This window comes from Catonella sp. (assembly GCF_057250765.1).
In genome coordinates this window covers 1-169,639 of the sequence record NZ_DBHIEC010000004.1, presented here as the reverse complement: position 1 = coordinate 169,639, position 169,639 = coordinate 1, and the positions used below count along the sequence as shown (strand labels likewise).

Here is a 169,639-nt window from a genome sequence, read left to right as displayed (position 1 = left end):
TTTATTGTTTATTCGAGGATTGTTATCTCTGTGATAAATCCTTTTGAATACAATGTATAAAGTATTGATAAGGGAGGTGTTCACATGTCAATCTGTCCAAAGAATAAGAGCTCTAAGGGTCATAGAGATGCTCGTAGAGCAAACTGGAAGATGAGTGCTCCAGCACTTGTTAAGTGCAGTAACTGCGGAGAGCTTATGGTTCCTCACAGAGTTTGCAAGGCTTGCGGTTCTTACAACAAGAAAGAGATCGTTAAAGTTGAAGCATAAAATTGATTAAACAATATAAGCCACTTCTTAGGAGGTGGCTTTTTTGTTTAATTAGAACTTTTAATTGACTTTTTATACATTTATCATTACTCTATAAATAGACCTGAATATGGCAATAGTTTAAATACTTTGATGCAGGAATGTACTGTGAGGCTAATCATAAACAATTTAAAAAGGAGAAGAATAAGATGAACAAAACCTGGTGGAAAGAAAGTGTAGTATATCAGATATATCCAAGAAGCTTTTACGACAGCAATGGTGATGGTATAGGTGACTTAAAGGGAATAACTGAGAAACTCCCTTATCTAAAAGAACTTGGAATAAATGTAATCTGGCTATCGCCTGTTTATCAGTCTCCTAATGATGACAATGGCTATGACATAAGCGACTACGAAGCTATAATGACAGAGTTTGGCACTATGGATGACTTTGATGCAATGCTTGATAAGGCTCATAGTTTGGGTATTAAAATAGTTATGGATTTGGTGGTTAACCATACTTCTGACGAACATAAGTGGTTTATTGAAAGCCGCAGTTCCAAGGACAATCCAAAGCGTGACTACTACATATGGAAGGACGGGAAAGATGGCAAGGAGCCAAATAACTGGGGTTCCTGTTTTTCAGGTTCAGCCTGGCAGTATGATGAGAAAACAGGACAGTATTATTTACATCTATTTTCAAAGAAACAGCCTGACCTTAACTGGGAAAATGAAAAGGTTAGGGAAGAAGTCTATGCTATGATGAACCGTTGGTGTGAAAAGGGCATAGATGGCTTTAGAATGGACGTTATCAGCCTTATATCAAAGGATCAAAGCTTCCCTGATGGCCCAACCAATGGAGGCCTTTATGGAAGCTTTGAAGCCTGCGTTAATGGACCAAGAGTGCATGAGTATTTGCAGGAAATGAATAAAAAGGTTTTGTCAAAATATGACCTTATGACCGTAGGTGAGTGTGCAGGCGTAACTGTCGAGGAGGCTAAAAAGTATGCAAACTCTGCCGGAACTGAGCTTAGTATGGTATTTCAGTTTGAGCATACAGGGCTTGACAATGGAGAGACTATGAAGTGGTCAACAAAGAGGATTCCATTAGTTCCTCTTAAAGAGAACCTTACTAAATGGCAGAAGGGGCTTAATGGAGTAGCGTGGAATAGCCTTTATTTCTGTAACCATGACCAGCCTAGGATTGTATCAAGACTAGGCAGTGAAAAAGATGAATATAGAGAGCTTTCTGCAAAATGCATAGCCACCTGTCTACATATGATGCAGGGAACTCCTTATGTGTATCAGGGCGAAGAGCTTGGTATGACCAATACGGTATTTAAGTCAGTAGATGACTTTAGAGACCTTGAATCAATCAATGCTTATCATGAGCTCACTGAAAATGGAATAATCAGCCCTGAGGAACTTTTTCCTAAGCTTTGCCATCAGAGCAGGGATAATGCAAGAACTCCAATGCAGTGGGATGACAGTGAAAATGCGGGCTTTACTACCGGAAAACCTTGGATAAATGTTAACCCGAATTACAAAAAGATAAATGCCAAGGAACAGCTAACAAGAGAGGATTCTGTATTTAATTATTATAAAAAGCTTATTTCATTAAGGAAAGAACATGAAATTATAGTTTATGGTGATTATGAATTACTCCTTCCTGATGATGAGGATCTCTTCGTATATTTAAGAAAGCTGAATAATAATATAATATTGGTTGCTTGTAATTTTTCTGAAAATACAAGAAACTTTGACTATAATGATTTTGGAGATGGTAGACTATTAATCAATAACTATAAAGATATTGACCTTAATAACTTGAAATTAAGACCATTTGAAGCATTTGCCATACTTTATTAGAATGGATTCTAGGGTTTATATGGCGGGAGGATGAAGGTTTGGATAATCTGTTATATATTGTAATTGGTTTGTTGTCGATATTGGTTGTTTTACTTCTTTTTTCAAGGAATAAAATCCTTAGGGAAAAGAAGGAAGCCGAAAGAAAGCTAAAAGATACCTTGAGTGACCTTGACAATGTCTACAGCGAGATAAATACAACCCAAGAAGAGCTTAATATGAAGTACAGGGAGATAAAGATGGGTGAAGACAAGATAAAAAAGCTTGCCTATGAAGATTCTTATACAGGACTCCCTAACGGTGTTGCCTTTATTGAGATGCTTACACATACTCTTGAAACCCTCAGAAAAGAAGAGTATGTCGGCATCATGTATATTGACCTTGATAATTTCAAGCAGATAGATGATATGTGGGGACACACAAACTGTGATGAACTAATACTTGATGTGAGCCACAGACTCAGACAGAATTTAGATGAAAATGATTATTTGGCAAAGATGAGCGGTGACGAATTCATGGTTCTTAGCCAAAATATCAGAGACTTAGCAGATTTTGATGAGAAACTAAAAAGAATAGGTAATTCGTTCAGATTCCCTTTCATCACATCATTTGGACAATTAGTTGTAACAACGAGTATAGGCGCGGCAGTTGCTCCTAGAGATGGAACTAAGGCAGATATCCTTATCAAAAATGCCTCAACTGCTCTTACAGAGGCAAAGCATCTTGGTAAAGATAATTATTGTTATTATACTGAGGAAATGACTACTAAAGAAATCGAAAATATGGAACTTCAGTCAAGCCTTACTAATGCTATTAAAAATGACAGCTTAATTGTTAAATATGCTCCGGTTTATGAACTTAAAAGTAAAAACTACGATACACTTCGTATGAGACTTCTCTGGGATAGAGGAGAGCAGGGGGTATGGTATGCAAGAAAATTCATAGGTTTTGCTGAAAAAACAGGTCAGATATTTGCTTTAGGTGAGAATACATTTAAAAAGATTTGTGAGGAAATGAAAACTTTTGCAGATAAAAAGGTAATCCTTCCTCTTTCAAAAAGGCTGGTGCTTAACTACGAATTTAGAAATAAGCTATACAGCATAGTTGAAGAGAGTGATATAGATGTACATAGGCTAACAATTGAAATAGATGAAAATATTTTAATCTCAGACTTGCCTGAGTTTAGCTTTGTTTTAGAAGAAATGGTTGCAAAAGGCTTTAGCTTTAGAGTTGGAAGATACGGAACAGGTGGTATGTCTATGGAGATACTTAAGACGCTGCCTGTATCTCAGATTTCAATTGCTGTAAACAGGCTTTTACAGGAGGATGACGAGGATGAAGTTATTCAGTATTTGAAGATAGTAACTGATGTAGCTAAAAAGTTAGATAAATCTATATCATTTTCAGGAATTACGGATGAAGTGGCAGATAGTATTGCCCTTGAATGTGGTGGAGAATATGTGGAGGGAGAGTTCTATGGACCTCTTTTAACTGTGGATGAAATCAAATAATTGTGCAATATGCCAAAGTTTGGTCATTATTTTTGGTTATTTTGCCGTTGTAATTGTGATAAATTTATTTTATAATTTGAATTGTTTATTTGATTCGGCAAATTGGGGGAAAGCGGTGAAACTTGAATTACAATGAATTTGTCGAGGCAGTTAGAGAAGGACTGCAGAGAAGGCTTGGTTCTTCTTATGAGGTTGTACTGAAAAAGGTTACTAAGAATAACGATGTATGCCGCTATGGCCTTTCATTATTCTGCAAAGATGCTAAGGACAATAAAAAGGTATCCAGGATTGTATACCTGGAAGACTTCTATAGAGAATTCTGTGAGAATCAGTCTTATGAATTAAGCTTGATACAGGATGAACTCTATGACATCTTTATGGATTTTACTACTCCTAAGTTCGATGAAAGAGACTATACAGATATTGGCATAATAAAAGACAGAATAATCTTTGAGCTGGTCAATTTTGAGATGAATCAGGGACGGCTAAGTGGCAGGCCTTATATCAAGGTAATGGATTTGGCGGTTATATTTGCCTTTGTTGCCACGGATCTTGGAAAAGACTTTGGGGTGGTTCACATCACCAATGAGATAGCAGACCAGTTTGGCCTTAGTAGTGCTGAACTTTGGGAGATAGCTAAAAAGAATACGCCAAAGCTATTGGCTCCTGATGTAGTTCCTATGTCAAGCTTCATTCCTGCTAAAGACAGGGAAGAGGATATCGAGGAAATGTACATAGTTTGTAACAAGAGAAAGAGCTGTGGTGCGGGAGTTATCTTGTATGATGAAATTTTGGACAATATATCTTCTAGCTTAGAATCTGATTTATACATCCTTCCAAGTTCCATACATGAAACCATTATTATCAAGGCTACTAAAGACAAGGAAGTGGCAATTTTGCAGGATATGGTTCAGAATATCAACAATACAGTGGTTTCTGATGAAGATGTACTCTCAGACAAGGTATATTGTTATTACAGAAACAGCAAGAAGCTTGAGATAGCATAATTAATTATGAAAGGGTTCGGGTTTTTCCCGTTCCCTTATTTTGTTTTAATTGTGTATATTTTTTTCCCAAATCAGCAAAAGATGGCTGTTTTAATGCTCTTTATCCAAATAAATAATAAAAAGTTGGCATAACATTAGTAAAATTTCAACATAATACTTGAAAAATATCCGTAATAATTGTAAAATATATATATGTACTAAATCCGAGTTTCAGGCTACATAAGTTTGTGGCAGATTGGAGAAGATTATGGACATTTTTAAGTATGAAAGAATTAGAAACGTAGCTCTACTTGGCCATGGCAGCTGCGGAAAGACTACACTTGCAGAGGCCATGGCGTATGTAACGGGTGTAATTACAAGACAGGGGAAAATTGAGGATGGTTCAACCATAAGTGATTATGACAAAGAGGAGCAGAAGAGAACATTTTCTATCCAGACTTCTGTTATTCCTATTGTAAGTGATGAAACAAAGATTAATATTTTAGATACGCCGGGGTATTTTGATTTCGTAGGTGAAGCAGAGCAGGCTGCAAGTGCAGCCGATGCAGCCGTTATTGTAATTTCTGCTAAGGCAGGAGTTCAGGTGGGTACAGAAAAGGCTTGGAATCTTTGCGAAAAATATAAACTTCCAAGAATGTTCTTTGTAACTGATATGGATGATGATAATGCCAGCTACAGGAAGGTAGTGGAAGCATTACAGGAACTATATGGAACAAGGGTTGCTCCTTTCCAGTTACCTATTCGTGAAAATGAAAAGTTCGTTGGTTTTGTAAATGTGGTAAAAATGGCCGGACGTAGATTTAATAACGACGGCACTTATATAGAATCTGATATCCCTGACTATTCTATGGAATATTTACAGACTTATAGAGATGCTCTCTTAGAGGCAGTTGCTGAGACAGGCGATGACATGATGGATAAATACTTCAATGGTGAAGAATTTACTCAGGCTGAGATGTCTACGGCACTTAGAAAGAGCGTTGGCGATACAAGTCTTGTACCTGTGCTTATGGGTTCAGGCCTTGAAGCTAAGGGAGTTAGAAACCTTATCGACCAGATAGTTAACTACTTCCCTTCACCAAACAAGACTATTATTACAGGTATCAATCAGAAGACCGGCAACAGCTTCCATGCTGATTATGACGAGAATAAAGAGATGACTGCTAAGGTATTTAAGACAATAGCTGATCCGTTCATCGGCAAGTTCTCACTTATTAAGATATGTTCTGGTGTACTTAAGGCAGATTCAACTATCTACAATGTAGCAAAGGATGCTGAGGAGAAGATATCAAGGCTTTATGTGCTTAGAGGAAAAGAGCAGATAGAGGTTAAGGAGCTTCACGCAGGGGATATCGGTGCAATTGGAAAGCTTGATATAGCTACCGGTGACAGTATAGCTACCAAGGCTGTACCTGTGGTATATGACAAGCCTTCATTCTCTGTTCCATATACATATATGAGATATGTAACCAAGAATAAAGGTGATGACGATAAGATAGCAAGTGCATTATCGAAGATAGTAGATGAAGATCCAACCATTAAGCTTGTAAATGACAGTGCAAACCGCCAGTCACTCATCTACGGTATTGGAGATCAGCAGCTTGAGGTAGTAGTTAGTAAGCTTGCAAACAGATATAAGGTTGATATCGAGCTTCTTAAGCCACGTATTCCATATAAGGAGACTATTAAGAAGAAGGTTTCAGTTCAGAACAAGTATAAGAAGCAGACTGGTGGACATGGTCAGTACGGTGATGTACATATTACCTTTGAGCCTTCAGATGACCTTGAAAAACAGTATATTTTTGAAGAAACCGTATTTGGTGGTGCAATTCCAAAGAACTTCTTCCCTGCCATTGAAAAGGGTATAGCTGAGTGTGTGGCAAAGGGACCTCTTGCAGGTTATCCTGTAGTTGGACTTAAGGCGACTCTTACAGATGGTTCTTATCATCCTGTAGATTCTTCTGAAATGGCATTTAAGACTGCTGCAATGCAGGCATTTAAGGACGGATTTATGCAGGCTATGCCTATACTTTTAGAGCCTATTGTGACTCTTAGAGTGGTTGTTCCTGACGAATTTACTGGAGATGTAATGGGTGATCTTAACAAGAGAAGAGGAAGAGTAAGTGGAATGAACACTCTTTATGATGGAAGAACTGAGATTCTTGACGATATTCCGCAAGCAAGTCTTATGGGATATTCCACCGACCTAAGGTCTATGACAGGAGGAATAGGGGAATATTCTTATGAATTCAGCCACTATGAGGCAGCTCCTGCAGATGTTCAGGCTAAGGTAGTTGAAGAAAATGCTGCAAGTTCCAAGGAAGAGTAATAGTATTTACTTGTACAATTTGAATTGAATTAAAGAACAGCCGGTCAGGATATTTACATATTCTGACCGGCTGTTTGTTAATAGATAGGTTTTTAAGGGCCTTGTATTTTATGTTACCAGAATACAATATACTTATCTGGGGGGAACGGATTTACTTGTCCGATTTTAATAAATCTAGAGTTTTCAAAGAAAACCTCTCTTATTTTTTGCTTTTTAATATCATTTCCAATAAATACCGCCTTATTAGAGATTTCGTCAGTTCCTACCTCTATCTGATAACGAGAGTCTGCGAGGTCAAACCTAAGGTTAAGGCCCTTAATTGCGAAGCTTCCCTTAGCCCTAAATACATTGCCATATTTACCTCTTATTAGATTTTCAAGAAAGATAATAAATCTTTCAATTGATCTTATAGAAATATCGTTAAGAGAAAAGCTGTCTGGCATTTCTTCATAATCTTCTTTAACAGGAATTTCTATAGCTCCGTCAAGATATTTAAGAAGAAGACTATCCCAGAAAGAGTCAGGTAAGGTAGAGTAGTGCTCGGTAATTATCTTACAGTTTGGATTTATTTCGCTTACTTCAAGTTTTAGCTTATCTTTCTCTTCGGAGGATAAATTCTCGGTTTTTGAAAATATAGCGGTATCAGCATATTCTATCTGATTCTTATATATTTCAGGGAATTCGTCCTTATAGCGTTCAATACTTAAGGCATCTACAATCGAAATAGGCGCCATAAGCCTTATATGCTCGTATTCAATCTGAGAAAGATTGGCTATGAGATTGCTAAGCATAGCAACGCCTGTAGGCTCTATAACAAGATAATCAGGATTGACAGTGTTTGCTATAGTAAGTATGGAAGCAGCAAAGTCGCCCTTTACAGAGCAACAGATACAGCCCTCAGTCAGTTCCCATATATTTACATTTGTAGCCTCTTTTAGAATATCGCCATCTACACCGGAGGTACCGTACTCGTTTTCAAAAATAGCTATCTCTTTTTCGGTGCGCCTCGCAAGTTCTTTGATAAATGTAGTTTTGCCTGCCCCCAAAAATCCTGATACTATAAGTATTTTCATATATCTCCTCAAATCTTTGATACCTGTACAGAGAAATACTCTATACAGGTATCTATTAGTTATTTTATAGCTATATTTATAGCGTTAATTGATACAAGTGTCAATATCTATAACACCAACATCATTTAACCAAGTAGCAATCGCTACCGTAATCAGACTTTATCTTAGTCCTGAATCTTGATTACAGGCTTAATAAGGTCTGCAGGCTTATCTCTCATAAGGAAGAGAGCCTCTTCAATATGATCCCAGCCCTCAAATACGTGGGTTGAAAGAGGAGAAAGGTCAAGCTTTCCTGCTGAAACAAGTGCAGAAAGCTTCTCCATACGAAGTCTACCACCAGGCATAAGACCACCATTAATAAGCTTATGTCCCATACCTACACCCCATTCAACACGAGGAATATCAATATTTTCACCGGATCCGAGGTAGTTAACATTACCAATTCTTCCACCCGGCTTTAAGCATTTAACAGCAGGAGAGAAGGTTTCAACGCCGCCGCCTGCGATGATTACCTTATCAACACCCTTGCCATTAGTCATAGCCATAACCTGCTCATTAATTGAGCCGTTCTTATAGCTGATGAAATCAGTAGCACCATAGCCCTTTGCTGCATCAATGCAGACCTGTCTTGTACCTACTGCGATGATTCTTGAAGCACCACGAAGGTTTGCTCCTGCAACAGACATAAGACCTACAGGACCAATACCGATAACAAGAACAGTATCGCCATACTGAACATCTGCAAGCTCAGCGCCATGGAAGCCTGTAGGAACCATGTCTGAGAGCATGCAGGCATCAACTGTATTTATGTTGCTAGGAAGGTGAGCAAGGTTTCCATCTGCATCATTTACATGGAAAAACTCTGAGAATACACCATCCTTAAAGTTTGAGAACTTCCAGCCTGCAAGCATACCGCCAGAGTGCATTGAGAAGCCTGCCTGAGCCTCAAGTGAGTTCCAGTCAGGTGTAATAGCAGGTACGAGAACTCTGTCGCCAGGCTTAAAGTCTTTAACTAATTCGCCGACCTCAACAACCTCAGCACAGCCTTCATGTCCTAAGATCATATTATGTCTTTCGCCGATAGCACCCTCCCAAAGTGTGTGTACATCAGAAGTACATATTGCGAGAGCAAGTGGCTTACAGATGGCATCAAGAGGACCGCACTTAGGTCTCTCTTTCTCAATCCAGCCTGACTCTCCGATTTTTAACATTGCGTAACCCTTCATCATAGTTCTCCTTTCAAATTGTATTTATTTAATATAAGTTATGTGAATATTATAACAGTTTGTTAAAAAAATATCAATAAAAATTTTGAAAAAACTTATAGTATTTTTTGCAAAATTCTTCAATATAATAGAAGATAGTAATAAGTAATATAGTTTATATATTTAAGCAGAACTGTAATTGAAATATATTATACAAAATATTGATATACTTTGGATATTGACCTTATTAAGCATTTTGAATTAAAATGATGTGTATGTGAAAGATAATAAATTCATTTGCAAGCCTGCATAGAATTTTATACTTAAGATACTTGTAAAAAATTAAGTAATCAAGGTGATTGGAGTCAAATAAAATGAGAAACAATATAGAAGATATTACAAAATTTATTTTTATAAAGGATGAACCTGAGAAAGCTGACATCATCTTCATACCTGGTTCATCTAACTGGGTTCTTGCTGAAACTGCAGCAAGGCTGTATAAGGAGGGCAAGGCAAGTAAGATTATGCCTTCAGGTATGTATTTTTATCAGTTTGGCAGATTTATGAATGAAAGGGTAACTGATGAGAGATATAAGGGTGTTTACAGGACAGAGGCAGAGTTTTTAGCATCGGTTCTTATAAAAAACGGCGTACCTGAGGAAAATGTGATTAAGGAAGAAAGAGCTACAAATACTTATGAAAATGCTATTTTTTCAAAAAAACTGATTAAAGAAATGGGAATTGAAGTAAAAACTGCCATTCTATGTCCACAGGCTTTTCATGCAAGGAGAGCCTTTATGACATATTCACATTTATTTCCTGATACTAAGCTATTTGTAGTCCCAACCAACACTCAAAACATGACCTCAGATAACTGGTACAATACGGAAAGAGGCAGACAGGTTGTACTCGGAGAGCTTAGGAAATGTGGTGAATATTTCGAAAATTACATAAAAGATATAAGCTTATCACAATCAGAGTAATCTTCATTGTTCTTTAATGAGAACATAGGTATTTTGCCAAAATTTCAGTTGCAATTATATGTCGGATTGGATAATATAGCATTAAGTAGGTAATTGCAATAGCGGGTAACAATAAGTATTTTACAAGATAGTTAAATGATATTTCCGGAGTATGATGGACTAGCAAACGGATTATTTATCATTATACAAAGAGTAAAGTATGTGTTTTATGATTACTAAGATAATAATAGGAGGTGCTTATGGCTACAGGTGGTTCGTTTAAGTTCTCTGAAGAGTACAAGATTAAAAGTGAGCTGACCATATCTACAAAGCTTGGTTTATCAGATGCTCCGATTACTTATTTCAGGCTGGGCAGGGGAACTGATATAAGCAAGGAAAGCTATGACTCTCCTGTGCTTTACATTGGTACAGACGGCAGTGGAAGATTTCATCTCAATGAAAATGATGAAGTAAAAATGTCCGGAAATGATATACTTTATGTGGCACCTAAAACCTTATGCGGTATGTCTGCAGGAAACGAGGACGGACTTGCATATATAGAGATTTTATTAGAAAAGGAGATTAATATGAATAGTGTATTAAAAGCAGGAGAAGTAACCAAATTAAAGAACTTACTTGACTATGAGAAGGGTAGCATCACAAATCTTGACCTCATCGGACAGGACAATCTTAAGTTTATGATAATGGCTTTTGATGAAGGCTGCTATCTTTCAGAGCATCGTGCTCCAGGTGAAGCAATTGTTTTTGCTCTTGAAGGCAAGGGAATTATAAACTACGAGGGTACTGACTATGAGGTAAATGAAGGCGATAACTTCAAATTCGATAAAAATGCCCTTCATAGCGTAAAAGCGGTTGGAAGATTCAAGATGGCACTTTTACTTGTAAAATAATGGTTTATTAGCAGGCGGCAGTTTCCTTATGGAGGCTGTCGTTTTTTTTATGTTATATGAATTTCCTCTGGAATCTCTTATGACAAAAAAACTCTGTGCAGGATTTTTTCTTGTATAAATTTACAGTATATATTTTCTATATACAGATTCGCTAATCTACTTAAAGTAGGCATTTATGTTAATTGAAAAACAAAGAAGTATAGTGGTTAGTGTGGATTTTAAGTTGTGTTTAGAGTATAATTAAGGAAGTATTTTATGAGTTGCTAATAGGAGATATATATATGGATAATAATTATTTGTTATATCATGGAAGCAATGTTATAGTTGTAAATCCAAGAATATTAATTAATAGTCATTATAAGGATTTTGGCTATGGGTTTTATTGTACCAATATAGAAAAACAAGCAAAGAGGTGGGCAATAACAAAACCTGGTAAGTCGTATATTAATAAGTATCTTTATCAGGAAAATTCCAGTTTAGAATCACTTGTATTTGAGACTATGACTGAAGAGTGGTTGGAATTTGTTGTAAACTGCCGCCTAGGTAAGGAACATAAATTTGATATTGTAGAAGGACCGATGGCAGATGATCAGATTTGGGACTATGTAGAAGATTATATTGCTGAAAATATATCAAAAGCAGCATTTTGGGAACTTGTTAAATTTAAGTATCCAACCCATCAAATAGTATTTTCTACTGAAGAAGCACTTAAAACTCTTAAGTTTGAAGGGAGTGAGCAACTATGACAAATATATATTTCCCTGATGAAGAAATTACAAGAGATGATGTTAAATTTATCTGTTATATGATAGAGCGTGTGGCAAGAAGGCTGCACCAAAAAAATAGTTATGTGGTGAATAAACTGGGAAAGGAAAACCTGAACCATCTTATAAGTGTAGCTAATGTATTGCACTGCAAAAATCCTCTTGATGTAGAAGATGAGTGGATTAGTGAATATCAATTAGAAGAAGGAAACGAAGATGTTACAGATGTTGATTTCACTCTGGTAGATAGAGTTCCTACACCTCTGCAAATGGGGAAAGTATATCAAAGGCTCATTTATGACACTTTACAACCGAATGAAACTGAAGTGGAAGGAATTATAAGGGTATATAATAATGAAATCTGTGATAAAATAGATAATTATAACTGTAGTGCATACTATGAACCCTCTTATGTAATTGCAAGGGCATATTATCAGGGTGGGTTTTAAGAAGGTATATGTAGAAATGGTACGTGATATAGTTGAGGAGGAAATGTTACATGAAAACAATTGATTATTACTTGAATCTTCCATACAAGTTAGAAATTGTTCCGGATAAGGATGAAGGTGGATATGCTGCAAGATATCCGGAACTTCCGGGATGTATAACAGTTGGCGATACACTTGAATCAGTTGTTAAGAATGCTAATGATGCAAAAACAGAATGGATTACTGCAGCTTTGGAAGATGGAAACACTATTCCTGAACCTTAAACCTATGATGATTATTCTGGACAATTTAAGTTAAGATTGCCAAAAAGCTTGCATAAATTACTGGCTGACCAGTCTAAGGAAGAAGGTGTAAGTATGAACCAGTATTGCGTTTACTTACTTTCAATGAATAATTCTACCAACCTTTACAAACACCGCACAATAAGGTAAAATTACAGAGTAGCGGTAAATAATACAAATATAGAGGTGAAATTTGAAACCAATAGTAGCGATAGTAGGAAGACCTAATGTAGGTAAGTCTACACTTTTTAATAAACTTGCAGGCAGCGACATATCCATAGTAAAGGATACACCCGGTGTAACCAGAGACAGGATATATGCTGATGCTGAGTGGCTTAACAAAGCCTTTACTATGATAGATACAGGTGGTATCGAGCCTGATACAAGTGACATGATGCTTGCCAATATGCGTGAGCAGGCAGAGATAGCCATAGATACTGCTGATGTAATTATATTTATAACTGATGTCAAGACAGGGCTTGTAGATTCGGACAATCAGGTAGCTCACATGCTTAGAAAGTCCAAGAAACCTGTGGTCTTGGTGGTAAATAAGGTAGATAATCCTGTTAAACAGCAGGCTGATGTCTTTGAGTTTTACAACCTTGGACTTGGCGAGCCATTTCCTATATCATCCGTAAACCAGACAGGTATAGGCGACATGCTTGATGAGGTTATTAAACATTTCCCTGAGGACAGCCCTGAGGCTGAAGAAGATGATACTCCAAGGATTGCCATCATAGGTAAGCCGAATGTAGGTAAGTCATCCATCATCAACAGGCTGCTCGGAGAAAACCGAGTAATAGTTTCTGACATAGCAGGTACCACAAGAGACGCTATAGATACAAGGATTCGTAGGAACGGCAAAGAATACATAATGATAGACACAGCAGGTATCCGTAGGAAAAGTAGAATCAAAGAAGATATCGAGTATTACAGCATAGTGCGTACTGTATCAGCAGTAGAAAGAGCTGATATAGTTGTTCTTGTAATCGATGCAACAGAGGGGATTACCGAGCAGGATGCAAAGATAGCGGGAATTGCCCACGAGCGTGGCAAAGGTGTAATAGTTGCTGTAAATAAATGGGACCTCATTGAAAAGACAGATAAGACTATGAATGAGCATACTAAAAAGCTTAAAGAAATCCTCGCTTATATGCCTTATGCAGAGTTCCTCTTTATATCAGCAGTAAGCGGGCAGAGGCTTAATAAGCTCTTCGACCTCATAGATGTAGTTATTCAGTATCATACTTTAAGAGTATCCACAGGTGTGCTTAATGATATACTTGCTGAAGCTGTAGCTATGCAGCAGCCTCCAACAGACAAGGGAAGAAGGCTTAAGATATATTATATTACCCAAGTTTCTGTAAAGCCTCCTACCTTCATACTTTTTGTAAACAGCAAAAAACTAATGCACTATTCTTATACCAGGTATATCGAGAACAAGATAAGGGAAGCCTTTGGCTTTACCGGTACTCCACTTCGTTTCATAATCAGAGAGAGAAGTGCTGATGATACTACTAAAATTCATTAATAGGAGTAAGTATGTTAAGTGCGATTGTTGTTGTTTTAGGATATTTATTTGGCAATTTTCCTACGGGAATGATTGTAGGCAAATGCAATCACATTGATATAAGGCACGAAGGAAGCGGAAATATTGGTTCAACCAATGCCTTAAGAACTTTAGGATTCTTAAGGGGAGGTCTCCCTACTCTGGTCGGAGATGTGCTAAAGGTTGTTATTCCCTGCCTTTTAGTTAGATATCTTATTTGTCCGAATCTTACAGGAGATGCAAACGGATTTTTAAGTACTAATTATTATGTGCTTTTATGTGGCTTTGGTGTAGTACTTGGGCATAACTTTCCGTTTACACTTGGCTTTCATGGGGGGAAGGGGATAGCATCTACAGGAGGAGCTTTTTTAGTATTCAATTTTCCGATGACGATGATACCTTTAGCGGTATTTCTTTTGGTAAGTTACTTAACCCAATATGTTTCAATGGGCTCTATCGTAGGACTGATTTCAATACCTGTAAGTATAGCCTTTTTCTATCCGGGACAGTGGGTGCTGGTAGTGGTGGCTTCATTTTATACCATACTCGGCATAGCAAGGCACAAATCAAACATTGAAAGGCTTATGAAGGGAACTGAAAATAAATTAGGCAGTAAGAAAAAATAATGTGGAGGTTGTTGGGATGAAGATAGCAGTATTGGGAGCCGGTACTTGGGGCAGTGCCTTAACTATTTTACTTAATAACAATGGACATGAGCTTACCCTTTGGACAGCGGTTGAGAAGGAATATAAGGAATTAAGTGCTACAAGAATAGTTAAGAATCTTAAAGGTATTAAACTTGCCGACAATATAAAAATAACCAATGATATAAAAGAAGCTTGTAAGGATAAAGACCTTATTGTATTTGCTGTTGCCTCACCTTATGTTAGAATGACAGCAAGGAAGGCGGCTCCTTACATCGACAGAAATATCCCAGTGGTAAATGTAGCTAAGGGTATAGAGGAAGATACTCTTATGACTTTAACTGAAATCATTGAGAGTGAATTTGAAGCAGAGAATGGTGATAAGGGTATAGTTACCGTACTTTCCGGTCCAAGCCACGCAGAAGAGGTATCTGTAGGAATGCCAACTACAGCGGTAGTAGGTGCAAAATCAAGAGAAATAGCCTGCATGATACAGGATGCCTTTATGTCTGACAGATTCAGGGTATATACAAGTCCTGATATCATAGGTATTGAGCTTGGAGGTTCACTTAAGAATGTAATAGCCCTTGCAGCCGGTGTTATAGATGGTCTGGGGCTTGGAGACAATGCAAAGGCTGCTCTTATAACAAGAGGTATCTCAGAGATAGGCAGACTTGGAATGAAGCTTGGAGGAAGACTTGAAACATTTGCAGGGCTTTCGGGTATTGGAGACCTTATAGTTACCTGTTGCTCAAGCCATAGCCGTAACCATAATGCAGGCTACCTTATGGGTCAGGGAAAGACTATGGATGAAGCGATGGCTGAGGTCGGACAGGTGGTTGAGGGAGTATATTCAGCTAAGGCAGCAAGCAAACTTGCTAAAGCCAACAACATTGACATGCCTATAGTAGAACAGATGAATAAGGTATTATTTGAAAATAAAAAAGCAGAGGATGCTCTTAATGAACTGCTTTTAAGAGATAAGAAGGATGAACACTCAGGCTTTGACTGGGATGAATAAAGAAAGGCAAAAGATGGAGATAGATGTAGACAACCTCACGCCCATGATGCGCCAATATTATGACATTAAAAAAGAATACAGTGACTGTATTCTTTTTTACAGAATGGGCGATTTTTATGAGATGTTTTATGATGATGCGCTTACGGCATCGAAGGTACTGGAAATAACGCTTACCAAAAGGTCTAACACAAGTGAGAACAGCCCGCCTATGTGCGGAGTGCCTTTTCATTCAGTAGACAGATATTTAAATACTTTAGTTCAGTCGGGCTATAAGGTAGCTATATGTGAACAGACTGAAGACCCAAAGCTTGCTAAAGGACTGGTAAAAAGAGAGGTCATAAGGATAGTTACCCCAGGAACCAATCTTGATACTTCCGCACTTGAAGAGACCAAGAATAACTTCCTTATGGGAATAATGGCTGTAAATGAGGACTATGGCATAGCTCTTGTAGATGTATCTACAGGAGAATTCCTTGTAACTGAGTTAGTTGGTACTAAGTCACTGCTTGATGAGATAACGAAGTTTGAGCCTGCAGAAATTGTTTGTAATGAGAACCTTATTATATCAGGTATTCTGACTGATGAGTTCATAGAGAAACAGAATTTAACCATAACTAAGTTAGAAAGACGGTATTATGAATATGCTGCTGCTGTTAGGATGATAAAGAAGCATTTTAAGGTAGAAGTTCTTGACGGGCTTGGACTTACAGGCATGGACAATGCTATATGTTCTGCAGGTATGGTACTTGCCTATCTATATGAAACACAGAAGAATGACTTAACCCATATAATTGCGATTAAGCCGTATTTTAGTAGTGCTTACATGATGCTTGATGGCTCAACCAGAAGGAATCTCGAGCTTACTGAGACTCTTAGAGATAAGAATAAAAGGGGCTCTCTTCTTTGGGTGCTTGATAAAACCAAGACAGCAATGGGGGCAAGACTACTTAGAAGCTTCTTAGAACAGCCCCTTGTTGATAAGGCTGAAATAGAGGCTAGACTTGATGCTATAGATGATTTTAACAAGAATATTATCACAAGGGAAGAAATAAGAGAGTATTTAAACCCTGTTTATGATATAGAAAGACTGCTTGCAAAAATCTGTTACAAGAGCGCGAATCCCAGAGATTTACTTGCGTTTATGAATTCTATTGAATTTCTACCTGCAATTAAAAGTCTCTTGCCGGAGTTTAATTCCAAGCTTTTATGCGATTATAATGAAATGCTTGACACTCTCTCGGACATTTATGAAAAGATAGACAGTGCTATATTTCCTGAAGCACCACTTTCTGTCAGAGAAGGCAGGATAATAAAAGAGGGCTATAGTGAGGAGATAGATAGGCTAAGAAGAGCTGGTACAGAGGGTAAAACATTGGTATCAGAGCTTGAAAATGAAGAAAAAGAAAGAACCGGAATTAAGAACCTTAAAATCAAATACAATAAGGTATTTGGTTATTACATTGAAGTAACAAACTCCTACAAGGACATGGTGCCTGATGACTGGACTAGGAAGCAGACACTTACCAATGCAGAGAGATATATAACTCCAAGACTTAAAGAGTTTGAAAATATGATACTCGGTGCGCAGGAGAGACTTGTAACCCTTGAGTATGAGCTCTTTTCAGGTCTTCGTGATGAGATAGCAGATGAAATTGTTAGGATAAGTAAGACCGCCAAGGCTATAGCAGGTATTGATGCTTTTATTTCCCTTTCTGTTGTTGCTGAAAGTGAGAATTTCACAAGGCCTAAGATAAATGAAGAGGGGATTGTGGATATAAAAGATGGAAGACACCCTGTAGTTGAGAAGATGATGGGTGGTGACGGTTTCATTGTCAATGATACTTATTTAGACAATAAAAATGATAGAATCTCTATAATTACAGGTCCTAATATGGCAGGTAAGTCAACCTATATGAGGCAGACTGCCATAATTGTACTTATGGCTCAGATAGGAAGCTTCGTACCGGCTTCTTTTGCCAATATAGGTATTTGCGACAGAATATTTACAAGGGTAGGTGCCTCTGATGACCTTGCAAGCGGTCAGTCTACCTTTATGGTGGAAATGACAGAGGTAGCTAATATTTTAAGAAATGCTACAAAGGACAGCCTGCTTATCTTAGATGAAATAGGAAGGGGAACCAGTACCTTTGATGGACTGTCGATAGCTTGGGCTGTGGTTGAATACATAAGTAACCCAAGGCTTCTTGGAGCAAAGACCTTGTTTGCGACCCACTACCACGAGCTTACTGAACTGGAAGGAAAGCTCCCCAATGTCAATAATTACTGTATAGCGGTAAGAGAAGACGGAGACAATATAGTCTTTCTAAGAAAGATAGTTAAGGGTGGTGCTGACAAGAGCTACGGTATTCAGGTAGCAAGGCTGGCAGGAGTACCCGATAGTGTAATTGAAAGGGCTAAAGAGCTTGCAGTAGAGCTTGACAGCAATGATATCCTTGAAAAGGCTAAAAGGCTTGAAGTAAAGGGTGCAGGCGACAGCCCATCAGGGGCAAAAGAATATGTGGAAAATACAAATGTAATAGAGTTTCTTTCGGAAACAGGAGGAATGCCTGATAAGAACGAAGAAAAGAGGCTTATTAGACCAAATAAAACAGATGAAAATCAGCTCTCATTTTTCGGTTCATCAAAGAATGAGGATGTTCTGGCTGAGCTAATGGAGATGAAACTTGAAGAGCTTTCTCCTATAGATGCACTTAATAAGCTCTACGCTATGCAAAAGAAAGTAAAAAGCAGAGGGTTGTAGTAGAAACGAGGTGAGGTCTTGTCAATTATTAATGTCCTTGATAAGGATACAATCAATAAAATAGCTGCGGGAGAGGTAATAGAAGGTCCTGCGGCAGTAGTTAAAGAACTTGTTGAGAATGCAATAGATGCAGATGCAAATTCGGTAACTGTTGAAATTAAAGACGGAGGAACTTCCCTAATCAGGGTTACAGACAACGGAAAAGGTATAGGCAGTGATGATATTAAGACTGCCTTTCTTCCGCATGCGACAAGTAAGATAAAAACAGCTGATGACCTAACCTTAGTATCAAGCCTTGGCTTTAGAGGAGAGGCCCTTGCCAGTATAGCTGCTGTAAGTGAGGTAGAGGTACTTACCAAAACAGCGGATGAAATAAGCGGAATCAGATATGTGATTAACGGAGGAAAAGAGGAAGCAAATGAGCCAATAGGAACTCCTGAGGGGACTACATTTGTAGTAAGGAATATTTTTTACAATACCCCTGCAAGAAAAAAGTTCCTAAAGACTCCTGCCACAGAGGGAAGATATGTGGGTGAGGTTATGGAACACATGGCTGTTAGCCACCCTGAAATAGCTTTTAAGTTTATCTTAAACGGACAGGTTAAGCTTCAGACCATGGGGAATGGGAGCCTTAAGGATGTGTTATTCTACATCTATGGAAAGGAAACAACTGCCAACATTATCCCTGTAAACAATCCTGATGCAGACGGAGAACTCGTAAACGGTCTTTCTGTCAGGGGATATATCGGAAAGCCCTCTCTTACAAGAGGTAACAAGGAGTATGAGAATTATTTTATAAACGGACGTTTTATCAAAAATAAGGTTATAACAAGGGCTATAGAGGATGCCTACAAGTCTTTTCTTATGCAGCATAGATTCCCTTTTACCTGCCTGCTTATAAGTGTGGATAATTCTCTGGTGGATGTAAATGTACACCCTGCAAAGCTTGAGGTTAGATTTAGTGATACTGAAAGCATATATAGATTAATTTTCCATGAAGTTGATAATGCACTTAGGAAAAAAGATTTACTTCCTGACATGGGAGTAAAGCAGGTACCTGACAAGAAGCCTCTGGTAAGAGATTTTAATTCTTCACATAAGGCTGAAAAAACAGAGAAGTCAGGAGGTTACATCATACCTGACATCCCTATGCCTGAGCCTTTTGAAAAAAGCAGGCAGGGAGAGTGGAAAAAGGAGCTTAAGCCTGTATTTAAGCAGGAGAGCTTTGTGACGGAAAAGGTAATAAGGAACGAGAACTCTCCTCTTATAACATCTGAGGTATATGCACCCTTAACCAATAATATAACATCTGAGGATGGAAATTTATCTTTAGATGAAGCCCAAATTACTGAAAAAACAGTGGGCAGTATAGAGAAGATAGGTGAAAGCTTAACTGGTGATGTAAGAAATAAAAATGTAGTTGATATTACTTATAGAAGAGATAGTTCTACAAATGTAAAAGACAATCCAAAAATGCCTTGTTTTAGTGATTTAAGCGGAGTTGCAGAAGAAGGTGACAATTATAAAAATCAGCCTGATAACAGTCTCCAAAATGATGGTATAATAGCTGGTGCTACAGCAGTAGAACGAAATTTAGACATAGAAAATGAACCTTTAAAAGAAGGATTTAAGGGAGGAATACTTGCTAAGAAGGCTCTTCCTGATATCAAAATCATAGGACAGATATTTGGAACATATTGGATAATTGAATATGACGACAGTGTGTATATGATAGACCAGCATGCAGCCCACGAAAAGGTAATGTACGAGAGATTTGTTAAAGAAATCTCCCGAAACAAAGTAACATCTCAGAACTTACTTCCTCCCGTTGTGGTTACTTTATCGGGTAGCCAGAGTCAGATTGTTGAAGAAATAGGAGAACATCTTCACAAATTGGGCTTTGAGATAGAGCCTTTTGGCGGGAATGAATATGTTATTAAAGCAGTTCCTACCGAGCTTTTTGGAATTAGCGAAAAAGACCTCCTTTTTGATATAATTGACCAGTATTCACTTGAAGGAAAGAAGACGACCCCTGATACTGTACTCGTAAAGCTTGCGACCATGGCCTGTAAGGCAGCTATCAAGGGGAATATGAATATATCTCTTTTAGAAGCGAAGGCTTTAATTGAGGAGCTAATGAGTCTTGATAACCCTTACAACTGCCCGCATGGAAGACCTACTATGATATTTATGTCTAAGTCAGATGTGGAGAAAAAATTTAAGAGACAGATATAGAATGTTAACTTAGAGATTAAGTAGATAAGACAGTTTCTTTTGATGTGATAGGAGGAGTTTTGAAAAGACTTGGAATATACGTGCATATCCCCTTTTGTGCAAAGAAGTGTAACTACTGTGATTTTTATTCCTTAGCAAGCGGTGAAGATGAAAAGAAAGCCTATGTAGAGGCGCTTAAGAGAGAAATAAGAGAAGTTTCCAAGAATGTAAATGACGAATACAGAGTCTATACGATTTATTTTGGAGGAGGAACTCCATCAATAATTAAGGCTGATTATATTAAGGAAGTACTGGATGAAATAAGGGCGGGTTTCAAGCTCTATGAGGATGGCTTTTTCCCAGAGATAACCATAGAGTGTAACCCTAAAACTGTAGATATGGAGAAGCTTTTAGTATATAAAGAGGCAGGGATTAACAGGATAAGCCTGGGACTTCAATCAACTGATGATGATGAACTGAGGCTTCTTGGTAGAATTCACACCTATGAGGACTTCCTTGATAGCTATGATATGGTTAGAAATTCAGGTTTTACCAATGTAAATATTGACCTTATGTCTGCTATACCTAAACAAAAAATAACGACCTATGAGAAATCACTGGATGAGCTTATAAGGCTTAATCCCGAGCATATTTCAAGCTATAGCCTGATTATAGAAGAAGGAACCCACTTTTATAAAAAATACTCTGAAAATGCCCCCTTTGTAAAGGATTTGCCCTCAGAAGATGAAGACAGAGCTATGTACGAGCTTACAGCAGCTAAACTAAAAGAAGCCGGATATAAGAGGTATGAGATTTCTAATTATGCTAAAAAAGGCTATCATTCAAGGCATAATACTTCATACTGGGAAAGAATTCCTTATTTGGGTTTTGGGGTAGGTGCATCATCTCTTTTTGACAATGAAAGGTACGACAATGTAGGAAATCTAAAAGACTATATAAAAAGTGCAGGTATTAGCGATATAAGGCGCAACATTACTAAGCTTAGCCTTGAGGATGAAATGTCTGAATTTATGTTTCTGGGGCTTAGGCTAATAGATGGAATAAGTAAACAAACGTTCACTAAAATATTCACATTTACTGTAGAAGAAATTTTTGGTGATATCATAAAAAAGCACATAAATAACGAACTTTTAATAGATAATGGAGATTTTTTAAAGCTATCTGACAGGGGACTTGATATCAGTAATTATGTACTTAGTGACTTTTTGCTGGATTGAAATTGTATGGAAAACATGTTAAACTTGTACTGTAAAATATAAATTTGTTTTATCAAAGGAGGAACAGAATGAACTTAAAGAAAGACAACAGGGGAATTGCAAAGAGTGCTTTAATTATAATTATAGTACTCGTTGTTGCACTTGCTGCCGGTGGAGTGATGTTTGCAAAGAACATGTTTATGTCAGATCCACTTACTAAGCTCATAACAGGTTATATCAACACCTATAGCCAGAGGGAAATGGGTTATTCTTCAGAAATGACATTTTCTATCGATAAGGATAATGCAGAAGCAAAGAAGCTATTTGCACAGATTCCAGCCGGTGCTTTTAAGTCAAACACCGATCAGCTTATGGACTTTGCATCTAAGATACTTCCTAAGCTTAGTGTAAAATATTCTGCTATAGCTAATACAGATAAAGATCCTGTAAATCTCGGCGCTAATATGTCCGTTCTTTACGATAATAAAGAACTTGTAGACGGTGGAGTTACAGTAAGACCTTGGGAGATTTCGGTATACTCTAAGTCTCTGCTTACTAAACCGCTTTACTCTAACTTAGCAGATACTATTAAAAATTCTTCAGGTCTCGATATATCCGGCATCAAGCTTAAGGATTATCTTGATGTACTCTACGAGCAGGATGACTTTACTAAGAATTTTGCTAAGTCAAAGTATGCAGAAATCTTAAAGGCAAAACTTAAGGATAACCTTAAGTCAGAAGGATTAGATAAGGTTGTGCTTAGCATGAACTATGAAGATTATATAAAGATGCTTGAAGACTTACTTAAGGAAGGTGCTAAGGACGAAGCATTAAAGACTTCTGTATTAAATAAGCTTGATAAGTTAATTGCAGTTGCTGTTAAAAATGGTGATTATAAACTAATGGGTCTTTCAGAGGAAGACTTTAAGAAACAGGCTGAAGAAGGAAAGAAACAGTTAAATGATAACTGGGAAAATGCCCTTACTGAGATTGCTAAAACATATTCAGATGAACAGTTTAAGCAGGCTTTAGCCGTAACAGGTGATATGCCTATGAAATATACATTTACTTTTAGCGGAGATAAGATTACAAAGATAGATGGAGAAGCTGCTGTTAAGGGAATAACAATTAAGTTTAATACTACTGTTGATAAATACAGCACAGACGGTTATACCTTTGCTGATGCTTCAAATTCTGATGATCTGTCAACTGCTCTTAATGGATACAGTCTTATGGGAACAGTAATGGGCAAGGCTAACGAAATATTAACAGGCGATGCCTTTAAGAACATGCAGGAAGATATCATTAAAACTGCTAAAGAGACTCTTGCAGCAGAAGATGCTACAACGATTGAAAATAATTTTAAGCAGATTTCAGCATTATCAGGGGTATCCGGTAACTAATTTATACGGATTAAAGAATAAATAATCTAAAAAGGCTCGCTCTAAGATTTTGTTAAAGCACTTTGCAATTTGCAAGGTGCTTTAATCTTAGTATTGATTGGAGAAAAGATGGAGTTTAAGATAGAGGGTTTATCTAAAACGATAGGAAAAAATGTAATTCTAAATAAACTTGACGTTTCGCTTAAAGAGGGAGACGTGCTTGCTTTGAGGGGGAGTAACGGAAGTGGCAAGACAACCCTTCTAAGGATAATAGCAGGTCTTGACAAGGACTATCAAGGTAAGGTAATTATAGAAGCCGGTGTAACGATAGGATATGTACCGCAGGATATCATATTATTTGAGAACCTGAATGTAAAAGATAATCTTAAGACCTTTTGCAATGGTAAAAATGCTAAGAAAAACCTGCGAATGCTTGAAGAGTTTGCTGCGCAGTTAGGCTTATCGGAGTTGTTTAAGAAAAAGACCTGCAAGCTATCAGGAGGACAGAAGAGGCTTGTTAATTTCCTTATCGGGCTAGCTAATAATCCTGGTTTAATACTGCTTGATGAAGTCATTGTAGGAATGGATGAAAGTACAGTAGAAAAGGTAGTCAAGCTGATAAACTCTATAAAAAAAGATAAAATTATGATAATTACTTCACATCAGGAAGATTTTTTGGAGAAAGTATGCAATATAAATGGAAGACTGACCAGCGGAAAGATGGAGCTTCATTATGAAGATTAATAATATAGCCAAGTTATGTATAATTCAAGTAAAGCTCACTTTAATTAAAATCAAGTCATCGCTTTTCCTTTTATTATTAATGATGGTTTTGCTTTCTTTATTTATAATTTGGTGGAAAAAATCAGATATGGCTAAACCTACGGTTTTGATAGCGAATGAAGAGAACTCGGTAATAGCTAATCTCACAATAAGCTCAGTGCTAAATAATAAGGTGGCTGAGATTGTTAACTTTCAAAGGACGGATTATGAGAAGGGAAAGAATCTTATTGATAAAGGAGATGCCCTTCTTATGGTATATATAAAAAAAGGAACTATTGATACCTTGTATGAGGGGAAAAAGGCGGAACTTGATATCTATACAAAGAATGAGAACAACGACTTTACTAAGCTTGTAATCAGTTATATTAAAGGATTTACGGATATAATCAATGTATCGCAAAATGCAGGTCTTGCCTATATGGAGGTGCTTTATAAAAAAGGAATGACTGAGAGTGAAAGGATAGATAAGTTTAATGAACTTCAATCATCTTATGTGAAGCTTACACTTGCAAGAAGCAGCATTTTTAGCGGAGAAGACAGGGTATTTGGTCTAGGTGTGAAGGACATGGAGGCAGGATATAAAGTAATTGTAGCGGTAATCTTACTTGGAATAAGCATAACTATCCTTGCAAATAGTGATATTCTGCGAAAAAATATGAGACAAAGGCTCATTCTTTCAGGTATAAGCGAACAGGAAATTTATGCTACAGTTATAAGCCTGATATTGATTACTGACATTGTATTTCTCTTGATTTTTATAAAATTAGCTAAGGTGATAGGAATAGGTGGTTAAGTGTATACCGGAATTAGATTAAAAAGTGAAATGCTTAGATGGAGCTTGCTTCTTATTATCGCATTTTCTTTTACTTTTGCACTTGCTTTAAGTGTATTTAGTAAAAGTATGGAATCACGTGTATCCTTTAGGGTGTCTATAATTGACGAAGATAACACTAAACTGTCTAAGACGGCAGTAACTATAATAAGCGGGCTAAGCGGAGTAACCCTTACAAGTAAAGATGTGGATGTAAAATATACAATCAAAAAAGGATATGCGGATAACTTTACTAAAGGAAGATTTGACGGACTCATTGTGGTTAGTAAAAACAGCTTAAAGCAGGGAATAAGTCTGTTAAACGACAGAATAGTAACCAAACTTGTAAGCGATTATATTTATCTAAATCTGTATGAGAGGATAAATTCAGTAGAAAGCATAAGCTTTGAAAGCTATGCGAAAGACCTTGAAAAGACAAAGCTTAATAACGAGATTTTATTAATAAAAGTTAATGATGGCAAGTTCACAGATAATCTTGCCACTGAGGTGGATTTCACGTCTTATATAGCTTTATTTTTCCTACTTACACTTAGTATTAGCATAAGTATAGGAGCAACATTAAAGCTAAATAAAATGAGAACCGGTGGACTTTTAGACAGATTAGAACTTTCAGGTACCAGTGAAACAAAGGTAATCATTGTGGACTTTTTAGCATCCTGCATCAAAAGTATGGGTGTAATGCTGCCTTTTATATTGTGTGGGTTTAAAACAAAGATATTTATAATAACAGCTGTGTTATTTGCTGTATATTCTGTTATAAGTTTGCTTGTTGAGAGAGTATCAAGGTCTGAAGATATACTTGTAATTGTCTTAAGAAGTGTTATGATATTATTCTTAGGATTAGGGATGGTATTTAATTTTTATTATTAAGGAGAATCTTATATGTTTAGTGAAAGAGTTAAGCTGCTTGGCAGAACCTTTGAAAAGTCAGGAAACTTATTGCTTAAAGACTCATATACAGGTCTTTCATTTTACTGCAAGGGAAGTGTGAGGCTTACAATAACACCTGAAAATGATGCAGACAAAGATAGCTGTCCCTATGTTGGCGTGGTGATTGACGACGACTCGGATGCTGTTAAAAAAATTGCAATAACTACTGAATTAAAAAATGTTGAGGTTGTTAAGGATGATGGAAAGCTTCATAAAATAGACATAGTTAAGCTTACGGAAGAACAATACGGCAACCTCTATTTTAGTGAACTTAGTTTTGAGGATGAAGATAGTGTAAAGAAGACAGAAAGCTATACAAAATCCATATTGTTTATAGGTGACTCCATAACTGCCGGTTATGGAGTAGACGGCATAGATGGACAAGGGGATTTTACAACCTTTGAAGAGAATATACTTAATTCATCAGCTATTCTTACTGCAAAGAGGATAAATGCAGAGCCCTATGTATTTGCAAGCAGTGGAAACGGCATCATATCGAGGTGGATAGAGCCTGAAAAAGATGAGCCAAACGAAGACGGACTTATGCCTGTTATATTCCCGTTTGAGAAGGATATTTTCCCTGAGGCTGATTATATATTTGTAAACCTTGGAACTAATGACAATAGCTACATAAAGGGCAAAGCTGAGAGAATAAACAGATTCAAGGAAGAGTATATGAAATTTATAGTAAAACTTAGAAAACTATATCCTAAGTCAAAGCTATTTGTTGCATTTGGAATAATGGATGATGAGCTGCTGCCTGACCTTGAAGCTATGGTAAACAATTATAAGGAAGACTACAAAGATGATAAATGCTTTTTTATAAAGCTTGATAAACAGCAGTTAAGTGAAGGGATTGGCGCAGCAGGACATCCAAGCCTTAACGTGAATAAGAGGGTTTCGGACACCTTGATAAAGGCAATTGAGAATAATTTCTAGTAATAGAAATAAGTTAATTGGATTATTTATTTGATTTGTCTATTTTTATTGTATATTTTATACAAAGGTGTTATCATATATAGAGGTTAATACCTTATATTCATTTTAAGGAGGAAAAGAGGAAAAAATGAAAAAAAGATTATTAAGTTTGTTAGCTTGTGCCGCAATAGCTGTTACTACACTTGCAGGCTGTGGTTCAAAGACTGCTAACACAAATTCAGGGAGTGATGCAACATCATCAAGCCCTGTAGTTTTGGAGTTCTGGACTATATCGCTTAAGGCTAACTTTGAAGATTTCTTCAATAAGCTGATAAAAGATTACCAGACTGCTAATCCAAATGTAACCATCAATTGGGTTGATGTACCTTATGAGGATGTACAGTCTAAGCTGGTTACAGCTGTTGCAGGTGGAACAGCACCTGATGTTGTTAACCTTAATACTCAGATGGCACTTACACTTGTTGGGCAGGATGCCCTTGTTGACTTAAACAAGGTGGCTACAGCTGAGCAGAAGGGTATTTATATCGAAAGTCTGTGGAATTCCGCTAAGGTAGGAGAAGGTGTATATGCTTTCCCTTGGTATGCATCACCTGATATTATGTTCTATAACAAAGACCTTATAAAGAAGGGTGGAATCAAGGCTCCTTCAACTTTCTCTCAGGCTCTTGAGAGTGCTGAGAAGTTCTATAACGATACCAATGCTTATCTTTTCTTGCCGGATGAGTTCTTCAATCTTTTAATTGAAGAAAATATTCCAATCTTAAACGCAGATAAGACAAAGGCAGCATTTAATACACAAGAAGCTGTAGACTTACTTAAAAAGTATAAGTCATATACAGATAAAGGTGTACTTCCAAAGACAAACTGGGGTTCTTGGGATGAAGCTCTTAAGCTTTTTGAATCAGGTAAGCTTGCCATTGTTAGTTCATCAGGTTCTTCGCTTAGCAGAATTAAGGATGAGGCACCTGATATCTACAAGAAGATTGCTGTAAGCACACCGCTCACTGGAAGCACCGGACTTAGCCGTAACCCACTTATGAACCTTGTAGTACCAACTGCAAGTAAGAATCAGGCAGAGGCTATCAAGTTTGCTAACTACGTTACTGATGATGCAAATCAGCTTGCCTTCTGCAAGACAGTTTCCATCTTCCCTTCAACCAAGAAAGCTAGTGAGGACAGCTTCTTTACTTCTGACACCAAGACACTTGAAGGACAGGCGAGTGCTATGTCTGCAAAAGCAAGTCTTACTTCTCAGGATTTTTCGCTTGGGGTAGCTAACCAGGGAACAATTCAGGCAGCTATTAACAAGGCTTATGAGGCTGCTATAGTAAATGGTGATGATATCGAAGGTGCACTTAGACAGGCTGAAGAAGATGTTAATATAATCTTAGCAGATTCAAAAAATCAATAAATAATTTAATGGGGCTGTTACCTTGGGTAGCAACCCCATACTATTTTGGAGGTACTATGGTGGAAGGCAGTAAAGCTAGGAAAAACAGAAAGTTAAAGGAGACAGCAGCCGCTTATGCCTTTATGCTTCCTGCACTTATTATAATTTTTATTTTTACAATCATCCCAATATTTGCTAGTCTTGGACTGATGTTCTTTGACTACTCAGTTCTTGGAAAGACCAGATTTGTTGGGTTAGGTAACTTTATCAAGGCATTTAGTGACAGAGAGTTTATAATTGCTATCAAAAACTCGCTTATATTTGTTGCAGTTGTTCCGGTTATACAGATACTTGCAATACTATTATCTCTTTTAGCAAATATGAAATTACCGGGTATTGGTATATTCCGTACCCTTTTTTATATACCGGTTATCACCTCTATGGTAGCGGTTTCTATCATCTGGGGCTTTATATTTAATTCAAGTGGAGTAATCAATACCCTTTTAAGCGACTTGGGGCTGATTACCCAGCCACTTGGATTCATAAGTGACAAAAAAACAGCCATGCTCTGTCTTATGTTTATTACACTCTGGCAGGGTCTTGGTTACTATATGATGATGTACCTTGCAGGACTTCAGGGAATACCATCAGAACTTAGTGAAGCAGCCAAAATAGACGGTGCAGGCACGCTGAAGGTGATTACAAGTATCATCATCCCACAGCTTAAGCCATTTATTTGGTTTTGTACACTTAACTCCATCATTTCAGCTATAGGTGTATTTGATGTAGTTTTTGTGCTTTCTAAGGGAGGGCCTGATAATGCAACCATGGTTATTAACTACTATTCATATACTAAGGCCTTCGGAGAATTCCGATTCGGATATGCAGCAGCAGTTGGAGCAGTTCAGGCAGTTCTTACAGGTATAGTAAGTATAGCAGTATTTGTATATGGAAGAAGAGGAGGTATGACAAACAATGAGTAATGCTAAGAAAAGAATAAGAACCAAGGTATTGGTTTCAAATACTATATCATACATTCTCTTAATTACAATTGCTCTGATATGTGCAGGTCCATTTCTTTGGCTTTTGCTGTCATCACTTAGAACAGGAGCAAATATATATGACCTAAAGTTCACCCTGGATAGCTTTTCAATATCAAATTATACCGGTGTGATGGAATTTATGAAGCTTCATAAATATGTGTGGAACACCATTGTGATTACCGCGGGGGCTATATCAATGGATGTAGTATTTTCTGCAATGTGTGCTTATCCTCTTGCAACTATGAATTTTAAGGGTAAAAATGTTATCTTTGCTATCCTTGTTGCAACTATGATTATTCCTGCTGCTGCCGGAATGATAATCAACTATCTCACAATTTCAAGAATGCATCTTCTTGACAATGCTTTGGGGGTAATCCTTCCTTCATCAGTCAAGACTTTTAGTATCATACTCCTAAGGCAGGCTTATCTTGGAGTGCCAAAAGAACTAATTGATGCAGCCAAGATAGATGGTGCAGGGCAGTTTATTACCTGGCTAAAGGTAATGCTTCCTGGAATAGTACCGAGTATATCAACCATAGTTATCTTTGACTTCATAGGTAACTGGAATGCCTTTTTGTGGCCTATTATCATATTCAAGGATCCTGCAAAGTACCCACTTGCAACGGCTTTGCAGTACCTAAACGGTTCGTTTAGTTATAAGTTTGGTTATGTGGCGGCAGGAACGATACTCTCGATTATACCTGTACTTATTGTGTTTATGCTTTGTCAGAAAAATTATATAGAGGCTGTCAGTGGGGCAGTAAAGGGTTGATGATATGGAAAATATTGATATTAAGTTAATTACTAAGGATGATTTAGATGATATCTTTACACTTTCGGAGGAATCATTTCCTGCTGAATACAATGTAACTAAGGTAAGTCTTAGGCAAAAACTAATAGATGATGCTGACAAGTTTGATGAAGGAAGCCTTATAATAAGAGAAGCGGCATCAGGTAAGCCTATAGGATTTATCGGAACTAAGATATCACACAGCAATCTTTATCCTGACACCGGTTGGATAAGTATAGTTGCTGTAGCAAGAGATTATAGGCGCAATGGATATGGCAGGCTTCTTGTCTCCAAAGCCTTGGAGGCACTTCACAGTGCAGGAGTCAAGAGAGTAAGTGTGGGACAGGAGTTTCATAATTTTTTCTCGGGAATACCTAATCCAAGTGACGAGAATCTCAGCTTTTTTAACAATCTAAGATTTGCAGTAAATGAAGGCAGCCACTATGATTTGGAAGCTGTAATTACCGATAATACCTACATTGAGAGCTTTGATAATTCTGGATTTGTCGGTGAATTTGAGGTTAAAACATATAATGATGATTATAATGAGCTTATGAGGTTCTTAGAAGCAGAATTCCCGGGAAGATGGGCCTATGAAGTTGATACAGCAATAAAGGCACATAAGGATCCATCTGAAATCGTGTTATTATGGGATAAAAGAGATAATAAAGTTGTTGGATTTTGCATATTGACATCATACAAGGATGGTGATGGAAAAAAGACCGGATATGGAGGACTTGGTCCTATAGGGATTGCTGAAACACTTAGAGGCAGACAGGTGGGGAATTTTCTGCTTCACGAGTCCCTTGTTCAGGCAAAACTTAACGGCATAACAAGAGTAAATATAGATTGGACCATCCTCGTTAAGTTTTATGGACAATTTGGATTTAGAGTAAAGAGGACCTACATAGCTGCTTATAAAGAATTACAGTAAAGGGATGATGGTATGAAGACTAAGATTGTATTATTGCCACTGGATGAGAGACCTTGTAACTTCCTTTTTCCAGGGAAACTATTTTCTCATGATGATATTGAAATTGTAACCCCTAATAAGCTCGGAGATAAGAAAATCCCAGCTAATTTGGAAGCTATAGACGAGTTCTTAATTAAAGAGTGTAAGGATGCTACAGGTCTTGTGATATCACTTGATATGCTTCTTTACGGAGGACTTGTTCCATCAAGGATTCATCTTGAGAGTGAGGCTAAGCTTAAAGAAAGACTTAGAGTTTTAATGGACATAAGAAAAGCTAATCCAAGGCTTACTATCTACGCTTTTAATGTGATTATGAGGTGTCCTGCTTATTCAAGCAGCGACGAAGAGCCTGATTACTATGAAAATTATGGTAAAGAAATTCATGATTTGGGAGCAGCTCTTCATAAAAGCAGTTTAGGGCTTGAGACAGATACACCTGTATGTGAGCTTAAGGATAAGATACCTAAGGAGTACTTAGAAGACTATACATCAAGAAGAAAGGTGAATAAGTCACTCAATTTAGCTTCTCTTGATTTGATTAGCGAAAGAACCATCGATGCTCTGGTTATTCCTCAAGATGATTCCTGTAGATTTGGTTTTGCGGCCATTGACCAGGGAGAGATAAGAAAGGCTGTAGCTGAGAAGTCTCTTGAAGATACGGTACTTATGTACCCGGGTGCTGATGAGGTAGAGCTTACACTTATATCAAGGATGATAAATGTGCTTAAGAATAAGAAACCTAAGGTGTACCTTAAGTATATTACAGACGCAGCAAAGAGCATAATTCCTCTTTATGAAGGAAACATGCTCTCAGGGACGCTAAAATATCACATTCTTTCAGCAGGCTGTCAGCTGACGGACACATACGAGATGGCAGACATCATCCTGGCTGTAACTGCACCTGCCGGCAATATGGAGGAGGCTGCATATCAGCCTTCAACCAAGCCAGAGTATTATGCTGAAAGGAATCTCGCAGAGATGATTGATTTTATAAAGGAGAGAATTGCTGAGGGAAAGATCGTAACTATTGCTGATAATGCCTACGCTAATGGAGGAGACTTGCAGGTGCTAAGGCTTCTTAATGCCAATAATCTGCTTATGAAGGTAGATGGCTATGCCGGCTGGAACACCTCTGCCAATACTATAGGCACAGCCATAGCTGAGGCGGTGGATGCCTATCATTATAAAATAACTAAGGCTCATTGTGATTTCCTCGGGCAGAGATATGTTGAGGATATCGGATATTGCTCGCTAGTTAGGGCTAAAGTCACATCTGAACTTGATAAATATGGCATGAATTATTTTGATGTAAAAGAAAAAGAAGGGGTTATCAGCAGGATTGTTAAAGAAAGATTGAATGAATTTATTAGTAAAGAGCTTTCATCCTTAGGAGGGAAGCTTAAAATAAGCAGTTTAACTCATCCTTGGAAAAGGATGTTTGAGATTGATGTGGAAGTTGACTTCCAGTCATAAAATAGTTTGAGAAAATGTGAATTTTACCCTTAAGTTATAGTTCATCTTGTCCGATATATATAATAGTGTTTAGATGGCACACATTCTAATAGTGAACTGTCATAAAATACTATTAATATTTTTCAATGGAGGGAAAGATGAAAAAAACATCAATTAAGACAGTGATTGCTGCGTGTTTTGTAGGTATGCTAATCCTCTCAAATGTGGTTATGCTGCTTATTAACCAGAGCACAATCGAAAAGTATTTCACAAATCAGATACACGACGATATGTCAGTTATCATTGACCAGGCCGCAATGCGTATGGAAGCTGAGTTAAAGTCTGTTGAAAGAACAGTAGACGAGCTTTCAAGAAACACTATGCTTACCGACGATAAGGTATCTTGGAAAGACAAGGTTGCTTTCTTTAGTAAGAGATCAGAGGAACTTGGATTTATTAACTTCTTTTATACTGACAAAGCAGGTATGTGCGTGAACCTTACTGAAACTGCTGATAAGTTTGATGTTTCAGCCAATGATTACTTCAAACAGGCTATCCAGGGCAAGACCTCTATATCAAAGGTTAGAACCGATAATATAGATGGCTCTAAGATTGTTATAGTAGCTGCTCCATTATACAGGAACGGTGAAATCGATGGTGTATTTGCCGGAGTTAAGCCTACTAAATTTATGAATGAAATCTGTGGTACATTTAAGTGGGAGAATACTGGAATCCTTGCTGTATACGATGAGGAGACCGACTTAATTGGACACACAAATCAGGAGCTTGTTAAAGATAAGATAAATATCTTAGAGAAGGCAAGTGATCCTGAATATAAAGAAATAGCAGAATTCTTCCAGAATGAAATTATGACAAAGCAATCAGGGATAGGCGAGTATACTTTCCTCGGTCAGAAAAAACTTGCAGGATTCTATAACTTCACTGAAAGAGGCATCATAGTTATAGTTTCTATCGATCAGAGTGAGATATTTGATGCTGTGGCAAAGCTTACAACATTACTTCTTATAGTTGGTCTTGTAATAATTGCAATAGGAGTTGTATTCTCATTTATCATAGCTTCAAGGATAGCTAAGCCTATCAATTCGCTTAATGCTGATATAAATGAACTTTCTTCATACAATCTCAGTGCTGCTCCAAAGAATGATTATTCTAAGAGAAGAGATGAGATTGGAGATATATACAGAGCTACTCAGGACCTCAAGAACAAATTCATTGAGATAGTTGAAAAGATGAAGCAGTCTTCTTCTGAGCTTAGTGCTTCCTGCAATAGCTTTTTAGAGAAAGCTGAGAAGGTAAGCCACTCATCAGAAGAAATTGCAAAGACTCTTGAAGAAGTTGCACAGGGTGTTACATCTCAGGCAGAGGATACTCAGGTTGGTGTTATTCAGGTACAGAACCTAAGCAACCTCATTGAACAAAACAACGCTAACCTAAAGATACTTGGTGATGCCTCAACCAATGCAGAAAATCTTAAGAATGAAGGCCTTGTTACTATGGAAGGACTTCTTAAGTCTACAGAGAATAGTAAGGCAATATCCAATGATATTAAGGAAGCTATTGACAATACACAGAGCTCAGTTGATGAGATTAAGGTTGCCGGTGAAATGATTCGTTCTATTGCTGAGCAGACCAACCTTCTTGCGCTTAATGCGGCTATTGAGGCTGCAAGAGCAGGTGAGGCAGGAAAGGGCTTTGCGGTTGTAGCTGAGGAAATCAGAAAGCTTGCTGAGAACTCAAGTAAGTTTACAGAAAATATCAACCAGTCAGTAAGCGAACTTTTAACAAGAACAGCTTATGCGGTTGAGAAGATAAATGAATCTACTGAAATTGTAGAGAATCAGTCACATAACGTAGATGAAGTAAGTGTACGCTTTGACGGTATATCTGATGCTATTACTGAGCTTAAGTCAGCTATGGACGAAATCGTAGCTTCTAATAAGCAGTTCAGTGAGGCACAGGAGAAGCTATACACAGTTATGGAAAATGCTTCTGCTCTTTCAGAAGAGAACTCTGCTTCAGCAGAAGAAATCTCAGCTTCTACACAGGAGCAGGCTGCTACCTTTGAAGAGGTTAAGGATGAGAGCCAGGCTCTTATGGAACTCTCTAGAGACCTTGATGAGGTTATTCAGAAGTTTAAGTTGTAATACATATAAAAATGAAGTGGGTGCCGTAAGGTACCCACTTTTTTGACGCAAATATACTTTTATAACATATAAGCGGCGATATCAATATGGTGGCTTTTACGCTTACATAGCAATATTATTCAACCTCTAATATCACGCACTGATAAGGACTAAGCTTTATGGTTCTATCGTTTACAAATTCTACATTCTTCATATTTGATAATATATTAGCCTTGCATTTCTTTTCAAGCTTTACAGTTTTTTCTTCTCTATCAAAATTACCAAGTACAAGCAGGGTTTGTTTTTCGCCGTTTCTGTAAAATGCCATAAGATTATGCTCGTTTTCAAGGTAAGGCACCACCTCTCCATAGACGATTGTATCCTTATATGCTTCATTTTTTCTAAGAGCAGTTAACTTCCTGTAGTAGTTAAGTACAGAGTTTTCATCATCTATCTGAGACTTTACATTGATTTTTTTGTATTTAGGGTTGACCATAAGCCAAGGAGTTCCGCTTGTAAATCCTGCATTTTTGCTATCATCCCACTGCATAGGAGTTCTTGCATTATCCCTGCTGAACTTTTTAACAGCATTAAAAGCATCCTCTTTTGACAGACCTGCATCAAGTGCAGTCTGATATTCACCAATAGTGGATATGTCATCTATTTCTTCCATGCCGGTAAAATCGCAGTTTTCCATACCGATTTCCTGTCCCTGATAAATGAAAGGAAGGCCCTTCATCATCAGCTGCATGGTTCCAAGAAGCTTCTTTGAGTCGTCGTTTATATCACAGGTCTGGAGAAAATAACTGGCACCTCTTGGTAAATCGTGGTTTTCTATGATTGTAGAAATATAACCTAAATCATTAACTCTAACCTGAGTTTCAAAACAACAGTTTCTATAGTCATCAGGTGTAATTGGCTTTGCAGCATACCACCCCTTGTCACTCTTGCCAAACCCTACCTCGTTAAAGTCAAACATAGTTGAAAAATGGCCGTCATCACCTATAAATATAGGGATATCCTCCGTTCTGTCTGTAAATACCTCTCCAACTGTAAATGCGTCGTGTTTATCAAAGGTATGTAGTCTCAGCTCGTGTAGATAATTATCCACATTCTTTGCATCAGCTAGCATCTTCGCACATATAACGGTGCCGTCTTCCCTGTCAGGAGGATAGTTATAAGAGGTAAATGGAAGAGCCTTGCTTATATTCATTATGGCATCGACTCTAAAACCTGCAAGCCCCTTATCGAGCCACCAGTTAATCATTTTGTAGATTTCATCACGAAGCTTAGGGTTCTCCCAGTTTAAATCCGGTTGCTTTTTATGAAAGAGGTGGAGATAGTATTTATCAGTTCCTTTGATTTTTTCCCAGGCACTTCCGCCAAAGTAGGATCGCCAGTTATTTGGAGGGTTGCCATTTACTCCGTCTTCGATGAAAAAATATTTGGCATACTCACTGTCTAGGTCTGCCATAGCTTTCTTAAACCATTCGTGCTCGTCAGAACAGTGGTTGATAACTAAGTCCATCAGGATGTACATATTTCTCTTCTTTGCCTCTGCCAGCAGTTCATTCATATCATCCATGGTTCCAAATCTTGGATCTATATCATAGTAATCCGCTATATCATAGCCCTGGTCAGCAAGTGGGGAAGGATAACAGGGAGAAAGCCATATGATGTCAACACCTAAGTCTTTCAAATAATCAAGCTTGTTAATTACACCTCTTAAATCGCCTATTCCGTTTCCTTTTGTATCCAAAAAGCTCTTTGGATATATTTGATATGCCACCTTTTCGTGCCACCATTTTTTCTTCATTTATGTTCTCCTTTTATCTTAATTTCGCCACCATATGAACGCGCTTATCCTGCAATCAGGCTTATATCATTGTACCCTTGTATCATATAATAAAATCAAGGATATATCAATACTTAATAGAATTATTTGATTATCTAAGTAAATTGATATATACTATCTAAGTACGATGATATCTAAGTTGATATATTAAATTTATGGAAATTAAGGAGCTTTCTTATGTATGAATTATATATTAAACAGAAGGTATTTAAGATAACTGACCACTATGAGGTTATGGATTCAAATCAAAATCCTGTCTATCGTGTAGATCAGGACTTCAGACTTGTAGGCAATACAGTACATGTCAGCAGGATGGACGGCAGTGAGGCCTTTGTTATCAATAAAAGGGTGCTTACATTAATGCCTAAGTATGATGTTGATTTTAGTAATGGAAAAACGGCATTTATTAAGCAAAAGTTTACCTTTTTTATAAAGTCAATAGATATGTATTTTGATAATAAGTTACTTAGTCTCGACGGAAGCTTATGGGATTTGGACTTTAGAGTGTTTTCTGATAACAATGAGATTGGTAATATCAGTAGGAAAATTCTTGCTTGGGGGGATACCTATGTAATTAGCGTATTTGATCCTGAATTTGAAGAAGCCTTGCTGGCACTGACAATTGTGGTTGACAATATTAAGGATAATGAAGGAAAAGGTTGATTGGAGAGTAAATGACAGAAAAAATATATCTGGTATCGCTTGGCTGCGATAAAAACCTTGTAGACTCAGAAATTATGCTTGGGCTTTTAAGTAAAGAAGGCTATACTATAACTAATGAACTTAATGAAGCTGACTATGCCATAGTAAATAGCTGCTGCTTCATTGGGGATGCAAAAGAAGAAAGTATAAATACAATTATAGAAATAGGGGAACTTAAAAAAGAAGGTAAGCTTAAAGGACTCATTGTGACAGGCTGTCTTGCACAAAGATACCAGTCTATGATTACTGATGAGCTTCCTGAGGCAGATGCTGTTATAGGTACAACTGCTTATGATAACATTGTATCTGCCATTGCTGAGATAAAGTCTAAAAATGGCTTAGCGGATAAATCTCTCTACATAGAGGACCTTGAAAGGCTGGCTGGAGGAGAGGAACACAGACTCGTGCCTGCTGGAGAGATTTCATCTTATATTAAGATAGCGGAAGGCTGTAACAAACGCTGCACTTACTGTATTATTCCGTATATCCGTGGTAATTATAGAAGTATTCCTATGGAAACAATTGTTAAAGAGGCAGAAGAGTTAGCTAAACAGGGAACAAAAGAGCTTCTTTTGGTGGCTCAGGAGACTACACTGTATGGAGTTGACATTTACGGTAAGAAAGCGCTGCCTGAATTAGTTCACGAGTTATCAAAAATAAGTGGAATTGAATGGATAAGACTGTTATACTGTTATCCGGAAGAAATAACAGATGAGATAATTGAAGCAATTAAGAATGAAAAAAAGGTCTGTCATTACATAGATTTGCCTATTCAGCATAGTTCTGATGCAATTCTAAAAAGAATGGCAAGAAAGACAAATCAGGCTGAGCTAAGAGAGAGGATTGCAAGACTCCGTAAGGAAATTCCTGATATCACCCTTAGAACTACACTTATCACCGGGTTCCCGGGCGAAACCGAAGAAGACTTTAAGGAGCTTTACAACTTTGTGGATGAGATGGAGTTTGACCGTCTTGGGGTGTTTACATACTCTGCCGAGGAGGGCACTCCTGCCGCGGAAATGGATGGTCAGGTAGACGAAGAAGTAAAAATTGCGAGAAGAAATGAAATTATGGAGCTTCAGCAGGAGATATCGGCTGAAAAAGCAGAGGGTAGAATAGGAAAAGTCTATGAAGTCCTTGTTGAAGGCACGGTGCCTGTTGATTCTGTTAATGGCGAAGCTTTTGCTTCAATTATGGAAGTAAACGAAGACGGAAAGAAAGTCTATATAGGGAGAACCTATATGGATGCTCCCGATGTAGACGGACAGGTATTTTTTGAATCTAACTACGAAATTATGTCAGGTGAGCTTGTGGAGGTTGAAATAATTGCCTCAGACGAGTATGATTTGTTTGGAGTATTGATTTAGGAGGAGATAGTATGAATCTGCCTAATAAGATTACGGTATTCAGGATACTTATGATACCATTTTTTGTGGCAAGTATGCTCATTAAAGAAATCCCTTATCACGAGATTATAGCGGGAGTAATATTTATAATTGCGGCTCTTTCTGATTTGGTTGATGGCAAGATAGCAAGACGCTTTAACCTTGTCACCAATTTTGGCAAATTTATGGATCCGCTCGCGGATAAGCTGCTTGTTCAGTCTGCTTTACTTTGCTTTGTTGCGAACGGACTTTTACCAGCTTGGATTGCAATCGTTATAATGAGCAGGGAGTTTATTATAAGCGGTTTTAGGCTTGTTGCTGCAGATAAAGGAATTGTGATAGCGGCTGGTTACCTTGGAAAGCTTAAAACCGTATTTCAGATGGTGATGAGCGTTATGTTGATTTTCCATTTTTCTCATCCTGTTTGGCTTGCTACGGAGCAGATTTTTATATGGGGTTCACTTATACTGACAATTGTTTCACTTGTTGATTATTTTATCAAAAATAAAGATGTGCTAAAGGAAACAAAGTAATGAAACTTGAGGAAGAAGTAGTTAAAAGACTATTAGAGAAGAATTTAATTCTAACAACGGCAGAGTCCTGCACGGGCGGACTTATAGGTGCTGCCATAGTAAATGTTTCGGGAGCGTCGGGCTGCTTTAATGAGGGTTATATTACTTATGCAAATGAAGCAAAAGTGAGGCTTTTAGGAGTAAATGAAGAAAGCATAAGTAAATACGGTGTGGTCAGCGATGTAGTAGTTAAAGAAATGGCAAAAGGGGCACTTAGTTCTGCTTCTGCCGACATAGCAGTAGCTGTATCAGGGATAGCAGGCCCGCTTGGAGGAAGTCCTTCAAAGCCTGTAGGTACTGTGTTTGTTGGCCTTTGCATTAAGGATAAAAATACGAAAGCTCTGTCTTCTAGAGCCTATGAATTTCATTTTCAGGGTGATAGAACTGAGATTAGGCATAAAACTGTCCAAGAAGCATTAAAAATTATTTTATCTGCCACATAATTGACAACAACCCTCCTTATTCTATACATGTGAAAATAGGAAAGGAGGGTTCAATGTTTAAAAAATTAAGAGGAATTATATTGTGTGGAGTAGCCGCTTCCCTAGTTTTGACTTCGTGTGGAAACAAAGCGGATAATTATAAAAAAGCAGATTCTAAAACTGAATCATCTGCCGGAAATTCTGTAAATGGTTCATCAAGTGTAGTAAATACTGTGATAAAAGTTCCTGAAAAGGGTGGAAATTCTAAGCATATAAGCATTACTCAGCAAAAGGTGACCATATATTCTGTTGATGCTGAAAGTGATAAGATACAAGCTAAAAACAGCATGATAACCATAAAGGAAGAACTGATACCTCAGGATATTATAGATGCTGTATTGTTTGAACTTGATGACTTGATAGATGGTGATGCAATTGCGAATACCCTTACAGACAAGGATTCTATTACGATAAATTTTATTACCAAGGATAAAGACTACCCTTTTGGAAAGAAGTCTCAGGTAACGGATGTCATTGTGCTTGATTGTATATCATACAGTATATTTGACAATTTTAAGGATTTTAAGAAAATTTATTTTAAATTGAATGGAGAGGCATATAGGTCGAAACAGCTTAAGCTGTCAGACACTAAGCCATTTATGATAAATGAGTAAAGTATTGGTAATAGGTGCTGGAGCTGCGGGAAGTATGGCTGCCATATTTGCAGCAAGAGCAGGAAATGATGTCATTGTATTTGAAAAAAATGCAAAGACCGGTAAGAAGATTTATATTACAGGTAAGGGCAGATGTAACCTTACTAATGCCGTAGAAAATGAAGAGCTTATAAAGAACACCATACGAAACCCTAAGTTTATGTACAGCGCTTACTCAACATTTTCAAGTAAGGACACTATTGGATTCTTTGAGAAACTAAATTGTCCCATAAAGGTGGAGAGGGGTAACAGAGCATTTCCTGTAAGCGACCATTCCTCTGATATAATCAAAGCGCTTGATAAGGCAATGGAAGAGGCAGGGGTTAAAATCAGATATAATACACCTGTAGAACAGCTTGTTATCAGTGATGATGGAGCCACTATAAAGGGTATTAAACTAAGAGATGGTAAGATAGTTGAATCCGATAAGGTTATTGTAGCTACGGGTGGACTGTCCTACAGGTCAACAGGTTCAACAGGCGATGGGTATGAGTTTGCAAAGCAGGCAGGGCATACCGTCAAAGGTTTAAGGCCTAGTCTTGTAGCTCTTGAGGTAAAAGAGAGCTTTGTAAAAGAACTTGAAGGTCTTTCACTAAAAAATGTCAGGGTTATAGTTAAGAATGGTAAGAAAACTTTGTTTAATGAACTTGGCGAGATGCTATTTACCAGAAACGGCGTAAGCGGGCCGCTTATACTGTCTGCAAGCAGTATTGCAGGTGACATATTTTATAGTGATGGTGGAGAGTTAAGTATAGACTTAAAGCCTGCACTTACTGAGGATGAACTGGATGCAAGACTTCTAAGGGATTTTACTGAGTTTAGGGCTAAGGCGCTTAAAAATGCTCTTGACAAGCTCTTGCCTAAAAGCCTTATTCCTGTCTTTTTAGAGAGAACAAAAATAAATGTAGAAAAAAAGGCGGGGGACTTAACTAAATCAGAAAGAAGTGTTATAATAGGGTTGCTTAAGCATTTTACACTGCGGGTAACGGGGCTTAGAGGCTATGAAGAAGCCGTTATAACTAAGGGTGGAGTATCAGTTAAAGAAATTAATCCCAAAACAATGGAGTCTAAGTTAGTGAAAGGGCTTTATTTTGTAGGTGAGGTCTTGGATGTGGATGCTCTTACTGGAGGTTTTAACTTGCAGATAGCGTGGTCTACAGGTGTAGTTGCAGGTAGTGATATTATTTAATTAAGGGGGTATTACAATGAATAAGCTAAGCACAGACAAGGCACCGGCAGCAATCGGACCATACAGCCAGGGTGTAGAGGTACAGGGACTTGTATTTACAAGTGGTCAGATTCCAATCAATCCTGCAGTAGGAAAGATTGAGGCAGAGGGAATTGAGGCTCAGGCAGAACAGTCCTGTAAGAATGTTGAGGCTGTACTTGAAGCAGCAGGTCTTTCTATGAATGATGTAGTAAAGACAACCTGTCTGCTTGCCAACATGGAAGACTTTGCGGTATTTAATAAAGTATATGAGAAATACTTTATTAGCAAGCCTGCAAGATCCTGCTTTGCAGTAAAAGCACTTCCGGCAGGTGCATTGGTTGAGATTGAAGCTATTGCTTCTAAGTAAAATAATAAGGGACAAACGGAGCCTTACTTCGTTTGTCCTTTAATCAAACTAAGAGGATAGAATGAACAAAGAAATAGCAATTGACGGACCTGCGGGAGCCGGTAAAAGTACCATAGCAAAAAGAGTAGCCGAAAAGTTAGGACTAATCTATGTAGATACAGGTGCTATGTTTAGAGCGATTGCCCTTTATATGACGGGGAAGTGTGTCAAAAGCAATGAGACTGACAAAGTTAAAGAAGAGTTAAATAACATCCGTCTTGACATAGTCTATGAAAATGGTGAACAGCAGATTATATTAAATGATGAAAATGTGAGCAAGCTTATTAGAAATCCTGAAATAAGTAAGGCTGCATCGGAATTTGCACAGGTTCCCGAGGTAAGGGAAAGGCTTTTAATACTGCAAAGAGAACTGGCTGATAAAAGGCCTGTAGTTATGGATGGAAGAGACATAGGCACAAAAGTGCTTCCGACCGCCTCTGTTAAGATATTTTTAACAGCAGATGTGAAGGTTAGGGCCGAGAGAAGATATAAAGAACTTACTGAAAAAGGTGAAAAGGTTAATTTAGAAGACATTATGTCCGATATAAAGAGTAGGGATGAGCAGGATATGAATAGGAAGGTTTCACCTCTTGTACAGGCCAGTGATGCGGTGTTGGTGGATACATCTTCACTTAGTATTGATGAAGTGGTTGATGCCATAATAAAAATTGCCTGTGACAAAAATTCTGACTTTATCTAGAATCTCTTAGAAAGGGAAACTATATTTGGAAATTAAGGTTGCTAAAAATGCAGGTTTTTGTTTTGGTGTAAAGAGAGCTATTGAGCTTGTTAACAAACTTTCATCTGAAGGAAAGCCTGTATACACTTATGGAGATATTATCCATAATGAGAGTGTGGTAAAGGAGCTTGAAGAAAAGGGAGTAAGGGTTGTAAATGACTTGGATGAGCTAAAGAATCTTGAAAAGGGAACTTTGATTATAAGATCTCACGGAATACCTAAGTCTGATTACGATAAGTTAGCTGATTTGGGAGCTGAATTTCAAGATGCTACCTGTCCCTTTGTAAAAAAGATACATAAGCTTGCAAGGGAGTATTCAGAGAATCCTGACAATCAAATCGTCATTGTAGGCTCAAGAAATCATCCTGAGGTTATAGGTATAAAGGGCTGGTGCCTGACTGAGCCGGTTATATTTGAAACCAAGGAAGAAGCCGAGGCTTATAACGGAAATCCTTTAAAGAAACATGTTATTTTAGCTCAAACTACATTTAATTTAAATAAATTTCAAGATATAGTTGAAATTTTAGAGAAAAAGAGATATTATAGTATTGTTTTGAATACTATCTGCGATGCTACATCAAAAAGGCAGACTGAAACGGAAAAACTTGCGGGAGAAGCAGATGCAATGATAGTTGTTGGCGGCAGACATAGCTCCAACACCCAAAAATTATACGATATATGTATAAAAAAATGTGTTGATACTTACTATATACAGACACCTGAGGACTTGGATATAAGGAAACTAAGACTTTTTCGTTGCGTAGGTATTACAGCAGGGGCTTCAACCCCAAATAATATTATTGAGGAGGTTCGGACCAGAATGGCTGAAATGAGTTTTGAAGAAATGCTTGAGGAGTCTTTAAAGACTACCAGACACAACGGAGAGGTGGTAGAAGGAACTGTAATAGCTGTTAAGGAAGATGAGATTATCCTTAACATTGGATATAAAGCAGATGGAATTCTTACAAAGAGTGAATATTCCAACACTCCTACTGACCTTACTACTGTTGCTAAGGTTGGAGATAAGATGGAAGTTAAGGTACTTAAGCTTAATGACGGAGATGGACAGGTGCTTCTTACATATAAGCGCCTTGCTGCAGAAAAGGGCAATAAGCGCCTTGAAGAAGCTTTTAACAACAAAGAAGTACTTAAGGCTAAGGTTAGCCAGGTACTTAATGGTGGTTTAAGCGTAGTAGTTGATGAGGCTAGGGTATTTATACCTGCAAGCCTTGTATCAGATACTTACGAGAAGAATCTTGATAAGTATGCAGGTGAGGAAATTGAGTTTGTTATCAGCGAATTCAATCCTAAGAAGAGAAGGGTTATCGGTGATAGAAAGCAGATTCTTACGGCTAAGAAGAACGAGCTTAAGAAGGCTCTTTTCGAGAAGCTTGCAGTTGGACAGGTTGTTGACGGAACAGTTAAGAATGTAACAGATTTTGGTGCATTTATAGATCTTGGCGGTGCAGATGGACTTCTCCATATCTCAGAGATGAGCTGGGGACATATCGAGAATCCTAAGAAGGTATTCAAGGTTGGCGATATGGTTAAGACCTTCGTTAAAGATATTCAGGGCGAGAAGATTGCTTTAAGCCTTAAGTTTGAGGATCAGAATCCTTGGGCAGGTGCAGAAGAGAAATTTGCAGTAGGTAAGATTGTTACCGGTAAGGTTGCCCGTATGACTGACTTTGGTGCATTTATTGAGCTTGAGCCGGGTGTAGATGCTCTTCTCCACGTATCACAGATTGCCAATAATCATGTTGAGAAGCCAAGCGACGTACTTAAGACAGGCGAAGAAGTAACAGCAAAGGTTGTTGATTTTAACGCTGAGACAAAGAAGATTTCACTTTCTATCAAGGCTCTTTTAGCTGGAGCAGAGGAGAAAGAAGAGAAAGCTTCTGATGATTCTGAAGATAATCAGGCAGAATAATTTGTCAGGTTTTGCTCAGCTTATGCAGTTAGATCTGTATGAGCTGGGCATTTTTAATGTGACAGGAAATTTCTCCAAAATTACCTGTCACATTAAAATAATGATATACACTTTTAGTACTTATAACTCGAATAATATACGAACATGGAGGTAAGTATGAGCGATTACGAGAGTTTTAAAAAGCAGGTATATACCTTGTCTTCAATTGATTTGGATGCTTATAAAGAGAAACAGATGAAGAGAAGGATAGATTCTCTTATTGCAAAAAATGGATTTAAGACTTATGATGATTATATAAAAGGATTGAAGACTGATAAAGACCTTTACGATGCATTTATAAACTATCTCACCATAAATGTATCTGAATTTTGGCGCAATCCTGAGCAGTGGGCTATCCTTGAGAAAGACATAATTCCTTATCTTATGAAGAAGGATGGGAAGAATATTAAAATATGGAGTGCTGCCTGCTCTACAGGTGACGAACCATATTCTCTTGTTATGTTGCTGTTAAAATTTGTACCTCTTAACCAGATTAAAATAATTGCCACAGACATAGACAATCAGGTGCTTGAGAAGGCAAAGATGGGAGTATACAGCTATAATAGTGTTAAGGGCTTACCAAAGGAGCTTCTAGAAAAGCATTTCACCAAGCTTACGGCTACTTCTTACAAGATTAACGATGATATCAAGTCAAGAGTTGAATTTAAGAAGCATAATCTCCTTAAAGATCCTTATCCAACAGGCTGTTCTATGATAGTTTGCAGAAATGTAGTAATATATTTTACGGATGAAGCTAAAAATGAGGTATTTAAGAAGTTTCATTCAGTCCTAAAACCTGAAGGTGTGCTCTTTGTAGGAAGTACAGAGCAGATTATCCAGTCTGCTGCTATAGGATTTAAACCACAGTATTCGTTTTTCTACATCAAACAGTAAATAATAGATAGGTGGTAAAAATAAATATGATTAAAGTTGCATTGGATGTAATGGGTGGCGATAATGCGCCTTATGAGATAGTCAAAGGAGCTGTCCTTGCTGTTAATGAGAATAAAGATCTTAAGGTTTATCTAGTAGGTCAGAGTGCGGTCGTTCACGATACACTTAACAGGTTAAGAGGAGAAGGCCTCGAAATCAACATGAATGCACTTGAAATAATAGAGGCGTCTGAGGTTATTACAAATGATGAGGCACCGGTTATGGCAATCAGAAAGAAGAAAGACTCATCGATTTCTGTTGCAATGAGGCTAGTGAAGGAAGAAAAGGCAGATGCCTTTGTTTCTGCTGGTTCTACAGGGGCTGTTCTTGTAGGAGGACAGCTGGTTGTCGGAAGGCTTAAGGGAGTTGAGCGTTCTCCTCTTGCATCACTTATCCCAACGCAGAAGGGCGTATCTTTGCTGATTGACTGTGGAGCTAATGTGGATTCAAGATCTGCTCACCTTATTCAGTATGCCGTTATGGGTTCAATATATATGGAAAATGTAATCGGCATTAAGAACCCTAAGGTTGCCATAGTGAATGTTGGTGTAGAAGAAGAGAAGGGAAATGCACTTGTAAAGGAAACCTTCCCGCTGCTCAAATCCCGTTCAGATATTAACTTTGTAGGTAGTATTGAATCAAGACAGATTCCTTACGGAGATGCGGATGTAATAGTGTGTGATGCCTTTGTAGGTAATGCTATATTAAAGCTTTTTGAAGGAGTTGCCGCAGTTCTTCTCGAAGAAATCAAGAAGGGACTTTTAAGCACTACGATGAGCAAGATAGGTGCCATGCTCTCCAAAAAGGCACTTAAAAACACATTATCTATGTTTGATGCTACTAAACATGGCGGAGCCCCTATGCTTGGACTTAATGGACTTGTAGTTAAGACTCACGGTAATGCAACACATAATGAAATTAAAAATGCTCTTATTCAGTGTATCAGCTTTAAAAATCAGGGAATTAACGATAAAATAAAGCAGTACTTATCAGAATAAGATGTAATAAAGGAGGAAATATGGAACTGGATAGAATTAAAGAAATTGTTGCAGGAGTACTTCACGTAGATGAAAACAGTATAACTGCAGACACAAAATTTGTAGATGATTTGGGTGCAGACTCACTTGATCTTACATCAATCGTTATGGAGATAGAGGAACAGTTTGGAATTGAAATTCCTGATGATGCTATTGCTTCTATCGTAACGGTTGGCGATGCTGTAGAAAAGCTTGAAGAAGCTAGCGAAAGGTAAATAATACCAAATTTGAGTGCCCCGCCGTAAGCTGCGGGGTATTTCATTTTAGAAGGGGGAAAATAAGTTGAGTTTATTTATTAAACCTGAGAAAGCCGATAAAATCGAACAGACAATAGGATATGAGTTTAAGGATAGGAAGCTCCTTACCAATGCATTTTCTCATAGTTCATTTGTAAACGAAAAGCATCTTTCCAAGTCCGACTGCAACGAGAGAATGGAATTTTTGGGAGATGCGGTATTGGAACTGGCAACAAGTGAATTCCTGTTTAACAGACATAAGGATATGCAGGAAGGTGAGTTAACAAAGCTTCGTGCAAGGCTTGTGTGTGAGCAGGCTCTAGCCTATAGTGCCAGAGAAATGGACTTGTCTGATTATTTGCTTTTAGGACATGGAGAGGCTATAACAGGTGGCAGAAACAGGGATTCTATACTTTCTGACGCACTTGAAGCTCTTATAGGGGCGATTTATCTTGACGGTGGTCTTACTAATGCGAAAGAGTTTATTGAAAGGCATGTATTAAATGATATTGAACACAAGAAACTCTTTTTTGATAGTAAAACTATCTTTCAGGAGATGGTACAGAGTGAGAATCTAGGTACTATCAAATATAAGCTGCTGGATGAATACGGCCCGGACCACGACAAGAAGTTTAAGGAAGCAGTTTATATTGGCACACGTGAGTATGGTATAGGCGAAGGCCATACAAAGAAGGCTGCAGAACAGGTTGCGGCTTATAATGGAATTTTAAAACTAAAGGCTGAAAGAGGAGAAGATAGCGATGTACCTAAAAAGTGTTGAAATACAGGGGTTCAAATCCTTTGCCAATAAAATTGTCTTTTCCTTTGAAAGTGGCATAACCGGCATAGTTGGACCTAACGGAAGCGGTAAAAGTAATGTTGCTGATGCCGTGAGATGGGTACTTGGTGAGCAGAGTGCAAAGCAGCTTCGTGGAGCAAAGATGGAGGATGTTATCTTCTCAGGTACGGAAATAAGAAAAGCACAGAGCTTTGCCTATGTTGCAATCACCATAGACAATTCAGATAAGGTACTTCCAATCGAATATGAAGAGGTTACAGTTGCAAGAAGGGTATACCGTTCAGGAGAAAGTGAATATCTTATCAATGGGCATAACTGCAGGCTTAAAGATGTAAGTGAGCTTTTCCTGGATACAGGTATTGGTAAAGAAGGTTACTCAATTATAGGGCAGGGACAGATTGAGAAGATTATAAGCGGGCGTCCTGAGGACAGGCGTGAGCTCTTTGATGAAGCCGCAGGAATAACCAAATTTAAGAAAAGAAAAGCTGAATCCATTAAGAATCTGGAAGAGGAAAGCGCTAATCTTGCCAGAGTAAATGACATAATGTCTGAGCTTGAAGGGCGTATAGGGCCTCTTGCGAGGCAGGCTGAGGCTGCAAAGTTATATCTTAGTTACAGGGATGACCTAAAGAAATATGAGATTATCAATTTTACCAACGAATATGACCATTTGGCTGATGCTAAATCAAAGGCAGAATCTGATAAGGCTTTGGCAGAAAACAATCTTAATGAGGCAAATACAAAGTATGAGGGCATAAAGGAAGAGTATGAGAAGCTTGAAGCCTTGTTAAATGAAAAGTCTGAAATGATTGATGAAACTTCAAATCTCATAGCTGAGAATCAGATTGCAAGAGAAAAGGCTGATGGTGAACTTAAGCTTATAAAGGAGCAGATAAACTCCATAAACAAAAACTCTGAGAACAATGTAGAAAGGCTCAAACAGGCTCAGTTAAAGCTTGATAACAGTATTAAAGAAGAGGCCGAAGTTAACCTTAAACTTAATGAACTTACCACGAAAGAAGATAACTTTGTAAAAGAAGAGTCCGAGCTAAACGAGGAACTGGAGGCTAAACTTGGCTTAAAAGCTAACCTTGAAAAGGAAAGAGAATATAAGCTTAGTGAGAAGGCAGGAAAAGACAAAGAAAAGGCTGAGGCTGCAGGTCAGATTGAGCTATATAAGGCAAATCTTGAACAGAATAAGATAAAAAAGCTGGAGCTTAATCAGAAGATACTTAGAAATAAAGAAACAAACGATGGTCTTAAGTCTCAGTATGACTCTGCATCTGAAAAGATTAATGAACTTACTGCAAATCTCTTAAAACTTGAGGCTGTAGAATCTGATGCCAAGGAGCTTATCGAAAAGCTTACAGGAGACAGAGCAAAGAAAGAAAAGGAAGTATCAGATAAGCAAAGGGTTATCCTTGGTGCAAAGGCTACACTTAATTCTCTTATGAATATGGCTGAAAAGTACGATGGATACGGCAATGCCGTAAAGCGTATAATGGAGCATAAGAAGGAAGAAACAGGAATCATAGGTGTTGTTGCTGACATTATAAAGGTTAAACCTAAGTATGAGACAGCTGTAGAAACAGCAATTGGTGGTGCCATCCAAAATGTAGTCACTGACAGAGAGGCTACTGCAAAGCGTACTATTACCTGGCTTAAAGAAAATAAGCTTGGAAGGGCAACCTTTCTCCCTCTTGATGCTATGACACTTCATAATCCGGGTAACTTCGGCGGTGCACTTAATGAAGAGGGGATAGTAGGGGTAGCTGCCTCCCTTGTTGAGTTTGAGCCTAAGTATGCAGGTCTTGTAAGCCACATCCTAGGACGTACCCTTGTAGCCGACAATATGGACTCAGCTACAAGAATAGCCAGAAAATACAGATATTCCTTAAGAATAGTTACTCTTGATGGAGAGCAGCTAAGTCCCGGAGGCTCTATCTCAGGTGGTGCATTTAAGAATTCAAGCAATCTTCTTGGAAGAGCAAGAGAAATTGAGGATAAGAAGGAAGGTCTTGTTTTTCTTGAAAATGAGTATGAGGAGCTTAAAAAGGAGCTTGAAGGCATTAGAACTTCGCTATCTGAGACTAAGCAGAGTCTTGCCATTTACAAGGAAAACATGTCTGAACTTAAGGTTAGTCTTAATACAGAAATAAATGCAAGAAAGCAGCTTGAGCATAGAATAGCTGAGACTGAACAAGGGCTTAATGAGATTAAACTTGATGGTATTAATCTTGATAAAGAGCGTGACTTCACGGAAAAAGAAATAGAAAGACTTAGTGCCATAATTGCTTCTGACGATAAAAATGAAGCGCAGTCTGTAGAACTTGATGATATTATTAAGAAAATTGAAGAGACAGACAGGTCGATAGCTGAGATAAATGCAAAGATAAATCAGTCTAAGATAGCTGAAAGTACTGTACTTACTGAGAAGAATTTCATAAATGAAAATCTTGTAAGAATAAACAGAGATAAGCAATCTGCTAAAGAAGAGATTGAGGCGCTTAAGAAGCAGAACGAAGAAATTGCAGTTAGCCTTAAAGAAAAGCAGGCTGAAATCGAGAAGCTTATAAGTGAAATTGAAAGCCTCGCTGTAGAAATTGAAGCTGCTGAGAGAAAGAAAAAAGCTCTTATTACAGAGAAAGACGCGATATCAGGAAGCCACAAGTCTTTCTTTAACAAGCGTGAAGAAATAGCCGAGCTTAGGGCGAGTCTTGATAAAGAAGTGTACAGGCTTGGTGGAATTATAGAAAAGGCTGATGCTAACCTTGAAGCAATGGTAGGCTATATGCTTGAGGAGTACGGAGTAACTTATTCTGAGGCTGTTAAGAATAAGGTTGATACCGATGAGGAATACACAAGCTTCACCCTTAAGAAGATGATTAACAATCAAAAGAATCTTATAAAAGAGCTTGGAAATGTCAATATAGGGGCTATAGAGGAGTACAGGGAAGTAGGCTCAAGATATGAGCTTCTTAAAACTCAGGCAGAGGACATAATAAAGGCTGAGGATGCCTTAAGAGTGGTTATTGAAGAGCTTGATAGAAGGATGAGAGAGCAGTTTGATGAACGCTTTAAGGACATAAATGAGCAGTTTAATCTTGCCTTTGAGGAGCTGTTCGGAGGTGGTAATGGTAGGCTCGAGCTCACAGAAGGAGAGGATGTACTTGAAGCAGGAATCAAGATTATAGCTCAGCCACCGGGAAAGAAGCTTCAGAATATGATGCAGCTTTCAGGTGGTGAAAAGGCTCTTACGGCTATTGCACTTCTTTTTGCCATTCAGAACCTTAAGCCATCACCATTCTGTCTCCTTGATGAGATAGAAGCGGCTCTTGATGACTCCAATGTAACCAGATTTGCGGATTATTTACATAAGTTAACAAAGAACACCCAGTTCATAGTTATTACACATAGAAGAGGTACTATGAATGCCGCAGACGTACTCTATGGTATAACAATGCAGGAAAAGGGTGTATCTACCATGGTTTCGGTTAACCTTATAGACGCAGATATAAAGTAGAAAGGGATGAGATAATGGGATTTTTCAGTAAACTTGCAGAAGGACTTACAAAAACCAGAAACAACATAATGAACAGTGTCTCCAACATCTTTACGGGACACGACATAATAGATGATGATTTTTATGAGGAGCTTGAAGAAACTCTTATAATGGCAGACCTTGGAATAACTACAACTACCTCTGTGATTGAGAACTTAAAGGACAAGGTGAAGGAGCTAAAGATAAAGGATCCTGCTGACTGTAAGAAACTCCTCATGGACAGCCTAAAGGAGCAGATGCAGGTAAAGCCTGATGCCTATGATTTTGAGAATAAGAAGTCTGTTGTCCTTATGATAGGAGTAAACGGTGTTGGTAAGACTACGTCCGTAGGAAAGCTTGCAAGCCAGCTTAAGAACTCGGGAAAGAAGGTCCTTGTTGCCGCTGCTGATACCTTTAGGGCTGGAGCTATAGAGCAGCTTACAGAATGGGCGAGGCGCTCCGATGTGGAGCTCATTGCACAGAGTGAAGGCAGTGATCCTGCAGCTGTTGTATTTGATGCAGTAAACGCTGCAAAGGCGCGTAATGTAGATGTGCTTATCTGTGATACCGCAGGCCGTCTTCACAATAAGAAGAACCTTATGGATGAGCTTAATAAGATATATAGAATTGTGAGCAAGGAATATCCTGAGGCGGCAGTAGAGACTCTTGTAGTAGTAGATGGTACAACCGGTCAGAATGCTAAAGAACAGGCAAGGCAGTTCTCAGAAGCAGCCCCTGTAAACGGTATAGTGCTAACTAAGCTTGACGGCACTGCAAAAGGCGGTATAGCAATAGCTATAGAGTCTGAGCTTAGCATACCTGTTAAGTATATTGGAATAGGTGAGAAGATAGACGACTTGCAGAAGTTTGATGCAGAAGAGTTTGTGGAAGCTTTGTTTAATGTCGAATAAATTACTATACTTTAATTAGATACTGCTATAATATTGTCGTTTTTCCTGCATATGAGGTGGCATTATGGAAGTGTGGAAAGAGTACAAAAAAGGAATGATTCCAAACGGAAATTATATAGCAAGAATAGTTTGCGGGGATGCTGATGGTTTGATTATTGAGTTAAATAGTACTCATAGTAAAATCGTTCTTGACTTTGGACCTTGTGATGCTTTAAGATTATGTGAAAGAAAGTTAGTGGATACAGCAATGTATGATAATACCGAAAAAATAAAAGAGAATAAGTTTACAAATGTGATATACGAGGTAGAAAATGGTAAATTTATAGAAGAAGTTAAGCTGTATTCAGGCGGATTTTTGACTGAACCACAAGCTAAACAATATTCAATAATTGCTGAGAATATTTGTATAGATGTTATTTATAGAGATGAGCAAGCAAAATCATTTTTAAAAAGTATTTACACGTTTAATTAAATGTTTATTCAAAAGGTTAAATTATTATGGAAAACTGGAAGGAATATCAGAAAGGTATAATACCTAATGATGAGTATTTAGGACAAGTAGTATATCAGGAAGGGATGAAGCCGGTAATAGAACTTGACCCATTGTCTATTAAAGGCATATCTGGTATTAGTATTGAATTTAATCAAGTTTATTCTATTAGAGTATTTGAAGAACATTCAGCAGTTTGGAAGATATTTGAGGAAAGCTTAAAGTTTGACGAAGATAATTATGCTAACATAATTTATGAAGTTGAGAATGGCGATTATACAAGTGATATTAGGAAATTTGCAGGAGAAAAACTTTGCGGAATAACGGTTAAGCAATATGTAGTATTTACATTAAATTATTATTTTGAAATTGTTACTGATTCTGAACCTACAATTAAAATTAGCTCGCTAAACAATGAATAATTTTTACTGGTAAAAACTAAAAGTAAGTGATACAATATCATCAGTCAGCTTAGAGCAGTGGGGATAGTCTAACGGTACCTTTCTGGAAACAGAGGGGAGGTCGATATGAGTACATTAGAAGTTTTAACGCTTTTATTGGTTGTATTTACAGCCTTAACATATATCGATAATCGAAAGAGAAATAAATAGCAGACAGGCTATCCTCTATGCAACTAGGGGATAGCCTGTGATTTGTCTTTGACAATTATAAGTTTCCGCTTGGTAACTGTTGGATTAGCCAATATCCTTCAGTCATCTAAGTTGATTATAAACCAAACTTGTAAATTTTGCAAGTAGGTTTGGGAAAGAGGCATTTGTTTTGCCTCTTTTCTTATCTAAAACAAGAAAGAAAGAGGTAATTATTATGATGACACTGGAGAAATTTGAGGAAGCTGCTGAAGCAGTGAAAAAAGTTGTTAACCCAACAAAGCTTGTGTACAGTGAGTATTTTTCTGCACAAAGTGGCAATAAGGTCTACCTTAAGCCAGAAAATATGCAGTATACAGGTGCTTACAAGGTTAGGGGAGCATACTATAAGATAAGCACTCTTTCTGAAGAAGACAGGAACAAGGGGCTGATTACAGCTTCTGCAGGTAACCACGCTCAAGGTGTGGCTTACGCTGCCAAACTATTTGGTGTAAAAGCGATAGTTGTTATGCCTACAACAACGCCTCTTATTAAGGTAAACCGCACCAAGTCCTACGGTGCAGAGGTAATTCTATATGGAGACATCTATGACGAGGCCTGTGCCTATGCTCTTAAGCTTGCGGGAGAAGATGGGATGACCTTTATACATCCCTTTGATGATGAAGTAGTTGCTACAGGACAGGGTACTATAGCAATGGAAATCTTTAAGGAGCTTCCAACTGTGGACTATATCCTTGTTCCAATAGGCGGAGGCGGTCTCTGTGCAGGAGTATCCACCCTTGCCAAAATGCTTCATCCGGATGTAAAGATAATAGGTGTAGAACCTGCAGGAGCAGCCTGTATGAAGGCTTCTCTTGAGGCAGGAAAGGTCACCAGCCTTAAGAAGGTTGAGACCATAGCTGACGGTACAGCTGTAAGGACACCGGGAACCAATGTATTTCCATATATCCAAAAAAATGTTGATGAAATAATTACAATAGAGGATGAAGAACTTACACTCAACTTCCTTGATATGATAGAGAATCACAAGATGGTGGTTGAGAATTCAGGCCTGCTTACTGTTGCAGCCATAAATAAGCTTGGCGTAACGGGAAAGAAGGTCGTATCCATAATCAGTGGAGGTAATATTGATATAATTACAGTATCTTCAATGGTTCAGCATGGACTTAGACAGAGAGGCAGGATATTTACGGTGTCTGTACTTCTACCTGACCGTCCGGGCGAACTTGCAAGGGTATCTGAGGTAATAGCTGAGCTTAAGGGTAATGTCATCAGGCTTGAGCACAACCAGTTCGTTAACATCAACAGAAATGCTGCTGTGGAGCTCATTATCACTATGGAGTCCTATGGCATGGAGCATAAGAAGGAAATAATTGACGGCCTGGGTAAGAAGGGTTACAAGCCAAGAGAGGTGCAGTCAAAGGGAAGCCTTAATTAGCAGGACTTGCACTTGCTTTTACTATGCATCATTCATGAAAAAGGAGAATAAATGGGATATTTAAGCACTATCACATATGCAATGATACTGTTTCCAATTTTAGCGTTATTTATAACACTGCCTTATATGGTGATTAACTATCGTAAATATGGTTCTGTAAATAAGCTTCGTACCTTGATTTTATATTCGTTTATATTGTATTTACTAACCATATATCTCTTGGTTATTTTACCTCTGCCTGATAGAGACAGCGTTCACCACAGCTACACGGATATGCTTAATTTGCTTCCTTTTTCTTTCGTTTTAGACTTTATAAAGGAAAGCCCGCTTATTTTGTCTAAGCCTGCTACCTGGCTTATGGCACTAAAACATCCGACTTTCTATGTGCCGGCCTTTAATGTCCTTATGTTAATACCTTTTGGAGTATATTTAAGATACTATTTTAAGTGCAGCTTTAAGAAGACAGTGTTTTTAACCGCTCTACTTAGCTTATTCTTTGAGCTGACTCAATTATCAGGTCTCTACTTTATATATCCGGGACCATTCCGTCTCTGTGATATAGATGATATTATACAAAACACAACAGGAGGCTGTATTGGCTATGCTCTGGGTTGGTTTGCTGTTAAGCTGCTGCCATCAAGGGATGTTATAGATGAGAAGTCGCTTGAGGCAGGTGCAAGGGTTTCCGGCATTCGCATTTGCCTTTCGCTTATCATTGATACCTTTATTGTATCCATCCCTTATAGTATCTCAAAAACAACACTTCCTTTTCCTATGTTCATAGCAATATATTTTGCCATAATACCTTTATATAACGGCAAAACCCTAGGAAGTGCATTACTTAGATTTGGACTTGCTTTTGAGAAAAATAAGTGGGTAGGTACGATATTAAGAGGATTATTACTGACAGTATACTTCTACCTCATTCCTTTAGGATTACAGAATATGATGTATGAGTTTAATAAATATGCAGATTCACTTTTATATATTGCTTTATTCTTAATTACTTTTTTGATATTAATATTATTTTGGATATTTACTATTGCAATAGTGTTATTAAATAAACGCTTTTTATTCGACCGTTTATCCCGTGCAGGCTATAGAAGTACGGTAAGAAACCAATAAGTGTTACCTTAGCTGCATTTTATTATCTACACCCAATATGTCCTTGAAATTCTACCCTAATAGGTCTAGACTATAGTTAATACACTCTAAAGGAATAAGGATAATGGAAGACGAGAATAGAAAGTTGTTAAGGATTATACTGAATATGGCCTGGCCAGCTATATTAGAATCTGTGTTCTTTTCGCTTACCGCACTCATTGATTCTTACATGGTGAGCGTACTTGGTGAAAATGCAGTAGCAGGTGTTGGAATTACTGCTCAGCCTAAGTTTTTGGGGCTTGCTATCTGTTTTGCTGCCAATGTGGCTATAGCTGCCCTTGTAGCAAGAAGGTACGGGCAGAAAAATAGAAAGGACGCCAATAGGATTGTCATTACCGGAGTACTTTTTGTTACTTTGGCTACTGTATTTATAAGCCTAATTTCGGTTACTTTTACCGGTACTATAATGGACTTATGTGGTGCAACTCCTGATACCAAGGAATATGGTGAAACATATTTTAGGATAATAATGGGTGGCATTATTTTTAATGTGCTTCAGATGAGCATAAATGCTGCGCAAAGAGGCATAGGGAATACCAAGATTACGATGCGCACCAATGTGGTGAGCAATGTAATAAATATAATCTTTAACTATCTTTTAATAGGAGGTAATCTTGGCTTCCCTAAGCTTGGAATAGTGGGAGCGGCCATATCTACAGTTTTTGGGACAGTGGTTGCCAGTGTGATGAGTATAGCTTCAATTATGAAAAAAGACTGCTTTATCAATATAGGTTATATGATAGCGGAAAAGATAAGGCCTACATTTGCCTGCCTTAAAAACATAACCTCAGTTGGATATAGCGTGTTCCTAGAGCAGCTTCTTATGAGGGTAGGCTTTATGTCAACTGCTATAATGGCGGCTCACCAAGGTACTTCACAGATGGCGGCTCATCAGGTAACTATGAATCTTTTAAGCCTATCATATTCCTTTGGTGACGGAATTCAGTCTACAGTTGTAGCATTAATTGGCAAGAGTCTTGGCGAGGAAAAGCCTGAACTGGCTAAAAAATACGGAGTTATCTGTAGAAAGTTTGCTATTATGATAGCCGCAGTTCTTGCAGTGGTCTACATTTTGGGCAGTAAAGGCATATATTCATTGTTCTTTGACAATCCTGAAGTAATAAATATTGGAATTACCATAAGCCACGTGCTGATAGCTGCAATCATCTTCCAAATCCCAAGCGTAGTCTACATAGGTGCCCTAAGAGGAGCAGGAGATACACTTTATACTGCAATAACCTCTACCATAAGTGTAACCATAATAAGGACATTTGTATCTTACTTTTTTGGTTATGTGCTAGGCATGGGGATAGTTGGTATATGGTTTGGTATAGTCGGGGATCAGTGCAGCAGGTTCATTTTCTCGGAAATACGCTTCAGACAGGGTAAATGGACAAAAATAAAGATATAGCTAGACAATATGTGCATACAAAGTAAGTTTGATAACAGATAAGCAGAAGATACAGGTAGGCATGAGGTGTATGTATAATAATATTAAGCATAGATAAGAAAGATAAGAAAGATAAGAAAGATAAGAAAGATTAGAAAAGATAAGAATATAATTTGGATAATTAAGGGTGTTTAATGAAGATAATAGCTAGGATACAGTCAGACTTTAAGGATAAATTCGGGATTCCAAGGCAAAGCGGCCTTGTAAATGAGCTAACAGCTAAGATAGTGTTTGAGCCTGAATATAGAAATATAGATGCATTTAAGGGGCTAAGTGGGTTTAACTATATCTGGCTTATATGGGAGTTTTCTGAAACTATTACAGATACCTTTAAGGCCAGTGTAAGACCTCCGAGGCTGCCTAGGAATGAACATTTGGGAGTCTTTGCAACTAGGTCTCCATACCGCCCTAACCCAATAGGACTATCAAGTGTAAGGCTGATATCAGTTGAAGAGACAGAGATTGGTCCTGTACTTACCGTAGGAGGTGCTGATTTACTGGATGGAACACCGATATATGATATAAAGCCATATCTACCTTATGCAGACTGTCATACAGACGCTTTTTCAGGATATACAGAGACTACCAAAGCACATAAGCTTCAAGTTGAGGCAGATAACTTAGAACTTGATAAGGTAAGCGAAGATAAAAGAGAGGCTTTGATAAATGTCCTTGCTGAGGATCCAAGACCATCATATCAAAACAGTGATGAAGCAAGGGTATATGGCCTAAGGTTTGCTTCTTATGAGGTAAAGTTTAAGGTAATAGGAGACAAGCTTAGAATACTTAAAATAACTACTACTGTAGAATAAATTCATTCTACAGCTATAAGAAAATTATATTAATTGTTAGTCGTTATTATATTTTAAAAAGGTCTTTCATTTTCCTGTAGAATATATTATTATAGTAGTCGTGGACACAAGATATTGTATCATACTACTGTTGTTTAACAATAACTTGTATTTAAAACCGCGGGAAACTGCCTGTAACGGGCATTTGGAACTTAATATTATTTAAGGGAGTGTGGAAGTCGTGAAGATTATCAAAAGAAGTGGTCAGGAAAATACCTTTGACGGCAATAAAATTACCGTTGCTGTAAGAAAGGCGAACAAGGAGGTTAACGATAACCTTAGACTTACGGAGGAAGAAGTTCTTGCAATTACAGAGAATGTTACTAATGTGTGCTCCAGTATGAGCAGAGCTCTTAGTGTTGAAGAGATACAGGATTTAGTTGAGAATGAACTTATGAAAACCGGCAAGAATGAAGTTGCCAGAAAGTACATTACATACAGATATAAGAGGGCGTTGGTTCGTCAGGCTAATACCACAGATGACCAGATTCTAAGCCTTATCGAATGTGATAACGAAGAGGTTAAGCAGGAGAATTCCAACAAAAACCCTACAGTTAACAGTGTTCAGAGAGACTATATGGCAGGTGAGGTAAGTAAGGATATTACCAGAAGGTTCTTACTTCCTGAAGATATAGTAAGGGCACACGAAGAAGGTATTATACATTTTCATGACAGCGATTATTTTGCACAGCACATGTATAACTGCTGCCTTGTAAATCTTGAAGATATGCTTCAAAACGGTACAGTTATATCTGAGACTATGATTGAGAGACCTAGAAGCTTCTCAACAGCCTGCAATATTGCTACTCAGGCTATTGCTCAGATAGCAAGTAACCAGTATGGCGGACAGAGTATAACACTTAGCCACCTCGTACCTTTTGTAGATGTAAGCAGACAGAAGTACCGTGTGGAGGTAGCAAAGGAATTTGCCGTAGCGGGAGTTGAGCTTGATACTGAGAAGATTGAAAAGGTTGCTGAGCTAAGAGTACGTGAAGAAGTTAGACGAGGAGTTCAGGTTATACAGTATCAGGTTATTACCCTTATGACAACCAATGGTCAGGCACCTTTCATTACTGTATTTATGTATTTGAATGAAGTGCCTGAGGGTCGTACCAGAGACGACCTTGCGCTTGTGATAGAGGAAATGCTCAATCAGCGTATGCAGGGGGTTAAGAATGAGAAGGGAGTATGGATTACTCCTGCTTTCCCTAAGCTTATATATGTACTTGAAGAGGATAACGTAGGTAAGGACAGTAAGTATTATTATCTTACTGAGCTTGCAGCAAAGTGTACTGCTAAACGCCTTGTACCTGACTATATATCTGAGAAGATTATGCTCAGGGAAAAGGGTGATGTTTATCCTTGTATGGGCTGCCGTTCCTTCCTAACACCTGATAGATTTACAGATGAGGAAGTAGGCAATATAGCTAAGGCTAAGAACTACGATGAGAAAAAGCATAAATACTACGGAAGATTCAATCAGGGTGTTGTAACCATTAACCTTGTTGACGTTGCCTGCTCATCTAAGAAAAATGAAGCGGATTTTTGGAGAATCCTTGATGAGCGTCTTGAGCTTTGCCACAGAGCACTTAGAGCAAGACATGACAGGCTTCTTGGCACACTTTCTGATTCTGCGCCTATTCTTTGGCAAAATGGTGCCATAGCAAGACTTGCTAAGGGAGAGAAGATAGATGAGCTACTTTACAATGGATATTCAACCATTTCCTTGGGATACGCAGGTCTATATGAGATGACAAAGTACATGAAGGATGCAAGCCATACTTCCCCAGAGGGTAAGGAATTTGCTCTTAAGGTTATGGAGAAGTTAAATGAGGCTTGTAATAAGTGGAAGAAGGAAGAAAATATTGATTATTCAGTATATGGTACACCTCTTGAATCAACCACTTACAAGTTCTCAAAGTGCTTACAAAAGAGATTTGGGCTTATTGAGGGTGTAACTGACAGAAACTATATTACCAATAGTTATCATGTACATGTATCAGAGAAGATTAATGCTTTTTCAAAGCTTAAGTTTGAGTCTGACTTCCAGAAGCTTTCTCCGGGTGGAGCTATAAGCTATGTGGAAGTACCTAATATGAGTAACAATGTAGAGGCTGTAATCTCTATTATGCAGTATATTTATGACAATATCATGTATGCTGAGCTTAATACAAAGAGTGATTACTGTCAGTGCTGTGGCTTTGATGGAGAAATCAAGATTGTTAATGATGAAGACGGCAAGCTTGTTTGGGAATGCCCAAATTGCGGTAATAAGGATCAGGATAAGATGAATGTTGCAAGACGTACCTGTGGTTATATCGGTACCCAGTACTGGAATCAGGGACGTACACAGGAGATAGCGGAGAGAGTTCTTCATTTATGATGAATTATTGCGAAATAAAATACTTTGATGTAGCTAATGGACCCGGAGTGAGGACCAGCCTCTTTGTAAGTGGCTGTACTCACCACTGTAAGGGCTGTTTCAACGAAATGGCCTGGGATTTTAACTCAGGCAAAGAATATACTACTGATGTAGAAGGGGAGATTATATCTTCCCTTTCTCCATCATTTATAGCAGGCCTTACCATTCTTGGCGGAGAGCCTATGGAAGTCCGCAATCAGAGCGGGGTAGCAGGACTTATTAAGCGGATTAAAGCTGATTTACCTGAAAAGTCTATTTGGCTATTTTCAGGCTATACCTTTAACGAGCTACTTGACGTTTCTAATTCCCGCTGTCATGGTGAACACACTATGGATATTCTTAACAATATAGATGTGCTTGTAGACGGTAAGTTCGTCCTTGAGCTTAAAGATTTGAGCCTGAAGTTTAGAGGAAGCTCTAACCAGCGTATCATAGATATGAAGAGGAGCCTTAAAAATGAGAGAGTAGTTCTCTCTGAGTACATGGAGAAATAAGTAGAAAATAAAAAGAAGAGTCTGTCCCACTTATTGTAAATGGGATAGGCTCTTTTAAGTCTTATAAAACTTAACTGATAGTTGAACGCATTTATTACAGCATTATTTTTGGAGTGTTTCAAAATAATAAATTCATTTGCATGCAAGTTTGCACAGAGTTTTTACACTTTTGACACCTGTGTCATAATATGTTTTAGCACAGACCTGAAGATAGCTGATAAGCTCTCCTTAGAGTCCAAAACCTTGTCATTCACAAGGGTATATATGGTTTTATCTGAATAATCAGCCTTAAATACAGGAAGAAAGCCTGACTCAGGCAGCTTTATAAAGGAGCCTCTCTGCCTTGTATAGCAGTTAGAAGCTGAAGCCTTTACTTTATTTTCTTTATCCACAAAGACTGCCAGACTCTTATGTACTACCATGTCCTCTTTAGGGAGATAGTAGTAGTTTTTATAGTCCTTGTAGAACAACTTAAGCTCAGTTTCATACATATCTAAGGTTAAATCTATCCTATTTATAGTGCTTTCATCAATAAAGCAACAGGAGAAGCCATCTCCACGAAGCTCATCTTTCCCTAGAATATCGAAGTCGACCTTTGTTGATAAGATGATTTTACCTGTTGTATCATCAACAACACAGTCAATTTCAAGCTCATCACCAGAATCAATAAGAGTTTCAAGTTCTTTTATGAAGTTATAAAGCTTTGTAAGCCTTGCTAAGCCTGCTAAATCATCACTGTTGTGTAGTATTAAAGTATTGTATATTTCTTCTTTTTCAGATGAATCACTAAATCTTAGCTTTAAAAACTTAGCATACCATTCCACGAGCTCACCGCCTGAGTATTTGTCCTCCCTTAAGATACCAAGATAGGCTTCAACCTCCTTTTGTTTCAGTCCGCTTAATCCAAGAAACTTCCTATAGGAAGAAAATACCCTATAGAAGTCAATAATCTCATATTTATAAGCCTCAAAGGTGAGACTGTGTTTATCGTATTTTTTCGTGAGATATGGCAGGTCAAATGTGGTTCCATTGTAGCAAATAAGGTATTTTTTATCTTTTATAAAGTCTGAAAAGGCGGATAGTGCCTCTTTTTCAGACTTATTATCCTCAGCAAACCACTGAATCAGCCACCATTTACCCTCTTTAAAGTATATGCAGCCAATGAGGTAAAGAGCAGTAACATCAGCAGAAAATCCTGTAGTTTCTATATCAAAATAAACTGTTTCCTCTGAGCTAATGCCAATTGGAGGCTTAAAACAATTATCAATGGCTTTTTGTTCTATTATCATAACTTTCATCCTTTAGGTGTTTTAGTTTGCAGATTTATTATAGCAGAAATGATTGATTTGTAGCAAGATTTCTAAGATAAGTGTAATACCTGATGTAAAAGTTAAAACTAAAAAAACTATACCCAATATAACTATAAAATAACCTTCAATAGCTGTATATTTCATTGATTTATTAATTGAAGCAGCTATATAATTTTGTAATTGAACCTATAACATGTTTCAAAATAGTTATAACACCATGTTGCATTTAAGCCACAAAACTACAAACAGGTATCTGATAAAAACCATCAAGAATAATGGCTTGAAAAAAATGTTATTAAATGGTAAAATACAAAGATGACTTTAAATGACAATACCCCTATGGAGGATTAGATATGAAAGCTTATGGAGTTAATGAATTAAGAAGGATGTTCCTTGAGTTCTTTGAGAAAAAAGGACATCTTAAGATGAATAGTTTTTCACTTGTACCACATAATGATAACAGCTTGCTTATTATAAACTCCGGTATGGCACCACTTAAGCCTTATTTTACGGGACAGGAGATACCGCCATCTACAAGAGTCTGTACCTGTCAGAAATGTATTCGTACAGGAGATATAGACAATGTAGGTAAGACAGCAAGACATGGTACCTTCTTTGAGATGCTTGGAAACTTCTCCTTTGGAGATTATTTTAAGGAGGAGGCTATTCCTTGGGCTTGGGAATTCCTTACAGAGACAGTTGGTATCCCTGCTGACAGACTTTATCCATCAGTATATGTGGATGACAATGAGGCGTATGAAATCTGGAATAAGAAGATGAATATTGCACCTGAGAGAATATTCAAATTTGGCAAAGAGGACAATTTCTGGGAGCATGGTTCAGGTCCTTGCGGCCCTTGTACAGAGATTTACTTTGACAGGGGAGAGAAGTACGGCTGTGGAAAGCCTACCTGTACTGTAGGCTGCGACTGCGACAGGTATATGGAAGTATGGAATGTTGTATTTTCACAGTTTAATAATGATGGTAAGGGACATTACACAGAACTTGAACAGAAGAATATCGATACTGGTATGGGACTTGAGAGACTTGCTGTAGCTGTACAGGATGTAGATTCTATCTTTGATGTGGATACTCTCTTGGCTCTTAGAAATAAGGTTTGTGAAATAGCAGGAAAGAAATATAAGGAAAACGAGAAGAATGATGTCTCTATCCGTGTAATTACTGACCATATACGCTCTGCTACCTTTATGATATCTGACGGCATTATGCCTTCAAATGAGGGCAGAGGCTATGTGCTTAGAAGAATAATAAGAAGGGCTGACAGACATGGAAAGCTTCTCGGTATAGATGGAGCCTTTCTTGTAGGCCTTGCTAAGGCTGTGATTGCAGGAAGTAAGGATGGTTATCCTGAGCTGGCTGAAAAGCAGGATTTTATTCTAAGTGTAATTGAGCAGGAAGAAGAGAAGTTTGAAAAGACCATAAATCAGGGACTTGAGATTCTTGAAGGCATACAGAAAGATATGGAAGCTAAGGGTGTTAAGACTATGTCAGGCGAAGATGCCTTTAAGCTTTATGATACATACGGCTTCCCTATTGACTTAACCAAGGAAATCCTTGAAGAAAAGGGAATGGACATAGACGAAGAAGCTTTCAAGCAGGCTATGAAGGTACAGAAGGACACTGCAAGAAATGCTAGGAAAACCACCAGCTACATGGGTGCCGATGCTACTGTATATGAGCAGATTGATCCTGCTATTAACTCCGAGTTTATCGGCTATGACAAGACAGAGGCTGAGGGCAAAATTGTGGCCCTTGTAAGTGTAAGTTCTGAGGAAGATGGAGAGGAAAGTGCTGTATCAGAGGCACTTACTGATGGAATGGCAGGAGCTATAATCACAGATGTAACGCCATTTTATGCTACAAAGGGTGGACAGGTAGGAGATGTAGGTGTAATAACTCTTGGAGATTCTGTATTTGAAGTAAAGGATACTACACCTGTAGCCGGTTCTAAGATAGCCCATGTAGGTCAGGTTGTAAAGGGAATGTTTAAGGTAGGTGATAAGGTTGTGCTTAAGGTTGACGGTGAGAACCGTATGTCAACCTGTAGAAACCACAGTGCTACCCATCTTTTACAGAAGGCTCTTCGTGAAGTACTTGGAACCCACGTTGAGCAGTCCGGTTCTTATCAGGATGCAGGCAGAACCAGATTTGACTTTAGTCACTTTAAGGCTATGACTCCGGAGGAAATTAAGGCTGTTGAAAAGCTTGTAAATGACAAGATAGCAGAGTCTCTTCCTGTAGACACCAAGGTGATGTCAGTTGAAGATGCTAAGAAGAGCGGAGCTATGGCTCTCTTTGGCGAGAAATACGGAGATGAAGTCCGCGTAGTAGGAATGGGAGAGTTCTCTAAGGAGTTCTGCGGTGGTACACACGTTAAGAATACTGGAATGATAGGACAGTTCAAGATTATTTCTGAGAGCGGTGTAGCTGCAGGAATAAGAAGAATCGAGGCTATCACAGGTCATAATGTAATAAAGTACTATGAGAATCTTGAAAATACAATAGCTGAGGCTGCAAAGATCATTAAGGCAAGCCCTGATAAGCTTGTAGAGAAGGCTAAGCACCTTATGGAGGAGATTAAGGCTCTTCAGAGTGAGAATGAATCACTTAAGAATAAGGCCGCTAAAGAGGCCCTTGGCGATGTTATGGACAAGGTAGTGGAAATCGGAGGAGTTAAGGTTCTCTCCGTAGAAATACCTGAAACTGATGGAAATGAGCTTAGAACTCTTGGAGATGAGCTTAAGAATAAGCTTGGTGAAGGACTTATCTTCCTTGCATCCGCTAAGGATGGTAAGGTAAATCTTGTTGCTATGGCTACAGATGGTGCCGTAAAGGCAGGAGTTCACGCAGGCAACCTTATAAAGACAGTTGCACCTATAGTAGGTGGTGGCGGCGGTGGAAGACCTAATATGGCTCAGGCAGGTGGCAAACTTCCTGAAAAAACAGCTAAAGCCGTTGAAGCTGTCAAAGACGAGGTTAAAACACAGTTAGGTGTTTAATTATTTCACCCAGATCATATATTAACATAAATAGAAAGTCACTATAATTAAGGTTTAACTATATTTATAGTGACTTTTTTAATAGGAGTTTATATGTCGCTTTCGAGCCTGTTTTTTGCACTTTGTTTCTTGCCTATAATGGCAATGATATACTTTACTACAACTGTAGTAGGATATAAAAATAGAATTATATTGATTTTTTCTTTGCTTTTCTATTCTTTTGGAGGAGTAAGCTATCTTGTACTTCTTATGGTTATGACTGCCATAGGTTGGATTTCAGGTGTAAAAATAGAAACTGCACCAGATAAAAAGACTAAGAAGAAGTGGCTTATATTTTCAATTGTTGTCTTTGTTTTGGTGCTTGGTATATTTAAGTATACTAATTTTTTTGTGGGAACAGTTACTTCTATTGCAGGAATTAACTGGAAGCCACTAGCAATTGCACTTCCTATGGGAATATCATTTTATACATTTAAGCTTATTTCATATGTGACTGATGTTTATACGGGAAAATGTAGTGCAGAAGAGCATTACAGTGTTTTGCTTTTATACACATCTATATTCCCTCAGGCCTTGCAGGGACCGATTGAGAGATATAAGGATATTAAAGATGAGATTTATAATAGGGATACTAGAGCTTATGATATATCTGAGGGTATTTACAGGTTTGCAGTAGGTCTGGCCAAAAAGACCATTCTTGCTGACCATATAGGAGAACTTGTCAACACACTTTCACCTGTCACTGAGTCTATATCAGGAGCTACAATGCTTGCTGTCTGGGTTGGCTCTCTTTGCTATGCAATGCAGCTATATCTTGATTTTTCTGCTTATACTGATATGGCAATTGGTGTAGGCCGTATCTTAGGCTTTCATTTTACAGAGAACTTCAATTATCCCTATGCTGCTACTTCAGTAAAGGATTTTTGGAGAAGATGGCATATAACACTAAGCAGTTTTTTTAGAGACTACGTGTATATCCCTCTGGGAGGTAACAGAGCAGGGCTTCTTAGAACTGGCTTTAATCTTTTTATAGTATGGATGCTTACAGGTCTTTGGCATGGTGCAAGTTGGAACTTCGTGCTTTGGGGGTTATTCTATATGCCTTTTATAATGATTGAAAACTGGTGGAAAAAGATGAATTTTCCTTTACTTCCCAGAATCATAAGACAGGTAATTACAATCTTTATTATTAACTTTGCGTGGCTATTATTTAGATACAGCGATATCAATCAGCTAAAGGAAGTTATTTCAATCTTCCTTGGAATTAAAAGTAATGGATTTAGCATATCTACTGTAAATATTAGTATACAGAATAATATATTTATAATCATGGCCTGTGTTTTATCCTGTACGCCTGTATTTAGTTTATTAGGTAAAATGATATCTGCCAAGGCTTGTAACAGTAGAAGTGCAGCCTGCCTTTATCAGGGAATGCGCACTTTATTCTGCCTTATTTTGCTTTTACTATCATTAGCAGCCATGGCAGGAAATAGCTTTACTCCATTCCTTTATAATCAGTTTTAATCCAAGTTAAGGAGTTTATATGAACGAAAAAAACATTTGGCATAAGATAAGGGTTGCACTTATGTCTATAACTGTTATGGTTTTTATGATAATAGGATTCTTAATATTTATAAGGCCAACTGAATCTGAGCTTGAAAAGAGAAAGCTTGCGGTATTTCCTAGCCCTACCACCCGTACTGTACTTGATGGAAGTTTTTTTAAGGACATTGTGACCTGGTATGCGGACACCTATCCTCTAAGAGAGAAGATGATTGCATTTCAGTCGGATGCCGAAGAGATGTATGGAATCAGAGATACTGTGATATATGGTGACACAGGACAGACAGCAGATGCAATTCCAAGTGGAAATGAGGAAACTGCTCCCATTATATCCAATATAGATGAGGATACTTCCGACAATACCGTGGACGAGAGCACATTAGACAAAGATAACAGTTCATGGGATGAACAAAACATAGATAACACCTCAACATCAGCAGTTAAGGAAATTGCTGAAAACGCTACAGTATCAGGAAGCGCCGATACTGTAACAAAGTCCAATGAGAATATTAATGTTCAGAATAAGAAGGAGAACAGTAAGGATAAGCCCCTTAAGGATGGAACATTAAAGGTTCAGCCTGAAGTAGCAGGAACAGTCTATATAGCCGAAAACAGAGGCTTCACTCTTTATTATTTTTATAAAAAGGGAGCCGATTTATATGCATCAATGCTTAACACTGTAGTCAAAAAGGTTGAGAATATAGCCTCAGTATATGATATAGTAGTGCCAAACAGCTTCGGAGTAAATCTTGATGAGGAGATTCAAAAAAGTATGAATACTTCCAATCAGGGAGAGGCAATTAGTTATATTTATAAAAAGCTTAACCCATCTATTAAGACTGTTGAGACCTATAAACAGCTTAGAAACCACAATTCCGAATACCTATATTTTAAGACAGACCACCACTGGACAGCTCTTGGTGCGTACTATGTGTATAGGAGTTTTTGTGAAGTTAAAGGCATTACTCCACACGAGTTAAAGGATTATAAGAAGAAGGAATTTCCTGATTTCTTAGGTTCATTTTATGCATACAGCAATCAGTCAAAAGCGCTTGCCAAAAACCCTGATACTGTAGAAGCCTATATTCCTATCGCTACAAACAAAGAGACTATTACTCCACGAGAAGGAAAGCCTTATACTTATGATATAATAAGTGATGCAAATAAATTCTCTGCTGCCAATAAATACCTGGCATTTATTGGAGGAGACCAGCCTTTAATTGAAATAAAGAATCCAAGATTAAGTGATGACAGTTCATGTATTATAATCAAAGAGTCATATGGTAATGCATTTGTACCTTTCCTTGTGGATCATTATCAGCACGTGTATGTGGTTGATTATAGGTATTATACCGGTAACGTTGTTAATCTAGCTAAGAAGCATAGTAATACAGACATTGTTTTCTTAAATAATACTGCTGCAACAAGTGTAGAGAAGTCAAAGCTAATGCTTGGGATATTTAAGTAGAAGGAGATGTGATGGCTAAATTATATTTTAGGTACGGTGCTATGAACTGTGGTAAGACAACGGCTCTTTTACAGACAGCACATAATTACTCAGAAAGCGGTCAGAAGGCCATAATAATAAAGCCTGCTGTAGACACAAAGATGAAGTCCTGTGTCACCAGCCGCCTCGGGATAAGCAGAGAAGTAGACCTACTGGTTGGGGAAAATGATAATCTTTTTGAGTATTTTGAAGAGAATGGACAAGGACTTGACTGTATACTGGTTGATGAGGTACAGTTTCTTACGGTAGCTCAGATAGAAGAGCTTTATAGGGTGGCAGTAGTGCTTAATATCCCTGTAATATGCTATGGGCTTAGGGCTGACTTTAGAATGGATGGCTTTCCTGCCAGTTCAAGATTGTTAGAGCTCGCACATTCCATAACCGAGATGAAGAATGTCTGCGCTTGTGGCAAAAAGGCTACCTGCAACCTTAGGCTGGTTAATAATGTGCCTGTGTTTAAGGGAAATCAGATAGAAATTGATGATTCTGACTTTATATCTTATAAGGCTGTATGCTCAGAATGCTATGAAAGGCTTAAATCTTCTACAAATGCTTGACTTTAGGGCTAAATAATTATATACTACTGTTATAGTAAAAAAGTCGTAAGACAGTAGTAGTATATTATTGAGTGGGGAGACAGTTATGAGCGAACTGAGATTACACGAAGGCGAACTGAACATTATGGAACTTCTTTGGTCTAATAAGGAGCTTGCGGCCAAAGATATATCTAAGATTATTAAGGAATATATAGGCTGGGAGAAAAACACCACATATACTGTAATTAAAAGATTAATAGATAAGGGTGCTGTTCAAAGAACAGATCCAGGTTTTATCTGTAGTGCACTTGTGTCGCAGCGTTCTGTTCGTGAAATTGAGACAAAGAGACTGATAGATCAGTTCTATAATGGCTCATTACAGACGTTTATCAGCGAATACCTAAAGAATCAAAGCCTTTCAGCAGGTGATATTGCAGAGTTACAGAAGCTTGCTAAGAACTCCAGCAGGAAGTTCTAAAAGAAACTTATAAGTAAACATAGGTGCTTATAGTTTATTTATTTAACTTACAATATAAATATGTGTAATAAGCAGTAAGAGAACATGATATTATAATAAGAGAGTGCACGAAGGCTTCATCCTATCGGCACTCTTTTATGTTTAACTAAATTATACACTTTTATACATTGTTACTAAGAAACACTAAAGCAGTTCCTCTACGACGTAGAATAAGCCTGTTTTTTCATCAAACAAAGAGTATAGGCGTCTACTATCCTCAGGACCTCCATCCCAAGCCTTTCTTTGAGCAGTTAGTATCTTGTATTTAGCGTTTGCATCGGAGAGGGCAGTCTTGACGTTTGTATCTGTAATCTGACTAATTAAGTTAGTCAGATAAAGTTTATATTCATCATCTATATCAGTATAATAATTTCTCAAATCAAAGAAGGTATCAGTTGTTTCCCGCTTATCAACCCTAATCACAAATACCTTAGTACCTTCACCGAACCAGTTGGTATTTTTATACTGAGTTAAAACTTCAGTACCTTTAGGAAGATTGATATGCCAGTTATTATACAACACGTAAGAAGGACTATTAGTAATTACATAGTTTCTTCCATACGAAAATATATTATAGATTAAGAATAAGGACAATAAAGTCAAAACTATTTCTTTAAGATAATATTTTATGGAAGAATCATCAATAATCTTATATCCTGTATATACTTTATTTCTCAAATATATCACCTGCCTTTTAATATAGTGATAGAAACCTTGTTATGTTTTTAATTTAACACTTAACTAATGAATATGCAATAGATTTTATTAAATCTTAAGAAGTGTAAGATGTCTTAAGAAAGCCTCTTTACTACTGGTATTTATGAATATGAGAGATAGGTTTCTTATAATAACTATTCGCGAAACCCAAGTTTAACGAATTGATATTACAAGAAGCATACTACTTGCCTGGACTTAGTATTTATAACATAAATGGGACTGTCTCACAAGAAATAAATCATCCTAAATTTATCCTATGTACAGTCCCATTTCAAAGTTATATTTATTTAGATTTTATCACCTTAACCAAATAATTGTATTCATCTATAGCCCCGGTCTTCCTAAGGAAGGCCGGCGTCATATAGTCATATCTGTATACAGAAAATCCGGTCAAAGATTTATTCCTGAGACTCGTAACCATACGTCCTAATATATCATGGTTATTCTTCCACTCAGAAGTCTCCTGTGCCTGTGCAAGATGCATAGGAAGTGCAATGTATAGTTTGACATTAGGATTGATAACCGTGGCAATCCAGTTATTTATAGTTTGCTCATATGGACATATATTGTGCTCAAATCCCCAGTATAGCTGAGGAGCTATATAGTCAACATAACCTGATTCCCTACCCCATCTGTCAATGTCCACATAGTACTTGTCATTTGCCCTTAAATTATTTAGATTTCCGGCAGGACTTATGCCAAAAGTACGGTTCTTACCTGAATTTTTAACTGTTGCATACACCATCTTAACCATCTTATTGATGTTATTTCTGCGCCAGTCAGCTATTGACAATGGATTTGACGTATTTGACTTATAGTCATTATATTCATCAGAATCAAACTTTGATGCGTAATTACTGCCAAGTGTAGGATAAAAATAATCATCAAAGATTACACCGTCTACATCATAGTTTTTAACTATTTCTGCAACACCGTTGTTGATAAGCTTAATTACGTCATCTGATGAAGGATTGTAGTAATACATGTTACCAAATTTGAGTACATTTCTGTCATTGTCTTCATTGTCATCATTTAGCCATTTATATGCAGGGCTGCTGGTCGCCAGTTTACCAAAATCAGCCTCTGTACACACTCTATATGGATTTATATAGGCGTGAATCTTAAGATTCCTTGAGTGTGCAGCATTAACCATTATTGCAAGTGGATCAAAGCCAGGATCTACTCCCTGTGTTCCGGAGGCATACTTAGACCAAGGGAAATATGCCGACCGGTACATAGCATCACTAAATGGCCTTACATGGACGTAGATTTCATTGAGCCCACTCGCTGCTATCCTATCAAACATCTCTGTTATTCTGCTGTTAAAGCTATTTAATGTATATCCCTTGCTATTAAACTCCAGAAAGGTAATCCAAGCAGCTCTCACTTCATTTGTGCCCACAGTAACATTTTTATTTACATTTTGATTACTGTCTGCATTAGCGTTATTACCACCGTTATTATTACTTGTATTATTACCGGCGTTATTACCGTTTGCGGTATTCTTGCTGGTATTTTTACTGTTATCTGTGTTGTCTTTAGTATTTGGATTAGTCTGATTGTTATTTGTGTTCATCTTAATCCTCACCTTTTTAATTGAGCTGTTACCTGACTTATCCATTGCATATACAGTGTATATATCATTTTGCTTCACTGTTATTGCTGTACTTATATTCTTGGTTGAGGCAACAGATACGTTTTTTACTTTTTTTGAGTAATACGCACTTCCAAAAAATGATTTTCTATGGTTTCCAACTGCGTATTTTATAGCTTTAACTGCACTGTTATCTGTGACAGTTATTTTTAACTTCAATTTCCCGTTATTAACATCTGTATACACGTAACATTTTATATTTGGTGCCGTTTTATCCTTTGCGTATGCATCGTAGCTGCCAAAGGCGCTTAAAAGCAGCTGAAATAAGATAAAAAATGCAAAGAATCTCTTAATAAACTGATTATTCAACCTTCCTCTCCTTTATCTTCCAGTTGGGTAATTATCAAATATCTCTTCTATTGTATCATACAATACTTCAGCAGCCTTATCCTGATTTTCAAGTTTACTAAACTTAGCTAAATCATCTTCATTAGATAAAAATCCATATTCTAATAAAACTGCAGGAACTGTATTCATGTTTGTAACAACATAAGCAGCAGTCTTTACACCTCTGTTAAAAGTACTGAAGGTTGAAGTAATATTTTTTAAGAACATACTTGCCATTGTGTAGCTTGAAAGACCGTTTGGCTGTAAAATATTATTTCTTGTAGAATAAAATACTTCAGTTCCCTTTGGTGTAGCTTTTGGAAATGAGTTCATATGCACACTGATAAATATATCAGCATCAACCTTTTTAGGAAATGCAGCTCTCTCGTATAAAGTTGGGTAGGTATCACCTTTTCTTGTCCAATACACTTTCAAGTCCTCATCATTGAGATAATTCCTAAAGTAGGTGTACCCAATGGACAAAACTACATTTTTTTCTTTATATATTTTATTCTGACTCGTAGTTCCATCATCATGTCCACCATGTCCCGGATCAATCACGACTACCTTTGAATAGAGGTTTTTAGCACGGTCTATAGCTACCTTAATCTGTGATTTAGACACAGTTAATCTGTACGCATAGAGCTTTGTGGTATAGAAAGTAAGTACTGTATCACCAGAATCATTAAGTGAAATATTTACATTACTTACCTTATTTGCATCATATTTAATTGGCTTAGAATTAAAATGACTTCTTAAGTCTCCAGGCAGTGTAATTGTAAAGTTCCCGGAAAAATAATTATCCTCATCTTCTATCTCAGAGGTATCTAAGCCACTAGGTAATGCTATTGTAGCACCGACAACATTTGCAGGTGTTGAAGCCTGCGAAAATGTTATAGTTAAAGTATTGCCGGACTGACTTGTGTAATAAGTAAGTCTTGAAGTTTTGTTGACGGATAAAGAAGCCCCTGCTATGCCATTGCTAAAATAGCTAAACAAACTTAGAGCAGAACCTGTATTGTCAACATATGAGCCGGAGCCTATAGTATCTATAATGTTAGGTATCGCCAGATTCTGGTTGCTATCAGAACTTCCGTTATCATTCACACTTAAAGGTGCAAGACCTGTAAAAGTAAAGGTATATACACCCTTATTATAGCTTCCTTTTATCTCTGTAATTGTGTTTTTATATATTTTCACATTCAGAGATTTACCGTCTTTTGACAGTAACATCTCATATCCTACTACACCATCTGCAAGTCCAAAGCTGATATTAGTAGAATTTGAGGCAGCGTTATATGTTGTATTTATGTAATTAACGGTACGAATATTACTTGTATAACTCTGGCTGCCGTTTGAAGATACATTATCAAGGCTAACTGTCAACTGATTATTGGCCATGTTACCCTTTATGCCACTAAAACCTTCAGTAGATGTGATGGTATATGTGTCAAAGTTATCTGCCTGATTTCCGGATAAATTAACTATATCAGCAATTGATGAGCCTGCAGAAGTATTCTTGCCGTTTAAGCTTTGTACAGCATTAAAGGCTGTAGCAGGGTTTACTTTTGACTTCCAGCTAAATGGAAGCTTATTTGCTACAAAAGGCTGGAGAGGCTGCTCTGCTTCATTACTAGGTTCTGGTGTTGGCTCAGGTGTTGGTTTAGAATTCTCATCATCACCAACATCCTCAACATCTTCATCATCATCAGGCAGACTTAAAGTACTTACATTACCACTTGTTTCAATATCAATGTCAAAGAGTTCACATATACTTTCCATAGGTATGTAAACTTCATTTTTATTTGAAAAATTAAGTTTAATAAAGTCAGGTGCCTTTTCAAGTTTTACCTGTGCACCGTTTAACTCTGCATTTTTGCTGCCAAGAGTAAGGATTAAGTTATTATCTCCAAAGCTTATAGTTGCACTTTTCTTCGATTTACTTAAGGTAAAGCTTCCTTCCATACTATCTGATAGGAATAAGCTTCTTGCAGGTCCCATTAAAGTTTTACCTACGTAGACACCCGGAAGCTTTGCAGTATTAAGCTCAATATCTTCTATACTAAAAATGACCTTTTTATTCTTAACATCATAAGATTTGCCGCTATATATAAAGGTTTCCTTAACACTTTTTGTAGTAGTCTTTTTAGTTGCCTTCTTATTAGTCTTGTTTGTCTTGGATTTTTTATCCTTTTTAGTATTATTTTTGTCCTTCTTAGTCTTTGCTTTGCTGTCAGATTTAACAGCTTTCTTTTTCTTAACAGTCTTTCCGGTCATCGAGGCAACGCCTGATGAAGCATCCCAGGTATATGTTAGCCCAAATGTTTTTGCTACATATCTGGTAGGTACATATATATCTTTAGTCTTATCGCTAAATTCAACCATTCTAGGTTCTACGGGCAGGGTTTCACTCTTACCGTTTACCTTTGCAGTAATTGAATTTAATGTTAATACCAAGGTGGTTTTGTCTCTCTTTAACTCCAAGGTATTTTTTTTCTTGTTGTACTTATAAGAAAGTCCAATCTTTGAATCAGAAAAGACCTCCTTTGCACTTGCAAGAGATATTCCATCAATTATAATACCCGGATGTTTAGATTTGATATTACTGCCATTTATTGTATATTTAACCTGTGCATCCGAATAGTTAATCTTTTGGTTTCCGTATTTAATATTAATGTTGTCTGCATAAGATGTACTTGGCATAGTACAGCAGAGCATACCTAAAACTGATACAAATGTTACAAACTTTTTAAATTTCATTTAAATCACTCCAATCAAAATTATCATATACATACAAAAAAACCGAGACTTTGTGAAAATGAAAAGAAATCATTCTCAGCATAATTATCGGAAATTTTATACTTTAGCTTAACTAGTTTACTGTTTAATAGTAAGATTATCAAGTGGTAAAATTATGTCATTTTGAGGGAATTTGTGTTAAATATTAGTCATTTTATATAAACCTACTATTTTACTATGGTTGTATTCACAGTATATCCCTTAATAAATGGATATTTTATGCGATTTATAACAATTATAATCTTGTAGAAAATATTAATTCTTTTGACTATGTTTGTAGTATATGATATACTAATCATACAAACTTATGTACGGCATAACAAATTATTTTTTAATCATCAAAACCTTATACTTCATCTAACATGTAGTATAGCATTGCTGTAGAACAAAAACTCTGTTATTTATGTTAATTCTATGTTTTTTGATGATTCATCCGTACTATTTATGTAGAGCAACGCCACATTAGTAATTATTTGTGTTATCACTTATGCAATAATATAATGATACTAGTGTCAAAAGTATAAAAATTCGATGCAAGCTTGCTTGCAAGAGAATTTATTATCTTTTGACACGCAAAAAATATGAGTAAGAAGCCATTTTTTACAAAAAAATGAGCGGATTACGAATATTTTTGCAAGGATTGCGAAAAGCGAAGCTGTAGCAATCCTGTATCAATGGGTGTCAAATACTTTTGACACATACATCATATAATTTAGCATTAATACCAGGAGGTAATATGGCTGAACATTCATACAGTCAACAGGTTGATATAGATAATGAATTGAAGCTAAGGGGACTTCTGCTTAAGCTTCCTAAATTTGCTTCTGAATTCTTCAGAGGTATTGAGTCAACTACTGCTTCAAGGACTAGAATAGCTTATGCTTATGACCTTATTGTCTTTTTTAACTGGCTCAAAGAGTCTAATCCTGCATTATCCAATACCGATGTTAGAGACATCGATATTAGTCTCTTAGACAGCTTAAAAGCTGTGGATATAGAAGAATATATTTCTTACATCAGATATTATGTAAAAGACGGTGAGGGACATGGTAATAAAGAAAAGGGAATTAAGCGTAAGCTTGTGGCTCTTAGAACCTTTTATAAGTACTACTACAAAAAAGAAAGAATTAAAAATAATCCAAGTGTACTAGTAGATACTCCTAAGCTTCACGATAAAGCTATAGTGAGGCTAGAGCCTGAGGAGGTAGCAGACTTGCTTGATAACATTGAGTCTGGCGAAGGTCTGACGGCTGCTCAAAACAGGTATCATGAAAAAACTTCAGTTAGGGATTTGGCGATTGTCACACTCCTGCTTGGTACAGGTATCCGTGTGTCTGAATGTGTCGGTATTGATATCAAAGATGTGGATTTTAAGACTAATGGAGTAAAGGTACACAGAAAGGGAGGTTATGAAACTGTTGTGTACTTTGGTGATGAAACACAAGCAGCTCTTAAGAAGTACTTAGAAGAAAGAATCAAAATAGAAGCTGCAGAAGGTCATACTAATGCCCTCTTTTTATCTATGCAAAAAAAGAGGATAAGTGTACGTGCAGTTGAATTATTGGTCAAAAAATATTCCAGTCTGGTAACTACAATGAAAAAAATAACTCCTCATAAACTTAGAAGTACCTACGGAACCAGTTTATATAGGGAAACAGGTGATATTTATCTTGTAGCTGATGTGCTTGGCCATAAAGATGTAAATACTACAAAGAAACACTATGCTGCCATTGAAGAAGATAGGCGAAGAAAGGCAGCAAATATTGTGAAACTGCGTAAGGAATAGAAGGAGCCGCAATGAGCCATAGTAATGAAGAATTTATGGAAGCGTTTAAACACTTGGATAAAATCTGTAAAGAAATGTTTAACAGTGAAAAAGGTGTAACTTCATATATCGATGCAATGGAAAAAATGACAAATGGAGATAGATATGTTTCAAACTGGGACTATGTTCTTAAAAGGTTAAAAAAACTACGACACATAAGAAACCAATATGCCCATGAAATAGGATCATCCTATGATAATATATGTGTGCCAGAGGATATTGAATGGCTTAAAAGCTTCTACAACGAAATAATGAACACTACAGATACTTTGGCGCAATATAGAAAAGCTACTATAAAGAAACAGGAAAAAGCCAAAACAACTGAATCTAAATCTATGGCAACAGTACCTAATCCATCAAAACTTACACAAGAAATATCAACACCAAAATCTGCTAGTTACAATCAACTTCACAGACTTAAACCTAATTACAAGGATGAAAATGAAGAAGACGCAAGTAGATTAGGCATAGTTCTAATTTTTGTCATTGCAACACTGATTACTTGTGGAATATTATATGTTGCCTTTTATGTTTAGTCTCAAATCACTTTGTATATGGAATAACAAGGCTTACTCCGGCAGAAATCTCATCTCCTGAGAGATTGTTGCACTCTTTTATAGCCTCTACATACTCTTTAGTGCTATTATAGTAAACAGAATCATAGCTCTGTGCGATGCTCCACAAGGTCTCACCCTGCTTCACTACCCTACTGTCTATGTATACAGGCTTCATTTCTGAATCGGCCTTTACAAAGTTGTTAGAGAAACCAAGAAAGTATGAAAAAACCATCGTAATAACATAAAAAGTTAAGATAAAGCTGATTTTACTTCTCTTGTTTCTCTGACGATTCCCTACATTATAATGTACTCTCTTATTATTCTTAGTCATAATCTAAATCCCCCTAAATAATAAACAAATGTTTGCGAACAATCGTTCTGATATAGTTATTATATCGAACAAATATTCTTTTGTCAACAGGGAAATCGAACAAATTTTTGGAACATCCGTTTGACATTTAGAAATAAATGATATATACTTGAGTCATGTATTATTAGGAATTTGGAGGAATAGTTATGGGATATGGTAAGATAACTGCTAAGCAGCAGGAAATATTAGATTATTTGAAAACACAGGTTTTGTCTAAAGGTTATCCACCTTCAGTTAGAGAAATATGCGAAGCAGTACGTTTAAAGTCTACTTCATCTGTTCACTCTCACCTTGAGACCTTAGAGAAAAATGGTTATATCAGGCGTGACCCTACTAAGCCTCGTGCCATTGAGATTGTTGATGATGAGTTCAATATCACAAGAAGAGAGCTCGTAAGTATTCCTGTTGTGGGTACAGTTGCTGCAGGAGAGCCTATTTTTGCTGTTGAGAATATATCAGAGTACTTCCCTATTCCTGCGGAGTATATGCCTAATGAGGAAACTTTCATGCTTGTTGTAAAAGGTGACAGTATGATTAATGTCGGCGTTTACAGCGGAGATAAAATTATTGTAAAAAAGTGTTCAACTGCTTCAAACGGTGATATGGTTGTTGCTATGGTAGACGATTCTGCTACAGTTAAGACTTTTTATAAAGAAAAAAATCACTTTAGATTACAGCCTGAAAATGACTCCATGGAGCCTATCATCGTTGATCAGGTAGAAATCCTTGGTAAAGTTATAGGACTTATTAGAATGTATTAGAATATTATACAGTGTTGTACTACCTGTTAAACTTAAAACATTAGGTTACAGCTCTGTATTTAGGATGATTGCTATATGACTTCTTATAATTGCAGTAATTATAATTAATTAAAATAATGATACCACAGTTGATTATAACTAATCCACCTTAAATTAGGCAAATAAATAGTTAAATCAACTGTGGTATTTTCCTGCTGCTTATTATATGATGTGCGTGTCAATAGTACTTGACACAAATTGATACAGGATTGCTACAGTTGAACTTTTCGCAGTCCTTACCTTTAGCGTGCAATTTAATTTCGATATTTCTAAGGATGTCACCTGAAAATAACGGTTAATTAATAAGCATTTCTGTATCAAGCATCTTCCCGTCAGACCATACTCTCTCAATATTATAGAACTCTCTATCTTCTCTTGAGAAAATATGAATTACAAATTCGCCATAATCTAATAGTATCCAAGTTTCTGAACGGCTGCCTTCTATTCTTTCAGGATGAATGCCTGCCTTAGCAAGACTTTCCTCAACTGCATCCTGCAATGCCTTCATCTGATTTTCGTTTTTAGCATCAGCAATTACAAAATACTCCGAAATAGTTGTAAGATGAGCTATATCAATTACTTTTATATTATTTGCTAAATGCTCATCAAGTGCCTTACAGGTAATTCTTACTGCATCTAAAATATTTTCCATTATCCCTCCACTAGTTTTTTATAAAATTCGTATGTCTCTTCAGTTCTTTTATCCATAACCCCATTATCTTCTTTTATTTTAGTAATAACTGATTTGAGCTCATATAGAGCTGCCTTATGTAGATTAGTAAAGGCACAGGCTCTCATTTCATCGATATAAGGCAGAGCAGGACGGCTTGGTTCAATATAATCAGCCACATATATAATCTCCTCCAATAGGCTCATATCAGGTCTGCCTGTTGTATGGTAAGTAATGGCTGAAAGCACATCCACGTCTTCTACACCGTATACATTTTTAGCATAGAAGGCACCCAGCTTTGTATGCAACAATCCCGGTGAAAGCCTTTCTATATCAGAAATTTCAATCCCGTTTTTCTCACATTCAGTTATCATTTCAGAGCTCTTAAGATATTTTGCACAGTCATGCAAAAGTCCTGCAAGCTGAGCCTTATATACATCTCCTCCATGGCTCATTGCCAGTGAAGCAGCTGTATATGAAACACCTAAGGTATGATAAAATCTGTACTCAGGAAGAAGCACTCTTAGCTTGTTTTGTATATCAAAAAGCCTTACAGAATCACCCATGAACTTCCTCCTTATATAAGTTATTAGTTAAGATATATTGCATCACCTTATTACTTATACCAAGTAAGCTTGCATCCTTTATCCCCTCAGAAATCAATTTTCTGATTTCAGTTGATGAAACTGAGGTTGCCCTAAACCTCACTTCCTTCATTCTGACATTAGTGAATCTCTTCTTTAAGACATTATCAATATGAGACAAGCATTTGTCTGACTCACTTCCTATTCTTGAAATATAGAGAATATCGGCATTATCAAAGATAATTTGTGGCTCGTGCCAGTCTTCAAGGTACAGAACCGAATCTCCTCCAATGATAAGTGTAAATTCATCGCCCGGAAAGTCTTTCTTAAGTGATATTAAAGTATCTGAGGTATAGCTAACCCTATCTCTTACAAGCTCATAATCAGAGGGGAAGATGTTCTTTTCGCCAATGAGTGCAAGCTTTACCATTTCAAACCTATGTGTGTCAGCCACAATTTTCATTCCAAGCTTATGTGGTGGAACCTTTGCCGGCATCACCCACACTTCATCAAGCCCTCCTTCTTTAAGAGCGGCTTTTGCCATATCTATATGGGTGTTGTGAATCGGATTAAAGGTGCCGCCAAATATACCTATTTTTTTCATATTGTCACTCGTTATTTCTTAGGTAGTTCAATCTTTTTATTATCTTTTGATTCTTTGTAAAGAACTATCTTCTTTCCAATCACCTGTACAACTTGTGAATGCGTGCGCTCAGCAAGAACTTCAGCTATTTCACGAGGCTCATCCAGACAGTTCTTAAGTACGGATATTTTAATAAGCTCCCTTGTTTCGAGAACTTCTGCAATTGCAGAGGTAAATTCAGGGGTGATGCTGGATTTCCCAACATTAAATACAGGATCTAACTTCATTGCAAGACCTTTAAGGTATGCTCTTTGTTTACTGGTCATATAATCTCCCGCTATGTCAATCAATATTTATTGATACAAGTGTCAAAAGTATAATTATAAAATACTTTTTATAAACACATCATTTACTTATAATAATCAAAACTCAGGTCACCAAGATTTACAAGGTCACCCTCCTCTATTCCAAGTTCCTCTAATCTATCAATAACTCCTTGGTCGCGCAGGAACTTTTGGAAGAAAGCAAAGCCCTTTTCATCATCAAGGTTAGTGTATCCAAGCATTTTATCAATCTTGGAGCCCTTAACAAGGTATTCACCTTCCTTTACCTTTGTAATCTCAAGTGGACTCTCATCGATTACAAGGTCAGAGGCATCAAATTCCTTATGGAAAATAACCGGAGTTCTATCAAGTGTCTTAAGTATATCATTTACTGCATACAAAAGTTCTTTAATTCCCTTACCTGAAACTGCAGAAATCGGATAGATAGGAATATTATCACCGTCAAAGGCTTCGTGGAATTCTTTAAGCTTTTCATCAGCTTCATCACCATAGAATAAATCCATTTTATTTGCAGCAATTATCTGAGGAGTCTTAAGTAACTCGGGATTATAGTTTCCGAGCTCTTTATTGATATTTTTAATGTCTTCAATAGGATCTCTTCCTTCTGAGCCTGAAATATCAACTACATGGACAATGATTCTGGTTCTTTCTATATGTCTAAGGAATTGATGTCCAAGGCCAACTCCTTCAGAAGCTCCCTCTATAAGCCCCGGTATGTCGGCAATTACGAAGCCTGCACCGCCTCCAAGGTCTACTACTCCGAGATTTGGATGTAATGTGGTAAAGTGATAATTCGCTATCTTAGGCTTAGCATTGGTGCATCTTGAAAGAATTGTAGATTTACCTACATTTGGATAACCTACAAGGCCAACATCTGCAATTAGCTTTAGCTCAAGAATCAGAGTAAGCTCAATGCCCGGTTTTCCTGGCTGCGCATAGGTAGGAACCTGCATAGTAGGAGTAGCGTAATTCATATTACCCTTACCGCCTTTACCTCCCTTAAGAATGACTTCTCTCTGGTTATCTCCTGACATGTCCACTATAACCTTGCCGGATTCTGCCTCTTTTACAACAGTTCCCTCAGGAACCTTTATTATTATATCCTCGCCGTCTTTTCCATGACAACGTCTTCTTCCACCTTCATCGCCATCCTTGGCGTAATATTTTCTAACATATCTAAATTCATTAAGTGTGTTTATATTTTTATCAACTTCAAAAATAACATCACCGCCATCGCCGCCATCGCCGCCATCCGGTCCACCTGCAGCTACAAACAATTCGCGTCTGAAACTTACATGGCCATTACCGCCATTACCTGATTTAACATATATTTTTGCACTATCTGCAAACATTTTTCTTCCTCTATCTTTGTTTCATTAAAAAATGCCCCAAATCTATGTATTACAAAGATTTGGGGCCAATTATCAGTTATTATTCAGCAACAGCTACAGGATATACAGAAACCTGCTTCTTGTCTCTGCCTAATCTCTCAAATTTAACTTTTCCATCAACTGTAGCAAATAATGTATCATCCTTACCGATTCCAACATTTGTACCTGGATGGATATGAGTTCCACGCTGTCTATAAAGAATATTTCCAGCTAATACGAACTGACCATCTGCTCTCTTAGCACCAAGTCTTTTTGACTCAGAATCTCTGCCGTTCTTAGTAGAACCAACACCCTTCTTATGAGCAAAAAACTGAAGGTTCAATCTTATCATCGCATTACACCTCCTGCCTTAATATAGTAATGAACTTTTTACCGTATTCTTGTGATATTCCATCGAGTCCAAGCATAAGAGACTTCATAAGTAAATCAGCATTATCGCTCAACTTACCCTTAAACTCTGCTCTTAGATAACCTTTTTCAGGATCATCATAAGCAGTGAATTCATCTTTACAAAAGACCTCAATAGAGTTTAGCGTATTAATAGCCAATATAGAAACTGCAGCACATACAATATCTTTACCGGAATCGGCAAATAATGCATGACCTGAAAATTCTATACTCTTATAACCGCCATCTTTGTCTACCGACACAACAACCTTAATCATGATTAAGCGTTAATCTTTTCAATCTTAAGCTTTGTGTACAACTGTCTGTGTCCGTTTTTCTTGTGGTATCCGCTTTTGCGCTTATACTTGTAAACAATAACCTTAGGTCCCTTGCCTTCTTTTTCAACTGTAGCTGTTACAGTAGCACCAGCTACTACAGGGTTTCCAAGAACGAACTTGTCACCACCGATTGCAAGAACCTGATCAAAGGTATAAGTCTCTCCGGCTGCTACACCAAGCTTTTCAACCTGGATAACATCACCTTCAGCTACCTTATACTGCTTACCACCTGTTGCAATAATTGCGTACATATGGCTCCTCCTATTATAATTCTCGCCTGCTTAGGTGTTGTCATTTGGACAAACTTCTACCCACACAGTGCGGCACAAAATATAGTTTAGCATACAGAGAGAGGGATGTCAACAAATTTTTATTTCTTTTGATAAGGAATCCTTATCAAATACAAGGTTTTCCTCATTTCCATTATAGCAAAGCTTCACACTTCCATACTTTTTGGCTCTTATAACTATATGAGTTACCTTGCCATTTTCCCAGTCCACATCAAGACTATAGCCTCCCTTTGCTCGTATGCCTTTTACAAACCCTGTATTAAATGCTTTTGGCAGGGCAGGCAAGAGTTCAATCCTCTCTTCATCACTTTGGAGTATCATTTCAATCACAGCAGCAGCAAATCCAAAATTGCCATCAATCTGAAAAGGCGGATGTGCGCAGAATAAATTAGGATAAGTTCCTCCTCCGGTGACCATAATGTTCTCTTCAACCGTGTAACGGAGTTGATTCTTTAAGAGGTTTAATGCACTTTCAGCTTCTTTAAGTCTTGCATATAGGCAGGCTTTCCAAGCTATACACCAGCCTGTTCCATCATCTCCTCTCCTGTTAAGGGAAGTTTCGCAGGCTTTTTTAAGCTTTTCATCTTTGATTAGATTGCCCGGATATAGCCCATAAAGATGGGATACATGCCTATGATGCACATCATTTTCGATGTAGTCAACTAACCATTCACATAAAGCGCCGGTTTTTCCTATCTTAAAAGGAGGGAGCTTCTTAAGTGCATTTAAGACCTCCTTATCTTTCTCCAAACCTAAGATATCCTGTATAGTAAGATAATTAGCAAATAGCTCCTTAATTATGCTTATATCCATTGTAGATGCATAGGTTAGAGCATGAACTCCTCCTTTATCATCTACGAAGTAGTTTTCCGGGGAAGTAGACGGTATGGTAACTAAATATCCATCCACCTCTCTCAAATAGTCTAGGTAAAATTTCACTGCTCCATCAATAATAGGATAAGCAGTATCCCTTAAGAAATCTTCATCTTGTTCATAGAGATAATGCTCAAAAAGGTGTCTGCAAAGCCAGCCGCCACTCATCTGCCAAAGACCATACACAGATGGGTTGTCATCACCTGCATTTAAGCCCACAGGGGTAGAGTGTCCCCATAAATCCACATTGTGATGGCTTACCCAGCCTCTTGCTCCATACATCTTCTTAGCTGTCTCCTCCCCCCTCTTGCTTGCCTTTTCTAAAAGCTCAAAGAGAGGTCTATGGAAGTCAGAAAGACCTGTGGACTCAGCTATCCAGTAGTTCATTTCAGTATTAATATTAACAGTGTAGTTAGAGCTCCAAGGCGCTCTTAAGATATCTGACCATATTCCCTGTAGATTGGCACATTCGGTTCCGGGCTTTGATGATGTAATTAGCAAATACCTTGCATATTGAGTCATTAGCTCATATATGTAGCCGTCATCTATATCTTTGGCATCTTTAATAGCCTTAACTGTATCCTTATTTTCTGAATCTGAAAGAGAAATTTCAAATGTTTTAAAATGAGGTGTATAAGCCTCTTTATGCTTTGTTAAAGATTTATCAAATCCCTGTTCCCTTACCTTTTTAAGCCTGTTTTTACAGAATTCTTCTAAATTATTTTTGTTTTTATAATCAGTATCTCCCGTTAAATAAAGCTCAACCTTGTCTGCATCTTTAATAACAAGTTTGTCATCTTTTATCTGCATTTCACCTGAATGTATTAAGACTTCAAGCATGAGTACAAAGTTTAGACCTTTGCCGTCTTCATATCTTATAGGTTCAGGTACGTTAAAATAATTTGGAGCAGCATAGATTGGCGCCCTGCCCTTAAGAGTAAGCCTGTTTTCACTGCTGTTTAGGCAATAATGCAGTTTACTATCAAGAGATACTTCTAGAGATAGTCCTCTGTTCTCACCCTCCAAACGGGCTACTAAAGTGCTGTCGCAAAAGCTTACAAAAGCAGACAGATGTCTCTTAGAGGAATTACTGTTAGCCTCCATTTTGTAAACAGCAGTGTCAAGAGATAGTTCCCTGTAAAATGAAGTTTTCGCCTCATCTTCATCCAAGTACTTTATTCTTAGATTACCTGCAGGAAGATAGCACTCAGTCCAGTCGCCAAGCACATAGGTCTTGCTAATCTCCTCTGCTTCTTTGTATTCTTCTTTTAAGATATGCTCCCTTATCTCTTCCAGTTTGTCTGGACTAAAGAGTGGATTCATCTTATTTTTTTCTTCGCCCGACCAAAGAGTATCAAGATTGAGGCTTATGTCCTCATAAGCCTCATATGAATTTACTCTTGCTCCAAAATTGCCGCTTCCAAGTGGAAGTCCATCATAACGAAACTTTGCAGCTTCTCCGTATCTTAGATTATACTTTCCCATATTTCATCCTATCTTCTGTTTATCCAAGCTCCATTTGTAAAATCAGGAATTGCAACAGGTGCTCCTCCCATATTTATTGACTGTTCGGCAAGCACTGAAATACTCATCCAGGCAGCCATATCGTATACATCTATATTAGGCTCTTTTTTATTTAATACACAGTCAATAAAATCTGAAAATACCAGATAATCCATGCCATCATGACCTTTTTTTACACCATTTTCAAGGTATTCTTTCCAAAGTGGATGCTCATATTTTTTGCGATAATCCTCAACATTGTTCCAATGCTTGCTCCACTCAAAATGCTCCTTCTCACTATATTCGTTATCCAAAAAAATGGAATGATTATCTTCGGTATACATACCCTTTGTGCCGTGAATGGTATAGCCTCTTGAATAGTAGCGAGGCAGTGTCGTATCAAGGCTTAGAAGTATGGTTTCTCCATTTGCACATTTAATTATTGTATTTACAATATCAGCCTGATTAAAGGTTGTATTCATCAGTTCTTCATCATCACTCTTTTTTTCTCTGATATACTCACTGAGTCCAAAGGAGCCTGAAGCAACTGATGTAAGGCTAAGCATACGATTTCCCTTATTAATGTTAAGCAGCTTTGCTATCGGACCTAATTCATGAGTCGGATAGTTCTCTGTATTTCTATGTATGTAGTTGTTTAGCCTGTAATGACGGTTTTCCTTGCCAAAAGCTATTTCGCCTCTAAGGTCGTGCTTGTAGCCTCCCTCACAATGAACTATCCTTCCAAGAAGCCCAAGTTCTTTCATGTGGCTTACAAGCATTTCATCTCTACCATATACACAGTTTTCAAGGAGCATTACAGGAACCTTTGTCTCCTCATAGGCTTCAACTATTTTCCAACATTCTCTAAGAGAATATGCTCCACCAACCTCACAGCCTACAGCCTTGCCTTTATGCATTGCCTCTATACATATATCAATATGTTTATCCCAGGAAGTACAAAGGATAACAGCATCTACATCTTTCATTTCAAGGATTTCTTTATAATTTGTTGTAGTCTTAGGACGTGGAAATCCAGCCTGCTCAACAATATCAGCACATTCCTTGCATCTGTCTTCATACTTGTCACAAATGGCTGTAAACTGAGCTAAAGGATGCTCAAGATACGCTGTTTTAAGAAGTCCTCTTCCTCTGCTTCCAAGACCAATCATAGCCAATCTTAATTTTTCCATTGTGTTTCTCCAATTCTGTATTATATATCAGCCCTTAACCCCAATAATGCAATTACGTAAATCGCATCTCATATAATTGCAAAAAAATATAATTGCAAATAAATTATCTCTATTTTAATACAAATAGTTAATTATTTCTACTATCAAATATTGTTGTTGCCCAAAATATTTGATAGGTAATTTAGGAGAAATTTCCTGTCAAATAAAAAACTGCCTGAGAATAATCTTTCCCAGACAGCCTTTATGTTGGTATCACTCTTAAATAATTAAATATCAAGCTCTGCCATTATACCCTTAAGAATATCTGCAGATTCTCTAAGTCTCTTAGCTTCATCTTCATCAAGCTTAATAGGCACCTGAGTTTCGATACCATCGCCGCCTACTACACAAGGCATACTAAGAACTACTCCCTCTATCCCCTGCTCTCCATGCATCATGGTAGATACTGGTAAAATGGATTTTTCATCTCTTACAATACACTCGCATATTCTCTTTACTGCCATAGCCACACCAAAATATGTAGCCTTCTTTCTCTGTATAATCTCGTAAGCAGCATTTTTAACATCCTCAGCAATGTACTTCTCAGATTCATCATGATTGAAATGTCCCTTCATCTCACAGAAATCATTGAGAGGTATACCCGATACATTGGCAGAGCTAAAAGCAGCTATTTCACTGTCTCCGTGCTCTCCAATTATAAATGCATGTACACTTCTTGAGTCAACACCCAAATGCTCACTTAGCCTTGTCTTAAGACGGCCTGTATCTAGTACCGTACCTGAACCGATAACCCTGTTTTCAGGAAGTCCTGAAAGTTTCTGGGCTACTGCTGTAAGTATATCAACAGGGTTTGCAACTATAAGAAGAATACCCTTAAAGTCTCTACTTGATATCTGAGGAATGATGCTCTTAAATATACCAACATTCTTATGAACTAGGTCAAGTCTTGTCTCATCAGGTTTCTGATTTGCACCAGCGGTTACAATAACTAAACCTGCATCTCTTACATCATCATAATCTCCTGCATATACACGCATGTGCTTTGCAAAAGGGATACCATGGCTTATATCCATAGCCTCTCCTTCTGCCTTATCCATGTCTGCATCTATCATTGCTATTTCCGAAAAAAGTCCGCTCTGCATAAGTGCAAATACGGTAGCAGAACCTACAAAACCACAACCGACCATAACTGCTTTTCTAAAGTTAATCATAAAATCTCCTTTCTCTTTGAAATCTGTTCTCATTATATCATTTAACACAAATTAATGATAGATATGTTTTAAAATAAAGATACAAAATTTAATTACGACAGATTTAATTGTGAATGAATGTTAGTATGGAATGTTTTAGTTTCAATATATAAAAAACAGATATCGAACTATATGTTGATACCCGTCTTTTATCGACTGTATTACTTTTTTAAAGCCTTAAAATAAGCATCTATCCCATCAGCCATACCTTCAGCCATCTTCTTCTGATAGGAGGCTGTGTTAAGTGCCCTATCCTCTTTCTCATTTGTCATATATCCCATTTCAACTATGATTACAGGGACCTTTGACCAGTTGATACCGCTCATAGAATCTGTCTCCCATACGTAGAGCTTCTTACAACCTGATTTATCTACTACTCCGTCCAATACCTTTTCGGATAAAAGCTTACTTCTTGAATATATATCAGAATTGTAAGGGTTCTTTTTTGTCTGGCAGATGGTCATAGCACCGTTTACAGCCTTATTCGCAGCGCCATTTGCATGAATTCTTATAAAAACATCAGCCTTAGCCTCGTTTGCGATGGCTGCCCTTTCTGAATTGCTAATATTAACATCGTTCTTAGTTCTGCACATAATAACCTTGTAGCCACGTTTTTTAAGGATTTTCTGTAACTTCTTTGCTACCTTAAGCGCAAGGGCGTACTCGGTCTGCTTGGTCCAAAGTCCGCTAGTTCCACCTGTGACCTTGAATTTTGTAGTCTTTGCGCCCGGACCGATAGGCTCTTTTTCAAGGTTTGCCCTTGTCTGATGACCTGCATCTATACAGATTACTTTTTTCTTGTTAGTAGCGGCATTAGCTATGTAAAAATTGTCAGAACATATAGTAACAAGCATAGCCAATACTAAAAACATACTTAATAATTTTTTCATATTCTCCCCTAAATATTTATACAGTGTACAAACACAATTACATGTGTATATTAATTTTTACTTATAACTACGGACAGTAATGAATAATATTCCGTCTTTTATAGCTTTGTTTTCATATATTTGTATATTCTGTATACTATAAATATCAACAAACCAACTAGTATCAGATTCAAAATCAAAAATAATGAATTCATTACTAACCTCCTCACATAATAAGGTTATAAGCAATAATTAAAGTTTATTTGTCTGCATAATATATCAAAAAAAAATAAATGTCAAGCTATTATTTTGTATAATAATACAATCCATTCCATATATTGCATTGTAATGTACGCTATCCTTCTGCTATACACTAATCAAGTAAACTCAAAGCCTTAACCCATTATAAACATGCGCTGTTTAGCAGGTTTATACAAAAAGGCGATTAAGATATTCCTAACCGCCTTTTTGAAAAAATTAATATATTTTGATAATTAAACCGGATATGCTCCATTGGCAGTATCTGCAACTGTACTATCCACCTTAGTCTGCTGAGCTTTTCTGTATTTGAAGAACTCAGTTGCAACCTGTGGGAAAAGTGCGTATGAGAGTACGTCCTCATCCTGCTGCTTCCACTCTTTAACCTCTTCCTCAAACTTAGGAAGCTGTGGCTCGATAAGGTCCGCAGGCCTGCAGGTAATTGGCTTCTGATCTCCGATAGCCTTCTTTACAACCTCAGGGTTGAAAGGCTTAACTGTCTCACCAAACTCACCTGAAAGTATCTTCTTTGATTCCTTAGTTATCATCTTATAACGCTCGCCCTGAAGTACATTTAATACAGCCTGTGTACCAACTATCTGAGATGAAGGTGTAACAAGAGGAGGCTCACCGAAGTCAGCTCTTACTCTTGGAATCTCTTTAAGCACTTCTTCATACTTATCTTCTGCATGAGCTTCTTTAAGCTGAGACACAAGGTTTGAAAGCATACCTCCAGGTACCTGATAAAGCAGAGTCTTGATATCTACTCCGAGAACCTTGGTATTCATAAGTCCGCTTGCAAGATATTTCTCACGAAGTGGACGGAAATAATCAGCTATCTCAGCAAGCTTATTCTGGTCAAGACCTGTATCGTACTCAGTACCCTTAAATACCTCAACCATAACCTCTGTAGCAGGCTGGCTTGTACCCATTGCAAGTGGGCTCATAGCAGTATCTATAATATTTGCACCTGCCTCCACAGCCTTCATATAGGTCATGGCAGCAACACCTGAGGTGTAGTGAGTGTGCATTTCTATTGGTAGATTGGTTCCTTCACGAAGCGCAGAAACAAGCTTTGTAGCCTCTGTAGGTACAAGAAGTCCTGCCATATCCTTCACACAGAGGGAATCTGCACCCATTTCCTCGATTGCCTTAGCTTTTTGTTTCCAGTAATCAAGTGTATAAGCCTCTCCTAAAGTATAGGAAAGAGCAACCTGTGCATGACCGCCTTCCTTCTTAGATGCAGTAACTGCAGTCTGAAGATTACGAAGGTCATTGAAACAGTCAAAAATCCTAATTATGTCAATACCATTTGCAACTGATTTCTGTACGAAATACTCTACTACATCATCTGCATAGTGATTGTAACCAAGGATATTCTGACCTCTAAAAAGCATCTGTAACTTGGTATTCTTAAATCCCGCTTTGAGCTTGCGAAGCCTCTCCCATGGATCTTCCTTCAAGAAACGAAGGCAGGCATCGAAGGTAGCTCCTCCCCAACACTCAACAGCGTGGTAACCAATTTTATCCATCTTGTCTATGATAGGAAGCATCTCTTCAGTCGTCATTCTTGTAGCTATTAGGGACTGATGTGCATCACGAAGGACAGTATCTACTATCTTAACTGCCTTATTACCCTGTTCTGACATATATTATTCTCCTTTTAATATTCAATATTACATTGACTAATGATATCAGATTAGCATAGTTTATTACTTCTGCAATCCTTAAATAATATTTATAATCTGCTCATCATTAAACAAATAGTGGCTGCTTACAAATATTATCTTCATACCATCATATTATTTAACTCCGAAAATCGCCATAAACACACCCGCTGCAACCGCAGTTCCTATAACACCGGCAACATTAGGTCCCATAGCGTGCATAAGAAGGAAGTTGGATGGATCAGCCTCACTACCAACCTTCTGTGACACTCTGGCAGCCATTGGTACGGCAGAAACTCCTGCCGAACCGATAAGAGGATTAATCTTACCTCTTGTAAGGTGGCAAAGAAGCTTACCAAAGAGTACACCCGCAGCTGTTGCAACTGCAAAAGCAATAAGTCCTAGTCCTACGATTTTAAGGGTATCTAACTTAAGAAATGCCTCTGCTGAAGTTGTAGCACCTACTGAAGTACCAAGAAGGATAACAACTATGTACATAAGGGCATTACTAGCAGTTTCCTGAAGCTGTTTAACTACACCACTCTCTCTAAAGAGATTACCAAGCATAAGCATACCTACAAGAGGAGCAGTAGTTGGAAGAATAAGTGTAACAACTATGGTAACTACTATTGGGAAGAAAATTTTCTCAAGCTTACTTACAGGTCTAAGCTGTTCCATCTTGATTTTTCTTTCCTTCTCTGTAGTAAAAAGCTTCATAATTGGTGGCTGAATGATAGGTACAAGTGACATATAAGAATATGCGGCAACCGCTATGGGTCCCATATATTCAGCCTGTCCAAGCTTTCCGGCAAGGAAGATAGATGTAGGACCGTCAGCACCACCAATAATAGCTATAGCTGCTGCAGCCTTATCGTTGAAACCAAGTAAAATAGCAAAGAAATAAGCAGCGAAGATACCAAACTGAGCTGCTGCTCCCATTATGAAGCTTATAGGATTAGCAATCAGAGGACCGAAGTCAGTCATAGCCCCCACACCTAAGAATATAAGACAAGGAAGAATACTCCACTCATCGAGTAAGAAGAAGAAATGGAGAAGTCCGCCTTCTTTCATAATATCCGGATAGATATTAACAAGTAGCATACCAAATGAAATAGGAACCAAAAGCAGCGGCTCATATCCCTTTGCTATAGCCAGATACAAGAACACCAGAGCAATGAATATCATGAGAATATTTCCCCATGACATGTTGACAAATGCTGTCTGTGCTGCCAGGTTCTCGAGCATATTTGTAACATAGCTCATAGATAATTACCTCCGTTTTAATGTACAGTTATCAGATTAGTTAAGGGATGCAAGTAAAGCACCTGCTTCAACTGAATCACCAACTGCACAGGAAACAGAAGCGATTGTTCCATCCTGAGGTGCAACTATATCATTTTCCATCTTCATAGCTTCAAGAACTATGATTACATCACCTTTCTTTACAGCCTGTCCGGCATTTGCCTTTACAGCTAAAATCTTACCAGGCATTGGCGCATTAACCTTAACTGCACCTACGGCACCACTTGCCACAGGAGCTGCTGCTGGCTTTGGAGCAGCCACAGGAGCTGCACTCTTAACTACAGGAGCTGCACCGCTTCCCGCACCCTCTTCAACAGTAACTTCATAAGCTGTTCCATTAACAGTAATTGTATATGTTTTCATAATGTGATTATCCTTTCAAATTATTAAAATAAAATTATGCTTTATAAGCTATTACCAGGTACCATTACCTTTTCTCTTTACTGAGCGGACCACAAGACCGTCAGCAGGCGCAGAAGAATTATCAGCTGTGTAAGCCATTATGGCTGCTGTGATAACAGCAGTAAGCTCTGCCTGACTTAATTCTTCACTTTGTACTGTAGGCTCTGCTACAATCTGCGTATCAGGTTCTACATCCGTGTGCTCCTTCTTAGCAAGGAATTTAGGAACAAGGCTTAATGCCTTTATTACAAAACTAATGAAAATAAGAACAAGGAAGATGAAAGCCATACCAAAAACTGTATTAAGGGCTGCTTTCTCCATCTTTTCGGCAACAGTTATCTGTTGTTCTGCCGCTATACTTGTAGGAATATAACCGCTGTCCATGCTGTCTTCATCAAACGTAGCGGTAAACTTAACCTTGCCTCCTTCAAAATCAATCATTTCCTCGTACTTAACGTAATCTTTTCCTTCTACGATATTAGCGCTTGACTCATCAACTGACTTGAAAGCTCCAACCTCCTCCTTAACGGAATTAAGGTTATCAATCATAGAAATGATGCTCTTTTTAGCCTTATTGCCTAACTGAGCGCTGCTAATTGTATTTTCAAGCTCTCCTGATGCCCATTGTTCGGCAAAGAAGCTACCTGCCTGCATAACAGTCTCTTTGTTATAAGATAAAGTATCGCTATCAGTCTTAGAGCCGCCCGCACAGCCGCTAAGTAGCATAAAGCAGGAGAAAACGCTAAGCACTAATAATATTAGTCTTTTCTGCATATTTACTTCCTCTCTATATTAAATTGTGCTGTGTTTTTTATTTGGACGAAATTCCCTCTTTGTATATAACATCTCAAAAGCATATACAAGCTGCTTTCTTGTTGCGGCAGGCTCGATTATGCTGTCAACGAAGCCTCTCTTTGCTGCAGCAACAGGATTGTTCTGAAGAGCTGCATACTCCCCTGCTTTTTCACTGATTGTAGCAGCATCCTTGCCATCATAAATAATCTCAGCAGCAAGCTTTGCATCCATCATACCAATTTCAGCATCACTGTAAGCAAATACAAGGTCTGCACCAATATGCTTTGAATTCATAGTGATATAAGCGCTTCCATAAGCCTTACCAACTATAAGATTTACCTTAGGAACAGTTGCGTTTGCAAACGCTGAAGTAAGTTGTGCCAATGCTCTTGCTATAGAACGCTCTTCTCCTACTGACGAGGCAAAGCCTGTCACAGATGTAAGTGTGAGTACAGGGATTGAAAATGAATCACAGAAATTTACAAAATGAGCTGCCTTATATGCGCCAGCCATTGTAAGCACAGTGTCAAACTTTTTAGCAACCTTTCCATCCTCACCAAGGATTTCACTACGATTCGCCACAGCGCCAACGATTGCTCCGTTCAGGCGGATGAAACCAATAACCATTTCTTTTGCACAATCAGCCTTTAACTCTAAGAACCAATTGTTATCAGATATTTCACGAAGTGCTACCGCAGTATCTTTAACATGTGTACCTAAACCGGCTGTTATCCTGTTAAGGTCATCATCACACTCACAAATAACTCCGGTATTCTCGTTGTTTGAAGGAAGTACAGAGATAAGCTCTCTTGCCTTTGCAAGAGCTTCTGCATCATCCTCAGCTACAATGTCTACATTGCCTGATTCAGACTGGAAAGCCGCTCCTGCTGTATTACACTTAGCTGTGTAGTTGTTATCAACTGCATTAGGTGAATTCACAAATAACTTTGCATTATCTTCTGTCATGATAACAAAGTCACTAATTGCAGCTGAGATTGCAGAGCCACCGCCACAGGTTCCGAGAATTACGGTAACTGTAGGAATAACACCGCTTGCAAGTACCTGTCTTGCATATACTTTACCGAAAGCATCAAGCGCATCTGTAGACTCCTCAAGTCTCATGCCTGCACAATCTGTGATTGCAACTACAGGAACACCAACCTTGGTAGCGAGGTCATACACGTTGACAATCTGTCTGGCGTGCATTTCACCCATTGTTCCGCCAAGAGCATCCTTGTCCTGGCTATAAACATAAACAAGACTACCGTCAATAAGACCATAGCCTGCAATTACGCCGTCACCGGGAACTTCTTTTTCACTAAGGTTAAAATCTGTGCTTCTTTTTGTCACCAAGGCACCAATTTCAACAAAACTGTTTTCGTCAAGCAAAGAGAGTATTCTATCTCTTGCTGACAGTACTACTGCACTACCCATTCTTAGCCCTCCATTAACTTAAGTTTGGTTTTTATAAGTAATAAACTGAACAGTATAAAACATCCAATTTACTGCCGATTATAATTATAATCTTATAACTGGAAAAGTACAAGTGTATTTTAAGTTTTTTATAAAAAACACGACTTTTTAGTCAATTTTTTCTAAATCCTCAAAAGACAGCTGAGCTTCTTTTTCAGCCTCAAGCTTAAACTCATCTTCAGCTTCTTGTCCTATAACCGGCAAGTCCTCAAGTGACTTAATACCAAATGAGCGCAGGAAATCCTCTGTGGTACCAAAAACTAAAGGCTTACCCGGTGCCTGGAGCCTGCCTGCTTCCTCAATGAGTCCGTATTCAATAAGCTTGTTAACCGCATGGTCTGACTTAACTCCTCTTATAGCCTCTATGTCAGCCCTGGTTACAGGCTGTTTGTAAGCAACGATTGAAAGGGTTTCAAGCAAAGCATCGGTAAGGTTATGCTTTTTAGGTACATTAGTCACCTTAATTAGAGTTTCATACATCTCTGCCTTAGTACACATTTGAAATGAGTCTTCAAGCTCGATTATACTGATACCATGTCCCTCATCTTCATATTCATCCATCATTGTATGGATGACCTTCTTAACTGTATCTTCATCCAGCTCTACCGCTTCGGCAATAGCTGTAAGCCTTACTGATTTGCCTATTGCAAAAAGTATGGCCTCTATCTTAGCCTTAAGTATCTTCAATTCCACGACTTATTACTCTCCCATGTTCTTATAATCTTCTTTAGTAAACATCTTCTCTTCAACAAATTCAATCGAAATGTCTGAAACATTATCATCCTGAACCGCCTTTATGGCTCCAACCTTCATAAGCTCAAGCACAGCAAGAAAACTCACAACTACATGCAGTCTTGAAGGCTGATTGATAAGAAATTCCTTAAAGCTAAAGAATTTATGCTCTCTTGCGAAGTTTTGAAGCTCATTTATAGACTCGGATAGGCTTATAGGCTCTTTTTTAATCTTTCCGAACGAGCTTCTGATAGGATCGGTTTTATCTGTCTGTTTTTTAATAACAAAATTATAGATGTTATGTAGCTTAGCAAGGGTCAAGTCACCTATAATTTCCTGAATTTCAGGCTTTGGTGCATATTCAGAGACTTCCTTAGGTATGGTTGGTTCCTTAAAAAGGTAGGAGGAAGCAAAATCTCCTTTTCCTTTAAGAAGTTCTGCAGAGTATTTATACATCTTGTATTCAATAAGCCTCTTTACAAGATCTTCTCTCGGATCAATCTCCTCCCCGTTCTCCTTTTCTTCCTTAGGCAATAACATCCTAGACTTTATATTAATAAGCTGAGCTGCAACCAGAAGAAAATCACTCATAGTATCGAGGTCAGCCGTTTTCATCTGATTAACATATTCCATATACTGATCTGTAATTTCAGCTATAGGTATATCATAAATGTCTATTTTATTTTTCTCAATGAGATGAAGTAAGAGGTCTAGAGGACCTTCAAATACTTCAAGCTTAACTTCAATTCCCATGTAATTTCTCTCCAAATTTTAATTCTACAAGAGTAACTTCCGGTGGATTAAACACCCTCAAATTGATAGTATGGGTGCCTGCACCACATGAAACTATCATGTTGCTGCCATTTTCTGAATAAAAGCCTCCTGAGTATTTAGGAAATATAAAAAAGTCAGGTCCTATCACTCCTCCAACAAATGGCAGGCGCATAATTCCACCATGTAAATGACCTGAAAGTGTTAGGTCAGCCTTCCACTTACTGTAAGTCTCAAAATAAAGCGGTGAGTGTGCCATAAGTATAGTGTAGTTGTCACCTTTTGTTCCCAATTTCTCTTCGACACTATCTAATGATAATTTACTTCTCTTAAATTTTGGGTAAAATTCTTCTCCTAAACTAAGTCCATAAATGTCAATACAGTCATCTTCTCTGACAAGGCTGAATCTATCGTTATCAAGTAGTTTTACATTTAGCTCTTTAAGCTTTGATTTATATTCATCCCAAAGTGCAGGATGAAGCTTCTCCTCGTGATTACCAAGCGCATGTATAACAGTGTACTTCGACGTAAGTTCAGCTATCAAATCTATAGAAGTATTAACTGTTTCTTTTGAAAGAGGTCTATAACCCTCCTTACATCTCCTGCTTATTCCACCAACAACCATATCACCGCCTATTAGTATACAGTCAGGCTTTGCTTTATATATCATTTCAAGTAGCTTTGTGTTGTTTTTTCCATACTTTTTTCCATGTAAATCTGAAATAAATATAAATCTAAATCCATCAAAGGATAATGGTAACTTCGGTGAGTATACCTGATATTTTTTTATATATAATCCTTTACCTAAGACCAAACATTATCCCCTTTCCAATCATCTATAAATTTTAGATCGCTAAAAGTAAAATCAAAGCAATCCTAGAAAAATGTAAAATAACCTCTTGCAAGTAATTCATCATCAAATTATATAATTTTGCAAGCAGCATCATTGTATTGGGTACATAAGCATTGATTACAAAAGGTTACAGCAGATAATTATGCTATGACACCAGATTACTATTGTAACATAAAAACACCGACCATGATATATTAAATTTAAAATAATCATAATCGGTGTATATAATTTATACGCTAACTATTTCGATTGTATCAATCCTATGTACTATTCCCATATCCTCAAGCTGCCTAATCATCCTATATACAGTAGCCATACCGACTGTCTTGTCCTTCTCAGCAACCTGATAATAAATGTCTTTACAGGAATTAAAGTCGTTATTCATGATTACATCAATTATAAGCCTGCGCTGTTTAGTAATCCGGCATCCGTCTAACTTCAATCTTTCAATAACCTGTTCACTCGTCATATCAACAACCCCTTAATATAATGATACAAGTGTCAAAAGTATTTGACACCCATTGATACAGGATTGCTACAGCGTAGCTTTAGCAATCCTTGCAAAAATATTCGTAATCCGCTCATTTTTTTGCAAAAAATGGCTACTTGCTCATATTTTTTGCGTGTCAAAAGATAATAAATTCTCTTGCAAGCAAGCCCCAATCGAATTTTTATACTTTTGACACTTGTATCATACTATATTAAAACATTTGAAAATGATTGTCAATATCGAACTACACTAATTCTTCAAGCATTGAAGTTCCGATGGTTCCCTCAGGCATCTTAACTCCAAAATTCTCAGCAATGGTAGCACCCATATCTGCAAATGTCTCTCTTTCAGGTATGCCGCCCGCTCCCTTTAAGCTCTTTGAATATGCAAGGAAAGGCACCTTTTCTCTGGTATGGTCGGTTCCTGTATAAGTAGGGTCATTGCCATGGTCGGCAGTAATTATAAGCAAGTCGTCTTCGCGCATCACATCTAAGAGTTCTCCAAGCTTTACGTCAAACTTCTCTATCTCATCACCATAGCCTACAGGGTCCCTTCTATGTCCCCAAAGTGCATCAAAATCAACGAGATTTACAAAGCAAAGCCCCTTAAAGTCTTTCTTTGCTTCCTCTATAGTCTGCTCCATGCCATGCACTGAACTATTAGACTTATAAGCCTCCGTGATACCCTCAGTGACAAAGATATCGTTTATCTTACCAATAGAAATTACATCAAAACCTGCATCTTTGAGCGCATTAAGAGCAGTATCAATAGGAGGTTTAACAGCATAATCGTGGCGGTTTGCAGTTCTCTTAAACTCACCCTTCTTCTTGCCTACATAAGGTCTTGCAATAACCCTTCCTACCTTCCATTCATCCTTCATACACAGCTCTCTGGCTATTTCACAACATCTATAGAGATTTGCAAGGTCAAAGGTCTCCTCGTTTCCACATATCTGGAGCACAGAGTCAGCAGAGGTGTAGACTATCATCTTTCCTTCATTTATTTCGGTTTCCGCAAGCTCTTCAAGGATCTCAGTTCCTGAGGCACTCTTGTTTCCTATTATTTCTTTTCCACAGCGCTTTGATAATTCATCCAAAAGCTCTTTTGGAAAGCCTGTATCAGTAAAGGTTACAAAAGGAGTTGTGGTATGGATTCCCATCATTTCCCAGTGTCCTGTCATGGTATCCTTGCCATTACTCTTCTCTTTAAGTGCACAATAATAAGCAAGAGGCTTATCAACAGGCTCTACTTTACTAAGTGGCTTAAGATTTGCAAGTCCTAATTTTCTAAGATTGGGTATGTTAAAATGTTCAACCGTATCAGATATATGTCCCAAGGTATCCACTCCGATATCCCCAAACTTTTCAGCATCAGGCATTGCTCCTATACCCATAGAGTCAATAACTATCAAAAATACACGATTAAATCTACTCATTAATATCCTGTCGCCTCCTGTCCTTTGACTAATTTCACTATTCTGCTTGTACCCAGTCTGTCTGCACCAAGTTCAAGAAACTTATATGCATCCTCAAGACTTGATATACCGCCGGCTGCCTTAATCCTTACATTTTTACCAACATGTTCTCTAAAGAGTTTTATGTCCTCAAAGGTTGCACCAGCTTTACTAAAACCTGTTGAGGTTTTAATATAATCAGCTCCAGCCTTGGTTACAATCTCACACATCTTTATTTTCTCTTCACCAGTTAGCAGACAAGTTTCAATTATTACTTTAAGAATCTTATCTCCTACAGCTTCTTTTATCTCTCTAATCTCTGTTTCAAGCTCTTCGTACTTTTTATCCTTAAGCCAACCAATATTTATAACCATGTCTACTTCACTGGCACCGTTATTTAAGGCATCCTTAGCCATAAACACTTTGGAAGCAGTCGTGTCATAGCCATTTGGAAAGCCTATTACTGTACAGATTGCAAGTTTTCCGTCAACATAATCAGCGGCTTTTCTTACATAGCTTGCAGGTATACAGGCAGAAGCAACCTTGTACTTCATAGCATCATCTAAAATCTGTTTAATCTCATCCCAAGTAGCCGTCTGTGTGAGTAAAGTGTGGTCAACATGGGTGAGCATCTCCTTTTGTGTCATTAAAAACCATCCTTTCAATATACGTTCGACTATTGCAGAAAACAATTCTACAATAGTCGAATATTCTATTTTAAGCTAATTCAAGTGCAAGCTCCATCATCTTTCCAAATCCTGTTTGTCTCTCGTCAGAGCTTAATTCTTCTCCAGTTATAATATTGTCTGAAATTGTAAGTATAGCAAGGGCATTCTTCTTACTTCTAGCAGCTTCCATATATAGGGCTGCGGCTTCCATTTCAACGCAAAGAACTCCCATCTTTATCCAAGCACTATGAGGATCATTAAGGTCGCAATAGAAAGGGTCTGAAGAAAGTACATTTCCAACAACTGTAGGTGTTCCCTGTTTCTTAGCTATCTCTACAGCTGATGAAAGTAGTCCGTAGTTAGCAATAGGAGCATAAGTCCCCGGTATCTCGTACTGCTTAGCCCAAGAGGAATTGGTGCAGGCTGCCTGAGCTATTACAACACTTCTAACAGGGCAGCTTTCGCTTATAGAACCTGCAGAACCAATTCTTATTATATTTTCTACTCCATAAAAGTTAAAAAGCTCGTGGGAATATATTCCTATTGAAGGCATACCCATACCTCCGCCCATTACAGATACTCTCTTACCCTTATAAGTACCTGTGAAACCAAGCATATTTCTAACATCTGTTACAAGAACCGGATTTTCAAGGTAAGTCTCAGCTATGTACTTAGCCCTAAGCGGATCTCCCGGCATTAGCACTGTCTTTGCAAAATCTCCCTCTTTGGCTCTGATGTGTGGTGTTGGTATCGGCATAGTAACATCCTCCTTATAATTTTATATTTTGTCATTGGTTTACAAAATCATGGTTTATCACTTTGGCTTACGCTAAGCCTATAAGAATCAGACTATATCTATCTTATCCGCAAGCCTGTTTTTAATGTCTCTATACTTCTCAAATGGCAGCACCAGTTTTCTGCCATTTTTCATCAAAATTCCCTGCTCTATAAAGTCCTTAACAGTACGATTGACAGTTCTGACGGAAAGAGCGGTACTCCTTGCCAAATCATTTCTGCTCATGTTTATAATCACTTTATCTCCTAAATGGTTTTTCTCATAGAAGTCATGTAAGAACAACAAAACTCTGTCTTCACCCTGAAGGAAAAGAAATAGTCTTTCCTTTCTACATTGTTCTAAGAGATATTTTGTCATAGCTTCAGTGAACATCTTCATTGCATTTATATCATTTGATACCCATTTGGCAAAATGCTCTCTTGATAGCTTCAAAAACCTACAATTTGTAACTGTTACAAGAGTAGTTCTGTAGGTTTCTTCCTCCAGTACAAACTCCATTCCTCCAAAAACCTCTATTGGATAGAATCTCATAAAGTCATATGCAATGGGGAATACTCTTAAGTCACTTCCTTTTACAATTCCGGAAAGTAGAATAAATACAGTTCCCGCATTCTCATTCTCAGTAATGAATTCAGTATCTTTTGGCAAAGAAAGTTCTCTGAACTCTTCGAGAAGCCATCTGGGCGCGTTCTTTAAGAACCTTTCCAGATATTCGTGGCTATCTTTACTTAGGTATTTCCATACATTATCTAAATCACTCATTACGAACTCCCATAATTTTATTTGGCAAGGTCTCTCGGCCCAAATCCAAGTGGCAGAAGTTCCTTAAGCTTAAATACCTTCATGTCTATTGGTTTATTGGTTCCTAAAACTATGTCAAACTCTTCGCAGTCTACAAATTCATTGATAACTTGTCTACAAACCCCGCAAGGTGGACAGATAGTCAATTCATCATTATCTACGTGTCCTCCTACTATGGCGATGGCCACGAAGTCTTTCTCCCCCTCGCTGACAGCCTTAAATATTGCTGTTCTTTCTGCACAGTTTCCGGGTGAATAAGCTGCATTTTCTATATTACAGCCCTTGTATACCTTGCCATTTTTCGTAAGAAGTGCAGCTCCTACCTTAAAATTAGAATATGGAGAGTAAGACATTTCCCTGGCTTCAAGCGCCATTTTTACCAATTCTTTATAATCCATATACACTCCTTATTTTGATCTGATATATGGCTTTCCGTTGGCTGCAGGAGCATCTGCCCGTCCTACAAAGAAGATAAGGGCAAAGATTGTAACTACATAGGGTATCATTGAAATTAGGTTAGGCGATACCATGTTCCCCTGACTAGCAAGTGCTTTGATACCGTTACAGATGCCAAAGATAAGACAGCCCTTAAGTGCGCCCATAGGAGAAAATTTCCCAAAGATTACAGCTGCTATCGCTATAAAGCCCTGCCCCACAATAACAGTAGGCTTAAACTGGCTAACTGTTGCAAGTGTGCAAAATGCTCCACCAAGTCCTGATAAAAATCCTGAAAGGATTACACAGATATATCTTACAAGGTAAACATTGATACCAAGTGATTCACAGGCTACAGGATGTTCCCCACAGGCACGAAGATGAGCTCCAAGCTTAGTCTTATAAAAGACGAAGTTAGCAATGATAGCAAATACAAAAACAAGATATGCCATAGAATATACATTAAGGACATTTGCTCCAAAGCTTCCTGCTTCAAATACATCATTGAACATTTTAGGAAGTCTGTCCTCCAAAGGAATCGCAGGGCTGTCAGTGGAATTGTAAAGTACCATACAGGTAAAGGCAGCAAGTCCAGGTCCTATAAAGTTGATAGCTGTTCCTGCAATGGTTTGGTCAGCATGAAAATGAATGCAAACTACCGCATGGATGAGACCAAATACTGCACCGGCCAGGCCACCAATGATGAATGCCAAGATACCGTTCTTGGTGGTAAGGGCAGCTATTGCTCCGGTAACAGCTCCTATTGTCATCATACCTTCAATGCCGATATTTACTACTCCGCTTCTTTCCGAGAAGCAAGAGCCCAGAGCTGCCAAAAGAAGTGGAGGTGTTGCAATTAAAGCTGCGTTAATCAAAAGACCAAGGTTTTGGATTAGAAAATTCATTATCATGCCTCCTTCTTTTTGGTAACTTTAAGAAACAAGTACTTAAATACGTGTGAAATAGCTATGAAAATAATTACACAGCCCATAATTATACTAATTATCTGAGATGGAACCTGAACCATATTTAGCTTAGAGCCACCAAACTTCATAGCTCCATAGAATAATCCTGCAAATATACAGCCAATAGGATTAGAACTTCCGATAAGAGCTACAGAAATACCCTCAAAGCCATAGCCCTCCTGACCTGCAAACTGTACAAGTCGTCCACTCTGCCCCATAATCTGTACGGCGCCACCAAGTCCTGAAAGTGCTCCGGATATGCAAAGTGCGGTAAGTATTGACTTATTTGCATCTATTCCCGCATAATCAGCAGCATGCTTATTAAATCCTACTGCTTTCAGCCTATAACCAAGTGTGGTCTTCTCTATAATAACCCAAATAGCTATAGCAGTAACTACAGCTATAACTATACCCCAGTTGGCATCAGGGCATTTTATGCTGTCTACCCAAGATGCAGGAAAAAGTATCCTTGCACTGTCTTCAAGGTTCTTTGAAGCCTCGCCTCCTTCTACCTTTACATCTTTAAGGTTAACTACGAAATTAGAGAGGTAAAATGCTATCCAGTTAAACATAATAAATGAGATAACCTCATGAATACCACGCTTTACCTTCATAAGGCCGCATAAGAATGACCAGAAAGCTCCAGCTGCCATTGCGGCTATAATACATAGAGGAACATGGATAACTGCGGGCAGTTTCACAAGAATTCCTACAAGAGTAGCTGCTATGCTTCCAACAACAAACTGCCCTTCAGCACCTATATTAAAGACACCGGTTCTAAAGGAAAATGCTACCGAAAGACCAGTAAGTATGATAGGCGCTGAATAAACCAAAGTATACATCAAAAACTTTGGTTTGCTAAATACACTTGAAATCAGCTTACTATATGCTACTGCCGGGCTTATGCCTGCGATAACTAAGAAGATGGCACCAATAAGGAAACCGATTATAATGGCTATAACGGTATATAGGAAATTGCTTTGTAAAATACTCTTTTTCTTATTCACTCTGCTCACCTCCAGCCATCATATATCCTAGTTCACCTTCTTTTGCCTCTTTTGCCTGCATGCTACCTGCTACTTTACCGCCGCTTATAACAACTATTCTGTCTGAGAGATTCATAATCTCATCAAGCTCGAAAGACACAAGCAAGACTGCTTTCCCTTTATTTCTCTGCTCAACTATATACTTATGCACAAACTCAATAGCTCCAACATCAAGACCTCGGGTAGGGTTAACTGCTATAAGTAAATCCTTATCGTTGGTAACCTCCCTAGCTATTATAACCTTTTGCTGATTGCCTCCTGAAAGGCTTCCGGCAGGATTAGCCTCAGCACCTCTTGGCCTTATATCAAACTTATCCATCATCTTGGTTGCGTGCTCACGTATAACTTTACGGACAAGTATAAATCCTTTTGAATATGGTGCCTCATTGTAATGCTGTAAAATGAGATTATCTTCAATTGAAAACTCAAGGACAAGTCCATGCTTTTGTCTGTCTGCAGGAATGCTTGAAAGACCCTTGTCAAATATTTCACGAGGTGTCTTGTTGAATATGTCTTTTCCATTCATAGTAATTTCACCGGAATCAGCCTTTTTAAGACCGCTTAATATCTCAACCAGCTCTGTCTGTCCATTGCCGTCTACACCGGCAAGTCCTACTATTTCACCTGCTCTTACAGCTATGTCAAAGCCTTTTAGTATCTCTACTCCTCTATAGTCTCTTGCCCTCACATTCTTTACCGATAGCACCTCTGCACCAGGCTCCTGCTCCTTTTTCTCCACCTTAAAATTGACATCACGCCCTACCATAAGGGCTGCAAGCTCAGACTCACTTACTTCGTCAACTTTGACAGTATTGATATATTTTCCCTGGCGGATAATTGTACAGTTATCTGAACAGGCTTTTATTTCTTTAAGCTTATGAGTAATGATTATTATACTCTTACCGTCTTTAGTAAGATTTTTAATAATTACCATAAGTTCATCTATTTCCTGAGGTGTAAGTGATGCTGTAGGCTCATCAAGAATGAGGATATCGGCACCTCTGTAAAGAACCTTAAGTATCTCAACTCTTTGCTGCATTCCCACGGAAATATCTTCAATTTTGGCATCAGGATCAACCTGCATTCCGTATTTTTCAGATATCTCAAGCACATTTTTCTTTGCAAGCTTGTAGTCAATCTTGACACCTTTAACAGGCTCAATACCTAAGACTATGTTTTCTGTAACGGTAAATGGCTGTATTAGCATAAAATGCTGATGTACCATACCTATACCAAGCTCTATGGCGTGTTTGGGACTTGATATATCAACTTTCTCACCCTTAATATAAATCTGTCCGCTTGTAGGTCTGTACATACCGTAGAGTACATTCATTAGGGTACTTTTACCCGCACCGTTCTCACCAAGTATGGAATGAACCTCACCCTTATGCACAGTTAGATTAATGCCATCATTTGCAGTAAAACTTCCGAACTTTTTTACTATGTTCTCCATTTTTACAGCAATGACATTTTCATCAACATGACTTTCACTGCCCACAGCCTTACCTCCCATTTTCTGATATTTTGACTATCATACTCTCAAAATAATGTTTAAGACATAAAACACTGTTTTCAAAATATGATATTATTATCATCTGCAACTACCGCAAAAACCCACGGCAGCTGCAGATATCTACCTAGCTTAACAACGCTGTAGCACTTTAATAACCATGGCTGTAAATAAAAGGTAAAGTGACATCCTAATTAGTCTAACTCGTACTTATCACCATATTCTTTTTCAAATTCAGCCTTTGTGCCAGGAACAACGATTTCACCACTTAATATCTTAGCCTTAACTTCTTCCACCTTCTTAAGTACATCCTCAGAAAGAAGTTTTGTAGTAGGAGCTATGTCTACACCACCCTTTGAAAGGTCATATACAACTTCTCCGCCTTTAAGTGTACCATCTACAAGCTGCTTAACTGAATCATAGACAGCATTGTCTACTCTCTTCATAGCTGATGTGATAACTGTATCAGGAGCTAATGAGCTCTGGTCTGTATCTACACCGATGGCTGATATCTTATTTTCCTGGCAAGCCTGGATAACACCAACACCTGTACCACCTGCTGCGTGGAAGATAACATCTGCTCCATTGGTAATCATAGTTGTTGCACTTGTCTTACCAATAGCAGGGTCTGCAAAGTTATTTGCGTCTATCTGCTGAACTGTTGCCTTAGGATTGGCTGCATATACGCCTGCAAGGTAGCCGTAACCGAACTTGTTCATCATTTCACTTGCCATACCAAGTACAAAACCAACATTGTTTTTCTTTGTAACAAGTCCTGCTACATAACCTACAAGATAAGAAGCCTGCTCCTGCTTGAATGTAAGACAGGTAACGTTTGGAAGTGATGCATTGGAAGCATCATCAATGATGGCGAACTTTTTATCAGGATGTGACTCTGCAGCCTTCTTTGTAGCCTCAGCAAGCTTGAAACCAACGCATACAATAAGGTCATAGTCTTCGTCTACAAAGCTTTCGATGTTACTTGAGTAGTCAGCATCAGTCTTTGACTCAAGGTAGTTAATCTCTACACCAAAATCTTCCTTAGCTCTCTCCATACCCTTCCAAGAAGTCTCGTTGAAAGAGTGGTCATGGATACCGCCCACATCAGTAATAAGGCCAACCTTTAAGTCAGACTTAGCAGTCGTGGTGCTGCCTGACTTAGTTGATGAAGCACTTCCGGCTGCACTTGTAGTACTAGCTGCACTTGTAGTACTAGCTGCACTTGTAGCAGAGGTGGTCTTTGAAGCACTCTTTGTGCTTGCGGAATCCTTTGCCTGTCCGCCGCAAGCTGCTAATGAAAGCACCATAACTGCAGACAGAGCCATTGATAAAAGTCTTTTTTTCATTTCTTTTCTCCTTTTTTAAGAAAGTTTTATGTTATACTGCCTTTTGGCAGCAGTAACCAAATATTAAAAAGTCTTGATTTAACAGTCAAAAATTATACTTATCTCATCATTGTATGGTAGATTAGGTGCTTGACTTATCTTGACTAATCAATAGTCTTATGGCACCTACGGCAGTGGCAATGGCTGCCTCTGTATCGTGTACCTGCTCATTTGGAAGATTTTTCTTAGCTCTTTCCTGATTGGCTACAACAAGAAAACAAGAGCCTACCCTTACCCTAAGGAAGCTTCCTGCAATAAATAATGCCGCGGATTCCATTTCAGAAGCAAGGCAGCCCATTCTAAGCCACGCCTGCCATTTATTTTGAAGCTCATAGCTAACAGGCATAATCTCAGGCTCATGCTGTCCAAAGAAAGAATCCTTACACTGAACTACTCCAACATGGTATCTTTCATTTAGCTCTTTGGCAGAATTTATCATGGCATTCATAACATCAATGTTGGCAACAGCAGGGTACTCTATAGGAGCAAATTCGCGGCTGGTGCCCTCCATACGAATAGCACCGCTTGCAATAACAATATCTCCTCCCATAACCTCATCCTGCATACCTCCACAAGTTCCGACTCTTAAGAAGGTATCGGCTCCGCATTTTGAAAGCTCATCAATTGCAATGGCTGCAGATGGACCTCCTATACCTGTTGATGTAACGCTTACTTTCACACCATCTAAGGTGCCTGTATATGTCACATATTCTCTAACATCAGACACAAGTACGGGATTGTCAAAATGAGCCGCTATCTTCGCACATCTTTTAGGATCTCCGGGAAGAATAACATACCTTCCTACATCACCTTTAGCTAATCCTGTATGATACTGTTTGCCTGAACCCTCAGCATAATCAATCATAGTTTCCTCCAAACAACATTTATTTCTTTGTGAAGTTTGTATAATATTTTTTAATTATTAATTAGATTTTATATTTTTTTCATCAAATAATAAAGGACATTTGTCCTCTTTTAACAGGTATTTGAAATTATTGTGTCAAAATCAATTAATGATATACGCCAAATGGCTATAAATTAACCCATAAAATCAAACAAAGATATCTGGCTGGAGTTAGGAAGTTCACTTATAATACCAAGCTCTGTCATCTTGTCTATTGCAGTCTGAGTAGTGCCTTTTGCTCTTTGTTTAAGGTCGTCTTTTGAAAGAAATTTACCTTTTTTAGCGGCTTCATAGAGGGCATAGGCAGCCTTATCTCCGAGTCCTTCTATGCTTACAAGAGCGGGCATTATCTTATTGTCTATAATTTGAAACTGCTTCGGTTTTGCCCTATATATGTCAATTGGCATGAATTCGAAACCTCTAGCATACATCTCAAGTACAATGTAGGCATCTCCCAGTACATCTTCATCCTTTTTATTTCTATGTCTCTTTTCAACCTTCTTAATATCTTTTATGACGCTTAAAAGCTTTTCTTTACCAAAGCAGAATAAGCCATAGTCAAATGCCTTTGCCCTTATACTAAAAAATGCGGAGTAATAGGCAAGTGGATGATATACCTTGAAATAGGCTATTCTAAAGCCCATCATTACATAGGCTGCAGCATGTGCCTTAGGGAACATGTACTTAATCTTCTTACAAGACCAGATATACCAGTCAGGTACATTATGCTCTATCATTTCCTGTTCCCATTCAGGAGTAAGTCCCTTACCCTTACGTACACTTTCCATAATCTTAAAGGCATGTCCTGGTTCAAGCCCCATGTCTATGAGGTATATCATAATATCATCTCTTGTACAGATTGCAGTCTTTAACTCACATTTTCCCTCTGCGATTAGAGTCTGTGCATTACCTGTCCATACATCGGTTCCGTGAGAAAGACCTGATATACGCACAAGATCTGAAAATGTCTGAGGCTTAGTTTCTCTAAGCATCTGCATAACGAAATCTGTACCAAATTCAGGCACACCAAGGCTTCCTAGGTCATAACCATCTAAGTCCTTCGCTTCTATTTCTAATGCCGTAAGTCCGTTAAAGAGTGAAAGGACATTTTCATCGTCAAGCCTGATACCCTGTGCATTCACTCCTGTAAGGTCCTCAAGCATCCTTATCATAGTAGGATCGTCGTGTCCCAGTATATCTAACTTCAAAAGATTGTGGTCAATTGAGTGATAATCAAAGTGAGTTGTAATTATAGGTGTACTCATATCGTTGGCAGGATGCTGAACAGGTGTAAAGGTATTGATATTTTCTCCAAGAGGAAGAACTACGATTCCTCCGGGATGCTGTCCTGTAGACCTCCGAACCCCTATACAGCCAAGAGAAACTCTTTCTATCTCAGACCTTCGCATAACAATGTTGTCGTGCTCTTCATTGTACTTAAGCACATAGCCGTAGGCCGTCTTATCTGCCACACCTGTAATTGTGCCTGCTCTAAAAGTCTGTCCTTCACCAAAGATAACCTCAGTATAAGCATGTGCCTTTGCCTGGTATTCTCCTGAGAAGTTAAGGTCTATGTCAGGCTCCTTGTCTCCGTTAAAGCCTAGGAAGGTCTCAAAAGGTATGTCGTGTCCGTCCTTTACAAGTGGCTCTCCACAGACAGGACAAGGTTTATCCGGCATATCGCAGCCGCTTCTTCCTGAGTAACTCCTTACTTCCTCAGAGTCAAAGTCAACGAAATGGCAATGTTTGCAGTAATAATGCGCAGATAGTGAATTAACCTCTGTAATTCCTGATAAAAAGGCAACAAATGAAGAGCCTACTGAACCTCTGGAGCCAACCAGGTATCCGTCTTCATTTGACTTCCACACTAGCTTCTGAGCAATTATATACATAACCGCAAAGCCATTTGAAATGATTGAGGTAAGCTCGTGCTCTAGCCTGTCTACTACCTTTTTAGGAAGGTCATTGCCATATATTTCGTGGGCCTTGTCATAGCAGATTCTTCTAAGTTCCTCGTCCGAATTCTCGATGACAGGAGCACATTTGTCAGGCCTTACAGGAGAGATTATTTCAATCATATCTGCTATAAGATTGGTATTGGTAATTACCACCTTTTCTGCCTTATCCTTACCCAAGTATGAGAATTCTTCAAGCATCTCTTCCGTAGTTCTAAGATAGAGAGGTAAAGGCCTGTCTGCATCCTTCATTCCCTTTGACCAGAGAAGATATTTTCTATATATTTCGTCTTCAGGATTTATAAAATGTGCATCACAGGTAGCAACTACGGGCTTGTTATATTTTTCACCAAGGTTTACTATTATTCTATTTATTTCTCTTAAATCTTCTTTGTCTGTAATATCAGGTACTCTGTCATTCTCTAGCATAAAGCTGTTGTTGGCAAGCGGTTGAATTTCAAAATAATCATAGAACTTGGCAATCTCTTCAATCTCATCCTCACCATGCCTTCTAAGAACAGCCTGATAAAGCTCTCCTGCCTCACAGGCTGTACCTAGAATAAGTCCTTCTCTGTACTTCATTAAAAGGCTCTTGGGAATTCTTGGTCTTCTCTGAAAATATGTAAGATGAGACAATGAAACCAGTTTATACAGGTTTATCCTACCTATGTCATTTTTTGCCAGGATAATGATGTGGGATGTGCCCATTTTCTTGATTGTTTCAGCGTCAAACCCCTCTTTTGTATTAAAATTGCTAAGGAGCGAGTTACCAAACCGCTCATCTGCAAGCTCACAGAGTTTGATATATATTTCAGCAGTACAGCCTGCATCGTCAACTGCCCTATGGTGGTGTTCAAGTACAATTCCCAGTCTATCAGCTACTGTATCAAGCTTATAGTTCTTAAGTCCCGGAAGAAGTACCCTTGACATGGTTACTGTATCCGCTATGGTAAACTCTCCCTTAAGTCCAAGTCGCTCCATGTTTTCAAATATAAAGCTGGTATCAAAGGAAGCATTGTGTGCAACTAAAAAACAGCCTTTACAAAATTCTAAAAACTTTGGAAGTACAATATCTATCTCAGGCTCATTTATAACCATTTCCTGAGTAATGCTTGTAAGCTTAGTTATTTCCTCAGGTATACTCTGCTTTGGATTCACAAAGCAGGAGAACTTGCCTATAATCTTACCGTCAGCAACCTTAACTGCGCCTATCTCAATGATTCTGCAGTTCTTAGGTCCAAAGCCTGTAGTTTCTATATCAAAAATAACAGCAGGATCGGTAAACTTCTGTCCCCCATCCATCCTTACAGCAGGAGAAACATCATCTACTACATAGCCTTCCACACCATAAATGAGCTTAAAATCATTCATTTTAAGATTGTCTTTCGCATGAAGAGCATTGGTAAAGCCTTGTACTACACCGTGATCAGTAATAGCAACAGCCTTATGTCCCCAAGCAGACAGGGTTTTAAGCAGTGCACCCGGATCAATTACAGCGTCCATCTCACTCATGTTTGTATGAAGATGAAGCTCAACCCTCTTTTTTTCGCTCTTGTCTATGCGCTTTGATGTAAAATCTTCTGTTTCCTTGATGCCCTCCACCTTACTTAAGGTAAGCTCATTATCAAAAGGATCCATCTGTACATCTGCACTTATTTTAATAAAGGCACCGGGAGAAAGTCTTTTCTTAAGTTCATCCTTTTCTTCCGGAGAAGCCCATATTTTACAGGAAATGCTGTCTGTAAAATCAGTGATTACGATGGAAATAATAAATCTTCCTGTTTTTGTTTCTCTCTCATCAAGCTTAAGAATCCTGCCTCTGACAATGAGACTTCTCTGTTCCTCAGTTATATTCTTAAGCTCCACAGAAGAACCATCAAAGTTCTTACCGTAAATCACAGACGGATCAAGAGGGATTGACTTCTTCTTAAAACCTGTAGGCGCACTTAACCCTTTCTTACCCCTATCTTCTGACATAGGTTTGTTGTTAGCCTTAGGCTTAGAAGTCTGCTCTGCCTGAGGCCTTGTAGCAAGTATTTCCTCTATGGTAAAGCTGTCCTTTTCTTCCTTTTCCTTTTCACTTATCTCTCTAAACTTAAGGTGGATGGAGACTTCCTTGTTATATCTTTTTAGAAATATAAGCTTTAGCCATGCGGATATTTCCTTTAGTTTTTCCCTGATTATGAAATTATCCTCATTTTCTATATATATCGCAGAATCATCAAAATCTATCTTACTTTTATTTAGTATATTGTAGTATATCCTACCCTGTTCATTTAATTCCTCAAGGATACTTGACTTATTTTTTTCAAATATATTTTTGACTGAAAAGCCCGATAAGTCATATCTTTCCTCAATTATTACTGTCTGCTCCTTAGAAGTAAATATCTGACCTTTCAGTGCAGACTGCATAGAAACAATATGACTCCTTTTAAGAGGAGATAAGCCCTTTATTATTACTGTAATTTCCCCTCTTGCCTTTGATACAACTACCTTTTCAACTGATATTTCATTAAAAGCTCTTTCAAGCTCTTCATTTATAACCAGGTTGTTAAAAGCCTCATGAAAATCCATCTTACTTTCCTTCCTTAGCTTTTAATATATCAAGCTCTTCCTTAAGTCCCATAAGAAGCTCAGACTCAGGAAGCCTTTTAATAATTTCTCCTTTTTTAATGATGAGACCTGCGTTTTTGCCCCCGCAGATACCAAGGTCCGCTTCCCTTGCCTCGCCTGGACCGTTTACCACACAGCCCATAACAGCAACCTTTATGTCTAGCTCCATATAGTCCTCAAGCAGTTTATTTACCTTTTCCTCGAGACCTATAAGGTCTATGTTCGTACGTCCACAGGTTGGACAGGAAACTATCTCAGCTCCACCCTTTCTAAGCCCAAGTGCCTTAAGTATCATCTTGGCAGACTTAATCTCTTCTACAGGGTTGCCTGTAAGTGATACCCTGATAGTATCTCCTATACCCTGATATAATATAATCCCTAGTCCTATACCCGACTTGATATTGCCTGAAATAAGTGAGCCTGACTCTGTGATGCCAACATGCAAAGGAATATCGGTCTTCGTTGCAATTAACTCGTGAGCCTTGATACACTCCATCACATTGGATGACTTAATGCTTATTACCAGGTTGTGATAATCCATATCTTCAATCAGCTTAGCATTGTTTAATGCACTTTCTACAAGAGCTTCACTTGTAACCTTGCCATATTTCTCAAGAACTTCCTTTTCAAGAGAACCACTGTTTACACCTACTCTGATAGGTACCTGATACTTTTTAGCTACATCTATCACTGCCCTTAGTTTCTCCTCAGAGCCTATGTTGCCCGGATTTATTCTTATTTTATCAGCTCCGTTTTCCATAGCCGCTATAGCAAGGCGGTAATCAAAGTGGATATCAGCTACTAAAGGAATATTTATAGCCTCTTTAATTTCCTTAAAGGCAAGGGCTGCCTCCATATTAGGAACTGCACATCTAATTATGTCACAGCCCGCCTTTTCAAGCTCTTTAATCTGAGCAACTGTAGCCTTCACATCTTCTGTCTTAGTATTTGTCATTGATTGTATTAAAACAGGATTACCGCCACCGATAACCCTGTTTCCAATCTTTACTACTCTTGTAGTCTTAATTCCATTTTCCATAATTTATCCTATAATTCTTAAAATATCATTGAATAATACTGCAACCATTAGTAACATAAGGAGAACAAAGCCTGCAAAATGAACTCTTCCCTCCTTATCAGGGTCAATTGGCTTGCCTCTTACTGCTTCTATTATGAGGAATACAAGCCGTCCTCCATCAAGAGCAGGGATAGGAAGTAGATTCATAACTCCTAGGTTGGCTGAAATAAGTATGCTTATGCTTGCCATACTAAGGAGGATGACCATAATACCATCATTCTTGCTCTGCTCGTAGGAATTGCCAATCATATTTACTATACCGACAGGACCCGCTATTTCTTTAGGCTTTACTCTTCCTGTTACCATCATTTTAAGAGATTCTATAGTAGTAACTACGACGTACTTGGTCTCGTTTAATGAGTAATATAAGGTGTCTACTACACCTAATTTTTCTCTTGCAGTATTGCTTACAAGTCCCAAAGTATAAGAAGATCCGGCACTTTTAGGTGTAGCAGAAATCTCCTCAGTATTTCCCGTGCCAGCCTTCTTAAGTGTAATCTTTACTTCTTTTCCGTCTAAAGGAGCAGATACAAAGTAATTGTTAAGTTCAGAGCCTGATTTTATTACAGTACCGTCTACAGCGGTAATTACATCACCTGCAGCTGCGCCTGCAGCCTTAAGTACGCTGTCGTCTGTAAGACTATCAATAATCGCCTCACCATCTCCCGGAGAATAGGTAAATCCCAGATAAAACTTTTCTTTTTCCTGAGGCTTTACAGTAAAATCAAGTTTTTCATCTCCTCTTTTTACCTCTATCTTCACGTCCTCACTAGAGAGTGGATGAAATACAAAGTAGCTTGAAACCTCTCTTCCGATATTTATGGAAGTTCCGTTTATTTTAGTAATGACATCTCCTGCCTTAAGTCCTGCCTCTTCAGCGGGATATCCTTTTGTTACGCTAACAATATTGCTCTTATCTACTCCTATCGAGCCAATTACAAAGAGAGACAGTAAAAACGCAAGGATGAAGTTAAATAAAGGTCCTCCGAAAACCGTCCATATCCTTACCCATACTGACTTATTGGCAAAGGCACCTTCATCATCACTTGACTCATCTTCACCTTCCATCATACAGGAACCACCAATTGGAAGGAGCTTTACAGACCACTTTGTACCTGCTGCATCAAAAGAGAAAAGTCTTGGTCCCATACCAAGTGAGAACTCATTTACTTTAATCCCTCCAAGTCTGGCAAAAAAGTAGTGTCCAAATTCATGAATAATTACTACTAATGAAAATATTAAAATAGCCCAAACTATGTTCAAATCGTTCACCTTCCTTACATACTGCTTTCAACACCAAGTAGAATCTCATTTTGGATTCTTTCTATATCATCCACTGTTGGATTTTCTATCTTTATGTGTTTATTCAAGTTTTCTTCTATAATATTAACGATATCTAAATATCTGATTTTTTTCTGTATAAACAATGCCACAGCCACCTCATTTGCTGCATTAAAGACAGTAGGGAGGCTTCCTCCCTCAGTTATAGCCATAAAGGCAAGTCTTAACCCCTTAAACTTCTCCAAATCAGGCTTAATAAAGTCAAGCTTTGATATGGCAAAAAGATCAAGGTAATTGTCCGATACGAATCTTCTCTCAGGGAAGGTAAGTGCATATGATATAGGAAGCTTCATATCAGGTACTCCAAGCTGAGCTATTACGCTTCCGTCATCGAATTCGACAGCTGAGTGTACTATGCTTTGAGGCTGAATCACCACCTCTATTTTATCCGGCTCAGTATCAAAAAGCCATCTTGCCTCACAGACCTCAAGCCCTTTATTTACCATGGTTGACGAGTCAATGGTAACTTTAGCTCCCATCGACCAGTTAGGATGCTTCAATGCCCTCTCAAGAGTCACATCTTTTAACTCTTCCTTAGGAGTATGTAAAAATGGACCACCCGAGGCGGTAAGCAGCAATCTTCTTATCCTATTATCTGCCTTTCCTTGTAAACACTGGAATATAGCACTGTGCTCGCTGTCCACAGGATATATACTAACACCTTTATCTCTAGCAAGCTTCATTATGATATGACCTGCACAAACGAGAGTCTCCTTGTTGGCAAGGGCTATATCTTTACCTGCATTTATAGCCGCTATCGTAGGTCTAATGCCTATCATGCCTACAACAGCTGTAACAACTATGTCAGAGTTCTCGTAAGCTGCTGCTTCAATCAGCCCCTCTACTCCTGTTACTATCTCAGGCATTTTACTGAGTTTCCCCTCAGTAATAGCAACCTCAAGCATACCTTTAAGTTTGCCTGCTTCTATTATATCAAAAATACAGACTAATTCAGGGCAAAATTCTAAAATTTGTGTGAAAATCAGATTAATATTTTTATTCGCGGTAAGTATAGTTACCTTCAAATCTTCATTAAGCCTGACTATGTCAAGCGTCTGTGTTCCAATAGAGCCTGTGGAACCTAAAATAGATATTCTTTTCATTATATCCTTCCTACCAGGTAAAATGAGAGAAAATAAACAATAGGAGCGGTAATTATCATACTATCGTATCTGTCAAGAATGCCTCCATGCCCCGGTATTAAATGCCCATAGTCCTTGATATCATAATTTCTCTTGATTCCTGATGCAGCCAGGTCACCTATCTGAGAGATAACAGAGCCCAGTCCTCCAATTACTGCAAATATCACAATAAGGTTTTCTGATTTTCCTGTATAATTACTCATAATAAGTCCAAATATAACGCCTATAAGTGCAGAACCTAGAACTCCCCCAATTGCGCCTTCCACCGACTTTTTAGGGCTTAGTATAGGTGCCAGCTTATGCTTACCAAAGAGCCTTCCGACAACATATGCACAGGTATCAGAACCCCAAGAGCTTACATAAGCCATCCAGGCAAGCCACTGTCCAAATGCTATGGTCTCACGTGTCTTAAATATAAAAGATATCATAACAGGTATATAAAATATACCAAAAATCGTACTAAATAGCTGATTTGCAGTGTATTTTGGATATTTTATAACAAAGACCAAAAGTGCAGCCACAACTACAATTGAAAATATCATAAGCTCAGGTACTTTAAAATCAATTATAGCATTTGGTCTGGTATCGATATTTATATACCAAGCAAATGCGCCTAAGTATCCTACTGCAGCAAGCGGGGTATCCTCAAATTTCATGACCTTATACAGCTCATATAAACCAATCAATGATATCAAAAATAAGGCAACAAGCAGCAATTGCCCGCCAAAATACATAGTCACAAAGGTGAATATTAAAAGCAGAATTCCACTTATTAGTCTAGTTAGAAACATAGTTTATCCTTTCTTAATACCGCCAAATCTTCTGTCTCTACTACTGTAGAATTCAATGGCTTCTTCTAAATCTTTTTTGCAAAAATCAGGCCACAAAGTATCTGTAAAAAAATACTCAGCATAAGCAAGCTGCCAGATAAGATAGTTAGACAGCCTCTGTTCTCCACTCGTACGTATCATAAGATCGGGATCTGGAATATCAGCAGTATCCAGATTATTGCTTATGGTGTCTTCTGTCAGATTATCTATAATTTCTTTGTAAGTCAAACCTTCTTTTTGTGCAGATGTAAGTATATCCTTAAAAGCTCTTCTAATATCATCTCTTCCACCGTAATTAACGGCAATCTGAAGCTGCAAACCGGTAAAGTCCTTAGATACATCTTCAAGCTTAGCTATCAGCGAGTTAAGTTCATCTGAAAGCCCTGATTTATCGCCAATTATCCTTACCCTCATATTGTTTTTTACAGAGAGCTTCATAGCATCCTTCATATACTTTGCAAGCAACTTCATAAGCTCGTCAACTTCATCCTTTGGACGCTTCCAGTTCTCTGTGGAAAACGCATACATGGTAACATATTTAATACCCAGATCAAATGCAGCCTTACATACAGGCTCAACATTATCACAACCTTTAAGATGGCCAAAGGTTCTAGGTAAGCCTCGTTTCTTTGCCCATCTTCCATTTCCATCAAGTATTATGGCTACATGCCTGGGAATCTTCTCATTTTCACTCATATCATATCCCAAAAAGAGGGCGCGGATAAACCGAACCCCCATTTATTATTATACTGTCATTATTTCTTTTATCTTGTCTTCGGTCATTTTCTCGATTTCATCAGAAAACTTATCTGTTATCTTCTGAATCTCATCTTCAAGCCCTTTGAGATCATCCTCTGTAATCTCGTTAGCCTTTTCCTGCTTTTTGAAGTGATCAACAGCATCTCTTCTGATATTTCTTATTGCTATCTTTGCATTTTCAGCCTTTTTCTTGATATCCTTTGACAGTTCTTTACGTCTATCCTCCGTGAGCTCCGGAAAAACAAGTCTTATAGACTTGCCGTCATTATTAGGAATTACACCAAGGTTGGCCATATTAATCTCTTTCTCAATAGCCTTGATAAGACTTGCTTCCCAAGGCTGAATCTGGATGATTCTTGCCTCAGGAACTGATATGTTGGCAACTGACTGTATAGGTGAAGGCTGTCCGTAATAATCAACCTTTATCTTATCAAGAATATGAGGATTTGCTCTCCCCGCTCTTATAGTAATGTACTCTTCACTAAGATTATTAAGCGTTTTATTCATCTTGTCTTCATACATTTTTGTTGCTTCTGACATAAGTAACCTCCCCGGGTTTATTCTATATTTAGTCTGTATTATACTGTAACCTTTGTACCGTTATTGATTCCGCTTGCAGCGTCAATGATGCTATTTTCTTCATTTAGTCCAAATACCTGCATAGGCATTTTGTTCTCATAGCACATAATTGTGGCGGCCAGATCAATAACAGCAAGTTTTTTATCAAGCACCTCTTCTATACTAATTTCGCTGTATTTCTTAGCGTTTGGATTCGACTTTGGATCACTGTCATAGACACCGTCAATTGCTTTTGCAAGTAAAATTGTGTCTGCCTCAATCTCCACGGCCCTAAGCACAGCTCCTGTATCTGTAGAAAAATACGGATGTCCTGTACCCCCTGCAAAGAATACAACCATACCTTTTCCAAAGTATTTAAGTGCTCTATCTTTTGAAAAGAGCTTAGTCATATTGCCACACTCAAAAGGAGTGAGAATAGAAGTCTTCATACCTACATATCTGAATATATCAGACACATAGATACAGTTCATAACAGTAGCAAGCATCCCTATCTGGTCAGCCTTAGTCCTGTCAATCGTATTGCTGGTACGGCCTCTCCAAAAATTGCCTCCACCAATAACAACTCCTACCTGTGTTCCGTTATCAACCAGCACTTTTACCTGCTTTGCAACTCTTATGCAGGTATCTTCATCAAAACCCGTCTTTTTGTCACCTGCAAGAGCTTCGCCTGATAACTTTAGCAATACTCTTTTATATCTATCCATTAAGCGTCAACCTCATCACCAAAGAAAGAATCAATATCAACTGATGCATAAGGAAGTGCACAGAAACCATCAATAACTGCACCACTGTTAATCTGGATTCCCTTAGAGCTGATATTACCTTTGATTACAGCTGTAGAATCAACAACAACAGGACCATTTACATCTAAGTTGCCCTTAACTGCACCTGCAACTACACAGGAAGAAGCAGCAATATCGCCGATAACTACAGTACCTGCAGCAATCTTAACACAGCCCTTACTTGTAATCCCACCGTCAAGCTTGTTAGTATGTAAATATACCTCAGCAGCTGAAGATTTACCCTTAACGGCACCTGAGATTGAAAGCTTGCCAAGACAGCTTATATCTCCGTTAACAGTACCATATACATCTAAAGAACCGTCAGAAACAATGCTTCCCTGTATAACAGTTCCCTTTGATATAACAGTTGTGCTTCCATCAGCTTCAGCAAACTCACCCGGATGGCTCTCAACAGTGACAGTATCTGCTCCAATGTCACCTGTATAAAGGTTATTCTCTGTAGTCTTGAAAGTCTCTTCTTCATCTGTTGTTTCAGGCTCACTCTCTTCTACATACGCAGTCTCCTGATATTCAGGCACAGAATATACATTATCTTCGGCAGCCACTTCTTCGCTTTCAAGATTTAAGCTATCCTCATCCTGCATCTTTTCAATCATATCATCATCCACACCAAGTGCGTCTTCTTCAGAAAGGTTAAACTCATCAAAATCATCAGAACTACTGCCACTTAAAGTGTCAACCATCTGATTGTCATCATTCTCAAAGTCTCCCATAACTCCAACATCTTCCTTTAAATCCTTAAAAAAACTCATAACATACCTCCATTTATTTTATTTTGTATTTTGGATTCACTCTGTGGTGAACAGGTTTTGTGTTCTTTGTAATCTTGGCAAATCTATATCCTTCTCTTTTTAGAAGCTCAATGATTCTTGGCAGTGCCTTTAATGTATTTACTTTATCCTGTGAATCGTGCAGGAGTACAATCTTATCTGTATTACTTCCTGCATACATCGCTATCGCATTGTATATTGCATTGGCAGATGGTGGCGGATATGCGGCATCGGTACCTCCAAGATTCCAGTCAAAATACTGATATCCTGCTGACCTAATCCACTTTATGACTTTATGCATATTTATCTTTGCTACTCCATTACTGCTTCCGCCGGGAAATCTGTATATCTTGGAATCAATTCCGGTGTATTTTTTGACTATATCCCTGATAGCATATACATCTTTCTTAAATGAATCAAGACTAGCATATACAAGTTTATAGTTGTGAGTTAAAGAGTGAAGCCCGATGTTATGTCCTCTTTTAACTATTTCTTTATACCTTCTAATTGATGCCTTATCTGTTCTTCCTACTACAAAAAACGTAGCTTTTATCTTGTATCTATCAAGGATATCTAAGACTTTATCGGTATTAACGCTTGGACCATCATCAAAAGTTAAATATGCTGTTTTTTGATGTATCTTTTTCTTTGTTTTATTTGTAGCTTTCTTTTTTGCTTTTCCACTCTTAATGGCACTAAAGGTGCGGTTAGCTGCTATAGCTGTGTCCGGTGACACAAAGTCAGTAATTAGAAAATTAAAAACAAAAGCTGATACAATTACAAACAACAAAGCTGATAAGCAGGAAATTATATTTCCGGCCTTCTCGTCGTGTCTCACTACTCTTTCTCCTTTAACTAAACTTCCTTATTCTATGATGTACTACAGGAGTAGTTTCATCTATAGGCAATATAAGGTAGTTCTCTTTTTTTAAGCTTTTTATGATTTTCGGTAAAGCTCTAACCGTAGTTCCTCTAGCCAGCGAGTCATGCATAAGGACTACAGAGTTTTTCATACTATGAACACCAGCCATGACATTATTATACAATACTTTGTCAGACAAAGATACTCGCACAGCATCACCACTCATCACATTCCAATCTACATACTCAACGCCCTCATCTTTAAGAAATTTTATAGGTAAACTCATATCAATCTTTGATACAGAATTACTGCTTCCACCCGGGAAACGGTAATATTTACATCGTACTCCTGTAGTATTGTAAATGAGATCACTTATAGCATAATAATCTTTCTTAAAATTCTTTAGAGAGGCATATATCAACCCATAGTTGTGGGTATACGAATGCATTGCAATCGTGTGGCCATCATTTACTATTTTTTTGTACATCAAAAGAGACTTCTTATCGGTCCTTCCAATGACAAAAAAAGTAGCTTTAATATCATTTTTCTTTAGTATTTTGAGAACATCTTCCGTATTTTCAGAAGGTCCGTCATCAAAAGTAAGATAAACCCTTCCTCTTGCTGTCCTTATTCTTTCTTCCTCTTCTGCTTTAAGCATAAGAGCTTTTCTCTTATCGGCTTCACTCTGGGCAAATCTAAACATAGATGTCATCATCTCTGTTTCAAAATTCCTCTTTTGCGCAACCAGGATACGCTCTATTTTAAGCTGTCTGATTCTATCAATCTCATCGCTTAATTTGTTGTATTTTACAAACAATACAACACATAAAACAGTTGGTATAAGAAGCAGGACAACAACAATCAAAATTAAAAGCTTCTTAATTTTTTTACTATTTTCGTCTTTATTGTCCTTATCCATCAAACCTAACTCCTAAACAAAAATGGTATCATCTCATTGTATCATATTTAATATAAAATATCTACAAATATATTTACCAATTCTTTATTTATATTATTACTTAAACTAATATTTATATCGTCGTCTGCATCAGGCTCTCCACAGATATCAACGCCCATAATTCTAAAGTTATCTCTTAAACACTTTAGTTCTTTTATAAGTGTCGATACCGGCATAATGCCCTGATCCCAGTCAGATATAAATTCATTTTCAGAAATCACATCCTTATCTACCGAAATGTAGATAGGAAGGTCATTTCCCAAGGAAACTTCATTTATACTGTCTGCAAAAATAACTCTTTCATCCTTATTAAACTCGCAAGCCTCTATGTACTTACTGTTTGCACCAATAACGATTATCTTTTTAAGATAATCAAGGCTTTCATAAGCATCAGCTATCCAAGAACCACAGGACAATATGTTGCCAAAGGCCGAAAACTGCATATCCGTATGGTTATCATATACCACGAGATTGTAGGGTTCATTAATCAAATCAAGGTAAACCCTGCTTAAGTGGTGATAATTACCGGAGTCGAGTAGGTGGATGGAAGAAAGGATTGACCTCTCTTTTATTTCCTCAAGAAGGTGTTTTCTTGATTCATCATCCATATATCCCCTTACTCCGCATAAAGTCTTGTCATCAAATATTCTATAAGGGTAAGCCTTATAAAAGTCCTGATTCTCATAGATTCCTGTAAAATTATGCAGATAAAGCATTAGTCTGCCCTTCCTGCACCATCGCCTATCTCAGCTTCGTATATCTCAGCATCGATACCTGTAGCCTCTTTATACTTTGAAATGACTACTTTCTTGAAATTCTCTATTGCATCGTTTTTAACTATACTGACTGTACAGCCACCAAAACCACCGCCTGTTATTCTTGAGCCAATCACCCCAGGTATATTCCAAGCAATCTCGACCAACTTGTCAACCTCTGGGCAAGATACCTCATAATCATCTCTTAGCGATATATGTGAAGCATTCATAAGCTTTCCGAAGGTCTCTATATCGTTATTTTTAAGAGCATTTACGGCCTTTATTGTTCGCTGATTTTCATAAACTGCGTGCTTTGCTCTTTTTCTCTGAACCTCATCGGTTATAAGATATTGGTTCTCTTCAAATTCTTCCTCTGTTAAGTCGCCAAGTCCGGAGATATTAAGCTTGGTCTGAAGCGCCTTAAGTGCAGCTGTACTTTCATTTCTTCTGTCATTATAGGCAGAGTCTACCAAGCTATGCTTTACATGGCTGTTTGTGATAAGCACCTTTGCGTCTTTTAGCTTCACGGGTGCATATTCATAGGACAAATCCGCTGTATCTAAGAATATGGCATTGTCTTTTTTTCCCATGGCCACTGCAAACTGATCCATGATCCCACAGTTCATACCGTTGAACTGGTTTTCTGAAATCTGTCCTATCTTTGCTATCTCTACCATGTCGATGTCAATATCGTACATATATTTAAGAGCTGTACCCATAAGGACTTCTATGGATGCGGAAGATGAAAGCCCCGCACCAGATGGAATATTGCCAAGCATAGCAAGGTCAAAGCCCTTATCAATCTTATATCCTTTACCTAAGAACGCCCAAACCACTCCTATCAGGTAGTTAGCCCAGCCGTTCTTTTTCTGATATGAAAGTTCAGGAAGCTCCACAGTTGTAACCTCAGCATTGTTAAAGTTTAATGAAACAAAGTTCATCTTATTGTCATCTCGTTTCCTTACAAGGGCATAGGTTCCCATAGTAAGGGCACAAGGAAATACATGCCCGCCGTTATAATCAGTATGCTCGCCAATCAGATTCACACGTCCCGGTGAAAAGAAAAGCTCTGCCCCTTTGGTATCTCCATAATATTTCTTAAATCCTTCATAAAGTCTGTCCTTCATACCATTCTCCTTTAATACTCTATAAAGACACTAAGTAAAAACTACTTTCCTGATTTCTTCTCGGTTTTGACTGCACCATCCGAAGCGCTTGCAGCTTTGTTAGTGTCTACTGCCGCTCCTGAAGTAATAGCACTGCTTGACGCATTAGCGCTTTGATAAATCTGTCCCGCAAAGGTGAAGCCATCAGTATAACCATTATTATAACCGTTTTTGTTACCGGAGTAATATCCTACCGCACCCGCCAAGACAACAGCACCAACAACACAGGCACATCCAATAAGTGTTTTTATACGTTTTTCTTTCTTAAGGCTAACCTTTCTACCTGCTTTTTCCTTTTTATACTTTTCAACTTTTTCCTTACTCATAACTAACTCCTTTATTTGTTTTATTATTTATTACAACTTAATTCCCTTTAATAAATCAGCAAAGCTGGTTGTTGGTGAGTCGCCTGTACTATATTCTACAGGAGTAGAGTCTACATCTTCAGAAGCTTCGCTTTCAGCAGCTCTTGTCATACTAAGACTTAGTTTACCATCTTTAATCTCAGTAATCATTACCTTTACTTCATCATTTTCACTAACCACTTCTTTAGGATGTTTTATTCTTCTTTCAGACATCTGTGAGATGTGAACAAGTCCTGAAAGTCCATCAGGCAGTCTTACAAAGGCTCCATAGCTCTCAAGTCTTTCTATTTTTCCGGTAACTACTGTTCCTATAGCTATCTTAGACATTTTTTCTTCTGTCTTTTTTGCTTCTTCTTCTCTTAGCACGCTTTTGGCTGAAAGAATCAGCTTTCTATCATCTTCGTCTACTTCTATTATTCTTACGGAAATATGCTTACCAACAAAGCTCTCTGTATCTTCGACATAGTCTAGCGCCAGTCCCGAAGCAGGTATAAATGCCCTTATGCCTTTCAGATAGGTAACAGCTCCTCCCTTAACTGCTTCAGTAATCTTTACATTAAATACCTGACCGTTTTCTTTAGCCTCTTCGAGGAAATCCCAAGCCAGTATGTTATCTGCACGTTTTATAGAAAGAAGCACCTGCCCTATACCGTTGTCAGGTGAAATAACCATGGCATTTACTACATCTCCCACTGCTATATCTGTCTTAATAGAAAACTTAGGGTCATTACTAAGTTCATCTATAGGAACAATTCCTTCAGCATAGGAACCAAGGTCTACAGTAACTTCCGTATCTCCTATTCCAATGACGGGACCTTTGACCATATCACCGTTTTTAAGCCTATGGAATGACTTTTCGAGTTCATCCAAATAATCATCCATACTCTCCATCTTCTCATTATCCGACATTTATCTTCTCCTTATCAATATAAAATCTTGCCAAGTGCAACCTTCATAAGATGAGCACCGTAAGATGATTTCCCGTATTTATCAGCACTTTCTAGCAGCTTTTCCCTGCTTATCCAACCGTTTTTATAAGCTATTTCTTCTATAGCAGAAATCATTACTCCCTGCCTTTTCTCAATAACTTTAACAAATTCTGTTGCATCCGAAAGCGCATCCACAGTACCTGTATCAAGCCACGCATAGCCTCTTCCAAGGGTAATTACATTAAGTCTTTCTTCTTCAAGGTAGATTCTGTTTAAGTCTGTAATTTCAAGCTCACCTCTTTTTGACGGTTTAAGCGACTTAGCATATTTTACCACTGAATTATCATAAAAATAAAGACCTGTCACACAATAATTTGATTTAGGATGTTCAGGCTTTTCTTCGATGGATACGGCTTCACCCTTATCATTAAATTCAACAATTCCAAATCTCTCAGGATCATCCACATAGTATCCAAACACGGCAGCACCATGTTCAGTACAGTCTACTGCCTTCTTAAGGTTTAATGATAAACCGTTACCGTAGAAAATATTATCACCCAAAATCATTGCGACACTGTCTTTTCCTATAAATTCTTCACCTATAATAAAAGCTTCAGCAAGTCCATTTGGCTTTTCCTGAATCTTATATGACAACCTAATACCATATTCTGAACCATCACCCAAGAGTTTCTCAAAGTTAGGTAAGTCTCTAGGAGTTGATATAATCAAAATGTCTCTTATCCCTGCGAGCATAAGCGTGGATAAAGGATAAAATATCATCGGTTTATCATAAACAGGTAAGAGCTGTTTGCTTGTAACCTCTGTAAGTGGATACAGCCTTGTGCCTGAACCACCGGCCAGAATAATACCTTTCATAAATTCCCCCAAAAATAGTTTTTTTATTTTGCAAAACTTTCCTATACAGTATAAGCCATAACTTACTATTTGACAAGGAGTTAACAGGCTTCAAAAGCATTAATTAAATGTTCAAGTCTGTTATCTCCGTATATCCCCACTACGTCAAACCTGCATTTTGCATCCATTGGTATATTATGCTCACTCATGTAAAAAAGCAGGGTTTTATATATTTTCCTCTGCTTTGTATAATTTACCGCACTAAATGGGCTTCCAAATCTGTCTGAACTTCTGTACTTGACCTCTACAGCCACCAAATAGCCATCAGGACTTTTTGCAACTATGTCTATTTCGCCTGTTCGTCTAAGATAGTTCTTTTCTAAAACGGTATATCCTTTAGATAGCAGATAGTCTACTGCCTTGTTTTCCTGTTCTTTTCCAAGTATACGTTTGTTGATATTATCACTTCCTATCTCTCTTTTCAGCAACTGCTGACTTAATTCTATCCATTTTATCCACAAAAAGCAGAACCTGGGCCACTACTTCATAGAGCTCAGGAGGAATATTCTCACCGATTTCAAGCTGAGATAAAGATTTCGCAAGCTTTTCGTCTTCATACTGCGGTATATCACTCTTTTTTGACTCAGCAATTATTTTCTCAGCCAAAGCTCCTTTTCCAGCCGCGATTACATAAGGCGCATCTCCGCTTTCTGTATCGTACGCAAGGGCCACAGCGGTTTTTACATCTTTTTTCTTTTCCATGTTTACTCCTAATTATGTACAAAGGTTCTCCTGTGTATAGGAGAAATTCCAAATTCTTTTATTCCGTTTATATGCTTTTTAGAGCCATAACCCTTGTTTGATGCAAAATCATACATTGGATATTTTATATCCATTTCCTTCATGTACCTGTCTCTTACAACCTTTGCAACTATGCTGGCTGCAGCTATTGAGAGACATTTTGCATCTCCTCCAACCAGGGCATGCTGTGTTATATCAAGGCCCGGTATCTTCTTATTGCCATCTACTAAAACTATGTCAGGCTTAACATTTAACTCCGATACAGCCTGCCTCATGGCTTCAAAGGTCGATTCCAGAATGTTGATTTCATCTATTCTGCTATTGTCTACACTGCCAAAGCCGACACTGATAGCCTCACACATGATATGGTTGAAGAGCTCTTCTCTCTTAGTTTCAGTAAGTTTCTTAGAATCATTTACATAAGGGATGATTAGGTCTTTGGGAAATACTACAGCAGCCGCAACCACAGGTCCTGCAAGCGGTCCCCTGCCTACCTCATCAACACCACAAATGTATCCGTGTTCACAAAATTGCCTTTCAAACTTTGACATCGAATTGATTCTCATTATTTCAAGTTCGTAATCTGCAAGCATCTTCCTTGCCTTCTCGACAAGCTTTTTTACACCACTTCTCTCATCTAAACTATAGTTAGTAACAAATTCACCCAAGTTATGAATGCCACATCTTGCACATTCATCCCTAATCTCCGAAATATTTTTCATTAATTAACACTCCCAAACTTTGAAATAGGGAAAATCCTAAGCCATACTCTTCCGATTATGTATTTACCTTTTACAACCCCAACCTGTTCATATCTGGAATCGTAGCTGTTGTTCCTATTATCGCCTAAGACAAAGTATTCGTCTTCCCCTAACGTTATTTCATTTTCAGCAATACCTGCATAAGTCATCTTATCATTTATAAGAGGATCATCATTTAGTAAACTCCCATTGATATATACATGCCCGTCATTTATCTTAATCCTGTCACCCGGGAGGCCTATAATCCTTTTTATATATAAGGCAGACTCATTATAATCAAAAACAATTACGTCAAACCTTTTTAAATCACCTATTTTATAAAAGATTTTATCTATCAGTAAAGTATCGGAACCCTGCAAAGTAGGGTTCATAGATGTACCGCTGACTATGGTTTCTTCAACTATATATGCATTGACAATTCTTACAAAAATCAAAGCAAACAGTATAATTGCTACTATTTTAGTATACACCCTTAGTCCCGCTTCATCATTGTTGGTTTCTTTAGTTACAACAATAGTTTCAACCTTTGTTTCTTTAGGGCTTTCCTTTCTATGTGAATAACCTCTAAAATCCAGCTTGTCTACTTCCTCGAGTTCATAGTATCTTTGTATATCCTTACAAAAATCCAAACTGTCTTCGATCAAATCCTTGTTCTGATCATATTTGTTATCAGCCATTTAGCTATTCTCCTACATTTTCGAGGGTTATTTTACCTAGTCTTCCGTTTTTAAAATCATCAAGAATTAGCTTAGAAGCCTTATCAGTATCTGTTTCGCCGCCTTTTTTAAGCAAGGCTCTTCTTTCTGCCACTGCTTCAAGAGTTTTCACGGCAAAATCAATCTTATTTTCAGTTTTTTCACAGTTATCAAATCCATAGTAAGAAGCTATCAGTCCTTCGTAATTATCCTCAAGCTCCGTTATGAGGTTAAGTACAAGCTCCATTTTTTCAATTACCTCATCTTTTATAGAGCCTATAAAGGCAAGGTGCTCAGCAGTCTTCCTATCCTCAAACTTTGGCCAAAGTATGCCGGGAGTGTCAAGAAGCTCCACCTGTTTATTAAGTCTTATCCACTGCTTACCCTTTGTGACGCCCGGCTTATTGCCTGTTTTTGTAACCGCTCTTCCTGCGAATGAATTGATAAAGGTGGACTTGCCAACATTGGGAATCCCACCTACAATGGCTCTTACAGGGCGGTTAAGTATTCCCCTCGCCCTATCTCTTGCCATCTTAGCTTCGGCTGCCTTAGCTATGGCATCCTTCACCTGCTTCATACCACTACCGCTTCTTGAATTAAGCTTAACTGCAATCATACCTTCATCGGTAAAATGTTTAACCCAGTTTTCTGTCTCTCTATCATCCGCCATATCAGCCTTGTTAAGAATAATAACTCTTGACTTTCCTGCCGCAAGACTGTCTATATCAGGATTTCTGGAACTTATAGGTATGCGTGCATCCACAAGTTCAATAACTATATCTATTAGTTTAATGTCCTCTTTCATCTGACGAACTGCCTTCGTCATATGACCGGGATACCAGTGTAAATCAGGCATATCTATCCTCCATATTATTAATCGGCTAAATTTAAGCTGTCCACAAGAGTAAATGGCTTTTCTGTTGCAACAGCTTTTCCGAGTATCTCATTTTTAAGTACATTGCCCACACTTGCAAATCGGCTGTCTTCACTATCATTTCTATTATCTCCGAGTACAAAGTACTCGTTATCATCCAGTTTAATGCCTTCCTCTGCAAGACCTGCATTTTCTATGGTCTCTGTCTTTACCTTTTCTTTTAAGGCTTCATCGTTTATGTATATTATTCCGTTTTTAATCTTAACTGTCTCACCGGGAAGTCCTATAACCCTCTTTATTTCATAGTAACTATGCTCTCTGTTACTTTGTTTATAAACTATTACATCGTTTCTCTTAGGAGATTTCAGATAATACTCTATCTTGTTGACGATTACCACCTGACCTTCCATAAGAGTAGGCTCCATGGAAACTCCTGCAACTGCAGTCTTTACAAATACATTAGTTGTTATAAAGTAAGAGGCTGTAATAGTTAATACAATAAGTAACAGCCATACAATTATCTCTTTAATTATCTTTTTCACTGTTGGCGTCGTCTCGATACGAGCCTTTTTATGAAAATAAGATTTTCTAGCCATATATTTTCCTTCCAATTACGCCAGGTTACTAAACTCCGATTCTATGATACAATAAAAAAGGAACAACTGCAAGTAGTTGCTCCTTTTGATTACGCTCTGTTCGATTAGAACAATTATACCTCTTTAAGCTTAGCTGACTTACCAACTCTTCCACGAAGGAATGTAAGTTTAGCTCTTCTTACCTTACCGTGACGAACAACTTCGATTCTGTCAACGTTTGGAGAATGTACAGGCCAGGTTCTTTCTACACCGACACCGCCAGAAAGCTTTCTAACTGTGAAAGTTTCTCTTGAGCCGCCACCCTGTCTCTTAAGTACAGTTCCTTCGAAGATCTGAATTCTTTCTCTCTGACCTTCCTTTACCTTTGCGTGAACTTTAACAGTATCACCTACTCTGAATTCATCCACGTTTGATTTGAGCTGTTCTTTTTCAATCTCTCTGATTAATTCGTTCATTTCTATTCTCCTTTTATCATAGATGTTCTTAGCACTCTCACTATGAGGCGTCAGAGGACCATCCGAATTACATAACAATTTACTTTAACATAATTTTATCAATAAATCAAGACTTATTTTTATATTAACACTCAGCACCACCTACACCACTTATGTCCTCTTTGTTTTCAGCAATTGCACTTATCGCAGCTTCAAGTCCTCTCACAATGTCATTAAGTGGCATGGAAGGCTTATCAGGCTTATCTACTGTCTGCTCTGGTATATACGGAACATGGATGAAGCCCCCCTTCATTCCCTTATATGTTTTATCGATATAATATAACACTCCATACATCAAGTGATTGCACACATAGGTGCCAGCAGAATTGGAAAGGCTTGATGTTAATCCTGCTTTTTTTATAGCTTCAACCATAGCTTTTACAGGAAGGTTGGAAAAGTATGCATTTTCTCCGTCGAGGTAAATAGTTCTGTCTATAGGCTGATTACCTTCATTATCTGGTATTCTAGCATCATCTATATTGATTGCAATTCTTTCAGGGGTGATTTCCTCTCTTCCTCCTGCTTGACCTATACAGAGCACAAAGTCAGGCTTTTCTTTTTCCATAGTATCTATTACAGTTTTAACTGACTTATTAAATACAGTTGGAACTTCAAGCTTAATTATATCCAGATTAGCTATCTTATCTCTAACCTGTTTTACAGCTTCCAGAGCAGGATTAATGCTTTCTCCTCCAAATGGTGTAAAGGCTGTGAGTAATAGTTTCATGGGAACCTCCATATTTCAACATTGATTATTCAGGCAGCTTAGTTTTCTTAGGTAAAGTATGTGTTCTTATGTACTCCTCATAAAGCTCAGGCCTGCGCTCCTTAGTTCTTTTAAGTGCTTCTTCAAGCTTCCACTGTTCTATTTTGGCCTGATGGCCTGAAAGAAGGATCTCAGGAACTCTCATATCCATATACACCTCAGGTCTGGTATATTGTGGGTGTTCAAGGAGACCGTCTGTAAATGATTCTCCCACAGCAGATTCAGTATTGTTAAGCACACCCGGCACCAGCCTTGATATGGCATCTATCATAATAACAGCGGGAAGCTCTCCTCCAGTGAGTACATAGTCACCAATCGAAATAAAATCGGTACAAACCAGTTCCAAGGCTCTCTCATCAACCCCTTCATAATGCCCGCAAAGGAATACAAGTTCATCTTCTTTCGCAAGCTCTACCGCTATTTTCTGCGTAAAGGTTCTTCCCTGTGGGGTTACATAGATAGTTCTGGGCTTGTGGCCGATTTTTTCAGAAATAGCATTATGACAGCGGTGAATTGGCTCTACCTGCATAAGCATACCAGCTCCACCGCTATAGCAGTAGTCGTCCACCTTATTATGCTTATCAAGGGTGTAATCCCTGATATTTACAGCATTTACACTGATGAGTCCCTTGTTTATGGCACGGCCTAAAATGCTTTCCCCTACGATATTATTTATCATTTCAGGAAAAAGTGTCATTACATGGAAATTCATAATACCCCCTTAGTCAAGCAAGCCCTTCATAATATGTACCTTAACAAAGCCTTCTTCAGTATTGATTTCAAGCACACACTCAGGTATATGAGGAAGGCAGAATTCTTTAAGTTCACTATGAGCTTCATTAGGCTTTACTACTATCACCTTATTGGCACCTGTATCCATTACCTCAGATACTGTCCCATACTCTTCACCAGTATCAGAGGTCACCTTACAGCCTATTACATCCGATACATAGTGTTCACCCTCAGCTAAAGGAAGCGCATCCTCTCTTGCAACCAAAAGATCCATTCCCTTGTATTTTGCTATCAGGTCAACATTATCAATACCCTTAAAGGTAACTATAGGAGTATTCTTGAAGTACTTCACATTGTCTACTTCCACCTCAAGCATCCCACTCCCTTTTATAGCTCCTTTCCCTGAACCAAGGTCAATAAAGGCTCTTTTTAGGCTGTCAAACCTATCTGTATCATCCGTTGTTGGAAATACCTTAATCCCACCTGTAAGTCCATGTGTACTTGTAAGTACTCCTACTCTAAAATAATTTTCCATTATATCCTCATTTCAATAAAAAAGAGGAAGGATTACTCCTCCCCCATTGTCATCATTTTATTTCAACGGTGACTTTCTTATCATCCCTTGTGGCAGCAGCCTTAACAACAGTCCTTATAGACTTTGCAATTCTACCCTGCTTGCCAATAACCTTACCCATATCACTTTCAGCAACATGAAGATGAAGAATAGTTTCTCCATTCTCCTCTGTCTGTGTAACTGTGACTTCATCAGGATGATCAACAAGGGCCATAGCAATAACCTTTACTAATTCATTCATGATGACTACCTCCGATGATTACTCAGTTATACCAGCTTTCTTTAAGAGCTTAGCTACAACCTCTGTAGGCTTAGCACCATTAGCAATCCACTTCTTAGCCTCTTCAGCATTGATATTGATTGCACTTGGCTCCTTATTTGGATCATAAGTTCCTACCTGAGCAATGAAGTTACCGTGCTGAGCAACTCTCTCATCAGCAACCACTACTCTATAGAAAGGATGTCTCTTATATCCCATTCTCATCAATCTAATCTTTACCATTTTTCTTTCCTCCTATGTGTTTGTTTTAATTTTTGATACTTGTATCATATATGAAAATGCATAGCATTAACACCTAATTAAAGTCCGAAAGGCAGACCGAACTTCTTCTTTCCCTTACCCTTCATCATTCCGGACATCTGCTTCATAACCTTTTTCATCTGTTCCATCTGCTTGACAAGCTTATTTACCTCAGCTACATCAACTCCGGCTCCCTTAGCAATTCTGTGCTTTCTGGAAGGATTAAGGAGATTAGGATTCCCTCTTTCAGCCTTAGTCATTGAAAAAATAATTGCTTTAACCTTGTCTAAGGCTCCTTCATCAACAGCCGCATCATCAAGCTTTCCACCAAGGCCTCCAGGCATCATACCAAGAATGTCCTTAATGCTTCCAAGCTTTTGGATTTGCTCAAACTGTGAGAGCATATCGTTAAAGTCAAACTCGGCTTTCTTGAATTTTTGCTCAAGTTCCTTGGCTTTCTCAGCATCAAGGGCACTTTGAGCCTTGTCAATGAGGGTGAGTATATCTCCCATTCCGAGTATCCTGTTAGCCATTCTATCAGGATAAAACTGTTCAAGATCTGTTAGTTTCTCTCCCATTCCTGCATATAGAATAGGTTTTCCTGTCACACTTCTTATGGAAAGAGCCGCACCACCTCTGGTATCACCATCAAGCTTAGTAAGCACAACTCCATCAAGCCCAATCTTGGAGTCAAAGGTTGTTGCGACATTGACAGCTTCCTGACCTGTCATTGCATCCACTACAAGAAGTGTCTGCGTAACCTCAACCGCTTCTTTTATATCTACAAGCTCCTGCATCATATCTTCATCTATCTGAAGTCGTCCTGCAGTATCAAGAAATATCATATTGTAGCCATTGCTCTTAGCGTGTTCTAATGCCGCCTTAGCAATGTTTGGCGGCTTGTGGCCGTCACCCATAGTAAATACCGGAACTCCAACCTTCTCACCATTTACCTGAAGCTGCTTTATCGCAGCAGGTCTGTATACATCACAGGCAACAAGCAAAGGCTTTCTTGTACCTTTGAACTTCGCAGCAAGTTTTGCTGTGGTAGTTGTCTTACCTGCACCCTGAAGACCACACATCATTATGACTGTAATTTCCTGAGTTGGTTTTAAGGTAAGTTCAGTTTTCTCAGAACCAAGAAGGGCTGTCATTTCTTCATTTACTATCTTTATAACCATCTGACCGGGTGTTAAGGAGTTCATAACATCCTGTCCTATTGCTCTTTCTTCAACGGTCTTGATAAAGTTCTTAGCAACCTTAAAGTTAACATCCGCTTCAAGCAGAGCAATCTTTACTTCTTTAAGGGCAGCTTTGACATCATTTTCATTTAGCTTACCCTTGCCGCGTAAGTTCTTAAAAACCTTTGTCAGCTTCTCTGTTAAACTGTCAAATGCCATAGCTCCTCCTTCTAGAATATATTGTAAAGTCTGTCAAGATCTATCCTTACATTTTCTTTAAGCTTCTCGTCTGTAGATTTGCTTATTGTTTCTTTAAGCATATCCAAGGTAACGGATATTTCTTCGGATTTTTTAATTAGTCCCAGTTTATTATCAAACTCTTCCAGCTGTTTGATACTTCGTTTAAGATTATCGTGTACTCCCTGCCTTGATATACCTTCCGTTTCAGCTATTTCTGAAAGAGACAGGTCTTCATGTACATAGGCTTCAAGGAGTTTGCTTGAACCCTCCTTTAATAGCACACCATAATAATCATATAGCTCAGAAACTCTAAGTCTCTCGTCAAGTATATCTGCTTTCTTTTCCATAATAAACTCACCATCTTTTTAATCCTTAGGTATTGTAGCAGAAGAAAAAAGAGATGTCAAGTTTTTTTCTTGACATCATAAAAATATTATTATAATACCTTTTCACTTTCTAGATATATTTTAATAACATCTATAAATTCTTTAGCACGTACTATCTGCTTTTCGGCCTCCTCTTTAGATGCAATAAAGAAATCCAAATAATCTGCCTTTTCTCTGTTTTCTGAAGCCATTCTTATAATTTTAGATAGTTCTTTTGAAAATACACCATCTTTTACATAATTTTGATTAAAATATGCTATTACACCACTATGTTTACTACTATCAAATCCACTCAACGCATTAACAGCCCTTATAGCGTGAAATATAGCATAATATGCTCTATTTAATGTATTTTTATATCGTTCATTTTCATACATTATTTTAGCATCCGAAAGTGCTTCTAGGCTTGTTTCAAAACGGTACTTTGATAACTCTCTCGCTCGTTCTTCCATATAGAAATTCCTTCCTTTAATAAATTCTTATAAAATGGCAATGTTGACTTCCATTCATTTAAATTATCTTCTTCAATTGTAATAACGGATAAGGTAATTTCAAGATCCAATTCGTTATCAACTACTATATCTATCATCTTTCTATGCAGTTCATCTGTATCGGGTAATCTTAAAATAACTGCTATATCTATATCTGACTCTGGCATTTCCTGACCTCTTACATAAGAACCATATAGTATAATTTCTTCTATTACATCTCCATAAACTTTACCAATGTCTATACACATATTAGTTAACTGTTTAAGTAGTCCTGGATATTTTTTATTTATTCTGGTTTTGTTTCTCCAATTTCTATACTGACCACTTTTAATTCTTTTATCCTCGCTTATTTCAGCAGTTTCAGGAATAAGCCACTGATTACCTACTTTTTCTCCATTTAATTTTCCATTACTAAGCATTCGCCTTAAATTCCCTGAATCTTTTCCAAATATAGCAGCATACTGTGAAACAGTATAAAACCCTTTCATATACTCACCTTCTTTCATATTTGACATTAACACATTATCGTGTAAATGTCAAATTACTATATACAAATTTAGATAGCACTAAAAAGTACTATCTAAATTAAAAATATCCATTATTTTATTCAAATAAATCTTTCAAATTCTCTTTGATATTATCTGCGAAGCTCTTCCTCTTAGAACCTTTTCCTTTCTTGCCTTTTTCCTCACCCTTAACCTCTGACGAAGCTGATTGGCTTGCATTAGGCTTTGCTTCTGCCGGATTGCCCTTTGCCTTATATCTGGTTTCAAAGGTTTCATCAAGCTCTTCAAGGATTCTTTTTTGTTCTTTGGTAAGAGATGCAGGAGTCTGAACTATAAAGGTAATGTAATGATCGCCTCTTACGTCCTTATTTCTAAGTGTAGGCATACCCTTACCTCTAAGCCTTACTCTTGAATCCGTTTGTGTTCCCGGCTTCACTGTATATATAACATCACCATCAACTGTACTTATCCTGATATCGCCTCCAAGAGCAGCCTGTGTAAATGAAATAGGTACTGATGAATAAATATCATATCCATCTCTCTGGAAGTTAGGATGCGATGGAACATGTACCTCTACAAGTAAATCTCCGCGAGGTCCCCCGTTTGTACCAGGTTCTCCCTTTTCTCTGATTCTGATAGCCTGTCCGTCATCAATACCTGCAGGTATATCTACCTCTATGGTCTTACGTCTGGTGATATAGCCTGTACCACGGCAATCAGGACATTTATCCTTGACTATCTTACCTGTTCCGTGACAATCAGGGCAGGTCTGTACATTACGAACCATACCAAAGAGCGACTGCTGGGTATAGGTTACCTGACCTGTGCCTCCGCACTTACTACAGGTTACAGGAGTAGTTCCTGCCTTAGCACCACTTCCGTGACAGGTCGCACATTCCTCCTTCATATCAAGAGTAATCTCTTTCTTACATCCTTTTACAGCTTCATCAAACTTAATTCTAAGGCTATAGCGGATGTTTGCTCCCTTTTGAGGGCTGTTGTTACTTCTTCTGCCACCACTGCCGCCAAAGAAGTCAAATCCGCCTCCACCTCCTCCAAAGAAGCTTCCAAAGATATCTCCAAGGTCTATATCGCTAAAGTCAAATCCGCCTGCTCCAGGTCCGCCTCCATTGCTGAAAGCAGCGTGTCCGAACTGGTCGTATTGTTTCCTCTTTTCATCATCACTAAGTACTGCATAAGCCTCAGAAGCCTCTTTAAACTTAGCCTCCGCCTCCTTATCACCCGGATTGGCATCAGGATGATACTTCTTAGCAAGCACTCTGTACGCTTTCTTCAATTCATCAGCAGACGCATTCTTAGCAACACCAAGAACCTCATAATAATCTCTTTTCTGATCTGCCATATTTATCCCACTTTCATCAATTTATTTTAAACACATACAATTCACCCTATTAACCATAAACGTCTTATAACTATAACATATTTCGTTATGTATATCTATGGTAAAGTGTGATTATCTTATATCTTTATACAGGTATTGGGCTGCCGCCAAGGCCTAGCGCGACAGCCCTATTTTTATCAAATATTATACTTCTCTATAGTCTCCATCGACAACATCGTCATTGCTACCAGAGTTAGATGTAGTCTGACCTGTTTGTCCTCCCATATCAGGACCTGCACCTGTAGCGCCATTTGACTGCTCATACACCTTTGTGAAAAGGCTCTGTGCACTAGCCATAAGCTTTTCTTTAGCAACCTTAAGCTTATCAATATCTTCGTCAGATACATTGTCAGCAGGAGTAGCCTCAAGAATATCCTTAAGTGCCTTAAGGTCAGCCTCTACTGAGCTCTTGTCAGCCTCTGTAATCTTGTCGCCTACATCATTAAGTGCCTTCTCTGTCTGGAATACCATAGCATCAGCATCATTTCTTGCATCAATGCCTTCCTTACGCTTCTTGTCCTGAGCCTCAAACTCAGCAGCTTCTTTAACAGCCTTTTCTATATCTGCATCACTCATGTTTGAACCTGCAGTAATTGTAATATGCTGCTCTCTGCCTGTTCCAAGGTCCTTAGCAGAAACATTAACAATACCGTTTGCATCTATATCAAATGTAACTTCAATCTGAGGGATTCCTCTTGGAGCAGGGGCAATTCCATCAAGTCTGAACTGTCCGAGGCTCTTGTTATCCTTTGCAAACTGTCTTTCACCCTGAACTACATTGATATCAACTGCAGACTGATTATCTGCCGCTGTAGAGAATACCTGGCTCTTTTTGGTAGGAATAGTTGTATTTCTTTCGATAAGTTTTGTAGCAACACCACCCATAGTCTCAATTGAAAGTGAAAGTGGTGTTACATCAAGGAGAAGGATGTCACCTGCACCTGAATCGCCTGCGAGCTTACCACCCTGGATAGAAGCACCGATAGCTACGCACTCATCAGGGTTAAGGTTCTTGCTTGGCTCTTTACCTGTAAGCTGTGCAACCTTTGCCTGAACTGCAGGAATACGTGTAGAACCACCAACTAAAAGCACCTTACCGATATCACTTGCATTAAGCCCTGCATCCTTAAGTGCATTCTGAACAGGAATAGCAGTTCTCTCAATTATATCATGGATGAGCTCTTCAAACTTAGCTCTTGTAAGGTCAAGTTCAAAGTGCTTAGGTCCTTCAGAAGTAGCTGTAATGAAAGGAAGGTTGATATTGGTTGTGGTTGAAGAAGAAAGTTCCTTCTTTGCCTTCTCAGCAGCTTCTTTAAGTCTCTGAAGAGCCATTTTATCAGTAGAAAGATCTACACCTTCTTTGTTCTTAAAGTCTGCGATGAAGTAGTTGGTAAGTACATTATCTACGTCATCACCACCAAGCTTGGTATCGCCGTTGGTTGAAAGAACTTCAATAACACCATCACCGATATCGATGATAGATACATCGAAAGTACCACCACCAAGGTCATAAACCATAATTTTCTGTTCTTTTTCATTATCAAGACCATAAGCAAGAGCAGCGGCTGTAGGCTCGTTGATAATACGCTTTACATCAAGACCTGCAATCTTACCTGCATCCTTGGTTGCCTGTCTTTGCGCATCATTAAAATAAGCAGGAACAGTGATAACTGCCTCTGTTACCTTTTCTCCAAGATATGCCTCTGCATCAGCTTTAAGCTTCTGAAGAATCATAGCTGAAATCTCCTGAGGGCTGTATGACTTACCATCAATATTTACCTTATAGTCAGTTCCCATATGTCTCTTGATAGAAGATATTGTTCTATCTGCATTGGTTACAGCCTGACGCTTTGCAGTCTCGCCCACAAGACGCTCACCATTCTTTGTAAATGCAACTACTGAAGGAGTTGTACGCATACCCTCAGCATTAGGAATAACCACAGGCTGTCCACCTTCCATAACAGAAACGCATGAATTTGTTGTACCTAAATCAATACCAATTATTTTACTCATAATAATTACCTCGCTTTAATATTTATATTTTAATGTGATACGAAACTGCTTATATTGCAATCCCGCAAATGCTAGTTAACAACTTTAACCATACTTGGTCTTACTACACTTTCTTTATACATATAGCCTTTTTGCATCTCTTCTGCCACAGTATTTTCGCCAAGATTTTCATCTTCACCGTGCATAACTGCATTATGTATTTCAGGATTGAACTCCTTGCCAACAGCTTCTATAGGAGTAACTCCTACATCCGCAAGGCACTGCATAAGCTGCTTATACACCTTATCTATGCCTTTAGCAAAGGCCCCTTCCTTTTCTTCTTCAGAAAGGCTGCCAAGTCCTCTTTCGAAGTTATCAATGATAGGAAGAATCTTTTCAACTATTCCCTTCGCACCTAAGTCATACATCTGCGACTTTTCCTTCTCAGTGCGCTTACGGAAATTGTCAAACTCTGCCATCTGGCGCATTAGCTTGTCATTTAACTCATCTATCTTGTTCTTATATTCTTCCTCTTTTGATGCTTTTCTTTCTTCGTTTATCTTATTTAGCTCTTTTTCATCTAAAGATTCTTCAGAAACTATTTCAGCAGAAGCTGTTTCTTCAGCATCAACTTTTTCTATTTTCTCTTCAGAATGTTTCTTTTTATCTTTCACAATCTACCACCTTTCTATGTATCACTTACATAATTTATGTCATTTTTCATATCTATAAGCTTAATTGCCTTTGTAGTTTTATCCTCACTCTGATGCTTAAATATGCTATCCAACTGTCTCATTAGATTCTTAAGTGATCCGACAACTTTCGCATAATCCATTCTTTTAGGACCTACTATACCGATTTTGCCGTACACACCTTCTTCTATCTCATAAGTAGCAGTCACAACAGAACAGTCCTTCAAGCTTTCTACATTTGTATCATTTCCTATATAGACCTGAATGCCATCGTCATTGCCATCATCCATCCTGTCTGTAAGAAGAGCACTCAGTTCTTTCTTTTCCTCGATTGTATAAAGAAGCTTTTGCATATTGTCACTATCATTAAGCTCAGGATACTTTAGAATATTCGTAGTACCACTTGTATATATTCTAAGTGAATCATCTTCAGAGAATACAGATCCTATTGCATCTATTATTCTTCCGACAAGGTTCACATATTCTCCTGCCTGTTCCTTCATCTTTGCAATAACTCCTATGTTTATGTCCTCCATATTAAGTCCTGCAAGAAATGAATTAAGCATGATATTAAGCTTAAGGAGTAAGCTTTTCTCAACCGCTTCATCAAGCCTAATTATCGTGTTCTTAACAGCATTCTTTTCAAGCACAACTACTATAAGGAGATTTTCTTCATCAATCTCTGAAAGCTGTATAAATTTAATATTGTTGCTTTCATATTTAGGAGCAGATACCACTGTAGTATAATTTGTTTTCATTGCGAGTAAGTTGGCAACCTGCTGAAGTAAAGTCTCAAGTTTATCTGACTTTTCAATCAAATCCTTTTTAAGGCTTTTTTCTTCCTTTATTTTGGTCTGCATAAGCGAATCGACATATAATCTGTAAGCATTATCCGAAGGTATTCTTCCTGCCGAAGTATGAGGCTTTACCAAATACCCCATATCTTCAAGATCTGACATCTCGTTTCTTATAGTTGCAGAGCTAAGTTTCAACTCAGAAAACTTAGATATTGTTCTGGAGCCGACAGGCTCGCCTGTCTCAAGATAGTTCTTGATGACAGCTTTAAGTATCTCAAGTTTTCTATCGTCAAGTTCCATCTCATCTCTCCTTTCTTTTAATTGTTAGCACTCACTCGACTAGAGTGCTAACATCTATTAGTAAGATACCACCTTATATATAATTTGTCAATAGAAAATTGCAATAAAAATTGTGTAATATTTGTGTCCTTTAAAAATGAAAAGGCACCCCTTTCGGAGTACCCATTTAATGTCAATATCATAACAAAATTTAATATGTTAAGAACGGTTATAATTAGCATCTAAGAAGTAAAAGCCGTACTTGTATATGGAAAAATAATATCTACACTATATTAGTATCATAGCATCCCCAAATGAAAAGAACCTATACTTTTCTTTAACAGCAGTTTCATAAGCAGAGAGCACATTTTCTTTTCCTGCAAATGCAGAAACCAACATAACAAGGGTGGACTCAGGCAGGTGGAAGTTAGTTATAAGCCCATCCATAACCTTAAACTTATATCCGGGATAAATGAATATGTCTGTTTCACCTGTCTTTGCTTTCATATAGCCATTCTCATCTGCAACTGACTCTATGGTTCTGCAGCTTGTAGTACCTACGCAGATTACTCTTCCACCGTTTCTTTTAGTTTCATTAATAATGTCAGCAGCCTCAGCATTTACTTCATACCATTCTGTGTGCATATGATGATGATTTACATCATCTACCTTTACAGGCCTGAAGGTTCCAAGTCCGACATGTAATGTAATACTTGCTATTTTTATACCCTTCTCTTCTATTTTAGACAGAAGCTCTTTGGTGAAGTGCAGACCTGCTGTAGGAGCTGCTGCTGAGCCATCATACTTAGCATAAACAGTCTGATACATTTCTTTATCTTCAAGCTTGTGTGTAATATATGGAGGGAGCGGCATTTCACCCAGGGAATCAAGTATCTCTTCAAATATGCCTTCAAAATAAAACCTGACTAATCGGTTTCCTTCTTCTGCAATCTCCAAAATCTCAGCTTTAAGTCTTCCGTCTCCAAAAGTAACCCTGGCTCCGGGCCTTAACTTCTTTCCCGGCTTTACCAGGGTTTCCCACACATCATTTGCCCTTCTCTTAAGCAGCAAGACCTCAACCTTGCCGCCTGTGCCTTCCTTTTCGCCTATAAGTCTTGCAGGAATAACTCTGGTATTGTTAATAACCAGACAATCTCCCTCATTAAGATAATCTATTACATCACTAAATATCTTATGTTCTATAGCCCCTGTTTCCCTGTTAAGAACCAAAAGCCTTGATGCGGTTCTGTCCTCTAAAGGATCCTGAGCTATAAGTTCTTCAGGTAAATCATAAAAAAAGTCACTGGTTTTCATATATTATAAGGTCCTCGCTCTATCCGCTATATTTTTGTTAAAATCAATTATCTTATGATCATATTCCTTATCCATAAGGGTGGAAGTTATCATAAAATCTGCAGTAGCCTTATTGTTGGCAATCGGAATATCGTATACCTGACAGATTCTTAAAAACGCTTTGACATCAGGGTCATGTGGCTGTGCTGATAGAGGATCTGAAAGGAAAACTACAAAATCAATCTTCCCTTCTACAATTTTAGCACCTATCTGCTGATCTCCACCAAGAGGTCCGCTGTTATAACCACGAACAGGAAGACCTGTTGCATCTGTTATCATCCTAGCTGTAGTTCCTGTTCCCGAAAGAAAATGCTTCTCAAGAATCGATTTATTGTCCATACACCACTGAATGAGTTCTTTTTTCTTACCATCATGCGCAATTAGAGCTATATTCTTCTGCTTTCCGATTGTTAGTGTAATAAATTCATTGTTTAAGTTTTCCATTATTCTTACCTTACCTTTACTGTTAACGCCTGTTTATGGTTTTTTATTTGAACATTTTGATGGAGGCCTCCTGCTTCACCGTCAAGTGTCCATTGCAAGCCTTCATCCGCTTCAATTTTAATGTTGCCCGAATGAAAATGACAGATATTATCTGTTTTCATATCCATTAGAATAAATGAATTTATGATATTTTGCAAATCAAGCGGAGACTTGGGAGTTTTTACAAAAATCGCATCAAATTCTCCATCATCTAAATACACCTCAGGACCTGTAATCCCCTTAAATCCTCCAACTGACTTTGAGTTAGCAACCATTCCAAAGATGAAATCATCTTCGATCACTTCCTCATCATAAGCTATTTTTAAGTGATAAGGTCTGATTTTTTGTAGGCTTTTAACACCTTCAAGGAAATACGCAGCCTTTCCGATTACATTCTTTACATCCTGAGAAGTCTCATAGGAAACCTCAGTAAATGCACCAAAAGCTGCAACATAAGTAAAATAGCTATGTAGTTCTCCCTGGTCTCCAACGTGGAAAGAGCCTATATCAACCTCTTTATCCTCTCCATATATAATAACATCTACTGCGTCAGACACTTCTTTGGGTATATCAAGACTGGTTGCGAAATCATTAACTGTACCGACAGGAATATACCCGATTGATGGAATTTTGTTTCCCAGCTTTTTAGACTCCATCATCCCTCTGGCAACTTCGTTGAATGTACCATCACCTCCGGCACATACAAGCAAGTCATAATTATGAGCCTCATTTTTAGCCATTTCATCAGCATCACCACTTTTAGCAGTAGGAAATACTGTTATTTGGTATCCCTTAAGTGATAGTTTTTCAAGTATCAAGGATACTTCTTTTCTTATATTACCTTTTCCCGAGTTGGGATTATATATAAATAAAAGTTTGGACATAATTACGGCCTCCCTCTCTAATCAAAAATTTTATAATTTCTCTCTTTTATAGCTACAAGTGCCGCTTCTTTTGAATGGCTGTCGTAAAATTCAATTCTAAGTACCCCGTCTGAGAACTCCCTGTTGTGAGCTATTCCCATATTTTTAATGCTAATACCCTTGGCTGCAAGTATGGATGCCATAATAGCAATAGAGCCCGGTTCATCAGGCACATATAAAAGAATTTCGTGAGAGACAACCATATTGCTTTTTCTAAGAGGGAGAGAATCCCTATAATCCTTATTACTGTCAAAAAAATGATAGAGACTATCCTCATCCTTATCTTCAATCAAAACTTTTATTTTCTTTAGCTCAGTTATGTATTTTTCTAGGAATTCTCCTATACTGTCTCTATTTGTAAGGCAGATATCCTTCCACATCGCTGGGGAGGATGAAGCTATCCTCGTTATATCCCTAAATCCTCCTGCTGCAAGCATCGCAAGTAAGCCATTTTCCTCATCTGCTTTAGCTACCACTCCAACCAGTGATGATGCAACTACATGTGGTACATGGCTTATTGCAGCGGTTATATAATCGTGCATTTTTGCATCAACAATTATAGAAACCGCCATTGTTTCATCAACTAATTCCCTAAGTTTTGCAAGTTTAACTTCATCAGTATCGCTAAAAGGCGTTAAGATATAATAAGCATTTTCAAACAGGTGCACATTTGCATTGGAATAGCCTGTCTTCTCTGAACCAGCCATAGGGTGTCCGCCTATGAACTGCTTTTTCATTCCAAGGTTAACAGCTTCAGCGGCTATAGCTTCCTTAACACTTCCAACATCAGTAACTATACAGTCTTTTTTTATTATGGTTTTAAGTTCTTTAAGATAAGATATGTTGCTCATTACCGGGGCAGAAAGCACTATCAGGTCACACTCTGAAAACTGTGTCAAATCAGTTACTATTTCATTTAGAACTCCGTCATCCTTAGCCAATAAAAGTTCAGTATCTTCATCTTTTTTATAATTATAAGCCATAAATATGTAATCAGGATGCTTTTTTCTCCATATCTTAGCAAGCGAGCCTCCAATGAGACCAAAACCAATAAACCCTATTATCTGCATATATACTCTCCAATTAAGCCAAAACCAATAAACCCCATTTTCTTCATATATACTCTCTAAACAACATCTATTCCCAACAGTTCATAATGAAACAAGTCTGCTACAGCCATCTGTAGCAAACCTGCATCATAGGGTATCAAATGCTTTTATTACCCTAAGCCAATATAAAAATGATAGCTTCAAGCCTTGGTTTTGTCAATGCTTTTAATAGACCTTTTTAACTTTACTCCTTCTCTCCTGCCATATTTTCTTAGATAGGTCAAACACAAAGAGATCCCCATGTATAAATTTTATCTCGTCCCCACCTATGTCTTTCTTCCTTCTTCCAAATGTTTCATATCTCCAATTGTTAAAGAATCCATCCTTTTCATTTTTCGAGTTAATATAGCTTAATATTTTTTCCCCGTCTTTTAAGGTATATATATCTGCTAATACAGTAAGATAGCCGGATTTAATCCAAAAATCTTCATCAAAATATATAAATGAGTGTTTTTTCATATACTCTTCAAGGTTGAATCCCTTTTTGCAGACATATATCCTTTCCGGTAAAGAGTATTCTCCCCTCCATCTCTGCAGGTATGGATTGCTTCCCGCTGCCAAAAGCTGCTTTGGAAGTAATGCCTTATCATACCTGTACAAGCCAATATCTCTACCTCCAACTTTAGTAAAATGAATGTTACTGTTGTCTCTTTTACCCCCAACTTTTATTAAGCCTAGCTTCTTATTATCTTTAGCAGGCACCTCTTCATAATAAATATCAACAGGTACCCTGCTTCCTGCCTTTATGTCAATAACATAAAAGTCAAAATCCATCCTTATACCATACGCTTCATTTAGATAATTTCCTATGGTTGTCATCTCAAAGGAAACCGCATACCCCTTCTTGAAGGCTCCTTCATTGATAAACTTAGGATTGTCACCTTGAATCAGAGGTAAATTGTATAGCCTAACACCCTTATCAAAAACAAAGTTTTTACCTTTTCCTTCCCACATTGAGGTATTTTTAACATCTAATAAAGTAAAATCTATGAGTCTTCCGCTTACTTCAACATTAATTCTGTTTTCTGCGATATAATTCTTATACGAAAGATTGGCATATTCTTCAGCATCTGAATTCGATATATGATTTAGAGCATAGGCTCTTACTATAACTGTGTATTTCCCCTCATTAACTGTCATAGGAAGATGAAAAACCGTATTACCGCTCACTGTAATAGGCTCATTGGCAAAATAGGTTTTGCCTTCTACTTCAACTTCAAAAGGAAAAATAACTTCCTTTTTCAGAGTATATTTTGAATAATCCCTGTCACCATAACCCTTTATATCCAAGTGGTTTCCAGCTGTTTTGATATCAATACTAAAGTCTTTTTCCAGTACAAGCTGGTATAAAGACTTATCAGGTTTAACGAGCTGACACCACTTCCTTGCATCTTCAATACTGTAATCGCAGACTACAGGAGTATGTACCTTAACCGGATTTACATCATCAATATCAAATACCAGACTTGTTTCTCCTTCTGGATTTACGCTGTCACTAAGCGTATAAAATACCTGTCCACTACTTTCATAAACACCATTTTGCACCTGTGTATCTATCGTCTTCCCATCTTCGTACAACATTTTATGACTTATATTCTTACCTTTTGTAGCAGGTTTTAAAGGCTTTGGTGCAGACTTTCTTACTTCCTTATCATCCATAATAAGCTCATCATCTATGACAAGACGGTCATTTTTAACCATCATGTCACCTATGTGAGATTCAACAGCAGATGAAGGATTGTAAGACGGGATTGTGCGTCCCTTTACAGATTTATTCCCCAGATTGACTGATGTTAGGCTTTCAAACGGTGGCTTTACATGCTCTTCAAATGGTAAGCCTGTAATATACTCTACTTTTGGTGCAACTTGCTCTTTAGGCATCATCATGCTTCCTGTATCAGGTATGGCCGCATTAACTAAAACCGCACCATCAAGCGTATACACCAAAAGACTGTCAATATACCAATATGAATACTTCCTTTGAACTGTGGTTAGATAATCCACTCTCTCAACTTTAGAATGTCGTTTACGCTTTTTACCCTTGCCTGTTGTCCAATGCAGATGCCAATTAATATAACTTCTTACATCTATTAGTTTTTCTCCTGTTTTTCTCTTAAAACGGTATTTAAGAAGATAATTCTCAGTAACAACGTTTTTAAAATAATATTCACTGACCGGTATTCCTTTCTCAATGTCAAATGGAGAATTGTCTATGGTACCTGAGTCAATCACCCCCTTGGGCTCAGGTATACCAGCTTCTCCGGATATTTCCTCTTCTTTTTCATATATGGTTGGAGGTGGTCCTTCATATATACCCACTACAAGAGACTTTTCGTTGCCTAGCACAACATTCTGACTGGAAGCCTCATTTCCTATCTTGATGTTTTCTGGCGTATTAGGTGTACTTGCTTCCCTGTACTCACTGGAAATAAGCTTATACTTTACCTTTTTCTTATTTCTCGTTACTACTATCTCTCTAGGAAGACTTATAGTGACCTCATCACCAAAGTATTTCTCTTCATTATTTTGATAAGATTTAAATTTATCTTTTTCCTGTTTGTAGGCATAGTGAGGATTGCTCAGGTCCTTTGAACTGATACTTAACATCTTTGAACCTGAAACATTATCCTTATCTGTAAGCTCCTCATCCCAAAGTGGCTTACCCTTCCTGTCTACATACTTAACAAGTACATTAGAATAGATTTCATAATTAATCTCATAATTATAGTACTTGTCCCTTAACCACTGCTTTTTAGCCTCTTCACTCCAGCCCTCCGCCTCCTGGATTTTAACGATATCAGTCAAATCATTTTTTCTGATTTTTTTTACTTCATTCCTCTCACTATCATATTCATATTTGCTCCCATCTACGTATATATACTTACCATTTGGCTTTTCAAAGTCCGCCTTGTTCTTCTTCCTAAAGGCATCAATAACTCTTTTTCTTGTATAGGCATCATTTATTAACTCATAGGTCTCAAAAAATGTATCTATATATAGCTTTTTATCCCCATTCTTGTACTTTTTTATAAGCTTGGAATAAAAAGCCTTATTAGACATGATTTGGTTCTTAACGTACTTACCTGAGATTGAATTCTCTACCATACTTAAACCACTTGAAGAATTAAGTTTTTGTGTTTTAACAGTTTCATTGTTGGTATACAAGGTAATAATAGGCGATTTCTTCCTTAAAGGATAACCAACATCTTTTTCATCTGAAGGTTCCAATGAAATAAAGTAACCTTTTGGCTGCCATCTTATACCAGTTTTTGCTGATATAGCTGAAGATTGCCAGATTATGTCGCCATTTTCCGAGTTTGTCTTGAAAGATACATCTGACTTTACTAAGCTTACAGAAGTAAAGGTGATGAAAATCGTCAGTATAAGGAATAAAAAACAGGCTTTCCCTCTCCTATTCATAATTATTCCCAACCCAACCAATATTCGTTAGGCGGTGCAAAAAAATTCTTAGTATTCTCGGTCACTCTGACAACCCTCATTTTTTTAGTTTTTTTGGCAACCCCTTTTGCTAAATCTAAATCGTCAAACCAAACGCATCTCCAAGGTAATGGTTCCATATCATGAGGAGTTATCATTCCTAGCGGATAATTAACTTGGTAGACTCCTTCGCACCATTCTCCTAGCTTTACTTTCTTTTCACGGTATTTTGCTAGTCCGTAGGACCAGTCCCCAACATGACTTCCGTATATTATCTTATACAAATTTTTATCAAGATTTTTACAGGATACTATTCTGAATTTCATGTAAGTATGAAAACTTGGTGTGATGTACCAATAATAAGCAGAACTTGCATCGGTTGCAACAGGCTTTGATTCAATTATAACCTTATTTTCCTTAACAAACCTGATATATTTATCTATTTCCTTCTTCATTCCATTTAAATCACTTTTCTTGGTATGTTCTTTCCTTCTATAGAATGAAATAAGCTTATCTCTCCATTTTTTATCAATTGTCCTGTAGTCCACATTCATCCTGTGATTTTGAAATCTACGCACTTTATCTGCCTCTTCGTAGATATTATCATTAGTTTCATATCCGTTTAAAATTCGTTCATAAGTATACTTTGGTGGATCATAGGAACTATGTAATTTAAAGCTGGTTGCAAGATGGCTTTCATAACCAAACATTGTTTCATAATATGAATCCGGATAAGAGGCAAGAATATACTTATAATCTGAAGCCCAGAAAGGCAGATTAGTCTTTCTTAGAAGCTGTCCATCAGGGCTCATTGGATATCTCTTCTTCGAATCATATACCCTTTCAATGACTTTTTTAGCCTCAGCAAGGCTTACCTTCCTCTTAGGCATAAGGTTTCTGTTCTGCGTGTATCTGCCCATTGATTTACCAATTATGATCCCTTTTTTTAATACTGTAATAAGGTCTAATTGATGTCTCTTTCCGGCAGACTTTATATCATTAACTCTTCCAAGTTTCTTCATTATCACTCTTTGCCTTAATTCCCATTCTAACTGATGTGATACCAAAAAATAAGATTCAGCAGACCATATACCATTTTCAAATAAAACTGCTTTTGTCTTAGGATAAACATAAAGAAACTGAGAATAATCATCACTAAGTATGATTCCTTTATCTTCTCCTGTAAATCGCAAAATATCAGCACAAACAGAGGCTAACTTTTCAACTGTAACAGCCTCTTCTGGTGAGGTTAAATAATCTAGTCCTTCAATACCGAACTTATTTAGCCCCTGCTTTTTGCCGGTGAAACTGTTATCTTCAAAGACACCAAGATTGCTCCTTTCAACCAGATAGTCAACCAGTTCACCCTCTGTAGCGTAGCTCTTAGCAAATACCACAGACCTGTTGACAATGCCTAATATGAAAGCAAATATCAGTACTACATTAATAAAAACCATTTTTTTAAGATTATTTTTTATCATCTCTAACCCCTCTTTAATTCAAATTGAATTCTATTGATTTTTCCGTTTCCATCCCTGTTTATATGACCTATATAATCATCATAAGGCTCGATATAAAAGCCGTTCTCAGGGATGTTTGCTGCAATATTGAACTTGTTGTTCTTTGAAAATATTCTGCTGCCAAGGTCTGTAATCACTATTACCTCCATATCATTTTGATATTTACCGGTAAAGTTGATTACCTCCGCTCCGGTAAGGATTTCAGAATCATACTTAGCTATGTTGTATTCTCTGTAATCTCTCTCCTTTTCATTTAGCTCATTTACAAATACATTGCCAAACGAAATGCCTTCCCTCATTAGCAAAAGGCTGAAGCTAATAACCACACAGGTTATAAAGATTCCTGCTGCAATTGTCAGCATCTTTAATGAATTCTCCAATTTCCCTCCTTATTCATAAAGGCCCAGCACACAGGCTTTGCAAGGATATGCTCCCTTTAGGGCACATTCCTCCATAGAAGAATATACGCTAATACCGATTTCATCAGATGTCAAATGACTGCAAAGATAATTACTATGATATACATAGTCTGCCTCATAAAAGTATATTCTCTCTGTATTGTTTGCTCTAACTCTGTATACATCCCTTGTATATTTTGAGTAATTACCTCTTTTAGGGAGTAAGGAAAGAATATCTTTTTCGGAACTATCAAAGTACTCACTTAATACTATCTGCCTTTCAGTTTCCGACAAATCTTCCTTGGTGCCATATAACTCTTTCTTGATATGCTCTTTAACATGACCTTCACTCAAATCATATTTAGACAATCTGAAATCATCTTGTGCATCCGCAGCACCTGACTTTGCTATCTCCATCATTTTATTTTTAACTAAAATTCCTCTCTCTGTATCAGTAAAAACTGCGTAAGTTTCCACCATTCCTGATAGTACGAGGACAACTAAAAATACAGAAATAAGCGAACTAACCTTTAATATATTCGTTTTCTATCATACCTCCCATCTCTATTGTTTTCTTTGGAAATATGTTTAACAACCTTTCTTTATCCCTGATTATCAGACATATTTCATCGCCAATTTTAAACCTGTATTTAGAAGAAGTTTTAAGGCTTTCCTTAATCTCAGCATCGAAAACATCAACATAGAATTCTCTGCTGTCTACAACCTCTCCATTACTTACTACAGGTCTTACCGCTCTTTTTTTATGAACAAGGTTAAGCTCTTTACTGTCTCCGATTTTTGACATATTCAGGTAAAAATTGTCAAGTTCCTTTCTGTCTATATAACCTGTATACTTTACTTTGTCTATGAATCTGTCTGTAACATTCATAACCTGAATGTCTTCAAGAGCTTTAAGCCTCATTTCCATGATATAAACAGGACAGATAAATATCAGTATAAAACCAATTACTATACTCCAAAATTTTCCAAAAACCTCCATACAAGCTCCACCTTCAATACTCTTAACAATTTACTAAAATAAGCTTCATACAATAATATCTGGCTGATACCAATAACGAACAAAATCAAATACCCTGTTTTTCTAAGTAACTCAAGTACTTTTAACATAGGCGTTCTAATGTTCCTGCTGTATAAAGGTTAATCTGTCAACACTTCCGTCATCTTTATACTTTACTTTACCTATAAAATTGCCATATTGGTACACATTGTTGGTCAGCCAATTAGTTGTCTCAACCTTAATCCCACCTGGAGCGCCTGCCTTGGTATCGTTAGTAACCACATAAATATTGGTTTTCCCCTTAAGTCTCTTTGCAGTCCTTATTACCTCATTACCTGATAAAGTCAGACCATTGTAAAACTCAATTCCTCCATTACCCATTTCAGTGGTATATTCTCCCATCTGATTGATTCCCTGTGCTGCTATATCCTTAGCCTCCCTCGTTACAAAGAATGCAATGCTTATAACTATACAGGTTATAATTACGCCTGCTGCCAATGTTAGTCCCTTTAATCCATTACTCATATTAACCTCTTTCTCTTAACTATAATTAACTTAATTTCACTGTTATGTCTAAAAGATTCCTTACGCTTATTACCATAAACGGTGCTATCATATATGCACCTACCGACAGCATAAACGGCAGATATAAAAATGTAGAAATAATTGTCTCCTTTTTCCTGACTATAAGTTCCTGCTCCTGCCTCCTCTTCGCACTATAGTAATCTCTTCTTGAAAGCAAATCCTTAAAGGCTTCGCTTATACCTATTTTGTCACTTGCAATAAGATCATCTATGACATTGATAAAGCTCGTAGTCTTCCACCTATCTCGAAGTAAATCTAGCGCTTCATGTTCATCTACATCCAGTTCATCTATACAGGTTGAAACACTATCCCTTAAAAATGAGGTAAAGTTCTCTATCCAAAGTAGTATTTCCTCCACCGTCATCCCTATAACTCCTGCGAGAGATATCGTCATCAGTCTTACCTGTCCTATTTCCTCCTCAAGCATAGCTTCATAAAACATACCATCTATTACCAAACTTAGGTGAGGAATAAAACTCATACAAAAGGCTATCAGTATGGCAGGAATCATAAGAAACAAAGATAATTGCCAGTAGATTATCCAAACAAGTCCTATAACAAAACTGCCTATGAACCAAAAAATCCTTAACAAAATGAAATGTTGATAGGATTTTTCCGGAAAATTCTTATCAAATATATTGGCGATTGAATTCTTACCTGTGGAAGTCTTATCAAAAAGCCACTTAAAGCCTTTATTAACCAAGCCAATTTCCATAATTCCAGATAAAAGCGGTGTGATCCCATCACATCTTATTTCCTGCATCTTTTCAAAAAATATAACAAATAATAATGTTATAACCAGACAGACTGCCCTTGTCACACTTCCCTTAAATCCGTTATAAAACTCCGTTAACCCTTCAACCTGAGAAATTGCCCATCTTTCCATAATAGGAAGGCTTATAAGGGCAAAACAGATAGCGAAGAAGACTGCGCTGAATATAAAGTCCTCTCTTTCCCATTTTAAGAGGTCAGAGTCAATGTTCTTTTGCAATTCATCAATGTTTGAAACAAAAGTATTGTCATTGTCTCCATACTTTATCGCACATTGGCAAATTGCAATTAAGATAAATAAAAACCTATTGGGGGAAGCATCCCTGTACCTCTCAGGTACTCCATCTCCATCCATTGCTTCCTCTATAAGCCCCAGATGAAGTTTAAGCTCCTCACCTGCTGCTGAAAATGCTGCGAGAAAAGCCTCCTCTACATCATTAAAACGGTAGTATTCTCTTCTAAGCTCATTTAAGTATGAAGATAACTGCCTAAGTATCGTCTTTTCCTGCTTTCTCTTCCATTTTACAAAGCTGTCTTTGTAGGTGGCTCCACCTAGCATAATTGCAATAGGAAGATACTTGATATCAAAAAAAGCAATGGAAAAGGCAAATCCTGCTATAAAGAACGACTTAAACAAGTTTAATAGGAAAACCCTGGCTGTAGTAATTCCCATTCCATAATTATCAAATGGAAGGTATCTTCCAACTTCGTATTCTGTCTTACTTATTAATATTCTTCCAAAGGTGCTGAAACAAAATAACTTGTATATGCTAAATAAAACTTTTTCCATCTTTCACCTTCTGCCACTGTTTAATAAATTTTATAAAGTTACTTGTTTCTCCTTCCGTTAACCTCCCATATATCGCCTCCTGTGTCTCCCTGCTTAGTTCGTCTTTTAGCACATACTTATCACCACTTTTATATGCAACAAGCCTCTCTGTAAATGCTTCATCGCTATAACTTGGGACAATCTCACTTATTTTATCAATATACCTTTTGCCAAATTGATTCTTCTTAACGTGAATATTAATCCTTACTGAGTTAACTGCTTGTTTTAGTGCTATGACCTCATTCCTAAAGTTTCCCTGCATAAGCAAAGAATTTCTTATATAATGAATGAGAGCAGTTGTATCCTTGGCATGGTGGGTAAATAATGTAAATGCGGAAGCATTTTGAGCGATTTGTACTAGGAATAATACTGCCTGCATGGTAGCAACTTCCCCGAGTATGGTTACATTTCCATCTGTTTTCTTAGTGAAATCAAGACCTTCCTGTATTCCAACACCTTCAGTCTCCTTGAAACTTACTATATTTCTGCCTGGAAGACGTGCTCTTAGATGCAGCTCAAACGACATCTCAGCTACTCTTATATTTAACCAGCTCGGAATAAACTTAACCATTGCAGCTAAAAGGGTGGTTTTACCTGAACCCTGTTCTCCTGTTATTGCTATTAGCCTCTCACCTGTAATCAGGTATTTTAGGAGCTTTATTATATTTTCTGAACCATCATCCGTAATTATATCTTCAAGCTCAAGAATCTTCTCCATCCTGAACTTTCTTATAAAAAAGCTCCAGCTTTCACAAAATGGCGGTCTTGACACAGAAGCTCTTGAACCATCAGTTAGCTCTGCTACCACATATCCGCGCCTTTCAGATAACTGTCCTATGCCGTAGCTCTTGCAGAGATTTCTGCATATTCTCTTTATCTCTGTCTCTCCCTTATACTTAAGAAATGACAGGCTTACGGTATTACCCTTATACATAAGCCATACATAGTATTCTCCGTTATCACTTGATACCCCTCCTGATATCCCGTCTATAACCATAGGCAGCAAAGAGTCTATTATGCCATTTCCCTTATAATTCTCATAAATCTGCTGGCATAAAATCTCCATTTTTTCAGGAAAAGTAACACCCTCGTAGCTTACTCTGCCAAACGCCCTGTTAAGTGCTTTTTCATCTATATCTCTCTTATCAGATTTTATTAACATATCAGAGAAATATTTATCAATAAGCTTTTCAAGCCCCATATTGCCATATTTTAAGGTACTTTTTTCAAGCATGACCTTAAACCTGTACTCAGAATCTTCCTTTAAGTATATATCTATGTTATCCTCAGTTATTTTATATTTATCTGCAAGCAGATTGGTAATATAACTTTTAATAAATATCTTTGACGCTTCATTACCTGAACCGCAGGTTCTAAGGGCTTCTCTTAGTTCTTCTCTTTTCTCGATTCTTATCAGTCTTTCCCGCAGAAGAAATGGACCAATATTAAGATTAACTCTCAAAAGCTGCGTAAAATCTTCCTTAATCGCCGCCAAAAGCTCTTCAAATCCATTAACTTTATCAGTTGTATTTATTTTCCTAAGGGATTTTTTTGTCATACGTTAATCTCCGTTTGGGAGTCATTATCTGACTGAATTTTTATATAAGCAGTTATTTTTCTAAGCTGCGATATCAGTTCAAATGTTTTTTCGCCCCTCATTGACCAGAGATTTTTTGTTAGAAAACTTGATAAACTTCCATTTTTACAAATTCCTAGTAGAGATTCACAATAAGGTATATATGATATGCTTACATCATCCGTGCTATAAGTTGAAATGAACTTGTCAAATCCAATGTTTTCGTTTTTCTTGTATCTGCTTACAATAAGGCAGGTTTTATCTTTATCAAATGAATGTTCACTTAAAACATTACCCAATTCATCTTGAGGAACATTTACAAAAACCAGATCAGAACGTTCTATTATTCTCTTCGTAGTCAAAGTACGGGTTTTTTTCAAATCTACAAAAACTACTTCATATCTAACCAATAACTCATCCAACAATCTATCAATTATCTTATTCATTTCATAATCGAAAAGATTATGGTTGGATGAAACTTGCGGAAAATAGTACAGTTTTCCGTCTGCCATCCGCACTGCTGCATTTCCTATTCCATTTACCGGAAGTCCTGCCTTCATTAAGCCATAATAATAGTTAATATAATTGTTTCTGCCATAATAAATCGGTTCTTCAAATGCAAAAGGTAAATTTCTTTTCCCAACTAGTATGTCCTCTAGACTATACTTTCCCGGGACATGATTTTCAAACAATGCAACTCTTTTCTTATATCGTTGAGCATAAAAATGCGAGATTAATGCAGCATTAGTAGTAACGCCGGTTCTAATCTCTGCACTGCTCCAAAAAGCAACGAGCATAAACAACCTCCTACTCACAAAATAATTATTTTAGAATACCCTGGACTTAAAACTAAATAACTGAGCAAATATTATATTGGTAATCCAGCTCTATATTATCCAAATAAATACTTAGAACCCAATAATCAGATTTAATTCAAACTTGATTCATAGATAAAATAATACCCTCTAAAATCCCTTTTGTAAAGGCTTTTTAGAGGGTATTATGTGTAGAAATTAGGGGCTTATTTTTGTATAACACTTACAAAGTTTAAACCCAGTTAATTTCCAGTTTTTTTAGTATAATTTGCACAAAGTGCAGGTGGTTGCTTACTAAAACTACTTTGCTCCATACTGTTTATAATAGTCATCAATTCTTGCCTTTATCTCATCGTTAATAATAATCTTACCATTAACTTCTCTGTTATAAAGGTATTCTATAACTTCTTTCATTGTAACTATAGCACCTGTTGGGAATCCGTAAAGCGATGAAACTTCTTTAAGTGCACTTTCTTCACCCTTTCCCTTTTCTCCTCTGTCAAGAGAAACCATCATACCGACTACCTTTACATCCCCTATTGATTTTATTATAGGATAAGTCTCTTCAATAGACTTGCCTGAAGTAGTAACATCTTCTATGATAACTACCTTATCACCTGACTTAATCTTGCTTCCTAGTAATATTCCGGTATCACCATGGTCTTTGATTTCTTTTCTGTTAGAAGAGTATCTGATTTCTTTACCGTAAAGCTCATCAAAAGCAGCCACTGTTGCCACTGATAAAGGAATGCCCTTATACGCAGGTCCAAATAATACATCAAAATCATCCCCATAAGCATTATGAATAGCCATCGCATAAAATTTGCCAAGTCTTCTTAACTGGCTTCCTGTCACATAGGCACCTGCATTCATAAAAAACGGAGACTTCCTACCACTTTTGAGCGTAAAATCCCCAAACTTAAGAACCTCACATTCAACCATAAATTCAATAAATTCCTGCTTATACTGTTCCATACCTATCCTCCTAAAAAATACAATTAAATCTTGCAAGAGTTTCCAAATCATGTGATTACATAGTATATTTGTCTTCCAGCCTAAAAGTGCATATCGCATTAAAAATATATTTGTTAAGAAATTCAGGCGGAATTTCTTAACAAACAAAAAAGCTGTCACTACTCCGGTAACAGCTCTTTTATAATCATTTAATTAAGCACGTTCTACACGATTGCTACGAAGGCATGAAGCACATACATGCATAGTCTTAGCACCACCAGGAGTCTTAACTCTGACAGTTCTAACATTAGCCTTCCAAGCTCTGTTGTTTCTTCTGTGGGAATGGCTCACAGCTATACCAAAGCTAACACCCTTTCCACAAACATCACACTTTGCCATTACAGCACCTCCTCTATCTCCAATGGATATTTTAGGTTTACACACACAAAACACACTAGCTAATTTTAGCAGAAACTTCACATAATTGCAAGCCTTATTTTTAAAACATAGGTCTCCCATGACTCAAAATTCATCATAGAAGACCTATCCCAAATAGTCCTATTCGAAATACCCAGCACTTATAGGTATCCTCTTTTGCATAAATACAATAATTAACATCTCAAAAAATCTAGAGTCAATTAGCAAATTAAAAGCTAATTAAGCCTTTTCAACACCAAGATACTCTAGGATGCCCTTAGCTGCGTGTTTTCCGGCACCCATTGCAAGGATAACTGTAGCTGCACCTGTAACGGCATCACCACCGGCATATACACCTACCTTGGTTGTTTCACCATTTTCATCCTTAGCAACAAGACATCCCCATTTATTTGCCTCAAGTCCTTCAGTTGTTGAAGAAATGAGTGGGTTAGGGCTTGTACCAAGTGACATGATTACTGTATCGCAGTCGATAACAAACTCTGAGTTAGGAACTTCCTGTGGTCTTCTACGACCTGACTCATCAGGCTCACCAAGTTCCATTCTAATACACTTACATCCTTTTACCCAGCCATTCTCATCCTCAATAATCTCAATAGGATTGGTGAGTACATCGAAAATAATTCCTTCTTCTTTAGCGTGGTGAACTTCTTCAACTCTGGCTGGAAGCTCTTCTTCAGATCTTCTATATACGATATGTGTCTCCGCACCAAGTCTAAGAGCAGTTCTTGCCGCGTCCATAGCCACGTTACCACCACCTACTACTACAACCTTCTTACCCGGATGTATAGGTGTATCATAATTATCATCAAAAGCCTTCATAAGGTTTGATCTTGTAAGGTACTCATTTGCTGAGAATACACCGTTTGCGTTCTCACCAGGGATACCCATAAACTTAGGAAGACCTGCACCTGAGCCGATAAATACAGCATCAAAGCCTTCCTCTTCCATAAGCTGGTCTATAGTAAGAGATCTTCCGATTACGTAGTCAGTCTTAATCTCAACGCCAAGAGCCTTTACATTATCAACCTCGTACTTAACTACTGTTTCCTTAGGAAGACGGAACTCAGGAATACCATAAACAAGTACGCCGCCTGCCTCGTGAAGAGCCTCATAGATAACTACTTCACAGCCAGCCTTAGCAAGGTCGCCTGCTGCTGTAAGTCCCGCAGGACCTGCACCAATAACTGCTACTCTCTTGCCATTCTTAGCCTTTGCAGGCTCAGGACGAATACCCTGCTCACGAGCCCAGTCAGCTGTAAATCTCTCGAGCTTACCAATAGATACTGAATCACCCTTTATTCCTCTTACACAGTACTTCTCACACTGTGATTCCTGAGGACAGACACGGCCGCATACAGCAGGAAGTGCACTGTATTTGCTTATAGTCTCATAAGCACCCTTAACATCCCCTTCTTTAACCTTCATAATAAAGCCCGGAATGTCAATGCCTACAGGACATCCACCTACACAGCGGGGATTTTTACAATTTAAACATCTTGTAGACTCTTCCATAGCCTCTTCAATATTATATCCATAACAAACTTCTTCAAAGTTATGCGCTCTTACCTTAGCTTCCTGTTCTCTGACAGGAATTCTAACCATTGGATTAACTGCCATTTTATTATCTCCTTTATTAACTTAGAATTAATCTACCTTCTGAGGATTAGGTGTAGCACAACCAGGTCCCTTATGTGTCTCACCTTCCTGTTCCTTCAACATCTTTCTTCCTTCTTCAGACTTGTACATACGCTGTCTATTCATAGCCTCATCAAAGTTAATAAGATGTCCGTCAAACTCAGGTCCGTCTACACAGGCAAATTTAATCTTACCACCTACTGAAAGACGACAGGCACCACACATACCTGTACCATCAACCATGATTGGGTTCATACTTACTATAGTAGGTATACCAAGTTCTTTAGTTGTAAGACAGACAAACTTCATCATTATCATTGGTCCGATAGCAACAACTCTTGTATATTCTTTTCCATGATTAGCAAGAAGATCCTTAAGGCAGTCATTTACATTACCTTTGAAGCCATAAGAGCCATCATCTGTAGCCATGTAGAGATTACTTGCCCATTCCTTCATCTCTTCTTCAAGAATAATAAGGTCCTTTGTTCTTGCACCTATGATAACATCGGCCTCGTATCCATTTTCCTTTAACCACTTAACCTGTGGATATACAGGAGCAGTACCAACACCACCCGCCATAAAAAGAATCTTCTCTTTAGCAAGTTCTTCTCTTGGCATAGTACAAAGCTCAGAAGGCTGTCCAAGAGGTCCCACTACATCGTGGTATCCATTCTCATCAGCATCTCTCATACGCATTGTGGAAGCGCCAACTGCCTGATAAACAAGAGTTATTGTATTTTTTTCCCTATCATAATCACAAATGGTAAGTGGAACTCTCTCAGCTTTTTCATCAAGCCTTACAATAACAAACTGTCCCGGAAGGCAAGCTTTGGCAACATTAGGTGCCTCTACATCTACTAACCAGATATTGTTGGCTAAGTAGCGCTTATTTACAACCTTAAACATTTTTTCATCCTCCTAAATTCACTATACGTAACCTGTACATCACTAAGCTTTCAAGTTCATACAGCACGATTTAATTTCATCTTGATAATAATATCACAAATTTGAAAATAATAAAACCAGTATTAGAGATTTTTTATCAATAAATACAAAAAAATCTACTATATGTAGTTAGTTTAAACTAATTACTTTGATTACTTTGATTATTTTGATAATTAACCAGCCTTTCTCCAAGCTCCTCCATAGATTCTACTATGGTAGTTGCACCTGAGTCCTCTAGAAACTTCCCATCCTTAAAGCCCCATAGCACCGAAATACAAGGTATGCCTGCATTCTTAGCTGTATGTATGTCTACCTCCGAATCGCCAATGTATACAGTGTCCAACTTGTCTGCACCCATTTCCTCCATAGCCATAAATACCATGTCAGGCTCGGGTTTATGTCGTATGCTTGGTTTTTCGCCTATGGCGGACTTTATCCTCTCTCCAAAGAACTTGGCACTTAGACTCTTGACTGCTGAATCTATCTTGTTTGATACAATGGCTATGTCAAAGCCATTTTTAAGAAGCTTATCAAGCATATCAAGGGTTCCCGGGTAAGGTGAGGTCTTTATATCTGAATGAGAATTATAGTAACTGCTAAAATCATCATAGAACTTATCTATAAATCCATCATCTGCTTTGTATTCGGGAGGAACTGCCCTCTCTACCAGCTTTCTGACACCGTTTCCAACAAAATTTCTTACCTCATCCCTTGTTCTTAGAGGAAAATTATGCTTGCCAAGCATGTAGTTCATAGAGTCGGTAAGGTCATCTAGGGTATCAAGAAGAGTTCCATCAAGGTCAAAAATAGCATATCTATTAGTCAATTTCATACCTCCTGACAGGAATAGCTTTCTTTTATATTTCCTTCAAAATCCTTCCACACAAATTCTTTGTTGTCATAAGTCATATAGCCATGGTGGCTGTTTTCCTTAGGTATGGAAGCAGAGCCCGGATTCATATAAATATAGTTATCATAAGCTACGCATTTTGGCACATGCGTATGCCCACATAGCAGGATATCTCCCTTGTGAAGTTTTGGCGGATTGTTCTCGCCAAATATATGTCCATGTGTGGCAAAAATATTGATTCCGTCTACATTTACAATTATATAATCGGCTAGACAAGGAAAATCAAGCACCATTTGGTCTACCTCTGCCTCACAATTTCCTCTTACACAGAGGATTTTATCGCTTAGAGGATTTAAGAGGGCAATAACCTCCTTAGGATTATGTTCAAAGGGCAGGTCATTCCTTGGGCCATGATACAAAATATCCCCTAAAAGAAGGAGTTTATCAGCCTTTTCTTTTTCAAAGCTTTCAATAACCTTTTTGGCATAGTATGCCGAGCCATGAATATCTGATGCTATGAGTAATTTCATTGTTTTTCCTTTCACGCTGTATGAATATAATTTTGTTCTTTACTGATGCTTTCTATAAGTGTAAAGATTATTTTAGCACAAAATTTGTGTGAATGCATCCTTTATAACCTCACAACCTTATCAAACTTCTTCAAATACTCTTCTGCCCAGTCGTGGGTAACTACGAGCCTTGTTTTATCTTTAAGGCTGAAGATGATATCGTTTACAATCCCCTTATTTTCAGGATCCAAGTCAGATGTCGGCTCATCTAAAATGATGATTTCAGGGTTGTCAAACAATGCCCTTGCTATAGATACCCTCTTTTTCTCTCCTCCTGACATTTCGTCAGGATTTAGTTCATCATCCTTATGTAATTCCATAAATTTCTTTAAATTTACCTTTTCAATTATATCCCTAAATCTCTCCTTATCGCCCTCTGAATTACCATTAAACATAGTAACATTATCATATAATGATGACTTAAATATAAAGCTATCCTGAGGGACTAAGTAGACCTTACTGTATAGCTCATCTTCTTTAATGTCCCTTAACTCCTCATTATCATACTTAATTTTACCACTGTATCCCTTAAAAGACTTAAGCAAGAGATTGATTAAAGTAGACTTTCCGGAACCACTTTCACCTGTGATAGCAACTATTTCCCCACTTTCAATATTTAACGAAAATTCATCAAATATCCTTTTATCATCATAAGCAAAGCTTAATTTTTCTATATCTATCGAAGCCTTGTCTCGTTCACTTTTTCTTATATCTAAGCTCTCATTATCAGCAATTTCATTGTTCTTACCTAAATAAGGTCTGAATTTATCTAAAAATACCTTTGCTGATTTCATTTCAACACCATTTTCAATTGCATTTGAAAAGGCATCTGAAAAATTGGCAAAGCCTGACGTTGTTGCTATTACCAGTCCTGGTTCAATTATATTTTTTGTTATTAGAAAAGCACATATTCCGATAAGCAATAGCTGATTAATACTTCCTAAGCTATACATCGTCATCCATATCATATTAATAACTACACCATAATTCTTATATGAATTAGAACGTCTGCTATTGGCTTTCTCAAAAACACTGGCATAAGACTCAGAATTATTTGACCTTTTAATAACATCTAAGCCCTTTACCATTTCCTGTAATCTGCTTAAGTATGCCTCATTTGCAGCAGTTCTCTCTTTATTTATGCTGATTGTTTTACCTGTCATCATCTTACTTACCAATATAGGAATAATTGTCAGAATTACTGTAGCTATCAGCATAAAATAATGTACTCTTAAAAGTGTTACAGCCGCAACTACCACAGAAATTGAATATGATAATATACCAAACACTCCCCAAAGATACCCAGTCCTAAAATCCTCGATATCATTATTCAATAAACTCATATAATAGTCAGAATTTTTTTCTTTAACCTTTGAAAGAGGTAATCTAAACAAGCTCTTAATTATACTAAGTAAAATACTATCTCTGGTATCATACATAAACTTCTGGCAGAATTTCATTTTCATATAGCTGCAACCCCATTGACAGACAAGATAGAGTGTAGTAAGCATTATCTCTTTAACTATGCCATCTGTTTTTAGTTTTACCGCCATATCCATAACACTACTCATGCCAAGAAGAGCCTGCATTATAAATACATCCCCTAATATAGAGAAAAACAAACATATAGCTAACTTAAATTTATTCTCTTTACTAATCAACTTCATTGAACTCCCCCTTTACCACACCAAAATACCTTTTTTTGTAAATCATTAAAATAATCTATATGTCAAACATATCTAATATTGTAACAAAATTAGATTAATTTGAAAAGAGCATCTCATCAGACATTTGCACACTGCTTTTGTCTGGTAAAATGCTCTTTTATCTAATTAACTTGTTATTTTGTGAGTTCTTCCATTTCTTCGATAACTCTTTCAAATACCTGAAGAGCTGAGTTGATTGGCTCTTTGGTTGCCATATCAACTCCTGCAATCCTAAGGAGGCTTACAGGATCCTTGGTACAGCCACTTTGTAAGAACTTCATATAGTCATTTACAGCAGTCTCACCCTCTTTTAGTACACGGTTAGCAATGGCAACTGCAGCTGAGAAGCCTGTTGCATACTGATATACATAGAAATTGTAGTAGAAATGAGGTATCCTCATCCACTCATAACCTATGAGGTCATCGCTAATCATAGCCTCACCATAATACTTCTTATTCAAATTCAAGTAAAGCTCCGTAAGGTTCTCGTGTGTAAGAGGCTCACCAGCTTCGGCCATTTCATTAGAAGTCTTCTCAAACTCAGCAAACATGGTCTGTCTGAATACAGTTCCCTTGAAGCTGTCCATATAATGGTTAAGAAGATATGCTCTTTCCTTGTTGTCCTTGGCATTTTTTAGCATGTACTCCATAAGAAGCACTTCATTTGTAGTGGAAGCAACTTCCGCAACAAAGATTCTATATCTTGAGTCAAGGAAATTCTGAGCCTCGTTTGAGAAATAAGAATGCATAGCATGTCCCATTTCATGCGCCAAGGTGAATACATTGTCAAGGGTTCCGTTAAAGTTAAGAAGAACAAAAGGATGTACCCCATAAACACCTGAAGAATAAGCTCCATTACGCTTTCCTTCATTCTCCACTACATCTATCCAGCGCTCTGCAAACGCCTTCTTTATGAGGTTTACATAGTTGGTGCCAAGAGGCTCTACTGCCTTAAGAACCAACTCCTTTGCCTCTTCAATAGTATACTTAGCATCATAATCCTTGACTATAGGTACATAGATATCGTACATATGAAGCTCATCAACTTCTAAGAGTTTCTTTCTAAGCCTTACATATCTATGCATCTTATCGAGGTTGTCATTAACTGCCTCTACAAGATTTTTATACACTTCAGGAGAAACATTGTTGCCGTCAACAGCCGCTTCCAAGGTAGAGGAATATTTCCTAGCCCTTGCATAGAACATAAGCTGTTTGACCTGTCCTGCATATAAAGTGGCCCAAGTATTCTTAAAACTTCCAAAAGTCTCATAGTACTTCTCAAATACTTCTTTACGAACCCTTCTATCCTTGCTTTCTTCAAGAGGAACAAATCTTCCGTTTGTAATCTGTATCTTCTCTCCCTTTTCATTAGTTATCTCAGGGAATTTGAGATCTGCATTGCCAAGGGTTGCAAAGCCCTCATAAGGAAGATCCGCAAGTTCATTGGTTCCTGCAAGGAGTTTTTCAAGTTCAGGGCTTAGCGAATGCTCCCTACCTCTTCTAACCTCAGTTATGTATATCTTATATTTGTCAAGTTCAGGCTTCTCACCATAGAACTTCTCCAATGTAGCATCATCCACTGCAATGATTTCAGGCTCTAAAAAGGCGAGCTTTTCAGATATTTCCACACCGGCTGACATAGACTTTGAATAAAGAGTCTGCGCGGAGGTTGAAGTTGTATCTACATCTCTCGACTTAAACGCATAGCCATAAACCTTATGCATAATCAAGCTGTCTTTTTCATATATTTCAAGAACCTTATATAAGGTCTCTGCAGATTCAGCTACCTTTCCTGCATAACCTGCTAATTCATCAGCTAAAGACTTCGCCTCTGACAATGCTTTTTCCCATTCACTCTCAGATGCAAATATATCTTCAAGCTTCCAAGTGAGTTCTACATCTACCTCACTTCTCTTTGGCAATTTATTTTCCATTGATAAACTCCTTTTAACAAATATTAGTCATTAATCTCCTAATTTTTTAAGCTCTGTGAGTACCTTAGCAAGCTTCTCATCAGCATCCTCTAAGCTACTTCCCTTAATACCTGCATAGAACTTAATCTTAGGCTCTGTACCTGATGGTCTTACACAGAACCAGGCATCATCTGTCATATCAAAGTAGAGTACATTTGACTTAGGAAGCCCTGTAGTGGTGGTCTCACCTGTAACCAAGTCCTTTACTATATCGTTCTCATAATCTCTTGTTTTAACTACCTTGTATCCTGCAAGCTCAGTTGGAGGGTTCTTACGAAGATTGTCAAGGATTTCATTGATACGCTTAGCTCCGTCTTCTCCTGCAAGAGTCATGGTATAGATACCCTCTTTGAAATATCCATATTTCTCATATATATTTACCATCTGATCCCAAAGAGTGAGTCCCTTATCCATATAGTAAGCAGCAGCCTCACAAAGAGCTACAACCGCCATAATGCCGTCTTTATCCCTTGCATGTGTTCCGATAAGACAGCCATAGCTTTCCTCGAAACCAAATTCATAGGTTCCCTTACCTTTTTCTTCAAAGCCCTTAATCTGCTGGCCTATGAACTTAAATCCGGTTAATACCTCAATCAGATGAATCTTGTAGTATTCAGCTATCTTAAATGCAAGATTAGTAGACACTATTGTTGTAATAAGGGTACTGTCATCTTTAAGCAGTCCTTTTTCCTTCTTTATAGAAAGCTCGTACTCTGCAAGAAGCATACCTGACATATTACCTGTAAACTGGATATAATTTCCTGTCTTTTTATCCTTTGCATATACACCAAGGCGGTCAGCGTCAGGATCATTGGCAAGCACTATATCCGCATCCTTCTCCTTTGCAAGCTTAAGTGCAAGAGTAAAGGCTTTCTCATCCTCAGGATTCGGATAGTCGAGGGTTGTAAAGTCTCCATCAGGCTCTTCCTGTTCCTTAACTATATAAACCTGCTTAAAGCCAAGCTCCTTAAGCATCCTCTGTACAGGTACATTTCCTGTTCCATGGAAAGGAGTGTATACGATTTTAAGATTCTCTGCCTGTTTTTTAATCACTTCAGGGCTGAGAATGAGCTTCTTAAGTTCAGCCACATACTTGTCATCTATATCGGCGCCAATCATATGGAAAAGACCGGCTTTTACAGCCTCTTCTTTGTCCATAGTCTTTATATCAGAAAAAGCTGTTGACTTAACAAGATCAATTATATCCTTATCTACAGGAGGTGTTATCTGGCAGCCATCATCCCAATATACCTTATAGCCATTATATTCCGGTGGGTTATGACTGGCTGTTACCATTATTCCCGCGGTACACTTAAGCTCCCTGACTGCATAAGAAAGCTCAGGTGTTGGACGGAGCGCATCAAAAAGATATGACTTAATGCCATTTGCATTAAGAGTAAGTGCCGCTGCTTCTGCAAATTCAGGCGAAAAATGTCTGGAATCATAAGAAATAGCTACTCCCTTACTTTGAACACCCTTGCTTATGATGTACTTTGCAAGTCCCTGTGTTGCCCTTCTAACAGTATAAAGATTCATGCGGTTGGTACCTGCCCCTACTACACCTCTTAGTCCACCTGTACCAAATTCGAGATCCTTATAGAATCTGTCCCTGATTTCTGCATCATTGCCGGCTATGGCCTTAAGTTCAGCCTTAGTAGCCTCATCAAATACCGGGCTTGTCAACCACTCTTCATAAAGTTTCTTGTCGTCCATACCTTCCTCCTATTCTGCTTCTACACTGCGCATTATATCCATAACCTCAACCTCTGTGTCAAACTTGATTTTGACAATGGCCTGAGGGTGTGGGCAGGATTCAATTTCTACTCCATTTTCATCCCACATATGAAGCACGGTGGCATTAATATCCCTGCCATCTGCCTTCATAATCTGAATCTTGTCCCCAACACTGAATTTGTTCTTCTGTTCAAATACAGCGCTTCCGTCCTCATTTACCTTGTCAATGTACCCATAATACTTACATCCTGTCACATAGGTGTTGTTATCATATATCTGTGAGTCACTGTCAGGCTTATCAAAGAAAAATCCTGTAGTAAAATTACGGTAGGTGCATTTTTTAATCTCCTCAGCATACCAGCCTTTGTTAGCCTCATATAATGCCGCTGACTCAAACCAGTCATCAATAGCCTTTCTATAAGTTCTGGCTACTGTAGCTACATACAGAGCGGTCTTCATACGCCCTTCTATCTTAAAGCTGTCTATACCAGCCTTAACAAGCTCAGGCACATAGTCTATCATACAGAGGTCTTTAGAGTTAAATATATAGGTTCCTCTTTCATTTTCCTCTATAGGCATATATTCGCCAGGCCTGTTCTCCTCCACAACATGGTACTTCCACCTGCAAGGGTGGGTACAGGCTCCCTGATTGGCATCTCTTCCCGTCATATAGTTTGAGAGGAGACACCTTCCGGAGTAAGCCATACACATAGCACCGTGAACGAAGGTCTCTATTTCCTTATCATCCGGTATATGCTTCCTAATCTCCGCAATTTCTGCAAGCGATAACTCTCTTGCAGACACTACTCTGGTGGCTCCAAGCCCATACCAAAAATTAAAATCCGCATAATTAACATTGTTCGCCTGTGTACTTATATGAATATCTATCTCAGGTGCTATCTCTTTGGCAAGCATAAATACACCTGGGTCTGAGATTATGATTGCGTCAGGCTTAATCTCTTTAAGCTCTTTAAAATACTCTCTAACACCCTCCAAATCTTTATCATGGGCTGTGATATTGGCTGTAACAAAGACCTTCTTTCCTTTTTCGTGAGCATATCTAATACCTTCTGTCATATCCTCCTTAGAGAAATTCTTTGCCTTAGCTCTTAGTCCGTACATCTCGCCGCCAATGTATACAGCATCAGCTCCATATTTTATAGCAAGCTTAAGCACTTCAAGACAGCTTGCAGGTATTAACAGTTCCGGTTTTTTTATAACTAAATTTCCTTCCATCTAATCTTCCATTCTAATTCACTTTTTAATAGATACAGCCATACCATCTCCTGTTTCAAGAAACATGGTCGCTAGCTCTTTGTCTGTAGCGAGGACATTTACATACTCTCTCATTCTCTGGTGAATCGTCCTCTCCCTCCTAACCACAGTATATCTTGAATCAAGAAGCCTTCCTTCTTGAAGCATATTATCTGTAATCAGCATCCCACCGGGAGAAAGGAGTTTTTTAATATTTTCAAAAAAATTGATATACTGACCTTTTGCAGCGTCCATAAATATAAAGTCATACTCATTATTGGCTGCTACAAGCTCATTTAAGACATCTAGAGCATCACCCTTAATAAGAGTTATCTGCCCCTTTTTGTCATATTTCTTAAAGTTCTCTTCTGCCTTTACCGCTCTTTCTTCCATTCTTTCAATGGTTGTTATCTTAGCTTTATTGCAAACGAATTCAAGCATAAATAGTGCTGAAAAACCTGTAGCAGTACCTACTTCAAGTATATTTACAGGTTTTTTTAGCTCCAGCATAAATCTAATAAGGCGTTCTCCTCCTTTTCTTATAATGGGAATGCCTTCTTTTATATTCTCTAACTCTAAGTCTACAAGATATTTTGGCAGGCATTCAGGCAGACTTTCTAAAAAGCTCTCAAATCTCTCATGCTCCACCATTATTTATTTTTCTCCGTAGCCTTATCTTTGTTTTTTTTGTTACTCTTTTTTACATCCTTGTCTGTGGACTTTTCCGTAACCTTACCCGGAGTAGTTATGACCTTAAATATAGCATCATAATCCATATCGCTGCTTACAGTATAGGTTCCCGGCAAAATATTCTGCTTGGTTAGCTTTGCCCTCAAATAAAATGAATACTTATTAGCTATAATCTTCTTTGCATCCAAAACCTTTGCTATATCCATAGTCGATTCGCCCTTATTTATAACAAGTTCAGTAGTATAACCTGAATTCTTGGTAACAGAGACAGAACCAAACACCTGATAAGCAAAATTATAGGCATAATGACTTGTTTTAACTACCAGATAGATTATTACCAGGTAAAATATGATGTTCAGAAAGATATGAATAACCGCGCCAAATATATTTAGCACGATTCTTTCTGTTCTTCTACTCGCGGCCAACAGGTCACCTCCATACATTAATACTCAATATCAGCAATGATAGTGATAATCATAGGAGAACGCTTAGTCTGTTTCCATATAAAGTCACTAAGAGCATCCCTGATTTCATTCCTGATTTTGTTTCTTTCAGTTATCCCCTTATCCTGACACTTAATCAAGGCATCATTTACCGTATGCAGGGCTTCTTTAAGAATTGTGTCTGATTCTTTTACATAAATAAAGCCCTTGGTCACGATTTCTGCGTCAGACATCAACAGGTTGCTGCCCTTCTCCATTGCAAATGTAACTATTACCAGTCCGTCCTCGGAAAGCTTCTGTCTGTCCCTCATTACTGAGTTGCCTACATCACCTATACCAAGTCCGTCAACCATTATTCCCTTACATTCTACCTGGTCTATAACCTTACCACTATCTTCCTTAAGCTCAAGAACATTGCCATTCTTTAAGATAAAGATATTATCCTTTGGTATACCCATCTCTTCAGCAAGTTCAGCATGGCGAACCAGATGTCTATACTCTCCATGGATAGGAATAGCAAACTTAGGCTTAATAAGCGAATACATAAGCTTGATTTCTTCCTGACAGGCGTGTCCTGATACATGTGCATCCTGGAAAATAACCTTGGCGCCCTTAAGGTAAAGCTCATTTATAACCCTTGATACGGATTTTTCATTTCCCGGTATCGGAGTCGAGCTAAATACTATGGTATCCCCCGGCTTTATACTTACTTTTTTGTGTATAGAAGCAGCCATCCTGGAAAGTGCAGCCATGGCCTCTCCCTGACTGCCTGTAGTAATAAGCACAATCTGTTCATCAGGATAATCCTTCATCTGGTCAATATTTATAAGAGTGTTTTCCTTGAGATTGATATAGCCTAACTCTCTCGCAATAGAGATAATATTGACCATGCTTCTTCCGTCTACAACTACTTTTCTGTTAAAATTCTCTGCTGAATTGATTATCTGCTGAACTCTGTCTACGTTGGAAGCAAAGGTTGCAACTATAATCCTGTTATTCTTATTTTCCGAAAAAATACTGTCAAAGGTTCTCCCCACAGACCTCTCAGACATTGTAAATCCCGGTTTTAACACGTTTGTGGACTCACACATAAGTGCAAGAACTCCCTTACGGCCTATTTCTCCAAACCTCTGTAAATCAATAGGGTCTCCAAATACAGGAGTATAATCCACCTTGAAGTCTCCAGTATGTACAATAATTCCAACCGGAGAATATATGGCAAGCGAAGCTGCATCACTGATGCTGTGGTTAGTCCTTATAAATTCAATCCTAAAACAGCCCAGATTGATGGACTGTCCGTATTTAACTATCTTACGCTTGGTAGTCTTAAGCATATTTTTTTCGCTTAACTTACTCTCAAGTATTGCAACTGTAAGCCTTGTTGCATACACAGGTACATTGATATCCTTTAAGATATAAGGAAGAGCACCTATATGGTCTTCGTGACCATGCGTAATAACAAAGCCTTTTACTTTATCAATATTCTTTTTTAAATAGCTTACATTTGGAATGACACAGTCAATTCCAAGCATGTCGTCCTCAGGGAATGACATACCGCAATCAACAACAATAATGCTGTCTTCGTATTCAAAAGCGG

At 37.8% G+C, this 169,639-nt stretch carries 158 protein-coding genes and 1 pseudogene; 58 read left to right on the top strand and 101 right to left on the bottom strand.

Translation table 11 applies throughout. From position 1 onward, the window contains the following. The first annotated feature begins 84 nt into the window (after window positions 1-84). The 5 genes from rpmF to ACO6HM_RS03615 all read left to right on the top strand — a co-directional run bounded on the left by rpmF (window position 85) and on the right by ACO6HM_RS03615 (window position 6,958). Entirely contained in the window at window positions 85-267 is a 183-nt protein-coding gene (rpmF, locus tag ACO6HM_RS03635) for a 50S ribosomal protein L32 (RefSeq protein ID WP_023353071.1), read from the top strand. 188 nt (window positions 268-455) lie between these two features. Further along, window positions 456-2,114 (top strand): glycoside hydrolase family 13 protein, encoded by a 1,659-nt coding sequence (locus ACO6HM_RS03630; protein ID WP_485389810.1) that lies wholly within the window; start codon window positions 456-458, stop codon window positions 2,112-2,114. Between the two features lie 38 nt (window positions 2,115-2,152). Then, window positions 2,153-3,622 carry a diguanylate cyclase domain-containing protein gene (locus ACO6HM_RS03625; protein ID WP_485389809.1) on the top strand — a complete coding sequence of 490 codons (1,470 nt, stop codon included), beginning with the start codon at window positions 2,153-2,155 and terminating at the stop codon, window positions 3,620-3,622. 122 nt (window positions 3,623-3,744) lie between these two features. Next, the gene (locus tag ACO6HM_RS03620; protein WP_485389808.1) at window positions 3,745-4,629 is read left to right on the top strand and encodes a DUF5688 family protein; all 885 of its coding nucleotides are present in this window, start codon (window positions 3,745-3,747) and stop codon (window positions 4,627-4,629) included. Window positions 4,630-4,876: 247 nt separating this feature from the next. Next, window positions 4,877-6,958 (top strand): elongation factor G, encoded by a 2,082-nt coding sequence (locus tag ACO6HM_RS03615; protein ID WP_485389807.1) that lies wholly within the window; start codon window positions 4,877-4,879, stop codon window positions 6,956-6,958. Window positions 6,959-7,071: 113 nt separating this feature from the next. Here the strand turns inward: ACO6HM_RS03615 and ACO6HM_RS03610 are convergent, their stop codons facing one another. Both ACO6HM_RS03610 and ACO6HM_RS03605 read right to left on the bottom strand, forming a co-directional pair. Further along, complete coding sequence (locus tag ACO6HM_RS03610; RefSeq protein WP_485389806.1) at window positions 7,072-8,031, bottom strand: CobW family GTP-binding protein; 960 nt, start codon at window positions 8,029-8,031, stop codon at window positions 7,072-7,074. Between the two features lie 164 nt (window positions 8,032-8,195). Further along, window positions 8,196-9,260, bottom strand: coding sequence for an NAD(P)-dependent alcohol dehydrogenase (locus ACO6HM_RS03605; protein WP_485389805.1), 1,065 nt, complete (start codon window positions 9,258-9,260; stop codon window positions 8,196-8,198). A gap of 350 nt (window positions 9,261-9,610) precedes the next feature. Here ACO6HM_RS03605 and ACO6HM_RS03600 point away from each other — a divergent pair, with 350 nt between their 5' ends. The 22 genes and pseudogenes from ACO6HM_RS03600 (at window position 9,611) to ACO6HM_RS03495 (ending at window position 34,688) form a co-directional block, all read left to right on the top strand. Then, the gene (locus ACO6HM_RS03600) at window positions 9,611-10,219 is read left to right on the top strand and encodes a YdcF family protein (protein WP_485389804.1); all 609 of its coding nucleotides are present in this window, start codon (window positions 9,611-9,613) and stop codon (window positions 10,217-10,219) included. Window positions 10,220-10,458: 239 nt separating this feature from the next. Then, entirely contained in the window at window positions 10,459-11,109 is a 651-nt protein-coding gene (locus tag ACO6HM_RS03595; protein WP_485389803.1) for a cupin domain-containing protein, read from the top strand. A 281-nt stretch (window positions 11,110-11,390) separates the two neighbouring features. Beyond that, a complete protein-coding gene (locus ACO6HM_RS03590) occupies window positions 11,391-11,855 on the top strand; it encodes a DUF3990 domain-containing protein (protein ID WP_485389802.1) in 465 nt (154 codons plus the stop codon). After that, window positions 11,852-12,322, top strand: coding sequence for a hypothetical protein (locus ACO6HM_RS03585; protein WP_485389801.1), 471 nt, complete (start codon window positions 11,852-11,854; stop codon window positions 12,320-12,322). Before ACO6HM_RS03590 ends, ACO6HM_RS03585 begins: the two co-directional genes overlap by 4 nt. A gap of 50 nt (window positions 12,323-12,372) precedes the next feature. Next, window positions 12,373-12,753, top strand: a pseudogene (locus ACO6HM_RS03580) (type II toxin-antitoxin system HicB family antitoxin). A gap of 43 nt (window positions 12,754-12,796) precedes the next feature. Next, window positions 12,797-14,134: a ribosome biogenesis GTPase Der gene (gene der, locus ACO6HM_RS03575; RefSeq protein WP_485389800.1), complete on the top strand. Its 1,338-nt coding sequence runs from the start codon at window positions 12,797-12,799 to the stop codon at window positions 14,132-14,134. 11 nt (window positions 14,135-14,145) lie between these two features. After that, window positions 14,146-14,778, top strand: coding sequence for a glycerol-3-phosphate 1-O-acyltransferase PlsY (gene plsY, locus ACO6HM_RS03570; RefSeq protein WP_485389799.1), 633 nt, complete (start codon window positions 14,146-14,148; stop codon window positions 14,776-14,778). A 16-nt stretch (window positions 14,779-14,794) separates the two neighbouring features. After that, on the top strand, window positions 14,795-15,817 hold the full coding sequence (locus tag ACO6HM_RS03565) for an NAD(P)H-dependent glycerol-3-phosphate dehydrogenase (protein WP_485389798.1): 1,023 nt from the start codon (window positions 14,795-14,797) through the stop codon (window positions 15,815-15,817). Then, window positions 15,786-18,578 carry a DNA mismatch repair protein MutS gene (mutS, locus tag ACO6HM_RS03560; RefSeq protein ID WP_485389797.1) on the top strand — a complete coding sequence of 931 codons (2,793 nt, stop codon included), beginning with the start codon at window positions 15,786-15,788 and terminating at the stop codon, window positions 18,576-18,578. The genes ACO6HM_RS03565 and mutS overlap by 32 nt, the downstream gene beginning before the upstream one ends. 18 nt (window positions 18,579-18,596) lie before the next feature. Further along, on the top strand, window positions 18,597-20,813 hold the full coding sequence (gene mutL, locus ACO6HM_RS03555) for a DNA mismatch repair endonuclease MutL (RefSeq protein WP_485389796.1): 2,217 nt from the start codon (window positions 18,597-18,599) through the stop codon (window positions 20,811-20,813). A gap of 59 nt (window positions 20,814-20,872) precedes the next feature. Continuing rightward, window positions 20,873-22,030, top strand: a complete 1,158-nt coding sequence (hemW, locus tag ACO6HM_RS03550; protein ID WP_485389795.1) for a radical SAM family heme chaperone HemW — start codon at window positions 20,873-20,875, stop codon at window positions 22,028-22,030. A gap of 68 nt (window positions 22,031-22,098) precedes the next feature. Next, the gene (locus tag ACO6HM_RS03545; protein ID WP_485389794.1) at window positions 22,099-23,412 is read left to right on the top strand and encodes a hypothetical protein; all 1,314 of its coding nucleotides are present in this window, start codon (window positions 22,099-22,101) and stop codon (window positions 23,410-23,412) included. Window positions 23,413-23,520: 108 nt separating this feature from the next. Further along, window positions 23,521-24,135, top strand: a complete 615-nt coding sequence (locus ACO6HM_RS03540; RefSeq protein WP_485389793.1) for an ATP-binding cassette domain-containing protein — start codon at window positions 23,521-23,523, stop codon at window positions 24,133-24,135. After that, on the top strand, window positions 24,125-24,967 hold the full coding sequence (locus ACO6HM_RS03535; protein WP_485389792.1) for an ABC transporter permease: 843 nt from the start codon (window positions 24,125-24,127) through the stop codon (window positions 24,965-24,967). The genes ACO6HM_RS03540 and ACO6HM_RS03535 overlap by 11 nt, the downstream gene beginning before the upstream one ends. Next, window positions 24,968-25,876, top strand: coding sequence for an ABC transporter permease (locus tag ACO6HM_RS03530; protein WP_485389791.1), 909 nt, complete (start codon window positions 24,968-24,970; stop codon window positions 25,874-25,876). Window positions 25,877-25,888: 12 nt separating this feature from the next. After that, entirely contained in the window at window positions 25,889-26,875 is a 987-nt protein-coding gene (locus ACO6HM_RS03525; protein WP_485389790.1) for an SGNH/GDSL hydrolase family protein, read from the top strand. A 127-nt stretch (window positions 26,876-27,002) separates the two neighbouring features. Beyond that, the gene (locus ACO6HM_RS03520; RefSeq protein ID WP_485389789.1) at window positions 27,003-28,286 is read left to right on the top strand and encodes an ABC transporter substrate-binding protein; all 1,284 of its coding nucleotides are present in this window, start codon (window positions 27,003-27,005) and stop codon (window positions 28,284-28,286) included. Window positions 28,287-28,342: 56 nt separating this feature from the next. Next, on the top strand, window positions 28,343-29,248 hold the full coding sequence (locus ACO6HM_RS03515) for a carbohydrate ABC transporter permease (RefSeq protein WP_485389788.1): 906 nt from the start codon (window positions 28,343-28,345) through the stop codon (window positions 29,246-29,248). After that, entirely contained in the window at window positions 29,241-30,080 is an 840-nt protein-coding gene (locus tag ACO6HM_RS03510; RefSeq protein ID WP_485389787.1) for a carbohydrate ABC transporter permease, read from the top strand. The genes ACO6HM_RS03515 and ACO6HM_RS03510 overlap by 8 nt, the downstream gene beginning before the upstream one ends. Window positions 30,081-30,084: 4 nt before the next feature. After that, window positions 30,085-31,032, top strand: a complete 948-nt coding sequence (locus ACO6HM_RS03505; protein WP_485389786.1) for a GNAT family N-acetyltransferase — start codon at window positions 30,085-30,087, stop codon at window positions 31,030-31,032. Between the two features lie 12 nt (window positions 31,033-31,044). Beyond that, on the top strand, window positions 31,045-32,544 hold the full coding sequence (locus tag ACO6HM_RS03500; protein ID WP_485389785.1) for a DUF4127 family protein: 1,500 nt from the start codon (window positions 31,045-31,047) through the stop codon (window positions 32,542-32,544). Window positions 32,545-32,681: 137 nt separating this feature from the next. Continuing rightward, a complete protein-coding gene (locus tag ACO6HM_RS03495; RefSeq protein ID WP_485389784.1) occupies window positions 32,682-34,688 on the top strand; it encodes a methyl-accepting chemotaxis protein in 2,007 nt (668 codons plus the stop codon). A 115-nt stretch (window positions 34,689-34,803) separates the two neighbouring features. Here the strand turns inward: ACO6HM_RS03495 and ACO6HM_RS03490 are convergent, their stop codons facing one another. Further along, on the bottom strand, window positions 34,804-36,483 hold the full coding sequence (locus ACO6HM_RS03490) for an alpha-glucosidase (RefSeq protein ID WP_485389783.1): 1,680 nt from the start codon (window positions 36,481-36,483) through the stop codon (window positions 34,804-34,806). A 216-nt stretch (window positions 36,484-36,699) separates the two neighbouring features. Here ACO6HM_RS03490 and ACO6HM_RS03485 point away from each other — a divergent pair, with 216 nt between their 5' ends. The 23 genes from ACO6HM_RS03485 to nrdG all read left to right on the top strand — a co-directional run bounded on the left by ACO6HM_RS03485 (window position 36,700) and on the right by nrdG (window position 61,014). Next, window positions 36,700-37,185 (top strand): LURP-one-related/scramblase family protein, encoded by a 486-nt coding sequence (locus ACO6HM_RS03485; RefSeq protein WP_485389782.1) that lies wholly within the window; start codon window positions 36,700-36,702, stop codon window positions 37,183-37,185. An 11-nt stretch (window positions 37,186-37,196) separates the two neighbouring features. After that, the gene (gene rimO / locus ACO6HM_RS03480; protein ID WP_485389781.1) at window positions 37,197-38,591 is read left to right on the top strand and encodes a 30S ribosomal protein S12 methylthiotransferase RimO; all 1,395 of its coding nucleotides are present in this window, start codon (window positions 37,197-37,199) and stop codon (window positions 38,589-38,591) included. 11 nt (window positions 38,592-38,602) lie between these two features. Beyond that, window positions 38,603-39,142, top strand: coding sequence for a CDP-diacylglycerol--glycerol-3-phosphate 3-phosphatidyltransferase (gene pgsA, locus ACO6HM_RS03475; protein ID WP_485389780.1), 540 nt, complete (start codon window positions 38,603-38,605; stop codon window positions 39,140-39,142). Continuing rightward, the gene (locus tag ACO6HM_RS03470; protein WP_485389779.1) at window positions 39,142-39,624 is read left to right on the top strand and encodes a CinA family protein; all 483 of its coding nucleotides are present in this window, start codon (window positions 39,142-39,144) and stop codon (window positions 39,622-39,624) included. Before pgsA ends, ACO6HM_RS03470 begins: the two co-directional genes overlap by 1 nt. 53 nt (window positions 39,625-39,677) lie before the next feature. Beyond that, entirely contained in the window at window positions 39,678-40,277 is a 600-nt protein-coding gene (locus ACO6HM_RS03465; RefSeq protein WP_485389778.1) for a hypothetical protein, read from the top strand. Then, window positions 40,270-41,505: a BaiN/RdsA family NAD(P)/FAD-dependent oxidoreductase gene (locus ACO6HM_RS03460; RefSeq protein ID WP_485389777.1), complete on the top strand. Its 1,236-nt coding sequence runs from the start codon at window positions 40,270-40,272 to the stop codon at window positions 41,503-41,505. Before ACO6HM_RS03465 ends, ACO6HM_RS03460 begins: the two co-directional genes overlap by 8 nt. Window positions 41,506-41,521: 16 nt before the next feature. Then, on the top strand, window positions 41,522-41,893 hold the full coding sequence (locus tag ACO6HM_RS03455; RefSeq protein ID WP_485372886.1) for a RidA family protein: 372 nt from the start codon (window positions 41,522-41,524) through the stop codon (window positions 41,891-41,893). A gap of 61 nt (window positions 41,894-41,954) precedes the next feature. After that, window positions 41,955-42,632: a (d)CMP kinase gene (gene cmk / locus ACO6HM_RS03450; protein ID WP_485389776.1), complete on the top strand. Its 678-nt coding sequence runs from the start codon at window positions 41,955-41,957 to the stop codon at window positions 42,630-42,632. Window positions 42,633-42,657: 25 nt separating this feature from the next. Continuing rightward, window positions 42,658-44,601: a bifunctional 4-hydroxy-3-methylbut-2-enyl diphosphate reductase/30S ribosomal protein S1 gene (locus tag ACO6HM_RS03445; RefSeq protein ID WP_485389775.1), complete on the top strand. Its 1,944-nt coding sequence runs from the start codon at window positions 42,658-42,660 to the stop codon at window positions 44,599-44,601. 156 nt (window positions 44,602-44,757) lie between these two features. Further along, window positions 44,758-45,534: a CheR family methyltransferase gene (locus ACO6HM_RS03440; RefSeq protein ID WP_485389774.1), complete on the top strand. Its 777-nt coding sequence runs from the start codon at window positions 44,758-44,760 to the stop codon at window positions 45,532-45,534. 26 nt (window positions 45,535-45,560) lie between these two features. Next, window positions 45,561-46,571, top strand: coding sequence for a phosphate acyltransferase PlsX (gene plsX, locus ACO6HM_RS03435; protein ID WP_485389773.1), 1,011 nt, complete (start codon window positions 45,561-45,563; stop codon window positions 46,569-46,571). A gap of 20 nt (window positions 46,572-46,591) precedes the next feature. Then, window positions 46,592-46,825: an acyl carrier protein gene (gene acpP, locus ACO6HM_RS03430; RefSeq protein WP_485378908.1), complete on the top strand. Its 234-nt coding sequence runs from the start codon at window positions 46,592-46,594 to the stop codon at window positions 46,823-46,825. Between the two features lie 67 nt (window positions 46,826-46,892). After that, window positions 46,893-47,627 carry a ribonuclease III gene (gene rnc, locus ACO6HM_RS03425; RefSeq protein WP_236013706.1) on the top strand — a complete coding sequence of 245 codons (735 nt, stop codon included), beginning with the start codon at window positions 46,893-46,895 and terminating at the stop codon, window positions 47,625-47,627. Next, window positions 47,608-51,168, top strand: a complete 3,561-nt coding sequence (gene smc, locus ACO6HM_RS03420; RefSeq protein ID WP_485389772.1) for a chromosome segregation protein SMC — start codon at window positions 47,608-47,610, stop codon at window positions 51,166-51,168. Before rnc ends, smc begins: the two co-directional genes overlap by 20 nt. Before the next feature lie 14 nt (window positions 51,169-51,182). After that, on the top strand, window positions 51,183-52,097 hold the full coding sequence (gene ftsY, locus ACO6HM_RS03415) for a signal recognition particle-docking protein FtsY (protein ID WP_485389771.1): 915 nt from the start codon (window positions 51,183-51,185) through the stop codon (window positions 52,095-52,097). A 64-nt stretch (window positions 52,098-52,161) separates the two neighbouring features. Next, entirely contained in the window at window positions 52,162-52,569 is a 408-nt protein-coding gene (locus tag ACO6HM_RS03410; protein ID WP_485389770.1) for a hypothetical protein, read from the top strand. Window positions 52,570-52,595: 26 nt separating this feature from the next. Next, a complete protein-coding gene (locus ACO6HM_RS03405; protein ID WP_485389769.1) occupies window positions 52,596-53,009 on the top strand; it encodes a hypothetical protein in 414 nt (137 codons plus the stop codon). A 403-nt stretch (window positions 53,010-53,412) separates the two neighbouring features. After that, the gene (gene ilvA, locus ACO6HM_RS03400) at window positions 53,413-54,633 is read left to right on the top strand and encodes a threonine ammonia-lyase (protein ID WP_485385469.1); all 1,221 of its coding nucleotides are present in this window, start codon (window positions 53,413-53,415) and stop codon (window positions 54,631-54,633) included. Window positions 54,634-54,684: 51 nt separating this feature from the next. Further along, on the top strand, window positions 54,685-55,758 hold the full coding sequence (locus ACO6HM_RS03395) for a VanZ family protein (protein ID WP_485389768.1): 1,074 nt from the start codon (window positions 54,685-54,687) through the stop codon (window positions 55,756-55,758). A 103-nt stretch (window positions 55,759-55,861) separates the two neighbouring features. Next, window positions 55,862-57,208: an MATE family efflux transporter gene (locus tag ACO6HM_RS03390; protein ID WP_485389767.1), complete on the top strand. Its 1,347-nt coding sequence runs from the start codon at window positions 55,862-55,864 to the stop codon at window positions 57,206-57,208. Between the two features lie 173 nt (window positions 57,209-57,381). Further along, window positions 57,382-58,059, top strand: coding sequence for a tRNA (N6-threonylcarbamoyladenosine(37)-N6)-methyltransferase TrmO (tsaA, locus tag ACO6HM_RS03385; RefSeq protein ID WP_485389766.1), 678 nt, complete (start codon window positions 57,382-57,384; stop codon window positions 58,057-58,059). A gap of 220 nt (window positions 58,060-58,279) precedes the next feature. Next, complete coding sequence (gene nrdD, locus ACO6HM_RS03380) at window positions 58,280-60,481, top strand: anaerobic ribonucleoside-triphosphate reductase (RefSeq protein ID WP_485389765.1); 2,202 nt, start codon at window positions 58,280-58,282, stop codon at window positions 60,479-60,481. Beyond that, window positions 60,481-61,014, top strand: coding sequence for an anaerobic ribonucleoside-triphosphate reductase activating protein (gene nrdG, locus ACO6HM_RS03375; protein ID WP_485389813.1), 534 nt, complete (start codon window positions 60,481-60,483; stop codon window positions 61,012-61,014). The genes nrdD and nrdG overlap by 1 nt, the downstream gene beginning before the upstream one ends. 161 nt (window positions 61,015-61,175) lie before the next feature. Here the strand turns inward: nrdG and ACO6HM_RS03370 are convergent, their stop codons facing one another. After that, the gene (locus ACO6HM_RS03370; RefSeq protein ID WP_485389764.1) at window positions 61,176-62,303 is read right to left on the bottom strand and encodes a ribonuclease H-like domain-containing protein; all 1,128 of its coding nucleotides are present in this window, start codon (window positions 62,301-62,303) and stop codon (window positions 61,176-61,178) included. A 374-nt stretch (window positions 62,304-62,677) separates the two neighbouring features. Between ACO6HM_RS03370 and alaS the strand changes: the two genes are divergently transcribed. From alaS to ACO6HM_RS03345, 5 genes are all read left to right on the top strand, one after another. Next, entirely contained in the window at window positions 62,678-65,344 is a 2,667-nt protein-coding gene (gene alaS, locus ACO6HM_RS03365; protein ID WP_485389763.1) for an alanine--tRNA ligase, read from the top strand. Window positions 65,345-65,437: 93 nt separating this feature from the next. Next, on the top strand, window positions 65,438-66,868 hold the full coding sequence (locus tag ACO6HM_RS03360) for an MBOAT family O-acyltransferase (protein WP_485389762.1): 1,431 nt from the start codon (window positions 65,438-65,440) through the stop codon (window positions 66,866-66,868). Window positions 66,869-66,887: 19 nt separating this feature from the next. Next, window positions 66,888-68,375 (top strand): DHHW family protein, encoded by a 1,488-nt coding sequence (locus ACO6HM_RS03355; RefSeq protein ID WP_485389761.1) that lies wholly within the window; start codon window positions 66,888-66,890, stop codon window positions 68,373-68,375. An 11-nt stretch (window positions 68,376-68,386) separates the two neighbouring features. Further along, window positions 68,387-68,971, top strand: coding sequence for a thymidine kinase (locus ACO6HM_RS03350; RefSeq protein ID WP_485389760.1), 585 nt, complete (start codon window positions 68,387-68,389; stop codon window positions 68,969-68,971). 85 nt (window positions 68,972-69,056) lie between these two features. After that, complete coding sequence (locus tag ACO6HM_RS03345) at window positions 69,057-69,428, top strand: BlaI/MecI/CopY family transcriptional regulator (RefSeq protein WP_236013710.1); 372 nt, start codon at window positions 69,057-69,059, stop codon at window positions 69,426-69,428. A 183-nt stretch (window positions 69,429-69,611) separates the two neighbouring features. Here ACO6HM_RS03345 and ACO6HM_RS03340 read toward each other — a convergent pair whose 3' ends face one another. From ACO6HM_RS03340 to ACO6HM_RS03330, 3 genes are all read right to left on the bottom strand, one after another. After that, window positions 69,612-70,145: a hypothetical protein gene (locus ACO6HM_RS03340; protein WP_485389759.1), complete on the bottom strand. Its 534-nt coding sequence runs from the start codon at window positions 70,143-70,145 to the stop codon at window positions 69,612-69,614. 322 nt (window positions 70,146-70,467) lie between these two features. Beyond that, window positions 70,468-72,147 carry a glycoside hydrolase family 10-like protein gene (locus tag ACO6HM_RS03335; protein ID WP_485389758.1) on the bottom strand — a complete coding sequence of 560 codons (1,680 nt, stop codon included), beginning with the start codon at window positions 72,145-72,147 and terminating at the stop codon, window positions 70,468-70,470. 12 nt (window positions 72,148-72,159) lie between these two features. Continuing rightward, a complete protein-coding gene (locus ACO6HM_RS03330) occupies window positions 72,160-74,925 on the bottom strand; it encodes an N-acetylmuramoyl-L-alanine amidase (protein ID WP_485389757.1) in 2,766 nt (921 codons plus the stop codon). 775 nt (window positions 74,926-75,700) lie between these two features. Here ACO6HM_RS03330 and ACO6HM_RS03325 point away from each other — a divergent pair. Continuing rightward, the gene (locus tag ACO6HM_RS03325; RefSeq protein WP_485389756.1) at window positions 75,701-76,750 is read left to right on the top strand and encodes a tyrosine-type recombinase/integrase; all 1,050 of its coding nucleotides are present in this window, start codon (window positions 75,701-75,703) and stop codon (window positions 76,748-76,750) included. 11 nt (window positions 76,751-76,761) lie between these two features. Then, window positions 76,762-77,325, top strand: coding sequence for a DUF6548 family protein (locus tag ACO6HM_RS03320; RefSeq protein ID WP_485389755.1), 564 nt, complete (start codon window positions 76,762-76,764; stop codon window positions 77,323-77,325). A 7-nt stretch (window positions 77,326-77,332) separates the two neighbouring features. On the opposite strand, the gene yneA is transcribed toward ACO6HM_RS03320, so the two are convergent. Then, window positions 77,333-77,677: a cell division suppressor protein YneA gene (gene yneA, locus ACO6HM_RS03315; RefSeq protein ID WP_485389754.1), complete on the bottom strand. Its 345-nt coding sequence runs from the start codon at window positions 77,675-77,677 to the stop codon at window positions 77,333-77,335. Window positions 77,678-77,862: 185 nt separating this feature from the next. On the opposite strand from yneA, the gene lexA reads away from it, so the two are divergent. Then, the gene (lexA, locus tag ACO6HM_RS03310) at window positions 77,863-78,477 is read left to right on the top strand and encodes a transcriptional repressor LexA (RefSeq protein WP_485378425.1); all 615 of its coding nucleotides are present in this window, start codon (window positions 77,863-77,865) and stop codon (window positions 78,475-78,477) included. 334 nt (window positions 78,478-78,811) lie between these two features. Here lexA and rsfS read toward each other — a convergent pair whose 3' ends face one another. The 93 genes from rsfS to ACO6HM_RS02845 all read right to left on the bottom strand — a co-directional run. Further along, the gene (rsfS, locus tag ACO6HM_RS03305) at window positions 78,812-79,168 is read right to left on the bottom strand and encodes a ribosome silencing factor (protein ID WP_485389753.1); all 357 of its coding nucleotides are present in this window, start codon (window positions 79,166-79,168) and stop codon (window positions 78,812-78,814) included. Further along, window positions 79,168-79,752, bottom strand: coding sequence for a bis(5'-nucleosyl)-tetraphosphatase (symmetrical) YqeK (gene yqeK, locus ACO6HM_RS03300; protein WP_485389752.1), 585 nt, complete (start codon window positions 79,750-79,752; stop codon window positions 79,168-79,170). Before yqeK ends, rsfS begins: the two co-directional genes overlap by 1 nt. Beyond that, entirely contained in the window at window positions 79,745-80,374 is a 630-nt protein-coding gene (gene nadD / locus ACO6HM_RS03295; RefSeq protein WP_485389751.1) for a nicotinate (nicotinamide) nucleotide adenylyltransferase, read from the bottom strand. Before nadD ends, yqeK begins: the two co-directional genes overlap by 8 nt. Window positions 80,375-80,385: 11 nt before the next feature. Further along, window positions 80,386-80,679 (bottom strand): ribosome assembly RNA-binding protein YhbY, encoded by a 294-nt coding sequence (yhbY, locus tag ACO6HM_RS03290; protein ID WP_208428768.1) that lies wholly within the window; start codon window positions 80,677-80,679, stop codon window positions 80,386-80,388. Window positions 80,680-80,762: 83 nt separating this feature from the next. Continuing rightward, entirely contained in the window at window positions 80,763-82,049 is a 1,287-nt protein-coding gene (gene obgE, locus ACO6HM_RS03285; protein WP_485389750.1) for a GTPase ObgE, read from the bottom strand. A 79-nt stretch (window positions 82,050-82,128) separates the two neighbouring features. Further along, the gene (gene rpmA, locus ACO6HM_RS03280) at window positions 82,129-82,419 is read right to left on the bottom strand and encodes a 50S ribosomal protein L27 (protein WP_208428770.1); all 291 of its coding nucleotides are present in this window, start codon (window positions 82,417-82,419) and stop codon (window positions 82,129-82,131) included. A gap of 4 nt (window positions 82,420-82,423) precedes the next feature. Continuing rightward, the gene (locus tag ACO6HM_RS03275; protein WP_485389749.1) at window positions 82,424-82,753 is read right to left on the bottom strand and encodes a ribosomal-processing cysteine protease Prp; all 330 of its coding nucleotides are present in this window, start codon (window positions 82,751-82,753) and stop codon (window positions 82,424-82,426) included. Window positions 82,754-82,755: 2 nt separating this feature from the next. After that, window positions 82,756-83,064 carry a 50S ribosomal protein L21 gene (rplU, locus tag ACO6HM_RS03270; protein WP_208428772.1) on the bottom strand — a complete coding sequence of 103 codons (309 nt, stop codon included), beginning with the start codon at window positions 83,062-83,064 and terminating at the stop codon, window positions 82,756-82,758. Between the two features lie 108 nt (window positions 83,065-83,172). Next, a complete protein-coding gene (locus tag ACO6HM_RS03265; protein WP_485389748.1) occupies window positions 83,173-85,461 on the bottom strand; it encodes a glycosyl hydrolase family 95 catalytic domain-containing protein in 2,289 nt (762 codons plus the stop codon). A gap of 8 nt (window positions 85,462-85,469) precedes the next feature. Further along, window positions 85,470-86,669, bottom strand: coding sequence for a Gfo/Idh/MocA family protein (locus tag ACO6HM_RS03260; protein WP_485389747.1), 1,200 nt, complete (start codon window positions 86,667-86,669; stop codon window positions 85,470-85,472). A gap of 266 nt (window positions 86,670-86,935) precedes the next feature. Further along, window positions 86,936-87,880: an L-lactate dehydrogenase gene (locus ACO6HM_RS03255; RefSeq protein ID WP_485389746.1), complete on the bottom strand. Its 945-nt coding sequence runs from the start codon at window positions 87,878-87,880 to the stop codon at window positions 86,936-86,938. A gap of 200 nt (window positions 87,881-88,080) precedes the next feature. Beyond that, the gene (locus ACO6HM_RS03250; protein ID WP_485389745.1) at window positions 88,081-88,809 is read right to left on the bottom strand and encodes an N-acetylmuramoyl-L-alanine amidase family protein; all 729 of its coding nucleotides are present in this window, start codon (window positions 88,807-88,809) and stop codon (window positions 88,081-88,083) included. Window positions 88,810-89,282: 473 nt separating this feature from the next. Further along, window positions 89,283-90,695 carry an oxaloacetate decarboxylase subunit alpha gene (locus ACO6HM_RS03245; protein ID WP_485389744.1) on the bottom strand — a complete coding sequence of 471 codons (1,413 nt, stop codon included), beginning with the start codon at window positions 90,693-90,695 and terminating at the stop codon, window positions 89,283-89,285. A gap of 153 nt (window positions 90,696-90,848) precedes the next feature. After that, window positions 90,849-91,976, bottom strand: a complete 1,128-nt coding sequence (locus ACO6HM_RS03240; RefSeq protein ID WP_485389743.1) for a sodium ion-translocating decarboxylase subunit beta — start codon at window positions 91,974-91,976, stop codon at window positions 90,849-90,851. Window positions 91,977-92,012: 36 nt separating this feature from the next. Continuing rightward, window positions 92,013-92,378: a biotin/lipoyl-containing protein gene (locus tag ACO6HM_RS03235; protein WP_485372989.1), complete on the bottom strand. Its 366-nt coding sequence runs from the start codon at window positions 92,376-92,378 to the stop codon at window positions 92,013-92,015. A 51-nt stretch (window positions 92,379-92,429) separates the two neighbouring features. After that, a complete protein-coding gene (locus ACO6HM_RS03230; RefSeq protein ID WP_485389742.1) occupies window positions 92,430-93,191 on the bottom strand; it encodes an OadG family protein in 762 nt (253 codons plus the stop codon). Window positions 93,192-93,209: 18 nt separating this feature from the next. Further along, the gene (locus ACO6HM_RS03225; RefSeq protein WP_485389741.1) at window positions 93,210-94,646 is read right to left on the bottom strand and encodes an acyl-CoA carboxylase subunit beta; all 1,437 of its coding nucleotides are present in this window, start codon (window positions 94,644-94,646) and stop codon (window positions 93,210-93,212) included. Between the two features lie 147 nt (window positions 94,647-94,793). Then, window positions 94,794-95,378 carry an SMC-Scp complex subunit ScpB gene (gene scpB / locus ACO6HM_RS03220; RefSeq protein WP_208428788.1) on the bottom strand — a complete coding sequence of 195 codons (585 nt, stop codon included), beginning with the start codon at window positions 95,376-95,378 and terminating at the stop codon, window positions 94,794-94,796. A 6-nt stretch (window positions 95,379-95,384) separates the two neighbouring features. Then, a complete protein-coding gene (locus ACO6HM_RS03215) occupies window positions 95,385-96,170 on the bottom strand; it encodes a segregation and condensation protein A (protein ID WP_485389740.1) in 786 nt (261 codons plus the stop codon). Next, window positions 96,160-97,002, bottom strand: a complete 843-nt coding sequence (locus ACO6HM_RS03210; protein ID WP_485389739.1) for a metallophosphoesterase — start codon at window positions 97,000-97,002, stop codon at window positions 96,160-96,162. Before ACO6HM_RS03210 ends, ACO6HM_RS03215 begins: the two co-directional genes overlap by 11 nt. Window positions 97,003-97,270: 268 nt before the next feature. After that, a complete protein-coding gene (locus ACO6HM_RS03205) occupies window positions 97,271-97,510 on the bottom strand; it encodes a Fur family transcriptional regulator (RefSeq protein ID WP_485389738.1) in 240 nt (79 codons plus the stop codon). 265 nt (window positions 97,511-97,775) lie between these two features. Then, window positions 97,776-98,966, bottom strand: a complete 1,191-nt coding sequence (locus ACO6HM_RS03200) for a phosphopentomutase (protein ID WP_485389737.1) — start codon at window positions 98,964-98,966, stop codon at window positions 97,776-97,778. Further along, window positions 98,966-99,631, bottom strand: coding sequence for a deoxyribose-phosphate aldolase (deoC, locus tag ACO6HM_RS03195; protein ID WP_485389736.1), 666 nt, complete (start codon window positions 99,629-99,631; stop codon window positions 98,966-98,968). The genes ACO6HM_RS03200 and deoC overlap by 1 nt, the downstream gene beginning before the upstream one ends. Window positions 99,632-99,701: 70 nt before the next feature. Further along, complete coding sequence (deoD, locus tag ACO6HM_RS03190) at window positions 99,702-100,409, bottom strand: purine-nucleoside phosphorylase (RefSeq protein ID WP_485389735.1); 708 nt, start codon at window positions 100,407-100,409, stop codon at window positions 99,702-99,704. 87 nt (window positions 100,410-100,496) lie between these two features. After that, window positions 100,497-101,210: a Crp/Fnr family transcriptional regulator gene (locus ACO6HM_RS03185; RefSeq protein ID WP_485389734.1), complete on the bottom strand. Its 714-nt coding sequence runs from the start codon at window positions 101,208-101,210 to the stop codon at window positions 100,497-100,499. 17 nt (window positions 101,211-101,227) lie between these two features. Further along, complete coding sequence (cdd, locus tag ACO6HM_RS03180; RefSeq protein WP_485389733.1) at window positions 101,228-101,647, bottom strand: cytidine deaminase; 420 nt, start codon at window positions 101,645-101,647, stop codon at window positions 101,228-101,230. A gap of 9 nt (window positions 101,648-101,656) precedes the next feature. Further along, window positions 101,657-102,589: an ABC transporter permease gene (locus tag ACO6HM_RS03175; protein WP_485389732.1), complete on the bottom strand. Its 933-nt coding sequence runs from the start codon at window positions 102,587-102,589 to the stop codon at window positions 101,657-101,659. A 2-nt stretch (window positions 102,590-102,591) separates the two neighbouring features. Next, complete coding sequence (locus ACO6HM_RS03170) at window positions 102,592-103,656, bottom strand: ABC transporter permease (RefSeq protein ID WP_485389731.1); 1,065 nt, start codon at window positions 103,654-103,656, stop codon at window positions 102,592-102,594. Further along, a complete protein-coding gene (locus ACO6HM_RS03165; RefSeq protein ID WP_485389812.1) occupies window positions 103,649-105,148 on the bottom strand; it encodes an ABC transporter ATP-binding protein in 1,500 nt (499 codons plus the stop codon). The genes ACO6HM_RS03170 and ACO6HM_RS03165 overlap by 8 nt, the downstream gene beginning before the upstream one ends. A gap of 251 nt (window positions 105,149-105,399) precedes the next feature. Further along, window positions 105,400-106,551, bottom strand: coding sequence for a BMP family lipoprotein (locus ACO6HM_RS03160; protein ID WP_485389730.1), 1,152 nt, complete (start codon window positions 106,549-106,551; stop codon window positions 105,400-105,402). Between the two features lie 121 nt (window positions 106,552-106,672). Beyond that, window positions 106,673-107,455 carry a uridine phosphorylase gene (udp, locus tag ACO6HM_RS03155; protein WP_485381059.1) on the bottom strand — a complete coding sequence of 261 codons (783 nt, stop codon included), beginning with the start codon at window positions 107,453-107,455 and terminating at the stop codon, window positions 106,673-106,675. 173 nt (window positions 107,456-107,628) lie between these two features. Further along, window positions 107,629-112,023 (bottom strand): PolC-type DNA polymerase III, encoded by a 4,395-nt coding sequence (locus tag ACO6HM_RS03150; protein ID WP_485389729.1) that lies wholly within the window; start codon window positions 112,021-112,023, stop codon window positions 107,629-107,631. A gap of 1 nt (window position 112,024) precedes the next feature. After that, window positions 112,025-113,101, bottom strand: coding sequence for a flavodoxin-dependent (E)-4-hydroxy-3-methylbut-2-enyl-diphosphate synthase (gene ispG / locus ACO6HM_RS03145; protein WP_485389728.1), 1,077 nt, complete (start codon window positions 113,099-113,101; stop codon window positions 112,025-112,027). A gap of 3 nt (window positions 113,102-113,104) precedes the next feature. Beyond that, a complete protein-coding gene (gene rseP, locus ACO6HM_RS03140; protein WP_485389727.1) occupies window positions 113,105-114,403 on the bottom strand; it encodes an RIP metalloprotease RseP in 1,299 nt (432 codons plus the stop codon). A 14-nt stretch (window positions 114,404-114,417) separates the two neighbouring features. Next, on the bottom strand, window positions 114,418-115,584 hold the full coding sequence (gene dxr, locus ACO6HM_RS03135) for a 1-deoxy-D-xylulose-5-phosphate reductoisomerase (protein ID WP_485389726.1): 1,167 nt from the start codon (window positions 115,582-115,584) through the stop codon (window positions 114,418-114,420). Next, window positions 115,584-116,414 (bottom strand): phosphatidate cytidylyltransferase, encoded by an 831-nt coding sequence (locus tag ACO6HM_RS03130; protein WP_485389725.1) that lies wholly within the window; start codon window positions 116,412-116,414, stop codon window positions 115,584-115,586. The genes dxr and ACO6HM_RS03130 overlap by 1 nt, the downstream gene beginning before the upstream one ends. A gap of 3 nt (window positions 116,415-116,417) precedes the next feature. After that, the gene (gene uppS / locus ACO6HM_RS03125; RefSeq protein ID WP_485389724.1) at window positions 116,418-117,149 is read right to left on the bottom strand and encodes an undecaprenyl pyrophosphate synthase; all 732 of its coding nucleotides are present in this window, start codon (window positions 117,147-117,149) and stop codon (window positions 116,418-116,420) included. A gap of 48 nt (window positions 117,150-117,197) precedes the next feature. Next, complete coding sequence (gene frr, locus ACO6HM_RS03120) at window positions 117,198-117,752, bottom strand: ribosome recycling factor (RefSeq protein ID WP_485389723.1); 555 nt, start codon at window positions 117,750-117,752, stop codon at window positions 117,198-117,200. 38 nt (window positions 117,753-117,790) lie between these two features. Then, on the bottom strand, window positions 117,791-118,495 hold the full coding sequence (pyrH, locus tag ACO6HM_RS03115; protein ID WP_485389722.1) for a UMP kinase: 705 nt from the start codon (window positions 118,493-118,495) through the stop codon (window positions 117,791-117,793). After that, the gene (locus ACO6HM_RS03110; RefSeq protein WP_485389721.1) at window positions 118,495-119,346 is read right to left on the bottom strand and encodes a bactofilin family protein; all 852 of its coding nucleotides are present in this window, start codon (window positions 119,344-119,346) and stop codon (window positions 118,495-118,497) included. Before ACO6HM_RS03110 ends, pyrH begins: the two co-directional genes overlap by 1 nt. Window positions 119,347-119,359: 13 nt before the next feature. Then, on the bottom strand, window positions 119,360-120,202 hold the full coding sequence (locus tag ACO6HM_RS03105) for a polysaccharide deacetylase family protein (RefSeq protein WP_485389720.1): 843 nt from the start codon (window positions 120,200-120,202) through the stop codon (window positions 119,360-119,362). Window positions 120,203-120,215: 13 nt separating this feature from the next. Beyond that, window positions 120,216-121,145 carry a polysaccharide deacetylase family protein gene (locus tag ACO6HM_RS03100; RefSeq protein WP_485389719.1) on the bottom strand — a complete coding sequence of 310 codons (930 nt, stop codon included), beginning with the start codon at window positions 121,143-121,145 and terminating at the stop codon, window positions 120,216-120,218. 47 nt (window positions 121,146-121,192) lie between these two features. After that, entirely contained in the window at window positions 121,193-121,900 is a 708-nt protein-coding gene (locus ACO6HM_RS03095) for a hypothetical protein (protein ID WP_485389718.1), read from the bottom strand. Then, window positions 121,900-123,066: a galactokinase gene (locus tag ACO6HM_RS03090; protein ID WP_485389717.1), complete on the bottom strand. Its 1,167-nt coding sequence runs from the start codon at window positions 123,064-123,066 to the stop codon at window positions 121,900-121,902. Before ACO6HM_RS03090 ends, ACO6HM_RS03095 begins: the two co-directional genes overlap by 1 nt. Before the next feature lie 41 nt (window positions 123,067-123,107). Beyond that, the gene (locus tag ACO6HM_RS03085) at window positions 123,108-123,431 is read right to left on the bottom strand and encodes a hypothetical protein (RefSeq protein WP_485389716.1); all 324 of its coding nucleotides are present in this window, start codon (window positions 123,429-123,431) and stop codon (window positions 123,108-123,110) included. 30 nt (window positions 123,432-123,461) lie between these two features. Further along, window positions 123,462-124,379 (bottom strand): S1 RNA-binding domain-containing protein, encoded by a 918-nt coding sequence (locus ACO6HM_RS03080; protein ID WP_485389715.1) that lies wholly within the window; start codon window positions 124,377-124,379, stop codon window positions 123,462-123,464. Window positions 124,380-124,393: 14 nt separating this feature from the next. Continuing rightward, window positions 124,394-125,275 (bottom strand): glucose-1-phosphate thymidylyltransferase RfbA, encoded by an 882-nt coding sequence (rfbA, locus tag ACO6HM_RS03075; RefSeq protein WP_485389714.1) that lies wholly within the window; start codon window positions 125,273-125,275, stop codon window positions 124,394-124,396. Between the two features lie 80 nt (window positions 125,276-125,355). Then, entirely contained in the window at window positions 125,356-125,742 is a 387-nt protein-coding gene (locus ACO6HM_RS03070; protein ID WP_485389713.1) for a YraN family protein, read from the bottom strand. Continuing rightward, a complete protein-coding gene (locus ACO6HM_RS03065) occupies window positions 125,717-126,016 on the bottom strand; it encodes an EscU/YscU/HrcU family type III secretion system export apparatus switch protein (RefSeq protein ID WP_208428817.1) in 300 nt (99 codons plus the stop codon). The genes ACO6HM_RS03070 and ACO6HM_RS03065 overlap by 26 nt, the downstream gene beginning before the upstream one ends. A gap of 8 nt (window positions 126,017-126,024) precedes the next feature. Next, window positions 126,025-126,777 carry a ribonuclease HII gene (locus ACO6HM_RS03060; protein WP_208428818.1) on the bottom strand — a complete coding sequence of 251 codons (753 nt, stop codon included), beginning with the start codon at window positions 126,775-126,777 and terminating at the stop codon, window positions 126,025-126,027. Further along, a complete protein-coding gene (gene lepB / locus ACO6HM_RS03055; protein ID WP_485389712.1) occupies window positions 126,777-127,493 on the bottom strand; it encodes a signal peptidase I in 717 nt (238 codons plus the stop codon). The genes ACO6HM_RS03060 and lepB (ACO6HM_RS03055) overlap by 1 nt, the downstream gene beginning before the upstream one ends. Window positions 127,494-127,497: 4 nt before the next feature. Then, entirely contained in the window at window positions 127,498-128,367 is an 870-nt protein-coding gene (gene ylqF, locus ACO6HM_RS03050; RefSeq protein WP_485389711.1) for a ribosome biogenesis GTPase YlqF, read from the bottom strand. Window positions 128,368-128,384: 17 nt separating this feature from the next. Beyond that, window positions 128,385-128,981 (bottom strand): signal peptidase I, encoded by a 597-nt coding sequence (lepB, locus tag ACO6HM_RS03045; protein ID WP_485389710.1) that lies wholly within the window; start codon window positions 128,979-128,981, stop codon window positions 128,385-128,387. 113 nt (window positions 128,982-129,094) lie between these two features. Next, window positions 129,095-129,436, bottom strand: a complete 342-nt coding sequence (rplS, locus tag ACO6HM_RS03040; RefSeq protein ID WP_485389709.1) for a 50S ribosomal protein L19 — start codon at window positions 129,434-129,436, stop codon at window positions 129,095-129,097. 124 nt (window positions 129,437-129,560) lie between these two features. After that, window positions 129,561-130,202 (bottom strand): pyroglutamyl-peptidase I, encoded by a 642-nt coding sequence (pcp, locus tag ACO6HM_RS03035; protein ID WP_485389708.1) that lies wholly within the window; start codon window positions 130,200-130,202, stop codon window positions 129,561-129,563. Between the two features lie 25 nt (window positions 130,203-130,227). Further along, complete coding sequence (gene trmD, locus ACO6HM_RS03030; protein ID WP_485389707.1) at window positions 130,228-130,953, bottom strand: tRNA (guanosine(37)-N1)-methyltransferase TrmD; 726 nt, start codon at window positions 130,951-130,953, stop codon at window positions 130,228-130,230. A gap of 9 nt (window positions 130,954-130,962) precedes the next feature. Continuing rightward, window positions 130,963-131,508 (bottom strand): ribosome maturation factor RimM, encoded by a 546-nt coding sequence (gene rimM, locus ACO6HM_RS03025; RefSeq protein ID WP_485389706.1) that lies wholly within the window; start codon window positions 131,506-131,508, stop codon window positions 130,963-130,965. A 52-nt stretch (window positions 131,509-131,560) separates the two neighbouring features. Beyond that, complete coding sequence (locus ACO6HM_RS03020) at window positions 131,561-131,788, bottom strand: KH domain-containing protein (protein ID WP_208428830.1); 228 nt, start codon at window positions 131,786-131,788, stop codon at window positions 131,561-131,563. A gap of 18 nt (window positions 131,789-131,806) precedes the next feature. Further along, window positions 131,807-132,049, bottom strand: coding sequence for a 30S ribosomal protein S16 (gene rpsP, locus ACO6HM_RS03015; RefSeq protein ID WP_208428831.1), 243 nt, complete (start codon window positions 132,047-132,049; stop codon window positions 131,807-131,809). A gap of 77 nt (window positions 132,050-132,126) precedes the next feature. Further along, on the bottom strand, window positions 132,127-133,467 hold the full coding sequence (gene ffh, locus ACO6HM_RS03010) for a signal recognition particle protein (protein ID WP_485380907.1): 1,341 nt from the start codon (window positions 133,465-133,467) through the stop codon (window positions 132,127-132,129). Window positions 133,468-133,478: 11 nt separating this feature from the next. Beyond that, entirely contained in the window at window positions 133,479-133,835 is a 357-nt protein-coding gene (ylxM, locus tag ACO6HM_RS03005; protein WP_288915554.1) for a YlxM family DNA-binding protein, read from the bottom strand. Between the two features lie 89 nt (window positions 133,836-133,924). After that, window positions 133,925-134,326 carry a HEPN domain-containing protein gene (locus tag ACO6HM_RS03000; protein ID WP_485389705.1) on the bottom strand — a complete coding sequence of 134 codons (402 nt, stop codon included), beginning with the start codon at window positions 134,324-134,326 and terminating at the stop codon, window positions 133,925-133,927. Continuing rightward, window positions 134,275-134,853, bottom strand: a complete 579-nt coding sequence (locus tag ACO6HM_RS02995) for a nucleotidyltransferase domain-containing protein (RefSeq protein WP_485389704.1) — start codon at window positions 134,851-134,853, stop codon at window positions 134,275-134,277. The genes ACO6HM_RS03000 and ACO6HM_RS02995 overlap by 52 nt, the downstream gene beginning before the upstream one ends. 115 nt (window positions 134,854-134,968) lie before the next feature. Then, window positions 134,969-136,234, bottom strand: coding sequence for a molecular chaperone DnaJ (dnaJ, locus tag ACO6HM_RS02990; RefSeq protein WP_485389703.1), 1,266 nt, complete (start codon window positions 136,232-136,234; stop codon window positions 134,969-134,971). A gap of 183 nt (window positions 136,235-136,417) precedes the next feature. Beyond that, entirely contained in the window at window positions 136,418-138,286 is a 1,869-nt protein-coding gene (dnaK, locus tag ACO6HM_RS02985) for a molecular chaperone DnaK (protein ID WP_485389702.1), read from the bottom strand. 71 nt (window positions 138,287-138,357) lie between these two features. Beyond that, window positions 138,358-138,939, bottom strand: coding sequence for a nucleotide exchange factor GrpE (gene grpE, locus ACO6HM_RS02980; protein WP_485389701.1), 582 nt, complete (start codon window positions 138,937-138,939; stop codon window positions 138,358-138,360). Between the two features lie 14 nt (window positions 138,940-138,953). Further along, complete coding sequence (hrcA, locus tag ACO6HM_RS02975) at window positions 138,954-140,054, bottom strand: heat-inducible transcriptional repressor HrcA (RefSeq protein ID WP_485389700.1); 1,101 nt, start codon at window positions 140,052-140,054, stop codon at window positions 138,954-138,956. Between the two features lie 267 nt (window positions 140,055-140,321). After that, window positions 140,322-141,347, bottom strand: coding sequence for a tRNA preQ1(34) S-adenosylmethionine ribosyltransferase-isomerase QueA (queA, locus tag ACO6HM_RS02970; RefSeq protein ID WP_485389699.1), 1,026 nt, complete (start codon window positions 141,345-141,347; stop codon window positions 140,322-140,324). Between the two features lie 3 nt (window positions 141,348-141,350). After that, the gene (locus ACO6HM_RS02965) at window positions 141,351-141,830 is read right to left on the bottom strand and encodes a methylglyoxal synthase (RefSeq protein WP_485389698.1); all 480 of its coding nucleotides are present in this window, start codon (window positions 141,828-141,830) and stop codon (window positions 141,351-141,353) included. A gap of 5 nt (window positions 141,831-141,835) precedes the next feature. Then, a complete protein-coding gene (locus tag ACO6HM_RS02960) occupies window positions 141,836-142,753 on the bottom strand; it encodes a diacylglycerol/lipid kinase family protein (RefSeq protein WP_485389697.1) in 918 nt (305 codons plus the stop codon). Window positions 142,754-142,770: 17 nt separating this feature from the next. Beyond that, window positions 142,771-143,862: a prephenate dehydrogenase gene (locus ACO6HM_RS02955; protein ID WP_485389696.1), complete on the bottom strand. Its 1,092-nt coding sequence runs from the start codon at window positions 143,860-143,862 to the stop codon at window positions 142,771-142,773. A gap of 204 nt (window positions 143,863-144,066) precedes the next feature. Then, complete coding sequence (locus tag ACO6HM_RS02950; RefSeq protein ID WP_485389695.1) at window positions 144,067-147,321, bottom strand: DUF5704 domain-containing protein; 3,255 nt, start codon at window positions 147,319-147,321, stop codon at window positions 144,067-144,069. Between the two features lie 2 nt (window positions 147,322-147,323). After that, on the bottom strand, window positions 147,324-148,820 hold the full coding sequence (locus ACO6HM_RS02945) for a hypothetical protein (RefSeq protein WP_485389694.1): 1,497 nt from the start codon (window positions 148,818-148,820) through the stop codon (window positions 147,324-147,326). Window positions 148,821-148,822: 2 nt separating this feature from the next. Then, entirely contained in the window at window positions 148,823-149,239 is a 417-nt protein-coding gene (locus ACO6HM_RS02940) for a hypothetical protein (protein WP_485379233.1), read from the bottom strand. 9 nt (window positions 149,240-149,248) lie between these two features. Then, window positions 149,249-149,734: a hypothetical protein gene (locus ACO6HM_RS02935; protein ID WP_485389693.1), complete on the bottom strand. Its 486-nt coding sequence runs from the start codon at window positions 149,732-149,734 to the stop codon at window positions 149,249-149,251. A gap of 46 nt (window positions 149,735-149,780) precedes the next feature. Continuing rightward, window positions 149,781-150,257 (bottom strand): hypothetical protein, encoded by a 477-nt coding sequence (locus tag ACO6HM_RS02930; RefSeq protein ID WP_485389692.1) that lies wholly within the window; start codon window positions 150,255-150,257, stop codon window positions 149,781-149,783. Window positions 150,258-150,392: 135 nt separating this feature from the next. Continuing rightward, a complete protein-coding gene (locus ACO6HM_RS02925) occupies window positions 150,393-150,800 on the bottom strand; it encodes a hypothetical protein (RefSeq protein ID WP_208428847.1) in 408 nt (135 codons plus the stop codon). 25 nt (window positions 150,801-150,825) lie between these two features. Beyond that, complete coding sequence (locus ACO6HM_RS02920) at window positions 150,826-152,421, bottom strand: hypothetical protein (RefSeq protein ID WP_485389691.1); 1,596 nt, start codon at window positions 152,419-152,421, stop codon at window positions 150,826-150,828. Then, the gene (locus ACO6HM_RS02915; protein WP_485389690.1) at window positions 152,402-154,018 is read right to left on the bottom strand and encodes an ATPase, T2SS/T4P/T4SS family; all 1,617 of its coding nucleotides are present in this window, start codon (window positions 154,016-154,018) and stop codon (window positions 152,402-152,404) included. The genes ACO6HM_RS02920 and ACO6HM_RS02915 overlap by 20 nt, the downstream gene beginning before the upstream one ends. After that, window positions 154,015-154,833 (bottom strand): hypothetical protein, encoded by an 819-nt coding sequence (locus ACO6HM_RS02910; protein ID WP_485389689.1) that lies wholly within the window; start codon window positions 154,831-154,833, stop codon window positions 154,015-154,017. Before ACO6HM_RS02910 ends, ACO6HM_RS02915 begins: the two co-directional genes overlap by 4 nt. A gap of 318 nt (window positions 154,834-155,151) precedes the next feature. Beyond that, entirely contained in the window at window positions 155,152-155,826 is a 675-nt protein-coding gene (gene pyrE / locus ACO6HM_RS02905) for an orotate phosphoribosyltransferase (protein ID WP_485389688.1), read from the bottom strand. A 192-nt stretch (window positions 155,827-156,018) separates the two neighbouring features. After that, window positions 156,019-156,204 carry a 50S ribosomal protein L28 gene (rpmB, locus tag ACO6HM_RS02900; RefSeq protein WP_208428852.1) on the bottom strand — a complete coding sequence of 62 codons (186 nt, stop codon included), beginning with the start codon at window positions 156,202-156,204 and terminating at the stop codon, window positions 156,019-156,021. Window positions 156,205-156,462: 258 nt separating this feature from the next. After that, window positions 156,463-157,860: an NADPH-dependent glutamate synthase gene (gltA, locus tag ACO6HM_RS02895; RefSeq protein WP_485389687.1), complete on the bottom strand. Its 1,398-nt coding sequence runs from the start codon at window positions 157,858-157,860 to the stop codon at window positions 156,463-156,465. Between the two features lie 27 nt (window positions 157,861-157,887). Next, window positions 157,888-158,784 (bottom strand): sulfide/dihydroorotate dehydrogenase-like FAD/NAD-binding protein, encoded by an 897-nt coding sequence (locus ACO6HM_RS02890; RefSeq protein ID WP_485389686.1) that lies wholly within the window; start codon window positions 158,782-158,784, stop codon window positions 157,888-157,890. A 178-nt stretch (window positions 158,785-158,962) separates the two neighbouring features. After that, on the bottom strand, window positions 158,963-159,649 hold the full coding sequence (locus ACO6HM_RS02885; protein WP_485389685.1) for an HAD family hydrolase: 687 nt from the start codon (window positions 159,647-159,649) through the stop codon (window positions 158,963-158,965). 2 nt (window positions 159,650-159,651) lie between these two features. Then, on the bottom strand, window positions 159,652-160,203 hold the full coding sequence (yfcE, locus tag ACO6HM_RS02880) for a phosphodiesterase (RefSeq protein ID WP_485389684.1): 552 nt from the start codon (window positions 160,201-160,203) through the stop codon (window positions 159,652-159,654). Window positions 160,204-160,304: 101 nt separating this feature from the next. Continuing rightward, window positions 160,305-161,909, bottom strand: coding sequence for an ATP-binding cassette domain-containing protein (locus ACO6HM_RS02875; RefSeq protein ID WP_485389683.1), 1,605 nt, complete (start codon window positions 161,907-161,909; stop codon window positions 160,305-160,307). A 173-nt stretch (window positions 161,910-162,082) separates the two neighbouring features. Then, window positions 162,083-163,882 (bottom strand): oligoendopeptidase F, encoded by a 1,800-nt coding sequence (pepF, locus tag ACO6HM_RS02870; RefSeq protein ID WP_485389682.1) that lies wholly within the window; start codon window positions 163,880-163,882, stop codon window positions 162,083-162,085. A 30-nt stretch (window positions 163,883-163,912) separates the two neighbouring features. Beyond that, window positions 163,913-165,634 carry a phospho-sugar mutase gene (locus ACO6HM_RS02865; RefSeq protein WP_485389681.1) on the bottom strand — a complete coding sequence of 574 codons (1,722 nt, stop codon included), beginning with the start codon at window positions 165,632-165,634 and terminating at the stop codon, window positions 163,913-163,915. A 9-nt stretch (window positions 165,635-165,643) separates the two neighbouring features. Then, complete coding sequence (locus ACO6HM_RS02860; RefSeq protein ID WP_485389811.1) at window positions 165,644-166,873, bottom strand: peptidase U32 family protein; 1,230 nt, start codon at window positions 166,871-166,873, stop codon at window positions 165,644-165,646. Window positions 166,874-166,909: 36 nt separating this feature from the next. Beyond that, window positions 166,910-167,560, bottom strand: coding sequence for an O-methyltransferase (locus ACO6HM_RS02855; RefSeq protein ID WP_485389680.1), 651 nt, complete (start codon window positions 167,558-167,560; stop codon window positions 166,910-166,912). Continuing rightward, window positions 167,560-168,024 carry an endolytic transglycosylase MltG gene (locus ACO6HM_RS02850; RefSeq protein ID WP_485389679.1) on the bottom strand — a complete coding sequence of 155 codons (465 nt, stop codon included), beginning with the start codon at window positions 168,022-168,024 and terminating at the stop codon, window positions 167,560-167,562. The genes ACO6HM_RS02855 and ACO6HM_RS02850 overlap by 1 nt, the downstream gene beginning before the upstream one ends. Before the next feature lie 17 nt (window positions 168,025-168,041). After that, on the bottom strand, window positions 168,042-169,639 hold a 1,598-nt coding region (locus ACO6HM_RS02845; RefSeq protein WP_485389678.1), incomplete at its 5' end, for a ribonuclease J.

What these genes read in the sequence shown, in the direction of transcription:
- rpmF (WP_023353071.1), top strand. Translation starts at nt 85, where the DNA reads ATGTCAATCTGTCCAAAGAATAAGAGCTCTAAGGGTCATAGAGATGCT.
- ACO6HM_RS03630 (WP_485389810.1), top strand. Translation starts at nt 456, where the DNA reads ATGAACAAAACCTGGTGGAAAGAAAGTGTAGTATATCAGATATATCCA.
- ACO6HM_RS03615 (WP_485389807.1), top strand. Translation starts at nt 4,877, where the DNA reads ATGGACATTTTTAAGTATGAAAGAATTAGAAACGTAGCTCTACTTGGC.
- ACO6HM_RS03610 (WP_485389806.1), bottom strand. Translation starts at nt 8,031, where the DNA reads ATGAAAATACTTATAGTATCAGGATTTTTGGGGGCAGGCAAAACTACA.
- ACO6HM_RS03605 (WP_485389805.1), bottom strand. Translation starts at nt 9,260, where the DNA reads ATGATGAAGGGTTACGCAATGTTAAAAATCGGAGAGTCAGGCTGGATT.
- ACO6HM_RS03600 (WP_485389804.1), top strand. Translation starts at nt 9,611, where the DNA reads ATGAGAAACAATATAGAAGATATTACAAAATTTATTTTTATAAAGGAT.
- ACO6HM_RS03595 (WP_485389803.1), top strand. Translation starts at nt 10,459, where the DNA reads ATGGCTACAGGTGGTTCGTTTAAGTTCTCTGAAGAGTACAAGATTAAA.
- ACO6HM_RS03590 (WP_485389802.1), top strand. Translation starts at nt 11,391, where the DNA reads ATGGATAATAATTATTTGTTATATCATGGAAGCAATGTTATAGTTGTA.
- ACO6HM_RS03585 (WP_485389801.1), top strand. Translation starts at nt 11,852, where the DNA reads ATGACAAATATATATTTCCCTGATGAAGAAATTACAAGAGATGATGTT.
- plsY (WP_485389799.1), top strand. Translation starts at nt 14,146, where the DNA reads ATGTTAAGTGCGATTGTTGTTGTTTTAGGATATTTATTTGGCAATTTT.
- ACO6HM_RS03565 (WP_485389798.1), top strand. Translation starts at nt 14,795, where the DNA reads ATGAAGATAGCAGTATTGGGAGCCGGTACTTGGGGCAGTGCCTTAACT.
- mutS (WP_485389797.1), top strand. Translation starts at nt 15,786, where the DNA reads ATGAACACTCAGGCTTTGACTGGGATGAATAAAGAAAGGCAAAAGATG.
- ACO6HM_RS03545 (WP_485389794.1), top strand. Translation starts at nt 22,099, where the DNA reads ATGAACTTAAAGAAAGACAACAGGGGAATTGCAAAGAGTGCTTTAATT.
- ACO6HM_RS03540 (WP_485389793.1), top strand. Translation starts at nt 23,521, where the DNA reads ATGGAGTTTAAGATAGAGGGTTTATCTAAAACGATAGGAAAAAATGTA.
- ACO6HM_RS03535 (WP_485389792.1), top strand. Translation starts at nt 24,125, where the DNA reads ATGAAGATTAATAATATAGCCAAGTTATGTATAATTCAAGTAAAGCTC.
- ACO6HM_RS03525 (WP_485389790.1), top strand. Translation starts at nt 25,889, where the DNA reads ATGTTTAGTGAAAGAGTTAAGCTGCTTGGCAGAACCTTTGAAAAGTCA.
- ACO6HM_RS03520 (WP_485389789.1), top strand. Translation starts at nt 27,003, where the DNA reads ATGAAAAAAAGATTATTAAGTTTGTTAGCTTGTGCCGCAATAGCTGTT.
- ACO6HM_RS03515 (WP_485389788.1), top strand. Translation starts at nt 28,343, where the DNA reads ATGGTGGAAGGCAGTAAAGCTAGGAAAAACAGAAAGTTAAAGGAGACA.
- ACO6HM_RS03510 (WP_485389787.1), top strand. Translation starts at nt 29,241, where the DNA reads ATGAGTAATGCTAAGAAAAGAATAAGAACCAAGGTATTGGTTTCAAAT.
- ACO6HM_RS03505 (WP_485389786.1), top strand. Translation starts at nt 30,085, where the DNA reads ATGGAAAATATTGATATTAAGTTAATTACTAAGGATGATTTAGATGAT.
- ACO6HM_RS03500 (WP_485389785.1), top strand. Translation starts at nt 31,045, where the DNA reads ATGAAGACTAAGATTGTATTATTGCCACTGGATGAGAGACCTTGTAAC.
- ACO6HM_RS03495 (WP_485389784.1), top strand. Translation starts at nt 32,682, where the DNA reads ATGAAAAAAACATCAATTAAGACAGTGATTGCTGCGTGTTTTGTAGGT.
- ACO6HM_RS03490 (WP_485389783.1), bottom strand. Translation starts at nt 36,483, where the DNA reads ATGAAGAAAAAATGGTGGCACGAAAAGGTGGCATATCAAATATATCCA.
- ACO6HM_RS03485 (WP_485389782.1), top strand. Translation starts at nt 36,700, where the DNA reads ATGTATGAATTATATATTAAACAGAAGGTATTTAAGATAACTGACCAC.
- rimO (WP_485389781.1), top strand. Translation starts at nt 37,197, where the DNA reads ATGACAGAAAAAATATATCTGGTATCGCTTGGCTGCGATAAAAACCTT.
- pgsA (WP_485389780.1), top strand. Translation starts at nt 38,603, where the DNA reads ATGAATCTGCCTAATAAGATTACGGTATTCAGGATACTTATGATACCA.
- ACO6HM_RS03470 (WP_485389779.1), top strand. Translation starts at nt 39,142, where the DNA reads ATGAAACTTGAGGAAGAAGTAGTTAAAAGACTATTAGAGAAGAATTTA.
- ACO6HM_RS03465 (WP_485389778.1), top strand. Translation starts at nt 39,678, where the DNA reads ATGTTTAAAAAATTAAGAGGAATTATATTGTGTGGAGTAGCCGCTTCC.
- ACO6HM_RS03460 (WP_485389777.1), top strand. Translation starts at nt 40,270, where the DNA reads ATGAGTAAAGTATTGGTAATAGGTGCTGGAGCTGCGGGAAGTATGGCT.
- ACO6HM_RS03455 (WP_485372886.1), top strand. Translation starts at nt 41,522, where the DNA reads ATGAATAAGCTAAGCACAGACAAGGCACCGGCAGCAATCGGACCATAC.
- cmk (WP_485389776.1), top strand. Translation starts at nt 41,955, where the DNA reads ATGAACAAAGAAATAGCAATTGACGGACCTGCGGGAGCCGGTAAAAGT.
- ACO6HM_RS03440 (WP_485389774.1), top strand. Translation starts at nt 44,758, where the DNA reads ATGAGCGATTACGAGAGTTTTAAAAAGCAGGTATATACCTTGTCTTCA.
- plsX (WP_485389773.1), top strand. Translation starts at nt 45,561, where the DNA reads ATGATTAAAGTTGCATTGGATGTAATGGGTGGCGATAATGCGCCTTAT.
- acpP (WP_485378908.1), top strand. Translation starts at nt 46,592, where the DNA reads ATGGAACTGGATAGAATTAAAGAAATTGTTGCAGGAGTACTTCACGTA.
- smc (WP_485389772.1), top strand. Translation starts at nt 47,608, where the DNA reads ATGTACCTAAAAAGTGTTGAAATACAGGGGTTCAAATCCTTTGCCAAT.
- ftsY (WP_485389771.1), top strand. Translation starts at nt 51,183, where the DNA reads ATGGGATTTTTCAGTAAACTTGCAGAAGGACTTACAAAAACCAGAAAC.
- ACO6HM_RS03410 (WP_485389770.1), top strand. Translation starts at nt 52,162, where the DNA reads ATGGAAGTGTGGAAAGAGTACAAAAAAGGAATGATTCCAAACGGAAAT.
- ACO6HM_RS03405 (WP_485389769.1), top strand. Translation starts at nt 52,596, where the DNA reads ATGGAAAACTGGAAGGAATATCAGAAAGGTATAATACCTAATGATGAG.
- ilvA (WP_485385469.1), top strand. Translation starts at nt 53,413, where the DNA reads ATGATGACACTGGAGAAATTTGAGGAAGCTGCTGAAGCAGTGAAAAAA.
- ACO6HM_RS03395 (WP_485389768.1), top strand. Translation starts at nt 54,685, where the DNA reads ATGGGATATTTAAGCACTATCACATATGCAATGATACTGTTTCCAATT.
- ACO6HM_RS03390 (WP_485389767.1), top strand. Translation starts at nt 55,862, where the DNA reads ATGGAAGACGAGAATAGAAAGTTGTTAAGGATTATACTGAATATGGCC.
- tsaA (WP_485389766.1), top strand. Translation starts at nt 57,382, where the DNA reads ATGAAGATAATAGCTAGGATACAGTCAGACTTTAAGGATAAATTCGGG.
- nrdG (WP_485389813.1), top strand. Translation starts at nt 60,481, where the DNA reads ATGAATTATTGCGAAATAAAATACTTTGATGTAGCTAATGGACCCGGA.
- ACO6HM_RS03370 (WP_485389764.1), bottom strand. Translation starts at nt 62,303, where the DNA reads ATGATAATAGAACAAAAAGCCATTGATAATTGTTTTAAGCCTCCAATT.
- alaS (WP_485389763.1), top strand. Translation starts at nt 62,678, where the DNA reads ATGAAAGCTTATGGAGTTAATGAATTAAGAAGGATGTTCCTTGAGTTC.
- ACO6HM_RS03360 (WP_485389762.1), top strand. Translation starts at nt 65,438, where the DNA reads ATGTCGCTTTCGAGCCTGTTTTTTGCACTTTGTTTCTTGCCTATAATG.
- ACO6HM_RS03355 (WP_485389761.1), top strand. Translation starts at nt 66,888, where the DNA reads ATGAACGAAAAAAACATTTGGCATAAGATAAGGGTTGCACTTATGTCT.
- ACO6HM_RS03350 (WP_485389760.1), top strand. Translation starts at nt 68,387, where the DNA reads ATGGCTAAATTATATTTTAGGTACGGTGCTATGAACTGTGGTAAGACA.
- ACO6HM_RS03345 (WP_236013710.1), top strand. Translation starts at nt 69,057, where the DNA reads ATGAGCGAACTGAGATTACACGAAGGCGAACTGAACATTATGGAACTT.
- ACO6HM_RS03330 (WP_485389757.1), bottom strand. Translation starts at nt 74,925, where the DNA reads ATGAAATTTAAAAAGTTTGTAACATTTGTATCAGTTTTAGGTATGCTC.
- ACO6HM_RS03325 (WP_485389756.1), top strand. Translation starts at nt 75,701, where the DNA reads ATGGCTGAACATTCATACAGTCAACAGGTTGATATAGATAATGAATTG.
- ACO6HM_RS03320 (WP_485389755.1), top strand. Translation starts at nt 76,762, where the DNA reads ATGAGCCATAGTAATGAAGAATTTATGGAAGCGTTTAAACACTTGGAT.
- yneA (WP_485389754.1), bottom strand. Translation starts at nt 77,677, where the DNA reads ATGACTAAGAATAATAAGAGAGTACATTATAATGTAGGGAATCGTCAG.
- lexA (WP_485378425.1), top strand. Translation starts at nt 77,863, where the DNA reads ATGGGATATGGTAAGATAACTGCTAAGCAGCAGGAAATATTAGATTAT.
- rsfS (WP_485389753.1), bottom strand. Translation starts at nt 79,168, where the DNA reads ATGGAAAATATTTTAGATGCAGTAAGAATTACCTGTAAGGCACTTGAT.
- yqeK (WP_485389752.1), bottom strand. Translation starts at nt 79,752, where the DNA reads ATGGGTGATTCTGTAAGGCTTTTTGATATACAAAACAAGCTAAGAGTG.
- nadD (WP_485389751.1), bottom strand. Translation starts at nt 80,374, where the DNA reads ATGAAAAAAATAGGTATATTTGGCGGCACCTTTAATCCGATTCACAAC.
- yhbY (WP_208428768.1), bottom strand. Translation starts at nt 80,679, where the DNA reads ATGACCAGTAAACAAAGAGCATACCTTAAAGGTCTTGCAATGAAGTTA.
- obgE (WP_485389750.1), bottom strand. Translation starts at nt 82,049, where the DNA reads ATGTTTGCAGATAGTGCAAAAATATATGTTAAATCAGGTAATGGCGGT.
- rpmA (WP_208428770.1), bottom strand. Translation starts at nt 82,419, where the DNA reads ATGATAAGATTGAACCTTCAGTTTTTTGCTCATAAGAAGGGTGTTGGT.
- ACO6HM_RS03275 (WP_485389749.1), bottom strand. Translation starts at nt 82,753, where the DNA reads ATGATTAAGGTTGTTGTGTCGGTAGACAAAGATGGCGGTTATAAGAGT.
- rplU (WP_208428772.1), bottom strand. Translation starts at nt 83,064, where the DNA reads ATGTACGCAATTATTGCAACAGGTGGTAAGCAGTATAAGGTAGCTGAA.
- ACO6HM_RS03265 (WP_485389748.1), bottom strand. Translation starts at nt 85,461, where the DNA reads ATGGGAAAGTATAATCTAAGATACGGAGAAGCTGCAAAGTTTCGTTAT.
- ACO6HM_RS03260 (WP_485389747.1), bottom strand. Translation starts at nt 86,669, where the DNA reads ATGGAAAAATTAAGATTGGCTATGATTGGTCTTGGAAGCAGAGGAAGA.
- ACO6HM_RS03255 (WP_485389746.1), bottom strand. Translation starts at nt 87,880, where the DNA reads ATGATTAACTTTAGAAAAGCAGTTATGGTCGGTTGTGGTTTTGTAGGT.
- ACO6HM_RS03250 (WP_485389745.1), bottom strand. Translation starts at nt 88,809, where the DNA reads ATGAAAAAATTATTAAGTATGTTTTTAGTATTGGCTATGCTTGTTACT.
- ACO6HM_RS03245 (WP_485389744.1), bottom strand. Translation starts at nt 90,695, where the DNA reads ATGTCAGAACAGGGTAATAAGGCAGTTAAGATAGTAGATACTGTCCTT.
- ACO6HM_RS03240 (WP_485389743.1), bottom strand. Translation starts at nt 91,976, where the DNA reads ATGAGCTATGTTACAAATATGCTCGAGAACCTGGCAGCACAGACAGCA.
- ACO6HM_RS03235 (WP_485372989.1), bottom strand. Translation starts at nt 92,378, where the DNA reads ATGAAAACATATACAATTACTGTTAATGGAACAGCTTATGAAGTTACT.
- ACO6HM_RS03230 (WP_485389742.1), bottom strand. Translation starts at nt 93,191, where the DNA reads ATGCAGAAAAGACTAATATTATTAGTGCTTAGCGTTTTCTCCTGCTTT.
- ACO6HM_RS03225 (WP_485389741.1), bottom strand. Translation starts at nt 94,646, where the DNA reads ATGGGTAGTGCAGTAGTACTGTCAGCAAGAGATAGAATACTCTCTTTG.
- ACO6HM_RS03215 (WP_485389740.1), bottom strand. Translation starts at nt 96,170, where the DNA reads ATGGGAATTGAAGTTAAGCTTGAAGTATTTGAAGGTCCTCTAGACCTC.
- ACO6HM_RS03205 (WP_485389738.1), bottom strand. Translation starts at nt 97,510, where the DNA reads ATGACGAGTGAACAGGTTATTGAAAGATTGAAGTTAGACGGATGCCGG.
- ACO6HM_RS03200 (WP_485389737.1), bottom strand. Translation starts at nt 98,966, where the DNA reads ATGAGTAGATTTAATCGTGTATTTTTGATAGTTATTGACTCTATGGGT.
- deoC (WP_485389736.1), bottom strand. Translation starts at nt 99,631, where the DNA reads ATGACACAAAAGGAGATGCTCACCCATGTTGACCACACTTTACTCACA.
- deoD (WP_485389735.1), bottom strand. Translation starts at nt 100,409, where the DNA reads ATGCCGATACCAACACCACACATCAGAGCCAAAGAGGGAGATTTTGCA.
- ACO6HM_RS03185 (WP_485389734.1), bottom strand. Translation starts at nt 101,210, where the DNA reads ATGAGTGATTTAGATAATGTATGGAAATACCTAAGTAAAGATAGCCAC.
- cdd (WP_485389733.1), bottom strand. Translation starts at nt 101,647, where the DNA reads ATGGATTATAAAGAATTGGTAAAAATGGCGCTTGAAGCCAGGGAAATG.
- ACO6HM_RS03175 (WP_485389732.1), bottom strand. Translation starts at nt 102,589, where the DNA reads ATGAATTTTCTAATCCAAAACCTTGGTCTTTTGATTAACGCAGCTTTA.
- ACO6HM_RS03165 (WP_485389812.1), bottom strand. Translation starts at nt 105,148, where the DNA reads ATGGAGAACATAGTAAAAAAGTTCGGAAGTTTTACTGCAAATGATGGC.
- ACO6HM_RS03160 (WP_485389730.1), bottom strand. Translation starts at nt 106,551, where the DNA reads ATGAAAAAAAGACTTTTATCAATGGCTCTGTCTGCAGTTATGGTGCTT.
- udp (WP_485381059.1), bottom strand. Translation starts at nt 107,455, where the DNA reads ATGATTGATTATGCTGAGGGTTCAGGCAAACAGTATCATACAGGATTA.
- ACO6HM_RS03150 (WP_485389729.1), bottom strand. Translation starts at nt 112,023, where the DNA reads ATGGATTTTCATGAGGCTTTTAACAACCTGGTTATAAATGAAGAGCTT.
- ispG (WP_485389728.1), bottom strand. Translation starts at nt 113,101, where the DNA reads ATGGAAAATGGAATTAAGACTACAAGAGTAGTAAAGATTGGAAACAGG.
- dxr (WP_485389726.1), bottom strand. Translation starts at nt 115,584, where the DNA reads ATGAAAAGAATATCTATTTTAGGTTCCACAGGCTCTATTGGAACACAG.
- ACO6HM_RS03130 (WP_485389725.1), bottom strand. Translation starts at nt 116,414, where the DNA reads ATGTTTCTAACTAGACTAATAAGTGGAATTCTGCTTTTAATATTCACC.
- uppS (WP_485389724.1), bottom strand. Translation starts at nt 117,149, where the DNA reads ATGAGTGAAAATGAGAAGATTCCCAGGCATGTAGCCATAATACTTGAT.
- frr (WP_485389723.1), bottom strand. Translation starts at nt 117,752, where the DNA reads ATGTCAGAAGCAACAAAAATGTATGAAGACAAGATGAATAAAACGCTT.
- pyrH (WP_485389722.1), bottom strand. Translation starts at nt 118,495, where the DNA reads ATGGATAGATATAAAAGAGTATTGCTAAAGTTATCAGGCGAAGCTCTT.
- ACO6HM_RS03110 (WP_485389721.1), bottom strand. Translation starts at nt 119,346, where the DNA reads ATGAGTTTTTTTAAGGATTTAAAGGAAGATGTTGGAGTTATGGGAGAC.
- ACO6HM_RS03100 (WP_485389719.1), bottom strand. Translation starts at nt 121,145, where the DNA reads ATGGATAAGGACAATAAAGACGAAAATAGTAAAAAAATTAAGAAGCTT.
- ACO6HM_RS03095 (WP_485389718.1), bottom strand. Translation starts at nt 121,900, where the DNA reads ATGCTTTATCTGCATAATTTTACAGGAATCTATGAGAATCAGGACTTT.
- ACO6HM_RS03090 (WP_485389717.1), bottom strand. Translation starts at nt 123,066, where the DNA reads ATGAAGGACAGACTTTATGAAGGATTTAAGAAATATTATGGAGATACC.
- ACO6HM_RS03085 (WP_485389716.1), bottom strand. Translation starts at nt 123,431, where the DNA reads ATGAGTAAGGAAAAAGTTGAAAAGTATAAAAAGGAAAAAGCAGGTAGA.
- ACO6HM_RS03080 (WP_485389715.1), bottom strand. Translation starts at nt 124,379, where the DNA reads ATGTCGGATAATGAGAAGATGGAGAGTATGGATGATTATTTGGATGAA.
- rfbA (WP_485389714.1), bottom strand. Translation starts at nt 125,275, where the DNA reads ATGAAAGGTATTATTCTGGCCGGTGGTTCAGGCACAAGGCTGTATCCA.
- ACO6HM_RS03065 (WP_208428817.1), bottom strand. Translation starts at nt 126,016, where the DNA reads ATGGAAAAGAAAAAAGATGTAAAAACCGCTGTGGCCCTTGCGTACGAT.
- ACO6HM_RS03060 (WP_208428818.1), bottom strand. Translation starts at nt 126,777, where the DNA reads ATGAAAAATATTTCGGAGATTAGGGATGAATGTGCAAGATGTGGCATT.
- lepB (WP_485389712.1), bottom strand. Translation starts at nt 127,493, where the DNA reads ATGGCTGATAACAAATATGATCAGAACAAGGATTTGATCGAAGACAGT.
- ylqF (WP_485389711.1), bottom strand. Translation starts at nt 128,367, where the DNA reads ATGCCTGATTTACACTGGTATCCCGGTCATATGACGAAGGCAGTTCGT.
- lepB (WP_485389710.1), bottom strand. Translation starts at nt 128,981, where the DNA reads ATGGCTAGAAAATCTTATTTTCATAAAAAGGCTCGTATCGAGACGACG.
- rplS (WP_485389709.1), bottom strand. Translation starts at nt 129,436, where the DNA reads ATGAACGAATTAATCAGAGAGATTGAAAAAGAACAGCTCAAATCAAAC.
- pcp (WP_485389708.1), bottom strand. Translation starts at nt 130,202, where the DNA reads ATGAAACTATTACTCACAGCCTTTACACCATTTGGAGGAGAAAGCATT.
- trmD (WP_485389707.1), bottom strand. Translation starts at nt 130,953, where the DNA reads ATGAATTTCCATGTAATGACACTTTTTCCTGAAATGATAAATAATATC.
- rimM (WP_485389706.1), bottom strand. Translation starts at nt 131,508, where the DNA reads ATGGAAAATTATTTTAGAGTAGGAGTACTTACAAGTACACATGGACTT.
- ACO6HM_RS03020 (WP_208428830.1), bottom strand. Translation starts at nt 131,788, where the DNA reads ATGAATGAATTAGTAAAGGTTATTGCTATGGCCCTTGTTGATCATCCT.
- rpsP (WP_208428831.1), bottom strand. Translation starts at nt 132,049, where the DNA reads ATGGTAAAGATTAGATTGATGAGAATGGGATATAAGAGACATCCTTTC.
- ffh (WP_485380907.1), bottom strand. Translation starts at nt 133,467, where the DNA reads ATGGCATTTGACAGTTTAACAGAGAAGCTGACAAAGGTTTTTAAGAAC.
- ylxM (WP_288915554.1), bottom strand. Translation starts at nt 133,835, where the DNA reads ATGGAAAAGAAAGCAGATATACTTGACGAGAGACTTAGAGTTTCTGAG.
- ACO6HM_RS03000 (WP_485389705.1), bottom strand. Translation starts at nt 134,326, where the DNA reads ATGGAAGAACGAGCGAGAGAGTTATCAAAGTACCGTTTTGAAACAAGC.
- ACO6HM_RS02995 (WP_485389704.1), bottom strand. Translation starts at nt 134,853, where the DNA reads ATGAAAGGGTTTTATACTGTTTCACAGTATGCTGCTATATTTGGAAAA.
- dnaJ (WP_485389703.1), bottom strand. Translation starts at nt 136,234, where the DNA reads ATGGCAGATCAGAAAAGAGATTATTATGAGGTTCTTGGTGTTGCTAAG.
- dnaK (WP_485389702.1), bottom strand. Translation starts at nt 138,286, where the DNA reads ATGAGTAAAATAATTGGTATTGATTTAGGTACAACAAATTCATGCGTT.
- hrcA (WP_485389700.1), bottom strand. Translation starts at nt 140,054, where the DNA reads ATGGAACTTGACGATAGAAAACTTGAGATACTTAAAGCTGTCATCAAG.
- queA (WP_485389699.1), bottom strand. Translation starts at nt 141,347, where the DNA reads ATGAAAACCAGTGACTTTTTTTATGATTTACCTGAAGAACTTATAGCT.
- ACO6HM_RS02965 (WP_485389698.1), bottom strand. Translation starts at nt 141,830, where the DNA reads ATGGAAAACTTAAACAATGAATTTATTACACTAACAATCGGAAAGCAG.
- ACO6HM_RS02960 (WP_485389697.1), bottom strand. Translation starts at nt 142,753, where the DNA reads ATGTCCAAACTTTTATTTATATATAATCCCAACTCGGGAAAAGGTAAT.
- ACO6HM_RS02955 (WP_485389696.1), bottom strand. Translation starts at nt 143,862, where the DNA reads ATGCAGATAATAGGGTTTATTGGTTTTGGTCTCATTGGAGGCTCGCTT.
- ACO6HM_RS02950 (WP_485389695.1), bottom strand. Translation starts at nt 147,321, where the DNA reads ATGAATAGGAGAGGGAAAGCCTGTTTTTTATTCCTTATACTGACGATT.
- ACO6HM_RS02945 (WP_485389694.1), bottom strand. Translation starts at nt 148,820, where the DNA reads ATGATAAAAAATAATCTTAAAAAAATGGTTTTTATTAATGTAGTACTG.
- ACO6HM_RS02930 (WP_485389692.1), bottom strand. Translation starts at nt 150,257, where the DNA reads ATGGAGGTTTTTGGAAAATTTTGGAGTATAGTAATTGGTTTTATACTG.
- ACO6HM_RS02925 (WP_208428847.1), bottom strand. Translation starts at nt 150,800, where the DNA reads ATGAGTAATGGATTAAAGGGACTAACATTGGCAGCAGGCGTAATTATA.
- ACO6HM_RS02920 (WP_485389691.1), bottom strand. Translation starts at nt 152,421, where the DNA reads ATGGAAAAAGTTTTATTTAGCATATACAAGTTATTTTGTTTCAGCACC.
- ACO6HM_RS02915 (WP_485389690.1), bottom strand. Translation starts at nt 154,018, where the DNA reads ATGACAAAAAAATCCCTTAGGAAAATAAATACAACTGATAAAGTTAAT.
- ACO6HM_RS02910 (WP_485389689.1), bottom strand. Translation starts at nt 154,833, where the DNA reads ATGCTCGTTGCTTTTTGGAGCAGTGCAGAGATTAGAACCGGCGTTACT.
- pyrE (WP_485389688.1), bottom strand. Translation starts at nt 155,826, where the DNA reads ATGGAACAGTATAAGCAGGAATTTATTGAATTTATGGTTGAATGTGAG.
- rpmB (WP_208428852.1), bottom strand. Translation starts at nt 156,204, where the DNA reads ATGGCAAAGTGTGATGTTTGTGGAAAGGGTGTTAGCTTTGGTATAGCT.
- gltA (WP_485389687.1), bottom strand. Translation starts at nt 157,860, where the DNA reads ATGGCAGTTAATCCAATGGTTAGAATTCCTGTCAGAGAACAGGAAGCT.
- ACO6HM_RS02890 (WP_485389686.1), bottom strand. Translation starts at nt 158,784, where the DNA reads ATGTTTAAGGTTGTAAATAAGCGCTACTTAGCCAACAATATCTGGTTA.
- yfcE (WP_485389684.1), bottom strand. Translation starts at nt 160,203, where the DNA reads ATGAAATTACTCATAGCATCAGATATTCATGGCTCGGCATACTATGCC.
- ACO6HM_RS02875 (WP_485389683.1), bottom strand. Translation starts at nt 161,909, where the DNA reads ATGAAGTTGATTAGTAAAGAGAATAAATTTAAGTTAGCTATATGTTTG.
- pepF (WP_485389682.1), bottom strand. Translation starts at nt 163,882, where the DNA reads ATGGAAAATAAATTGCCAAAGAGAAGTGAGGTAGATGTAGAACTCACT.
- ACO6HM_RS02865 (WP_485389681.1), bottom strand. Translation starts at nt 165,634, where the DNA reads ATGGACGACAAGAAACTTTATGAAGAGTGGTTGACAAGCCCGGTATTT.
- ACO6HM_RS02855 (WP_485389680.1), bottom strand. Translation starts at nt 167,560, where the DNA reads ATGGTGGAGCATGAGAGATTTGAGAGCTTTTTAGAAAGTCTGCCTGAA.